General features: G+C 33.8%; 215 protein-coding genes and 2 tRNA genes (2 of these 217 only partly in view). 94 read left to right on the top strand and 123 right to left on the bottom strand.

Annotated elements, in window-relative coordinates; genetic code table 11:
- The 11 genes from LPC21_RS07180 to LPC21_RS10280 form a co-directional block, all read right to left on the bottom strand.
- A protein-coding gene (locus tag LPC21_RS07180; protein ID WP_229316485.1) for a restriction endonuclease subunit S crosses the window boundary here: on the bottom strand, positions 1 to 1,089 show its 5' portion. Its footprint begins 69 nt before the window's first position; 1,089 of the gene's 1,158 nt are visible here — the first part of the coding sequence; the start codon lies at positions 1,087 to 1,089; the stop codon falls past the left edge of the window.
- Positions 1,089 to 3,509 carry a type I restriction-modification system subunit M gene (locus LPC21_RS07185; RefSeq protein ID WP_229316486.1) on the bottom strand — a complete coding sequence of 807 codons (2,421 nt, stop codon included), beginning with the start codon at positions 3,507 to 3,509 and terminating at the stop codon, positions 1,089 to 1,091. The genes LPC21_RS07180 and LPC21_RS07185 overlap by 1 nt, the downstream gene beginning before the upstream one ends.
- A gap of 9 nt (positions 3,510 to 3,518) precedes the next feature.
- Complete coding sequence (locus LPC21_RS07190) at positions 3,519 to 8,357, bottom strand: AAA domain-containing protein (RefSeq protein ID WP_229316487.1); 4,839 nt, start codon at positions 8,355 to 8,357, stop codon at positions 3,519 to 3,521.
- Between the two features lie 122 nt (positions 8,358 to 8,479).
- Complete coding sequence (locus tag LPC21_RS07195; protein WP_229316488.1) at positions 8,480 to 9,100, bottom strand: hypothetical protein; 621 nt, start codon at positions 9,098 to 9,100, stop codon at positions 8,480 to 8,482.
- Positions 9,101 to 9,272: 172 nt separating this feature from the next.
- On the bottom strand, positions 9,273 to 10,253 hold the full coding sequence (locus LPC21_RS07200) for a virulence RhuM family protein/type II toxin-antitoxin system death-on-curing family toxin (protein ID WP_229316489.1): 981 nt from the start codon (positions 10,251 to 10,253) through the stop codon (positions 9,273 to 9,275).
- Between the two features lie 12 nt (positions 10,254 to 10,265).
- Positions 10,266 to 10,598 (bottom strand): RhuM family protein, encoded by a 333-nt coding sequence (rhuM, locus tag LPC21_RS07205; RefSeq protein ID WP_229316490.1) that lies wholly within the window; start codon positions 10,596 to 10,598, stop codon positions 10,266 to 10,268.
- Between the two features lie 181 nt (positions 10,599 to 10,779).
- Positions 10,780 to 11,208 (bottom strand): hypothetical protein, encoded by a 429-nt coding sequence (locus LPC21_RS07210; protein ID WP_229316491.1) that lies wholly within the window; start codon positions 11,206 to 11,208, stop codon positions 10,780 to 10,782.
- A gap of 5 nt (positions 11,209 to 11,213) precedes the next feature.
- Positions 11,214 to 11,600: a hypothetical protein gene (locus LPC21_RS07215; RefSeq protein ID WP_229316492.1), complete on the bottom strand. Its 387-nt coding sequence runs from the start codon at positions 11,598 to 11,600 to the stop codon at positions 11,214 to 11,216.
- Between the two features lie 126 nt (positions 11,601 to 11,726).
- The gene (locus LPC21_RS07220; RefSeq protein ID WP_229316493.1) at positions 11,727 to 12,365 is read right to left on the bottom strand and encodes a hypothetical protein; all 639 of its coding nucleotides are present in this window, start codon (positions 12,363 to 12,365) and stop codon (positions 11,727 to 11,729) included.
- Between the two features lie 17 nt (positions 12,366 to 12,382).
- The gene (locus LPC21_RS07225) at positions 12,383 to 13,126 is read right to left on the bottom strand and encodes a PKD domain-containing protein (RefSeq protein WP_229316494.1); all 744 of its coding nucleotides are present in this window, start codon (positions 13,124 to 13,126) and stop codon (positions 12,383 to 12,385) included.
- 77 nt (positions 13,127 to 13,203) lie between these two features.
- Complete coding sequence (locus LPC21_RS10280) at positions 13,204 to 13,428, bottom strand: HTH domain-containing protein (protein ID WP_255657589.1); 225 nt, start codon at positions 13,426 to 13,428, stop codon at positions 13,204 to 13,206.
- A gap of 205 nt (positions 13,429 to 13,633) precedes the next feature.
- On the opposite strand from LPC21_RS10280, the gene LPC21_RS07230 reads away from it, so the two are divergent.
- On the top strand, positions 13,634 to 14,617 hold the full coding sequence (locus LPC21_RS07230) for a helix-turn-helix transcriptional regulator (protein WP_229316495.1): 984 nt from the start codon (positions 13,634 to 13,636) through the stop codon (positions 14,615 to 14,617).
- Between the two features lies 1 nt (position 14,618).
- Positions 14,619 to 15,038 (top strand): hypothetical protein, encoded by a 420-nt coding sequence (locus tag LPC21_RS07235; protein WP_229316496.1) that lies wholly within the window; start codon positions 14,619 to 14,621, stop codon positions 15,036 to 15,038.
- 274 nt (positions 15,039 to 15,312) lie between these two features.
- Here the strand turns inward: LPC21_RS07235 and LPC21_RS07240 are convergent, their stop codons facing one another.
- The 5 genes from LPC21_RS07240 to LPC21_RS07260 form a co-directional block, all read right to left on the bottom strand.
- A complete protein-coding gene (locus LPC21_RS07240; protein ID WP_229316497.1) occupies positions 15,313 to 16,749 on the bottom strand; it encodes an exonuclease domain-containing protein in 1,437 nt (478 codons plus the stop codon).
- 257 nt (positions 16,750 to 17,006) lie between these two features.
- The gene (locus LPC21_RS07245; protein WP_229316498.1) at positions 17,007 to 20,099 is read right to left on the bottom strand and encodes a hypothetical protein; all 3,093 of its coding nucleotides are present in this window, start codon (positions 20,097 to 20,099) and stop codon (positions 17,007 to 17,009) included.
- 51 nt (positions 20,100 to 20,150) lie between these two features.
- A complete protein-coding gene (locus LPC21_RS07250; RefSeq protein ID WP_229316499.1) occupies positions 20,151 to 21,299 on the bottom strand; it encodes a hypothetical protein in 1,149 nt (382 codons plus the stop codon).
- Positions 21,300 to 21,383: 84 nt separating this feature from the next.
- Complete coding sequence (locus tag LPC21_RS07255; protein WP_229316500.1) at positions 21,384 to 21,704, bottom strand: DUF6717 family protein; 321 nt, start codon at positions 21,702 to 21,704, stop codon at positions 21,384 to 21,386.
- Positions 21,705 to 21,707: 3 nt separating this feature from the next.
- Positions 21,708 to 22,370: a vWA domain-containing protein gene (locus tag LPC21_RS07260; RefSeq protein WP_229316501.1), complete on the bottom strand. Its 663-nt coding sequence runs from the start codon at positions 22,368 to 22,370 to the stop codon at positions 21,708 to 21,710.
- Positions 22,371 to 22,842: 472 nt separating this feature from the next.
- On the opposite strand from LPC21_RS07260, the gene LPC21_RS07265 reads away from it, so the two are divergent.
- The 10 genes from LPC21_RS07265 to LPC21_RS07310 all read left to right on the top strand — a co-directional run bounded on the left by LPC21_RS07265 (position 22,843) and on the right by LPC21_RS07310 (position 30,810).
- Positions 22,843 to 23,277, top strand: a complete 435-nt coding sequence (locus LPC21_RS07265) for a hypothetical protein (protein WP_229316502.1) — start codon at positions 22,843 to 22,845, stop codon at positions 23,275 to 23,277.
- An 8-nt stretch (positions 23,278 to 23,285) separates the two neighbouring features.
- A complete protein-coding gene (locus LPC21_RS07270) occupies positions 23,286 to 23,753 on the top strand; it encodes a hypothetical protein (protein WP_229316503.1) in 468 nt (155 codons plus the stop codon).
- 16 nt (positions 23,754 to 23,769) lie between these two features.
- Complete coding sequence (locus tag LPC21_RS07275) at positions 23,770 to 24,339, top strand: hypothetical protein (protein ID WP_229316504.1); 570 nt, start codon at positions 23,770 to 23,772, stop codon at positions 24,337 to 24,339.
- 180 nt (positions 24,340 to 24,519) lie between these two features.
- Positions 24,520 to 25,020, top strand: a complete 501-nt coding sequence (locus LPC21_RS07280; protein ID WP_229316505.1) for a DUF805 domain-containing protein — start codon at positions 24,520 to 24,522, stop codon at positions 25,018 to 25,020.
- 11 nt (positions 25,021 to 25,031) lie between these two features.
- Complete coding sequence (locus tag LPC21_RS07285; protein ID WP_229316506.1) at positions 25,032 to 25,835, top strand: vWA domain-containing protein; 804 nt, start codon at positions 25,032 to 25,034, stop codon at positions 25,833 to 25,835.
- The gene (locus LPC21_RS07290; RefSeq protein ID WP_229316507.1) at positions 25,835 to 27,142 is read left to right on the top strand and encodes a hypothetical protein; all 1,308 of its coding nucleotides are present in this window, start codon (positions 25,835 to 25,837) and stop codon (positions 27,140 to 27,142) included. The genes LPC21_RS07285 and LPC21_RS07290 overlap by 1 nt, the downstream gene beginning before the upstream one ends.
- Before the next feature lie 4 nt (positions 27,143 to 27,146).
- Positions 27,147 to 28,922, top strand: coding sequence for a protein kinase family protein (locus LPC21_RS07295; protein ID WP_229316508.1), 1,776 nt, complete (start codon positions 27,147 to 27,149; stop codon positions 28,920 to 28,922).
- 231 nt (positions 28,923 to 29,153) lie between these two features.
- On the top strand, positions 29,154 to 29,678 hold the full coding sequence (locus tag LPC21_RS07300; RefSeq protein ID WP_229316509.1) for a L,D-transpeptidase family protein: 525 nt from the start codon (positions 29,154 to 29,156) through the stop codon (positions 29,676 to 29,678).
- 9 nt (positions 29,679 to 29,687) lie between these two features.
- Positions 29,688 to 30,230 carry a hypothetical protein gene (locus LPC21_RS07305; protein WP_229316510.1) on the top strand — a complete coding sequence of 181 codons (543 nt, stop codon included), beginning with the start codon at positions 29,688 to 29,690 and terminating at the stop codon, positions 30,228 to 30,230.
- A gap of 28 nt (positions 30,231 to 30,258) precedes the next feature.
- On the top strand, positions 30,259 to 30,810 hold the full coding sequence (locus tag LPC21_RS07310) for a hypothetical protein (protein WP_229316511.1): 552 nt from the start codon (positions 30,259 to 30,261) through the stop codon (positions 30,808 to 30,810).
- A gap of 331 nt (positions 30,811 to 31,141) precedes the next feature.
- Here the strand turns inward: LPC21_RS07310 and LPC21_RS07315 are convergent, their stop codons facing one another.
- The 22 genes from LPC21_RS07315 to LPC21_RS07420 all read right to left on the bottom strand — a co-directional run bounded on the left by LPC21_RS07315 (position 31,142) and on the right by LPC21_RS07420 (position 51,976).
- Positions 31,142 to 32,374, bottom strand: a complete 1,233-nt coding sequence (locus tag LPC21_RS07315; protein ID WP_229316512.1) for a type II toxin-antitoxin system HipA family toxin — start codon at positions 32,372 to 32,374, stop codon at positions 31,142 to 31,144.
- Positions 32,375 to 32,376: 2 nt separating this feature from the next.
- Positions 32,377 to 32,664 carry a helix-turn-helix domain-containing protein gene (locus LPC21_RS07320; RefSeq protein WP_229316513.1) on the bottom strand — a complete coding sequence of 96 codons (288 nt, stop codon included), beginning with the start codon at positions 32,662 to 32,664 and terminating at the stop codon, positions 32,377 to 32,379.
- 182 nt (positions 32,665 to 32,846) lie between these two features.
- Complete coding sequence (locus tag LPC21_RS07325) at positions 32,847 to 33,044, bottom strand: hypothetical protein (RefSeq protein ID WP_229316514.1); 198 nt, start codon at positions 33,042 to 33,044, stop codon at positions 32,847 to 32,849.
- A complete protein-coding gene (locus LPC21_RS07330) occupies positions 33,041 to 33,400 on the bottom strand; it encodes a hypothetical protein (RefSeq protein ID WP_229316515.1) in 360 nt (119 codons plus the stop codon). Before LPC21_RS07330 ends, LPC21_RS07325 begins: the two co-directional genes overlap by 4 nt.
- A gap of 1 nt (position 33,401) precedes the next feature.
- Positions 33,402 to 33,701: a helix-turn-helix domain-containing protein gene (locus tag LPC21_RS07335; protein ID WP_229316516.1), complete on the bottom strand. Its 300-nt coding sequence runs from the start codon at positions 33,699 to 33,701 to the stop codon at positions 33,402 to 33,404.
- Between the two features lie 95 nt (positions 33,702 to 33,796).
- Positions 33,797 to 34,741: a hypothetical protein gene (locus LPC21_RS07340; protein ID WP_229316517.1), complete on the bottom strand. Its 945-nt coding sequence runs from the start codon at positions 34,739 to 34,741 to the stop codon at positions 33,797 to 33,799.
- 46 nt (positions 34,742 to 34,787) lie between these two features.
- Positions 34,788 to 36,011 carry a site-specific integrase gene (locus tag LPC21_RS07345; RefSeq protein ID WP_229316518.1) on the bottom strand — a complete coding sequence of 408 codons (1,224 nt, stop codon included), beginning with the start codon at positions 36,009 to 36,011 and terminating at the stop codon, positions 34,788 to 34,790.
- A 258-nt stretch (positions 36,012 to 36,269) separates the two neighbouring features.
- Positions 36,270 to 36,354 (bottom strand) — tRNA-Ser (locus tag LPC21_RS07350).
- A 156-nt stretch (positions 36,355 to 36,510) separates the two neighbouring features.
- Positions 36,511 to 37,644 carry a 3,4-dihydroxy-2-butanone-4-phosphate synthase gene (ribB, locus tag LPC21_RS07355; protein WP_229316519.1) on the bottom strand — a complete coding sequence of 378 codons (1,134 nt, stop codon included), beginning with the start codon at positions 37,642 to 37,644 and terminating at the stop codon, positions 36,511 to 36,513.
- Positions 37,645 to 37,649: 5 nt separating this feature from the next.
- Positions 37,650 to 39,086, bottom strand: coding sequence for an LptF/LptG family permease (locus LPC21_RS07360; protein ID WP_229316520.1), 1,437 nt, complete (start codon positions 39,084 to 39,086; stop codon positions 37,650 to 37,652).
- Positions 39,087 to 39,093: 7 nt separating this feature from the next.
- Positions 39,094 to 39,750, bottom strand: coding sequence for an outer membrane lipoprotein periplasmic chaperone LolA1 (gene lolA1 / locus LPC21_RS07365; protein ID WP_229316521.1), 657 nt, complete (start codon positions 39,748 to 39,750; stop codon positions 39,094 to 39,096).
- Positions 39,751 to 39,757: 7 nt separating this feature from the next.
- On the bottom strand, positions 39,758 to 42,226 hold the full coding sequence (locus LPC21_RS07370; protein ID WP_229316522.1) for a DNA translocase FtsK: 2,469 nt from the start codon (positions 42,224 to 42,226) through the stop codon (positions 39,758 to 39,760).
- Between the two features lie 24 nt (positions 42,227 to 42,250).
- Positions 42,251 to 42,622, bottom strand: coding sequence for a diacylglycerol kinase (locus LPC21_RS07375; RefSeq protein WP_229316523.1), 372 nt, complete (start codon positions 42,620 to 42,622; stop codon positions 42,251 to 42,253).
- Positions 42,623 to 42,632: 10 nt separating this feature from the next.
- Positions 42,633 to 43,130, bottom strand: a complete 498-nt coding sequence (tpx, locus tag LPC21_RS07380; RefSeq protein ID WP_229316524.1) for a thiol peroxidase — start codon at positions 43,128 to 43,130, stop codon at positions 42,633 to 42,635.
- Between the two features lie 164 nt (positions 43,131 to 43,294).
- The gene (locus LPC21_RS07385) at positions 43,295 to 43,552 is read right to left on the bottom strand and encodes a DUF6952 family protein (RefSeq protein ID WP_229316525.1); all 258 of its coding nucleotides are present in this window, start codon (positions 43,550 to 43,552) and stop codon (positions 43,295 to 43,297) included.
- A 27-nt stretch (positions 43,553 to 43,579) separates the two neighbouring features.
- The gene (locus LPC21_RS07390) at positions 43,580 to 43,888 is read right to left on the bottom strand and encodes a thioredoxin family protein (RefSeq protein WP_229316526.1); all 309 of its coding nucleotides are present in this window, start codon (positions 43,886 to 43,888) and stop codon (positions 43,580 to 43,582) included.
- A 72-nt stretch (positions 43,889 to 43,960) separates the two neighbouring features.
- On the bottom strand, positions 43,961 to 44,599 hold the full coding sequence (locus tag LPC21_RS07395) for a peroxiredoxin (protein WP_229316527.1): 639 nt from the start codon (positions 44,597 to 44,599) through the stop codon (positions 43,961 to 43,963).
- Between the two features lie 142 nt (positions 44,600 to 44,741).
- Entirely contained in the window at positions 44,742 to 46,334 is a 1,593-nt protein-coding gene (locus tag LPC21_RS07400; protein WP_229316528.1) for a glycoside hydrolase family 3 protein, read from the bottom strand.
- A gap of 8 nt (positions 46,335 to 46,342) precedes the next feature.
- Positions 46,343 to 47,614 carry an MFS transporter gene (locus LPC21_RS07405; protein WP_229316529.1) on the bottom strand — a complete coding sequence of 424 codons (1,272 nt, stop codon included), beginning with the start codon at positions 47,612 to 47,614 and terminating at the stop codon, positions 46,343 to 46,345.
- A 10-nt stretch (positions 47,615 to 47,624) separates the two neighbouring features.
- Positions 47,625 to 49,172 carry a glycoside hydrolase family 10-like protein gene (locus tag LPC21_RS07410; RefSeq protein WP_229316530.1) on the bottom strand — a complete coding sequence of 516 codons (1,548 nt, stop codon included), beginning with the start codon at positions 49,170 to 49,172 and terminating at the stop codon, positions 47,625 to 47,627.
- Between the two features lie 75 nt (positions 49,173 to 49,247).
- Positions 49,248 to 50,456, bottom strand: a complete 1,209-nt coding sequence (locus LPC21_RS07415) for an anhydro-N-acetylmuramic acid kinase (protein WP_229316531.1) — start codon at positions 50,454 to 50,456, stop codon at positions 49,248 to 49,250.
- An 11-nt stretch (positions 50,457 to 50,467) separates the two neighbouring features.
- A complete protein-coding gene (locus LPC21_RS07420) occupies positions 50,468 to 51,976 on the bottom strand; it encodes a sodium:solute symporter (protein WP_229316532.1) in 1,509 nt (502 codons plus the stop codon).
- A 175-nt stretch (positions 51,977 to 52,151) separates the two neighbouring features.
- On the opposite strand from LPC21_RS07420, the gene LPC21_RS07425 reads away from it, so the two are divergent.
- From LPC21_RS07425 to lpdA, 3 genes are all read left to right on the top strand, one after another.
- Positions 52,152 to 55,064: an FAD-binding and (Fe-S)-binding domain-containing protein gene (locus LPC21_RS07425; protein ID WP_229316533.1), complete on the top strand. Its 2,913-nt coding sequence runs from the start codon at positions 52,152 to 52,154 to the stop codon at positions 55,062 to 55,064.
- Positions 55,065 to 55,145: 81 nt separating this feature from the next.
- Positions 55,146 to 57,059, top strand: a complete 1,914-nt coding sequence (locus LPC21_RS07430) for an amino acid permease (protein ID WP_229316534.1) — start codon at positions 55,146 to 55,148, stop codon at positions 57,057 to 57,059.
- Positions 57,060 to 57,246: 187 nt separating this feature from the next.
- On the top strand, positions 57,247 to 58,650 hold the full coding sequence (lpdA, locus tag LPC21_RS07435; protein WP_229316535.1) for a dihydrolipoyl dehydrogenase: 1,404 nt from the start codon (positions 57,247 to 57,249) through the stop codon (positions 58,648 to 58,650).
- Positions 58,651 to 58,712: 62 nt separating this feature from the next.
- Here lpdA and LPC21_RS07440 read toward each other — a convergent pair whose 3' ends face one another.
- A complete protein-coding gene (locus LPC21_RS07440; RefSeq protein ID WP_229316536.1) occupies positions 58,713 to 59,087 on the bottom strand; it encodes a DoxX family membrane protein in 375 nt (124 codons plus the stop codon).
- A 159-nt stretch (positions 59,088 to 59,246) separates the two neighbouring features.
- Between LPC21_RS07440 and LPC21_RS07445 the strand changes: the two genes are divergently transcribed.
- Genes LPC21_RS07445 through LPC21_RS07455 form a run of 3 tightly spaced genes read left to right on the top strand, consistent with a single transcriptional unit; the run spans position 59,247 to position 63,886 of the window.
- Positions 59,247 to 60,533, top strand: a complete 1,287-nt coding sequence (locus LPC21_RS07445; RefSeq protein ID WP_229316537.1) for an anthranilate synthase component I family protein — start codon at positions 59,247 to 59,249, stop codon at positions 60,531 to 60,533.
- Between the two features lie 27 nt (positions 60,534 to 60,560).
- Positions 60,561 to 61,874, top strand: a complete 1,314-nt coding sequence (gene tilS / locus LPC21_RS07450; RefSeq protein ID WP_229316538.1) for a tRNA lysidine(34) synthetase TilS — start codon at positions 60,561 to 60,563, stop codon at positions 61,872 to 61,874.
- Positions 61,871 to 63,886 (top strand): protein-disulfide reductase DsbD family protein, encoded by a 2,016-nt coding sequence (locus tag LPC21_RS07455; protein WP_229316539.1) that lies wholly within the window; start codon positions 61,871 to 61,873, stop codon positions 63,884 to 63,886. Before tilS ends, LPC21_RS07455 begins: the two co-directional genes overlap by 4 nt.
- Before the next feature lie 66 nt (positions 63,887 to 63,952).
- Here the strand turns inward: LPC21_RS07455 and LPC21_RS07460 are convergent, their stop codons facing one another.
- The 3 genes from LPC21_RS07460 to LPC21_RS07470 all read right to left on the bottom strand — a co-directional run bounded on the left by LPC21_RS07460 (position 63,953) and on the right by LPC21_RS07470 (position 69,867).
- Entirely contained in the window at positions 63,953 to 65,278 is a 1,326-nt protein-coding gene (locus LPC21_RS07460; RefSeq protein ID WP_229316540.1) for an ammonium transporter, read from the bottom strand.
- Between the two features lie 266 nt (positions 65,279 to 65,544).
- Positions 65,545 to 66,846 carry an amidohydrolase family protein gene (locus tag LPC21_RS07465; RefSeq protein WP_229316541.1) on the bottom strand — a complete coding sequence of 434 codons (1,302 nt, stop codon included), beginning with the start codon at positions 66,844 to 66,846 and terminating at the stop codon, positions 65,545 to 65,547.
- Between the two features lie 33 nt (positions 66,847 to 66,879).
- On the bottom strand, positions 66,880 to 69,867 hold the full coding sequence (locus LPC21_RS07470) for an amidohydrolase family protein (RefSeq protein ID WP_229316542.1): 2,988 nt from the start codon (positions 69,865 to 69,867) through the stop codon (positions 66,880 to 66,882).
- Between the two features lie 194 nt (positions 69,868 to 70,061).
- On the opposite strand from LPC21_RS07470, the gene LPC21_RS07475 reads away from it, so the two are divergent.
- Positions 70,062 to 71,597: a YifB family Mg chelatase-like AAA ATPase gene (locus LPC21_RS07475; protein WP_229316543.1), complete on the top strand. Its 1,536-nt coding sequence runs from the start codon at positions 70,062 to 70,064 to the stop codon at positions 71,595 to 71,597.
- On the opposite strand, the gene LPC21_RS07480 is transcribed toward LPC21_RS07475, so the two are convergent.
- From LPC21_RS07480 to panB, 4 genes are all read right to left on the bottom strand, one after another.
- Positions 71,594 to 72,379, bottom strand: a complete 786-nt coding sequence (locus LPC21_RS07480) for a hypothetical protein (RefSeq protein ID WP_229316544.1) — start codon at positions 72,377 to 72,379, stop codon at positions 71,594 to 71,596. The two genes, LPC21_RS07475 and LPC21_RS07480, sit on opposite strands and share 4 nt — an antisense overlap.
- Positions 72,380 to 72,420: 41 nt before the next feature.
- On the bottom strand, positions 72,421 to 73,749 hold the full coding sequence (locus LPC21_RS07485) for an aldehyde dehydrogenase (protein ID WP_229316545.1): 1,329 nt from the start codon (positions 73,747 to 73,749) through the stop codon (positions 72,421 to 72,423).
- Positions 73,750 to 73,822: 73 nt separating this feature from the next.
- Positions 73,823 to 74,515, bottom strand: a complete 693-nt coding sequence (locus LPC21_RS07490) for an RluA family pseudouridine synthase (protein WP_229316546.1) — start codon at positions 74,513 to 74,515, stop codon at positions 73,823 to 73,825.
- A 57-nt stretch (positions 74,516 to 74,572) separates the two neighbouring features.
- Positions 74,573 to 75,391 carry a 3-methyl-2-oxobutanoate hydroxymethyltransferase gene (gene panB / locus LPC21_RS07495; RefSeq protein WP_229316547.1) on the bottom strand — a complete coding sequence of 273 codons (819 nt, stop codon included), beginning with the start codon at positions 75,389 to 75,391 and terminating at the stop codon, positions 74,573 to 74,575.
- 102 nt (positions 75,392 to 75,493) lie between these two features.
- Here panB and LPC21_RS07500 point away from each other — a divergent pair, with 102 nt between their 5' ends.
- Both LPC21_RS07500 and LPC21_RS07505 read left to right on the top strand, forming a co-directional pair.
- Positions 75,494 to 75,925: a nuclear transport factor 2 family protein gene (locus LPC21_RS07500; RefSeq protein WP_229316548.1), complete on the top strand. Its 432-nt coding sequence runs from the start codon at positions 75,494 to 75,496 to the stop codon at positions 75,923 to 75,925.
- Positions 75,926 to 76,057: 132 nt separating this feature from the next.
- Positions 76,058 to 78,568 (top strand): M14 family zinc carboxypeptidase, encoded by a 2,511-nt coding sequence (locus tag LPC21_RS07505; RefSeq protein WP_229316549.1) that lies wholly within the window; start codon positions 76,058 to 76,060, stop codon positions 78,566 to 78,568.
- A 52-nt stretch (positions 78,569 to 78,620) separates the two neighbouring features.
- Here LPC21_RS07505 and LPC21_RS07510 read toward each other — a convergent pair whose 3' ends face one another.
- Positions 78,621 to 79,070: a 2-dehydro-3-deoxyphosphooctonate aldolase gene (locus LPC21_RS07510; protein WP_229316550.1), complete on the bottom strand. Its 450-nt coding sequence runs from the start codon at positions 79,068 to 79,070 to the stop codon at positions 78,621 to 78,623.
- Between the two features lie 157 nt (positions 79,071 to 79,227).
- Between LPC21_RS07510 and LPC21_RS07515 the strand changes: the two genes are divergently transcribed.
- Both LPC21_RS07515 and LPC21_RS07520 read left to right on the top strand, forming a co-directional pair.
- Positions 79,228 to 79,785 (top strand): YeeE/YedE family protein, encoded by a 558-nt coding sequence (locus tag LPC21_RS07515; protein ID WP_229316551.1) that lies wholly within the window; start codon positions 79,228 to 79,230, stop codon positions 79,783 to 79,785.
- 2 nt (positions 79,786 to 79,787) lie between these two features.
- Positions 79,788 to 80,201 (top strand): DUF6691 family protein, encoded by a 414-nt coding sequence (locus LPC21_RS07520; RefSeq protein ID WP_229316552.1) that lies wholly within the window; start codon positions 79,788 to 79,790, stop codon positions 80,199 to 80,201.
- A gap of 62 nt (positions 80,202 to 80,263) precedes the next feature.
- Here LPC21_RS07520 and LPC21_RS07525 read toward each other — a convergent pair whose 3' ends face one another.
- The 8 genes from LPC21_RS07525 to LPC21_RS07560 all read right to left on the bottom strand — a co-directional run bounded on the left by LPC21_RS07525 (position 80,264) and on the right by LPC21_RS07560 (position 86,613).
- Positions 80,264 to 80,935, bottom strand: a complete 672-nt coding sequence (locus LPC21_RS07525) for a lysoplasmalogenase (RefSeq protein ID WP_229316553.1) — start codon at positions 80,933 to 80,935, stop codon at positions 80,264 to 80,266.
- Between the two features lie 11 nt (positions 80,936 to 80,946).
- A complete protein-coding gene (locus tag LPC21_RS07530; RefSeq protein WP_229316554.1) occupies positions 80,947 to 82,212 on the bottom strand; it encodes a sterol desaturase family protein in 1,266 nt (421 codons plus the stop codon).
- Between the two features lie 74 nt (positions 82,213 to 82,286).
- The gene (locus LPC21_RS07535; protein ID WP_229316555.1) at positions 82,287 to 82,562 is read right to left on the bottom strand and encodes an ATP-dependent Clp protease adaptor ClpS; all 276 of its coding nucleotides are present in this window, start codon (positions 82,560 to 82,562) and stop codon (positions 82,287 to 82,289) included.
- A gap of 35 nt (positions 82,563 to 82,597) precedes the next feature.
- Complete coding sequence (gene prmA, locus LPC21_RS07540) at positions 82,598 to 83,431, bottom strand: 50S ribosomal protein L11 methyltransferase (protein ID WP_229316556.1); 834 nt, start codon at positions 83,429 to 83,431, stop codon at positions 82,598 to 82,600.
- A gap of 113 nt (positions 83,432 to 83,544) precedes the next feature.
- Positions 83,545 to 84,297 (bottom strand): triose-phosphate isomerase, encoded by a 753-nt coding sequence (tpiA, locus tag LPC21_RS07545; RefSeq protein ID WP_229316557.1) that lies wholly within the window; start codon positions 84,295 to 84,297, stop codon positions 83,545 to 83,547.
- A 30-nt stretch (positions 84,298 to 84,327) separates the two neighbouring features.
- A complete protein-coding gene (locus LPC21_RS07550) occupies positions 84,328 to 84,825 on the bottom strand; it encodes a TlpA family protein disulfide reductase (RefSeq protein ID WP_229316558.1) in 498 nt (165 codons plus the stop codon).
- A gap of 120 nt (positions 84,826 to 84,945) precedes the next feature.
- Positions 84,946 to 86,055 carry a BT_3928 family protein gene (locus LPC21_RS07555; RefSeq protein WP_229316559.1) on the bottom strand — a complete coding sequence of 370 codons (1,110 nt, stop codon included), beginning with the start codon at positions 86,053 to 86,055 and terminating at the stop codon, positions 84,946 to 84,948.
- Positions 86,056 to 86,079: 24 nt separating this feature from the next.
- Entirely contained in the window at positions 86,080 to 86,613 is a 534-nt protein-coding gene (locus LPC21_RS07560) for a DUF1599 domain-containing protein (RefSeq protein WP_229316560.1), read from the bottom strand.
- An 89-nt stretch (positions 86,614 to 86,702) separates the two neighbouring features.
- On the opposite strand from LPC21_RS07560, the gene folP reads away from it, so the two are divergent.
- Positions 86,703 to 87,527 carry a dihydropteroate synthase gene (folP, locus tag LPC21_RS07565; RefSeq protein ID WP_229316561.1) on the top strand — a complete coding sequence of 275 codons (825 nt, stop codon included), beginning with the start codon at positions 86,703 to 86,705 and terminating at the stop codon, positions 87,525 to 87,527.
- Positions 87,524 to 88,090 (top strand): hypothetical protein, encoded by a 567-nt coding sequence (locus LPC21_RS07570; RefSeq protein WP_229316562.1) that lies wholly within the window; start codon positions 87,524 to 87,526, stop codon positions 88,088 to 88,090. Before folP ends, LPC21_RS07570 begins: the two co-directional genes overlap by 4 nt.
- Before the next feature lie 43 nt (positions 88,091 to 88,133).
- Here the strand turns inward: LPC21_RS07570 and rlmH are convergent, their stop codons facing one another.
- Positions 88,134 to 88,607: a 23S rRNA (pseudouridine(1915)-N(3))-methyltransferase RlmH gene (gene rlmH, locus LPC21_RS07575; protein ID WP_229316563.1), complete on the bottom strand. Its 474-nt coding sequence runs from the start codon at positions 88,605 to 88,607 to the stop codon at positions 88,134 to 88,136.
- Positions 88,608 to 88,714: 107 nt separating this feature from the next.
- Here rlmH and nadC point away from each other — a divergent pair, with 107 nt between their 5' ends.
- The 9 genes from nadC to ligA all read left to right on the top strand — a co-directional run bounded on the left by nadC (position 88,715) and on the right by ligA (position 97,526).
- Positions 88,715 to 89,572 carry a carboxylating nicotinate-nucleotide diphosphorylase gene (nadC, locus tag LPC21_RS07580; RefSeq protein WP_229316564.1) on the top strand — a complete coding sequence of 286 codons (858 nt, stop codon included), beginning with the start codon at positions 88,715 to 88,717 and terminating at the stop codon, positions 89,570 to 89,572.
- A 1-nt stretch (position 89,573) separates the two neighbouring features.
- The gene (locus LPC21_RS07585; protein WP_229316565.1) at positions 89,574 to 90,509 is read left to right on the top strand and encodes a YihY/virulence factor BrkB family protein; all 936 of its coding nucleotides are present in this window, start codon (positions 89,574 to 89,576) and stop codon (positions 90,507 to 90,509) included.
- Positions 90,506 to 90,931 (top strand): DUF2147 domain-containing protein, encoded by a 426-nt coding sequence (locus LPC21_RS07590; RefSeq protein WP_229316566.1) that lies wholly within the window; start codon positions 90,506 to 90,508, stop codon positions 90,929 to 90,931. Before LPC21_RS07585 ends, LPC21_RS07590 begins: the two co-directional genes overlap by 4 nt.
- Before the next feature lie 14 nt (positions 90,932 to 90,945).
- Entirely contained in the window at positions 90,946 to 93,396 is a 2,451-nt protein-coding gene (gene priA / locus LPC21_RS07595; RefSeq protein ID WP_229316567.1) for a replication restart helicase PriA, read from the top strand.
- A 300-nt stretch (positions 93,397 to 93,696) separates the two neighbouring features.
- Positions 93,697 to 94,038 (top strand): 30S ribosomal protein S6, encoded by a 342-nt coding sequence (rpsF, locus tag LPC21_RS07600; protein WP_229316568.1) that lies wholly within the window; start codon positions 93,697 to 93,699, stop codon positions 94,036 to 94,038.
- Between the two features lie 5 nt (positions 94,039 to 94,043).
- Positions 94,044 to 94,340, top strand: a complete 297-nt coding sequence (rpsR, locus tag LPC21_RS07605; RefSeq protein ID WP_007138295.1) for a 30S ribosomal protein S18 — start codon at positions 94,044 to 94,046, stop codon at positions 94,338 to 94,340.
- A gap of 62 nt (positions 94,341 to 94,402) precedes the next feature.
- A complete protein-coding gene (gene rplI / locus LPC21_RS07610; RefSeq protein WP_229316569.1) occupies positions 94,403 to 94,846 on the top strand; it encodes a 50S ribosomal protein L9 in 444 nt (147 codons plus the stop codon).
- A 133-nt stretch (positions 94,847 to 94,979) separates the two neighbouring features.
- Entirely contained in the window at positions 94,980 to 95,453 is a 474-nt protein-coding gene (locus LPC21_RS07615; RefSeq protein ID WP_229316570.1) for a DUF6495 family protein, read from the top strand.
- A gap of 75 nt (positions 95,454 to 95,528) precedes the next feature.
- On the top strand, positions 95,529 to 97,526 hold the full coding sequence (ligA, locus tag LPC21_RS07620) for an NAD-dependent DNA ligase LigA (protein WP_229316571.1): 1,998 nt from the start codon (positions 95,529 to 95,531) through the stop codon (positions 97,524 to 97,526).
- On the opposite strand, the gene LPC21_RS07625 is transcribed toward ligA, so the two are convergent.
- The 3 genes from LPC21_RS07625 to LPC21_RS07635 are packed head-to-tail and all read right to left on the bottom strand — an operon-like array spanning position 97,523 to position 99,456.
- Positions 97,523 to 97,729, bottom strand: coding sequence for a hypothetical protein (locus tag LPC21_RS07625; RefSeq protein ID WP_229316572.1), 207 nt, complete (start codon positions 97,727 to 97,729; stop codon positions 97,523 to 97,525). The two genes, ligA and LPC21_RS07625, sit on opposite strands and share 4 nt — an antisense overlap.
- A gap of 13 nt (positions 97,730 to 97,742) precedes the next feature.
- Positions 97,743 to 98,657 (bottom strand): bifunctional metallophosphatase/5'-nucleotidase, encoded by a 915-nt coding sequence (locus tag LPC21_RS07630; protein ID WP_229316573.1) that lies wholly within the window; start codon positions 98,655 to 98,657, stop codon positions 97,743 to 97,745.
- Between the two features lie 19 nt (positions 98,658 to 98,676).
- The gene (locus LPC21_RS07635) at positions 98,677 to 99,456 is read right to left on the bottom strand and encodes a 5'-nucleotidase C-terminal domain-containing protein (protein ID WP_229318568.1); all 780 of its coding nucleotides are present in this window, start codon (positions 99,454 to 99,456) and stop codon (positions 98,677 to 98,679) included.
- 46 nt (positions 99,457 to 99,502) lie between these two features.
- Between LPC21_RS07635 and LPC21_RS07640 the strand changes: the two genes are divergently transcribed.
- The 12 genes from LPC21_RS07640 to LPC21_RS07695 all read left to right on the top strand — a co-directional run bounded on the left by LPC21_RS07640 (position 99,503) and on the right by LPC21_RS07695 (position 111,304).
- Entirely contained in the window at positions 99,503 to 100,027 is a 525-nt protein-coding gene (locus LPC21_RS07640; protein WP_229316574.1) for a DUF6913 domain-containing protein, read from the top strand.
- A gap of 1 nt (position 100,028) precedes the next feature.
- A complete protein-coding gene (gene dapA, locus LPC21_RS07645; RefSeq protein ID WP_229316575.1) occupies positions 100,029 to 100,910 on the top strand; it encodes a 4-hydroxy-tetrahydrodipicolinate synthase in 882 nt (293 codons plus the stop codon).
- Between the two features lie 138 nt (positions 100,911 to 101,048).
- Positions 101,049 to 101,843, top strand: coding sequence for an outer membrane protein assembly factor BamD (locus tag LPC21_RS07650; protein ID WP_229316576.1), 795 nt, complete (start codon positions 101,049 to 101,051; stop codon positions 101,841 to 101,843).
- 8 nt (positions 101,844 to 101,851) lie between these two features.
- Positions 101,852 to 102,169 carry a DNA-directed RNA polymerase subunit omega gene (locus tag LPC21_RS07655; protein WP_026709525.1) on the top strand — a complete coding sequence of 106 codons (318 nt, stop codon included), beginning with the start codon at positions 101,852 to 101,854 and terminating at the stop codon, positions 102,167 to 102,169.
- Positions 102,170 to 102,178: 9 nt separating this feature from the next.
- Positions 102,179 to 103,420: a bifunctional phosphopantothenoylcysteine decarboxylase/phosphopantothenate--cysteine ligase CoaBC gene (gene coaBC, locus LPC21_RS07660; RefSeq protein ID WP_229316577.1), complete on the top strand. Its 1,242-nt coding sequence runs from the start codon at positions 102,179 to 102,181 to the stop codon at positions 103,418 to 103,420.
- The gene (gene porD, locus LPC21_RS07665) at positions 103,413 to 104,297 is read left to right on the top strand and encodes a type IX secretion system protein PorD (protein ID WP_229316578.1); all 885 of its coding nucleotides are present in this window, start codon (positions 103,413 to 103,415) and stop codon (positions 104,295 to 104,297) included. Before coaBC ends, porD begins: the two co-directional genes overlap by 8 nt.
- 23 nt (positions 104,298 to 104,320) lie before the next feature.
- Positions 104,321 to 105,973, top strand: a complete 1,653-nt coding sequence (recN, locus tag LPC21_RS07670; RefSeq protein WP_229316579.1) for a DNA repair protein RecN — start codon at positions 104,321 to 104,323, stop codon at positions 105,971 to 105,973.
- A 63-nt stretch (positions 105,974 to 106,036) separates the two neighbouring features.
- Positions 106,037 to 107,227 (top strand): enoyl-ACP reductase FabV, encoded by a 1,191-nt coding sequence (gene fabV, locus LPC21_RS07675; RefSeq protein ID WP_229316580.1) that lies wholly within the window; start codon positions 106,037 to 106,039, stop codon positions 107,225 to 107,227.
- Positions 107,228 to 107,354: 127 nt separating this feature from the next.
- Entirely contained in the window at positions 107,355 to 108,353 is a 999-nt protein-coding gene (locus LPC21_RS07680; protein ID WP_229316581.1) for a glycosyltransferase family 2 protein, read from the top strand.
- 3 nt (positions 108,354 to 108,356) lie between these two features.
- Positions 108,357 to 108,938 (top strand): dephospho-CoA kinase, encoded by a 582-nt coding sequence (coaE, locus tag LPC21_RS07685; protein ID WP_229316582.1) that lies wholly within the window; start codon positions 108,357 to 108,359, stop codon positions 108,936 to 108,938.
- A 74-nt stretch (positions 108,939 to 109,012) separates the two neighbouring features.
- Positions 109,013 to 110,599 (top strand): sensor histidine kinase, encoded by a 1,587-nt coding sequence (locus tag LPC21_RS07690; protein WP_229316583.1) that lies wholly within the window; start codon positions 109,013 to 109,015, stop codon positions 110,597 to 110,599.
- 3 nt (positions 110,600 to 110,602) lie between these two features.
- Positions 110,603 to 111,304, top strand: coding sequence for a response regulator transcription factor (locus LPC21_RS07695; RefSeq protein ID WP_229316584.1), 702 nt, complete (start codon positions 110,603 to 110,605; stop codon positions 111,302 to 111,304).
- A 62-nt stretch (positions 111,305 to 111,366) separates the two neighbouring features.
- Here the strand turns inward: LPC21_RS07695 and argH are convergent, their stop codons facing one another.
- The 10 genes from argH to LPC21_RS07745 all read right to left on the bottom strand — a co-directional run bounded on the left by argH (position 111,367) and on the right by LPC21_RS07745 (position 121,422).
- Positions 111,367 to 112,647 carry an argininosuccinate lyase gene (gene argH / locus LPC21_RS07700; protein WP_229316585.1) on the bottom strand — a complete coding sequence of 427 codons (1,281 nt, stop codon included), beginning with the start codon at positions 112,645 to 112,647 and terminating at the stop codon, positions 111,367 to 111,369.
- Positions 112,648 to 112,657: 10 nt separating this feature from the next.
- Positions 112,658 to 113,728, bottom strand: coding sequence for a M20 family metallo-hydrolase (locus LPC21_RS07705; protein WP_229316586.1), 1,071 nt, complete (start codon positions 113,726 to 113,728; stop codon positions 112,658 to 112,660).
- Positions 113,725 to 114,510: an acetylglutamate kinase gene (argB, locus tag LPC21_RS07710; protein ID WP_229316587.1), complete on the bottom strand. Its 786-nt coding sequence runs from the start codon at positions 114,508 to 114,510 to the stop codon at positions 113,725 to 113,727. The genes LPC21_RS07705 and argB overlap by 4 nt, the downstream gene beginning before the upstream one ends.
- Positions 114,500 to 115,447, bottom strand: coding sequence for an N-acetylornithine carbamoyltransferase (locus LPC21_RS07715; protein WP_229316588.1), 948 nt, complete (start codon positions 115,445 to 115,447; stop codon positions 114,500 to 114,502). The genes argB and LPC21_RS07715 overlap by 11 nt, the downstream gene beginning before the upstream one ends.
- Before the next feature lie 70 nt (positions 115,448 to 115,517).
- Positions 115,518 to 116,288 (bottom strand): glutamate 5-kinase, encoded by a 771-nt coding sequence (gene proB, locus LPC21_RS07720; RefSeq protein WP_229316589.1) that lies wholly within the window; start codon positions 116,286 to 116,288, stop codon positions 115,518 to 115,520.
- A complete protein-coding gene (locus LPC21_RS07725; protein ID WP_229316590.1) occupies positions 116,272 to 117,468 on the bottom strand; it encodes a glutamate-5-semialdehyde dehydrogenase in 1,197 nt (398 codons plus the stop codon). Before LPC21_RS07725 ends, proB begins: the two co-directional genes overlap by 17 nt.
- Positions 117,469 to 117,472: 4 nt before the next feature.
- On the bottom strand, positions 117,473 to 118,612 hold the full coding sequence (locus LPC21_RS07730) for an aspartate aminotransferase family protein (protein WP_229316591.1): 1,140 nt from the start codon (positions 118,610 to 118,612) through the stop codon (positions 117,473 to 117,475).
- 21 nt (positions 118,613 to 118,633) lie between these two features.
- Positions 118,634 to 119,611 carry an N-acetyl-gamma-glutamyl-phosphate reductase gene (gene argC, locus LPC21_RS07735; protein ID WP_229316592.1) on the bottom strand — a complete coding sequence of 326 codons (978 nt, stop codon included), beginning with the start codon at positions 119,609 to 119,611 and terminating at the stop codon, positions 118,634 to 118,636.
- A complete protein-coding gene (locus LPC21_RS07740) occupies positions 119,604 to 120,797 on the bottom strand; it encodes an argininosuccinate synthase (RefSeq protein WP_229316593.1) in 1,194 nt (397 codons plus the stop codon). The genes argC and LPC21_RS07740 overlap by 8 nt, the downstream gene beginning before the upstream one ends.
- A 7-nt stretch (positions 120,798 to 120,804) precedes the next feature.
- Complete coding sequence (locus LPC21_RS07745) at positions 120,805 to 121,422, bottom strand: GNAT family N-acetyltransferase (RefSeq protein WP_229316594.1); 618 nt, start codon at positions 121,420 to 121,422, stop codon at positions 120,805 to 120,807.
- Between the two features lie 577 nt (positions 121,423 to 121,999).
- Between LPC21_RS07745 and glyA the strand changes: the two genes are divergently transcribed.
- Together glyA and LPC21_RS07755 are read left to right on the top strand one after the other, a co-directional pair.
- A complete protein-coding gene (gene glyA / locus LPC21_RS07750; protein WP_229316595.1) occupies positions 122,000 to 123,274 on the top strand; it encodes a serine hydroxymethyltransferase in 1,275 nt (424 codons plus the stop codon).
- 112 nt (positions 123,275 to 123,386) lie between these two features.
- Positions 123,387 to 123,974, top strand: coding sequence for a MiaE family protein (locus LPC21_RS07755; protein ID WP_272490534.1), 588 nt, complete (start codon positions 123,387 to 123,389; stop codon positions 123,972 to 123,974).
- A gap of 43 nt (positions 123,975 to 124,017) precedes the next feature.
- On the opposite strand, the gene LPC21_RS07760 is transcribed toward LPC21_RS07755, so the two are convergent.
- From LPC21_RS07760 to LPC21_RS07780, 5 genes are all read right to left on the bottom strand, one after another.
- Entirely contained in the window at positions 124,018 to 124,587 is a 570-nt protein-coding gene (locus LPC21_RS07760; protein WP_229316597.1) for a pentapeptide repeat-containing protein, read from the bottom strand.
- A gap of 205 nt (positions 124,588 to 124,792) precedes the next feature.
- Positions 124,793 to 124,866: transfer RNA gene (locus LPC21_RS07765), tRNA-Arg, on the bottom strand.
- 94 nt (positions 124,867 to 124,960) lie between these two features.
- Positions 124,961 to 125,104, bottom strand: a complete 144-nt coding sequence (locus LPC21_RS07770; RefSeq protein ID WP_229316598.1) for an SsrA-binding protein — start codon at positions 125,102 to 125,104, stop codon at positions 124,961 to 124,963.
- Positions 125,105 to 125,158: 54 nt separating this feature from the next.
- Positions 125,159 to 126,061 (bottom strand): hypothetical protein, encoded by a 903-nt coding sequence (locus LPC21_RS07775; protein ID WP_229316599.1) that lies wholly within the window; start codon positions 126,059 to 126,061, stop codon positions 125,159 to 125,161.
- A 140-nt stretch (positions 126,062 to 126,201) separates the two neighbouring features.
- A complete protein-coding gene (locus tag LPC21_RS07780) occupies positions 126,202 to 127,416 on the bottom strand; it encodes an MDR family MFS transporter (RefSeq protein ID WP_229316600.1) in 1,215 nt (404 codons plus the stop codon).
- Between the two features lie 141 nt (positions 127,417 to 127,557).
- Here LPC21_RS07780 and LPC21_RS07785 point away from each other — a divergent pair, with 141 nt between their 5' ends.
- The 5 genes from LPC21_RS07785 to LPC21_RS07805 are packed head-to-tail and all read left to right on the top strand — an operon-like array spanning position 127,558 to position 131,169.
- Positions 127,558 to 128,160, top strand: a complete 603-nt coding sequence (locus LPC21_RS07785) for a DUF1684 domain-containing protein (RefSeq protein WP_229316601.1) — start codon at positions 127,558 to 127,560, stop codon at positions 128,158 to 128,160.
- A complete protein-coding gene (locus LPC21_RS07790; protein WP_229316602.1) occupies positions 128,160 to 128,834 on the top strand; it encodes a TatD family hydrolase in 675 nt (224 codons plus the stop codon). The genes LPC21_RS07785 and LPC21_RS07790 overlap by 1 nt, the downstream gene beginning before the upstream one ends.
- 25 nt (positions 128,835 to 128,859) lie before the next feature.
- The gene (locus LPC21_RS07795) at positions 128,860 to 129,591 is read left to right on the top strand and encodes a tRNA threonylcarbamoyladenosine dehydratase (protein ID WP_229316603.1); all 732 of its coding nucleotides are present in this window, start codon (positions 128,860 to 128,862) and stop codon (positions 129,589 to 129,591) included.
- A 17-nt stretch (positions 129,592 to 129,608) separates the two neighbouring features.
- Complete coding sequence (locus tag LPC21_RS07800; protein ID WP_229316604.1) at positions 129,609 to 130,265, top strand: HAD family hydrolase; 657 nt, start codon at positions 129,609 to 129,611, stop codon at positions 130,263 to 130,265.
- Positions 130,266 to 130,323: 58 nt separating this feature from the next.
- Positions 130,324 to 131,169, top strand: coding sequence for a DUF2911 domain-containing protein (locus LPC21_RS07805; protein WP_229316605.1), 846 nt, complete (start codon positions 130,324 to 130,326; stop codon positions 131,167 to 131,169).
- Between the two features lie 53 nt (positions 131,170 to 131,222).
- Here LPC21_RS07805 and LPC21_RS07810 read toward each other — a convergent pair whose 3' ends face one another.
- From LPC21_RS07810 to LPC21_RS07830, 5 genes are all read right to left on the bottom strand, one after another.
- The gene (locus LPC21_RS07810) at positions 131,223 to 132,947 is read right to left on the bottom strand and encodes a sodium:solute symporter family protein (RefSeq protein ID WP_229316606.1); all 1,725 of its coding nucleotides are present in this window, start codon (positions 132,945 to 132,947) and stop codon (positions 131,223 to 131,225) included.
- 143 nt (positions 132,948 to 133,090) lie between these two features.
- Complete coding sequence (locus LPC21_RS07815) at positions 133,091 to 133,630, bottom strand: mechanosensitive ion channel domain-containing protein (RefSeq protein WP_229316607.1); 540 nt, start codon at positions 133,628 to 133,630, stop codon at positions 133,091 to 133,093.
- Between the two features lie 3 nt (positions 133,631 to 133,633).
- Positions 133,634 to 134,221, bottom strand: a complete 588-nt coding sequence (locus LPC21_RS07820; protein WP_229316608.1) for a Maf-like protein — start codon at positions 134,219 to 134,221, stop codon at positions 133,634 to 133,636.
- Positions 134,222 to 134,232: 11 nt separating this feature from the next.
- A complete protein-coding gene (locus LPC21_RS07825; RefSeq protein WP_229316609.1) occupies positions 134,233 to 134,760 on the bottom strand; it encodes a KdsC family phosphatase in 528 nt (175 codons plus the stop codon).
- On the bottom strand, positions 134,744 to 135,505 hold the full coding sequence (locus tag LPC21_RS07830; protein ID WP_229316610.1) for a Rossmann-like and DUF2520 domain-containing protein: 762 nt from the start codon (positions 135,503 to 135,505) through the stop codon (positions 134,744 to 134,746). Before LPC21_RS07830 ends, LPC21_RS07825 begins: the two co-directional genes overlap by 17 nt.
- 155 nt (positions 135,506 to 135,660) lie before the next feature.
- On the opposite strand from LPC21_RS07830, the gene LPC21_RS07835 reads away from it, so the two are divergent.
- Positions 135,661 to 138,861: a cytochrome c biogenesis protein gene (locus tag LPC21_RS07835; RefSeq protein ID WP_229316611.1), complete on the top strand. Its 3,201-nt coding sequence runs from the start codon at positions 135,661 to 135,663 to the stop codon at positions 138,859 to 138,861.
- 90 nt (positions 138,862 to 138,951) lie between these two features.
- Positions 138,952 to 139,539, top strand: a complete 588-nt coding sequence (locus LPC21_RS07840) for a glutathione peroxidase (protein WP_229318570.1) — start codon at positions 138,952 to 138,954, stop codon at positions 139,537 to 139,539.
- Between the two features lie 60 nt (positions 139,540 to 139,599).
- Here LPC21_RS07840 and LPC21_RS07845 read toward each other — a convergent pair whose 3' ends face one another.
- On the bottom strand, positions 139,600 to 140,544 hold the full coding sequence (locus LPC21_RS07845; RefSeq protein ID WP_229316612.1) for a tRNA dihydrouridine synthase: 945 nt from the start codon (positions 140,542 to 140,544) through the stop codon (positions 139,600 to 139,602).
- Between the two features lie 33 nt (positions 140,545 to 140,577).
- Positions 140,578 to 141,075 (bottom strand): GNAT family N-acetyltransferase, encoded by a 498-nt coding sequence (locus LPC21_RS07850; RefSeq protein ID WP_229316613.1) that lies wholly within the window; start codon positions 141,073 to 141,075, stop codon positions 140,578 to 140,580.
- Positions 141,076 to 141,487: 412 nt separating this feature from the next.
- On the opposite strand from LPC21_RS07850, the gene menD reads away from it, so the two are divergent.
- Positions 141,488 to 143,143: a 2-succinyl-5-enolpyruvyl-6-hydroxy-3-cyclohexene-1-carboxylic-acid synthase gene (gene menD, locus LPC21_RS07855; RefSeq protein ID WP_229316614.1), complete on the top strand. Its 1,656-nt coding sequence runs from the start codon at positions 141,488 to 141,490 to the stop codon at positions 143,141 to 143,143.
- Positions 143,144 to 143,176: 33 nt separating this feature from the next.
- Here the strand turns inward: menD and LPC21_RS07860 are convergent, their stop codons facing one another.
- Both LPC21_RS07860 and LPC21_RS07865 read right to left on the bottom strand, forming a co-directional pair.
- Positions 143,177 to 144,529: a M28 family metallopeptidase gene (locus LPC21_RS07860; protein ID WP_229316615.1), complete on the bottom strand. Its 1,353-nt coding sequence runs from the start codon at positions 144,527 to 144,529 to the stop codon at positions 143,177 to 143,179.
- A 41-nt stretch (positions 144,530 to 144,570) separates the two neighbouring features.
- Entirely contained in the window at positions 144,571 to 145,440 is an 870-nt protein-coding gene (locus LPC21_RS07865; RefSeq protein WP_229316616.1) for an alpha/beta hydrolase, read from the bottom strand.
- Positions 145,441 to 145,560: 120 nt separating this feature from the next.
- On the opposite strand from LPC21_RS07865, the gene LPC21_RS07870 reads away from it, so the two are divergent.
- From LPC21_RS07870 to rpsA, 5 genes are all read left to right on the top strand, one after another.
- Positions 145,561 to 146,886 (top strand): MFS transporter, encoded by a 1,326-nt coding sequence (locus LPC21_RS07870; RefSeq protein WP_229316617.1) that lies wholly within the window; start codon positions 145,561 to 145,563, stop codon positions 146,884 to 146,886.
- A 130-nt stretch (positions 146,887 to 147,016) separates the two neighbouring features.
- On the top strand, positions 147,017 to 149,470 hold the full coding sequence (gene lon / locus LPC21_RS07875; protein ID WP_229316618.1) for an endopeptidase La: 2,454 nt from the start codon (positions 147,017 to 147,019) through the stop codon (positions 149,468 to 149,470).
- A gap of 133 nt (positions 149,471 to 149,603) precedes the next feature.
- Complete coding sequence (gene cmk / locus LPC21_RS07880) at positions 149,604 to 150,296, top strand: (d)CMP kinase (protein WP_229318572.1); 693 nt, start codon at positions 149,604 to 149,606, stop codon at positions 150,294 to 150,296.
- A gap of 65 nt (positions 150,297 to 150,361) precedes the next feature.
- Positions 150,362 to 151,615 (top strand): nucleoside permease, encoded by a 1,254-nt coding sequence (locus LPC21_RS07885; RefSeq protein WP_229316619.1) that lies wholly within the window; start codon positions 150,362 to 150,364, stop codon positions 151,613 to 151,615.
- Between the two features lie 305 nt (positions 151,616 to 151,920).
- Complete coding sequence (rpsA, locus tag LPC21_RS07890) at positions 151,921 to 153,699, top strand: 30S ribosomal protein S1 (RefSeq protein ID WP_229316620.1); 1,779 nt, start codon at positions 151,921 to 151,923, stop codon at positions 153,697 to 153,699.
- 137 nt (positions 153,700 to 153,836) lie between these two features.
- Here the strand turns inward: rpsA and pheT are convergent, their stop codons facing one another.
- The 6 genes from pheT to recG all read right to left on the bottom strand — a co-directional run bounded on the left by pheT (position 153,837) and on the right by recG (position 165,053).
- The gene (pheT, locus tag LPC21_RS07895) at positions 153,837 to 156,257 is read right to left on the bottom strand and encodes a phenylalanine--tRNA ligase subunit beta (RefSeq protein WP_229316621.1); all 2,421 of its coding nucleotides are present in this window, start codon (positions 156,255 to 156,257) and stop codon (positions 153,837 to 153,839) included.
- Between the two features lie 92 nt (positions 156,258 to 156,349).
- Entirely contained in the window at positions 156,350 to 157,360 is a 1,011-nt protein-coding gene (locus LPC21_RS07900) for a proline iminopeptidase-family hydrolase (protein WP_229316622.1), read from the bottom strand.
- A 17-nt stretch (positions 157,361 to 157,377) separates the two neighbouring features.
- Positions 157,378 to 158,691, bottom strand: a complete 1,314-nt coding sequence (locus LPC21_RS07905; RefSeq protein ID WP_229316623.1) for a TolC family protein — start codon at positions 158,689 to 158,691, stop codon at positions 157,378 to 157,380.
- A gap of 4 nt (positions 158,692 to 158,695) precedes the next feature.
- Positions 158,696 to 161,791 carry an efflux RND transporter permease subunit gene (locus tag LPC21_RS07910; protein ID WP_229316624.1) on the bottom strand — a complete coding sequence of 1,032 codons (3,096 nt, stop codon included), beginning with the start codon at positions 161,789 to 161,791 and terminating at the stop codon, positions 158,696 to 158,698.
- A complete protein-coding gene (locus LPC21_RS07915) occupies positions 161,792 to 162,847 on the bottom strand; it encodes an efflux RND transporter periplasmic adaptor subunit (protein WP_229316625.1) in 1,056 nt (351 codons plus the stop codon).
- 97 nt (positions 162,848 to 162,944) lie between these two features.
- Entirely contained in the window at positions 162,945 to 165,053 is a 2,109-nt protein-coding gene (gene recG / locus LPC21_RS07920; protein WP_229316626.1) for an ATP-dependent DNA helicase RecG, read from the bottom strand.
- A 57-nt stretch (positions 165,054 to 165,110) separates the two neighbouring features.
- On the opposite strand from recG, the gene LPC21_RS07925 reads away from it, so the two are divergent.
- Entirely contained in the window at positions 165,111 to 165,584 is a 474-nt protein-coding gene (locus LPC21_RS07925; protein ID WP_229316627.1) for a NanQ anomerase/TabA/YiaL family protein, read from the top strand.
- Positions 165,585 to 165,597: 13 nt separating this feature from the next.
- Entirely contained in the window at positions 165,598 to 166,146 is a 549-nt protein-coding gene (locus tag LPC21_RS07930) for a DUF1697 domain-containing protein (RefSeq protein WP_229316628.1), read from the top strand.
- 3 nt (positions 166,147 to 166,149) lie between these two features.
- On the opposite strand, the gene LPC21_RS07935 is transcribed toward LPC21_RS07930, so the two are convergent.
- Complete coding sequence (locus LPC21_RS07935; protein ID WP_229316629.1) at positions 166,150 to 166,671, bottom strand: DUF7935 family protein; 522 nt, start codon at positions 166,669 to 166,671, stop codon at positions 166,150 to 166,152.
- A 97-nt stretch (positions 166,672 to 166,768) separates the two neighbouring features.
- On the opposite strand from LPC21_RS07935, the gene LPC21_RS07940 reads away from it, so the two are divergent.
- The 3 genes from LPC21_RS07940 (at position 166,769) to LPC21_RS07950 (ending at position 170,614) form a co-directional block, all read left to right on the top strand.
- Positions 166,769 to 167,536 (top strand): sulfite exporter TauE/SafE family protein, encoded by a 768-nt coding sequence (locus tag LPC21_RS07940; protein WP_229316630.1) that lies wholly within the window; start codon positions 166,769 to 166,771, stop codon positions 167,534 to 167,536.
- Between the two features lie 105 nt (positions 167,537 to 167,641).
- Positions 167,642 to 169,978 (top strand): ATP-dependent helicase, encoded by a 2,337-nt coding sequence (locus tag LPC21_RS07945; protein WP_229316631.1) that lies wholly within the window; start codon positions 167,642 to 167,644, stop codon positions 169,976 to 169,978.
- Between the two features lie 15 nt (positions 169,979 to 169,993).
- Positions 169,994 to 170,614 carry an L-threonylcarbamoyladenylate synthase gene (locus LPC21_RS07950; protein WP_229316632.1) on the top strand — a complete coding sequence of 207 codons (621 nt, stop codon included), beginning with the start codon at positions 169,994 to 169,996 and terminating at the stop codon, positions 170,612 to 170,614.
- Positions 170,615 to 170,704: 90 nt separating this feature from the next.
- Here LPC21_RS07950 and LPC21_RS07955 read toward each other — a convergent pair whose 3' ends face one another.
- The 3 genes from LPC21_RS07955 to LPC21_RS07965 are packed head-to-tail and all read right to left on the bottom strand — an operon-like array spanning position 170,705 to position 173,049.
- On the bottom strand, positions 170,705 to 171,538 hold the full coding sequence (locus LPC21_RS07955) for an OmpA/MotB family protein (RefSeq protein WP_229316633.1): 834 nt from the start codon (positions 171,536 to 171,538) through the stop codon (positions 170,705 to 170,707).
- 53 nt (positions 171,539 to 171,591) lie between these two features.
- A complete protein-coding gene (locus LPC21_RS07960) occupies positions 171,592 to 172,593 on the bottom strand; it encodes a glycosyltransferase family 2 protein (protein ID WP_229316634.1) in 1,002 nt (333 codons plus the stop codon).
- On the bottom strand, positions 172,594 to 173,049 hold the full coding sequence (locus tag LPC21_RS07965; RefSeq protein ID WP_229316635.1) for a type I restriction enzyme HsdR N-terminal domain-containing protein: 456 nt from the start codon (positions 173,047 to 173,049) through the stop codon (positions 172,594 to 172,596). It lies immediately after the preceding gene.
- Positions 173,050 to 173,111: 62 nt separating this feature from the next.
- Here LPC21_RS07965 and holA point away from each other — a divergent pair, with 62 nt between their 5' ends.
- From holA to ettA, 3 genes are read left to right on the top strand one after another with little or no spacing between them, the layout of a single operon-like run.
- Entirely contained in the window at positions 173,112 to 174,113 is a 1,002-nt protein-coding gene (gene holA, locus LPC21_RS07970) for a DNA polymerase III subunit delta (protein ID WP_229316636.1), read from the top strand.
- Between the two features lie 43 nt (positions 174,114 to 174,156).
- Positions 174,157 to 174,339, top strand: coding sequence for a CAL67264 family membrane protein (locus tag LPC21_RS07975; RefSeq protein ID WP_229316637.1), 183 nt, complete (start codon positions 174,157 to 174,159; stop codon positions 174,337 to 174,339).
- A gap of 25 nt (positions 174,340 to 174,364) precedes the next feature.
- Positions 174,365 to 176,059: an energy-dependent translational throttle protein EttA gene (ettA, locus tag LPC21_RS07980; RefSeq protein WP_229316638.1), complete on the top strand. Its 1,695-nt coding sequence runs from the start codon at positions 174,365 to 174,367 to the stop codon at positions 176,057 to 176,059.
- A 59-nt stretch (positions 176,060 to 176,118) separates the two neighbouring features.
- Here the strand turns inward: ettA and LPC21_RS10285 are convergent, their stop codons facing one another.
- From LPC21_RS10285 to LPC21_RS07990, 3 genes are read right to left on the bottom strand one after another with little or no spacing between them, the layout of a single operon-like run.
- Positions 176,119 to 176,244, bottom strand: coding sequence for a hypothetical protein (locus tag LPC21_RS10285; RefSeq protein WP_255645428.1), 126 nt, complete (start codon positions 176,242 to 176,244; stop codon positions 176,119 to 176,121).
- 36 nt (positions 176,245 to 176,280) lie between these two features.
- On the bottom strand, positions 176,281 to 176,736 hold the full coding sequence (locus tag LPC21_RS07985) for a thiol-disulfide oxidoreductase DCC family protein (RefSeq protein ID WP_229316639.1): 456 nt from the start codon (positions 176,734 to 176,736) through the stop codon (positions 176,281 to 176,283).
- A 1-nt stretch (position 176,737) separates the two neighbouring features.
- Complete coding sequence (locus tag LPC21_RS07990; RefSeq protein WP_229316640.1) at positions 176,738 to 178,903, bottom strand: endonuclease MutS2; 2,166 nt, start codon at positions 178,901 to 178,903, stop codon at positions 176,738 to 176,740.
- Between the two features lie 105 nt (positions 178,904 to 179,008).
- Here LPC21_RS07990 and ung point away from each other — a divergent pair, with 105 nt between their 5' ends.
- The gene (gene ung / locus LPC21_RS07995; RefSeq protein ID WP_229316641.1) at positions 179,009 to 179,686 is read left to right on the top strand and encodes a uracil-DNA glycosylase; all 678 of its coding nucleotides are present in this window, start codon (positions 179,009 to 179,011) and stop codon (positions 179,684 to 179,686) included.
- Here the strand turns inward: ung and LPC21_RS08000 are convergent, their stop codons facing one another.
- The 4 genes from LPC21_RS08000 to porX are packed head-to-tail and all read right to left on the bottom strand — an operon-like array spanning position 179,687 to position 183,315.
- Positions 179,687 to 180,061, bottom strand: a complete 375-nt coding sequence (locus LPC21_RS08000; protein WP_229316642.1) for a DUF4258 domain-containing protein — start codon at positions 180,059 to 180,061, stop codon at positions 179,687 to 179,689.
- A 36-nt stretch (positions 180,062 to 180,097) separates the two neighbouring features.
- Positions 180,098 to 181,291, bottom strand: a complete 1,194-nt coding sequence (locus tag LPC21_RS08005) for an alanine dehydrogenase (protein ID WP_229316643.1) — start codon at positions 181,289 to 181,291, stop codon at positions 180,098 to 180,100.
- Between the two features lie 53 nt (positions 181,292 to 181,344).
- On the bottom strand, positions 181,345 to 181,758 hold the full coding sequence (tsaE, locus tag LPC21_RS08010) for a tRNA (adenosine(37)-N6)-threonylcarbamoyltransferase complex ATPase subunit type 1 TsaE (RefSeq protein WP_229316644.1): 414 nt from the start codon (positions 181,756 to 181,758) through the stop codon (positions 181,345 to 181,347).
- Entirely contained in the window at positions 181,759 to 183,315 is a 1,557-nt protein-coding gene (gene porX / locus LPC21_RS08015; protein ID WP_229316645.1) for a T9SS response regulator signal transducer PorX, read from the bottom strand.
- Between the two features lie 198 nt (positions 183,316 to 183,513).
- On the opposite strand from porX, the gene LPC21_RS08020 reads away from it, so the two are divergent.
- A complete protein-coding gene (locus tag LPC21_RS08020; RefSeq protein WP_229316646.1) occupies positions 183,514 to 184,305 on the top strand; it encodes a 3-keto-disaccharide hydrolase in 792 nt (263 codons plus the stop codon).
- Between the two features lie 44 nt (positions 184,306 to 184,349).
- Here the strand turns inward: LPC21_RS08020 and LPC21_RS08025 are convergent, their stop codons facing one another.
- A complete protein-coding gene (locus tag LPC21_RS08025) occupies positions 184,350 to 184,556 on the bottom strand; it encodes a hypothetical protein (protein WP_229316647.1) in 207 nt (68 codons plus the stop codon).
- A 113-nt stretch (positions 184,557 to 184,669) separates the two neighbouring features.
- On the opposite strand from LPC21_RS08025, the gene LPC21_RS08030 reads away from it, so the two are divergent.
- The 9 genes from LPC21_RS08030 to LPC21_RS08070 all read left to right on the top strand — a co-directional run bounded on the left by LPC21_RS08030 (position 184,670) and on the right by LPC21_RS08070 (position 192,636).
- Positions 184,670 to 185,899, top strand: coding sequence for an HD domain-containing protein (locus LPC21_RS08030; RefSeq protein WP_229316648.1), 1,230 nt, complete (start codon positions 184,670 to 184,672; stop codon positions 185,897 to 185,899).
- Positions 185,900 to 185,938: 39 nt separating this feature from the next.
- Positions 185,939 to 186,982, top strand: coding sequence for a UDP-3-O-(3-hydroxymyristoyl)glucosamine N-acyltransferase (gene lpxD / locus LPC21_RS08035; protein WP_229316649.1), 1,044 nt, complete (start codon positions 185,939 to 185,941; stop codon positions 186,980 to 186,982).
- Complete coding sequence (locus LPC21_RS08040) at positions 186,975 to 188,360, top strand: bifunctional UDP-3-O-[3-hydroxymyristoyl] N-acetylglucosamine deacetylase/3-hydroxyacyl-ACP dehydratase (protein WP_229316650.1); 1,386 nt, start codon at positions 186,975 to 186,977, stop codon at positions 188,358 to 188,360. The genes lpxD and LPC21_RS08040 overlap by 8 nt, the downstream gene beginning before the upstream one ends.
- Before the next feature lie 69 nt (positions 188,361 to 188,429).
- Complete coding sequence (gene lpxA / locus LPC21_RS08045; RefSeq protein ID WP_229316651.1) at positions 188,430 to 189,215, top strand: acyl-ACP--UDP-N-acetylglucosamine O-acyltransferase; 786 nt, start codon at positions 188,430 to 188,432, stop codon at positions 189,213 to 189,215.
- A 34-nt stretch (positions 189,216 to 189,249) separates the two neighbouring features.
- Entirely contained in the window at positions 189,250 to 189,816 is a 567-nt protein-coding gene (gene efp, locus LPC21_RS08050) for an elongation factor P (RefSeq protein ID WP_229316652.1), read from the top strand.
- A gap of 67 nt (positions 189,817 to 189,883) precedes the next feature.
- The gene (locus LPC21_RS08055; RefSeq protein WP_229316653.1) at positions 189,884 to 190,813 is read left to right on the top strand and encodes a UDP-3-O-(3-hydroxymyristoyl)glucosamine N-acyltransferase; all 930 of its coding nucleotides are present in this window, start codon (positions 189,884 to 189,886) and stop codon (positions 190,811 to 190,813) included.
- A complete protein-coding gene (locus LPC21_RS08060; protein ID WP_229316654.1) occupies positions 190,813 to 191,175 on the top strand; it encodes a nuclear transport factor 2 family protein in 363 nt (120 codons plus the stop codon). Before LPC21_RS08055 ends, LPC21_RS08060 begins: the two co-directional genes overlap by 1 nt.
- Positions 191,176 to 191,259: 84 nt before the next feature.
- The gene (gene sucD, locus LPC21_RS08065; protein ID WP_229316655.1) at positions 191,260 to 192,132 is read left to right on the top strand and encodes a succinate--CoA ligase subunit alpha; all 873 of its coding nucleotides are present in this window, start codon (positions 191,260 to 191,262) and stop codon (positions 192,130 to 192,132) included.
- Between the two features lie 75 nt (positions 192,133 to 192,207).
- A complete protein-coding gene (locus LPC21_RS08070; protein ID WP_229316656.1) occupies positions 192,208 to 192,636 on the top strand; it encodes a hypothetical protein in 429 nt (142 codons plus the stop codon).
- A gap of 46 nt (positions 192,637 to 192,682) precedes the next feature.
- Here LPC21_RS08070 and LPC21_RS08075 read toward each other — a convergent pair whose 3' ends face one another.
- Entirely contained in the window at positions 192,683 to 193,867 is a 1,185-nt protein-coding gene (locus LPC21_RS08075; RefSeq protein WP_229316657.1) for a cytochrome-c peroxidase, read from the bottom strand.
- A 267-nt stretch (positions 193,868 to 194,134) separates the two neighbouring features.
- Here LPC21_RS08075 and fabG point away from each other — a divergent pair, with 267 nt between their 5' ends.
- A complete protein-coding gene (gene fabG / locus LPC21_RS08080; RefSeq protein ID WP_229316658.1) occupies positions 194,135 to 194,881 on the top strand; it encodes a 3-oxoacyl-[acyl-carrier-protein] reductase in 747 nt (248 codons plus the stop codon).
- Positions 194,882 to 195,002: 121 nt separating this feature from the next.
- Here fabG and LPC21_RS08085 read toward each other — a convergent pair whose 3' ends face one another.
- The 5 genes from LPC21_RS08085 to LPC21_RS08105 form a co-directional block, all read right to left on the bottom strand.
- On the bottom strand, positions 195,003 to 195,599 hold the full coding sequence (locus LPC21_RS08085) for a 3'-5' exonuclease (RefSeq protein WP_229316659.1): 597 nt from the start codon (positions 195,597 to 195,599) through the stop codon (positions 195,003 to 195,005).
- A gap of 2 nt (positions 195,600 to 195,601) precedes the next feature.
- A complete protein-coding gene (locus LPC21_RS08090) occupies positions 195,602 to 197,518 on the bottom strand; it encodes a DUF294 nucleotidyltransferase-like domain-containing protein (RefSeq protein ID WP_229316660.1) in 1,917 nt (638 codons plus the stop codon).
- A 204-nt stretch (positions 197,519 to 197,722) separates the two neighbouring features.
- Positions 197,723 to 199,054 (bottom strand): DEAD/DEAH box helicase, encoded by a 1,332-nt coding sequence (locus LPC21_RS08095; RefSeq protein WP_229316661.1) that lies wholly within the window; start codon positions 199,052 to 199,054, stop codon positions 197,723 to 197,725.
- 31 nt (positions 199,055 to 199,085) lie between these two features.
- Complete coding sequence (locus LPC21_RS08100) at positions 199,086 to 200,624, bottom strand: DEAD/DEAH box helicase (protein WP_229316662.1); 1,539 nt, start codon at positions 200,622 to 200,624, stop codon at positions 199,086 to 199,088.
- A 105-nt stretch (positions 200,625 to 200,729) separates the two neighbouring features.
- On the bottom strand, positions 200,730 to 201,257 hold the full coding sequence (locus LPC21_RS08105; protein ID WP_229316663.1) for a DUF6155 family protein: 528 nt from the start codon (positions 201,255 to 201,257) through the stop codon (positions 200,730 to 200,732).
- Positions 201,258 to 201,358: 101 nt separating this feature from the next.
- Here LPC21_RS08105 and LPC21_RS08110 point away from each other — a divergent pair, with 101 nt between their 5' ends.
- The 12 genes from LPC21_RS08110 to LPC21_RS08165 all read left to right on the top strand — a co-directional run bounded on the left by LPC21_RS08110 (position 201,359) and on the right by LPC21_RS08165 (position 212,771).
- Positions 201,359 to 201,628 (top strand): DUF3817 domain-containing protein, encoded by a 270-nt coding sequence (locus LPC21_RS08110; RefSeq protein WP_229316664.1) that lies wholly within the window; start codon positions 201,359 to 201,361, stop codon positions 201,626 to 201,628.
- Between the two features lie 10 nt (positions 201,629 to 201,638).
- Entirely contained in the window at positions 201,639 to 202,025 is a 387-nt protein-coding gene (locus LPC21_RS08115; protein ID WP_229316665.1) for a glyoxalase, read from the top strand.
- 539 nt (positions 202,026 to 202,564) lie between these two features.
- A complete protein-coding gene (locus LPC21_RS08120; RefSeq protein ID WP_229316666.1) occupies positions 202,565 to 203,125 on the top strand; it encodes a gluconate 2-dehydrogenase subunit 3 family protein in 561 nt (186 codons plus the stop codon).
- A 44-nt stretch (positions 203,126 to 203,169) separates the two neighbouring features.
- A complete protein-coding gene (locus LPC21_RS08125) occupies positions 203,170 to 204,873 on the top strand; it encodes a GMC oxidoreductase (RefSeq protein WP_229316667.1) in 1,704 nt (567 codons plus the stop codon).
- A 12-nt stretch (positions 204,874 to 204,885) separates the two neighbouring features.
- Positions 204,886 to 206,049 carry a Gfo/Idh/MocA family protein gene (locus tag LPC21_RS08130; RefSeq protein WP_229316668.1) on the top strand — a complete coding sequence of 388 codons (1,164 nt, stop codon included), beginning with the start codon at positions 204,886 to 204,888 and terminating at the stop codon, positions 206,047 to 206,049.
- 2 nt (positions 206,050 to 206,051) lie between these two features.
- Entirely contained in the window at positions 206,052 to 207,104 is a 1,053-nt protein-coding gene (locus tag LPC21_RS08135) for a sugar phosphate isomerase/epimerase family protein (RefSeq protein ID WP_229316669.1), read from the top strand.
- A gap of 11 nt (positions 207,105 to 207,115) precedes the next feature.
- Positions 207,116 to 207,481: a c-type cytochrome gene (locus LPC21_RS08140; RefSeq protein ID WP_229316670.1), complete on the top strand. Its 366-nt coding sequence runs from the start codon at positions 207,116 to 207,118 to the stop codon at positions 207,479 to 207,481.
- A 38-nt stretch (positions 207,482 to 207,519) separates the two neighbouring features.
- A complete protein-coding gene (locus LPC21_RS08145) occupies positions 207,520 to 208,974 on the top strand; it encodes a Gfo/Idh/MocA family protein (RefSeq protein WP_229316671.1) in 1,455 nt (484 codons plus the stop codon).
- Positions 208,975 to 208,985: 11 nt separating this feature from the next.
- Positions 208,986 to 209,711, top strand: coding sequence for a 3-keto-disaccharide hydrolase (locus LPC21_RS08150; protein WP_229316672.1), 726 nt, complete (start codon positions 208,986 to 208,988; stop codon positions 209,709 to 209,711).
- Positions 209,712 to 209,749: 38 nt separating this feature from the next.
- Positions 209,750 to 210,979, top strand: coding sequence for a nucleoside permease (locus LPC21_RS08155; protein ID WP_255657590.1), 1,230 nt, complete (start codon positions 209,750 to 209,752; stop codon positions 210,977 to 210,979).
- Between the two features lie 6 nt (positions 210,980 to 210,985).
- Complete coding sequence (locus LPC21_RS08160; protein WP_229316674.1) at positions 210,986 to 211,876, top strand: hydroxypyruvate isomerase family protein; 891 nt, start codon at positions 210,986 to 210,988, stop codon at positions 211,874 to 211,876.
- Between the two features lie 16 nt (positions 211,877 to 211,892).
- On the top strand, positions 211,893 to 212,771 hold the full coding sequence (locus LPC21_RS08165) for a sugar phosphate isomerase/epimerase family protein (RefSeq protein ID WP_229316675.1): 879 nt from the start codon (positions 211,893 to 211,895) through the stop codon (positions 212,769 to 212,771).
- A gap of 70 nt (positions 212,772 to 212,841) precedes the next feature.
- Here LPC21_RS08165 and LPC21_RS08170 read toward each other — a convergent pair whose 3' ends face one another.
- Positions 212,842 to 213,834 (bottom strand): phytanoyl-CoA dioxygenase family protein, encoded by a 993-nt coding sequence (locus LPC21_RS08170; protein ID WP_229316676.1) that lies wholly within the window; start codon positions 213,832 to 213,834, stop codon positions 212,842 to 212,844.
- 150 nt (positions 213,835 to 213,984) lie between these two features.
- On the opposite strand from LPC21_RS08170, the gene LPC21_RS08175 reads away from it, so the two are divergent.
- Positions 213,985 to 214,821, top strand: a complete 837-nt coding sequence (locus tag LPC21_RS08175; RefSeq protein ID WP_229316677.1) for an AraC family transcriptional regulator — start codon at positions 213,985 to 213,987, stop codon at positions 214,819 to 214,821.
- Between the two features lie 2 nt (positions 214,822 to 214,823).
- Here the strand turns inward: LPC21_RS08175 and LPC21_RS08180 are convergent, their stop codons facing one another.
- The 15 genes from LPC21_RS08180 to LPC21_RS08250 all read right to left on the bottom strand — a co-directional run.
- The gene (locus LPC21_RS08180) at positions 214,824 to 216,455 is read right to left on the bottom strand and encodes a M1 family metallopeptidase (protein WP_229316678.1); all 1,632 of its coding nucleotides are present in this window, start codon (positions 216,453 to 216,455) and stop codon (positions 214,824 to 214,826) included.
- Between the two features lie 10 nt (positions 216,456 to 216,465).
- Positions 216,466 to 217,485 carry an alkaline phosphatase D family protein gene (locus tag LPC21_RS08185; RefSeq protein WP_229316679.1) on the bottom strand — a complete coding sequence of 340 codons (1,020 nt, stop codon included), beginning with the start codon at positions 217,483 to 217,485 and terminating at the stop codon, positions 216,466 to 216,468.
- A gap of 107 nt (positions 217,486 to 217,592) precedes the next feature.
- Positions 217,593 to 218,192 carry a bifunctional phosphoribosyl-AMP cyclohydrolase/phosphoribosyl-ATP diphosphatase HisIE gene (gene hisIE, locus LPC21_RS08190; RefSeq protein ID WP_229316680.1) on the bottom strand — a complete coding sequence of 200 codons (600 nt, stop codon included), beginning with the start codon at positions 218,190 to 218,192 and terminating at the stop codon, positions 217,593 to 217,595.
- 36 nt (positions 218,193 to 218,228) lie between these two features.
- Positions 218,229 to 218,984 carry an imidazole glycerol phosphate synthase subunit HisF gene (hisF, locus tag LPC21_RS08195; RefSeq protein WP_229316681.1) on the bottom strand — a complete coding sequence of 252 codons (756 nt, stop codon included), beginning with the start codon at positions 218,982 to 218,984 and terminating at the stop codon, positions 218,229 to 218,231.
- The gene (hisA, locus tag LPC21_RS08200) at positions 218,984 to 219,709 is read right to left on the bottom strand and encodes a 1-(5-phosphoribosyl)-5-[(5-phosphoribosylamino)methylideneamino]imidazole-4-carboxamide isomerase (protein WP_229316682.1); all 726 of its coding nucleotides are present in this window, start codon (positions 219,707 to 219,709) and stop codon (positions 218,984 to 218,986) included. Before hisA ends, hisF begins: the two co-directional genes overlap by 1 nt.
- Before the next feature lie 14 nt (positions 219,710 to 219,723).
- A complete protein-coding gene (gene hisH / locus LPC21_RS08205) occupies positions 219,724 to 220,305 on the bottom strand; it encodes an imidazole glycerol phosphate synthase subunit HisH (protein ID WP_229316683.1) in 582 nt (193 codons plus the stop codon).
- 9 nt (positions 220,306 to 220,314) lie between these two features.
- Positions 220,315 to 221,448, bottom strand: coding sequence for a bifunctional histidinol-phosphatase/imidazoleglycerol-phosphate dehydratase HisB (gene hisB / locus LPC21_RS08210; RefSeq protein ID WP_229316684.1), 1,134 nt, complete (start codon positions 221,446 to 221,448; stop codon positions 220,315 to 220,317).
- Positions 221,449 to 221,452: 4 nt separating this feature from the next.
- Complete coding sequence (gene hisC, locus LPC21_RS08215) at positions 221,453 to 222,505, bottom strand: histidinol-phosphate transaminase (protein ID WP_229316685.1); 1,053 nt, start codon at positions 222,503 to 222,505, stop codon at positions 221,453 to 221,455.
- Positions 222,495 to 223,787 carry a histidinol dehydrogenase gene (gene hisD / locus LPC21_RS08220; RefSeq protein ID WP_229316686.1) on the bottom strand — a complete coding sequence of 431 codons (1,293 nt, stop codon included), beginning with the start codon at positions 223,785 to 223,787 and terminating at the stop codon, positions 222,495 to 222,497. Before hisD ends, hisC begins: the two co-directional genes overlap by 11 nt.
- 21 nt (positions 223,788 to 223,808) lie before the next feature.
- The gene (gene hisG, locus LPC21_RS08225; protein ID WP_229316687.1) at positions 223,809 to 224,666 is read right to left on the bottom strand and encodes an ATP phosphoribosyltransferase; all 858 of its coding nucleotides are present in this window, start codon (positions 224,664 to 224,666) and stop codon (positions 223,809 to 223,811) included.
- Between the two features lie 283 nt (positions 224,667 to 224,949).
- The gene (pckA, locus tag LPC21_RS08230) at positions 224,950 to 226,557 is read right to left on the bottom strand and encodes a phosphoenolpyruvate carboxykinase (ATP) (RefSeq protein ID WP_229316688.1); all 1,608 of its coding nucleotides are present in this window, start codon (positions 226,555 to 226,557) and stop codon (positions 224,950 to 224,952) included.
- A gap of 213 nt (positions 226,558 to 226,770) precedes the next feature.
- Positions 226,771 to 227,262 (bottom strand): DUF2231 domain-containing protein, encoded by a 492-nt coding sequence (locus LPC21_RS08235; RefSeq protein WP_229316689.1) that lies wholly within the window; start codon positions 227,260 to 227,262, stop codon positions 226,771 to 226,773.
- A 23-nt stretch (positions 227,263 to 227,285) separates the two neighbouring features.
- Entirely contained in the window at positions 227,286 to 228,404 is a 1,119-nt protein-coding gene (locus LPC21_RS08240; protein WP_229316690.1) for a VIT1/CCC1 transporter family protein, read from the bottom strand.
- Positions 228,405 to 228,410: 6 nt separating this feature from the next.
- Positions 228,411 to 229,529 (bottom strand): efflux RND transporter periplasmic adaptor subunit, encoded by a 1,119-nt coding sequence (locus LPC21_RS08245; RefSeq protein ID WP_229316691.1) that lies wholly within the window; start codon positions 229,527 to 229,529, stop codon positions 228,411 to 228,413.
- Positions 229,530 to 229,539: 10 nt separating this feature from the next.
- A protein-coding gene (locus tag LPC21_RS08250) for a CusA/CzcA family heavy metal efflux RND transporter (protein WP_229316692.1) crosses the window boundary here: on the bottom strand, positions 229,540 to 230,686 show its 3' portion. It continues 3,188 nt past the right edge of the window; only the last 1,147 of its 4,335 coding nucleotides appear in the window; its start codon lies beyond the right edge, outside the window; the stop codon is at positions 229,540 to 229,542.

Consider the following 230,686-nt stretch of genomic DNA (forward strand, 5'->3'; position numbering starts at 1 on the left):
TTTTTTAGATTCTAATTGTTCGATTTCTAAATCCATATCGGATAACATAGTTGCAATTGCAATTTGTTCACTTAAATTTTCGGGGTAAGAAACTATAAAATCAAATAACGGTTGACGAACTATTTGCGGTTGACCAGAGCCAGTTATACAACTAATAAAATTGCAATTAAATAATAGATGATAGAAAAATTCCTTATTCAATGAACTTTGATTATCAACATTCATAACCATTGCATTACCAGTTATCCAACTTTCATTCACTGTTCTATTCACTGTTCCACACGTTGAACCTCGACATGTAATTACAGTTTGCCACAATTTATGATTATATTTTATGTAACTTCCAACAACTCCATTAGCTCCATAAACAGGGTAGCCATCTTTGCTAAATTTCTCTTGAGAGATTGTAATAGGTTGATATATTTCAGCTATTTCTCCCAATCTTTTTTCCTCCCAATCACCAGTAAATCCTTTTAATCGTTTACCTCCTTTATGTGGTGGCGTCAACAACTGTTGCATAGCACCTTGTTTAATGGCTTTCTTTTTGGTAATAAGTTTATCTAAATTGGCAATTAATTCATCTACATCACTTAATGCAGTTGCAATGGCTTTTTGTTCTTCGAGTGAAGGCGGAAGAGCAAAAAGATACTTTTCCATACCATCTTTTGTGAGATGAAGCATTGTTGAGCCACTAGTTCCTTTTTTTAATTCTTCAGTAAGTTGAACAAGTTTATGATAATAGAACTGTTTATCAGTGATTTTATTATTACATTCAATTTTCCATATGTGATAATGAAATATAGCTTTATCTCCCCACCAAATATATGGACCAAATGAAGCAGACCACATAAAAATCAAATCCCCCTTATACATGTATTGATACTCTGGAAGGTTTAAATTTGAATAATAAAACCTTCCACCTCTTTGAGTTAAATTTTGTAACCTAACAACAGGTATACCAGAAGACTCCCACTCATTTATCGAATATGCACGTCCATTGATGTATTTAACCGCATCTTTTTGAGGAAGTACAATCCAATCATTTGGAATTAAACCAACTTCAGTTTGTTTAAAACCTTGTTTTTCCATTAGCTCCATACCAATCCCATTTTTTCAAGGTGAGCACTAACTTTATCTTCAAGTGTTTTTGTCTCTTTATCGAGCTCTATTAAGGTGTTTTCATAGCGTTCAGCTAATTGCTTTACCCTACCTGTTAAACGTTGTGAAATCGCTTCTATTTCAGTTTGGATAGAGGCTTTTATGCTAGCTAGCCATTTGTCATCCACTACCAAAGTTCTAACATCTTCTTCTGTTAATTCTTTGAACGTTTTAAGCGTTAAATTATCTAAAGCAGTTGTTTTATCTTTTTGGTCTTTTTTCAATTCAGCTTCTCGGTTGAAAAGTTTCAACAAATCATTCGCTATTGAAAGTGATTCTTTTTCGGCTGGATTGCTTTTTATTTCTTTAATAAAAGCTGTGAGGGTTGTTTTGGTGATAGTTCCTTTGTCGTTTGTTGCATCTGACAAAACACCTTCGTCTCCAGCGTGTTCTTCTTCAAAAGATACTAGTTCAGCTTGTACGCTTTCTAATTCGGTTTCGATACTAACTAAATCTTGGTATTCACTTGCCAAAAATCTATTGACAACCAATTCTTTTGGAATTAGGTCACACGTCCATCCTTTGTCAACTTCAGTACCTTTTTTGTTCTTTTCTAAAATGCGTTTTATTTTGGCAACCCAGCCATCCTCAACAATCAAATACACATCATCTTTTAGAGTTTCGTTCCAGTAATCTAACAAGTGTTGGTAGATGTCGTATTGACCAATCAATGGTTTATTTCCGTAACGCTCTAAAATGTCCTCAGAAATGGTTTTAATAAAATCTTTAGGTTTGGTATCAAATGAGATAGCATTCATTTTAGAATGATTCACACTTTTGAAATCTTCAAACAAACCATTTAATTGCGTATCGTATTGCATAAAATCGGAATGTTCAAAAATGGTGCTTTTTATAGCTGACTTTTCAACGTTCAATTTAGCATAACCTTCACGAATTGGTGAAAACAAATCCTTTCTTAAATTAGGATATACCGTCCAAAATTCTTGCAATGCATCAATATCTTTTTGAGGGATGCCACCATTTAAGTGAGCATTCAAATCTTGAATATCTTCTTCTTCTTGAGTATCTATATATCGTGGAATATTTAGATTGTATTCATTCTTTTCAATCTCACTGTAAGGAACTAATCGACAAAATTTATCAATTTCCCATTGGCGATTGAACGCATCCACTATTTTGTGAATGTCCTGTTCTCTCAAACGGTTTTTGTTACCATCTTTTATGTATCCTTTGCTAGCATCCATCATGAATACACCTTCACGGTCTTCTGCATTTTCTTTATCAATTACAATGATACATGCTGGGATTCCAGTTCCATAGAACAAGTTGGCTGGCAACCCGATAATTCCTTTTATCCATTTACGTTGCAATAAGTTTTTACGAATTTCTGCTTCTGCATTTCCTCTAAACAAAACCCCATGCGGAAGAATCACAGCTCCTTTACCTGTACTTTTCAAGGATGCAACAATGTGCAATAAAAAAGCATAGTCACCATTCTTTTCTGGTGGTACTCCGAAACCTCTGAATCGTTTAAATTCATCATCCATTGGATTGATACCAGTAACCCAGTTTTTAACTGAAAATGGAGGGTTTGCCACTACAAAGTCAAATCGTTTTAACGTTCCATCATTCTCTTTAAAGCTAGGTGTTGAGATGGTGTTCCCTCCAGATATAGAGGCCTCTGGATATCCATGCAACCACATATTCATGATAGCTAATCCTTTGGTGGCAATATCTTTTTCTTGTCCGTATAAAGTCAAACCATTTGGAGCTTCATCAGCCACCTTCAATAAAAGTGACCCCGACCCACATGTTGGGTCATAAGCTGTATAAGAAGGTTTGTCTGCTTTATCAACACTTATTACTTTTGATAAAATTCGAGACACCTCGGCTGGCGTATAGAATTGACCTTTGCTTTTTCCAGATTCTGTTGCAAAGTGACGCATTAAAAATTCGTAAGCATCACCTAATACATCATCATCCTCAGCACGGTTATTTTTGAAGTTAAGTCCTGGGTTTTCAAAGATGGCAATCAATTTAGACAGGGTTTCTACTTTGTCTTTACCACTTCCTAATTTATCATCATCATTGAAATCGACCAATTCCATTGAACCTTCTAATCCATTTGCGGAAAACAGTGGTCTAAGAATTTCTTTGTTGATTCGGTCTCCAATATCTGGTTTACCTTTTAAGGCTACCATGTCATCAAATGATGCCCCTTTTGGTATTTCAATTAATCCCATTGGATTACCAGCATACTTGTCTGAAATGTAATTTACAAAAAGCATTGTAAGTACGTAATCTTTATATTGTGAGGCATCCATTCCGCCTCTTAGTTCATCACAACTAGCCCATAGGGAGCTGTATAATTCTGATTTCTTTATTGCCATAGTTTGTACTTAATTTTTGATTACCTCAATGATTTCAACATAATTATCCAAGTTTCCAACTTTTACGATTTCACCTTCCAATTTATTTATCAAGGAAACAGCGAGTGGAGATTTAAAGAAAACATTTTGAATACCATTTATAACCTCATTCTTTTTTGATTCGTTTTCAGAAATATTAATTGTAATTGTTTTGTTTTGATTTATATAGTTAAGTTTTACTATACTCCCAACTTTAATTTTATTGTTTTCAGAAACAACTTCTATCTCATCAATATTATCCACAAACGAATCAATAATGTATTGATTCGATTCAATTGATTTTTCAATTGATTTTGATAAGATTGTTTCTACTTGAACTATTTCGTCAGTAAAAGCATTTGATGTTAAATTTATTTGGTCAGTTTCTATATCATTACCTTTTGAAATAACTTCTTTTATAAAATCAATAAGTTTATTTGTTTCTCGTTTTTGATTTCTCCACCAATTAGTACTCCATATCCTATGGAAAACAAATCCTTGCTTTTCAATAATTTTTTGTCTGTGAATATCATAGAGATATGCCTCCTTACTAGAGTGATAATTTGCTCCATCACATTCAATAGCAATCTTAGGAACATTTGTTAGTTTTGTGTCAATAACAATGTCGATTCTAAAACCTCCAACTTTCATTTGTGGAATAATACTAGCAGAATCGAAATTATCAACCAATGCTTGGTATACCTCTTCTTCAAATGGTGATTCTAAATCTTCACCAATAAACATATCTAATTTACTGCTATTTGGAGTGTTATCTGTTAGTGATTGGAGTACTTGATTTCTTCCTTCAATATTACCCTCACTAATAAACTTTGAATAAGCTAAATATGAGTAGAATACAGCTCTTTTATTGTTTTCTCCTTCAGCAAGTAAATAACTTTTGTAATCCATGAAAACTTGTTCTGGAATTGAAGTACATACATAAATTTTAAATTTTGCTCTGGTAATAATTACATTTAATAATTTATACCCTTTAGTGTGATTAATCGGACCAAATCTTTGAGAAAACTTGCCATCTTTGGAAATACCATATGTTGTTGACAATATGATTACATCACGTTCGTCACCTTGAATATTTTCTAAGTTTTTAATGAATAATCCTTGTTCTTCCAGTTCAATAATTTTATTATTGAATTCTTCATATTTAGAAAATTTTTGTCTCTCTAGAATTTTGCTCTTTATTAAATTTCTTTGTGCAATATTTAAAGTTGCAATACCTACTGTAGGATATTTTCCGTTAGGAAGTCGATTTATATTATTATCCAGAATTGAAATAACCATTTCGGCTTCCGAATCGTTTGTATGGTCAAAGAAAGTTCCATTTACTTGAATATATTTTATCGGAACATATTCAAAATTGTTTGGTAATGGCTTTAGTCTTTTATTGTAAAAAGCATGATTTGAAAAATCAATTAAAAACGGATGTCTTGAACGATAGTGAAAATCTAGATGCCTTTTTTCAAAATTTAACTCAGTTGCGAAATCTAACAATGATTCACAGGAAAGTAGGATGTTATTTTTATCAATCACTAAATTATTTTCTTCATCTAACTCATCTTCATCGTCAATAATTCCATCGAAAACTTTACTGAAATAATTAGACGGAGGCATCTGATGCTCGTCTCCAGCAATTATGATTTGCTTACCTTTTAATATTGCTGGTAAATTGTCTTCTAATCTTAATTGACTCGCTTCATCAAACATTACTATGTCAAAAAATTCATTCATTCCTTTAAACAGGTTAGAAGCAACGTCTGGTGAAGTAAGAATTATTGGGAAAAATGAAGTAAACAAATTTGGGTCATATTGGACAATCTGTCTTAACGATAAACGTCTATTTCTTGTACCTTGCTTTTTCAAATAAAGATTTCCTACCGAAATAGAACCATTATTTTTTCTTTCAAAACTCCTTGTTTCTTCAATTTGTTTATCATACCAAAAATGATTTACAAATTTTAATTGTTCATTTTTAATTCCATCAAGAATTACTTCAAGTTCTTTATGGTCATCATCACTTGTAGGCAAATTAACATTTGCATTTTTTATTAATAAACCATTTAAATAATTAGAAATAAAGCTATTTTTCCAATTACTATTATCTAAGAGCTTATCAATTATTTTCTTTGCTTTATCTTCTAGTAAATTATAAAACCTAAACCAATCAAATTCAACACTGAAATTATCAATCTCACTGTCGAAATAACTCTGTTTTAAAACTAAAAGTTCGTTAATTGCTGAAACAAAGTCTTTATGTGATTTGTATTTCAATTTTGATTTTGCCCATCCATCTGAATTTATTTTATCGTTTAATGAAGCAATTTCAAATTGAAGTTTGTTAAGTGTTTTAATTCGAGTATCTCCTTGTTCAGACACTAATAAATTTTTACTTTCATACTCATTACGCAACTTATTTACAAACTCATCGGAATTACTTTCAAGTTCATTAAAGATGTTATTGTAGGAATTAACGTTCTTGAACAATTCATCATGAACTTTAAAATTGAAAGGTAAATCTGGACATTCATTAAGTTTATCCGACAAAATTTTAAAGGTCGATAATTTTAAATCTATGAACTTCTTAAGTTCAGAAACTAGATTGATTAAAGTTTGTTTTGAACTAATTGACAAGCTCAAATTTTGATTTACTTCAAGTGAAATGTTGTCTAGGTAATTTATACATGATTCATTGTAAACTTTGGAAAAACAAAAGCTATCAAATTCATTTTGTATATTTTCAATGAAGCCTTGCTTTGTCTGAAGGATACTAATTTCGAAATCATCTTTAATCTTATAGTTTTCGATTAGACTATTTGTTAAGTTCCCAATTTTAAAGTCCTTCGATTTTAACAATTGTATTTTCAATCTCGAAAATTCTTTCTTTAATTCAGATTGATTCGCTATTAATTTTCTTTTGTGCGATGAGAATACTGAGAATATTTTAAAAGAAAGTTTACTTGTTTTTTCCTCGTCTAAAATATCATTTAAGTTTGTGTATTCTGAAAAAATTGTATTGATGGTCTTTAATCTACTCTCAATTTCAGACAATTCTTTTTCAAATTCAGTTCTTCGAGATTCAGTGAAAACAAGAAAATTCTCTTCTATAATTGAATTTAATTCAAGTTCAATTTGATTGAATTCTTTTTCAAAAGACAGAATATCATCTAACTGTTGCTTCAAATCATTTCTTCTCAACCTAAAAAATTCTGACTTAACTATTTCTATGTTTGCAATTATTGCATTTATTGAATCACTATAAAATTGAAAATCCTCATTAATTTTTTGTTCGATTACATAAGGATTATCACCAATTAATTTATTGGGATTTAAAAATGAATGAGTAGTAATTGATTTATACCTATTATATAATCCTTCACCTTTTTCAATTAAATCACTTAAACTATCTAGTTCTTCGACTGTGTAGTTGAAGTCATTCAAGTCAAATTTTATTTCTTGATAATCCGAGGATTGTTTTATTGATTTAATGAGCTCACCAACAACATGAGTCCAGTTATTATTTCCCAATATTTTGCCGTCAAGAAATTTATGTTGGGAATTTATTAGAGCTATTTTTGACTTTGCTTTTTCAATTAATTTAACTAGCTCAGATTGAGATTGAAAATTAGAATAAACTTTATGCGGATAATTATCAACTCTTTCCCTTACAGAATCGACCACAAACCTTCTGTCTTTTACAATATCTCTGATTAGAACGCAATGATGGCTTAACCCTTTTTCATTTAAAGAATTATGCAAAACTTCCAAAGCAGTCCTTTTTTCACAAACAACAATTGTTTTACGATTATTCTCCAATGCATTGATTAAAAGTGCTGTTAAGGTTTGACTCTTACCTGTCCCTGGAGGTCCTTGTATCAATAAGTTTTTATGATTTTGCATGGAATTTAATATACCTTGCTGTGTCGGGTCAGTCTCAATTGATGAAATTGGTTGAAATGATGAAAAATAAGAATCTACTTTATTAAGATTCAAATTTTCTAAACTCATTAATTCTGAATAGTCATCAATAATATTTTGTTTTTGCACTTCAAAAATCGAAAAAAGTCCGCCAAACTCTATAAATGAATTGGTAGTGCTTAAAGGAAGTTTTTCGTATTTATTTCTATCACCTATAGAAGTGATGTTTTCAATTTTAGATTTAAAGATTTCTTTTAAGTCATCTGGAACAATCGAATTTATCTGTTTAATCAAACTTGTACATATCTCAATTAATTCTTCCTTATTTATTAAGCCATCATCTAGAATATGATTTGGTATCGGCTCAATTTCAATGTTAGAATCGTTTTTTAAATGATTTACTAAAACTTCATTTAAATAGATTGGGTCATCCTCTGTTCTGATAATTTCCCAAGTATTAAACTCTTTTGTTCGTTTTATTCGTAATGACCAAATTAATATAGGTGAAACCGTTATTTTATTATCTAAATTATCACGTCTAACCAAAATAGGAAAACCAAAACCAAATGTATTAATCCCTTTTTCAGATTCAATTGCTTCAGTTTGATTAATCAAATTCTCAAATCCTTTTGTAATTCTAACAAGTTGAGATTGCTCTTCTTCAATAAGCGAATTTAAATCTGGAACATTATCCTTCCAGCTTATTTTAAATTTCAAAGGTTGCTCACTTAAAAGTGAATCAACAAAATTTTTCGGTAAATTCTTATCGATTTGAGCTAACCTAGAAAAGTCAAATTTATATCTTGAATTTGCTGGAATAGCATTTAAATGGACACCTCTTCGGTTTCCGATTTTTAGTCTATTTTGCAGTTCTTTTATTAGTTTTTCCGAAATTTCCATTTTTATTACTGATTGGAATTGTATTTTTTAGAGAATATTTACAATATAATCTAATCTGAATTCTAAATTAAATTATAAGTTTAAAAAAAATGAAATATCATTGAATTTAGTTATATTTAAATTTATTTACAATACTCTTTGTACCCATCAGTATAACCAAAAACGGCGGCTGCACTAATCGGCCTCATGTCTAATTGTAGTTTTTTATTGGTACGAACTTGATTGATTCTAGTATAAATATCACACCAGTTTTTTGAGTTTAACAATGGTTGTGCCTGAATTAAAGTTCCAATTAAGTTAATCGAGTATGAAGTAGGTGCTTTGCTCATGGCCTGTTTAGCAAACACAATTGCTGATTTTACATTAAAATAATCGTCCATAGCTTTTAGGTAAGCATAGCAAATCAGTTCCTCGGCAGTGGCTTTGTTGATGAAGTTTTTGTAGTTCAGTTGTGGTTGTTTTTCAAATAAATAGGCTAAATATTCCGGAGCATTAGATTTACCTTTTACATTCCATCCTAGGCTATTGATTAAAGCTAATTTAACTGCAATAGGATTTTTCGAATTAGTTAGGAATTGTAATTGTTGGTCAGTAATCTTCCCATTTGATTTTGCAGCGGTTTTGATAATCGTTATGTCCCTATATCCTTTGTAGAAAGGAGTAGAGGTTAGGGGAGAGTCGGCAAAACTAGTATTGGCAATGCAAAAAAAGTAAAGGCAAAGTAGTAGGGTTTTAATTTTCATAGTATTGGGGTATTGCAAATAAACGTATGAATTGTTGTACTTATTGTATGTTGTGAAAGTAGTTATTTTTGGTAAGCCAACCAAGTCCAAATGGAAATTCCAAAAGGGAATGTGCAAATCAAAGTGGTTAAAGTATAGTTTGTTGGAATTACACCGCTAAAGTGCGATTCAATTAATTTTTGTTGTTAATTAGATTCACTACTAGTTTAATCATTATTTCTTTTTCCTCAGGTTTGCTTTCGGCTATCATAATGGTTATGGCTACTAAGGCATTATCACCAATTCGTTTTGTTCCCACTTCATTTAGCAATTTATCATTTAAGCTTAAGAAATAGATAAATAACCCAGCCGCAATACGTTTGTTTCCATCAGAAAAAGAATTGTTTTTTACCACGAAGTACAATAAATTGGCTGCTTTTTCTTCCAAAGAAGGATATAAATCAATCCCATCAAATGTTTGATAAATGGTTTCCAAAGAACTTTTGAAAGATTGGTCTTTTTCATTCCCAAACAATTTGCCTGCTTTTTGATACTCACGCCAAATAGTTATTTGATGAATAGCATCTTCATAGCTGAGTTTTTGAATCTCAGTTTCTGAAGAATCGCTATCAATGGTAAGTTTTTGATGGTCGTATTTGTCTAAGGTTTCCAATGCATACGCATATTGCTCGATTACACCTAAGATTCCTTTGGCTTCGGTTGAAGTTAAACTTTCTATATTCCCTGCATTAGCCGCTAGTTTGATGGCCTGTTGCAAATCGGAATACTTGTAATGGAGTTCTTTTAATCGTTTTTCGTTTAGTGCATAGCCTTGAACTAAATAGTCTTTTAAACGCTGGGTTGCCCATTGACGGAATTGGGTTCCTTGTATAGAATTTACTCTATAACCCACTGAAATTATGGCGTCAAGGTTAAAATAGTCAACTTCATATGTTTTTCCATCATTAGCAGTTGTTGCATTTTTTGCAACAACTGAAAGCCTATTTAGTTCTTCACTTTCGAAAATTTTTTTTAAGTGTCTCGAAATAACAGATTTATCTCTATCAAAAAGTTCTGCAATCTGATTGAGAGATAACCATATTGTTTCATTATTAAACATTACTTCAATTTGAGCTCCGTTTTCATTAGAAGAATATATTATGATTTCGCTCATTATTTCATTATTTTAAATATTATTTTTCTGTATTGTTGCACATTGAAGGAATTGGGTTCCTTGCTTTGATTTAACTCGGTAGCCTACAGAAATGATTACATCGAGGTTATAATACGATACAGGTTTATCAGAATTTGCAATATGCATTTTTTGCATATTGCTTTTTTCATCTAACTCATTTTCATTAAAAACATTTCTAATGTGTCTAGAAATAACGGATTGATCTCTTTGAAATAAAAGCACTAATTGTTCTTGAGTTAACCAAACGGTATCGTTATCAAAACTTACTTGAAGTTCAATAGCATTATTTACCGACTTGTATATTTCTACTTGATGCTTCATCATGCTACTTTTTCATTAGTTATGCAAAGGAAAAAAAGGTTGAGAAGTAAGTTTTTATTTTTCATAGTATTGGGGTATAGTTAATAAATGTATGAATTGTTGTACTTATAGTATGTTGTGAAAGTAGTTATTTTAAATAAGTTAACCAAGCTCAAATTGAAATACCAAAACGGAACCATAAATTTCATCGTTTTACCAAAATAATGTTAGGAATTTCATGATAGAGTTGCCCTTTGAGAATATCTGATCCCATAGTGTACGTTACATTAGAAACAAATCCACTTGGAGTTTTCTTGTAGGTAAGTTCACTTTCGGGTGAGTCAACGCTGTATACTTTGTCAACCACAATATCATGGTACAAACTTTCTTTAATAACAACTTCTTGATTTAATAAGGTTTTTGCTTGTATAGACACTAACTCTAAGTCGTTTGTATCTTCGGGACACAAACTATGTTCGGCTTTATAATAGCGGTTGCTATTAATACACTGAATCCAGCAATCATTGTGTTTGTCCTTAGGAATAAGCACAATGAAATACGCTTCCGATTCTCCTTCTTTTGGGTTGTAATTTTTAAATCGCACAATTTGCCCAGCTTGGAATAGTGTTTTCATAGTATTTATGATAGTGTTAAATGAATTAAGGTATTGATTTCATATCGTATTTGAATTCCAATTTTCCAAAGTAATTTAGAATCTTCTTTCAATTTTAACGAAACCGATAGTGCATTCTTTTTTGTAATTCCTCCTGCAGGAAAAGGCAACTTAAATTCTTCGGTAAACTGTAATCCTTCGTATGAATTAATGTTTTTAGAAGTGTCAATATACACTGCTAGAACTCGAATGTACTCGGCACCAAGACCTTCTGAATAATCAAAAAGAAGATTTAATTTATCTTCTAAATTGAAATCACTCGGATTGAAATACCTGCTTTCTTGAAAATTGTTTATTTCGTTTAACCGAATGGTTTCTTCAGCTACTAAAAAGTTTCGTTTTACTGCTTTCATTATTTTTATGAGTTTAAATTATATTACAAATTTCATATCTAATTCCGTATTATATGTACGGAGTTAAATAGAATTCAAAAAAAATGCCTCAGTATGAGTGAGGCATTGGAATTCAAGTTATTTGATTTATTGCTTTTGATAAGGGAAGTTACGTCCTACTTTACGCATCATCCTTTCCATTACTGCATTTGCAGAACTGAATACATCTTCATTCATTTGTTTGTAAAAACGCCATAGCAAATCGCCATCTTTACCATTGTAAATCGCCATAGTCAATTCTCCAGTGGCTACTTTTCCAACTCCAAATAATATTGTAGTTACTATTGCTCCGCCTTCACTTCCTGTTTTTTCATAGGAATAACTACATTTGATTACTGCATCAACACCTAACATTTTTGCTAATTGATCTGCAGTAAACTCATCTAAATTTTCAAATGCTTTATTTTGTCTTAGTAGTGTATTTGTCTTTTCTATGTCTTGAACAGAGACTAAATAATCATCTACTCTTCTTAAAAGATAAGTATACATACCGGATTGTAAATTAAATCCTAATTGGACTGCTTCATCTTTGATAGTTTGCGAGTTGTAATTTTTAGGCATTCTTTTATAAGAAATATTGGCTTTAAAGGGTAAGATAGCAACCGTTTTATGATTGAATATTTCAGTTGCTAAATTAGGTGAGCTGAATACTTGTTTAGCGCTCTCTTGAGCATTTCCAGTAATTGTAGTGAGTAATGCTAAAATAAAAGTGATTGAATATTTCATTTTTTTAAATTTTAATTTTATTCCCAAGTCATGTGCATAGTTACTAAAGTCCCGTTAACTGATTCTGTTACAAATGGTGGGTACTTATTAGTTCCAGTTGTATAATTTATAATCTTAAAAGGAACTTCTCCAATTTTATCATCCGGATTTAAACCAGTTGAATTACTGTCTGAATCATCATCCCAAACTTGTACTTTTAAGATCGTATTTGTCAGATTAGTAGTGGTTAAAGGAGTTGTAAATGTTACTGTAAATGGAATAGCTATAGAAGGAATAAAATTCCAAATAGTATTTGACTTAAGACTAGATACTCCAGTTTCATCAAAAAGCTGAACGTAAATATCTGGCTTGTCAGTAGCTGAGTCCCAGTTTAATATTCCATTAGTTGGTGGAATTGCAACCACCTCTATTTTTGTTATTTTTACTGTTGATAAAGCTTTTAAAACTGTAATTGATTTTGTAATTGAATTACTACTCTTAGCACTATTAACTGTTAATTTAACATTGTAATTTCCACCACTGGTATAGGTGTGTTTTGGATTTTTTTCAGAAGATACAGTTCCATCACCGAATTCCCAAAAATAGGTTATGGCCTCAGGAGATGTACTGTTAAAACTTACTAAAGCGGGCGCAGGCAAATTGGTGCCAGTAAACGAAAAATCTACCGAAGGTTTAGTTATTTCAAGAATATCTTCTTTTGAACAACTTACTGCTAAACTAGCTGCAAATAAAATAGTAATTGATTTTAAACTGAATTTCATAAAATTAATATTTTGGGGTTGTCTTACTCTATTCGCTTTTCAGTTACGCGCCGTTTGAATGGTTGCTGGTCTCCATTTTATTTTTCTACTGCGTTAAAATTAAATTCACATTCTTCTTCATATACATAACTCAATCGTTGAAAATCATAGACGATTGGTGCTTTCATTTCTTTTTTCATAAAAGCGATATAATTATAGACTGTTCGTATGGATATGTCGAGCTTGGAGGCCAACTCTTTTGGGCTTCCTGTTTGCTCTGCGGCAATGAGCTCATTTAACCGTATGATAATTCTTATATCCAAATTAGTGCAATTTTAAAACTTAGTACTGCAATTGGATTGCAGTTGGTATTTTTTTGTCAACATTATCTATTTTAAGTGGTCTAAATCTTTTCAGTTGTGTTTAATTTTAATTCGATTTTTATTTTGGTCAAAATTCTGCACTGTTTCCGTATAGTTTGTACGGAGTTAATTTATTTTACTACATTTATTTAAAATTATAATTGATATGGGTATTTCTAGGTCGGCTTACCGAAGGTATAAAGTGATAGACTCTTTATTGCGCAATACTATGCGTCCCTATCCTACTTTAGTAGATATTCAGGAAGCATGTGAAAATAAGTTGGATATTTCACCTTCTTTGGATACGCTTGAGAAAGATATTCGTAATATGAAATTACCTGAACCGGATGGTTTTGATGCTCCCATTTACTATTGCCGATTAAACAAAGGGTATCAATATACCAATCCTAATTTTTCAATTAATTCAATAGGTCTAACTGATACGGATATTAATAGTATTAAAGAGGCAATGGAGTTGTTACAGAATATTAGCGGGGAGAGGGTAGGTGAACGCTTTAGTTATGCTATTGATAAGATTCTAACCAGTTTTAAAGAAACATTTCCAGATGGAAATAGTAAACGTAAAATTATCCAAACGGATTATGTTCCAGGGGCAAGAGGATTTGAAAATTTTGATTTGTTATTCAGAGCTTGTAAAAACAAATACTCAATTTCATTTGTACATTATTCGTATAACAAAAGAGAGTTCAAGTCGGTTATTGTTCATCCAGTGATGCTCAAGGAATTTGAAAATAAGTGGTATTTAGTAGGCTATTCTGAAAGTCATGATGCTCTTAGAACTTTTGGATTTGATCGAATTTACCAACCTTTATTTTTGAAGAGAAAATTTATTGATAGAGATGCTGTTGAGGTGGAGAGTTATTGTAAAGATATTTACGGAGTTTATCCCATTGAAAACCAACCCACACAAACTATAACTTTTTTGACTTCCTACAAAATAACCAATTACTTTGACGCCTATCCAATTCACTCAAGTCAGAAGGGTGAAAAAAATGAATCGGGCTCTAGTTTTTTTACCCTTGAAGTAGTTCCAAGTGTAGAACTAATTCGTTTATTTCGATCGTATGGTAAAAACTTAGAAGTTATTAATCCGCAATGGTTAAGAGACCAGACAAAAACATTACTATAGCATGAAAAAAGATACTAAAAACAGAGTATTTCATCTCAATCAATTTGGACATGGAGATGCAAATCCAATATTACTTAGAGTTAGTTTGTTTGCGGAGTTCACCAAAATTGATTTTGGGTATACAACAACAGATATATACGATAATGGAGGATGGATTAGAATGGCACCGGATACATTTATAGAAGTAATTGAAACAGGTAAAAGATACACATTACAATTAGCAGAAAATATCCCTATTGCACCTGTCCATCATTATTTTGAATCTCAAAAAGATTGGCGGTATTTTTCCTTGTATTTTTCTCCATTACCAATACAAGATTGTACGATTAACATTATTGAAGTCGAAAACGGAACTCTTATTGATTTTAACTATTATGGAGTTGAGTTGCGAATGAAAGAGGGGATGGAAATTTTGGAATAAAAAAAACCGAAACGAAAGTTTCGGGTTTTCTGTTGCGGAGAAAGAGGATCCTCTTTAAATCGCATCAAGCCAATATTTTCAGTACTTTACAGAGCTACATTTTACAAGGATACTCACTGGGGTACCACTGGTTAGAAACTCTCATTATGTATATTCATACAAATATAGAATTTGACTCTTGATTTTAAGTAAAAAAACTCTATAATTAAAATTTTAATTTAAGTAACATATTAGATATTTATTGTGTTTTGAAAATGAATTTAGCGCAGTTATACTAAATTAATGTTCTCCCTTGGTTGACTAATCTAATATGTTTATATAAAACCAACAAATAAAAACAATCCATCAATATTTCTACATCATTAACTGCATTATGAGTTTTTATTGGTAGTGGCTCCTTAAAAAGCAATTCATAAGCATCAATTAAATTTAAATATTTACCACCATAAATAGAGTTTATTTTTTTCATTAAACAAAAAATTTGCAACCCACCTTGTCGAAGGTAGTTGTCTATGTAAGGTTTTGATTTTTTTAATCTTAAATATTCGCTATCTAATATAGACATATCAAATTCAGTATTATAAGAAATAATATGAGTTTGTCTTTCATTAATAAATCTAAATCCCATTAAAACATCTTCTATCCCAATACCGTTTTCTGATAAATAAGAATCGCTCAACCCAGTTAAATTTTGTATTTCATTTGAGACTGTAAAATCATCAGGTCTAATATAGTGATTTGCGATAATTGAAACCGAACGCCTTTCATGATTTATAGTTTCTACTTTTTGTTCAGTATAAGCTATTTGTATAACTCTAGGATATAAATCATAGTTTGTGGGGTTATTTATAAGTCCTGTCGTTTCGATGTCTAAAAATAAAGGACTAAATCGTATATCATTATTACTTGAATATATTAAATCACTATTATTCTCGGCTTGAATTATATTTTCATTAAAACTTGATAATTTAAACACTTGTAATCCATCAGGGAATCCTCTTTTGGACAAATCATCTGAACCATAAGTCACTTTAAAATAAAAGTTATTAATAATTGCCTTGTTTCCATCATTTAAATTAAAATTTTCAGAATAAGAACCACAATATTTTGCCAAAAAAAACAAAGTTGAATCTGCATCAATTCGTTTAGGCTCGTTAACTGGAAATTGATTATCACAAAATAAAAATTTGTACTCGATACCGTTTAAAATAGTTGGAGGGAGAACAACATGATGTGCCCATCTTAATTCAATCCTTTTAAATTTATTTTTATAAGTTTCGTTAGGTAATAAAGCCAATACCCCTTCATGTAAATCTTCAGCAGAAGCAAATTCAATATCACCAGAATATACATGTATATGAAATCCATTAGGTGTTTTCACTACCCACTCATAGTCTTCTGGAAGGAACAATTGTCTTAGTATATCTTTTATAAGATCTATACTTGAACAGTTATCAATATCAATGCACCTATGATGTTTCCCATAACTTCGGGTATTTCCTAAAACAGCACCTATACCACTTGAATATTCCCAAGGTAGACTAGTAATATCTTTTAATTCAGGTCTTCTTATTTGCCACCTTCTCCAAGGATGACAGGGTGCTTTTTCAGGATTATTTTCCTTTATGTTATATTCAGTTTTTAAATATGATATACAAGTAGGTATAAATCCTAAATTATAATATTCTTGTGCTATTTTCGATAAATTCATAGAGATTTTATTTCAATAATTAAATTTTAAATGTATATTTTTTTTATTTAAAGAAACTTAAAAATGGTTACTTTAAACTAACAATAATATCATCGAACTCTACATGTCTATTAATAATATTTATGATATTTCTTACTAAGAATGATTATACAATTTACTAAAGTAAATTGTATATATGATAATTTAACTTTCATTATTTTAATTTAATAAATTCAAACGATTTAACAACAAATGATTCTTTAACATATTGTATTTTTTCATCTATCTCCTGTACCAATTATTATATCTCTAATTATTACAACCCCATCATTACTTAGTGACATTATTCTACTTTCATCTTCGGAAAAAGCAACAAAATTTAATTTTTTACTAATATCTTCTTTAATCTTGTCTCCATGCCCTGTAAAAGAATTTATAATCTCCCCAGATGCTGTTGTTGCAATATGAACAGCACTAGATTCTTGATGACCATAACCACCCAAAGTTAAAGGCTCATAACCTTGTTCAGATAATGCCAAAAAATTACCAGTAGGACTAAAACATAAAAAATTTTTATTATTTATAACTCTCCATTTTTTATAAGTATTATATAAATTGTTGCTAGAATTGTATATGTTTTTTTTCAACTCTACATCATTGGTGACTTCTGAGAAAAAATCATCATCCATTTTAATTATAAATGTATCTGGAATACTATCATAAGTAGCAAAATAACCTGTCTTGGAAAATCCACAAACCCAAGCAGCTTTTCTTGGTAATCTACTAATTGTGCTGTCCAGAATTTCTAACTTTTGATTTGATTCATCTAATGATATAGAAAAAATCATTATAAGACTGTTATTTATGCTCCCAAATACTGGTTTCCCAACTATTCCTAAATACTTATTATCATAGCTATACGCTGCATAATTATAAAAATGAGTGTCTGTAGGAATGCTTATATATTTCTTAATGTTTGTTCCAGCTATTCCAATTTCAATATACTTATCTAATTGAATTATATGTTGTGAGTTAATATTTTTATAATCATTTATTCCTAATTTTTCAAATTCTTCTTTAAAAGAGTTATATGTTAGAAGTTTGTTTTTTTCTACAATTAATTTTGCTTGCTCTTTTTCATTTTCAGAATGTAGAATTGAGTTTGTAATATCTAATTCCTGTTTCAATTTATTTACTTCATCAATCAGTAATATTTGACCATTAATTTTATGGAAATATCTTTCAAGATAAGATACTTGTGCATAAAGTTTTCCATCAGGACTCATGAATTTGTAGTAATGGTAGTTTGGAGGCGTAATATCTTGAAATGTTTTAGGGTCTATAATCTTAACTGCTCTTGTATTATCTTGCCTAACTACAAAATTACCATCATTATTAAAGGCTAAAAAAACTCCTGAAAAAAAGTTGATAATTTCATTTTTTTCTATGTCATAATAAGCATATTTATTACTTTCATCTTTAAGTACTAAAAACTGTCCGTCAGGTGATAGGTAAGATTCACTATACTTTTTATCATCAATTTTAACTTCAGACAAATCATATTTACCTGATTGAGAATTGAATTTTGAAATGTAAAATGTATTTGTTCTATGAGAAAATATTTTATTTAATTCTTTTGAATATGATTCAATTTTTCCCACAAATGCATCTTTAACATGAAGAGTTTTAGGATTAAAAACTATTTGATTTTGCGATAAAGCATAATTTGAAAAAAACTTAAATTCTAACGTATCTTTAAAAACAGATTGTTTTAAATTATTTTCATTTATAAATCCATTTGCGCAATTTTTTAAATCAAAGGCGTTTATATACTTAGTTTTGGAAATGTCTTTTTGTTTTTCACGATACCATATTATTTGATGTTCTTTATAATGCTCAAAATTTAGAATTTCTATTTGATCTAATATAGGTTTTTTAAAATTATTAAACTGGAAAAGAGAATACTTTTCTTTAGATTTTATTATAAAGTATCCAATTTCATTAATCGAAAAAATTTCAATTGAATCATCATTATCAATTATAATACTATTATTTCCAAAAAATAAAATTTTAGTATTTTGACAATTTATTAACAGCATAGAATTCATATATTCAAGAACATTCAAGCTTTGTTTTTTGTCAATTAATTTTATTGATTTCTCAGAATCATAAAAAGAAAGAGATATTTCTGTATTTTCAATTATATATGGTTTACCACTCCAGTTAGTAATATACTTATTGAACTTTACACCATTAAAGTCTCTTTTTATTTTTTTTTGGATAACAAATAGGCCACCATTAGTCGGATAGATTCTTTGTGTTTTTATTGTTTCAGATATTCTTTTATTTTGTGGAAGTGCGTGATAATAATAAGTATTGGCATCAGGGAGTAATGAAACAATTTCATTTTTAATTTCCTCTATTTTTCTATTCAAGTCAATTAGTTCAATATTACCAATCATTTCATTGCCTAAATGAATTATTTTTTCATTTTGTAAATTAACTTCAAAATCAAGGCTTACCGACTCAGTATAACTTGTAAGTAATCTAGAACAATTTAAGATACCGTTTTCAATTGTGAATACATTACCTAACTTGTCTATTGCATTATTTGACTTTTTAGTAACTTCAATTGAATTATGAAGATTAATTAGATTTGTATATTTAATTACTTCATTATAATTAATAATAATATTTTGGTCAATACCGTCTAAATAATAGTTATTGAAATTTTCAAATAATTTTAGTTCTTTAAAGCATTCATTGCTTTGATGAACTAATTCAAAACATTGAATTCTGTTTAATTTTAAATTATAAAGCCAAACTTTATTATTTTCAGGTAGTATTTTTATTTCTTGATATTCATTTAGTAATTCTCCAACTAATGAAAAAGTTTCTGTATTGTATATTCCGAGATTAATTATCCCATCCGTAGAATTCCCAACTTTAGTTACAAATAGAAAATTTGTATTGTTTATTTTGTAAATTATTGTTGGGCTGTAATGATTTTCAGTAAGTAATAAATTCTTTTTCTCATCATAAAGTAATAATCTGTCTTTCATTAGAAAGAAAGAATAATCTGTATCTTCAAAAACAAATGCTTTCTTAAATTCACTTGAACCTAATCTAAAGGCTTCTCTTATCTCTATTTCTTGCTCAAATAATATATTATTGTAAATACATCTTGCAGTAAGTTTACCTGTTGCATTTACATGTGTTAGTAAAGTAGGGTATTTCGAATTAACTTCAATGGTCATTAATATATCATCTTTGCAATATATTTCTATTGTTAAATTGTCATCAGTTGAAAGAATTTGAAACTGACTGTTTTTATAACCTATACTTGGGAATATATTAAAAGGTCTTTTCATCTATGGACTATTTTTAGATTTAATATTCTGTTTTTTGAATTTTGTATTTTATTAGTTCATGTTATTAATTATTAGTTCTCTGTCTAAGAGAATTTTTTTCCTATCTCCTCTTTCACCACAAATGCAATAATAATTGAATAATGATTCCCCTACAGTCTTTTTAATTTTCCCATTAATTCTTGAAAGAACAACGTTTATATCATTGTCAAGTGGGTTAATTAATGTTTCAATAGCCCGATTAATAATATCAGGTTCAGATTGATTTGAAAATCGAGAATACAGTTGAGTAATTTCTTCTTTATAATCTTGTAAATGAGAAATAATAATCCCTTCAGGGTGATTTAGATAAAATAAATAAATCGATTTTTCTTTTGGATTGAGTCGAAGTTCAAGTCCTCCCAAATCGGTAAAAAATATTTTTCTAGAATACCCCCTAATTTCCAATCTACTAGGTTGTTGTAGCAAAACAGAACGACTTCTAAAAGTCATACTATTTCGTATGCCATCCAATATTTCAAAAAACTGTCTGGTGTATAGGGTAGGTGTATCTCTATCTTTAAAATGATTCATGCAAGTATCACAAACATCAGCAGTTCTCATTTTTATGATTATTTGTGATTTGTCTTCACAAAAATCCATTATGCATCCAATTGATTTTTTATGAACTCCTTTTAAAATAGCTTCGTTATTCTCAAACATAAAGTATCGCATAGCCCAAATAATAACCTCGTAGGCTATTGGAAATCTAATATCGATTGTATTCCCAAAAAAATGTTCCCAATTTGAGGTTTGTATAAAATAATTTTTCATATTTGGATCGACACCCCCAAACCAATTGAGTTCATTACCTATATCCGTTAGTAATACAACTAAATCATTTTCACTTATTTTTTTAGTTTTTCTGTACTTATCACATTCAGTAAATAATTGTTTCCAAGATTTTACTTTTTCAAGATATGGGAATTTAATTGTAAACCTTGAAGAATTTCTACTTTCTTGTGCTGAAAATGAATTTATTTCTAAATGCTCAAAATCATCTTTATTGTTCCATATTCTTTCTTTTGTTCTAATTGTGTCTTCAATTATCTCTTCTTCACACGGAATAAAATGCATAGGTCCTTGAAAATTTTGCAATAATTGCAAAACATTTCTATAGGTTTCTTCACTTAATTCGGGCGATCGTAACAAATGGACATTCATAAGTCTAAAGTAGTATTTTAATTAGATTTAATTCATCTAATATGTAATTATTATCATACAAATTTCATAACGCATTTCTGCCCATTAAATTACTTTAAAATGTATTTTTTGAGGAAATTCCCCAAAAACAAATTTTGTTACATCACATAACCATATAGGTTTTAAACCTAAATGATACAATGCCCCTCCCGTTACCGGAGTGTTTATCATTTTTTTTAAAGTAGTATAATCAGCTGGTTTTTCTTTTGTAGAAATAGATAAATGAACTGAGGTTTGATTGTTTGAAAGTTCATCAAGTAAAATATCAGCCCCTGCTACCATTTGAAGAGCACTTTTTGATTCTTGCCATTCAGGAAGGTCAATATACCAATTCCCATCTTCTTTATTAAAAGTGTATGTTTTCATAAATTATTTATTTTTCCTTAAATCCTTGTTCTTAATAAAATCGAGAAAGTTATTCTTTGTTATTCCTTTTGATTTACTAAGGGAATATTGTCTCATCCCTTCACTGACATGATTCATCATTTCACCCATATCACTCTTACTAAAAGAAACTACATTTTCAGTTTTTATGTTTAACATTTTTGAAGTGTGAATCGCATCAATATCTGCCCCTAAAAAATTGAATGTCCATTTTTCTGTATCTTCTAATGATTTAATAGTTTTTGCAATTTGATGAAAGGTAAATTCTCGACTTGCATTTTCTAATCCATCAGTCAGTATAACCATTACAATACTCATTTCGTCATTCAATATTTTTGATTCATTAGCTATTCTGATAGAGTTAATAGACATTCCGATAGCATCTAATAACGCAGTAGTTCCACTTGGTCGATATCTTGTCGTACTTAAAAATTCGAGAGCATCTATGGTTTGATTTAATTGAACATCATCAACCTTGTCATCAAAAATTGTAAGGGAAACTAAAAAATGTTGTTCTGGAAATTCTTTTTGCAATTTTTGAATTGTTTCTAATTGTGCATTAAATCCGTTTACAGTAGATTCGATGCAATTGCTCATGGAACCACTTTTGTCTAATACAAAATGGTAAAGTGTTTTTTTGTTTTTCATAATGTGTTTAATTTATTATTACGGACAAAATTAGCTGCAGTTTGTTTGAAAATAAATTCTTTGCAAGCTTGCAATATTTATTTGCCATAGGATTTAGTTAAGTTATTTGTATTTCAATTATCAAAGTAAATTGGGGGGGTGCTTTGAGTAATTTTATTATAAAATGAATACTATTTTTTAATAAACTATTACTTTAAGTTTTTCATTTTATAGTATTATTAATCAAAACATTAAATTACAATAGTAAATTAAAACGAATTGTATTTGTTTGCTAAGCGTATAAATCCGAATTCAATTCGGATTTATACGTTTTTAACCGGTTCATTTTTTGATGGTTATCAAGTGGATTTACAAATTTCGGTGTTTTAGAATAGTGGTTTTTAAAAAATATTATTTAGAATAATTTATTTATATATAATAATTTTTAGTTTCTTAGGTTATTATTAATATATGTGATGTCATACAAAAATCAATGATGAATAAATTATCTAACACCTCTCAAAATAGTACTGTTAAATACGATTTTGTGCATTTTTTTTCAAATTTAAACAGCATAGGTTTAGCTTCTTTACTTAAAGACGACATTCTATATGATGAGCTTTCTAAAGATGATTGGATAGCTCTTTTTGAAAAGCAATTTGAAAGTTTTAAACAAGAAAAAATCTCTTTCTTGAAACCCATTCCTGGCAGTTGCTTAGGATGTAAAAAAGGATGTTCAGGTTTTACTTTTTTAGATGAAGATAGCGGTTTCTATGTTGATTTGGCTATTGAAAGTAATGGAGCTATTATAGTTGACTTTACCGATTGTGTCAATTTGGAAAATAAAATATTGGGCCTCAACAAGAAAGAGCAAATTTTTATGAATGACAAAGACCTACATGGTACTACTCAAGAATTTCCCTTTTAAATTTTTTTATGAAAAATAATTTTGTGCTCTTAGTTGTTCTATTGTTTTCGACCTTAATCTACAGTCAGCAGTTTCAAATTGGCGATAGAGTTGTTGTAAAGTTAAAGGATTTGAAATTATTAGATTATTCGCCTTCTATGAAAGTGCATACTTACCAATATGTTGGTAAAATGAAAGATAAGTATTTGTTTGATAGGAGATTGGTCGAAATTCTTATAGGTCTTAAAAATGGGGTAGTGGTGACCACAATTTACAATCTCAAACTTAATACTGACGAGCATAGAATTGAAAAGTCAACCTTGAAAAGGGTAAACAAATCTGTTGGTAAAGAATTACAATTTGTACCGCACAATTCGTTTGCAATTACTAAGGGAAATAAGTTTATTTCATTAAAGATTTGCAATACACCTTTGACTTTCGATCAACCTAGAATGGTGTATTTAACTACCATTAAATACAGCATTTTGATGCCTTAATTATTTATAATGTACTATGAAATTTGCGCAAAAAATTATAATTGGAATTCTTATGGTTTTTACCTTAGGTTGTACCCATAACAAAAAAACTAAGTTAGTTAAGCCAACTCCAAAACCTTTGGTTTGGCATATTGCAGGCTTACCCAATTGGTTTATTTTAAGTAATTCGAAAATCATTTATAAACGATGGGGAATAAATATTTTTTTAGATGGTTGCTCGGGTTCTATTGAAGGTATAAAGAGCAATAAAAAGATAGCTAAGATTCTCGAGAAGCGTCATGGGAAATATTGGCGACAAGTTTTTGAAATGGCAGTAGATGAAGAGATAGTGAATAGGTATTCAGTCATTGATTTAGTTTCCAACTGTCCAGAAGTGGTAAAGATTCAAAAGGAATTTAATGTGAGCATAAAAAACAGTAACACACGGGTTATTTGTATTGGAAAAAATCGATATGCTGTTTTAGTAACCTGGTACGATCCTAATAATGAAAACAAACAGATTCCAGGGCAGCAATTAATCGTAAATCTAGCCACTAAAGCGGTTACGAAAAGTAATGAGAAGTTTGATTGGAGTGCGGAGTTTTAGTAAATATTTAAAGCTAATTTTTATCAATTGATTAGCATTTTGGATGATGGTATTGTTATTACAAAAAGAGCCTATTTTTATAATTAGATTAACATATAATATCACTAAAAGTTGGTATTTCAATTTTACAATTAAGTCATTATATTTACAAATCTATTCATTTATTAAAAATTTAAAATTATGTTTGAAAATGCATTTTCATTTGAAGGAAGAATTAGAAGAACCGAATACGGAATTTCGGGTATTATTTACGGATTCTTTGTTGTGGTAATTAATTTAATTATCTCCGGAAGTGATGGAGACTTAGCTATACTTGGACTAGCATATATCCCAATGTTGTGGTTTTTTTGGGCTCAAGGTGCTAAAAGATGTCACGATGTTGGAAATAGTGGATGGTGGCAATTAATTCCTTTTTATGGGTTTTGGCTTTTATTTCAAGATGGAGATTATGGCCAAAATAAATATGGAAACAATCCTAAAGAAATTCTACAAAACACCATTAATTATGGTTCATCTCATAATCAACAATCTTCTAATCCAGCTGGAGGTTATAATCAAGGTAGTTATAGTGGGGGACATAATAATCAAAATAACTCAGATTTTTCAAATAACCAATCGAATTCAAGTTATTCTAAAACTAATACATCTGGAGAATATAACAGTGGGGAACTATACAAATAGCAATAAATATTATGACAGATTTAAGAAATTTTACAATTAGCAGTACTAATCCTTGTCTCATTATTTTCTTAATTGACCAGAGCGGATCAATGAGTGAAAAATTTGGAAATACAACGCATGATAAAGCTAAAGAAGTTGCGAATGCAATAAATGAATTATTGTATGAAGTTGGTTTACGATGTTATTCTGGGGACGATATAAAAAATAGATTTGAAATTGGAATAATTGGTTACGGCAAAGAAAACAATGTACAATCTGGTTGGGAAGGAGAATTGTTAAACAAATGGGTAGTTTCAATTAAAAATATTTTTGAATATCCATTAAAAGAGGAAGACAATAAACCAGTATGGATTACTCCAATTGCTAGTGGTTCTACACCAATGAAAAAGGCATTTGAAAATGCAAAACGACTTTGTCAGGATTGGATTAATTGGGGGAATCATAGTGAATGCCATCCTCCAATTATTATAAATATTACAGATGGAGAAGCTACAGATGGTGGAAATAATTATCAAAGTTTGATAAACGAAGTAAATGAACTAAAACTATTAAGAACAAATTACGGATTAGTAAATGTTTTAAATATTCATATTTCTGAAAAAATTTCCGATAGAGTATTGTTTCCTAACGAAGTTGATAACCTTAATAATAAATTTTCAAGATTATTATTTGATATGTCAACACCTTTAAATGAAAATATGGTTAGAATTGCTTTACAAAAAGGATATAATATTTCTAACAATCCGAAGGGATATATTTATAATGGTAATGCAGTTGATTTAATAAATTTCTTAAACATTGGAACTCCACAATAATGGAAATAAAAGTTCTGCAAATACATAAAAAAGCTTCTATCGAATATAAACATATTCAAGATAAGTATAATTTTTCAACTTCAAAAAAATGTATTGCACTTTCAGATGGGACGACTCAAAGTTTTAGGTCTGAATTATGGGCAAGAATGTTAGTAGATAATTTCGTTAGAAATCCTTTGTTTGATATTAATTTATTAAAAAATGAGTTTAAAAATTTAGCAATTAAATTTAATAATATTGATTTTGAATTTAGTTCAAACTTCGCTAAAGCATCATTGGAAAGAGCAAAAAAAAGTAAAGGCGGCACAGCTACCTTTATTGGTTTGCAGTTCATTAATGATTCCTCCATTAATGTTTTGAATTGTGGAGACACTTGTTTGTTTATTATTAGAAATAATGAAATTATTTCGTTTCCATTTAAAAATATTGAAGAATTAGATAATAACAATTATTTCATAAATTCTAATAAATTAATAGATAACGAAGTAGAATTTGAATTCTTTAATTTTAATAAAATTGAAATTTTAAAGAATGACAAAATTATTTTAGCAACAGATGCTATTAGTAGATTAATTTTTAGAAATCCAAAAACCATTGCTTTGATCTTAAAATGCAATAATTTTGAAGATTTAAAAAAATTTTGTGAATCAAGTTGGGATAACAAAGAATTAGAAGAAGATGATATTTCGATTGTTATTGTTTCTCCAATTTCATCAAATAGAACAATTGAAATAATTCCTCCTATAGATTTTTCTTTTCCTAAGATAGTCGAAAAAGAATTTATTCCTTTATCAGAAAATCGAAATTTCATTAACAATATAAATAATTTAGAAATGGAACAATTTAACAGAATGATGCAGCAACTCTTTAGAGAAACTGATTTTTTAAAGACCAAATTAAAGCTAACACAAGCATTATTATTTAGTGCAATAGCTTTACTAATTTTAAACACTTTAGTCCTGTTTTATATTATAGATAAGAAAAGCTCAATCACTTCCGAATTAGAAACCAACAAACAAGTTTCTACAAAATATGAAGAGCTTCAACCTCTTCAAGAGGTTGAAGCTGAAAATACATTAACGGATGAAGAATCAAGCAAAACAGCAACAGAAAACGAAATAACAGTTAAAAAAGAGAACGTTAAAAAGAAGAAGACAGATACGGAAAATACCGAGTCAAATACTTTTTACGACAATAAAAACACGAATAGTAAACTAGAAAATACTATCTCAAAACCAATGGTAAAAGACGATAAAAAAAATAATATTATAAAAGCTGAAACTAAAAAGGACAGTACAAAATCATAATTTTATGTTTCCAACATTATCAGAATACAATAAAACAATACAAATACATGGAGCAAATGCCTTTAGTAATTTAAGGAACCTTTTTTTTATTCCTGCTCGAACAACACCAATTAAAATTTATAGTTTTGGTTCAGGATCATTTGCCGTTGTTTTTAAAGCATTAGAAAATAATAAAGAATTTGCAATTAGATGTTTTATTGGAACTGATATTGATTATGTAGAACGATACAGAAAAATTGATAGCTATTTAAAAACAATTAAAGAGGATTGGAAAACTGATATAGAGTTTTTAGAAAATGAAATTGAAATCAATGGAAAGTTATTTCCAATTGTGAAAATGGATTGGGCTGAGGGTAAGTTATTGGATAAGTACCTAAATGATAATCTTCAAAATAATGTGATATTATATGAACTTCAAAAACAAATATTAAAGACAAGTAGAAATCTCGAAAAGAACAAAATTGCCCACGGAGATATACAATGTGGTAACATTATCGTTAAAGAAGTTACCGGAAAACCACAAGTTAAATTAATTGATTATGACGGAATGTACATCCCAGATTTTCAAGGAAAAAAACAAATTGAAAGAGGTCGGTCAGAGTTTCAACATCCTAAAAGAGATAGTTTTGAATTTAATGAAGAGATTGATCGTTTCTCATTTTGGGTAATTTTGTGTGCTCTAGAAGCATTGAAATTTGATAAAACTCTTTGGAACGAAGTAATGCAAGGAGGATTTAATACATTAGACAATTTATTATTTGTAGCAAATGATTTCAATAATCCTTCTCAATCAAAATTATTTAATAGACTTGAAAAATTAAATCAACGATCCTTAAATTTTTATCTTGACAAATTAAAATTTGCACTTTATAATTCTAAAATTGATGAAATACGACTCTTTGAAGATAATCAATCATTTGAACCAAACATTCAAAAAACTGAACCAATTCCGGATTACAAAACACAAAATCAATTCGTACGATTAAAAATTACCTCTTTACCAAGTGGAGCTTCAGTTAGGAATAATCAATATGAATCAATAGGAATTACACCATTGACTTTAAATAAATACGATTATATAAATCAGGAAATAAGAATCATTTTAGGCACAAAATCAAAAAGTATTGTCGTTAATGAATTAGGAAATGATATTTATATAGATTTTGAACAAATTAAAGTTGCTAAACCCATAATTAAAAAAGAGGAACCTGATTCTTCATTTACTCCTGAACAAAAATCAAGCTTTGAATCAGATCCAATTATATGGGTTGGTCTATTATTAATTGTATTATTAGTTTGTTTTAGTATTTTTCAAATTACTAAAAACAATAATATTGACTATTCTACAGAAGAAGTTGCTGTAGATACTACAGCTATGGCTGTTGATGATTTTACAGTATCAGTTGATAGTTCTGTCAATCTTATTGATGTTGATACAATTTCAAATGTGATGGAAGAACAAGCTATTAGTAACGAGGCTCCATCTACTAAAAATTACGTTGATGTTGCATCAAGTTTGTACAGAAATTATTTTATAGGAAGATGGAGAGATGATAACTCAAGTTTCATTATTTATGATGATGGTGACTATTATATAAAATGGGATAATGGTAGTGAAAAATGGTCTAAATGGCAATACTATGAAGGTAAGTTATACTTTGGCACGGGTTACAATGACTCTATGATTAGACAATACATTTTATCTAATGAAGAAAATTCATTTAGATATGTACAAGAAGGTAGTTCAACGGTTTATTATGCTTTCAGAGTAAGTAATTAATAAATAAAAAAATATTTATTTTACTTGTACTAGTATTTTTGGCGTGTTATCAATCATTTTTATTTTCTACAAAATGAATAAAATTCCTTATTTTGCTTTACATGTACCACAAAAATACTTTGCTATTTTAACACTAATTTATAACATAGGGATTATGTTATTATCACCAGCTTTGTTGATTCTCATTAGACATTTTGTTATTAAAAAAAGTATTTCTAAAAATGATTCAATTTGAAAACTTCCAACAGAATTAAAAAAATATTTTTAGGAACGTTTGTTGCTATTTCGTTATTGATGTTTTTTTTAAATTTAAATTTCAATAAACTTCCAAAAAACTCTCAGATTGATTCAATTCTAGTATTAAAATCTAAGCGACAGCTTTCAATATTTTCTAAAGGTAAATTGATTAAAACTTATGCCATTTCACTTGGAAAATCTCCTGTGGGAGCTAAACAATTTCAAGGAGATAACAAAACCCCAGAGGGAGTATACTTTATAAATGGGAGAAATGCACATAGTATAGCTTATAAAAATCTTGGTATATCGTATCCTAACAAAGAAGATGTTAAAAATGCTAATGGAAAGTCAGCTGTAGGAGATATTAAAATTCATGGATTAATGAATAACTTTTGGTTTGTTGGGAACTTTCACAGATTTTTTGATTGGACTAACGGTTGTATAGCCGTTAATAATTCAGAAATGGAAGAATTGTATAATGCGGTTAAAGTTGGAGCCAAAATCGAAATAAAACCTTAAAAAAATTAAATGAAAAAAGTATTCATAACCACTTTTTGTTGTTCTTTATTAGTATTTGGGCTCTTTAGCTTTCAAAATACACCAAGGATAAGGGTAAATGAGGATTTATCATTAGTAATTCCTTTGCCAAATGTAGAACTAGAAGAATTGTTTTCAGCGATTACCAAAGTTAATCCAACTGTAATTTTTTTAAGGTCACTTTCAACTTCAAAAAATAAACCAATTTTATTTGCTGTTTCTCGTTATGAAAATTCTAAACCTGTAAAGTTGAGTAGTGCCTTTTATGAGTTAACGGCAAATCATAACCCAACTAATTTAGGTGATTTGTCTAAAGAACACAAAGTGATTTCGTTTAGAGAATACAAAAAAGGTAATAAAACACTATATACCAAAGTTAGTAAGCCTTTTGAAGAGCAATGTAATGTTATGTATTACTTTATGAAAGACAATTTTAGTAACGTGATGTACGAAATAAAACTATCAGGAAAGTTATCTGAAAAAGAAGAAATGGAATCTATAGCTGAGAAAATTGCTTTATCAGTTAAATTATAAAAATGTAAAAAAATACAAAATTTAACTCATGGATTATTTTGATTATAAAGATGCGTTGGCGGGATGTTTAGTCCTTTCTTATGTTTTGTATAGTTTAACAATTGTTGTTAGGCGTTACTTACTTAAAAAGAAGTCAACACATATTATTAAGATTCCTGTAGCTAGAAATACAATTCAATATATCCTCCTAATTATATTAACTTATATAGTTACAATTCCAATTTCTACTTATTATTTTGGTAAAGGGTTAAGGTTATTATATTGCCAATTTGTAGTTACAGAAGATTATTATTTGCGTAGGCAAGGATTTTTCTTAGATGATTATGATTCTGAAATTATAGCTTGGGTTGTTTTATTTTATTTTTTCTTAATAATAAAATTGATTTTTAGTTTCATAACTCGAAATTATACAATCAGAAAAGATAATTTTATTATTATTAGTTGGTTTGTTTTATTGTCTGTGTTTAATTCTATAGGAATGGGGCATGATATACGAACTTACACTCACGAAGTATTGACTGTATTCTTTATGGTAATAATGTATTTTGTAGTAAGGGATAAAGTGATTAAAGATTTATGATTGAGAGAAAAAAATCGTAAATAGTTTTAGTTAAAGCGAATCCTAAAACTCTCAATCTGATTTGCTTCTTTCTTTACAATTAAAGATGATAACATCATTTAATTTTGTAGAATAACATTTTGACAATTTCACTTGTCTCATTTTCTACCTTTTTTTCAAGTCGTTATTCCAAAACTTAATTTTATTTTCTGTTTTTAGATTAATTTGATCTATTATTTTAAAATATCTTGGTGCTTTGTGTTTTCTTCATTAAATGGTAGTTGGTATATGGTTCCTATACTTGTTCAAAATTTTTAGTGTTATAAGGCAAAAAATCGGAAGTTTAAGTGTCTTAAATTTTTAAATTGCCTTGGATTTTCTTTTCAATTAAACTCATAGATTCATTGGTTACTCCTGCATCCTTTGCATCCGTTTTCCATTGAGATACTGCATCTGTTACCTGTTCTATAATTAGAGCGCCATTTTTCATTCGGAATTCTTTCGCTAATTCGAGCAAATGACTTTTTCCAGGATTAATTCCTTCTCTAGCTACAGTAGTGCTATGCATCCCATGAGACGAGTTGGAATAAGTTAAATCATAAGCTGGTGCAAGTTGCCAATTTCCTGCCGAATCCATTAGATAGGATATGTTTTTACTGTGGTCGTCACGGTTATGCATAAAAACATTAAAAGCGGCTATTCTTAATATTTTCTCATGTCCAGCAACGTCATGTTCCAATCTAAAAGTAGCATCCATCAAATTGCCATAATCCATTGTGCTGTATCTAAAGTTATCATTTAGCATGCCGGCTGCCGAGTGCAAGTGAAGTCGGCCATCCTCAGTTCGGTCAAATCGTTTGGTACCAAAAAATACCTTCCCTGACGCCGTTTTAAATAATGTACAAGGATTCATAGCAATTCCAGCTGCTAAAGCCATTTTATGATAGGCACATTCTATTTCAGCACTATCGGCTCTGTCATTAGATGACGGAAATTTGATAAGCCAGTGTTCGTATCCTTTTGGCAAAGATTCAGTTCCGTGAATCAGATGCTGAGTTTTTGGATTATAACCCACAAGTATTTTAGGTCTTGCGCCTCCAGAAGAACCACCCATTTCGTATAGTTCATCGATAGCTAAAGAACTATCACCTTGCAAGATAATACTCATTTCTTTGGCAATAGCATCCAGTTCAATATGCAACGTTTCTTGAAAAGAAGTTTCAATTTGAGGTCGGTAAATCAAAGCTCCCATGCCTTTTAAACCAACGTAGGACAATCGCTGTAAAGGGGTTATATCTTGTAACAATACACCTTTTGCAGTTAGCGTTCTATCCAATAACAAACGCCCCCATCCGTCAGGCAAAGAATCTGAAAACAAACCAAATAATCCTTCAAAGGGCTGATTGGGTGCAGTGTATATACTATCATTCAAAGGCAAGTGAAAAGGAGAAAGCTCAATTCCTGTTGTAATAAATTCGGTATAGTATTTAAAATAAATGTTTTTGCCTTCCTGGATTAATTCTCCAACCTGCTGTTCTTTATTCCCGAAATTGATGGAAACGATAACTTTTTGAATAGGTTTCATAATTAACGTGTTTTATTGCTAAATAATTTGGCTACTGTTTCCAAGTTTGTGTCAATTTGAAATACAGATGTAAAATCCTCCAGTCGATTAAAGAAGTATGCTAATTTTAATAATGACTCCAACGAAATTTGACCCGTTGTTTCAAAACGCTTTATACTTCCAAAAGAGACGCCTGAGCGTTTGGATAATTCAAGCTGGGATACGCCATTTTTTTTTCGCAATTGCTGAACCTTTTGAACCAGTTCATCCATTACAACGGTTGGTGTTTTTGTTGCACTATATTTTGACATAAAATGTATATTATATTGTACAAATATAACGATAATAATTAAAAATAGATAATATAGTATATAGTATTTGTGTTTTAAAGAAATAGTACTAATACTTAATCTGTATTTTTTTAACTTTATATCACCGCATTTTTGCGGTGAATAGCACTATTTTTTACCGCAAAATAAAACAAAACAACGAGCTACACTCGTTGTTTTGATTCTTCTTCAAGTCTTTTGGCGATACTATTAGCAATTAAAACGCCCATAACAGTAACTACCACTACTACTAAAATGATTTCTAATGCACGATTATTTCTTTTAAGCACATCGTTTTCAATAATAGTGTTTTCCAAATTAAAATTTTTATCCATTATTAGAATATCCTCGGCATGTATCATAACTTTATTATTTGATAGTTATCTGAATCTGGTACTTTTCTTAAAGCATAACCATAGTAGCAAATAATCCTCTCATTATTTATTTTTTCTACATGATTATACGCATCTAACCTCAAACCCATTCCCTGTAAGAATTCTTTATGGAATATGTTATCCGATTTTGGATTATACAAAGTTCTAAGTACAAGCTCACCTTTTTTACAAGGTTTGTCAAAAAAGGCACGTTCTTTATTGATTTCAGCATTCTTTATGTTGTGATACCGAATTTTGTTATCTGTGGTAGCAAATCGTTGGTTTGACCTTTTTGCAACAAATTCCTCACCCGTTAATGGGTCTTTTTTAATTAGCTGTTTCATCTTAGTTAAAAATTGAATTGTTACGTAAAATAGCTTCGATAAGACTCACTTCATAGAGATGAACACCTCCCAATTTAGTAAATGGGAGGATACCGGTTTCTCTGTATTTAGCGATAGTGTTAGGAGACAAACCAAAAATGGTTTTTAGGTCTTCATTGCGGTAATACCCTTTGGTTTTACCTTTTTCTTTTTGGTTCTTAAGACTTGCCTCAATGTTAGACAATCTTTCATAAATTGGTTCAAGCAACATTTGTATGTTGCGAACAGTTGGAATTCTTAATTCCTCTTTTTGATACTCCATATTTAGTGTTTATAAAATAATATGGAGCAAAGATTGAATACAGGATTTTAGTTAAGAAATATTTGAAGCCAATCTGTAGCAAATAAAATTATAAGCTATTCTTTTCTTTTAACTTCAAATCTTAAGTTTGGGGAAGACTTTAATTCTGCAATTTCATTTCTCATAATTTCAATAACCTCTTCGCAGAATTTTATCTGCTCGTCTTTTTGGAAATTTGATAGTATAGAAAATTCTTGATTTATATTTTTAGTAGAATGAAATATCGAATCCCCAGTAGAGTAATTAAAATTGGATTCAATAAATCGTTTCATATTTACTGTACTTTTAAAAGGGTCATTTCCAAAAGTAAATACTTTGTGGCTTTTAAATATTTTAAATAATTGTGCTAATCTTATTTTTGAATTATTAAAATTACATTTTTGACTTACTTCTATTATTGGTTGTATAAGTTCCCAATTATTAAAATTAATTCCATATTTATCAATCAATGAAGTTAATTCTTCTAAAAAGGTACTAAATGAATTTATAGATTCTAAATAATTCGTTAAAACATAATATAACTTTACTTTTTCGAGGTCATTTTTATTTTCATAGTTGTTTGTTTTAGACTTGTGTAGTAGGAGGTAAAAAAGGAATGGGTCACTTATACCTCTTAAATCCTCTGGAAATTGAAAAATAGTATCTATGGTGTATGGAGGATTACTTTCCCTGGCAACTTTATCTTTACTAATTGTCATTATATTATTTAGGTTGTCAAAATTTTCAAATTTATCAAGCCCATTAGTTTCAAACCAAATTTTTATTTCATTTATAACTGTTCTCAAGTCATCTATATAAATCTGTGGATATTTAATGCTTCTTAGTACATCAATTAATTCATATTTTAATTTGTTAATAGCATTTTCAAATTCGGATAAATCTACATCTTCTGTAAATTCAAAGTTGAATAAATATGTTTTGTTTATTTCATCGTAGCTGATATCAAAGTAGCATATTGATGTTATCTTTTCAATAAATTGATTCATCGGTATTGGTGTCATATATTTGATTATTAGTTGTTTATAAACGCTAATTTAGTCCTTTTTGTTATTGATGTAAGAATTTTTCTGAAAGTTTTTGCATATCTAAGCCAACGCTTTGGTCCAACACTTTTGCATAGTGTTGGGTTTGTCTGATGGTAGTATGCCCCAGCATAGCTGATACATTTTCAATTTTGATTCCGTTTCCAAGAGTTACCGTTGTGGCAAAGGTATGTCTTGCAACATACCAGGTTAAGTTTTTGTCTAGTCCAATGATATAGGCTATCTCTTTTAAATAAGCATTCATTTTTTGATTAGAAATTTTTGGTAATAGTGCTTCACCTTCAAATTGGTATTTGCTTAGTATCTTCAAAACAGGAGGGAGGATAGGAACATTTGCTTTAGTACCTGTTTTTTGTCGATTGGTCTTTATCCAGAGATTTTTATCGCCATCTTGAATGATGTTTTTTCTGGTGAGTTGTAAAGCATCTACAGGGGCATATCCCGTGTAGCAACTAAATAGGAAAATATCTTTCACTCGCTCCAATCGATCCACCGAGAAGGTTTTGTTTTCAATTCGTTCCAATTCTTCTTGCGTCAAGAAAGTAGCATCGGTTACTTTTATTTTACCTGAATAGCTATTAAAAGGATTCTTTTCAATAATTTCCATCTTAACAGCGTAATTGCAGATCGTTTTGAGATTTTTGAAGTACTTAACTAGCGAATTGTTTTTAATCCCTAATTTGCCTTTGTATTCACTTTCGAATTTGAGATACGATTCCAAATTGTAGATATAAGCATTGTTTATTTTATCAAGAAGCACATTTTCGGTTCCAAAAGTTTTTACGTTGAATATTCGAACCAATTCTTTGACGCGCTGGTATTTCTGGAGCGAGGCACTACTTCGCTCACCAATGTTGACCAATTTGGCAAAATGAGTATTGTGGATTTGGATGATGTCTAGAATACTAGGTTTTACCTCTTCGATTTCTTTACCTAAGATTTTGAGTTTGAATTCTTCGATAGTTAATTTCTCTTGATGGCGCTCTAAATGATTGGCTATTTTTTCAATTTTGAGTTCCAATAAGTCTAAGTACTCTTTGAGTACTTTTTCTTTGTCTTGACGCAGTATCCGTCTTAAATTATCGGTTTGTTTCCATCTTTCTTCTGATATGTATTTACCGGTGGCTAATGTGATGGATTTTCGGTTGTAAGTAACCTTTAGGTACAAAGGGCATTCTCCGTTTTCTTTTACCTTGTCTTTTTTGATGTAAACAATTGTTTTTACCATTACTTTTTTATTAAAAATTAATAGTACAAATTGAAATAAAACCTCTGTTAACACCTTATTTTACTTGCCAATCTGCAGCAAATATTTTATTTTAGTTACCCTATTGGGGGGCAAAATCCGATAGGGTAACCTATAGGGTAACTAAAATATGCGTTTTTATGTGATTTTTGACGATAGTCAGAAAATGAAAAAACCCTCTAAACACTGATGTTTAAAGGGTTTTTTAATTTTTATGTTTCTTTTGAAACATGTCTTTCGCGGAGAAAGAGGGATTCGAACCCCCGGACCTGTTACAGTCAACAGTTTTCAAGACTGCCGCATTCGACCGCTCTGCCATTTCTCCAATAAGATGCTTCCGTTTTCTGGTTGCGAGTGCAAATATAACTGCTTTTTTTGGTTATGCAAATCTATTTGAATAAAAAACGCATCAATTTTGAAGTCGCTTTTTTAATTGTTTCATTTTCTTTGATTTAGAAAATAATTATTTTTCGCGGTGCTTTTAATAATTCACGTGTTCTATAATTTCGAGACCGTAACCAATCATACCCACACGTTTGCTTTGGCTTGTATTAGTCACCAATCTAATTTTTGAAATGTCCAAATCGTGCAAAATTTGTGCGCCAATACCAAAATCTTTGGTATCAATTATAATTCGTGGTGCTTTCATTTCGCCTTCGGTTTGTAATTGTTTCAATTCGGCTATACGACTCAATAAATTCACTGACTGCATGTCTTGATTGATAAAGATCACAGCGCCTTTGCCATGCTCATTAATGGTTTGGAACATCTTGTCCAAATGCTGTTCGGCATTGTGGGTTAAAGTACCCAATAAGTCATTATTTACTTGCGATGAGTTAATACGAGTTAAAACTGCTTCGCCCAAGTTCCAAGTACCTTTAGTCAAAGCAATATGAACTTGTTTGTTCGTCGTTTGTTCGTAAGCGCGCAGTCTGAAAGTTCCAAAACGCGTTTCTATATCAAAGTCTTCTTTTTTAATAATCAAACTATCGTGTTGCACGCGGTAAGCTACTAAATCTTCAATCGAAACTAATTTCAAGTTGAATTTTTTGGCCACTTTAACCAATTGGGGTAGGCGCGCCATAGATCCGTCTTCGTTCATGATTTCTACAATCACTCCCGCCGACTTGAATCCTGCTAATCTTGCAAAGTCAATAGCAGCTTCTGTATGACCTGTTCTTCGCAATACACCACCTTGTTTGGCAATTAATGGAAAAATATGTCCAGGACGTGCTAAATCGTGTGGTTTGGTATCAGGATTAACTAATGACAAAATAGTTTTGGCTCTATCCGCTGCTGAAATTCCTGTGGTTACCCCGTTGCCTCTTAAATCGACCGAAACAGTAAAGGCGGTTTCCATCGGATCGGTATTGTTATTTACCATAACATGTAATCCTAATTCTTTGCATCGGCTTTCAGTTAAAGGTGCACAAATCAAACCACGACCATGAGTCGCCATGAAATTGATCATTTCTGGAGTTACCTTTTCGGCTGCAGCCAAAAAATCGCCTTCGTTTTCACGGTTTTCATCATCTACAACGATAATTACTTTGCCCTGACGAATGTCTTCAATGGCTTCTTCGATGGTATTGAGCTGTATTTTATTTGTAGTCATGACAATTATTTTTGGGGAACTATTTTTTTAATAAACTGTTGAATAGGTGCCAAGAGGACATCCATATTGATTAATCCTATATCATTGGTTGCACGATAAGTCAATAAAATGGCAAAAGGCGTCAATGCTAGTGATGCCATCCAAGAACCTAAAAATGGAGTTAAACTACCTTCTTCGGCTAGTTTTTTTCCAAAGGTATTGGCAAAATGGAAGGAGATAAAAATTAACATGGCAAAAACCACGGGTAATCCAAGTCCTCCTTTTCGAATGATGGCTCCTAATGGTGCTCCAATAAAGAACATCAAAAAGCAAGCAAACGCAATTACAAATTTATCATACAAAGCAATCAAATGCCCATTGATGTTAATTTGTTTGGATTTAAATTCGGTGTTGGAGGTTTCAAGGGAGTACTTTACACTTTCGAGGTTGCTGGTTGCTAAATTTAAAATATCCAATTGTTGGTTGGAAGTAAAATAAGCAAGCAAGTTAGGGTTGAATTTTTTCTTTATTTTTTTAATTTTCACAACAGGCTGAGTCGATTTTTGAAACCCCACTCGTTGATTGATATTGTCGGTATAGGAAGTGATATCTGTCTTGTAATTTTTTTGTAAGGAATCAATAGTGTATCGCAATTCACTAGTTGTCAACATGGTATTTGTATTGGTGATATTTTCATTGTCGACATCAATTTTGTTGAATTCGGAAATATCAATTGTAATGATATTCTTTTTAAATGCAGTTTTTACAAAAGGCATTTTGGGACGATCTTCATAGTTTTTAGGGAGAATATCTTCATAATAATTCCCATCATTTAGAATGAGTTGCAGCGTATTTGAATCTTTGCTACTTACTAATTTTCCGTTTTTGGCTTTAATTACAATTCGGCTACCATCACCTAATTCTGATTTTTTATGAATAGTGATACCAGTGAGGTTCTCTCCATTTTCACCTGACTTTTTATTGACCTTGATGTTGTAAACGCCAACATCGCTAAATTGTCCTTCAGCAATAGCCAAAGCGGGTTTGGCTTGTGCAATGTTCTTTCTGAAATTGATGAATTTATATTCGGCGTAAGGAATCACACTGTTGGCAAATAGAAAGGCTGCTATAGCTATAAAAGTCACAAAAAGGAATAAAGGTTGTAAGGCACGTCTTAAGGAAATACCTGCTGACTTCATTGCGGCTAATTCATAGTTCTCGGATAAGTCACCAAACGACATGATAGAGGCTAATAATATGGAAAGGGGCAATACTAGCGGAACCAAACGCGGCATAGAAAACAGCAAAAATTTAAGTACCATTGAAAAATCTAAATCTTTACCCGCTAATTCTGCAATTAGTAACCAAACCGTTTGCAATATGAATATAAAAAAAAGGATTACAAATACCACAGTAAATGTAATCAGGAAAGTTTTTAGAATGTATTTGTCAATTATTTTCACCTAGGAATTAATCTAATGAATTGATGTAGTAATTTGGATATTTACTCTTCACAAAGGTAAATTGATTTTTCGGCAAAGGTTGATTCGTTTTAAAAGAATTAACAGTCAAGGTGGTTTTGGTTCCTTTTTTACCCACTTCGACCAAATTGTAAATATTTTTGGTTTGACTATCAATACCTAAAATAATTTCTTTTCGTTGGTCCTTTGAACTCATTGGAACCAATTTTACATACTGAATTTTTTTACCTTTTACAGTAGCATCACCGTTTAAGGTATACTTATATCCAGTATTAAAAAATGTCAACATTTTATTAGGTGTTACCGCTGTATTGTCATTTTCGTCGACTTTAGAAATGGTTATCTCTTCGTCTTCTGGAACTATTGTATAGGTTTTTTTGCCGTCGTACAATTTAGTGGCTCCCATAAAATTCAACACATATTGGTTGCCTTTTAAAACAACATTGCCTTTACTGTCTTGATTGATATTCTCTTTGGCATTGGAAAGGGAATATTTAAAATCTATTATGATAGTACTGTAGTTTTTTACTTTTGCCGATACTTGATCCAAAAGCGCTTTTGCTTTTTTGTCTTGAGCTTGAATAGAAAAGCTGCATATACATGCAGCACTTAACAACAAAGCTCTAAAAATAGTCTTGTTTTGCATTGGGGTATTAATTTTGTTCATTGTTGAAAAATTCATCCAGCGCCACCATATCAGAAATGTTGACGTTACGCGCTTTACTTCCTTCAAAAGGGCCTACAATTCCTGCTGCTTCTAATTGATCAATTAAACGACCTGCTCGGTTGTACCCCAATTTTAGTTTTCGTTGCAATAACGAAGCAGATCCTTGTTGCGCATTGACAATTATTTCAGCTGCTTCTCTAAACAATGAATCGCGCTCAGAGATATCAAAATCCAAATTGATGCCTGACTCTTCTCCCACAAATTCAGGCAGAAGGTAAGCAGTAGCATAAGCTTTTTGCGAACCAATGAATTCAGTAATTCTTTCTACTTCAGGAGTGTCTATAAAAGCGCATTGTACACGAACTACATCATTTCCGTTAGAATACAATAAATCTCCACGACCAATCAATTGATCAGCACCTTGGGTATCTAAAATGGTTCTTGAATCAATTTTGGAAGTTACTCTAAATGCAATACGAGCAGGGAAGTTGGCTTTGATCAAACCTGTAATTACGTTTACCGATGGACGTTGCGTAGCAATGATTAAGTGAATTCCAATCGCACGCGCTAATTGTGCTAAACGTGCTATAGGAACTTCAACTTCTTTACCCGCAGTCATAATTAAATCAGCAAACTCATCGACAACCAAAACGATGTAAGGTAAAAATCGGTGGCCATTTTCAGGATTTAATTTTCGTGCTTTGAATTTGTCGTTGTATTCTTTGATGTTACGCACCATGGCGTCTTTCAACAAAGAATAACGATTATCCATTTCTACACAAAGTGAATTCAAAGTGTTGACTACTTTGGCATTATCGGTAATAATAGCGTCGTCACAATCCGGTAACTTAGCTAAATAATGTCTTTCAATTTTATTGAAAAGGGTCAATTCTACTTTCTTCGGGTCAACCAAAACGAATTTAACTTCGGCTGGATGTTTTTTGTATAATAGCGAAGTCAAAACAGCATTCAGTCCAACCGATTTTCCTTGTCCTGTAGCACCCGCCATTAAAAGGTGAGGCATTTTGGCTAAATCCACCACAAAGGTTTCATTAGAAATAGTTTTACCCAAAGCGATAGGCAATTCCATTTCTGCTTCTTGGAATTTGGCAGAGCCAATAGCACTTTTCATAGAAACCATAGTTGGATTCTTGTTAGGCACTTCAATTCCGATAGTCCCTTTTCCTGGGATAGGAGCGATAATACGGATACCAAGCGCAGAAAGTGATAAAGCAATATCGTCTTCTAAACTTTTAATTTTTGAAATACGAATTCCGGCTTCAGGAACGATCTCATATAAAGTTACCGATGGTCCAACAGTGGCTTTTATTTGAGCAATTTCAATTTTGTAATTGCGAAGCGTATCGACAATCTTGTTTTTATTTTCTTCTAATTCTTCTTGGTTGATGGTAATTCCGCCACTTGAGTATTCTTTTAATAAATCAATCGTTGGGAATTTATAATTGGATAATTCCAATGTAGGATCAAACAAACCAAAATCAGCTACTAAGCGTGCCGCTAAATTTTCTTCAACAATATCTTCTTCTTCCGCTTTTTCAATAACAAAAGCTTCGTCACTTGTTGTAATGATGGTAGGTTCTTTTGAAATTGATGGGGGAGTAGCAAATGACTGTGTAACTACAGGTTCTACAATCGGTTTTGGTAAGCTGTCTAAGTTGATTTCGGAAGACGAACTAATCGTAGGTTTTAATGCTTCTTTGTTAATTTCAAATTGTGAAGAGGAAGATTTAATATGAATTCCATCCAATTCTTCATCTTTTTCTTCTTCTGGAGTTGGAACCGCATATTCTTCAAGATTGTAACCAGTTGTTGCTGATTTTTCCGGACTAGGAGTAATTTTGGATTCGATTTCTTTTTTCGAATTTTCTATAAAAGCGTGAATGGAATCTGGAGAAATTTTGATTTTAAAAATCAAATAAATTACTAATCCGAAGATTAATACTAGTAAAGTTCCGGTTTTACCAATATAATCTTGCGAAAGCAAATTCATTTCGTAACCAATGACTCCACCTAATTCAGGTGCTGAAGTAGCAAAAAAACCAAAAATGATAGAAACGATGATCATGGCAAATAAATCCCAAAACCAAGTAGATCTTAATTTACTCAATGGCATTCCTAAAAATAAATACAATCCTGTCAAGAAAAATAAGCGAACAAAAAGAAAAGAGGCCACACCAAAACCTTGGTATACAATAAGATCAGCCACATAGGCGCCAATTTTTCCTAACCAATTGGAAACCTTAGTATTTCTATTGTCTAATTGATCTACTGCACTTTGATCGGCTTGACCGTGCAGGTAAAACGAAATAAATGCAACTAACAAAGCAATTGAAAATAAAACCAAAAGGCTTCCAATTGCAATTTTATATTCTTTAGATAATTTCCAAGATCTTTTTTCGCTAAGATCGGATTCGCTTTTTATTTTCTTTGCCATTCTTCTTTTTGAAAACTAGTAAATTTAGAATTTAGGTACATAAATGATTGCACCAATCACAATTGCAGTCAAGGCTGCAAAAAACACAGCACCTGCTGCAATGTCTTTGATAAATCCAATGCGCTCGTGAAACTCTGGATGAATAAAATCAGCTACTTTTTCAACAGCAGTATTCAATCCTTCAACACTCATCACTAATCCTATGGCGAAGACTTGGAAAAGCCATTCAGTGGTAGTAATGTTAAAATAAAAACCAGCAATAGTCATCAAAATCCCGATAGAAAATTGAGTCATAACACTGTGTTCGGTGGTTATTAATTTGAAAGCACCTTTATAAGCAAAGGTGACACTTTTTAATCTTCCTGAAACAAATCGATTGTCTTTTTGAAACTCCATTAATTCAATATTAAAGTACTGCTAATGCAGCTTCGTAATTAGGTTCGTCTGCAATTTCTTGCACTTGTTCTGTATGTAGAATTGTTCCATTCTCATCGATCACCAATATTGCTCTCGAATGTAAACCAGCTAAAACACTGTCGATGATTTCTAAACCGTTTGTTTTTCCAAAACTTCCGTCTTTAAAATCAGATAGATTAACTACATTTTCAATTTCTTCAGCCCCACAAAAACGTTTTTGAGCAAAAGGTAAATCTCTTGAAACACATAGAACAACTGTATTAGTTAGGTTAGCAGCAGTTTCGTTAAATTTTCGAACAGATGCGGCACAAGTTCCTGTATCGATACTTGGAAAAATATTGAAGACTACTTTCTTACCCGCAAAATCAGCTAAAGTAGCAATAGAAAGATCGTTTTTTACTAATTTAAAATCAGCAAGTTGAGTGCCTATTTTTGGTAATTCACCTGAAGTGTTTACAGGATTTCCGCCTAATGTTATAGATGACATAATATGTGTTTTTAATTGAGGTTCAAAAGTATGAAAATTTATTCAAATTTTTGTTTGAAGTAGTAGTTTTTGTATTGTATTGTGAGAGATGTAACAGTAATGTATATAAAAAAAACGTACCCATTGACGAGCACGTTCTTTACTAATTTATTGTTAAGGACTTCTTATTTATCGATAGAGCCTAAAACGCGTTTCATAAAAGTATTTAAAGCTTCTTTTTTGTCAGCTCCCTCTTTTACAAGTTTTTGTACTTCTAACGCACCATACATATTTGAAATTAGTTCGCCAATAACATCTAATTCTTCATCTTTTAAGGAAGGAATTTCAGTCATTGCTTCCAATACTTCAATAGTTTCAATGATATAATCTTGATCGTTTTCTTCGATGAATTGTGTCAAATGTTTGATAACAGGTAATTTCATAATCTATAAGGTGTTTGTTTTTAGAAATTAAGCGATTTCGTTTACTAAATCAGCTAATACTTCTTGTTTGTTTGTCTGTGTTTCGTTCACTAATTTACCATTTACGAAAGTAGCAAAAGTAGGTAGGTTACTTACATTGGCTAATTTTCTTGATTCTGGAGAATTCTCAGCGTCAACTAAAACAAAAGTTAATGCTTCATTTTCTGAAGCCAATTTTTTGAATTTAGGTTTCATAATTCTACAGTTTCCACACCAAGAGGCAGAAAATTGAACCACTACTTTTTCGTTTTTGGATACTAAATCCTGTAAAGTGTCTTCGTTTAATTCGATTAACATAGCTTTATTTTTTAATTACAACAGCAATAACAATAGCAAACTGCCATTATTATTGCTGTTGATTTTTTGTTATTAGTGAGATCCTAAATAAGCAGCAGTACTGTTTCTGTCAGCAGTCATCGCGTCTTTACCAGCTTCCCAGTTAGCAGGACAAACTTCACCTTTTTCTTGAACGTGAGTATACGCATCTACTAAACGTAAATATTCGTTTACGTTACGACCTAATGGCATATCATTTACACTTTCGTGGAAAATTTTACCAGACTCATCAATTAAGTAAGTAGCTCTGTAAGTTACATTAGAACCTTCCACTAATACAGTGTCTAATTCTTCATTATATTCAGCACTTTCTACATCAAGAATTCCTAAGATGTTCGATAAGTTTCTAGTTGTATCTGCTAAAAGTGGGTAAGTAACCCCTTCGATACCACCATTATTTTTTGGTGTGTTCAACCAAGCAAAATGTACTTCGTTAGTATCGCATGAAGCACCAATTACAATAGTGTTTCTTTTTGCAAATTCTGGTAAAGCAGCTTGGAAAGCGTGCAATTCAGTTGGACAAACGAAAGTAAAATCTTTTGGGTACCAAAACAATAATACTTTTTTGTTGTTTTTTGTTGCTTCTTCAAAAATGTTGATTTTTAAATTATCTCCCATTTCAGAGATAGCGTCTACCGCGATGTTTGGGAATTTTTTTCCTACTAATGACATATTTGTTGTTTTTAAGTTAAAAATTTATTGGTGCAAACTTAGCTCACAATTAAAGGTAGTGAAATAAGTTTTAATTATAAATATTTATTAAGTAATAGTTAATTCTTATTTTATATGGTAAAAATTGAATTAAGTACTTGATTTATAGATTTTTAATATAAACAGGTAATTCTCCCTTACAAACCAAGATAGTATTTAAATGTTGCGCAGCCACGTCTTGGAAAACTTCAAAATCTTGGTAGGCTAGTACTATTTCTTTGGCTAAAGCCAATTGGGGTATGACTTGAAGCGCATACGGATTTCCAAAAACATAGAGAATACAATCTTTGGTTGACAATAATTCGCCTAAGTATTCCAGTACTTCGGGTTCAATATCAAATTGATTCAGCGGTTTTGCTTTGGGTACAAACAAAGAAATCAAAAGGGTATCGTATTGAGATATGCTTTCTTTGCAATCTATCGAACTCTCTGCGACTATAGAAAATAGGGGCGCATCAAGTGATCGCATCGTTTTGGTAGCAAAGCCATCATTGTAAATGCTCAATTGTGCCAATGTTTTATTTTGTTTGGCTTCTTGAATTCTGAATGGAATAGTGTCCGACTTGACTTTTGTCAAGCAACTCTCGGCAATTTTACGATTCAAATTGGCGCTATTGGTAAAGTCTATTGTGTTGTGTCTTATTGGTGTAACTGGATTCGTTCTATTGAATAGTCCCACTTTTTCTTTGCATTGCATAATTCGGGAATAGCTAGCTTCAATCCTTTCGGCTGTTGCATTATTCAATATGTATTGAATTCCTTCCGCTACATTTTCAGCAAAGCATAAAATATCATTTCCAGCATTAAAGGCTTCCCATTCCAATTGTCCTTTGGTTGTATATAAATCGGAAACACTTTTCATATTCAGGGCATCCGAAATAATCAATCCCTCAAAACCCAATTGGTTCCTTAGTAAATTTTGAATGATGTTCTTTGACAATGTCGCCGAGGTGTTTTTTCCATCGTTCAAAGCGGGCACAGCCAGATGACCAATCATAATAGAATCGACCTTATTTTTGATCCCTTGGATAAAGGGATACAATTCGTTGGTCATCAATTGGTCTAAGCTTTCATTTAAAATGGGTAGTCCCAAGTGCGAATCGATATTCGTATTTCCGTGACCAGGAAAATGTTTCAAGCAACCTAAAATTCCTGCGTCTGACATTCCTCTTAAATAAGCATTCGCAAATAGCGCCACCTTTTCTTTGCTTTCGCCAAAAGAACGGTACCCAATGACAGGATTATCAGGATTATTATTAATATCAGCCAAAGGTGCTAAGTTGTACAATATACCAGCGGCTTTTAAGTCGGTTCCAATTTGTTTTCCCACTTCATACACCAAATCAACTTCAGATTCAGGTAATGCTCCCAAAGTGATGGCATACGGGTATTGCGGTGTATTTTCAATACGCATGGCCAAACCCCATTCGGCATCAATACTCATTAAAAGAGGAGTGGGAGCACATTTTTGATAGCGAACGATCAGTTCTTTTAATTTGGCATAACTATCTTCATAGGTTACCACTTTTTGTTTGCTTTCGTAATTAGTTGCTGCACTTGCACGACTATGAAAAAAGGTAAGCCCACCAATATTGTAGTTGCGTATTAAAGCTTCTGTAGCTTGAATATTTTCCTCGGTATCATTAATGAATACAGCAGGAAAGAAAAATTGACCAATTTTTTGCTCTAAAGTCATCGTCTTAATTATTCGTTGGTAGCAGTTTTCTTTCCAAAATCAGCTGGAAAAATTAAAAATCGGGATAAGATTACACCTGGTATTGTGGCACAAAAAACCCAGATAAAGAAATTGCCATACCCTAAGTATTCTTGAATGTATCCACTAACCATTCCGGGTAACATCATGCCTAAAGCCATAAATCCAGTAGCTAAAGCATAATGCGATGTTTTTGATTCGCCTTCGGCAACATAAATTAAATACATTAAGAATGCAGCGAAGCCAAAACCATATCCAAATTGCTCTATAATTACAGCCAAATAAATAAACAAAACGTTTTCAGGATGAAAATGAGAAAGTAGGATAAACCCAATAATGGGAAAGTGCATGATTAAAATCATGGGCAACATCCATTTTCCTAAACCTTGTTTGGAAATTGCAATACCTCCCAGAGTACCTCCAATTAGCAAAGCAATTACACCAAAAGTTCCGTATATAATTCCCACATCTTCAGTAGTTAAACCCATTCCACCTAATTCTTTGGTGTCAATTAGAAAAGGAGTTAGCATTTTCATTAATTGGGATTCGCCCAAACGAAATAAAAGAATAAAAGCTAGGACTAAACCAATTTGTTTCTTTTTGAAAAAGCTGGCAAAAACAGTGGTAAAATCTTTTTGTTGTTCAATCGTTGAATCGGTAGTTTCATTCTCTGAATTGGGAGTTGATAAAAAATTATACAATGTAATCAATGTCATTAGGAGTCCGACTATGATCATAGTATATGACCAAGCTTTTGTTTTATCGCCAAATTCTGTTTCTAGATAGCCCCCGATAATTACAATTAAGCCATTTCCGGTTAGCATAGAAAGGCGGTAAAAAGTGCTACGAATACCTAAGAAAAAAGATTGTTGGTCTTTGGAAAGCGATAACAAATAAAACCCATCAGTTGCGACATCATTAGAAGCTGAGGCAAAAGCGGCCACCCAAAAGATAGCCAAACTCAAAAAGAAAAACTGACTCATTGGAATGGAGAATCCTACAATTAAAAAGGCAATAGAAATTAGTAATTGCATGCTTAAAAACCACTTTCTTTTGGTGCTATGTAAGTCAATAAACGGACTCCATAAGGGTTTAATAACCCATGGTAAATACAATAAACTGGTATAAATCCCAATGTCTTCATTACTGATACCAAGGTTTTTGTACATAATGACCGATACCGAAATAATGATAGCATACGGAAAACCAGATGCGAAGTTTAAAATTGGAATCCAATACCAAGGGTTTTTATCAGCTTTCATGCAATGTTTGTTAATTGGTTTTTACAACTAATTTTGGAAGTTGCGTGATGATTTCTTTACTTTCGTTTCCATAATAATCGATATACGACAAAGCAAAATTTGATTTGTTTTCGATAGCAGTTAATGGAATGCGAATAGACAAACGATTATTGTTTTTTTGAACATAAAATTTATCAATAATATGGCTTGGGTCTTCGCTGTCGATTAGTACATTACTTTCCGTTCCATACAGTATCACATAGCGAACAGGGTGGCGTGTCGATTGTAATGAAAGCACTAATTCTGTTTTGTTTTTTACAATGCTTGTTACTCTTGGTACATCAAAAACTAATTTCTTGAAATTAGGAACGGCAGCAGGAATCGCGTGAAATTTATATTGATTTTCAGCTAATAATTGGGTAACATCTTGGTTTTTATTGAGAAACCATTTAGCGCTAAAAAAAGCATTCCCTTGAACATTATTGAAAGAACGGGTGTAATCAATTTGATTCGGAATTTCAGTTGGAGCATCCCATTTTTTATCGGCATCCGATTTGATTTTATAGGTGCTGTTGCCAATATACACGGCGCTGTTTTTAGCGTTTTCAGACCACCATTTTAGTAATTTTGCATATGATGCTTTAGGATGATCTAAACTCCAATACAACTGTGGTAGAATATAGTCAATCCAGTTGTTTTCCATCCAAACCAATGGGTCAGCAAATAAATCATCATAATTAGTTTGTCCAGCTTGTGTGTCAGAACCTCTTGGATCAACTGATTTATTACGCCAAACTCCAAAAGGACTAATACCAAATTGCACCCAAGGTTTGATTTTTTTGATACTTTTCGAAATGTGTTCAATAAAAATGTTGACATTATTTCGTCTCCAGTCGGCTAGTTCAAGACCATTTCCATATGTATTGAACGAATCAGTGTCGTTAAATTTTTCTCCCTCAACAGTGTAGGGATAAAAATAATCATCAAAATGAATGGCGTCTACATCGTATTTTTGAACTACTTCTTCGACTACTTTTGTCAGGTGGTTTTGTACTTCGGGTAGCGCTGGATCATAATAGTATTTTCCAGCATATTTAATCATCCATTCTGGATGTTTGATTAAATCGTGTTTGCGGCTCAAGATTTCAGTGTTCGATCCAGAGGTGGCACGGAAAGGATTCAACCAAGCATGAAATTCAAATCCGCGGTTGTGGGCTTCAGTAATCATCCATTCTAAGGTATCAAAATAGGGCGAAGGGGCTTTGCCTTCTTTTCCGGTCAGGTTGCGAGACCAAGGTGCCAATTCAGAAGGATAAAAAGCATCTCCATTACTACGAATTTGAACTATCACTGCATTGTAATGTAGTTTTTTATAAGATTCTAATATTTCAATAAAATCGGATTTTTCTTTTTCGACACTATCGGTGTTGTTTTTTGGCCAATCAATATTGGCTACAGTAGCAATCCAAACGGCTCTAAATTCGTTTTTTGGGTAGGTCAATTTACTTTGAGCAAAGCTGTTGCTAATAGAAAGTAGCAAACATAAAACAGCAAAAGTAAAGGTCTTGTAATGTGTCATTATGGGGTGATTCTTTTCAAATACAAAATTAGTCTATTTAGACCAGTTGTTGGTCTTTCAATGGCATAAATTTATTTAATCAGGGAAAGAAATTTTACCCATTCGAACTGATGGAATTCCTTGTTTGGTTCCAAAATCAGTAGGGCTTCCGGTTATTGTTTCATTGGCCAGAACAGCAAAAAGTATCGCTTCCTTTGCATCGGCTGAAATCCCAAGATCATTTGTGTTTTTAAATTGACATGCTACAAGTTCATTTAAATGCTCCATCAATAAAGGATTATGTACACCACCACCTGAAACATAAACGGTACAGTCTTTTGCAGTAGTGTTACTTTGATTGATTGCAAATAGAATCGCTTCAGCTGCAGTTTCGGCACTAAAACGGGTCAGTGTTGCCAAAACATCTTCAACAACAAGCTGTTGCGTTTGGCTTTCAATCATTGCTTTTTGGACATAGTCCAAATTAAAAAGTTCAGGGCCAGTAGTTTTTGGGAATGATCCTTTGAAAAAGGGATTGTTTCTTAGTGCTTGTAGCAAGTTCGAATTGACAGTCCCTTTTCGAGCTATTTCGGCATCTTTATCATAACTCATTTCAGGGAAATGCAATTGTACAAAGGCATCAATCAATGTATTTCCAGTTCCGGTATCAGTAACAAAAACCTGTTCTGGATTTTTATTTTTGGGTAAATATGTAAAGTTACCAATCCCTCCTAAATTCAGCATAATGCGATTTTCAGTTTCACTGCTAAATAGATAATAGTCTCCGTAGACTGCCAAAGGAGCCCCTTCGCCACCTGCAGCAACATGTTTTTGTCTGAAGTCAGAAACGGTAATAATTCCGGTACGAACAGCTATATGATCGCCGTCTCCTATTTGCAAAGTGGCATTTGGAAATTGCATTTGTTGGTGTAAAACTTTAGGAGCATGCATTACTGTTTGCCCGTGCGAAGCAATCAAATCCACCTTTTCGGGAGTGAGGTTCCATTCGTTCAAACAATCTAAAACCATATTAGCATGCAGGTTACCAATCCACTCGTTTAACAAAGCAAGATGTTGAAAATCGATTATTTTTTTGGCAAATACTTTTCGAATCTCTGCTTTTGTAGTATCAGAATATGGAACGGTTTGAAATTCTTTTAATGTAGCTTTTGTATTTTTTCCTGAATCCGATACCTCACACAAAGCCACGTCTAAACCGTCCAATGAAGTACCTGACATCAATCCGATAATAGTCCGTGTTGGTTTTTGTGCAATTTTGTAAAGAGATTCAATATTGGAATTCATGAAGAATGGATTTAAAATTGGTATTGGTTAGCTACGGTTTTACTAGTCAGTAACAAACCTATAAAAGTGATGAGCGTGTTAACAATAATCAATTCGTTATCAAAAACATATCCACCAAAAAGGGTTACCGAATTTTCATTGATTATAAAAGTAAGTGCAGGTGATAGTATACAAATTATGGGAACCAATCGATCGTTTACTTTTTTAGATTTCAGGAACAATCCAAAAGCATACAATCCTAAAAGCGGCCCATAAGTATAGGATGCTACTCTAAATATCATCCCAACAACAGAACTGTCATTGATGGCATTGAATACTAAAATGACTATAAACATACCCACTGAAAATGCTAAATGCACTAGATGTCGAGTACGCACTAAATTTGTTTTCTGATTGTTTTCTACCTTATCCATTCCTAAGAAATCGACGCAAAAAGAAGTGGTTAATGCAGTTAAAGCCGAATCAGTGGTGGCAAAAGTAGCGGCAATCAGTCCTAACAGAAAAACAATAGCAGGAATAGTGGCCAAATGATGTAATGCGATTTCAGGAAAGAGCAAATCGGTTCGTGGTTTATTGGTCACCAAATCTAAAGGAACTTGGATATTGTTTTTGGCAGCAAAAATGTAAAGTAAGGCACCAACGCTCAAGAAAAATAGATTGATAATTACAAATATAGTGGTGAAACTGAACATGTTTTTTTGGGCTTCGCCAATGTTTTTGCAACTTAAATTCTTTTGCATTAAATCTTGGTCTAATCCCACCATGGCAATGGTCACGAACATTCCGCCCAAAATTTGTTTTACAAAATGGAATTTACTCCCGACAAAATCATCAAAGAATAATATTTTGGAATAGTTACTATTTTTAACTTCTTCGAAAGCACTCATCATGCCTAAATCCAAGCTGCTGCAAATGAAATAAATGGTTAAAAATACCGAAGCAACTAAGAAGAAAGTTTGTAAGGTATCTGTAATGATGATGGTTTTCAAACCTCCTTTGTACGTGTAGGAAAAAATCAAGAGTAGCGAAATTAAAACGGTGGCTGCAAACGGGATGTGGTAAAAATCAAAAACGTAACGTTGTAACACAATTACCACTAAATACAATCGGAAGGCAGACGAAATGGTTCGGCTTACTAAAAAGATAGAGGCAGCTGTTCGGTAACTATAGAAACCCATTCTTTGTTCGATATATCCGTAAATTGAAGTAAGGTTCATTCGATAATACAACGGCAAAAGTAATTTGGCTACTACAATAAATCCGATCGCATTTCCTATGATAAACTGAAAGTACTTGAATTGTTCTCCATTAGGCGATCCCACTTCGCCAGGAACCGAGATAAAAGTTACTCCCGAAAGTGCCGTACCAATCATTCCAAAAGCCACCAAATACCATTTGGAATTTTTATTGGCAGTAAAAAACACCTCATTGCCGCTATCTTTTTTACTTACTCTGTACGAGATGTAAAATAGGAGGCTAAAATAAATGAGGATAATTAGTAAAATGATACTTGGACTCATAGTTTCTGAATTCGGATATGGAATTGTAATGATAGACAAATATGCTAAATTATTTCTGTATTCGGAATAGGATTCGATTACTTTTATTTGCTTTCTTTCATTCTTTCAATTCTCTTCAATTTCAATTATATTTGTCAACCAAATGCTGAATAATCAGTTTTTAGATTCGAATACAATGTCAAAAACACTACCCTTACAACAATTGTCAGACGCATTAGAAGGTGATTTATTCTATGACGAATTGCATAAAATCATCTATTCGACAGATGCCTCCACCTACCAAATTAAACCTATTGCGGTAGCCAGGCCTAAAACGGTAGCCGATATTCAAACTTTGGTCCGTTTTGCCAATGATCATCAAATTCCTTTGACACCAAGAACTGCTGGAACTTCGTTAGCTGGTCAGACTGTGGGAAGCGGAATTATTGTGGATGTATCCAAATATTTTACCCAAATTGTCTCTTTTGATAAAGAAAATAAAACAGTAACAGTACAACCAGGCGTTATTCGCGATGAGTTGAATTTGTTTTTAAAACCTCACGGTTTGTTTTTTGGACCGAATACTTCTACATCCAATCGTTGTATGATTGGCGGAATGGTGGGAAACAACTCTTCGGGAACAACTTCAATTCGGTATGGAGTAACAAGAGATAAGATAGTTGAGCTCAAAGCCATTTTGAGTGATGGTTCAGCTACGGTTTTCAAATCACTTAGCTCGACCGAGTTTCTCGATAAAACGAAGGGTGATTCTTTAGAAAGTGCTATTTACAGAACACTTTATGAGGAACTTTCGAATACTGAAACTCAAAAAGAAATTGTTAAAGAGTTTCCAAAACCTGAAATACATCGAAGAAACACAGGATATGCAGTTGATTTATTATTAAAATCAGATTTGTTTTCAGGATCTGAACCAACGATCAATTTAGGCACCTTACTTTGCGGTAGTGAAGGAACTTTAGCTTTTACAACAGAAGTTACGTTGAAAGTAGACGATTTGCCTCCTACTCATAATATTATGGTGGCAGCTCATTTTCATACTATTCAAGAAAGTTTAGAAGCGGTGATGATAGCCATGAAGCATCATTTGTATACCTGCGAAATGATGGACGATACCATTTTGAATTGTACCAAAACCAATAGGGAACAAGCCAAAAATAGATTTTTTATTCAAGGCGATCCAAAAGCAGTGATCATGCTGGAAGTGGCTGCAACTACTATTGAGGAAGCAGAACGACAAGCAGATGCCTTAATTGCAGATTTAGAACAACATAATTTTGGCTATGCATTGCCTAAACTATACGGAGCAGATATCGATAAAATTAATGAGTTGCGCAAAGCTGGTTTAGGACTTTTAGGAAGTATTGTTGGCGACGATAAAGCGGCTGACTCTATTGAAGATACGGCAGTAGAATTGAGTGACTTGCCTAATTATATTGCTGAATTTGCAGCCATGATGAAAAAACACGGGCAAGATGCTATTTATTATGCCCATGCTGGAGCTGGTGAATTGCACTTGCGTCCAGTGTTAAATTTAAAAAAGAAAGAAGATTTAAAACTTTTCCGAACAATCGCTACTGAAGTGGCAATTTTGGTAAAAAAATACAGAGGTTCGCTTAGTGGAGAACACGGTGACGGAATTGTACGCGGCGAATTTTTGCCTTATATGATCGGCGATTCTAATTACGAACTGCTAAAACGAATTAAAAAAGCATTTGATCCCAATGCTATTTTCAACAAAGGACGTATTACCGATACGCCTAAAATGGATGAAAATTTGAGAGTGGAATCCGGTAGAGTGGAACCAGAGATAGCTACTATTCAAGATTTTTCAGATAGTATGGGAATTTTGCGTGCCGCCGAAAAATGCAATGGATCAGGTGATTGTAGAAAATTACCTTCAGCTGGTGGGACTTTATGTCCAAGTTATCGAGCTACTCGAAACGAAAAAGATACGACTCGAGCCCGTGCTAATGCATTGAGACAGTACTTAACAGATTCGGACAAAGAGAATAAATTTGATCAAGAAGAATTGTATCAAGTGTTTGATTTGTGTGTGAGTTGCAAAGCGTGTGCAAGTGAATGTCCGAGTAATGTTGATATTGCTTCAATGAAAGCGGAGTTTTTGTACCAATATCAAAAAGCGAATGGATTTTCAAATCGCAACAAAACTTTTGCTTACAATGCAAAATTGAATAATTTAGGTAGTTTGACCCCTAGACTGACCAATTGGTTTGCCAATTTATCTTTCGTAAAGAAGAAAATGGGTATTGCCCCGCAGCGCGTAGTGCCGCATTTGGCTCCAAAAACTTTTAGAAAATGGTTGGATACCCATCATAAAGAGCTTGAAGAAGGAACGTATCCAAATGGGCAAGTTATTTTGTTTTGTGACGAGTTTACTAATTTTTATGATGTTGGAGTAGGTGTAGACACCTATGAATTGTTGACGAAACTTGGCTATCAAGTGGTTATAGTAGATCATCAGGAAAGCGGACGTGCGTTTATTTCCAAAGGATTTTTGGAACAAGCTAAAGCAATCGCAACGATTAATGTCGATATTTTTAAAGATTTGGTGACCGATGCAATTCCATTAGTAGGAATTGAACCTTCAGCTATTCTGACTTTTAGAGATGAATACCTTCGTTTAGCAGAAGATAAACAAGGAGCAGAACAATTAGCCAAACAGGTGTTTACTATTGAAGAGTTTTTCAAAAACGAAATTGCCAAAGGTGTCATTCGTCCGGATCAATTTTCCGATGAGGTCAAAGAAATTAAAATTCACGGGCACTGTCATCAAAAAGCATTAAGTACGGTTGAAGCTACTTTTGCGATGCTGAATTTGCCTGTAAATAATACAGTTACTATTTACAATTCCGGTTGTTGTGGTATGGCAGGCTCTTTTGGATACGAGGAAGAACATTACGAAATTAGTATGCAAATGGGTGAGGATACTTTGTTTCCAAAAATTAGAGCGACAGATGAAAAAGTGGCAATTGCTGCAGCAGGAACCAGTTGTCGTCATCAAATATTTGACGGAACGAGTAGAACAGCGCAGCACCCGGTTACAATATTAAAATCTTGTTTGAAATAATTGATTTTATTTAAAATGAAATTCTAAGTTTGCAACACAATACATAATACATTATTCACTTTATTGAATACGATTTATACTATGGCATTAAAAGGTTTGTTTAGAAAGAAGACAGTTCATGATATCATGAAACAGGTGGAGCAAAATGAAAGTGACGGACATGCTGCATTAGGTAAACATTTAACAGCAAGAGATTTAACAGCCTTTGGTATTGCCGCAATCGTAGGAGCAGGTATTTTTAGTACGATTGGTAAAGCCAGTGCCGATGGAGGACCTGCGGTAATTTTTCTTTTTTTGTTCACCGCTTTGGCTTGTAGCTTTGCTGCTTTTGCTTATGCAGAATTTGCTTCAATGGTTCCTGTTTCAGGATCTGCTTATACCTATTCTTATGTGGCTTTTGGCGAAATTATAGCTTGGATCATTGGTTGGGCTTTGATTATGGAATATGCTGTGGGTAATATCACTGTTGCCATTTCGTGGAGTGATTATTTTACAGGATTACTGCGGTCTACCGGTTTAGATCTTCCCCAATGGATTCAAATGGATTATTTATCCGCTTCCAATGGTTTTAAAGAGGCAAATGCGTTAATGCAAGGAGGTAAATCCTTTGACAACTTAAGTGCTAATTTGCAAGACGCCTACACCGCTTGGACCACGAGTCCGGTAATTGGTAGTTTTCATTTTGTAGCCGATATTCCGGCCATGTTGATCATTATTGTCATTACGGCTCTAGTGTACAGAGGTATGAAAGAATCTCGTAACGCAGGTAACTTGATGGTATTGGTTAAATTATTTATCATTTTGTTAGTTATCGCCGTTGGTGCTTTTTATGTAGATACTACTAATTGGACACCATTTGCACCAAATGGAGTAAGTGGCGTATTAAAAGGGGTGTCGGCAGTATTTTTCGCTTATATAGGTTTTGATGCCATTTCAACAACGGCCGAAGAATGTAAAGATCCGCAACGAGATTTACCACGTGGTATGATGTGGGCTATTATCATTTGTACTATTTTATATATAGTAATCGCTCTTGTCTTAACAGGTATGGTTAGTTACAATGAATTGAATGTAGGCGATCCTTTGGCTTTTGTTTTTGAAAAGTTAGATTTGAAATGGATGTCGGGTATTATTGCAGTTAGTGCAGTAATTGCAATGGCTAGCGTTTTGTTAGTGTTCCAAATGGGACAACCACGTATTTGGATGAGCATGAGTAGAGATGGATTGCTACCAAAGAAATTCTCTCGAGTACATCCTAAATTCAAAACACCTTCTTACGCTACTATTGTTACTGGTTTTGTAGTAGGTATTCCAGCCTTATTTATGAATTTAACTATGGTAACTGATTTATGCAGTATCGGAACTTTATTTGCATTTGTATTGGTTTGTGCTGGAGTTTTAGTATTACAAAACAAACCGGATATTCCGAGAGGAAAATTCAAGACGCCTTATGTGAATTCGAAATACATTTTTCCGGTAGCCTTGATTATCGGTTTAGTGTATGCTTTTGTTTATAACAATGACGCAACCATGGGGTTTCTAACCAATGAAACTCAAGTTAATTCGTCTGAAGCTATTATTACCGCTTTGGATAAATCAGATACAGATAAAGTATACCAATACTTGGTTGGGTTAGAATCTAAACCATCTACTAATGATGTGGAAGCTTTATTAAGCCAATACCAAGAGGATACTGTTAAATATGAAGCCATTGTGGCTCAATTACCAATTGCAGATGCTATTAAGTATGAAAGTGGATTTGATTTGTTCAAACACAAAATTCCGATGTGGATTTTTCTAATTTCATTAATTGGATTAGCGGTTTGGTCTTACAAACAAAATTTATCTTTAATTCCACTTCTAGGATTGGTTTCTTGTTTGTACATGATGGCCGAATTGAGTGTTTGGAATTGGATTTATTTTACCGTTTGGTTGCTGTTAGGTTTAGTAATCTACTTTGGCTTTAGCCGTAAAAACAGTAAGTTAAACATATAAGAGGTCGATTTTTACAGTTGATCAATAATAAAAACGTTCTAAATTGTATTTAGAACGTTTTTATTTTAGGAATAATTCAGCTTAAAAATACAAATGAGCTACAATTCGTAACAAAAAATCGCAAACTTTGAACTTTAAACAAAACTTAATTTCTTAAATTTGCAACAAAAAAACAAATACTAGTATTATGAGTTCATTTGACGTAGTCATTATAGGTTCTGGTCCTGGCGGATATGTATCAGCTATTCGTTGTGCACAATTGGGTTTTAAAACAGCCATCATTGAAAAATATTCTACTTTAGGAGGTACTTGCTTGAATGTAGGTTGTATTCCTTCCAAAGCATTGTTGTCTTCATCACACCATTATTCAGAAATTGCTCATTTCGCTGAACACGGGATTGAACTATCTGGTGAAGTTAAAGTGAATTTGGAAAAAATGATTGCGCGTAAACAAGCGGTGGTGGATCAAACTTCAGGTGGAATCAACTACTTAATGGACAAAAATAAAGTAACTGTTTTCAATGGTTTAGGTTCGTTTGTTGATGCAACTCATGTAGCAATTGCTAAAGCAGATGGTACTTCAGAAACTATTGAAGGAAAGAATATTATTATTGCTACAGGTTCAAAACCATCTTCTTTGCCTTTTATCAAAATTGACAAAGAAAGAATCATCACATCTACTGAAGCTTTGGCTTTGAAAGAAGTACCAAAACATTTAGTTATTATTGGTGGTGGTGTAATCGGAATTGAGCTAGGACAAGTATATCTACGTCTAGGAGCGCAAGTTTCTGTAGTAGAATTCATGGACCGAATCATTCCAGGAATGGATAGTTCGTTGTCAAAAGAATTGACTAAAGTCTTGAAGAAACAAGGAATGAAATTCTATACCTCTCATAAAGTGCAATCTGTTGAAAGAGCTGGCGATGTAGTTACGGTAAAAGCAGAAAATGCCAAAGGAGAAATTATCACTTTAGAAGGAGATTACTCTTTAGTTTCTGTAGGTCGTCGTCCTTACACAGACGGATTGAATGCGGATAAAGCAGGAGTGAAAATTTCAGATAGAGGACAAGTAGAAGTAAACGATCATTTACAAACTTCAGTTTTTAATATTTATGCAATTGGTGATGTGGTTCGTGGAGCGATGTTAGCTCACAAAGCGGAAGAAGAAGGAACTATGGTAGCTGAAATCATTGCGGGTCAAAAACCACATATCGATTATAATTTAATTCCAGGTGTGGTCTACACTTGGCCAGAAGTGGCGGCTGTTGGACAAACAGAAGAGCAATTGAAAGCCTCTGGAGTAGAATTTAAATCAGGAAGTTTTCCATTCAAAGCCTTGGGTCGTGCGAGAGCTAGTGGTGATTTAGATGGATTTGTAAAAATTTTAGCGGATGCTAAAACTGATGAGGTTTTAGGCGTTCATATGATTGGAGCCAGAACAGCTGATTTAATTGCCGAAGCAGTTACTGCTATGGAATTTAGAGCTTCAGCTGAAGATATCTCAAGAATGTCACACGCTCATCCAACATTTGCAGAAGCAATCAAAGAAGCGGCTTTAGCGGCAACAGATAACAGAGCATTACACGTTTAATTTATATTGTGTTCAATAAAAAAGCCCGTTCATTTGAACGGGCTTTTTTTATTTACAAGTAGTTAATTTTTAAAAAGCGGTTTATAAGAATCCCAATGGGTATAAATTAAAAATAAATTAGCACCTAGAACAAAAACAGCTACGGGTACTTCTGACACTTGGGTCACGGTATGAATTAAAAAGATGTTAATTGAAATAGGTAATAAAGCTAATAAAGTTACTTTAATAAATTTACCACTCAACAAACTTACCCCAACAATTAGTTCAACAGCTTTGGCTAATGGCAATAGGTATTTTGAAGCCATGATTCCGTTCATAAAAGTTAACATGTTTCCAGTTGGAGCTTCAGCATCGAACAATTCAAAGAAATAAGCTACCGAAGCAAATACCATAAAAGCTCCCAGTAAAATTCGGACAATTAATGTTGCAATTTTCATAATAATTTGGTTTATAGGTTAGTATTTCAAAAATAATCATTTTGTAAATACAAAAACTAATCTCGTTTAAATAATATAAAAGGGCTGTTTTCTGGGTATATTTTCCGTTTTTACCAATGAATTTTATTGTATTTTTGGCATCCTAAATACCCAAGTAAATTGAGAACTGAAATTCATAAAACAATCGAAAATCCGATGGCATTTAAAAAGCAATTATTGGATTGGTCACAACAATTTCGTGAAGTTGTTTTTATGGATAGTAATGATTATCCACAAGAGTTTTCAAGCTTTGATGCTATACTTGCTGTGGATGCCTTTACTTTGATTCAGACGGATTATCACAATGCCTTTGAGGATTTGCAACAATACCAGCAAACAACTAAAGATTGGTTGTTTGGTTACCTTTCTTACGATTTAAAAAACGATAGTGAAGATTTGCAATCCAATAATTTTGATGGCTTGGATTTTCCGGATTTATTTTTCTTCCAACCTAAGAAATTGTTTTTACTTAAAGGGAATCAAGTTGTTATTCACTATTTGAATTTGTGCGATGATGAGGTGGATGAAGATTGGGATACTATTCTTGCATGGGTACCCAATGCAACTATTGATACTTCAGTAGTGACCGTTCAGCCGCGAATTTCAAAAGAAAGTTATGTTGAAAAAGTTTCCACTCTTTTAGATCATTTGCACCGAGGTGATTTATATGAAGCTAATTTCTGCATGGAATTTTATGCAGAAAATACGACCATCAATCCGCTCGATAAATTTGATAAATTGAATGCTATTTCACAAACTCCCTTTGCGGTGTATTTTAAAAACAACCAACAGTTTTTACTTTCAGCTACTCCAGAACGGTATTTGAGAAAAGAAGGGGAGCAGTTAATTTCGCAACCCATCAAAGGAACTGCCAAACGATTTCAGGATAAAACGGAAGATGAAAAGTCAAAATTAAATTTGGCTACCGACCCAAAAGAACGTGCCGAAAACATTATGATCACCGATTTAGTTCGGAATGATTTATCTCGAACTGCCCAAAAAGGAACGGTTCAAGTTCAGGAATTATGCGGGATATATTCGTTTCAACAAGTACATCAAATGATTTCTACAATTACCTCAAAATTAGACAATAAGTTTTCAAATGTAGATGTGTTGCGAATGACTTTTCCCATGGGAAGTATGACAGGAGCACCTAAGATTTCGGCTATGAAAATAATTGAAGAATTAGAAGTCACCAAACGAGGATTGTACAGTGGTGCTATTGGTTATTTTAGTCCGAATGGCAATTTTGATTTTAATGTGGTCATCCGAAGTATTTTGTACAATCAAGATAAAAAATACCTTTCTTTTTCAGTAGGAAGTGCTATCACATCCTTATCTAATCCTGAAAATGAATACGAAGAATGTTTGCTTAAAGCGAAAGCGATGCACGAAGTATTGCGCTAAATTGCAATGAATTAATTACTTTTGGGCATGTTACATCAATTCCAAAATCATTTGTCTACTCATTTTCCTTTTTTAAAAGGGAAAAAATTACTTCTTGCTGTAAGCGGTGGTTTGGATAGCATGGTTTTGTTGCATCTTTTTCAGCAATTGGATTTTGAAATAATGGTTTTGCATTGTAATTTTCAATTGCGGGGCTTGGAGAGTTTTGGTGATCAACAATTTGTTCAAGAATATACGAGTCAGCATACTATTCCATTTGTATTTACACAATTTGATACGGAGGCTTTCGCCAAAGATTACAAATTATCTACTCAAGTTACCGCTCGCGAGTTGCGTTACAGTTGGTTTTACGAGCAACTGGAAATTCAAAAAGCGGATTATATTTTAACGGCTCATCATGCTGATGACAATCTAGAAACCTTTCTGATTAATCTTTCTAGAGGAACCGGATTAGATGGATTGACAGGTATTCCTGCTCAAAACGATTCCATTATTCGCCCCTTGCTTACTTTCTCTAGACAAGAGATTGAAGAATATGCTTCCCAAAATAAGTTGACTTGGCGTGAAGATAGCAGCAATACTTCGGATAAATATTTACGAAATAAGATTCGTCATCATTTGATTCCAATTTTAAAAGAGCTCAATCCTAATTTTATGAGTTCTTTTGAAAAGACTCAATCCTATTTGCAAGAATCGAAAGAATTAGTTGATGATGCTGCAGTTATGGTGTATCAACAAGTAGCAAAAGAAGAAGGAAATGAAATTTATTTTGACTTGAATCAATTGTTGAAATTACCAAATTACTATTCCTATTTATACCAATGGCTTTCAGAGTTTGGTTTTACAGCTTGGAATGATATTTATGATTTGGTTAGTTCTCAATCTGGTAAACAAGTATTGGCACCTGAATTCCGATTAATTAAAGACCGGGATTGTTTGATAGTAAGTCCGCTTAAAATCGAATTAAATCAAGATGAATATCCAATTGAATCCATTACAACTAAAGTTAATTTTCCCTTAAATATTTCGTTTTCAACCGTTAATACAATTGAACCGACATCCAATTCAACTATATTTGTTGACCATGAAAGATTAGAATTCCCACTGGTTTTGCGTCATTGGAAAGAAGGTGATGTTTTTCAGCCTTTTGGAATGGGCGGAAAGTCAAAAAAAGTGAGTAAATTATTTAAAGACGGAAAATTGTCGGTAGTTGAAAAAGAGGCAACATGGCTTTTATGTTCAGCTAATCAGGTGGTTTGGGTGGTTGGAATGCGTCAAGACGAACGGTATAAAATTAATTCAGAGACAAAAAAAATACTAAAAATAGCAATCGAATTATGAAGAAATTAGTTGTTTTATTATTCCTATTTTTGGCTTTTGCCAAAGGAAATGCACAGCTGTTGAATCCAGTAAAATGGACTACACAAATTGAGAAAAAGTCCAATGGAAATTATGTTCTTACTTTTAATGGCACGATTGAAAATGGCTGGCATTTGTATTCCCAATTTACCGCTGAAGGGGGTTCTTTGCCGTTAGAAATTCTTTTTAAAAATCAAAAAGGGAATTTTGAATTGATTGGTCAAACCAAAGAAAGCAAAACTAAAACGGCTTACAATGATATATTTGAAGTCAACGAAACTTTTTTTGAAAAAAAAGCCATATTAACACAAGAGATTTGTTTGATAAATACAAAACTTTCTAAAGTAGAAGTGAGCTTCGATTTTCAAGTTTGTAAAGAGGCTTGTATCAATTTAGAAAAGAATTTTACTTTCGTGATTCCTACTCAAACCACTACGGGTTTAGTTGCTCCTGAAGTAACTTCCGACACTACTTCAACTGCGATTGATACTAAATTAGCTGTCGTAAAAGAAGTATCAAAAAGAGCTATACCAACAGTTTCAAGCTCAGCGCCAGAGGAAGAAGACATAGGGCTTTGGTCTATTTTCATAATTGCATTCTTTTCGGGATTTGCGGCCTTATTAACACCTTGTGTGTTTCCAATGATTCCTATGACTGTGAGTTTCTTTACCAAACAGAGTAAATCCAAAAGTGCAGGAGTTCGCAATGCTATTTTTTATGGGGTTTCCATTATTGTAATTTATGTGTTATTGGGTGTTTTAGTCACTTGGTTATTTGGAGCTGATGCTTTGAATGCTTTGTCAACAAACGTTTGGTTCAATTTAGGTTTCTTTATTTTATTAGTAGTTTTTGCGGCTTCTTTTTTAGGCGCTTTCGAAATTATGTTACCCAATTCATGGGCCAATAAAGTCGATAGCCAAGCGGATAGAGGAGGAGTGATCGGAATTTTGTTTATGGCTTTAGCATTGGCAATTGTTTCCTTTTCTTGCACAGGACCTATTGTTGGAACTTTGTTGGTGCAAGCGGCTTCAAAAGGAGGAATAGCTCCAATTGTGGGAATGTTAGGATTTTCATTGGCTTTAGCCTTACCTTTTATGTTGTTTGCACTATTTCCAGGTTGGTTAAATTCGTTACCAAAATCAGGGGGTTGGTTGAATACGGTGAAAGTGGTTTTGGGATTCTTAGAATTAGCTTTAGCATTTAAATTCTTATCAAATGCTGATTTGGTATTGCAATTGCATCTTTTGGAAAGAGAAGTTTTCTTAGCGATCTGGATTGCAATTTTTGGCACGCTTGCTTTGTATTTGTTTGGCAAAATTACTTTACCTCATGATAGTCCAATGACGCATATATCTGTTGGTAGATTGTCTTTAGGTTTGGTTGTGCTTTCTTTTACGATATACATGATTCCTGGATTGTGGGGAGCACCATTACAATTAATCAATGCTTTTCCTCCTCCAATGGAATATAGCGAAAGTCCTTTAGGTTTTGGTGCCAATTCAATTTCTAATGCTACTCCAGTTTCAGCTTTGCCAGAAGGCGCTAAGCTAGGTCCGCATCAGATCGTAGTTTTTGACGACTATGACAAAGGATTGGCTTATGCCAAAACCGTAAATAAACCTATCATGTTAGATTTTACAGGGCATGCCTGTGTGAATTGTCGTAAAATGGAAAATAACGTTTGGTCAGACGAACGTATTTTGACTCTTTTAAAAAATCAAGTTGTTGTGATCTCTCTCTATGTAGATGATAAAAGAGAGTTGCTCAAAAGTGAACAGTTTGTTTCTAAATCTACCGGATCACGTATTGAAACTATTGGTGATAAATGGACTGACTTTATGATTTCTACATACAAAACAAACACACAACCTTTGTATGTATTGACCGATTTAACTGGTGGTAATTTGAACACGCAACAACCTACCATTAGTTTTGTTGGAATAGAAGAATATGAATCGTGGCTGAAACAAGGTATTTCAAAGTTTATTAAGTAAATTTCAATTGTATAAAAAAAACCGCAACTAAATAGTTGCGGTTTTTTATTTATATACTAGAGATTATTACAAGAACTCTCCGTGTTGAGTAATATCTAACCCTAATTCTTCTTTGTCTTCACTAACTCTTAATGGAGTAATTTTGTTTACAATGAAGAACAATGCATACGATGCAGAGAAAGCAAATATTGATACTAATACTAAGGCTTTTAATTGGATTAAAAACAAAGTGGCATCTCCAAAGATTAAACCTTGGTTATCACCTACAATTGGATTAACTGCATTAGATGCAAAAACACCAGTTAATAACATTCCTGTCATTCCACCAACACCGTGACAAGCAAATACATCTAAAGCATCGTCAATTTTTCCTTTAGGGAATTTCATTACCATAAAGTTACTCACGATACTAGCAATTATACCGATGGTAATTGCATGAGGAATACTTACAAATCCTGCAGCAGGAGTAATAGCAACTAATCCAACCACTGCACCGATACAAGCACCCATTGCAGATAATTTATGACCTAAAATTTTATCCAAGAATACCCAAGCCATGGCAGCAGCGGCAGCAGCTACAGTAGTTGTTCCTAATGCTTGAGCAGCAAGTCCATTTGCTCCAACAGCAGATCCTGCATTGAAACCAAACCAACCAAACCACAATAAACCAGTTCCTAATAATACATAAGTAATACGAGCAGGATTTACTTTTTGAACTTTTCTTTTTCCTAAGAAAATTGCTCCAGCTAAAGCAGCCCAACCCGCACTCATGTGTACTACAGTTCCACCAGCAAAGTCAAGTACTCCCATTTTGAAGAACAATCCGTCTGGATGCCAAGTCATATGACATAAAGGGGCATAGATTACCAATATGAATAACACCATGAATAATAAGTAAGCCCAGAAACGAATACGTTCTGCAAAAGCTCCTGTAATTAAAGCAGGTGTAATGATTGCAAATTTAGCTTGAAAGAAAGCAAATAAAAGTAATGGAATTGTTGGGGCTAATTCCCAAGCAGTGTTAGCACTTACTCCATTAAATAGAAAATTAGATGATGGATCTCCAATGATACCACCAATTGATGGTCCGAAACACAATCCAAAACCAACTACTACCCATAATACAGTTACGATTACCATAGCCATAAAACTTTGTAGCATCGTACTAATTACATTTTTCTTTCCTACCATACCGCCGTAGAAAAAACCTAAAGCTGGAGTCATAATTAAAACTAAAGCAGAAGCAACAATCATCCAGGCTGTGTCTCCAGTATCTAATTTTAATTCAACAATATGAGCTCCTAGTTTTGCTGATTCAACAACAAAATAATTTGAGAAAAAAGTAAGTCCCAAAACAGTGATTAGAATCACACTTAAAACAATTTTACGCATAACTATTATTTTTAAATTTTTGATAAAAGTATAAAAATATCATATTGACCCATAAAAAAGCAGGGGGTAATTGTTCATTTTTATCAAATAATTAAATTACCCCTATAAATTTTTAGGGTTTGACGTAATTTAACATTGATATTTTGAATTTGATAATCCTAAAAACACTTTTTATTTAGATTAAATGGTGTTTTAGGTAGTAATGGAATAAAAAAAAGGCCAATTTGCTAATGCAATTGGCCTTTTTGATATACTGCTTTGAAAACTTAGTTCTGATTAAACTTTGATTTATAACGAGCATTTAATTTAGTTTGGTGCGTTTCTAAACTAATGGTTCTTCCTTGAATAAAAGCATTACTCAATTTATTTGTTCGCATATCTAGTGCATCACCTTCAGAAATAAACAAAGTAGCATCTTTACCGACTTCAAGAGTTCCGCAGAAACTATCAATACCCAATATTTTTGCTGTATTTGAAGTAATAAGTTGCAATGCCTGTTCTTTCTCTAAACCGTAAGCTGCACATGTTCCAGCTAAAAAAGGAAGATTACGAGTTTCCATTCTTTCATGTGCACCACTATTTTCTAATCCTACTAAAACGCCTTGATCAGTTAATAGTTTGGCAAGTTTAAAAGGCAAATCTATATCGTCATCATCGTTCTCAGGCATATCATGGACTCTCTTTAATAGTACTCCAATATGGTTTTCTTTTAAAAAACTTCCAATTTTGTATGCTTCATATCCTCCTACAATAGCAATTTTAGTAATACCATTGCTCTTTGCAAGTTCAACCGCATCAATCATTTGCTTCTCTTCATTGGCGTGAATAAACAAAGTTTGTTCTCCTAGAAATAGTCCTTTAGTAGCTTCTAAAATTAAATTACGTTCTTTGGCTACAGTTGTATTGTACACTTTTGCATTTTGAAAAAAGGAATTAATTTCAGCAATTTCTTTGGTATACTCTTTATTCGCTTCAATAGAACCAGGTTCAAACCAAGAACCGCTTCTTTTGAAACTTGAAGGGAATTCCATGTGTATACCATCATTTTCTTTAACAACAGCATCATTCCAATGCCATGCATCTAATTGAACTATAGAAGAGGTTCCAGAAATTAATCCGCCTCTTGGAGTAATTTGTGCCATTAAAACACCATTTGGTCTTACTGTTTCGACAACCTTTGAATCGGCAGTATAAGCAATCAAACTGCGAACATGTGGATTGAATGTTCCAATTTCTGATTCGTCATCAGAAGATTTTACCGCATCGATTTCAACTAATCCTAAAGTAGAATTAGGTGCTATAAAGCCTGGGTAAATTTCTTTCCCAGCGGCATCAATAATGGTTTCGTAGTTGGCTTTATCTACATTATTAGCAGAAGTTACTACATCAATTTTACCGTTTTTGAAACCAATGGCACTATTCTCCAAAACAGATCCATTTCCTAAATGCGCTTTGGCATTCAGAATTAAAATTGATTTTTGTTGTTTAGGTGCTGGAGTCTGTTGTGCTTTACTAACTAATGATATTCCGAATACCAATGTTAAAAGAACTATTTTTTTATGTATCATAATTATTCTAATTTATTTATTGAAAAGTAAACCTTAATACTCAAGAGAATCACAGTGGTATTCTGTTCGTTCCGCTTTTTTAGGTTCTTGCGTAATCATTCCTTTGTTTTTTTCTTCCAATAATTGTCCGATTAAAACATTTCGTTCTTTAGCAATTGCTTTTCTTTGTTCTTCATCCCTTTGGATGTCAAAGTAAACTACTCCTTCAATGATCGTTTTTTCAGCTTTAGCATAAATTGATAATGGATTGGTGTTCCAAAGAACAACATCAGCATCTTTTCCTACTTTAATACTTCCCACTTTATCATCAAGATGTAATAATTTAGCAGGATTTAACGTGACAAATTTCCAAGCTTCCTCTTCAGAAATATTTCCGTATTTCACCGCTTTAGCAGCTTCTTGGTTCAAACGTCTAGACATTTCGGCATCATCAGAATTATAGGCCACTATAATTCCTTTGTTGTGCATAATTGGTCCATTAAAAGGAATTGCATCGTTTACTTCAAATTTGTAAGCCCACCAGTCTGAGAATGTAGAAGCTCCTACACCGTGTTCTTTCATTTTATCAGCTACTTTGTAACCTTCTAAGATATGAGTAAATGTATTGACTCTGAAATTGAATTTTTCAGCAACATTCATCATCATCAAGATTTCAGATTGTACATAGGAGTGACACGAAATAAATCGCTCTTTATTGATAATTTCAGCAATAGTTTGTAGTTCTAAATCTACTCTAGGTGCTTTCCCTTTTTTAGTAGTATTGTAGGTTTTCCAAGCTAAGTCGTATTCTTTTGCTCTTTGGAAATAATCGGTAAAAACTTGTTCAACACCCATTCTTGTTTGTGGAAAACGAGTAGGGTTAACATTGGCCCAATTGGATTGTTTTACATTTTCACCTAAAGCAAATTTGATAAACTTAGGTTGGTTTTTATATAACATTTCTTCTGGTGAACGTCCCCATTTCCATTTTACAATTGCCGAACGACCTCCGATAGGATTCGCTGAGCCATGTAATAATTGCGAAATAGTAACGCCTCCCGCTAGATCTCTATAAATATTAGGATCTTCAGAGTTTACAACATCCTGAATGGTTACCTCGGCACTTGAATTATGTCCGCCTTCGTTAACCCCTTTAGAAATAGCGATATGTGAATGTTCATCAATAATACCACTGGTAAGGTGTTTTCCTTTGGCATCAATTACAGTTGCTGTCGGGTCTGAAAGATTTTTCCCAACTGCAGCAATTTTTCCGTCTTTAATTAATACGTCTGTATTTTCTAAAATTCCTTCTTTTTCATTTGTCCAAATAGTAGCATTTATGAATAATAAAGTTTGAGCAGTTAGTTTTTCTTGGTTACCAAAAGCTACATTAGGATAAGTAACAGGTTGTAGAGGATTTATTTTCTCTTCTTTTTTTGTATCAGCTTCTGCTTTAAAGTCAGAAGTTTTAGTGGCAGACCAGTTGACTTCTTTTCCATCTTTAACAATAGCTTTTCCAGCTAAATTGGAAGTATTACCTAGGTAAGTACTTAATCTGGTAAAATTCGTTTTCAACGAATCAGCTGGTTTGATTACCGTAGTTAACCATTGGTTAGCAATAGTAATTTTAGAATTCAGCTTTTTATTGTCAACTGAAGTGATATCCGATTTTGGACTGGCAACATCACCACTAATTTTCCATTTGTAGGTTTCATTATTAATGACTAAGTCATAATTCCCACGAATGTCTCTTGTTGACATATCATTTACAACATAACGACTTCCTTGTACCCAGTTTTCATGTAAAACTGTTTTTTTGTCAAAATAATCACCTGAGGTAATAATGAAATTGGCTTGACTTCCAGCTGTTAATGATCCAATTTCTTTACTTTTTCCTAAAATAGAGGCTGGAATTGTAGTTAAAGCTTCTAATGCTTTTGTACTATCAAAACCATACTGGATAGCTTTCAATAAATTAGTTTTGAAACTATCCATTTTTTTCAAATTGTCAGTTGTTAAAGCAAATACCACTCCGTTGTCAGCTAATACTTTCAAGTTGGAAGGTGCTTGATTCCAAAAACGGAAATCCTTTAACTCCATTTGGTTGGCTTGGATGGGATCAGAAACATCATAAGCTTCTGGGAAATTGATCGGAATAATAAATTTAGAATTGGTGTTTTTAATTTCATCTATTCGTTCAAATTCATTTCCACTTCCTTTCATCAGGTAGGTAAGTCCAAATTCTTTTGCGATTTTTGAAGCTCTTAAACTATTTAATTTATCATCTGTTGTAAACAGTTGTACTAAATTTTGATTGGCTATCAAAGCCTCTAATGACTGGTCTTTGGTTTCTGAATTTCCTTTTTTGTACCAATCCATGTCATAATACATTTGGCGAACTAGCGCCATCATTCCCATTAAAGAACTTGGATATGCTTGAGCAGTTAGAGCGCTTCTTGTAAAAGCGAAGTGATTGGTAATTTTATTGGATAGTAAACGTTTGCTTCCATCAAAATTATTTAAAGCTACTAAAGTTCCAGTACCTCTAGCAATTCCGTCTTGTACATGAGTTCCAACTACCCCAAAACCCGCTTTCAAAAATTCTTCAGCTTTAGCATTATCGTATTTGAAATTTTCATAGGCATTAATTTCAGAACGAATATTTTCATTCCAATAATAACCTGCACGCTTGGTATCATACAATTGACCTCTTGACATTGGCCCACTACTTTTTGGTTTTTCAATACCAAAACTCGTGTAAAGATCGATAAATGAAGGGTAAATTGTTTTTCCTTCCAAATTGACCACAATGGTATTTTTTGGAATTGCAATTGTTGTTCCAACGCTTATCACTTTGCCATTTTGAATGAGTAAAGTTCCTTTTTTAATAATTTGATTAGGAGTTACATAAATGGTAGCATTAGTAAATGCAGTGAAATTTTGATTCCTGTTTTGTACCGTTTCATTATTTGGGAAATAATCTTGTGCGTGTACTTTTGGAATTAAAACTAACAAAAAGAGTAGTAATAGATTTTTTTTCATAATTCAGATTTTAATAATTGTTAAATATATATAATTTTTTAGTTAGCTGATTTATATTTAAGAATTTAACATTTGTTTGAATTCCAATCACCTAATTATAATTTTAAATTATCAGTAAATTTTAATATATAAGTTTATTTTTATTGTCTTGGTGTGGAAATTTTGTATAATTTTAGAAAAAAAGATGCCCCCATATGTTGACAAAAGTTTTTGGCAGTGCTGTTTTTGGTGTTGAAGCAACAACAATTACGGTAGAAGTAAATATTGATAAAGGTATTGGTTATCATTTGGTTGGATTACCTGATAATGCCATCAAGGAAAGTAGTTATAGAATTGCTGCAGCCTTAAAAAATAATGGTTATACACTTCCAGGCAAGAAAATCACTATCAATATGGCGCCCGCCGATTTGCGTAAAGAAGGTTCAGCTTACGATCTGACTTTGGCTATAGGAATATTAATTGCCTCGTCTCAGATTAAAGGAGACGAAATTGAACGTTACATTATAATGGGGGAACTTTCCTTAGACGGAAGTTTACAACCTATTCGTGGTGCTTTGCCTATAGCGATTAAAGCTAAAGAAGAAGGGTTTAAAGGGTTCTTTTTACCAAAACAAAATGTAAATGAAGCTGCCATTGTTTCCGATTTAGAGGTTTACGGTGTAACAAATATTCAAGAAGTTATTGATTTTTTTGAAGGAAAGGGAACTGTCGAACCTACTATTATTGACACCAGATCCGAATTTTATCAAACTTTAGATTTTCCCGAATATGACTTTTCAGATGTTAAAGGGCAAGAGGGCATTAAACGCTGCATGGAAATTGCTGCTGCCGGCGGTCATAATATTATTTTGATTGGGCCTCCAGGTGCTGGAAAGACCATGTTAGCCAAACGATTACTTAGTATTTTACCACCCATGACCTTGCGAGAAGCCTTGGAAACAACCAAAATTCATAGTGTTGCAGGCAAACTGAAAGAAGTTGGTTTGATGCACCAAAGACCTTTTCGTAGTCCGCATCATACTATTTCAAATGTCGCATTAGTAGGCGGGGGGAGTTATCCGCAACCGGGTGAAATTTCAATGGCGCATAATGGGGTGCTTTTTTTGGACGAATTACCAGAATTTAAACGAGATGTTTTAGAGGTTATGCGTCAACCATTAGAAGATAGGGAAGTGACCATTTCTAGAGCCAAATTCACGGTGACCTATCCATCTTCATTCATGTTGGTGGCGAGTATGAATCCAAGTCCGAGTGGTTTTTTTAATGATCCAGATGCGCCTCAAGCTAATTCTCCTCATGAAATGCAACGTTATATGAATAAAATTTCTGGACCTTTGTTGGATCGGATTGATATTCATATCGAGGTAACAGCTGTTCCGTTCGATAAATTATCCGATGATAGAAAAGCAGAGAGTAGTGTTGAAATTCGAAAGCGAGTAACCAAAGCTCGTGAGATTCAATCCGTTCGTTTTGGATCGATGCCATTGATCCATTATAATGCACAAATGAATACCAATCATATTCGGGAGTATTGTGCGCTAGAAGATACTTCTAAATCATTATTAAAAAATGCTATGGAACGTTTGAATCTTTCCGCTCGTGCTTATGATCGAATTTTAAAAGTTGCTAGAACTATTGCTGATTTAGAAGCATCAGAAAATGTAAATTCTCATCATATAGCCGAAGCCATACAATACCGAAGTTTGGATAGAGAAGGTTGGTTAGGTTAGTTTTCTTCGGAATCGATTACGATCGCATCATTATTTTCAAACCCTATAATTGAATCGTAAATGGCGTATTGCATCGACATACTGAAAGGAATGGTAAAGAGAACCCCAATACAGAAACCAATCAGCCCAACTAGCGAACCTAGAAACGCTACAAATAAAAGTAGAAATAAGGTTAGAAACTTTGTACTGGTTAATTGGATACTTGCCTGTATTGCTTTGATAGCTTTTTGTTTGCCAAATATAATAAGCGGAGTACTTAATACCGTCAATATTCCAATACCAAAAGAAATAATACCGCCAACTACCGGAATTTTAAAATGGGTTAATGCAGTATCAATTCCAGTACTAATACATGTGATGATAAAAGTGGCTACAAATAATTCTTTAAAATAAGACCATTGATAGAATGAAAAGAAATGGCGCATTTTAAATTCAACATCTTTTTGGGCGGCATTTGCCATTCTTAAAAAACCCGCACTAATTGGGCTAAATACACTATTAATAGCTAATACAAAAATGAATTGATAACCAAGATATTCTTGCTTTAGCATTTTTGATTCCAATTGTTTGATTGTATTTTCATTTAAATGTTCCACTCCAACAAAACTAATGAGTCCAAAAGCAGCAAGCACCATGAATATAAATCCAAAAATAAGTATAGCAAGTCCTGCATACAAAGCTATTTTTTTATAATTTTCGTAGGCTTTATTGAATACGTTTTCAAATTGTAGTTCGTATCCATTTGTTAGTAAGTGGGCTATTTTTGTATTGATTGGTTCCATAGTAGGGCTAATAATTTGGTAATTACAATATATTTATTCGGTTATAACCAATTTAAAATCTTCTTAACGATAGTTAGTTTTCCTTTATAAGGTGCATAACGCAATGGCAAATCGATCCAGGTTGCTTTCTTAACAACTGCTTTATGATGCGAAAATATATCAAAACTCAATTGGCCATGATAGGCTCCAATTCCGCTATGTCCAACACCTCCAAAAGGCAGTTTATTATTTGAAAAATGCACCATGGTATCATTGATACAACCCCCTCCAAAAGAATGTTTTGAGATTATTGTATCACAAAAATTATTTCTTTCACTGAAAACATACAAAGCCAGTGGCTTTTCATATTTAGCAATGATGGTATCTATTTCCGATTCGTTATTGTAAGTTACAATTGGTAACAAAGGACCAAAAATTTCATCCTGCATAATTAAGCTGTCCAAGTTGTTTTCATCGATTAGTGTTGGCGCAAGGTAATTGGTTTCGCTATCGTATTTTCCTCCAAAAATCACTTTGTCAGATTCCAACATCCCTACTAATCGTGACCAATTTTTAGCATTGATTATTCGAGCATAATCTGGAGAAATTTCTGGATTATCTCCATAAGCATGGGTAATCTCTTCTTTTAAATATTGAATAAATTGTGCTTTACTTTTTTGGTGTACCAATATGTAATCGGGAGCAATACAAGTTTGACCCGCATTAATAAATTTCCCCCAAACAATTCGTTTCGCCGCAATTTGTAAATTAGCTGTTTCGTCCACAATGCAAGGATTTTTACCTCCTAATTCTAAAGTTACAGGCGTTAGATGTTGTGCAGCTGCTTTGGCTACAATTTTACCTACTGCCACACTACCAGTAAAGAAAATGTAATCCCAACGTTGTTCCAATAATTGAGTCGCAACTGAAGCATCACCTTGAATTACTTCAACATGATTGATTGAAAATACTTTAGAGATGATTTTCTGAATGATTGCTGCCGTGTTAGGGGTTAATTCAGAAGGTTTTAATAGGACTTGGTTTCCTGCAGCAACAGCTGCAATTAGAGGACAAAGAGCCAATTGAAAAGGATAATTCCAAGGTGAAATAATCAGAACTTTACCATAGGGTTCTTTGTAAATATAATCAGAAGAGGGAATGTTAACTACAAAAGGGAATACCCTTTTCGGCTTTGCCCAACGACTTAAATTTTTAATGGTGTGTTTTAAATCGGAGATAACATAACTTGTTTCGGTTACTACAGCTTCAAATTCAGGTTTGTTAAAGTCTGCTTTTAAAGCGCTAATAATTTCGTTTTCATGAACGATTATAGTCTCCAATAAACGAGTTAATAATTCTTTACGGTAACCAATATTTGATTTGTAATTCATAACCAAGATGAGTTAATTTGGTATGCAATTTAATTTTTAAAATTGAATTAATCAAAAAATTAAAAATTATAATTTAGACTGCTTTCCAAATTACATCATCAGGAGTAGGAGCAATAATGGTTAATGCTTCTTTAGATACTGGATGAGTAAAGCTTAATTGTCTAGCGTGTAAATGAATACCTCCATCAGGATTACTACGGTCGAATCCATATTTTAAATCGCCTTTTATTGGAGAACCAATAGCGGCTAATTGTGCTCTAATTTGATGGTGTCTTCCGGTATGAAGTTGAATTTCTAAAGCTGTATAATTGGTAAGTTCTTTTATAATTTGATATTCTAAACTAGCCAATTTGCTATCTGGAACTTCATGTATGTGAGCCTTAGAAGTATTGTTTTTTTCGTTTCGTTTAAGGTAATGTACTAATTTATCCTTCGATTTTTCAGGCTTGTTTTTTACAACAGCCCAATAGGTTTTTTGAGTTTCTCTATTACTAAATAATTCATTCATTCGGGATAATGCTTTACTAGTTCGAGCAAAAACTACAATTCCAGAAGTTGGTCTGTCTAATCGATGGACTACTCCTAAAAACACTTCGCCAGGCTTGTTGTATTTGTCTTTAATATATTCTTTGACAATTTCACTTAGCGGCTTATCTCCTGTTTTATCACCCTGAACAATGTCGCCTACACGCTTGTTTATCACGATAAGATGATTGTCTTCGTGAATGACTTGAAGGTTATTCTTGTTAGAAACTATTTTTTCCAAATTAAAATATTAAATACGAACATGACTAATGGACCACTAATTACAAATTACTTGTCACTAATATTGCTCATTGGCATTTGGAAAATCAGTCGATTTTACATCCTCAACATATTGACTAATGGCTGAAGTCATTCCTTCATAAAGATTCATGTAACGTCTTAAGAAACGGGGGCTAAATTCGTTATTCATTCCCAACATATCATGAATGACTAATACTTGTCCATCGACACCCCCACCAGCACCAATTCCGATTACGGGAATTGAAATACTTTTGGCTACTTGTTCTGCTAAATGCGCAGGTATTTTTTCTAGTACGATAGCAAAACAACCTAAGCTTTCCAACAGTTTAGCATCTTCCATTAATTGTTCTGCTTCAGCATCTTCTTTGGCACGAACGGTATAAGTTCCGAATTTATAAATTGATTGTGGGGTTAAACCCAAATGTCCCATTACGGGTATTCCGGCATTTAATATTTTTTTGATAGAATCTTTAATTTCACTTCCACCTTCTAATTTCACAGCATGACCACCGCTTTCTTTCATAATTCGGATTGCAGAACGCAAGGCTTCTTTAGAATCGGATTGGTAGCTACCAAAAGGCAAATCAACCACCACTAAAGCGCGTTCAATTGCACGAACCACAGATGAGGCGTGGTAAATCATTTGATCTAGCGTAATAGGTAAAGTAGTTTCATGGCCCGCCATTACATTTGAAGCAGAATCTCCAACCAGAATCACATCTACACCTGCAGAATCTACTATTTTAGCCATAGTAAAATCGTAAGCTGTAAGCATTGAAATTTTTTCGCCATTGGCTTTCATTTCAATTAATGACTTCGTAGTAATTCTTTTGTAATCTTTTTTAGCGACCGACATAGTATTGTTTTTATTTGCGGTAAAGGTAATAAAATCAATTTTTCTTAGCCCAACATTGTAGAATTATTGTTTATTTTGACAAATGATTATTATTTTAATACTATGAAAACAATTTTAGTAAGTCTTATACTTATTTTTTCAAGTGCTACTTATTCTCAAAATGAAGAAGTAAAACAAGTAGTCGTGACTTTTTTTAAAGGGTTCCATGCTAAAGACTCCATCACGATGAAATCAGTTTGTGCTGATAAAATGATTTTACAATCTATTTCAGAATCATCAAAAGGTACCCAATTAAAAAACGATTCTGCTCAAGATTTTTTTCGTTCTATTGCAACGATACCCAACACTATTCTTTTTGAAGAAAAATTACTAGATTATTCCATTCAGGTAGATGGAGCCATGGCTCACGTTTGGACGCCTTATGAGTTTTATTTGAACAATAAGTTGAGCCACAAAGGAGTCAATGCTTTTACATTATTTAAAGATAATGGTCTCTGGAAAATAGTTTATTTGATTGATACAAGGAGAAAATAGTCGTATTTTTATAGCTATCCCAACTTATTTTGAAACTTTAATTAAGTTTGGTGGGCTATTTTTAAAATCTAAAGTAGTTTGATTCTGTTTTTCTAGTTACTTTTGAAATTCATTTAATTAAAATAATGAAATATGAAACAATCTATTGTATCCTTTTTATTCCTATTTATCCTTGGATCAACCCTTCAGGCTCAAATTAAGTCTCCTTCAGAATTTTTGCCTAATTATGGTAAACAAATTACCTTTTACCATCAAACGGAAGCCTATTTTGGGCATTTAGTGAAGGAATCTTCTTTTATTAAACATCAAGTATATGGACAAACGAATGAAGAACGAAATTTAAATGTTTATTTTGTTTCAACTCCTGAGAATTTGGCCAATTTAGATCAAATTAGAAATAATAATTTGAGTGCTATTGGTCTTTCCAATCAAAAAAATCAAAAAATTGGAGACAAGCTTATTGTTTGGATCAGCTTTAGTGTGCATGGCAACGAATATGCGGGTATGGAAAGTGCTATGACTGTAGCTTATGAATTATTGAATCCTGCTAACAAAGAAACCAAAGAGTGGTTGAAAAATACGATTGTAATTTTGGACCCATGTGAAAATCCAGATGGACTTTCTCGTTATGCCAATTGGCTTCGTGAAATATCAGGAAAGAAAACGCATCCAGGATTGTCTGATAGAGAACATATGGAAGTTTGGCCAGGCGGAAGATACAATCATTATATTTTTGATTTGAATCGTGATTGGGCATGGCAAACACAAATTGAATCTCAAAAACGTATTGCTTTATACAATCAATGGATGCCACAGGTTCATGCAGATATTCATGAAATGGGATATGAATCACCTTATTTTTTCCCACCATCGGCAGAGCCTTTACATGAATTTATCGACCAATATCAAAAAGATTTTCATTTTTCGTTAGGAAAAAATATTGCAGCCAAATTTGATAAGGAAAATTGGTTGTACAACACTCGTGAACGATTTGATTTGTTTTATCCAAGTTATGGCGATACCTATCCCACATACAACGGTGCTGTTGGGATGACATTGGAACAAGGTGGAATAGGAGCTGGACGCGAAATTAAATTGGCAAACGGAACACATTTAACTACTAAAGATCGATTGACTCACCATGCAAAAGCAGTACTGACGATTATTGAAACTGCATCCAATCAGTCAGATCAATTGCTAAAAGGTTTTAGAGGATTTATGACCAATTCCAGAAAAAAAGCTAAGGGAGTTTATGCCACCTATGTGATGAAAAACAATCCAAAGTCAGAACAATTGGTTGAGTTGCTTAAAAAGAATGGGATTGAATATTCGTATGCGAATGCAAGTCAAAAATCGATAGGATTCAATTATAAAACAAAAAAGGACAATGCATTTTCAATTGAACCGAATGATTTAATTATTAAAGCAGATCAACCTCGAGGGGTAATGACTCAGGTTTTATTTGAACCTAATCAAAAGCTGAATGATAGTTTGTCTTATGATATTACAGCTTGGGATTTACCTTTGGCATATGGTATTGACGGATATGCTTTGAAGAATAGTTTGGCAATAAACACAAAACCTTCAATTGATCGAAAAGAATTGATGCTTCCTGAGAAAGTATATGCTTTCCATATTCCTTGGAATAATAGAACTTCTGCAAAAGTAGTTTCGCTACTTCTTCAAAATGGTATCAACGTAAGAACAGCTGCACAAAAAGCAGTATTTGGTGATGTTACCGTTGAAGCTGGAGGATTAATAGTAAGTAAAGGTGATAATCCTACCATTGTTGATTTTGAGAAAAAGGTCAGTGATATCATTAAAACTAAATCGGATTACAATTATTTGACTTCTGGATTTTCAGTTAATGCTCGTGATTTAGGGGGAGAAAACTTCTCATTAATTAAGAAACCAAAAATTTTACTTTTATCAGGTAAAGGTGTCAATCCAACTGAGTTTGGAGCTGTTTGGCATTATTTGGATGAAGTGATCCAGTATCCAACTAGTATAGTGGATGTTTCTAATATTGGAAGAATAGATTGGTCGGAATTTAATACATTGATTCTTGCTGACGGTAATTATAATTTTTCGGATGATTTGAAATCACAACTAACAGATTGGATCAAAAAAGGAGGAAAAGTAATTGCTATGAATGAAGCATTAGGTCTGTTTGAAAACAATGATAATTATGCCTTGCGTGTTTTTGCAACTGATGAGGATAAGACTAAAGCTGAAACTGAGGCTAAAGAAAAAGAGCTTAAAAGTAGGTTGTTTGATTTCCACAATAATGAAAGAAGATTGATATCGTCTTCCATTCCAGGTGCAATTATCGAAAACGCTCTAGATACCTCTCATCCCTTGTCATTCGGGTTAGGAAATAGTTATTTTAGTTTGAAGACAGATGCTAGAAAATATTCTTTATTGACAAAAGCTTCTAATGTTATTTATGTTCCTAAAAACTATTCAAGTTATGGTTTTGTGGGACATAATTTGAAGAAAAAATTAGAAGAAACGGTTACGTTTGCAGTAGAGAAAAAAGAGAAAGGCACAGTGATTTACATGATTGACAATCCTTTATTTAGAGGGTTTTGGGAGAACGGAATTTTGTTGTTTAGTAACGCTTTATTCCAAGTACAGTATTAATTCAATTAAATATTTATAACAAAAAAGCACCTTTAAGGTGCTTTTTTTGTTTCTATTTATCTCTAAGTCGTAAGCCCATTGGCACCATAAGAATTCCTTTTTCGTATATATTTAAGTACAATACAATAGGTTTTTTTTGTCCTTCCCATTGCAGCTCATATACATCCAAGAATCCTGCTCCCATTTCACTTCTTTTAGTAGGGAAGGGGCAACAGCTTTCTAATTTCGTATAGGTTATTTTCTCTCCTTTAGGTCCAGCCAATGCATTTAAAAAGCGTTCTTGGTTAACTTCAGTTTTACTTGTTTGAAAAAATATATTGATAGGATAATCTTTATCGTATCCATATTTTTTGTCGGTACTAAAGAGTTTAATATCAAAAGTATTGTTTGGGGTTAAAACCAAGTCAGGTGCTGAATCATCTACATTTTTTAAGGTGGAGCGTGTACTTACACAAGAACTTATAAAAATGGATAAACTGAAAAGTAAGATAATTTTTCTCATAATTGGATGCGATTTAATAACGAAAATTTCATTAAATGTTCTCTCACAAATATAGTGAGAACTTTAGAAGTTGTATTCGTTAAGGAAACAATTCTACTTAAATTAATAGTTTTTGTTTGCAACTTAGATTTGCTATTTTTACCAAAAAATACAATTTATGGATATCTTTTTTCAAACATGGCCTTGGTATATTTCAGGTTTTTGTATTGGTTTGATTATGCTTTGTTTGACCTATTTCGGAAAACATTTCGGAATGTCATCAAATTTAGAGTCACTTTGTTCTATGTCGGGTCTTGGTAAGAAAATCTCTTATTTTAATTTTGATTGGAAAGCTAATCAATGGAATCTAATTGTAGTTTTGGGAGCTATTCTTGGTGGTTTTGTTGCCACACATTGGATGAGTGACCCAACCAATGTTTCTATTAATCCTACGACTATAGAACAATTAGCAAAGCTTGGAATCGACGCACCTAATGGGAAGTTAGCTCCAGATGCACTTTTCGGAAATCAAATCTTTGTATCGCCTAAAAGTATATTGATTTTAATTATTGGCGGTGTATTGATAGGTTTTGGAACACGTTATGCTGGAGGATGTACTTCGGGACATGCCATTTCCGGCTTAAGTAATTTGCAACTACCTTCTTTAAAAGCGGTTATCGGATTTTTTATCGGTGGATTACTAATGGCTCATTTCATTTTACCTCTTATTTTTTAATTATGAAATTCATCAAATATTTATTAGTAGGTTTTATTTTCGGTATTGTTTTGACAAAATCAGAAGCGGTGTCTTGGTACCGCATTTATGAAATGTTTCAATTTCAATCGTTTCATATGTACGGAATTATTTCAGTTGCTATCGCTACAGGAATTATTGGTATTCAATTTATCAAGAGAAATAACATCAAAGCCATTGATGGATCAACAATCGTGATCAAGGATAAAGAAAAAGGTACTGCTCGTTATATTATTGGCGGTATCTTTTTTGGTTTAGGTTGGGGACTTGTAGGTTCTTGTCCGGGTCCTATCTTTATTTTGTTAGGTGCTGGAGTTCTTCCTGTGGTTTTGGTTCTTGCCGGTGCTTTGGTAGGAACTATATTGTACGGAGTTTTAAAAGATAAATTACCTCATTAATAATTAATATAATTTAATTTAATTGAATTGAATAGTATAGTATTTTCTTACTTAAGAGAATGCTATTTTTTTTGATTCAATTTCAAAATTCCCCATACTATACAGAATTGAGCTGCTAAGTAGGTAATCATAATTAAAAAAGAAGCCTGGGGAATTGGCTGATCAAATTTGTTGAAAGCCAAAATACTATCGGAACTAATAAAGAATATAGCACCAATTAGCACCGATTGATATGGAATTGTATTCCATTGAAAACTACCTTTGAGTGCATAAAATAACATAGTACTTATCACTACAGCATATATTACAACGGGTACTGTAAGTGGGCCTAATTGAGGTCCCAAAGTAGTAATCATTCCAAAGAAATACAATAGAATAAGACCTGTACCAGCACCGAAACTTATTTTGTTATTGATTGTTTTGCTAATGGATTGTTTGCTAAATAATACAATGTAAAACACATGCGATACTAAAAAAGCAACTAATCCTAAAATGAAATAGATTTCGCCCTTATCTGCAAAAAGTAAAATTACATCCCCTATCCATGAAAAAGTCAACGCGGTCAGCAACAATTTTTTAGTAGTAAATGCTGGCGAATTGTATACTGCAACTAGTAATAAGGGTAATAAAAATGGCTTTAGAAAACGAGCTATTGCTTCTTGGTTTAAAGCAGTAATTACTAAATAGAAAATACTAAACCCAATGTAAATGGAAAGTGCAGCTTTATTTTTCATAATAGTATTTTTTAGGCGATTGCTAATTTTTCTGATTTAAATCCAGAGCTTACAAAATGGAAGTTAACCCCCCATGAAAGTACTAAATAGCTACTAATTATTAGGGTTCCGAACGGAATATTAGTATCAATATTGAACCAATTTCCCAAATAAATAATAATGCCAATTCCAAAAGCTAAACGTACAGTTTCCCAAAACAAAGAAAAATTATTGGTATCCATTAATTCGGTATAACTGTAGACACTTATAAAAATAAAAGTACCATAGATAAATATATTTTGAAGCTCCATTTGCGCAATTGAAAGATACAAATAGCTTACTAAACCTAAGGTGACAAACATCTGAATTGTGGACCAATACATTAATATTTTCGAATGTTGTGTTCCGTATTTAGTAAAACTATACACATCTGCTATTTTTGTGACAGGATATTTTTCTTCAAAATTTTCTGGTCTCCAGCCTGTTGGTTTGAACCAAATGGTAAGTCTGTCTTTCCAGTTTTCAGCACGCCAAGCATCACTAATTAATAACCAAAGATGTTGGAAATTTATGCGGAACGGATTCCAAGTTTGTGCAGGTCTTGTGATGCCAAAAACTGCAGGGACTTCGTCTAACTCTTCTTGATACGTACCAAATAATTTGTCCCAAAAAATAAAAATTTGGCCATGATTTTTATCCATATATTCTGGATTGATAGCGTGATGTACTCTGTGATGGGAGGGAGTTACAATAATTTGCTCTAAAACCCCCAACTTTTTAATGTGTTTGGTATGATACCAAAATTGTAAAAACAAGTGGATAGGTAAGGTGATAGCTATCACTTTTGCGGGCACCCCCAATAGGGCTGCTGGAATTAATAAAAAAGTAAATAGATTAACAAAACTTGAAATACTTTGGCGTAAAGCACATGACAAATTAAATTCTTCACTGCTGTGATGAATGGCATGTTTATTCCAGAAAAAATTAATTTGGTGTGCCAATCGGTGCGACCAATAACCATAAAAATCAATTGCGATAAATGCAATTATAATTGAAGTTATGGTGATTTCTTGTTGAAATAAAGCTAAATGTTGGGACATCCATTCGTAAGAAAGTATGGTAACACTTAGACCGAGAACATCTTTAAGAGAATTGATAATTCCGGAACTGATACTGGAAACAGAATCCATAATAGGCGCCGTATCTTCACCTTTATAATATCCGTAAAGTTTTTCAATTAGAATTAAAGCCAAAAACAATGGCATTGCAATGACTAAAACTGCTGCATATTCTTTCATAACTACCTATTATTTTAATCAAATATAGAATAAAACTGTAAATAGTATAAAAAAATGAAATAATTTGTGAAGTGTTATACTATTTCAGCGCTTAATCCTGCTGCTAGTAATTGAATACATTGTGGTTTAAGTTTTTCGTATACATCGGTTTTTACAGTGCATTTTCCATTGTAATGAATAATAAGCGAACATTGTTCTGCTTGTTCTGGTGTATGGTCGCACACACGAACTAAAGTTTCAATAACGTGATCAAAAGTGTTCACATCATCATTATACACCACAATTTCATTATTGGCAGTTGTTGCTTCTTTGACGTTAACTCTTTCTCTAACTTTTTCTTTAGTACTCATTGAAGGGACGGATTTGTACTTTAGTATTACAGAATCTAATTTACATATTTTAATGAAACCCAATTATTTCTTTGGAACTTTTTGATGTAGGTTAATCCTTTTTCGGTACAAGAATTATCTATAAATGGAATGTCTTCTTCATAGAATCCACTAAATAAAATAGTTCCTTTAGGATTCAAACAATCGACATACGATTGCATATCGTTCAAAAGAATATTGCGGTTAATATTGGCAATAATTAAGTCGTATTTTTTGTCTTGTAATAATGCAGCATCACCTTCATAAACAGTAATATGTCGGCAGTTATTGCGCTCAGCATTTTCAATTGAATTCAAATAACACCAATTATCGATATCAATTGCATCGATAGGTTGGGCCCCTTTCATTTCAGCTAGAATAGCTAAGATCGCAGTCCCACATCCCATGTCTAAAGTTTTTAAATCGGTCACGTCCATTTCTAATAAATGCTGAATCATCATATGAGTTGTTTCGTGATGACCAGTTCCAAAACTCATTTTAGGTTCAATTACAATATCAAATTCAGCCTCGGTTTTTGGGTGAAATGTTGCACGAACATGACATTTTCCATCGACTTCTATTGGTTCAAAGTTCTTTTCCCATTCTTCGTTCCAATTGATTTGCTCTATTTCTTCAAAAGTATAGTCAATGGTAAATTCTTCCGATTGTAGAATATAAACATCATCAAGAATAGTTTCGTCCCATAACTCTTTTTGTACAAAAGCATCAATCCCTGTTTCAGTTTCTGTGAAACTTTCAAAGGCTTTTTCTCCTAATTCGGCAATAAGAATTTCTGAACCTAGTTCTTTGGGTTCAATTGTAAAATGGTATCCGATATAACTATTTGACATGTTTATTATTTTTTTGCAAATGTACGTTTCTCTTTATGTATTATAACCAATAAAAAACAAAAAAAAGAGGTTTGAATAGACAAACCTCTTTTATTAAATTGAAAATAAATAATTTAGATCGCGTTGATAATCGCAACGAAATCATCTGCTTTTAAAGCAGCTCCACCAATTAGACCTCCGTCTACATCTGGTTTAGAGAAAATTTCTTTTGCATTTTCAGGTTTCACACTTCCACCATAAAGGATTGAAACGTCTTCGGCAACATCACTTCCAAATGATTTACGAACTGTTTCTCTAATGAATTCGTGCATTTCTTGTGCTTGTTCTGGAGAAGCAGTTTCACCAGTTCCGATAGCCCAAACGGGTTCGTATGCCAAAACTACATTTTCCCAACTTGCCGCTTTAATGTGAAACAAACCATCTTTTAATTGGTTTTCTACCACATTGAAATGATTGTTGGATTGACGGTCTTTTAATTCTTCACCAAAACAGAATATTACGGTCATTTCGTGCGCTAATGCTGCATCTACTTTGCTAGCGATTAATGCATCCGATTCATGAAAAATAGCTCTACGCTCAGAGTGTCCTAAGATTACTGTATTAACACCAACACTTTTTAACATATCAGCAGATATTTCTCCTGTAAATGCACCACTTTCTGCTTGGTGAACATTTTGAGCAGCTACATCAATATTGGTAAATTCTAAATGATCTACAGCAGAAGCCAAGTTCACAAAAGTAGGTGCTACAATAACTTGAGCAGTAGTATCAGTTGGCACTTTAGCAATTAATTCATTTAATAAATCTTCTGTTTGCTCAGCGTTTTTATGCATTTTCCAGTTTCCTGCAACAATCTTTTTTCTCATTTCAGTTGTTTTTTTTATAATAGTTTTAGTTTATTTCAATTTGTTTAATGTGGCATCGATAAGCTCAAAATCAGTTTCAATGGCGCGATACAGTACAATTTTACCCGTTTTATCAAGGATGATATATCTTGGAATCCAATTCAAATCAATGGCTTGTCCAAAAACGCCTTTCATTTGGTCATTTGCCATGTAATGATCTCCCTTTAATTCATGTTTTTCTATTCCGGATAACCATTTGTCGGATGTTTTATCCATCGAAATAAAAGTATAGGCTACCTCAGGATGATTGGCTTGTAATTCTTTTACTTTGGGCATCGCTTTGACACAGTCACCACACCAAGAAGCCCAAACTTCAATTACAGTTGTTTTTCCTTTTTGCTTTTTGATGATATCTTTAAAAGCGACCTGACTTCCATCTGTTGCTAATAATGTTTCAGACAATGCGACATTTGAAAATGATGTTTTTTGAGCATTGCTTGTACATGAAAACGTAGCGAATGCAATTACTAAAGCAAATAATTTTTTCATAAGGAGTAAATATTTTTCAAATTTAGAGTAAAGTGATTAGAAATACTATTTCAGTTGAATGCAGCTATAATTTACCATCGTTATAGTTAATAACTAAAGCACTTATTAACTGTAATCTAGTTATAATTTTAAATCTTCGATATCATTATAATGCACTTTTTGTTTTACAGTTCCTTTTTGCAAAATAACAATACTAGGATTCGCACGTTCAATCGTTTTTAAAGCGGTAGCATCACAAAAATAAAAATCAAACGAAAACTTATATTCTTGTTTTGTTTTTTCTATTTGTTCTGGTGTAGATCCCGTCAGGCCAATTACCTGATAACCTTTGGCGGTAGCTTTTTGTTTCAAACTTTCTAATTGCGCTAGACCATCTTTGTTGGAAATGGCTAAATCGTAGGTCACAAAAACCATCAATTTAGGATTTTGTAACAACTCCTCTTTAAAGTCTGATCCGTCTTTTTCCATTGTGAAATCATGTATAGGCGGTACATAACCTTCTACAATCACTTTGTCTTTTCTATCTACAAAAGTAGCTCCAGCAGGAATTTTCATTAAATCCTTTTCCGTAAATTCAGTATCCACTCCGTTTACTTTGTAAATAAATGTCATTTCTACGACTGATTGCGGCGCACCTTCTGGAATTTCCATTCCTTTTTGAATTGAGTTCCCTACTTTAAAAGGTCTAAAATCTATTATGGGTAGATGATTCAATACCCAAAACGCCATAAAACCGCAAAGACCTATGCTAATTGAAATTAGCATGTTCTGAATTTTAGATTTAAATAGCGGTTGAATTAGTTGAACATTGAAAAATAATAGTAATATGAAAAACAACAACACTACGTCTTTAGTATATGATTCCCATGGGGTTAAATGCAATGCATCTCCAAAACAACCACAATCTTTTACCACATTGAAATAAGCAGAGTAAAAAGTTAAAAATGTAAATTTTACAATTAATAATAACAAAAGCCAAACGGTGATTTTTGATTTGAAACCTAACAATAACATAACACCTAAAACCACTTCAAGAATAACAATAAAAATGGCAATTGCTAATGAAAAAGGAACTAAAAAAGGTATGTTAAAAACGGGTTCACCAAAGTATTCCGTTAATTTATAAGAGAAACCTACAGGATCATTCAATTTGATTAATCCAGAAATAATAAATAGAATTCCAACGAAAATTCGAGAAAATTGGGAACAAATATTTTTGAGATTCATCATATTGAAAATTAGAGAAAGATTGTTTTATTTCATTAAAATCAAAGCAAAAACAGCATAATTAATCATGTCTTGGTAATTGGCATCAATCCCTTCTGATACTAATGTTTTTCCTTTATTGTCTTCAATTTGCTTAACGCGAAGTAACTTTTGTAGAATTAAATCGGTCAATGAACTTACTCGCATATCACGCCAAGCTTCACCATAATCGTGATTTTTGTTTTCCATTAATTCTTTGGTTTCCTTGATTTTAGCATCGTACAATTCGGTTGCTTTGGCTACATCCAAATCAGGTTGGTCGGCAATACCTAATTCCAATTGAATTAATGCCATAATGGAATAGTTGATGATACCAATAAATTCTCCAGATTCATCTTCATTGACTTTACGAACCTCATTTTCTTGTAAACTTCGAATACGTTGTGCTTTGATGAATATTTGGTCGGTAAGTGATGGCAAGCGTAAAATGCGCCAAGCACATCCGTAATCTTTCATTTTATTGTTGAATAAAGTGCGACAAACCGTGATAACGGCATCATATTCTTGTGAAGTATTCTTCATTATTGATGTATATTTGTATTCAAAATTTTTCAAAAATAAGAATAATTTTTCTGAATGAAGAAAAACCAGGTCTTTAAAACCAGAATGAAATGACGATTAATTGCAAAGGACAGCTTATCGATTTATCAAAGCCAAAAGTGATGGGAATTTTAAATCTCACTCCCAATTCTTTTTTTGATGGTGGAAAGTATTCGGATGAAGCAGCAATTGTAACGCAAGTTCAAAAAATGCTTTCAGAAGGAGCAACCTTTATTGATATTGGTGCTTATTCGAGTAAACCCAATGCTGAGTTTGTTTCTGTCGAGGAGGAACTTGCCCGAATTGTTCCTGTAGTGGAGTTGTTGGTACAACAATTTCCAGCTATCTTAATTTCCATTGATACGTTTCGATCTGAAGTTGCAGCAGCTTGTATTCAAAAAGGAGCGGCTTTAATTAATGATATTTCGGCTGGAAAATTAGACGAAAGTATGTTGGAAGTAATTGCAAAATACAAGCTGCCATATGTTATGATGCACATGCGAGGAAATCCTCAAACGATGTCAACACTTACAGCCTATGATGATGTGGTTAAAGAGGTCCTTTTTTACTTTTCTGAACGAATAGCTGCAGCTCGAAAATTGGGGATTAATGATATAATTCTTGATCCAGGATTTGGCTTTGCCAAAACGCTAGAACAGAATTATGAACTCCTTCAAAAATTAGAATTTTTTCAGCAGTTGGATTTGCCTATTTTAGCAGGAATTTCTAGAAAATCAATGATCTACAATGTTTTGAATAATAGTGCCAATGAATCACTTAACGGAACTACAGCTTTAAATGCTATTGCATTGTCTAAAGGAGCTTCTATACTTCGAGTACATGATGTCAAAGAAGCGATGGAATGTGTCACTTTATTTAATGTAATGAACTCATGAAATATACAAGTTTAATTCTGCTTTTTGTGTTGTTTTCATGTGGTGAAAAGGAAACGATTTTGTTGCCAAAATCGGATAGTACGGTTGTTAAAGAGGTACGAGATTATTCACCAATTTATTTATTTTTTAAGACAAAGGGAAAAGATACTTTGGTAGAAGTAAATAGAAAAAATGCCATTAGTTCAACGAATTGGATTTTTCATATTGACAAGCGTTTGCCCTTGCGTTTAGTCGTGCCAGAAATTATAAAATTGCAAGCTAAAAAGGAGGGTAGTGCCCATAAAAGTGAAACTTCAGAAAATTATTTTTCTTACTCTGACAGTCTACACAAAAATTTGGCATTTATTCCTTTTGCCAAATTGAAATTTCTTCAAGGCAAGCCTCATAAGGAAGTTATGCTAATTTCAAAAAATGATTTTCAGTTAACACGTTTAAAAAAGGATTTAGCTACAACAACTATAGGCTTTGATCAAAATCTAAGTTTCGGAACCTATCTTCAATATAAAATCGCGATTCATAATTTGCATTTATCTACCATTTCAAAAGAAGAGTTTATCTATTAATGAAAAACTTAAAATCAAATTTCGTAAATTATATACCCTGAATTTATTGATGATGATAAGGTTCATTTCTTAAAATGGTAAATCCTCGGTAGAGTTGTTCAATAAAGAACAAACGAACCATTTGATGTGAAAATGTCATTAATGATAATGAAATTTTTCCTTGCGCCTTGGTATACACTGCATCTGAAAATCCATAAGGGCCGCCAATTACAAAAACTAAGGTTTTAATTCCAGAATTCATTTTCTTTTGTAATTCATCAGAAAAACCTACACTTGAGAAATTTTTTCCGTTTTCATCCAACAAAATCAACTGATCGGTAGGGGTTATTTTGGCTAAAATCAATTCGCCTTCTTTTTCTTTTTGTTGGCTTTCAGATACGTTTTTTACATTTTTAATATCAGGAATGATCTCCAATTCAAATTTGATGTAAAAAGACAATCGCTTAGTATAATCGTCGATTAACGATTGTAGCGCTTTGTTGTCAGTTTTGCCAATGGCGATGAGTTTAATATTCATTTTGGTTGGATTTCAAATGCAAATATAGGGATTTCGCAAAAAGACATGGACGAAGTTTTTAATCCCCAAAATATGTCTTATTTTAGCAACTCTTAAAAAAACAGAAAATGATTAGTGATTCCCAATTCAATAATGAGCTAGAACTTTTGATTGCCAACGCCATACGTGAAGATGTGGGACCTGGTGATTACAGTTCTTTCGCTTGTATTCCGGCTTCTGCTAAAGGGAAAGCGAAATTGTTAGTAAAACAAGACGGAATTATTGCCGGTGTGGCTTTCGCCAAAATGATATTCCATTATGTTGATGCTAGTTTAGAAGTGGAAACTTTTATTGAAGACGGGCAAAGGGTGAAGCATGGCGATGTGGTTTTTCACGTTTCGGGTAGTTCTCAATCTATTTTAAAAGCAGAACGTGTAGTACTGAATTCTATGCAACGCATGTCGGCGATTGCTACCAAAACAAACGAGTATGTCCAATTAGTAGCAGGGACGAAAACTAAAATTTTAGACACTCGAAAAACAACTCCTGGATTTCGTGCTCCTGAAAAATGGGCAGTAAAAATTGGAGGTGGCGAAAATCACCGTTTTGCTTTGTACGATATGATTATGTTGAAAGACAATCATATTGATTTTGCTGGCGGAATCACTTTGGCAATTGCTAAAACCAAAGCCTTTCTGAAGGAAAATAATTTAGATCTAAAAATTATTGTGGAGGCTAGAGACTTAGAAGAAATTAAAGAAATTCTGCAAAGTGAAGGTGTGCACCGCATCTTGATTGATAATTTCAATTATGAAGATACACGAAAAGCGGTTGCATTAATTGGCAATCAGTGTCAAACGGAATCGTCTGGAAATATTAATGAAACTACCATTCGTCAGTATGCAGAATGTGGTGTAGATTACATTTCTTCTGGTGCTTTGACGCATTCAGTTGCTAATATGGATTTAAGTTTAAAAGCATTTTAATATGGCATCAGTAATAGAAAAAAAGCTTTTAAAAATACCGGTACTTCGTACTTTAGTGCAGGTTTTTCAGCGAATAAAATTACCTTGGTTGGAAGGTTTATCCTTGTACGATTTAATGGAATTATATATCCGTGGGATAGTCGAAGGTGGATTAACTTACCACGCTAGTGCAGTTGCGTTTAGTTTCTTTATGGCTTTATTTCCATTTGCATTGTTTATTCTCAACTTGATTCCATACATTCCAATTGATGGGTTTCAAGCCGATTTTTTAGAATTTGTAAAAGAAGGAGTGCCACCCAATACTTACGATGCTATTTATAAAATCATTAGCGATATTTTAAATAATAGCCAGTCGAGTTTATTGTCGTATGGATTTCTACTTTCTATTTTTTTAATGGCCAATGGGATATTAGGAATTCTAGGTGGTTTTGAATCTTCGAAACATGTAGTTATTAAACGTGGTTTTTTAAATCAATATATGGTGGCTTTAGGAATTTCTTTGTTGTTGTCCATTTTACTTTTAGTAACTGTCGCTGCAGTGGTAATTTTTGAAGTATTAATTCAACAAACGATAATTCAAGATGTGTTAACAGAACGAATTCCGTTAATTGAATTAGGGCGTTATGCTTTTGTAATAGGGATGATATTAATTACTAGTTCCATTTTGTTAAAATACGGAACAAAGCAGTTTCATAAACCGCATTTTATTAGTATAGGTTCAGTATTTACTACTATATTAATAATTATTTCATCCTATTTTTTTGGTATTTGGGTGGTCCAATTTTCTAAATACAACGAATTGTACGGATCTATTGGAACCTTATTAATTCTGATGTTTTACATATGGATCAATTGTATGATACTTTTGTTAGGATTTGAATTGAATGCCACTATTACAAAACTTAAAAAACAAAATTCTTTAAATGATCTAAGATGAAACAGTTGATTACCCTACTTTTTTGTATTGCTGCAATGAATTCAATGCAATCTCAATCGGTTGTTGGAAAATGGAAAACTATTGATGACGCTACTGGAGAAGCAAAATCTATTGTAGAAGTATTTTCGAAATCAGGAAAAATTTACGCCAAAGTAGTTGATGTTTTGGATCCTGCTGTAAAATATAACCTTTGTAAACAATGTCCTGGAGATGATAAAAATAGACCGATTTTAGGTTTGAACATTATCAAAGGTTTGTCTAAAGACGGAGCTGAATACAATTCGGGTGAAATATTAGATCCAAAAAACGGGAAGTTGTATAAATGTGCACTCTCTTTGGAGTCCAAAGACAAACTTAAAGTTCGCGGCTATATTGGTTTTTCATTAATTGGAAGAACACAATATTGGTATCGAGTTAATTAATTCAATTTTCGAACATGCATTTTGTCGAAGTAATTTTACCACTTTCATTAGCTAAAACCTTTACGTATAGGGTTTCGGAAGCTGAATTTCATTTTGTAAAAAATGGGATGAGGGTGGTGGTTCCTTTTGGCAAAAGCAAAATGTATACGGCTTTAATTATTGGTAAACATCAAAACGAGCCATTGTTGTATGAAGCCAAAGAAATTGATCAAATACTCGATGAAAACCCGATTGTTACCCAAATTCAGATAACACATTGGCAATGGATTGCAAGTTACTATATGTGTGCTATTGGCGATGTGTATCGTGGTGCTATGCCCAGCGCTCTGCTGTTGGAAAGTGAGACGATAGTTTCTCAAAAGCAATCCGTAATTATTGAAGAAAATATACTATCTGATGAAGAATATTTGGTTTATCAAGCGCTACAACAACAAAGTTCGCTTCGAATTCATGATATTACTTCAATCTTAAATAAGAAAAATGTTTTTCCCGTCATCCAAAGATTGATTGACAAAAATGTTTTGGTGCTTCAAGAAGAAGTGCAAGAATTGTACAAACCAAAATGGGTTCGTTATGTGCGATTGCATTCTCGATACCATTCGGATTCGGGTTTAGGTGATTTGTTAGATGCGCTGAAAGGCGCTGCCAAACAAAGAGAAATTGTCTTAACTTACTTCCAGTTGAATGCTAAAGAAAACCATCCTATTTCGGTTAAACAATTAATTGAAGTTGCTAATTCATCCTCTTCCATTGTAAAGGTTTTAATTGAAAAAGAAATTTTCGAAGAGTATTTTATTCAAGAAGATCGCATCAATTTTCAAGGTAATGCACAAGAAGCTGCCTTGGAATTGAGTAAGGCACAACAACAAGCGTGTGATCAAATTACATCTCATTTTGAAACCAAAGAAGTCTGTTTGTTACACGGTCTTACCTCAAGCGGAAAGACGGAAATTTACATTAAGTTAATTGAAGAACAATTGGCTTCTGGAAAACAAGTATTGTATTTGTTGCCCGAAATTGCTTTAACTACTCAGTTAGTAGGTCGTTTGCGTACTTATTTTGGAGACAAAGTAGGAGTGTATCATTCCAAATACAGCAATAATGAAAGAGTTGAACTATGGAAGCAGGTATTGGAACAATCGACTAAAGCGCAAATAGTAATAGGAGCAAGATCGGCTTTGTTTTTACCTTTTTCTAATTTAAGTTTGATTGTAGTGGACGAAGAGCACGAACAAACTTTCAAACAAGTAGATCCTGCGCCACGTTATCATGCTAGAGATGCTGCAATAGTATTAGCCAATGCTCATAAAGCAAAAGTGCTTTTGGGTTCGGCTACGCCAAGTATTGAATCGTATTTCAATGCGCAATCGGATAAATATGGTTTGGTAGAAATTACAGAACGTTACGGAAATGTACAGTTGCCGGAGATTGAATTAGTCGATTTAAAGGACAGTTACTTTCGTAAAAAAATGACGGGACACTTCAGCGAGGCTTTAATTGAAGCCATTACTACTTCCTTGTCGTTGGGCGAACAAGTGATTTTATTTCAAAATAGAAGAGGGTATTCTCCTATAATGGAATGTCTTACTTGTGGTAACGTTCCGCATTGTCAGCAGTGCGATGTAAGTTTGACCTACCACCAACATAAAAACCAATTGCGTTGCCATTATTGTGGTTACGCTATGGCAAAACCAACGCAATGTCATAGTTGTTCAAGTATTGACTTGGCTACCAAAGGTTTTGGTACTGAACAAATTGAACAAGAATTAATCACTATTTTTCCGGATGCCAAAATAGGGCGAATGGATCAAGATACCACTCGTGGCAAATTTGGTTTTGAAAAAATCATTGATAGTTTTAAAAATCAAGAAATTCAGATTTTGGTAGGAACACAAATGCTTGCAAAAGGATTGGATTTTAATAATGTGAGTTTAGTGGGAATTATGAATGCCGACACCATGCTGTATCATCCTGATTTCAGAGCTTTTGAACGAAGTTTCCAAATGATGACTCAGGTTGCTGGACGTTCTGGTCGATCAGAAAAACGCGGAAAAGTAGTTATCCAAACTTATAATCCAAATCACAATACCATTCAACAGGTAACCAATAACGATTATATTGGCATGTACAAAGAACAATTGTATGACCGTCAAATCTATAAATACCCACCGTATTTCAGATTGATTAAACTAACGCTAAAGCACCGTGATTTTGACAAGTTGAAAGAAGGAGCTATGTGGTTGTATCAGGTGATGAGCCAAAATTTAGCATTACCAGTTTTGGGCCCCGAAGAACCACCAATTAGCCGAATCCGAAATGAATACATTCGAACTATATTAATTAAAATCCCGCAAACAACTCCAATTGGATCTACTAAAAAGACAATTCAAAAAATGTTGACTAGTTTTGAGGCGGTTTCTCAATACAGAGCAATCAAAGTGGCGGTTAATGTTGATTATTATTAAATATGAAAGAAAATAATAAAAATTCAAACGGGAATTCAATTGGTGTTGGTGCTGCTTTGGGTTTAGCCGTTGTATTGGCTTATAAATTAATTTGTAAAGACGCTTCATTTAATATCGCATAGGGTGTAGCTGTAGGTGCTGCAATAGGTGCTTTGATAGATTGGTTGCAAATAAGAAAACAAAATTGATCACATAAAATATTGGTATTTTAATTTTGCAATTAATCTTCTGATAAAGTGTTTGGATATTTAAAAATAATGACTATTTTTGCAGCCAATTTAACAAATAAATACATTATTTATGAATCATTATGAAACTGTTTTCATTTTAAATCCCGTTTTATCTGATGTTCAGGTAAAGGAAACAGTAAGCAAATTTGAAGAATTTCTTACTAGTCGTGGAGCTGAAATGGTATCGAAAGAAGACTGGGGTCTTAAAAAAATGGCTTACGAAATTCAAAACAAGAAAAGTGGTTTTTACCATTTATTCGAATTCAAAGTTGCAGGTGAAGTATTAATTGCTTTTGAAACTGAATTTAGACGTGACGAGAGAGTAATGCGTTTCTTAACTGTAAGTTTAGATAAACACGCAATTTCTTGGGCTGAAAGAAGAAGAACAAAACTAAAATCTCAAAAAGCGTAATTATCATGGCAACATTACAACAATCTGCTTCAGGAAAAAAAGACGGGGATATCAGATATCTTACGCCTTTGAACATAGAAACTAACAAAACTAAAAAGTACTGTCGTTTCAAAAAATCAGGTATCAAATATATTGATTATAAAGATGCTGATTTCTTATTGAAATTTGTAAATGAGCAAGGAAAAATTCTTCCTCGTCGTTTAACAGGAACTTCATTGAAATACCAAAGAAAAGTATCAGTTGCTGTGAAAAGAGCACGTCACTTAGCTTTAATGCCATACGTGGCCGATTTATTAAAATAATTTAAACTCAGTTGTTGGTTTCTCCTCCAAGAGAACCTAACTTCTATAACAAGGACAACAACATGGAATTGATTCTTAAACAAGACGTTCAAAATTTAGGTTTTAAAGATGACGTAGTTACTGTGAAAAACGGTTACGGTCGTAATTATTTAATACCACAAGGTTTCGCACAATTAGCTACACCTTCTGCAAAGAAAGTATTAGCTGAAAATTTGAAACAAAGAGCGCACAAAGAAGCTAAAGTGGTTGCAGATGCAAAAGCATTGGCTGAAGCTTTAAAAGCTATCGAAATTAAAATTACTGCAAAAGCAGGTGGCGAAAAATTATTCGGATCAATTACTAACATTGACATCGTTGAAGCATTAGCTAAAGGTGGTCAAGTAATTGATAGAAAATTCGTTACTAGCGGAATTGTTAAACGTACAGGAAAATATACTGCTTCTGTTCGTTTACACAGAGACGTTATTGTAGAATTAGATTACGAAATTGTTGCTGAAAAAGCATAATCTCTAAATCAATATTTTAGAATCCCGATGTAAGTCGGGATTTTTTTTGTTTTAATAGTATTGCGAAGAACGAAGCAATCTCATTTTTTATTTATACTAATTTGAAACTAGTTTATACTACTCCCTCAAAGACATGAAATACGCAAGATTAACCAAAGAACAATTTGAAGAATTACATCCCGAGTTTATCAATTTCTTGGCAAGCCAATCGATTGACAAAGCCGAATGGGATTTGATTAAAGTCAATAAACCTCAAGTAGCCGAACAAGAATTAGATGTTTTTTCGGATTTGATTTGGGAAGGAGTTTTGACCAAAGCAGAGTATTTAGAGCACTTTTCTAAAAATCATATTTTCCTTTTTCAATGTTTTGATACTTATGTGAATTCAATTGTTTTGAAATCATTGGTTCCAGAAGTGGACTTCTTGACTAAAGAAGGCTTACAATGGTTAAGCGATAATATGTTTACCGAAACTATTGAAATGAAAATAGGTAAAAAAGTATTTACGGAAGAGCGAAATGAGTCAATTTTTGCCTTAATTCAGCAAGGAGCCATTTTGAGCGACGGACAATTATATCAACAAATAAATTCGATTATTGAGTCGTAATTGTATTGATAATTCTATTAATTTGGCTATTTTAGTACACTATTTCAAATACTAAAATAGCCAATTTTATTTTCTATGGACATTCAAAATACCATTCAAAACTTACGAGAGGAACTCAATCAACACAATCATAATTATTATGTGTTAGACCAGCCTACTATTTCGGATTATGAGTTTGATTTGAAATTGGCACAATTACAAGATTTAGAAAATCAACACCCTCAGTTTTTTGATGAGAGTTCGCCTACGCAACGTGTCGGTGGGGCAATTACCAAGAATTTTGAAACAGTTCCACACGAACATCGCATGTACTCTCTAGATAATTCCTATTCGAAAGAAGATTTACTAGAATGGGAAAAACGAATTCAAAAAGTGTTGGGAGAGGTACCTTTGGAATACACTTGCGAGCTAAAGTATGATGGTGCCTCTATCAGTATTACCTACGAAAACGGAAAATTGAAACGAGCAGTGACTCGTGGCGATGGATTTCAAGGAGATGATGTGACTAATAATATAAAAACCATTAAATCGGTTCCATTGCAATTGAAAGGAAATTATCCTCCTAAATTTGATGTGCGTGGAGAGATTATTTTGCCTTTTACAGGTTTTGAAAAAATGAACCAAGAGTTGATTGAAATTGGAGAAACTCCCTATTCAAATCCAAGGAATACCGCATCGGGAAGTTTAAAATTGCAAGACAGTACCGAAGTGGCCAAGCGCCCTTTGGATTGTTTGCTGTATTTTCTAATTGGTAACCAACTGCCATTTAATTCGCAATTTGAAAGTTTAGAATCTGCAAGATCTTGGGGATTTAAAGCGCCTAAAGAAGCGAAGCTAGCTAATAACTTAGAAGAAGTGTTTCAATTTATAGACTATTGGGATACGCACCGTCATAATTTGCCGTACGAAACAGACGGAGTAGTAGTGAAGGTAAATTCCTTTCAATACCAAGAAGAATTAGGGTATACGGCCAAATCACCTCGTTGGGCCATCGCCTATAAATTTAAGTCGGAGCAAGTAGCTACACGTTTGAATTCTATTTCCTATCAAGTGGGTAGAACAGGTTCGATTACACCTGTGGCCAATTTGGAACCGGTACAATTGGCTGGAACTATTGTGAAACGCGCTTCGTTGCACAATGCGGACCAAATAGAAAAATTAGATATTCGTGTTGGAGACACCGTTTTTGTTGAAAAAGGGGGTGAAATTATTCCCAAAATCATTGCGGTAGATGTGGCACAACGTGATTTATTTGCTGAGCCAACTAGCTATATTACACATTGTCCGGAATGTCAAACCGAATTAGTTCGTATTGAAGGAGAGGCCAATCATTATTGCCCTAATTTTTACGGCTGTCCGCCGCAGATTATTGGTAGAATTCAACACTATATTTCAAGAAAAGCAATGGATATTGAAGGGCTTGGAGGCGAAACGGTAGCCTTGTTATTCAATAATGGATTGGTTCGTAATTATGCTGATTTGTATGAATTGAAAGTAGAACAGATTTTGCCTTTGGAACGAATGGCTCAGAAATCGGCAGAGAATTTAGTCAACGGGGTTTCACTTTCTAAAAATATCCCTTTTGAGCGCGTATTGTTTGCATTAGGAATCCGTTATGTTGGAGAAACAGTTGCCAAAAAATTAGCCAAGCATTATAAAAATATCGACGCCCTTCGTCAAGCTAGTTTGATGGACTTGATTTTGGTTGACGAAATAGGGGAGCGCATTGCACAAAGCGTCATTGATTTTTTTGACAATCAAGACAATCAAATGATAGTCGATCGACTTAAAAACTATGGTATTCAATTTGAACTTGTAGAAAAATTTAACCCCAATGCGACTGATAAATTGGAAGGTAAAACCTTTGTAGTATCGGGAGTATTTACTTTATTTTCTAGAGACGAATTAAAACAAGCTATTGAAGACAATGGTGGAAAAGTGGGAAGTTCTATTTCAGCTAAAACTGATTATGTAGTAGCAGGTGATAATATGGGGCCAGCCAAATTAGATAAGGCGAATAAACTGAACATTCCGATTATAACTGAAGAGGATTTCAAAACGATGATTTCTTAATTATTCTGTTTCATCTTTTTTATCCACATAGATACCGATGCTATTACAGTGATAAAAAAAACGAGGGCTATCAATTGCCAGTAGGTTTTGAAGAAATCGACAAAATAAATACCAATTAAAATATAAGCAGAAGCAATGCATAATTTCAATGGAATGAATTCAGCATTAGTCCAAGTGGTTTTTAATTTGAAGAAGTTTTTCATTATATAGTTTGAATTACACCACTATCGATTTCCCTTTTGCAATGTTTTGTTTGTTGTTATCAAAGTAAAAATCAATACGTCCTAAGTTGATTCCATAACAACCTACTTGATTCACCAATACGTCTTTCCCTACTTTATTTTTAACCACCGTTGGTTTGTCTAAAAAAGTGTGCGTATGACCTCCAATTATTAAATCAATATCTTCGGTAAGTGCAGCCAATTTCAAATCACTAATTTTATCGGCATCTTCTTTTCCGTATTTGTAACCAAGGTGAGACAAACAAATTACCAAATCGCATTGTTGTTCTTTTTTCAAGATGCGCACCATGTCTTGGCTAATTTCAATTGGGTCATTGTAAACGGTTTCTTTGTACCCTTTTTTATCTACTAATCCTTCCAATTCTATACCAAGTCCAAAAATACCAATTTTAATTCCGTCCTTGATGAATATTTTGTAGGGTTTTACAAATTCGTCCATGACAGTATTCTTAAAATCATAATTGGCTGATATGAATTCAAAAGTAGCATGAGGCATTTGCGCTCGTAAACCATCAATTCCATTATCAAAATCGTGATTTCCAATTGTAGACGCATCGTATTGCATCATACTCATTAATTTGAATTCCAATTCTCCACCATAGTAATTAAAATATGGAGTACCTTGAAAAATATCACCTGCATCCAACAGTAAAACATTTGGAGTTTCCTTTCGAATAGATTCAATTAAAGCAGCCCTTTTACTTACTCCGCCCATATTGGCATTCCGGGGATCGTCAGCAGGAAATGGGTCGATGTGACTATGTACGTCATTAGTATGCAAAATGGTAATTTTTTTAATTTCATCTGATTTGAAACTGCTTAATGACAATCCCAATCCAACAAAAGCAGAACCTGCTGCTGTTTTTTCTATAAAATCTCTTCTTTTCATTGTCTGTTTCTTTTGGGAGTTATTCTTCTATTATTCGAATATCGTTAATTACTGGAATCGTGTCAACTTCTTTGAAATAATCGATTAAGATATTGCGAATTTTATAATCCAAATCATATTTCTGAATCCCTTTTTTGAAAAAATTCATATTGTCTCCGCCATTGGCCAAATAATCATTAGTTGCAACATAATAAATGGCATTGTTGTTCAGTGGTTTTCCCTGAACTAGAATGTTCTTTGCCGTTGCATCTTTAGCTATTGTAAACGTTAATCCAGACAGGGGGTGGGATTTTTTAGTTGCAATAAAATAGGTTACTAATTCTTGTATTTGTTCTCCTTTTAATGCTACAACAACTAGACTATTTTCAAAAGGCATGATTTCAAATGCAGTGCGAGCAGTTACGTTTCCTTTTGGAAGAATAGATCGAATTCCACCACTATTCAAAATGCAAATAGCAATTGATTTTTTTTCTCTCAATTGAAACACTTTTTCTCCCGCATTTAATGAAACATCTGCCATCAAATTCCCTAATGGTGATTGCCACTTACCATTACTCTTATCTAATGTTTCAGGATTATAAGCAATTACGGCACTTAAGTCATCATCTATATGATTTCTGTAGGGAGTTATAAAGGATTCTATTGTTGAATTTTGAGCTATTGCTGAGGCAATTGGTACTCGTTTTCCTTCAATTTTTGTCAGTTCATAATGCGTTTTAGCGCAGGAAACAATTGTTAAAGCTGTTATAATTATAACAAAAAGTTTGAAAAATTGATTATACTTTTTTAGTTTTACCATTTCTAATGCCAATTATTAATTAGTTTTGTAACTAGGTAAATGTACTATGTTTTTAAATTATTTCAAGAATTTATTATTAAAATATACATTAAGAAATAAATGGCAAGATGTCAGTTCTTTATCTGGTACTAACGCAATATGTTCAGTTGGATTATTGATAGACGAAACTAATTTTTTTGAAAAAGAACAATTAATTAAAGAATTGATTTCAAACGGTTTGTCTGCTAATTCTGTAAGTATTCTAGTTTATAGAGAAACAATTGATAAAAAGGAAGTCTATTCTCAATATACTTTTAATTCATCTATTTTGGATTGGAAAGGTACAATAGGGGATGCTGTTGTGACTGAATTTATTCAAACAGAATTTGATTTATTGGTGAGTTATTATGAAATAGAAAAAGCAATTTTATTGCTAATAACAAACAATTCTAAAGCCAAATTTAAAGTTGGGCTTTCATCAATTGATAAACGATTCAATCATTTAACGATAACAACTCGAATTAGTAATTATTCGATTTTTGCGCATGAATTATTTAAATATTTAAAAATATTAAACAAAATAGAATTGTAATATGCAATCATTAATAGGAACTGGTGTTGCTCTTGTAACTCCTTTTAAAGCAGATTTTTCAATTGATACTGAAGCCTTAATTCGTATTGTAAATTTTTCGATTGAAGGCGGTGTGGAATATCTAGTTGTATTAGGAACCACTGCTGAAAATGCAACCTTAAGCGCGTTAGAAAAAGAAAAAGTGATCGCTACAGTTGTCGAAGCTAATAAAGGTCGATTGCCTTTAGTTCTTGGGGTTGGGGGTAATAATACAATGGAAGTTGTGGCAGAATTACAAACCCGAGATTTAAATGCTTTTGCTGCAATTTTATCGGTATCTCCTTACTATGTAAAACCTACACAAGAAGGAATTTACCAGCATTTCAAAGCTGTTGCTGAAGCTTCGCCAATACCAGTTATTTTATATAATGTACCAGGAAGAACTTCTAGTAATATGTTGCCAGAAACTGTGATTCGTTTAGCAACGGATTTTGATAATATCGTCGCTATTAAAGAAGCGTCTGGAGACATTGTTCAGGGCATGCAATTACTTAAAAATAAACCTAAAGATTTCTTGGTTATTTCTGGAGATGATATGACAGCCTTGTCTTTGATTTTAGCTGGTGGATCAGGAGTTATTTCAGTTATTGGGCAAGGATTTCCATCCATTTTCTCAGAAATGATTCGCTTGGGATTGAATCGAAAAGTGGATCAAGCGTTTCAAATTTTATATACATTGACTTCTTGTATTGATATGATTTTTGAGCAAGGTAATCCAGCAGGGATTAAACAAGTGTTTCAATCCTTAGGAATAGCTGATAATACAGTACGTTTGCCATTAGTAAAAGTAGATGAATCGCTGGCCAATCGAATAGATCAATTTGTGCATAAAAGCAATAATTAGAGTCAATTTCTTTTGCTTTTTTTTAACTTAAAAATATTTTGTAGTCGCTAAATTAATACCTAAATTTGCGACCTTAACTTCGGTATGCTTGTATCAGGTTGATTTCAATCTGAACTAAACGTATTTTAAAGTATATTAATGAAAAAAATTGTATCACTCTTAATCATCATTGTTCTTTTGGCTTCGTGTAACGAATACCAAAAAGCACTGAAATCCGAAGACCCTGCCGTTAAATTAGTAATGGCAACTAAAATGTACGAAGCAAAAAATTACAATAAAGCAATTCGTATTTTTGAACAAATTGCATCCGTTTATAGAGGAAAACCGGAATCAGAGAATTTGTATTATATGTTTTCGCAATCGTATTACAAAACAAAACAGTATTATTTGGCAGGATATCAATTTGAAAGTTTTGTATCTAGTTTTCCTAAAAGTGATAAAGTACAAGAAGCTTCTTTTTTAGGCGCCAAAAGTTATTCTATGTTGTCTCCAGTTTATTCCTTAGACCAAACCGATACTACTAAGGCGATTGAAAAATTACAAACATTCATTGATACCTATCCTAATTCTACCTATTTAGCCGAAGCCAATTCAATTGTTAAAAATCTTAATGAAAAATTAGAACGTAAGGTTTTTGAAAATGCCAAAGGGTACAATACCATTTCCGATTACAAATCGGCTTTAGTCGCATTAGATAATTTTATTGCTGATTATCCAGGTACTCCTTTTAAAGAAGAAGCTTTGTTCTATAAATTTGATTCAGCTTACCAGTTAGGAATTAACAGTGTGCCTGCCAAAATGGAAGAACGTTTAAATGTAGCTAAAGTTGCCTATGCCAATTTGATTAAGTACAAAGCCGAAACTAAATACAAAAAACAAGCAGACGAAATGTTTGCCCGTGTGGAAAAAGATTTACAAAAATATATTAAATAAATAAAGTCATGGATTTAAAAAAGACGAATGCTCCAGTAAATACAATTACTTACAACAAAACAGTAATTGAAGAACCTACTGGTAACGTGTATGAAGCAATAACCATTATGGCTAAAAGAGCAAATCAAATCAATTCTGAAATCAAAAAAGAATTGACTGAGAAGTTAGAAGAATTTGCTACTTACAACGACAGTTTGGAAGAAGTTTTTGAAAACAAAGAACAAATTGAAGTGTCAAAATTCTACGAAAAATTGCCTAAGCCACATGCTTTAGCAGTGCAAGAATGGTTAGACGGAAAAATCTACCACAGAGACTCAAACAAATAATACTTTACCATGTCAGTTTTAAACGGTAAGAAAATTTTGCTAGGTATTTCTGGCGGAATTGCAGCCTATAAAACTGCTTCATTGGTAAGACTCTTCATAAAAGCAGGTGCACATGTCCAAGTGATCATGACACCTGCTTCTAAGGTTTTTGTAACCCCACTTACGCTAGCCACCTTATCTAAAAATCCCGTTTATTCTACTTTTTACGAAACTCCAGATGATGTGTCCGTTGAGGAACATCAGGCGCTAGGAGAAGGAGTTTGGAATAATCATGTTGAATTAGCACTTTGGGCTGATATAATGCTAATTGCTCCCGCTACTGCCAATACCTTGTCAAAAATGGCTTCTGGCACTTGTGATAACTTGCTTTTAGCTACCTATTTATCAGCTAAATGTCCTGTGTATTTTGCCCCAGCCATGGATTTGGACATGTACAAACATCCAAGTACATTGGCTAATTTTAAAGCATTACACGAATTTGGGAATACCATAATTCCTGCCGAAAGTGGCGAATTAGCCAGTGGTTTATCTGGCGAAGGAAGAATGGCAGAGCCTGAAAATATAGTTGCTTTTATTGAAGCAGACTTAGCTAATCAATTACCTCTTAAAGGAAAAACAATATTAGTTACCGCTGGCCCAACCTATGAAGCGATTGATCCTGTTCGTTTTATTGGGAATCATTCATCAGGCAAAATGGGATATGATATCGCTTTGTGTGCAGCACAGTTAGGCGCATCCGTACTATTAGTTTCGGGTCCCTCTCATTGTAAAGCCAATCACACAGGAATTCAAATACTACCTGTTGTTTCTGCTCAAGAAATGTATGATGTTTGTCTAACCTATTTTTCACAAGTTGACGTAGCTATTGCAGCAGCTGCAGTTGCTGATTATAAGCCCAAAAATGTAGCGTCGCAAAAAATTAAAAAATCAGATGCTGAATTTTCAATCGAATTAGAAAAAACAAAAGATATTTTGGCCTATATGGGTGCTGTGAAAAAAAACCAGATGGTAATAGGTTTTGCTTTGGAAACGGAAAACGAAATTGAAAACGCTAATTTGAAGATTCAGAAAAAAAACTTAGATTTGATTGTTTTAAATTCGCTTCAAGATGATGGCGCTGGTTTTCAAAAGGAAACCAATAAAGTCACTTTCATTGATAAAAATTTCAATATTCAACCCATGGAATTGAAGTCTAAAGAAGCTGTAGCAGCAGATATTATAAACAAGGTAATAGCCTATTTCAATGCGTAGACAAATTGTTGTATTCATTTTATTGATAGGAATAACGGTACAATCCCAACAGTTAAATTGTACTGTTACAGTTAATGCACAACAAATTACCAATGTAAATCAGCAAATTTTTAAAACATTACAATCTTCTTTAACTGATTTTGTGAATAAAACTGATTGGACAGGACAACTGATGAAACAAAACGAAAAAATCAGTTGTGCTATTTATATCAACTTAACTAGTGGTTCAACCGATCAATTCTCAGGAACAATTCAGGTACAATCGTCTCGTCCTATTTTTGATTCTACCTATTCCAGTCCGGTATTTAATTTTAACGATAAGGATTTTAATTTCAGATATACTGAATTTGAAAATTTGATATACAATCCCAATACTTTTGATTCCAATTTAGTAGCTGTAATATCCTATTACTGCCATATTATTCTTGGATTAGATGCCGATTCGTTCGTTGAACGATCTGGAACTTCTTTTTTAGAAGCCGCTCAGAATATCGCAACCTTGTCTCAACAAGGTGGTTACAAAGGTTGGGCGCAATCAGAAGGCAATCAAAATCGCTATTTTTTAATTAACGATTTGTTGTCGCCTACATTCAGTGAGATACGCTCGGCTTCGTTTCATTATCACACAGCTTTAGATGGAATGACTAAGGATTCAAAATTGGCGAAAGAAAATGTAAAAACTGCGCTAATTGGATTAAGAAAAGTTCATGATGTTCGTCCTAATTCTTTTTTAACAAGAGTGTTTTTTGATGCTAAATCGGATGAGATAGTTTCAATATTTTCTGGAGGACCAAGTATTTCCATCACTGATTTAGTTGATAATTTGAATAGGATTTCCCCAATGAATTCAAGTAAATGGAGTTCGATTAAATTCTAAAATTAAACCAAGCTATACTATAAATGATTACATCACTTTCGATAAAAAACTATGCATTAATTGAAAAATTGGCGATCGATTTTTCAAAAGGATTCTCTATTATCACAGGGGAGACTGGTGCTGGTAAATCGATTATTTTGGGTGCCATGGGGTTAGTTTTGGGAAAACGTGCCGATTTATCATCTCTTAAAAATAAAGAAGAAAAATGTGTTATAGAAGCCTATTTTGATATTTCAAAATACAATTTAAAACCCTTTTTTGAAGCGAATGATTTGGATTACGAAGACGAAACAATTATTCGTCGCGAAATTCTACCTTCAGGGAAATCCAGAGCCTTTATCAATGATAGTCCGGTAAATTTGCAAGAATTACAAGATTTAAGTTTGTTTTTGATTGACATTCACTCGCAACAGCAAACCCAAGAATTATCTGAGGAAACAGTCCAGTTCACTATTGTCGATGCTATAGCAGACAATCAATCGGAAATTGACCATTATCAATCCCTTTTGAAAAGTTATAAAGAAGATCAATCTCGTTTAAATGGACTTTTAAATACGCAAGCTGAATCAATTAAAGAGCAAGAATACAATACTTTTTTACTTAACGAATTGGTTTCTGCCCAATTAAAATCGGGCGAACAAGAACAATTGGAATCCGATTTTGAAAAGCTAAATAATGTAGAAACTATTAAAGAAGCAGTAGATAAGTCTTTGGCTTTGGCCAATGAAGAGCAAATTGGCGCTTTGTCGACTTTAAAAGATATTAAAATCGCATTGCAAAAAATTGCTTCTTTCGCCCCCGAATATGCCGACTTGTTAGAGCGTATTTCTAGTTTGTCTATTGAATTAGACGATATTTCAGATGAATTGACCAATTGTTCTGAAAAACTGATTAATGACCCAGTACAATTGGATTTGATAAGTGAGAAATTGCAAATCATTTTCAATTTGCAGAAAAAACATCAAGTTACTAGTGTTGATGAGTTATTAGCTATTCAATCAAGCTTGGAAAACACCTTATTTGAATTAGGAAATTTAGAAAGTGAGATTGCTAATTTATCACAAACTATTCAAGATAAAACCAATGAATTGGATGCATTAGGACAAATAATACATCAAAAACGATCCAATGCGGTACCAGTTTTGTCAGACAAATTAGTAACTATTTTAGCTACTTTAGGAATGCCAAATGTGCGTTTTAATATTGAAATTAATGCCGTTGATAACTATTATAAAAATGGAAAAGACGAAATTAATTTTTTGTTTTCAGCTAACAAAGGAACTGATTTTGGTTTACTCAAAAAAGTAGCTTCAGGAGGGGAGATGTCACGAATTATGCTAGCAGTGAAAGCGATTTTAGCACAATACTCCAAATTACCAACCTTAATTTTTGACGAAATTGACACAGGTGTTTCTGGAGAAATTGCAGTTAGAATGGGAGAGATTATGAAGGAAATGAGTCAAACAATGCAAATTTTTGCCATTACCCATTTACCACAAATTGCTGCGAAAGGGAATGCCCATTTTAAAGTATTCAAATCTACAGTTGGAGAGGATACACAATCCGAATTACAACTATTAAATGAAGAAGAAAGAATTATAGAAATTGCTCAAATGTTATCAGGAACAGTAGTTTCTGAATCCGCTCTAAATCACGCCAAATCCTTGTTGAACTAAAGATTTGGTTTATATTTGCACACTACTAAACAACACATTAAGTAACTATTTAGAATTAAAGATATGATTATAGAACCTAGAATGAGAGGATTTATTTGCTTGACAGCACACCCAGCTGGATGTGAGCAAAATGTAAAAAATCAAATAGCATACGTACAATCTAAAGGATCAATCAATGGACCAAAACGCGTTTTAGTGATTGGTGCTTCAACAGGATTTGGATTGGCTTCAAGAATTACAAGTGCCTTTGGTTCTAATGCAGCAACTCTTGGTGTTTTTTTTGAGAAAGCTCCTGCTGAAGGGAAAACCGCATCACCAGGTTGGTACAACTCCGCTGCCTTCGAAAAAGAAGCTACTAAAGCTGGTTTGTATGCTAAAAGTATCAACGGAGATGCTTTCTCTAACGAAGTAAAGCAACAAGCAATTGATTTAATCAAAGCCGATATGGGTCAAATTGATTTAGTAATCTATAGTTTGGCTTCTCCAGTGCGTATGCATCCGGGAACTGGTGTATTACATCGTTCCACTTTGAAACCAATTGGAGGAACTTTTACCAATAAAACGGTTGATTTTCATACTGGAAATGTGACTCAAGTTTCTATCGAACCGGCCAACCAAGAAGATATCGATAATACGGTTGTGGTTATGGGTGGTGAAGATTGGTCGATGTGGATGAATGCCTTGAAAGATGCCAATGTTTTAGCAGAAGGAGCCACAACAGTTGCCTATTCGTATATTGGACCTGAGGTTACAGAAGCAGTTTATAGAAAAGGAACTATTGGTCAAGCCAAAGATCATTTGGAAGCTACTGCTTTTGAAATTTCGAAAGACTTAGCAACATTGAATGGAAAAGCATATGTATCTGTAAACAAAGCATTAGTTACACAAGCAAGTTCAGCCATTCCGGTTATTCCATTGTATATTTCATTGTTATACAAAATCATGAAAGCAGAAGGAATTCATGAGGGTTGTATCGAACAAATTCAACGTTTGTATGCACAGCGTTTATATACCGGAGAAGCAGTTCCAACAGATGACAAAGGAAGAATTCGTATTGATGATTGGGAAATGCGTGACGATGTGCAATCAAAAGTTGCCGCTTTGTGGAAAGAATCTACCACTGAATCTTTGCCAGAAATTGGTGATTTAGCGGGTTATAAACAAGATTTCTTGAACCTATTTGGTTTTGGATTTGAGGGAGTAGATTATTTGGCTGATGCCAATGAAATGGTACATGTGCCAAGTATTTCATAATTCTCGATCTCATTAAAATTGAAATGCGCCCAATGTGGCGCATTTTTTTTTATCCCTTGGGAACTATTCTTTATTAATAGTATATTTGTGAAACAATCCAAAAGGAATCACAATTTTAACTTTGAATATGCATTTTTCTCTTATTATACCAGTATATAACCGTCCTGACGAAGTTGATGAGTTATTAGAAAGTTTAACTAAAACCACCTATCAAAATGATTTTGAAATAGTGATAGTAGAAGATGGGTCTACAATTCCTTGTGGTGAAGTAATTCAGAAATACTTATCGCAGTTGAATATTTCCTATTATTATAAAGAAAATTCTGGACCAGGTGATTCACGCAATTACGGTATGACGAAAGCTAGTGGAAACTATTTCCTTATTTTTGATTCGGATTGTATTATCCCATCTCAGTATTTGGAAGAAGTTGACAAAGCTTTGAAACAAGACTATGTAGATTGTTTTGGAGGACCTGACAAAGCTTTGGATAGCTTTTCAGATATTCAAAAAGCCATTAACTTTGCGATGACTTCTTTCTTAACTACTGGTGGTATTCGCGGTGGTTCTGAAAAAATCGGAAAATTTCAACCTAGAAGTTTTAATATGGGATTGTCTCGTAAAGCCTTTGAAGCATCAAAAGGTTTTGGAAATATCCACCCAGGTGAAGATCCAGATTTGTCTATTCGTTTGTGGAATTTAGGTTTTGAAACAAGACTTTTTTCTAAAGCATTCGTATACCATAAACGTAGAATAGATTGGGATAAATTTGCTGTACAAGTAAGTAAATTTGGTAAAGCAAGACCAATTTTGAACAGTTGGTATCCAGAACACAATAAGTTGACTTTTTTCTTTCCAACAGCATTTATTGTAGGATTTTTTCTTTCGGTTGCTTTGTTGTTACTAACATTCGATTATTTTTTACAACTGTACATGTTGTACTTCTTTATTTTATTTATAACTTCAAGTATTCAAAATAGGAGTGTGCGCATTGGTTACTTATCGTTAATTGCGGTTTGGAAACAATTTTATGGGTACGGATTAGGTTTTTTGGAATCCTATATCAAAGTGATTGTTTTAAAGCGTGAACCTGAAGTTGCTTTTCCTTATTTGTTTTTCAAAAAATAATCAATGGCAGTAATTATAGGTTTAACAGGTGGAATCGGGAGTGGCAAGACAACACTTGTCAACTATATGGAATCACTTGGAATCCCTGTTTTTATTGCTGATGAAGAGGCAAAAAAAGCGATGCAATCTCCTCAAGTTTTAGATAATGTTAAAGCCAACTTTGGTAATGCAATTTTTGAAAACGGGCATTTAAACCGACAACAATTGGCTTCAATTGTTTTTTCTAATCCTGATAAATTAAAAGAACTTAATAGTATAATTCACCCGGAAGTTAAAAGACAATTTGCAATTTGGCTTGACCAACATAAGACAGTTCCTTTTGTTGTATATGAAGCGGCTATTTTGTTCGAAAGTGGGAGCTACCAAAATTGCGACTATATAATTACTGTTACAGCTCCTTTAGAAGATCGAATTACACGTGTGATGCAACGTGATAACTGTTCGCGAGAACAAGTACTTCAACGTATCAATGTCCAATGGACTGATGAGGAACGTGCTTTGAAAAGTAATTATGTGATCGATAATACATCTACGCAAAGTGCCAAACACGAAATAGATAAAATTCTTAAAATTTTAAAGAATTAGCAATATTGAGACTAGATGTTAATATTTGGTTAATGTATTATTTACTATATTGTTAAAATACTAAATTTGTTTCGATGAGTAAGCTATTCTTTAGATTGTTAGTTTTGTTAATGAGTTTGTCCCTGATTGGGATTATACTCGTTCAAGTCTATTGGTTCAACACCTCATTGGAAAACAACGAAGAGCAATTTAAATTTCATGTTAAACAAGTGCTTGGAAATGTAGCCGAGAAATTGCAAAAACAAGAAGCCTATAGCTTTTATGATCGCTACAATAAACTAAAAGACAGTACAGGTAAAATTCCTAAAAAAGACGACCTACTGCAATTTACTTACGTTCAAAAAAACTTAAAAACAAATAAGACTATTGTATATTCCAATAGTATTATTGAAGAAGATTTTAATATTAAGTCGTCTTTATTTGATAAAAAATCAGATAGCTCAAAACTATTTAAGAGTTTTAGTTCCAAAAGAGTTACCGAAATTTACAATTCGAAACCACTTGAAAATTCAATGCTTTCGCAAAGTTTGATTCCAGATGTGCGCATTGAAAAATCAGGTAGTTTAGATGTTTTAGATAACGCCCAATTTGAGATTTTTTATAAAGATATCGCTTCTGCAATGCCTTTGCAAGAACGTGTTACAGCTGAGAATATTCAAAGTTTAATTAAAAAAGAATTAGAAGAATATGGTGTAAAAACTAATTTTGAGTTCGGAATTTACAGTAATGGTATAGCAACTAAAGTAGCATCTAAAAATTTTAATTACAATCCGAAAAACAGTTATTCCATACCTATTTTAACCGATAATGAGGAGCACGAACAATATAAATTGATGGTAAGTTTTCCTCATAAAAAACGTTTCTTATTGTCTGAATTAGTTAGTATTACTTTTCTGTCCATAATTTTCACACTCATAATTATTATTGCCTATTCGAGTGCATTAAGTCAGTTGATACGTCAACGTCAGATTTCTGAAATCAAAACAGATTTCATTAACAATATGACCCATGAGTTTAAAACACCTATTGCTACAATTAATTTAGCTTTGGATGCAATTCGAAATCCAAAAATTATTGATGATAAGGAGAAGGTATTGCGTTATTTAGCGATGATTCGAGACGAAAATAAACGCATGCATGCTCAAGTTGAAAATGTTTTACGAATTTCTAAATTAGAGAAAAAAGAGTTAGAAATTCAAAAAGAATCCATTTCGATTGAAGATGTAATCAACGATGCGATGGAACATGTTAGTTTGATTTTAGAAGATAGATCGGGAACAGTGGTTACACATTTTAATGCGACTAGAACGACAGTTTTGGTGAATGATAATCACTTTACAAATGTACTAGTGAATATTTTAGAGAATGCTATTAAATATTCACCTGAAGCGCCACAAATTGATATTTATACAGAGAATATTAAAGACATGGTGTTGATAAAAGTGCAAGACAAAGGTTTGGGGATGAGCAAAGTTGCTCAAAAAAGAATTTTTGAAAAGTTTTACAGAGAGCATACCGGTGATATTCACAATGTAAAAGGGCATGGCTTAGGTTTGGCCTATGTAAAACGAATTGTTGAAGACCATAATGGTCAAGTATACGTAGAAAGTGAAAAAGGAAAAGGAAGTACCTTTACTATAAAATTACCCTTAATAAATTAGATTATGGAAAATAATAGAAAAATTCTTTTAGTTGAGGACGATCTTAATTTTGGAGCAGTATTGAAAGACTATTTAGTTCTCAATGATTTTGATGTCACATTGGCAAAGAACGGAATGGAAGGTTTTGAAAAGTTCAAAAAAGATCATTACGATTTGTGTATTTTGGATGTGATGATGCCCTACAAAGACGGTTATACTTTAGCTAAAGAAATTAGAGAAAAAAATGCAGAAGTGCCTATCATTTTTCTAACGGCTAAATCTATGAAAGAGGATGTGTTGAAAGGGTACAAAGCTGGTGCAGATGATTATTTGAATAAACCTTTCGATTCTGAGGTTTTATTAATGAAAATCAAGGCGATTATTCAAAGAAAATCATCTGATGTAAAAACAGAACAAGTACAGTTTGAATTTAAAATTGGTAAATTCCATTTGAACTCAAAATTACGTTTCTTGACTTTCCAAAATGATGAACCTATTAAATTGTCTCCAAAAGAGAATGAATTATTAAAAATGTTGATCCTTCATGAGAATGATTTGATGCCAAGAGAATTGGCTCTAACAAAAATTTGGAGAGACGATAACTACTTTACTTCTCGAAGTATGGATGTGTATATTGCCAAATTGAGAAAGTATTTGAAATCAGACGAAAATGTAGAGATTTTAAACATTCACGGAGAAGGTTTCCGATTGGTGGTTAAAAAATAATATTCATTTTTAAATAAAAAAAGCTCCAAGAAATTGGAGCTTTTTTTATAAGAATATTTGAATTAAAAGGAACGTTTCATTTTGTCTTTTATAGCATCCAAACACAAATTATTGATACTTCCTTCGTGGGTGTGTTTCGTAGCTTTTGGGGATTGGAAGGTGCCATTTTCCAACTTCTCAGCAACTGTTTTGTATGCATCTCTAAATGGAATACCTGCAACTACCATTTCGTTTAATGAATCAACAGTAAAGAGGTAATCGTATTTTTTATCGTCTAGGATATGTTCTTTTACTGTAATGTCTTTTATGGCGAAAATGGCGATATCCAAACAAGCTTTTAAATTTTGTATAGCTGGAAACAATCCTTCTTTTAGCAATTGTAAATCCCTATGATAACCACTTGGCAAGTTATTAGTAATCAATGTGATTTCATACGGTAATGCTTGAATTTTGTTGCATTTGCCACGAATCAATTCAAATACATCCGGATTTTTTTTATGTGGCATGATGCTAGAACCTGTGGTTAAATGCGATGGTAAACTGATGAAATCAAAATTTTGACTCATGTATAAACAAACATCCATTGAAAACTTAGCCAAAGTAGCTGCCACGCTACTCATGGCAAAAGCAACTGTTTTCTCTGCTTTACCACGACTCATTTGTGCTGCCACAGCATTGAATTTCAAAGTTTCAAATTGCAATTCTTGAGTGGTAAACGTTCGGTTAATTGGAAAGGAACTTCCGTAACCGGCTGCTGAACCTAATGGATTTTGATCTACTACTTTTAACGCTGCATTCAACATCGTAATATCGTCAATCAAACTTTCAGCATAAGCCGAAAACCACATGCCAAAAGACGAGGGCATGGCAATTTGTAAATGCGTATAACCTGGCAGTAACACATTTTGGTGCTTATCTGCCGATTCCATTAACAAATCAAAAAGAACTTTTACCTGTTCTTTTAATTCTTTGACAACATCTTTTAGATACAAATGAACGTCCACTAAAACTTGGTCATTACGAGAACGAGCGGTATGAATTTTTTTACCAGCATCTCCTAATTTGATAGTGAGTAGGTATTCAATTTTAGAATGTACGTCTTCAAAGCTATCTTCGATTTCAAATTTACCAGCTTCTACTTCTTTGATGATTTCTTCCAAAGCAGTAACCAATGAAGTTGTTTCTTCAGCAGTTAACAAACCAATTTGTCCTAACATTTTAGCGTGCGCTATAGAACCCAACGCATCGTATTTGGCTAAAACCAAATCCAATTCGCGATCATTTCCAACAGTGAAATGTTCGATTTGTTTGTCGGTTGCAATTCCTTTTTCCCAAAGTTTCATAGTTCGTATTTTATTGTTTAAAGAAATCAGTTAAAATTTTGATATACAACTGAATACCTTCTTCTATTTCATTAATAAATATAAATTCGTCAGCCGAGTGGGAGCGAAGTGTTTCTCCTGGTCCTAATTTTAAGGATTGGCAACTCAAAACCGATTGGTCGGAAAGTGTTGGCGAACCATAGGTAGTTCTTCCTAACGCAATTCCAGCTTGTACCAAACCGTGTTCTAACGGAATAAACGAAGCGTTCAAGTGCATCGACCTCGGATTGACTTCTGCGTTAACATGACTTTTTACCGTCGCTAATATTTCGGCATTGGTATAACAATCATTCACACGGATATCGACAACCAAATGACATTCGGCAGGAACTACATTGTGTTGTTTTCCAGCATTCACTTGAGTTACAGTCATTTTTACGGGTCCTAAAACTTCTGATATTTTTTCAAATTGATAAGTTTTAAACCAATGAATTACATTCATTGCGTTGTAAATTGGATTATCTTCATTTTGGTGTGCTGCATGACTAGCAGTTCCTTTGACAACAACATCTAACACTAATAATCCTTTTTCGGCTATAGCCAATTGCATTAGTGTAGGTTCGCCAACAATCGCGCAATCCAATTCGGGTAAGTGTTGTAAAACACTATTCAAACCCTTTTTACCACTACTTTCTTCTTCTGCAGAAGACACCATAACCATATTGTATGGTAAGTTTTCTTGTTGGTAAAAGTGAACAAAAGTTGCTAATAATGAAACCAAGCAGCCCCCAGCATCATTACTTCCTAAACCAAATAATTTACCTTCTTTTTCAATGGCTGTAAATGGATCATTGGTATAACCTTGGTTAGGTTTGACAGTATCGTGATGTGAATTTAATAATAGTGTTGGTTTGCTTTTGTCAAAATGGTAATTGAACGCCCATACATTATTGTTCTCTCTTTGAAACGGAATTCCATTTTGGGTAAACCAAGACTCGATTAAAAGAGCAGTTTGATCTTCTTCACTCGAAAAGGAAGGGGTTTCAATTAGTGCTTTTAATAAAGTAATAGCTTCTTGTGTAAGGATTTCTATAGTCTTCATAAAGTAATTGTTGTATAAGTAGCCGTTTTGTTTTGCAACATACGGTGGTGTCCAATTTTAATTTGTTTCACCCCTTTGGATAAACTATTGAAACAGTTGTCTAATTTAGGAATCATTCCGGAATGAATAGCTTCCTCTGCTTTTAATTTGGCATATAAGTCAGGATTGATTGCTTCAATCACCGAAGAGTCATCTTCTGCATCAAATAAAACACCTTGTTTTTCAAAGCAATAGGTGAGTGTAACATCATAAAATGAAGACAAAGCTATCGCTAATTCGCTTGCAATTGTATCAGCATTGGTATTTAATAACTGACCTTTTCCGTCGTGAGTAATGGCGCAAAATACTGGCGTAATTCCAGTTTCTAATAAATTGGATAACAAACTCGTATTCACTTTTTTTACATCGCCCACAAAACCGAAGTCAATCGTAGGGTGATTTCTTTTTTCGGAAAGAATTAAATTCCCATCTGCTCCTGAAAACCCCATTGCATTGGAGCCGTTAGCTTGTAATTGCGCCACGACTTCTTTATTGATTTGACCTGCATAAACGCCAACCACCACTTCAAGCATGGCTGCATCGGTAATTCTTCGTCCATCAATAATTTGGGGAACTAATCCCATACTTTGAGCTAATTTAGTGGCTGATTTTCCGCCACCATGAACCAAAACAGTATTACCTTCCAAAGCAGAAAAATCAGCTAAAAACGAAGTTAATTCTGCAGGATTATCAATAATATTCCCGCCAATTTTGATAATGGATACCGATTGCTTATTTACCATCTTTCAATATTTTTTGCAAAACTAATTGTGCTGCATACGTACGATTATTGGCTTGTTCGATTACAATTGAATTAGCGCTGTCAATTACTTCATCCGCAACAATTACGTTACGTCTAACGGGCAAACAGTGCATGAATTTCGCATTATTGGTCAACTTCATTTTTTCCGCAGTAACGGTCCAGTTCGGATCTAGATTAGTTACTTTGCCATATTCCTTGTAATTACTCCAGTTTTTGGTGTAAATGAAATCGGCATTTTCAAAGGCTTTATTTTGATCGTATTCAATTTTCGAGTCTTTGGTGATTTCCGGATTCAATTCGTATCCTTCTGGATGGGTAATCACAAAATCAGCCTCTTGCAATTGCATCATTTGGACAAACGAATTCGCAACGGCTTGTGGTAACGCTTTTGGATGTGGCGCCCATGACAAAACTACTTTTGGACGGTGCGCTGTCTTGTGCTCTTCCATTGTGATGGCATCCGCCAAAGATTGTAGAGGATGTCCTGTTGCACTTTCCATGTTCACGATTGGCACTGTGGCGTATTTTAAAAATCCTGAAAGTACAGTTTCTGCATTGTCTTTTTCTTTGTCGGTCAATCCTGCAAAAGCTCTAATCGCAATAATATCACAATATTGTGAAACGACTTGCGCCGCTTCTTTGATGTGTTCTGAAGCACCTTGATTCATTATGGCACCATCTTCAAATTCAAGCGTCCAACCTTCATTAGTAAAGTTCATCACCATCACATTCATTCCTAGGTTCAGTGCCGCTTTTTGCGTGCTCAAACGCGTTCGTAAACTCGGGTTAAAGAACAACATTCCTAAGGTTTTATTTTCGCCTAAAGATTTATGTTGTAATGGATTTTTTTTGATGGCAATTGCTTCTTTTACCCATTCTTGAAGCGAATCTATTTCTTGTATGTTGATGTAATTCATAACTTTAAGTATATTATTTAATTGAGTTATCGTTTATTCGTATTCAAAAATTGGATAACTCGCTTGTGTTTTATTTAATCTTCGTAAATGGAATCTTGTTTTCTAATGCATTTAAAATAAAATTATCTTCTAATCCGTTGACTATCCAGGTTTCTATATTCGCTGCTTTAGCAATAGCCGCCGAATCAATTTTAGATTGCATACCGCCTGTTCCATGAGAGGATTTAGCCTCTCCAATTTCATTTTCTAAAGTTTGTAAATCGGTTACCAAACGAATCGTTTCTGGATATTGATCTTTGAATGATGCTTTAGTGTAAATTCCGTTAGTATTAGTTGCAATGATCAATAGATCTACATCCAATAAAACCGCAGTCAAAGCGGCTAATTTATCGTTATCTCCAAATTTGATCTCATCTGTTGAAACCGTATCATTCTCATTGATAATGGGGATGTAACTGTTTTTAACCAATACATCAATCGTGTTGACAATATTAACTTTAGTTTCGGTTTTTTCAAAATCAGAATACGAAAGCAAACATTGAGAGGTATGCAATCCAAGATCGCTGAAATTCTCATGAAAAATCCGCATCAAATGAGGTTGACCAATTGAAGCCAATGCTTGTTTGACAAAAATTTCATTGTCGGGCGCTTCCAATTTTACAAACTGTTTCGCTGCAGCAATTGCCCCTGAACTCACAATGACAAATTCGTAATCGTCTTTCAATGCTGCAATTTGCATCCCAATGTCTTCAATCTTTCCTCTCGAAATATGATTGGTTTCTTTGGTGAGCGTATTGCTGCCTATTTTTAATAATATTCTTTTCTTACCTGATTTGTCCATCTCCGTATATGTACCATTTGTTTGTCACCAAATGCTGCAAGCCAATTGGGCCGCGTTGGTGTAATTTATCTGTGCTTATAGCTAATTCGCCTCCCAATCCAAATTGTCCACCATCAGTAAATCTGGTAGAGGCATTGTGATAAACGGCTGCTGTATCGACATTGTCCATGAATTCTTGAGCAGTTGGTTCGTTTTCAGTAATAATGGAGGCTGAATGTCCACCGCAATACTGATTGATTTTAGCGATAGCTTCTTGATTAGAACCGACTGTTCCAATGACAATTTTATAATCTAAAAACTCTTCGTACCAAATTAAATCCGATTCAATTTGTGGAATACCTGTTGCATTAGCAACTTTTTGGTCTCCCAAAACTGTTACGTTGTGTTCTTGTAATTGGTTGACTATTTGTTGAGCAAATGTCTCCCAATGATCCAAATTAGTATCTATTAAGACTTTGTCCAAAGCATTGCAAACCGATATATTGGATGTTTTTCCGTTAATTATAATATCTGTTGCTTTTTGTAGATCGGCTTCTCGATTGACAAAAACAAAATTATTCCCACGACCACTCACTATTACAGGGCAGGTGGCGTGTTGTTTTACAAAAGCAATTAATTGTTCACCGCCACGAGGAACTATTAAGTCCACACGCTGTGTTGGTTTTTCAAGAAAAGCTTGGGTTTCAGCTCTATTATAATTGAGGTATTCTACCCAATTTTCAGCAACTTCATTTTCTTTCAAAGCCTGATGCCATAATTCGACAATTTTCAGATTAGAAAGCAAGGATTCTTTACCGCCTTTCAATAGAATTTTATTTCCCGATTTAAAAGCAATACCACCCGCTTCAACCGTAACATCTGGACGTGATTCGTAAATAATCATCACGGTGCCAAAAGCTGCGGTTTTGTTGGTGATTTTCATTCCTTTTTCATGAACAAAATGAAAACGTTCTACTCCTATAGGATCTTCTTGGCTTGCCAATTGTTGCATCGACAAAATCATTCCGTCAATTTTAGCATCATCCACCAAAAGGCGTTTTTCCATAGCCAAATCAGCCCCAGAATAATTATCCAAGTCTTGTTGATTACTACTTTTAAGACTGGCTCTTTCTTCTTCAAGAAGGGTGGCCATTCGGCTTAAAACAGCATTTCGTTTGGCAATTGAAAGTAGGGTGCTCATGAAATTAAGATTGAATTTCTTGTAAAGCTTCTTTTAAAGCTATGATAAAAGTATCGATACCTTTTGTGTTGATTGTCAGAGGCGGAAGGATTCGTAATAGATTTTTGTTATTGGCGTTTCCAGTGAAAATATGCTTGTCAATAATCATCTTTTTACGCAGCTCATTGATTTCAAAATCAAATTCAACCCCCAGCATTAATCCTTTTCCTTTTACCTTTTTTACTTCAGGAATTTGTTTGATGGCTTCCAAGAAATAGGCATAAACTTCGTTTACATTGTCCATCAATTTTTGGTCTTTAATGACATCCAAAACGGCAATTCCCGCAGCACAAGCCAAATGACTTCCGCCAAACGTAGTTCCTAATAAACCGTAACTTGCTTTGAATTTAGGAGCAATTAAAATACCACCAATTGGAAAACCGTTCCCCATTCCTTTGGCCAAGCAAATAATGTCGGCTTTGATATTGTGGTGTTGGTGTGCGAAGAATTTTCCGGTTCTTCCGTAACCCGACTGTACTTCGTCCAGGATTAAAACTACTTCGTATTGAGCGCAGATTTTTTCTAAGTCTTGGAAAAATTGAGTTGTTCCTTCGTCCAATCCACCCACGCCTTGAATTCCTTCTATAATTACACAACATACATCACCTTTTTTCAATTCGGTTTCAACCAATTCAATTTGGTTCAACGGCAAAAAGCTAACTATTTGTTGCGCGTTTAATGGCGCTACAATTTTTTTGTTATCGGTAACAGCAACTGCTGCTGAAGTTCTTCCGTGGAAGGAGTTGTCAAAAGCAATCACACGTGATTTGTTGTTGTGGAATGAAGCGAGTTTCAGCGCATTTTCATTGGCCTCAGCCCCTGAACTACACAAAAACAAACTATAGTCTTCATATCCTGATAATTTCCCAAGTTTTTCTGCTAGTTCAACTTGCAATGGGTTTTGAATCGCATTGGAATAAAAACCAATGGCGTCCAATTGTTCTTTCAATTTAGTTACATAATAAGGGTGGGTATGGCCAATTGAAATTACGCCGTGACCACTATATAAATCTAAGTATTCCACTCCATTAGCATCTGTAATAATACAATCTACTGCTTTTACAGGGGTGATATTGTATAAAGGATAAACGTCAAATAAATTCATTTTTCAATTTTTTAATTGTTTTTAAAATCCACAAGGCTTTAAATGCAATCCTGTGGTTTCGTCTAGGCCAAATAACAAGTTCATGTTTTGAATCGCTTGTCCAGAGGCGCCTTTGGTTAAATTGTCAATTATTGAAGTGATTAAAAGCCGGTCTCCTCTTTTCATCAAACTGATGATACATTTGTTAGTTTGCACCACTTGCTTCATGTTGATGTTAGTAGTAGTGACTGTTACAAATGGTTGATCCGCATAGTAAGCTTCGTATTTCGCAACAATATCTTCCAAACTTTCTTCAATGTTGGTATATAAAGTCGCAAAAATTCCTCTAGCAAAATCCCCTCGGTTAGGAACAAATACTAACTCGTTTGGATAACCTGCCTGCAATTGTTGAATGCTTTGATTGATTTCACCCAAATGTTGGTGTTCAAAAGCTTTGTAATGCGACATATTGTTGTTTCTCCAACTGAAATGGGTCGTTTCCGATGGACTAACTCCAGCTCCTGTACTTCCAGTAGTAGCGTTGATGTGGACATCTTCGTTAAGTAATCCATTTTTGGCCAATGGCAGTAAAGCCAATTGAATAGCCGTAGCAAAACAACCTGGGTTAGCGATATAATTTGCTGATTTTATAGCTGCTTTGTTCAATTCCGGCAAACCGTAAACAAATTGCTTTCCATCAAATTCAGCGTCTTTAGTCAGTCTAAAATCGTTTCCTAAATCGATGATTTTAGTATCTTTTGAAAATTGGTTTTGTTCTAAAAATGCTTTTGATTTTCCATGACCCAAACACAAGAAAACCACATTCACGTTAGGGTTGACTTGATCAGTAAAATTCATTTCAATATCACCCATCAAATCGTGATGCGCAATGGATAAAGGTTTGCCAGCATTAGTTGTACTGTAAACAAAATCCAAAGTCGCATTGGGGTGAAACATCAAAATTCGGATGAGTTCCCCAGCAGTATAGCCTGAACCTCCAATTATTCCAACTTTAATCATGACTCAGTTGATTTACAGATGAAAAAATATTTTGTGCATTGCCTAAAATCTTAATGAATCCTTTGGCATCTTCCGATGTCCAAGCATTATTCATTTCGCCATATTGTCCAAATCCGGTGTTCATCAAATCGTTTTTAGATTCGATTCCGTCCAATGAGAAATGATAGGGTTTTAGGGTTACCGTCACCGTTCCATTCACAGTTTTTTGAGTGTCTTCTAAAAAAGTTTCAATATTACGCATCACAGGATCTAGGAATTGTCCTTCGTGGAATAACATCCCGTACCAGTTGCCTAATTGTTCTTTCCAATATTGTTGCCATTTACCCAAAGTATGTTTCTCTAGTAAATGATGCGCTTTGATAATAATTAGTGGAGCAGCGGCTTCAAAACCAACACGTCCTTTGATTCCAATGATTGTATCTCCTACATGAATGTCTCTACCGATCGCATAGGCATTCGCCATTTTTTCTAAAATCACAATGTTGTTTGGAGGTGTATCTTTTTTTCCATTTACCGCAACCAATTGTCCTTCGTGGAATTCTAATGTTACTTTTTCTTCCCCTTGTTTTTGCAATTGCGAAGGGTAGGCCTCACTTGGTAAGGCTTCGTGAGAAGTTAGGGTTTCTTTTCCACCCACGCTAGTTCCCCAAAGACCTTTATTTATTGAGTATTGTGCTTTTTCCCATGAATAATGAACACCATTTTTAGCCAAATAATCTACCTCTTCTTGACGTGATAATTTTAAATCACGAATAGGCGTGATGATTTCAATTTCAGGAGCAATGGTTTGGAAAATCAAATCAAAACGAATTTGATCGTTTCCAGCACCGGTACTTCCGTGAGCAATAGCATTGGCACCAACAGATTTAGCGTATTTGATGGCTTCTATAGCTTGAAAAACACGTTCAGCACTTACAGAAAGAGGGTAGGTGTTGTTTTTCAATACGTTACCATAAATCAAATATTTAATCGCTTTATCGTAATATTTGTCTAGAATCGTAAGGTTAGCATGTTGGGCGCTTCCTAATTCATAGGCTCTATCTTCGATAGCTTGTAACTCTTCGTCATCAAATCCCCCGGTATTGATTAATACAGTATGGACTTCGTATCCTTTTTCGTTTTTCAAATATTTTAGGCAATACGAGGTGTCTAATCCACCGCTATAGGCTAATACAACTTTTTTCATGGTATAATTATTTTTTTAAGAATAAGGCTTCTTTAATTTTATTTAATCGGTTGAGAACTTTTACATTGAATGGATGTCTTGGCGGAATCTTTTGTTTCTCTTTTGGATCGTATAACATTCCGGTACACAAACACATTTTATTGTCTTTGCTTTTTAAGATATCATAATTGGTACAGGTTTGGCATCCTTTCCAAAAACTAGGATCAGTAGTCAATTCAGAGAACGGAACCGGTTTGTATCCTAAATCGGAATTGATTTTCATTACGGCTAAGCCTGTAGTGATTCCGAATACTTTAGCATCAGGATATTTTTTTAGCGAATAATCAAACACTTTGGATTTGATTTTTTTGGCTAAACCATGATTTCTAAAATCGGGATGCACGATTAAACCTGAGTGCGCCACAAATTTTCCGTGTTGCCAACTTTCAATATAACAAAAACCTGCGAACTTACCATCGACTAAAGCGATGATAGCATCTTGGTTTTCCATCTTTTTTTGAATGTAATCGGGTGTTCTTTTTGCAATACCAGTTCCTCTCAATTTGGCAGAGGTTTCTATAGTTTCACAAATTTCATTCGCAAATTGATAATGCTCTTCTTGAGTTACAACAATTTTAATATTCATTTCAAGAGTTAATTTTATAATTAAATGAAACAATTATGATTGGAATACAATAATTTAAATCCAAAACAGACACAAACGAATACATTCGATTAGTGATTGTGTTTGAGTGATTTAAAAGAAAATTCTTTGGATTTAGATATCCAATGTAAAACGAAAATGATTTCAAAACAATAAGTTGAAAAATGAATAAAAGGTTAAAAACACAAATGGAAACTATAGCGATAGTGTCCGTACTTCGGGAGAAGTCGAAAGTGTATTTGTCCGTGATAAAGAAGTTATATGTAAACTGTTTTTATTCATCGCCAGCAAAAATACAACTTTTTTTATAACAAGGGGTTAATTCTGGGTTTTCTAACATTTTTACATAGCAATGTTAAGATGTTTAAATTTAGAACTCTTTGGTATTGTTTTATGGTTTTGTTATCAAATGATTTTTGAATCAATTAGGTAGTAATAAAACGGCAAGACTTTGTTGTTAATTAGTTTGTTAAAAACTACTACGTCTTTTATAAAGACAAGCTATTATTTAGCCGACGTTTTTTTGTATTTTTGCCTCAAATTAACAAAAACTACACAAATGCAACGCGACGAACAAATTTTTGACCTTATCCTAGAAGAACAAGAAAGACAAATTCACGGAATAGAATTAATTGCATCAGAAAACTTTGTAAGTGACGAAGTAATGGAAGCAGCTGGTTCTGTTTTGACTAACAAATATGCAGAAGGATATCCTGGAAAAAGATATTACGGCGGTTGTGAAGTAGTGGATGTTGTAGAACAAATTGCCATTGACAGAGCCAAAGAATTATTTGGTGCTGAATATGCTAACGTTCAACCGCACTCAGGCTCTCAAGCCAATACTGCAGTGTATCACGCTTGTATTAAACCAGGGGATACTATTTTAGGATTTGATTTGGCTCACGGTGGTCACTTGACTCACGGTTCTCCTGTGAATTTTTCTGGTCGTTTGTACAATCCAGTTTTTTATGGAGTGGACAAGGAAACAGGAAGATTAGACTATGATAAAATTCAAGAAATTGCAACCCAATCACAACCCAAATTAATTATCGCTGGAGCTTCGGCTTATTCTCGCGATATGGATTTTGCTCGTTTCAGACAAATTGCAGATAGCGTTGGCGCTATTTTATTGGCTGATATATCGCATCCAGCAGGTTTGATTGCCAAAGGGTTGATGAACGATCCATTGCCTCACTGTCATATTGTAACTACAACAACTCACAAAACATTACGTGGACCACGTGGTGGATTGATCTTGATGGGTAAAGATTTTGAAAACCCATTTGGTTTAACCACTCCAAAAGGTGAAATCAGAATGATGTCTAATTTATTGGACTTAGCTGTTTTTCCTGGAAATCAAGGTGGACCATTAATGCACATCATCGCTGCTAAAGCGGTTGCTTTTGGAGAAGCTTTACAAGATGAATTCTTTACGTATGCGATGCAATTGCAAAAAAATGCGAAAGCTATGGCTGACGCTTTTGTAAAAAGGGGATACGAAATCATTTCTGGTGGTACAGACAATCACATGATGTTGATCGACTTGCGAAATAAAAACATTTCGGGTAAAGACGCTGAAAATGCGTTGGTAAAAGCTGAAATTACAGTAAATAAAAACATGGTTCCTTTTGATGACAAATCGCCATTTGTTACTTCTGGAATTCGTGTGGGAACTGCTGCAATCACGACTCGTGGTTTAGTAGAAGAAGATATGGAAACTATCGTAGCCCTTATCGATAAAGTCTTAATGAATCACACAGACGAAGATGTAATCGAAGAAGTAGCTGCTGAAGTTAACGAAATGATGAGCGAAAGAGCCATATTCGTTTTCTAAGATTGCGTTTGTTATTTAATTTAAAAGTTTAAAGTTTTGTGCTAACCTTGTTTTCGCAACACTTTAAACTTTTTTATTTTTACCTCCTTTTTAATTCCAATTCAAAATGTCCATACTACGATTAAAATTGCCAACCGACCCAAGATGGGTCAATATTGTTGAGAAAAACATTGAAGAAATTCTAACGGATCACGCTTGGTGCGAACAGAAAGCAGCTACCAATGCCATTACCATAATCACACACAATTCGGAGCATCAAGATTTAGTTCAGGATCTTTTGGCTTTGGCCAAAGAAGAAATTGACCATTTTGAACAAGTTCACAATATCATCATCAAACGCGGTCTGAAATTAGGTCGCGAACGCAAAGACGATTATGTAAATGAATTGTATCTGTACATGAAACGAAGTAATACGGGAAGTCGAGTTTCTGGCTTAGTAGAACGTTTGTTGTTTTCGGCCATGATTGAGGCGAGAAGTTGCGAACGTTTTAAAGTCCTTTCTGAAAATATTGAAGACGAAGAATTGGCTACTTTCTACCGTGATTTGATGGAAAGTGAAGCAGGACATTACACCACTTTTATTAGCTATGCCCGTAAATATGGAGAAGGTATTGATGTAGAAAAACGCTGGCGAGAATGGTTGGATTTTGAAGCTTCTATTATTACCAATTATGGTAAAGGTGAAACCGTTCACGGGTAGCAATATCAAAAATCAAGATTAAAAGTTAAATTTTATAATTGAATTACTCCACAATAATATTGTGCTTATACAATAATCCTTTAAGACCTTCTAAAGCGAAAGCAGCTTTTTTAATCTTGGTTTTTTCTGGATTAATGGTGTAATTGTAGCTGGTTTTAAAATTGGCTTTTGAGGCGTTGGCTTTGTCAAATTCCGCACGATACAAATCGCAATTGTCAAACACAACTTCAGACAAATCAGCTGCCATAAAATCAACAGCAATTAGACTACAGTTTTTAAATTGTGTTTCTTTTAGCTTTAATGTATAGAATTTGGAGAAATCCAAATTACAGCGACTAAACGCTATTTCAAAAATCAATTTATCGCACATCGAGAAATTAATATCCTGCATTTTGCAGTTATTGAAGTGTACGGTTCGTAAGGCGGTATGGTTGAGTTTAGTGCTGTTGAAGTTACAATTGGTAAAAGTACACTCTATAAAAGTCACTCCTATGAAATTACAAGCGGTAAAATCACAATTATTAAACTGACAAGATTCAAATTCTTTGAGGTGCAAATCCTCTTCACCATAAGTGGTGTCTTGGTAGGTCAAATCAAAGAAGTAGGTTGTCATAATTTGATGGAAAAATATTTATTGACTGGATTATATATCCTACAAAGCTCCGCTTTGAAAAAAAAATCCAAAAACAATTTCAAGCGAGCTTGATTTATTATTTGACTGGATTAAACATCCAATAAAGCTCCGCTTTGAAAATACAATAAAAACAAAAAAACGCTCAAGCGAGCTTGGCGTTTTTTCTTTTAATTGTAATTATTTGTGACCTCGACTGGATTCAAACCAGTAACCTTCTGAGCCGTAATCAGATGCGCTATTCAGTTGCGCCACGAGGCCTTGTTGCGGGTGCAAATATAGGTAAAAATGGTAGATATCCAAATTGAAAATTAAAAAATAACTGCTTTTTTTGGATAGCCACTAATTTCTATATTTATTTATCTAAGGCTCTACAGGTTACGTAATAGCGATAGCCTATCAATGCCATTTGCCATTTCTTTGCTTTAGTCACATCCAAGCGTTGTTTGGTAAAACTGGGTAACAGAACTTTGTTAATTTGAGCTAAGACTTTGAACATTTGTTTTTTTGGTAAAAATAAAAAAGACCATTGATTAAATGGCCTTTTTATAAATTATTTCTTTTTTGATTGGGTTGGAGTGGCTTTCTCTAAAGCGATTCGAGCTTTTTCTAATTCTTCTTTCGCTTTGATCATTTCTTCTTTGGCTTTGGCCAATTCTGATGTTGAATCGGTATCAGAATCCGATGAGCTAATTATTTTTTTGATTTTTTTCTTGAATTCTTGAACTCCTTTATCATTGCGTAGATCAAAAACACCTAATTGGTCCTCTTTTGTATTTTCTACATCTTCTGAATCAATTTCGTACTCTTTCTTTATTTTTTCAATTTCTTCATCAGAGTAATCGTCTTTACCAGAAATCACTTCGCCATCTTCAATAATCAAGTCTTTTTTATTCGATTTTTTAATTACTATTTTAGACTTCATACTGGATTTAGGTCCTTTGTTTTTGTCTGTGAAATTAAATCGGAAGTTTTCAGTTGAAGGATTTCCGTCTTCATCATGAAAACCAAATATTTTAACAGCACTTCCATTGGGTACGCCACTAAATGAAAAACTGTTCATTGGATTGGAATTGGATGGTGTTCCAAAACCAATTTCATTTCCTGATTTGTAGAAATTGATGGTCGAAATTGGAGCTTGTTGGTTGAGTTTTAATTCCCCTTTGTTCCCTTTTTCATCTTCGTAACTTACTTTTAAACCCGTAATTTCTTTATTTGAATTGCGTTTCACATCTGTGTAATTGATAGTAACGCCATATTTTTTTAGTGCTTTTACATCATCATTCATTTCTGATTCGGGCGTGGTTTTGTTCCAAGTCATCACCACATCGTCATTTTCATTATTGATTTCGATGATTTCTTTTTTCTTTTGATTTTGAGCTAATACAGCAACTGAACCTCCGATAATTAAACCGAATGCAAGGGCTAGTGTGAAATAATGTTTTCTAGTATTCATAGTAAAAATTTAATTAAAAGTTGTGAATTCTGTTTTAACGAAGCAAACCTATTAATTGAATTTTAGAACCAAAAATACCTTTGCAAAAATTTAACGTAATTAACTTTTTGATAAGAAAAATCCCGTTATTAGTTTAGATATTATTTTTCTAATGCTAATAATCGTTGCAACCAAATACAACATAGAACGGCTAGTACACCTAAAGTTCCCATGACAAACCAATTGGCTTGGTAGTTAAAGTGGCTAATGATTTCCAAACCCATTTTAGAACTGGCAATGTGTGCCAAACTAAAACTCATGGTAAACAATGCCATATACCGTCCTTCGTGGCCTTTGGGTGCACTACTTAGAGCGAAAGAGTTGGAGAAGGGGAATATGAACATTTCGCCAAAAGTGATAAAAAGTAAACTCACAATTAAGATGCCTGCCCAAGCGTTGAATAACAAAACATAAAAACTGATTGCCATTAATACCGATCCCCAAAGAACGATGCTTAGTTTACTGATGTCTTTGCGTTGGCAATAACTCACAATGGGCATTTCCAAAAAGAAAATAATGATTCCGTTTAAAGATAAAATTAGTCCACTTTGAAATTCGGTCAAGCCAAAATGTTCACTGTGGTAGAGCGGGAGCGTCGTAAATAATTGAAAAAATAAAATGGCAGTGATAAAACACACGAATAGGAAAATCCAAAATATTTTGTCTTTGAAAACTGATTCTCTTTCAGCTTCAGCGGCTTTTTTGGCAATCAAATCTTCAGGTACTTTCTTTTCTTTTACCAATACTGCAAAAAGTACAATGGCTATAATGCAGGAACTTCCATCAACCCAAAATAGCGCTTGGTATCCTTGGCTTAGAATAATCAAACCTCCTAAAGCTGGACCGGCAGCAAAACCGAGATTTACCGCTAAACGCACTAAAGTCAAAGCACGCGTTCGATTTTCAGGTTTGGCATAAGTGCCTAAAGAAACAAACATGGCGGGGCGAAACATATCGGCAATGACCATAATGGTAAACATACTAACACACAAAGCCCAAAACGATGTCACGTATTGCAAGAAAAAGAATAAAACACCGCTTGTAAACAAACTAAAAATCATGATTTTGTAAAACCCAATTTTGTCCGATAATTTGCCTCCCATCCAAGAGCCAAGCATGGATCCAAAGCCAAAACACACCATAATCCAACCTACTTGCGAATAGGAAAGATGCAAGTCTTCTTTCAGATATTTGGATAAAAACGGCAAAACCATTGTGCCAGCGCGATTGATAAAAGTGATCAACGCCAAGATCCAAACTTCTCTGCGAAAGCCTCTAAAGTTATTGATATATCGTTGCAGTCCGGACTGAATCATACTAAAATTTGTGTGCCAAAGGTACCAACTTTTAGTGAAGGATTGAGTTATGAAATTAGGATGTTTTAAATTAATTTCATTTGCATTTAAAACACTTTGTTTTCTATTGGATTGTAGTATTTTTGTTGAAAATTTATTCCGATGAAGAAGTTTATTTTATGGTTAATGCTATGGCAGTTTGGTATTGGCTTTGCCCAAAACCAGTTCAGCTTTTCAGCAGTGGAAAAGTTCCAAAACGAATTGAATGCTGAATATGCTGATGCCAAGACAAGCCCACTTTTACCCGATGATTTGAAAGTGTTCAAAAGCTTGGACTTTTATCCTGTCAATGAAAAATTCTTTGTGGTTGCCCAATTCATTCGAACAGAGAATGAGCAACCTTTTGAAATGAAAACCTCAACCGAAAGAAAACCAGTTTATGTGAAATACGGAGAAGCCCATTTTAACATTAACGGTCAGTTTTTCAAATTGAATATCTATAGAAATATTGAATTGTCTAAAAAAGAGCAATACAAGAATCATTTGTTTTTGCCTTTTTCAGATTTGACTTGCGGTAGCGAAAGTTATATTGGTGGGAAATACATTGATTTGAAAATTCCGCAAGGCGATACGATTGTGATTGATTTTAATACATCATACAATCCTTATTGTGCTTACAGTCCTAAATATTCTTGTCCGAAAGTCCCTTTAGAAAACGATTTAAAAATCGAAATTCGTGCCGGTGTAAAAAAGTTTCATGACTAATGCAGTACTTTAATTTACATACTCATTCGTTTAGGAATCAGGAAAATGTGGTTGAATTAGTCAACCAATATCCTCAAGAGTTTACGGATGCTTTTCCTCAATATTCCATTGGCATTCATCCTTGGTTTATTGTCGAAGATCGCATCGAAAGTGAGTTAGCGATTATTGAAAGTAAATTAAATGAGTCGGCTTGTTTGGCAGTAGGCGAATGCGGATTAGACAAGCGAATTGACATTTCGTTTGAATTGCAGCAAACCGTTTTTGAACGCCAATTACTTTTGGCCGAACTGTATAAAAAACCTGTTGTGATTCATTGTGTGGCTGCTTTTCAAGAATTGATTTCCATCAAAAAAAAATTAAAAATCACGGTGCCGATTCTAATTCATGGATTTTCTAAAAATGAACAAGTAGCTAAAGAATTAGTTGCGAATGGTTGTTACATTTCCTTTGGCAAGTATTTAATGCGAATGCCTCAATTAGAATCTGTTTTAAAAGACATGCCGAATGATCGTTTTTTCTTGGAAACTGATACTGACGAACAAACGATTCAAGAAGTGTATGCATTAGCAGCACAATATAAAGGGCTATCAATTCCTCAAATAAAAGAATTGGTAACTATTAATTTCAGTACTATTTTTGGGGCCCATTACCCAATTAAACAAATAACCAAATAAACAAATAACCCAAAAAAAAGATAGTATGGCAGAGTGGACAGAAAGAGCCGAATTATTATTTAAAAAAGAAGGATTAGAAAAATTACAAAACGCTAAAGTTTTAGTCGTTGGATTAGGTGGCGTGGGATCTTTTGCTGCTGAATTTTTAGCAAGAGCAGGAGTTGGCCATATGACCATTGTTGATGGCGATGTGGTAGATATTACTAATATTAATAGACAATTACCGGCTTTACATTCTACTGTTGGACAACCTAAAATTACCATTGTAGGTGATCGTTTACTGGATATTAATCCAGAATTACAATTGACACGTATCCAAGAATTCTTGTCGCCAGAACGCGCGTTTGAATTGGTTTCACCAGAATTTGATTATGTTTTGGATTGCATTGACAGCGTGACACCTAAATTGAATTTAATTATTGCTGCCAAACGAAAAGGAGTTAAAGTTATTAGTAGTATGGGAGCAGGGGGCAAAATGGAAGCGGCCAAAGTAAAAGTATCCGATATTAGCAAAACCGAAAATTGCTTTTTGGCACGTACCATCAAAAGACGTTTAAAAGAAGTGAAAATTGACAAAGGAGTGAAAGTCGTTTTTTCTTCTGAGATTCAAGATGAAAGCAGTTTGAAAACTACTGATGGGAAAAATTATAAAAAATCATTTTATGGGACTAATAGCTATATGCCAGGGTTATTTGGTTTGTATGCAGCCGAAACAGTGATTCGTTATTTATTGGATAGAGTGATTAATGAATTGTAATTAGTGAATAGAAAAATATGATACAGACGGTAATTTTTGATATGGATGGTGTAATTGTAGATACTGAACCGGTTCATCGCTATGCCTATTACAAACAATTTGAAGAATTGGATATTGTAGTAACTGAAGCTATGTATACTTCGTTTACGGGATTTTCGACTCGAAATACCTTTCAAACGTTAAAAGAGCAATTTCAATTGGAGCATGAAGTAGAAGATTTGATTCAGCGAAAAAGAAACATTTTCAATGATGCCTTTGATACCAAGGAAGATTTAGAATTGTTGGATGGAGTTCGCACTTTGATTGAAGATTTGCACCAAAACGGAATCCAATTAATTTTGGCTTCTTCGGCTTCAAAAGTGACTATTGATCGTGTTTTTACTCGTTTTGGGTTGCATGATTTTTTTACTCACATTGTCAGTGGCGAAGATTTCCCAAAGTCCAAACCACATCCGGCCATATTTGAACATGCAGCTTCGTTATCTATTGCACCTAAAGAAAATTGCATTGTGATAGAAGATAGTACGAATGGGGTTAGAGCTGCAAAAGCAGCCGGAATTTATTGTGTTGGATATGTCAGCGAACATTCGAAAGATCAGCACTTAGATGAGGCCGATTTGGTGATCAATCACTTTAAAGAATTGAGCGCTCAAGTTATTCGTACTTTAAATTAATATTTATCCCAATCATTCAATTGAATTTGTAAATTTGAAACCAATAAACACAAACACTATGAAAAAAATAATTGTTGTATTAGCCGTATTTATGTCACAATTTGCTGTACAAGCGCAAATTAAAACACCTCAAGCCAGTCCTAGAGCTATCGTGAGTCAAATGGTTGGATTAACCGAAGTTGAATTGAATTATTCACGTCCGGGAGCAAAAGGCAGACCTGTTTTTGGAAACTTAGTTCCTTTTGGAAAATTGTGGAGAACGGGTGCTAATGAAAACACCACTATTTCATTTAGTGACGATGTTATCATTGACGGTAAAACTTTGAAAAAAGGAAAGTATGCTTTGTATTCAGTGCCAAGAATTGAAAGTTGGGATATCATTTTTTATACAGCTACGGACAACTGGGGATTGCCACAAGAATTTGATGAGACTAAAGTGGCACTAAGAACGACTGTAAAAGAAGAAGCCTTATCAAAGCCTGTTGAAAGTTTAACTATCAATATTTCTGGTTTAGATACGAGTTCTGCTTATTTGGAAATTTTTTGGGAGAATTCATTCGTAGCCTTGAAATTTGAAGTGCCTACTCAAAAAACAGCTATGGCCAGTATTGAGAAAGTATTGAATGGTCCATCTGCTAACGACTATTATTCGGCAGCTAATTTTTTATTTCAAACCAATACCGATATTGCTAAATCATTAGTATATGTGAACAAATCATTGGAATTAAGTAAAGACAAACCGTTCTGGTTTTTGCGTTTAAAATCATTGATCCAAGCGAAACAAGGCGATAAGTCAGGTGCAATTGAAACTGCTAAATTATCTTTGGAAGCAGCTGAAGAAGCTAAAAATCAAGATTACGTTAAAATGAACAGAGATAGTATTGCTGAATGGAGCAAGAAATAATTTCTTTATAAAAAGCAATAAAAATCCCGTTTGAAATGTCAAACGGGATTTTTTTATGCAATAAAAGCGATTTTATTTTTGAAAACTAATCGCTCCAATAACCAAGCAATCACAATAGTCAGTAGAGCCCCAATGAAATTCAGCCACAAATAACCTAATTTTTCCTCGCCACTTGGGTATAAATAGATAGCAAAATAGTAGATAACAAAAATAGTATTTTGGCTAAAAACAGCGCTGTAGAAAATAGCATCCGATTGAATTCTTCTGGAATACATCCCTACTAAAAAAATACCCAAAACGGTTCCGTAGAAAATAGATCCAATAATATTTACCAATTGGATTAGGTTTTCAAACAAGGTACCTATACAAGCAAAAAGAATGGCAATAATTCCCCAAAATAAAGTAAATAATTTACTAGCATTCAAGTAATGCTTTTCTGACTTTTCGTTTTTTAAATTACGCTTGTAGATGTCAATGGTGGTGGTCGATGCCAAAGCATTTAAACCCGAAGCGGTGGAGGACATGGCTGCTGAAATGATTACAGCTAACAATAATCCAATCAATCCTTTGGGTAAATAGTTCAAAATAAAGTGAAAAAACACATAATCTTTATCGTTGGTTTCGCTGCGACTATCGGCCTTTAAAATAATTTCTTTGGCACGATCTCTTAAGTCTTTTTCTTTATTCGAAAGTGCAATCATTTCCTTTCTTAGAATAGGATTGTCATAGTCTTGGTTTAATTGGTCGATGTACAAAAGATTGATGACTTTTTTATCTTCTGAGATTAATTCTAATTTTTTTTCAAGGGTGTTGTATTCCTCTTTATAAGGCGAATTCTCAACACTTATTTTATTATTCGGATTGAAATTTAGAGGAACAGGATTGAATTGAAAGAAGACAAATACGAGTACGCCTGTCAAAAGAATAAAAAACTGCATGGGTACTTTCAATAGTCCGTTCATCAATAATCCCATTTGACTTTCTCTCACCGATTTCCCTGATAAATAGCGTCCTACTTGCGATTGGTCTGTGCCAAAGTAGGCAAGGGCCAAGAAAAAGCCTCCGGTAATTCCGCTCCAAAAGGTATATTTTTCTTCTGGATCAAACGAAAAATTAACACTGTTCATTTTGTCATTGGCACCTGCAATATGCATAGCATTACTGAAAGTCATATCGTTTGGTAAATAATATAAAATCCAAAAAAAGGTAATCACCATACCCAATAAAATGATAAACATTTGTTGTTTTTGAGTTACGTTTACCGCTTTGGTTCCACCAGTTACAGTATAAATAATTACTAATAATCCGATAATGATATTCAGATAATTGATATTCCATCCTAAAAGTGCTGACAAAATAATTGCAGGTGCATATATTGTCAAGCCGGTTCCTAGTCCTCTTTGAAACAAGAACAGTCCAGCGGCTAAGGATCGAGTTCGTAAATCGAATCGTTTGCCCAGATATTCGTAGGCTGTGTAGACTTTGTATTTGTGATAAATAGGAATAAATGTGACACAAACAATCACCATAGCTATGGGTAACCCAAAGTAAAACTGAACGAATCCCATTCCGTCGTGATAGGCTTGTCCAGGCGTCGATAAAAAGGTGATGGCACTGGCTTGAGTCGCCATAACCGAAAGACCTACAATATGCCAAGGAGTTTCGTTGCTTCCTAGAATATAGTCTTGCACATTTCGGCTTCCATAACTTTTCCAAGCCCCATAAATGACTATAAAGAGCAGTGTAACAACGAGTATGATCCAATCAAATAATTCCATAATTTAAGCGTATAACTGCATTATGAAATAAAACAACAAGATGTAAATGGCATTAATAACGAGAATCCAAGTATAGCTTTTTTTCCAAATTTTTGTTGTTGATTTCATTTGTGATCTACTTAGTCGTTATTACTACAATGTCATTAATCAGTAAATTCAGAATCTGATTTTGATTCTAGATTAATGATCGAAATTCCTTTTTGCAACAGCAGGTTGTTGGGGTAAATAACCAATTCGCCTTCTTTATTAATCATACTAATATAAAATGCCCCGATATCTTCAATTTCTGCAATTACAGGAAAATCTTTATCATGGATATGAATGGTATCACCAATTTTAAACGGATACGAAAAAAACAAAATAATCCCCGAAGTAATGTTACTCAAAATAGACCATTGTGCCACCATGGCAACACCCACGATGGTTGCCAAAGAAGATACAGCAATGATAATGTCTTTGGCATCTACACCCCAAATAATAACCAAGGCAACAAGAAGCAAAATGTTAATTAATAAGTGTAAATATTTAATTACAAGGTTAGTGCGTCTTTCTACCGTTTGACTCAATCGGGCATAACGGCGAACCAATTTTGTTGTGATAATTCGTAATAATACTAACAGAATTAAGACAATTCCTGTAGCAATAGCTTCGCGTGCAAAATCGTTAAAAAATGAATTATACATAGGTTAGTTGTCTAAATTATTTAAATAGTTGAACACTTTATCAGTTGGCATTCCCATCACATTCGTATAGGAACCTTCAATTTTGGCTACTCCCACAAACCCAATCCATTCTTGAATTCCATAAGCGCCTGCTTTGTCATAGGGTTTGTAATGGTCTAAATAATAGTGGATGACTTGATCGCTCAGTGCATTAAAAGTGACTTTTGTTACTTCAAAAATAGTATCTGTTTTTGCTTTGGTTTTGAAACAAACTGAAGTAATCACTTCGTGCGTGGCATTGGATAACGATTGTAAAATAGCAAAAGCATCTTCCTCGTTTTTGGGTTTACCCAAAGCTTTATTGTTGTACCAAACAATCGTATCGCTGGTAATGAGTATTTCATTTTCCTTAAGTTCACCTTCAAATGCGCTAGCTTTTAATTCGGCTAAATAATTAGTAATTGCTTCTGCTTGTAATTCAGGAGGATAGACTTCTTCAATTTCTTTAAGACGAATTTCAAAATTCAAATCCAAGTCTTTGAAAAACTGTTGGCGTCTTGGCGAACCCGAAGCTAAAATCAAGGTATAGTTGGCTAGTTTATCTTTGAGCATTCGTTTGTTTATTAATCGTGTTTTCCGTCAAAATTCTCCATCCATTTTCCTTGCACTTTCATGACTTGTTCAATAACATCACGAACGGCGCCTTTTCCACCATTTTTATGTGAAATATAATTTGAAATTGATTTTATTTCTGGACTGGCATCTTGTGGACAAGTGGGTAAACCAACCAATTTCATCACATGATAATCAGGGATATCATCGCCCATATACAAGACTTGTTCTGGTTTAATACTGTAAATATCAGTGTATTCATCGAATGTAGCTACTTTGTCTGGAGTACCTAAATGAATATCGGTAATGCCAAGATTGCGCAAACGAACACGAACGCCTTCGTTGCTTCCGCCTGAAATAATACACACATTGTAACCGCTATCTACAGCAGATTTCAACGCATATCCATCGCGGATATTCATGGTGCGAAGCATTTCACCTTCATTAGATACAAAAACAGAACCATCAGTAAGTACACCATCGACATCAAAAACAAAAGTCGTGATGTTGTTCATTATTTCTTTATAGCTTTTTGCCATTATTTTGTAGGGATTGAGTTAGTAGTTTATAAATAGCAGCTTGATTTTCATCTTTTAAAAATTCTTCGTGGGCTGCAATAGTTTTCAGATCGTTTCGCTTGGCAGGCCCTGTTTGGGCATTTTTTGGCGAAAGAGTTGCAATTTTATTTGCCGTTTCCTGAATCAACGGTTTTAGAATTTCAAAAGGAATTGCATTCGCATCGCAAATTTCGTTGCCCATTTGGTACAAATAATTGACAAAATTATTTACAAAAACAGCGGCCACATGCAAGGCTTTTCGTTGTTCTGAGTTGATTTCATAAAAAGCGTTTGAAATGGAATGTGCCAATTGTTTCAAAATCTGTACATCTTTTTCATTCTCGGCTTCAAGGCAAATAGGAACTGATTTGAAATCAATTGGTTTGTCTTTGGAAAAGGATTGTAAAGGATAAAAAACAGCACGTCGATTATTAGAATTCAAACTATCTAAAGCGACTGTCCCCGAAGTATGCGCTACCAATCGATTTTCAAATGGTAAAGCTGAAGAAACCTCAGCAATAGCGTCATCCGAAACCGCAATGATATACAGATCAGCTTCTTGTAATTGAGTATACTCAGACGTTATGCGATTGGAATCGAGTAGGTGTGCGACTTTTTTTATATCGCGAGCCACTACCTGAACCAATTCGATTTGGCTATTCAATTGAAATGCCTGAATCAAATGTTGGGCAACATTTCCTGAACCGATAATGCTTACTTTAATCATAGCCACAAATTTAACAAAAAAATGAAGAGTTCAACTGATATTAATTCAATTCCAATAGCGGTTTAATTTTGGATTAAATTAACAACTGTGCCATAATAGAACTCAACATTTTTAAGTACTTTTGTGCCACTTATACCAAAATTAACTCCTTTCCAATGGATAAAAAAATAAGCTCAATTTTGTTTTCTACTCGCTTGATGGCGGTTCTTTTTATAGTTTTTGCTGTTGCGATGGGAGCAGGAACTTTTATTGAAAGTAAATACAATACCGATACCGCTCGTATATGGATCTATAATGCCTGGTGGTTTGAAGTAATTATGGTCTTTTTTATGATCAATTTCTTTGGAAATATTAAGCGTTACCAATTATTAAAAAAAGAAAAATGGGCAACTTTATTATTGCATTTAGCTTTTATTTTTATTTTGTTTGGAGCTTTTATTACCCGATATATTAGTTATGAAGGCGTGATGCCCATTCGCGAAGGAGCTACCGAGAATAAAGTATACTCCGATAAAACATTTTTAACGGTGTTTGTGGATGGGGACTACAAAGGAGAACCTAGACGTAGAGTTTTTGAAAAACCATTACTGCTTTCACCTGTTGCTGATAATGATTTTACCCTTTCTGGCGAATTTGCCGATACCCCTTTTAAAGTGAATTATGCCAATTATATTATGGGGGCCAAACAAAAAATCGCACCCAATGCTAAAGGAACCTTGTATTTAAAATTAGTTGAAGCAGGCGAGGGTGGTCGTGAAGAACATTTCTTGAAAGAAGGCGAAGTACAAAATATTCATAATGTTTTATTTGCTTTGAATAAACCTACAGATGGTGCCATTAATATTTCCACTTTGGGAGATACACCAACCATTCAAACGCCTTTTGAAGGAAATTTTATGCGAATGGCGGATAAACTCCAAGGCAAGGTGGAAAAAGACATGGTACAACCTTTGATGATGCGTTCCTTGTATTCTATTGGTGAAAAGCGTTTTGTTTTTCCAGATCCTCCCACAAAAGGAACGATCACTTACGAATCGGATAATGACTTTAAAGCGAAAAATCATAATGATGCTTTGGTCATTACTCTAACGGCAGAGGGGCAACAAAAAGAAGTAACGCTTCTAGGTTCCAAAGGAAAAACAGGCGAACCTCAAACGGTAAAAATTGGGAACAAAGACTATTCTTTCTTTTTTGGAAGCAAAACCTACGATTTGCCTTTCATGATTAAATTGAATGATTTTATTGCTAAAAAATATCCAGGAACAGAAAAGAGTTATTCAGCTTTCGAAAGTCAAGTCACTGTAAAAGATTCTACTGAAACTTTTGATGCTCAAATTTATATGAATCATGTTTTGGATTACAAAGGTTTCCGTTTCTTTCAGTCGTCGTTTGATCCTGATGAAAAAGGAACTGTTTTATCGGTGAATCACGATTTTTGGGGAACCAATATTACCTATTTGGGTTACTTTTTATTGTATATTGCTATGATGGCCATTTTGTTTACCAAACATTCTCGTTTTGGAGATTTAAAGCGAAAATTAGAAGCAGTAAAAACTAAAAAATCACAATGGATTACTATTCTTATTTTGATGTTAAGTTTGAATGCTTGGTCTCAAGATCACAATCATGCGGATCATGCAGGCCATTCTCACGCTGAATCCGAAGGCAAAAACAATCATTCGGGTCACATTCAGAAAATGCCTTCTACAGCCGAAATTGATTCGTTGATTGCTAAATTTAAAGTTTCTGAAGCACATGCAGCACAATTTGGTCGTTTGATTATTCAAGATGCAGGTGGAAGAATGAAACCGATTAATACGTTTTCTTCCGAATTGTTGCGAAAAGTAAGCCATTCGGACAGTTATAAAGGCATGAATTCAGATCAAGCTTTCTTATCGATGACGCAATATGCCAGTGCTTGGATTCAGGTGCCAATTATATACATCAAAGCAGGTAATGATAGTATTCGTAAAATTATTGGAATAGATAGTAAAGCAAAATTTGCTCCTTTTGTATCCTTTTTTGATGCCAAAGGAAATTACAAATTAACCCCTTATTTGGAAGAGGCTTTTAAGAGTGCTAATCCGAACCAGTTTGAAAAAGATTTTATTGAAACGGATAAAAAGGTGAATTTAATGGAATCGGCTTTGAGTGGTCGTATCTTGAAAATATTCCCAATTCCCAATGATCCTAACAACAAATGGATTTCCTATTTGGAATTGAACGAATCAGGAATGAAAGGGATGGACGCGACTTATACAAAGAGTATTTTACCTTTGTATTTTGGAACACTCGGCAACGCGGCTACAAGCAATGATTACAAGTCAGCCAATGAATTGTTAGCAAGTTTGAATGGTTTCCAAAAGAAATTCGGAAGTTCTGTTATGCCTACAGAAGATAAAATCGATTTAGAAATTGCCTACAACAAATACGATGTTTTCAAAAACTTGCCGTATTGGTATTTGACGGCTGCAGTATTGATGTTACTGTTGTGTATTGTAGATATTTATAAATCAAGAAAAGCAATTCGTATTAGTATTAACGTAATTCACGTTGCGATTGGATTATTGTTTCTCTTACACACATTAGGTTTAATTGCACGTTGGGTAATTTCGGGACATGCGCCTTGGAGTAATGCATATGAATCGATTATTTATGTAGCTTGGGCTACCATGTTTTTTGGTTTGGCTTTCGATAGAAAATCAAAATTAACCGTAGCTTCTTCGGCATTTGTTACCGCCATGATTTTAATGGCGGCCTATATGAATTGGATTGATCCAGAAATCGCCAACCTACAACCCGTTTTGAATTCGTATTGGTTGATGATTCACGTTGCGGTTATTGTAGCCAGTTATGGACCCTTTGCTTTGGGAATGATTTTGGGATTAGTTTCATTAATTTTGATTTTGTTTACCAATGAGAAGAACAAAGTTAAGATGGATTTGAATATTCAGGAGATTACGTATATCAATGAAATGGCGCTAACTATTGGATTGATTATGTTAACTATTGGAAACTTCTTGGGTGGACAATGGGCTAACGAAAGTTGGGGCCGTTACTGGGGTTGGGATCCAAAAGAGACTTGGGCATTGATCAGTATTTTTGTCTATGCTTTTGTCATTCACGCTCGATTTGTTCCAGCCTTACGAGGAAAATGGATTTTTAACTTGATGAGTATGTTTGCCTTTGTATCGATCTTGTTTACTTATTATGGTGTGAATTTCCATTTGGTTGGATTGCATTCGTATGCGAGTGGTGAAGCTAAATCGTTAGATTGGATTTGGCAATCGTTAGGAGCAATTTCTATCTTAGGAGCTATTACATATCCTAAATATAGAAAGTATTATAAAAAATAATTCGAAATTGATTTAGCTACTATTTATCAATTGTTTAACCTTCGTTTTGATTTTAATAATTTACATTTACAATTCAATTTAAAAACTAATATAATGAAACTAGCTGCTTTAACTTGTTGTATTGCATTGTTGTTTAGTTGTCAAAACAAAGCGCAAAATGCAATGTCCTCAAATACTAATTCTTCAGTAACCATGACCAAACAATCCATTCATCAATTTAAAGTGACTGATTTGTCAGGAAACACTTTTGATTTCGCTTCTTTAAAAGGAAAAAAAGTAATTGTGGTAAATACTGCTTCAAAATGTGGTTTGACACCTCAGTACAAAGATTTAGAGACTTTATACACTACCTATAAAGACAAAGGATTAGTAATTGTTGGTTTTCCTGCCAATAACTTTTTCTCTCAAGAACCGGGAACCAATGAAGAAATAGCACAGTTTTGCCAATTGAATTATGGCGTTACTTTTCCAATGATGGCAAAAGTTTCGGTAAAAGGAAAAGACATGTGTGAGGTGTATCAGTTTCTAACAAAACAAGCAAAAAACGGATTTGAGGATTCTGATGTAGAATGGAATTTTCAAAAATACTTGTTAAACGAAAACGGAGAATTGGAGAAAGTAATTTCGCCAAGAACCAAACCTTTAGATGATGAAATTGTTAATTGGGTAAAAGGATAATAATTCCATAATTCAAATACAAAAAGGGATTTTCAATATACTGAAAATCCCTTTTTTGTTTTATTCAGCCGCTATAATTTCTTTAACAGCCAATTCGTAATTCCGAATGTTTTTGGTTTTGTTAATCTTCTTTTGCACTTTATGTGGGTTAGAGAAGATAACTGAAAAGTACTCCCACAAATGGTGCATTTTTAATAAAATATGGGAAGGTCCAGAAAGTGATTCACTATATCCTTGGTATAAGGTTTCGTGGAAATCACTAAATAAAGCCATTTTATTTGTTGGGTATTCAGTAGTATTTTGTTTTATCATAATGGGTAAGAAAGGATCTGCAATTAGTCCTCTACCAATCATCCAATGATCAATAGTAGGGAAACGCTCATGCATTTCTCTAAATTTCGCTACTGAAGTGATATCGCCATTATAATACAATTTGTGTTGGGTAGCATCAATGCAGGCTTGGAAAGCATCTAAATGTACGCCACCTTTGTACAATTGTTTTCCAAGGCGCGCGTGAATGGCAATATTTTTTAAAGGATATTGATCCAAAATGGGGAAAACATCCAAAATTTCTTGAGTAGTTTCGTAACCCAATCGCATTTTCATAGAAACCAAAATATCGGTTTCAGCATGCGCTCTTTCTAAAACGGTATTGATTTTTTCGGTATTGCTTATTAAACCCGAACCCATTCCGGATTTGGTCACCATAGGATAGGGACAACCTAAATTCCAATTCAATTCTTTGTACCCTAATTCACGAACGTATTTTGCTACAAACAAAAATTCATCGGCATCGTTGGTGATTACTTGCGGAATCACTTCTAAATCTAAATTGTTCTCAGGTAGCAAATCCCTTTCGTAAGACGGTTTAATAACCATTTTTCCATTCAAACGAATGTAAGGTGAGTAGTAGGTGTCAATTCCACCAAAATAAGTATTGATTGCATTTCTAAATCGAAAATCAGTAAATCCTTGTAAAGGAGAAGAAAGTAAAGTAAAATCCATAATGTGGGTTAGGCATCAAAGATACAATTGTTTTTATTCTAAAATCAATTGCACAAAAACAGAATCCAACCAGCGATTGAATTTAAATCCAGATTCTTTAATGATTCCAACGGTTTTAAATCCAAATTGATGATGAAAATCAATACTAGTTTGGTTTTCGGCATCAATGACACCAATCATAGTATGGAGACCTTGTTGTTTAGCCAATTGAATTAATTCGGATAACAATAGTTTTCCAATTCCCAAACCTTGATTGTCTTGTTGAACATAAACCGAATGCTCTACGGTGTATTTATACGCTTCTCTAAAACGGAATTCGGAATACATTCCAAAGCCAACCACTTCGCCATTATTTTCAGCAACTATAACAGGAAATCCTGCTTGTATTTTGGAATCCAAAATAGCTTCTTGTTGTGCTAAAGTTCGGATATTATAATCGTATAAAGCTGTGGCATTTAGAATATTATAATTGATAATATCCAATATTGCAACTGCATCCGATTTTTGAAATTTCCTGATAGTAATGGCCATTATTATGTAGTCTTAAGAGTTGGTTTAGTTGCAGCTTTTTTTTAAATGAATAGATCGGCTAAAAATTAATTTGCTTTATTGCTGTTAAAACCCATGTTTGTTTACTTTGATATTGTTTCAATGTGGACACTCATCGGCATAGGCAATATTATAGTTTTTTCAACTTTAGCACCTTGAAGTATTCCTTCCAAACCATTGTCATCAAACAAATAGAGTCTTGTATAAGAATAGAAAATTCAGAAAAAAAAGAAGTAAGGTTGTAAATTAGGTCTTTATTTTTAATTGAATTTAATTTCGAATACAAATATATTTTCTTTTTTAAATCAATCCGAAAATTGTATCATAATTTACCAACAATTAGAATTACAATCGTAAATTTGCTTCTAGTTTTCAAAAAGAAGCAATCCGAATTATGATCTACCCCAAAATACCTTTAGCACAAAGTATCCTTGAGATTTTTTTAGCCAAAGGAATTACCAATATCATTATTTCACCAGGTTCGCGAAATGCGCCATTAACCATTGGTTTTGCTTCTAATCCTGCGTTTCAATGTTACAGTATTGCCGATGAACGTTCGGCTGGTTTTTTTGCTTTAGGAATAGCGCAGCAAACTAAAAAAACCGTTGCTTTGGTTTGTACCTCAGGATCGGCTTTATTGAATTATTATCCTGCTATCGCGGAAGCATTTTATAGCCAAATTCCGTTAATCGTGCTTTCTGCAGACCGTCCTCAAAGCAAGATTGATATTGGCGACGGCCAAACCATTCGTCAAGAAAATGTGTTTGCTAATCATTCTTTGTTCAATGCTAATTTGCAGGAAGGTACTAGTTTAGAAAACGATCAAAAAATAAACGAAGCTTTGAATTGGGCTTTCACCAAAAAGGGACCAGTGCATATTAATGCGCCATTTGAAGAACCTTTGTATGAAACGGTTTCTGAACTTGCTGTGCAATCTTATGTGTCTCCTTCGATAGAAACTACTGCGATAGTAGGCGACTTAAGTTCGTTTGCCACTATTTGGAACCAAGCTTCCCGAAAAATGATATTAGTTGGCGTCAATGAACCCAATGCAATTGATTCCAAAACAATTGATTTTTTAGCCAGTGATGAATCAGTTTCGGTTTGGACTGAAACCACTTCAAACTTACATCATTCTAGTTTTATTACGAATATTGATACCATAATTACGCCAATTACTACCTCAGATTTTGAGAATTTTCAACCTGAAATTCTTGTAACTTTTGGAGGAATGGTCGTATCAAAACGTATTAAAGCTTTCTTGCGAAAATACAAACCCAAACACCATTGGCATATAGATTCGTTACGTGCGTATGATACTTTTGGCGCATTGAATCAGCATTTTGAAATGGATCCGCAATTGTTTTTTGATCACTTCATTCCATTAATAAAGGTTGTTGAGAGTGATTATTCGCAACAATTAATTGAAATCAAATCCACACGAAAACTAAAGCATGATGCCTATTTGGCTTCTGTTCCATTTTCTGATTTTACTGTTTTTGATACAATTATGCCAAAAATTCCTAAGCATAGCCAATTGCAAATTGGGAATAGTTCGGCCATTCGTTATGCGCAATTAATTCCAATTGACGCTTCAATTGAAGTCTATTGCAATAGAGGGACTAGCGGAATTGACGGCTGTACTTCAACAGCTATTGGTGCGGCTGTTGCCAATGGAAAACCAACTACTTTCATTACAGGTGATATTGGATTTTTGTATGATACCAACGCGCTTTGGAACAATTATATTCCGAAGAATTTTAAAATTATTCTAATCAACAATGGGGGTGGAGGTATTTTTAGAATTCTTCCAGGACATGAAGAAACTCCTGTATTCAATACTTTTTTCGAAACCTCGCATTGTCATACAGCGGAACATTTAGCAAAAATGTATGGCTTCAATTATAGCATAGCAAGTGATGAAAATACTTTAGAGCAAACGTTAAAGGATTTCTATTCCAATAATGATCAACCTCAACTATTAGAGATATTCACACCCACTCGGAAAAACGATTCGATTTTACTGAATTATTTTAAGAATTTAACATAAAAAAGGAGTTCAATTATTGAACTCCTTTTAATTTTACTTTACTGGAACAGGAAAGACGGGTAAACTTGCATGTCCCAATTCATTTACCGATTGTATAGCAAACAAATAATTGTCTTTTGAATAGGGAATTGTTACTGTCGTATCTTTCACAAAAATTGTTTTTTCCCAATGGGAAGCAGCAGTTTCACGAATTAAAACTTGGTAACCAAACACTGGTTTCCCTTCCGGAGCCGACCAAACTAAGTCGGAGAAATTGGTTAACTCACTAATTTTAATTCCAACATTTTTTGGAGCTTTTGGTGACCAACCTAAATTACTCAAAGTAGCTAAGTTAGCGCCAGTTACTTTACGCATGTATTCAAAATCCATAAACTCTGGTAAATCGCCAAATTGCGTTCCTTTGTCCAAACGCACATCTTGATGTTGGTGATCGTAGTTTTCATTCATTTCGCAAAAGCGAATGGCAGTAAATCCATTTTGAGAAAACGGAGTATGATCTCCGCCACGAAGGAATCGGTCATTGCGGTAAACCAAATTAATATTCAATTGATCGATGTATTGACTTGTAGTAGTCTTAATATAACGAGCTAATAAACGTGATGGACTATCATTTTCTCGATTAATTGATTTTCGTACTTTGGCTTCAGCCTCAGTTTCCAGATAGGGAATCGCTTCACTAAATACACGTACATTTACATTATCACGTAAACCAGTTCCATTGGATAGACTATTGCCAATCATATCGTTATTCAACATGGCGATAATGTTCCAATTCTCTGCTTTGGCTTTTTCGGCTAAATGTTTAGCGCCATACAAACCTTGTTCTTCGCCCACAACTGTTACAAAAATGATAGTAAACGGAAATTCTCTTTGGCTCATAATTCTACTGATTTCCAATACTGCTGCCACACCCGATCCGTCATCATTGGCACCAGGTGCATCAATAGTAGCATTCATTACATCGGTGGCGCGAGAATCCAAGTGCCCACTAATGATTAAAACCCTATTATCCGTTGGATCAGTTCCTTTTAAAGTAGCCATCACATTTCCTAATTGGCTATCCACAGCGATTCTTCTACCATCTGCTTTAATAGTGAAATAATCTATTTCAGCAGTTAATCTACCATTGGAATTTTTAGCATATTTGTCAAATTCCGATTTTACCCAACGTTGTGCTGCTCCAATACCTCGACTATTACTTTTGGTATCGCTAAGTGTATGGCGAGTACCAAATGAAACTAGTTTTCGAACTGTATTTTCCATATTGGTTGCGCTCACTTCGGCAACCATTTTTTTAATTTCAGGATCGCTTACAGTAGATTGAGTATGGCTAATTTGGGAGGTGAAAAGAAAAAAAGTTGCAAGCCAAAAAGAAGTAATTTTCATAAATTCAGTGGTTTAGTTTTTTCAAATTTAGCGAATCAGTTTTAGTTATTTGGTTTTATGAATTCAATTATTTTTTGAATTACTGAAGCGTCTCCCAATATTTTTCGGTGTCCTAACCCTTGGGTGAGCAGTATTTCACCGTTTTTCACATGCTTATGAATATTAATTCCCGCTTTTACGGGAACTTCATAATCATGTTCGTCATGAATAACTAAAATTGGTAAATCTATAGTAGCAGCCGCTTTAAAAGCCGAATAATTATCCATTGCCTCTTTGTATTTGTTTTCAAAATAATCGCGCAATTTCAAGCTTATGAGTGGTTGTAATTGTAATTTTTTGATAAAATCATCTATTATATCTTGTACGATATCACCGCTACCAATCACTATAATCTTGTTTGTATGAAATCCTGATTTAACGGCATTCAGCACCGCCATTCCACCCAATGAGTGTCCAATTGCAATTTCGAATGGACCAAACTGCTTTTCTAATTCAAAGATTGAGGCTATAAACTCTAGCATAATACTCGAATTTCCAGGCGATTTTCCGTGAGCTGGCGCATCAAAACTTATAGTGGCATATCCTTCCTTAAGCAAGGCATCGGCTATTTTAAAAAGCTGGGTACCTCTTCCAGACCAACCGTGAACTAACAGTACCTTTTTGTCACTGTTTCCATATTGATATACCATTATCGATTTCTCAATAGAGGGTACCTTAATCAATTGTTGGGTACTATTAGTATCCATTTCCAATTCTCGCTTTGGAATTTTGTGTTTGATGGGAGTGGTGAATAATTTTGCGGCATATAATACTACCGCTTTAGTTGAAATAAGGTTTAAAAACTGTCCAGTTCTTACAATAATTTTAGGAATTGGTAGTGGATCTAGTTTTTTATTTTTTTTCTTAGTCATGATTAATTAATGTGAGTTCTAAAGTAGTTGTTTTTTTTCAATTGAATCGTGCTCTAATTATAAACTTTTATACATACTAACTAAAAAATAAATAAATTAGCCATCTAAACAAATTTGATTATGGCAGATTTACCAAAAGGAAATAATAAATTATTGAATGCTTGGGCATTTTACGATTGGGCTAATTCCGTATATTCATTAGTAATTTCCTCAGCGGTTTTTCCAATTTTTTACGAGGCTCTTTTTTCTGAACGCAGTCATTATATATCTGTATTCGGATTTTCGCTAAAAAATTCGGCTTTAATTAGTTTTGTTACCGCTTTTGCCTTTTTGGTAGTGGCATTTATTTCACCGATTCTTTCTGGAATTTCCGATTATGTGGGGAACAAAAAATCCTTTATGAAGTTCTTTTGTTATTTGGGCGCTTTGTCTTGTATTGGATTGTATTGGTTTAGCCTTGATAATTTATATCTCGGATTAGTTTTTTACTTTTTAGGATTAGTAGGTTTTTGGGGTAGTTGGGTTTTTTATAATTCGTATTTACCAGATATCGCTTTTCCAAATCAACAGGATGCTATTAGTGCCAAAGGCTTTTCATACGGCTATGTTGGTAGTGTAATTTTGTTAATCGTTAATCTAGCAATGATCATGATCCCAGATGTTTTCGGAATCTCGGGAACAAAAGGAGAAGCAGCGATGAAAGCCATGCGCTATTCTTTTGGTATGGTCGGAATTTGGTGGATTTTATTCAGTCAATATACCTATTATTATTTGCCGAAAGGAAATAAAATTGTAGCTGCTAATTTGAAAAAGCATATTCTATTTAATGGATTTAAAGAATTGAAAAAAGTATGGTATTTATTAGCTGAAAATAGTACCTTAAAAAGGTATTTAGCTAGTTTCTTTGTTTACAGTATGGCTGTGCAAACAGTGATGTTAATTGCTACTTATTTTGGAGCTCAAGAAATTCAATGGGCTTCCCAAAGCGAAAGTACCACGGGATTAATCATTTGTATTTTATTGATTCAATTAGTTGCTATAGTAGGGGCTACGTTTACATCGAAAGCCTCTGCCAAATACGGTAATATTCCCACCTTGATGGCTATTAATGCATTTTGGATTTTATTGTGCGCGATGGCTTATTTTATCACTTTACCTATTCATTTTTATGTCATGGCAGGTTTAGTAGGTTTGGTTATGGGAGGTATTCAAGCGCTTTCGCGTTCCACTTATTCAAAATTACTTCCGGACACTGAAGACACGGCTTCTTTTTTTAGTTTTTATGATGTAGCTGAGAAAATTGGAATCGTAATTGGAATGTGTGTGTATGGTATTATTGATCAAATTACCGGTAGTCCGCGATTTGCGATTGTGTTTTTAGGACTCTTCTTTGTAATTGGTCTTATTTTATTGCGTCGTGTTCCAAAAACGGCAGAATTGGAATAATCATTCCTTTATCTAATTCTATTTTGGCATAAAGATTGACTAATAAGGGGTTGGTCTCGAGAACTGCTTTGCGCATTGTTTAGGCCGATAGAATTTCAAAAATTAATGACAAAACGACTTATTATAATTTATGTCAAATCATAAAATACTCACAATTGACAATCTGTCACTTCAAGAATTTGATTCAGAAGCTGAATTAATCCCGTTATTGACTCCGGAAGATGAGGAGGAAATGAACAATGAAGAATTGCCGGAATCCTTACCCATTTTGCCATTGCGCAATATGGTCTTGTTTCCAGGTGTGGTTATTCCCATTACTGCGGGACGAGACAAATCAATTAAATTGATCAATGATGCGAACGCATCGGGAAAAAATATTGGTGTAGTTGCACAAAAAAATGAAGAAGACGAAGATCCAACAAAAGATGACATTCATACTGTTGGAACCGTAGCTCGAATTTTGCGTGTTCTCAAAATGCCTGATGGCAATATTACTATAATTTTACAAGGAAAAAAACGTTTCGAAATTGAAGAAGTAGTTTCAGAAGAGCCTTACATTACTGCAACCGTAAAAGAAGTTCCTGAAAAACGTCCTAAAAAGAACGATACCGAATTCAATGCAATCATTGATTCTCTAAAAGAATTAGCAGTTAAGATCATTCAAGAAAGTCCTAATTTGCCTAGCGAAGCTACCTTTGCTATCAAAAATATTGAAAGCAAATCTTTCTTGGTGAATTTTGTTTCTTCCAATATGAACCTTTCGGTAAAAGAGAAACAAGATTTGTTGAAAATCAATAATCTGAAAGATCGTGCTTTGGAAACTTTACGTTTTATGAATGTAGAGTTGCAAAAATTGGAATTGAAAAACGACATTCAATCTAAAGTACGTTTTGATTTAGACCAACAACAACGCGAATATTTTCTGCACCAACAAATGAAAACCATTCAAGAAGAATTGGGTGGCGTTTCTCATGAAGAAGAGTTTGACGAAATGAGTCAGCGTGCCAAAACTAAAAAGTGGGACGAAACTACACAAAAGCATTTCGAAAAAGAATTGTCAAAATTGCGAAGAATGAATCCGCAAGCGCCTGATTTCAGTATTCAAAGAAACTATTTGGATTTGTTTTTGGACTTGCCTTGGAATGAATTCTCAGAAGATAATTTCGATTTAAAACATGCTCAAAAAATTCTAGATCGTGATCATTTTGGTTTGGAAGATGTGAAGAAACGAATGATTGAACACTTGGCAGTATTAAAATTACGCAAGGATATGAAGTCACCAATTATCTGTTTAACAGGACCTCCGGGTGTAGGAAAAACCTCTATTGGACGTTCCATTGCAGAAGCCTTGGGTAGAAAATATGTTCGAATTTCTTTGGGTGGATTACGTGATGAAGCAGAGATTCGCGGACATAGAAAAACGTATATCGGAGCTTTACCAGGACGAATTATTCAAAGTTTGAAAAAAGCAGGTACATCCAATCCTGTTTTTGTTCTGGATGAAATTGATAAATTATCCAACAGTCATAGCGGTGATCCATCTTCGGCATTATTAGAAGTATTGGATCCGGAACAAAACAATTCATTTTATGATAATTTCCTTGAAATGGGATACGATTTATCAAAAGTGATGTTTATTGCGACGTCTAATAATATGAGTACCATTCAACCTGCTTTGCGAGACAGAATGGAAGTAATCAAAATGTCGGGCTATACGATTGAAGAGAAAGTAGAGATTGCGCGTCAGCATTTATTTCCAAGGCAATTAAAAGAACACGGATTGACGTCTAAAGACTTGACGATTGGTAAAAAACAATTGGAAAAAATTGTAGAAGGCTATACGCGTGAATCTGGCGTTCGTGGATTGGAAAACAAATTAGCACAAGTCATCCGAAATGCTGCTAAATCAGTTGCGATGGAGGAGGAGTACAATAAAAAAGTTACGGATGCAGATATCGTAAATGTATTGGGCGTTCCAAGATTGGAAAGAGACAAATACGAAAGCAATGATGTAGCAGGAGTAGTTATTGGATTAGCTTGGACCAGTGTTGGAGGTGATATTTTATTTATTGAATCCTTACTTTCTCCAGGAAAAGGAACGATGACGATTACAGGTAATTTAGGTACGGTAATGAAAGAATCGGCTACGATTGCTTTGGAGTTTATCAAAGCCAATTCGGCATCCATGGGATTGAATTCAGACCTTTTAAATAAATACAACATTCATTTACACGTACCAGAAGGGGCGACGCCAAAAGACGGACCAAGTGCTGGTATTGCCATGTTGACCTCTTTAGTTTCTTTGCTTACGCAAAAAAGAGTAAAGAAAAATTTAGCCATGACTGGAGAAATTACCTTGAGAGGAAAAGTATTACCAGTGGGCGGAATTAAAGAAAAAATATTAGCAGCAAAAAGAGCCAATATTAAGGAGATTATTTTATGTCATGAAAATAAAAGTGACATTGACGAAATTAAACCAGAATATCTCGAAGGACTTACGTTTCATTATGTAAAAGAAATGAGCGAAGTATTGCAAATTGCGATCACAGAGCAGAAAGTCAAAAATGCGAAGAAGTTAGACTAACCAACTTTCAAGAGAATATTAATTCCAAATTCCAAACTGATAATTTTTCTGTTTTGGGGTTTGGAATTTTTCGTTTATTGTATTTATAATTTTATCTTCGCAACGCAAGCCTTAATTAAACAAATATATTTTGATAAATAAAATCACCATAGCCATTGATGGATTTTCTTCTACAGGAAAAAGTACCTTGGCTAAACAATTGGCCCAACAGTTGGGTTATATCTATGTGGATACTGGAGCGATGTACCGAGCTGTTGCTTTTTTTGCAATGCAAAACCAATATATTTCAATTGATTCTTTCAATAAAGTAGAATTGGTTAACCATTTAAAAAACATTAGTTTAGAATTTAAATTCAATAATGAATTAGGTTTTGCCGAAATGTACTTGAACGGACAGAATGTAGAAAAGGAAATACGTACTATTGAAGTCTCGGCTTATGTAAGTAAGGTGGCGGAAGTATCCGAAGTTCGGTCCAAATTAGTTGAGCAACAACAAGAAATGGGAAAAAATAAAGGCATCGTTATGGATGGACGCGATATTGGCACAGTTGTTTTTCCGGATGCTGAATTGAAGATTTTTATGACCGCGAGTGCTGCTACACGTGCGCAACGACGTTTTGACGAATTAGTTCAAAAAGGAGATGCGGTAACTTACGAAGAAGTATTGAAAAATGTTGAAGAACGAGATTATATCGATACCCATCGCAAGGATTCTCCACTAGTAATGGCTGAGGATGCAGTTGAAATTGACAATTCGCATTTGTCAAGGGAAGAGCAATTTCAAGTTGTTTTGGATTTAGTAAATGCAATTATTGCAACCAATTAATTGGTTGCATATATCTTTTTTAATGTTAGATTTACAAATTATTTATTAGAATTAACACCACTATTATGAGTATAAAATTGAGATTGACAGTCATGAGCTTTTTGCAGTTTTTTGTATGGGGCGCTTGGTTAATTACTGTTGCAAATTATTGGTTTGGTACAAAACATTGGGATGGAGCACAATTTGGAGCCATATTTTCTACAATGGGAATTGCTTCTATTTTTATGCCTACACTTTGTGGTATTATTGCTGACCGATGGATTAATGCTGAAAAATTATATGGTGCCTTACATATCTTAGGAGGTTTAACTCTTTTTTATGTACCTCAGGTGACCAGTCCGACTGATTTTTTTTGGGTGATATTAGTAGCTATGATTTTTTATATGCCTACTATTGCTTTGTCCAATTCGGTGGCGTATAACGCTTTGAAAAAAGGGAATTTGGATGTCGTAAAAGATTTTCCACCTATCCGCGTTTGGGGAACAGTTGGTTTTATTGTTGCTATGTGGATTACCAATTTGACCGATAATAAAGCTAGCGAAAATCAATTTTATATTGCAGCTATTGCAGCTGTATTTTTAGGAGTTTACGCCTTTACCTTACCTAAATGTTTGCCAGAAGGCAAAACGACAGATAGTAAATCGTTTATTGATTTGATCGGATTGAGTTCTTTTAAATTATTTGCTGATTATAAATTGGCCTTATTCTTTTTGTTTAGTATGTTTTTAGGAGCTGCGTTACAATTGACTAATGCGTATGGAGATGTATACTTAGATGATTTTAAATTATTGCCTGAATATGCAGATTCATTAGTAGTAAAATATTCGACCATAATTATGTCGATTTCACAAATTTCAGAGACCTTATTCATTTTGGCTATCCCGTTTTTCTTAAAACGTTTTGGAATTAAACAAGTTATGTTGTTTAGTATGATAGCTTGGGTGTTGCGTTTTGGCTTATTTGCATATGGAAACCCAGGTGATGGATTGTGGATGATTATTATGTCGTGTATTGTTTACGGAATGGCATTCGACTTTTTTAATATTTCAGGATCGCTATTTATTGAAACGTCAACAGATTCAACCATACGTTCATCAGCACAAGGCTTGTTTATGATGATGACGAATGGTTTTGGAGCTATTTTTGGAAGTATTACAAGTGGCTATATCATAGAAAAATATTTTACGACTCCAGAAGGAAAAGACTGGCATATGATTTGGCTTACTTTCGCTATTTACGCCTTGGTCATTACGGTGGCTTTTGCTATATTCTTCAAACACAAGCATAATCCTACTGAAATAGAGCAAGTTAGTCATTAAGATTCACTTCCTGTTTATATTTAAAACCAAGACTTGTTCTTGGTTTTTTTATGTTTAAAAGTCATGAAAAGAGAAGCGATTTCTATTTGCAATGTATAGTTTGTTATTCGTTCTGATTGTCAATGAATTAATCGGTAGTTTATCGTAAAATAAATTTGATAATTGAATAAAGTTGTTTTACCTTTGCCCACCTTTTGGTGGATAAGGATTTCCTCTAGGTATCAATTAATTATACAAACAACTTCTGTTGTTTTCTTTCACATTAAGAAATCCGAGAAAATACAGAATACAAATTTTTAATCAGCATGTCTGAACAATTAAAATCACAAGAAGAGTTTTTAGCAAATTTTAACTGGCATAACTTCCAAGAAGGAATTGATGCAGTAGATGAAAAAAACTTACAAGAATTCGAAGCATTAGTATCAAAAACTTTTATTGCTACAGATCAAGAAGAAGTAGTAGAAGGTGTTGTTGTTAGAATTACAGATAGAGACGTTATCGTTGATATCAATGCAAAATCGGAAGGTGTTATTTCTTTAAACGAATTCCGTTACAATCCAAACTTAAAAGTAGGTGACAAAGTAGAAGTATTAATTGACATCCGTGAGGACAAAACAGGTCAGTTAGTATTATCACATAGAAAAGCACGTACTATCAAATCTTGGGATAGAGTTATTTCTGCAAACGAAACAGGTGAAATCGTTACTGGTTTTGTTAAATGTAGAACTAAAGGTGGTATGATCGTTGACGTTTTCGGAATCGAAGCGTTCTTACCAGGTTCACAAATTGATGTGAAACCAATCCGTGATTATGATGTTTACGTAAACAAAAACATGGAATTCAAAGTAGTTAAAATTAACCACGAATTCAAAAATGTTGTTGTATCTCACAAAGCGCTTATTGAAGCGGATATTGAGGTTCAGAAAAAAGAAATCATTGGTCAATTACAAAAAGGACAAGTATTAGAAGGTGTGGTTAAAAACATTACTTCTTATGGTGTGTTTATTGACTTAGGTGGTGTTGATGGATTAATCCACATTACTGACCTTTCTTGGTCAAGAATCAATCACCCAAGTGAAGTTCTTGAATTAGATCAAAAATTAAATGTTGTAATCCTTGATTTCGATGATGAGAAAACAAGAATTCAATTAGGATTGAAACAATTAAACGCTCACCCATGGGATGCTTTAGATGCTAACTTAGCTGTTGGTGATAAAGTAAAAGGTAAAGTAGTTGTAATCGCTGATTACGGTGCATTTATCGAAGTTGCTGAAGGTGTTGAAGGTTTAATCCACGTTTCTGAAATGTCTTGGTCTACTCACTTACGTTCTGCTCAAGATTTCGTAAAAGTGGGTGATATCGTTGAAGGAGTTATCTTAACTTTGGATAGAGACGATCGTAAGATGTCTTTAGGTATCAAACAATTGACACAAGATCCATGGACTGACATTACTTCTAAATACCCAGTAGGTTCTAAACATTCTGGTATCGTTAGAAACTTTACAAACTTTGGAATTTTCGTAGAATTAGAAGAAGGAATCGACGGATTGATTTATATCTCTGACCTTTCTTGGACTAAGAAAATCAAACATCCATCTGAGTTTGTAAATGTTGGTGAAAAATTAGACGTAGTTGTATTAGAATTAGATGTTGAAGGACGTAAATTATCTTTAGGTCACAAACAAACTACTGCTAATCCTTGGGATCAATATGAAGGTTCTTTCGCTGTTGGAACTATCCACACAGGAGAAATTGCTGAAATCGTTGACAAAGGAGCTACTGTAGAATTTGGTGATGATATCGTTGCTTTCATTCCTACTCGTCACTTAGAAAAAGAAGACGGTAAGAAATTGAAAAAAGGAGAATCTGCTGATTTCAAAGTAATCGAATTCAATAAAGAATTCAAAAGAGTAGTTGCTTCTCATACTGCAATCTTCCGTGAAGAAGAAGAGAAAAATGTGAGAACAGTTTCTGAAAATACTTCATCTGCTTCAACTACTAATGCACCAGCTGCAACTTTAGGAGATAACAATGATGTATTAGCAGCTTTGAAAGCTAAAATGGAAAAAACAGAGAAAAAATAATTCTCAGTTTTTCTAAATACAAAAGCCTCACAGTTTTGTGAGGCTTTTTTTATTGGCAACAATTTTGTGCTGCAACAAATAAAAAACCCTAAATCCAAAAGACTTAGGGTTTTTACTTTTTATATTACTTTATAAAACTATCTCAAAACAGCTCCTAGTTCCGTTTCAAAATTCTTCTGTAGCTTGGACATGATTTTATCAATTTGCTCGTCTGTCAAAGTTTTTGAGCTGTCTTGAATGCTAAAGCTTAGAGCATATGATTTTTTTCCTTCCGGTAAATTTTGACCTTCGTACACATCAAACAAATCAACATTTTTCAATAGTGATTTTTCTGTTTGTTTGGCAATAGTATAAATACTTTCGTAAGTCACCGCTTGGTCAAGCAATAAGGCTAAATCTCTTCGAACTTCTGGGTATTTCGGAATTTCAGTAAATTTAACTTTATTCGAAATTAGTTTCAAAATAGCGGCCCAATTGAAATCGGCAAAAAATACTTCTTGTTTGATTCCAAAGTGTTTTAGAATTGATTTTTTAACCACACCAATTTCGACAATAGTATCTTTTCCTAAACTAATTGCTATTCCTTCCGAATATACATCAGTTGTTAGAGGTTGGTTTTGCGTTTTCTGAATTCCTAGTCTTTCTAAAACTGCAGTAACATATCCTTTAAACAAAAAGAAATCAGTAGGTTTTTGTCCCGATGTCCAAGTTTCTTGATTCCTATTTCCAGTTAGAAAAAGAGTCAAATGTTTTTTCTCTTCGTATCCAGAAGGGTAGTTGTGGTAGGTTTTTCCGAATTCAAATAATTTTAAATCGGTATTTTTTCTATTGATATTGTATGAAATAGCTTCCAATCCTGAGAACAATAGTGATTGACGCATGGTTGCTAAATCACTACTTAATGGATTTAACATGGTCACATTATGTTCTTCTTTCAATAAATCTGAAAGCTGAATATAATTAGCTGTTGTCAATGAGTTGGCCATCATTTCGTGAAAGCCTTGTGAATTCAATTGCGTTGCTACAACATTTTGAATTTTATAATCTTCAGTTCTAGGTGAATTAGCTATTGTCGCATTGACCTTGTTGGAGAATTTGATGTTATTGTATCCATACACACGCAAGATTTCTTCAATGACATCAATTTCACGTTGTACATCAACACGATAGGCAGGAATAGTCAATCCCAATCCAGAATCGGTAACACTGTTTACTTTGATATCAAGTGAAACTAATATTTTCTTAATGATGTCTTTCGGAATTTCCTGACCAATAATTTTAGTTACTTTATTGAAATTCAAGAACACACTAAAATCGTCTATTTTTTTTGGATATACATCAATTAAGTCAGATGTAATTTCACCACCCGCTACTTCTTGAATTAATAAAGCCGCACGTTTTAAAGCATAATCGGTAATAGAAGGATCAATTCCTCTTTCAAAACGGAAAGAAGCATCTGTATTTAGTTGATGTCTTTTGGCCGTTTTACGAACACTAACAGGATTAAAATAAGCACTTTCTAAGAAGATGCTAGTTGTACTTTCTGAAACACCTGATTCTTTTCCACCGAAAACACCTGCAATACATAACGGACCGTTTTCGTCACAAATCATGATGTCTTCTTCGTGTAAACTACGTTCTACATCATCAAGTGTAGTGAATTTGGTTCCTGAAGGCAACGTTTTTACAATCACTTTACCATTAATTTTAGCTGCATCAAAAGCATGCAAAGGTTGTCCTAATTCGTGTAATACATAATTAGTAACATCCACAATATTGTTTTTTGGATTTAATCCAATGGCTTTTAAACGATTTTGCAACCAAGCAGGAGAGGGTTGTACCGTAATTCCTGAAATAGTAAGACCACAATATCTTGGAACTAAATTACTTTCTTTAACGTCAATATCAATTTTTAAAGTGCGTTTATCCACTCTAAATTTTGTAACTGAGGGTGTAATTAATTCTACATTTACACCACTTTGAATCATTCCCGCTCTTAAATCACGTGCTGTTCCATAATGGCTCATTGCATCGGCACGGTTAGGTGTTAATCCAATTTCAAAAACTTCGTCATTTTCGATTTTAAAAACGGTAGCCGCTGGAATCCCAGGTTGAAGAGATGGGTCTAACACCATAATTCCTTCATGACTTGATCCTAAACCAATTTCGTCCTCGGCACATATCATCCCGTGACTTTCTTGTCCGCGAATTTTACCTTTTTTAATAGTAAATGATTCTCCTTCTTTATCGTATAAAACAGTTCCAATAGTAGCTACAGGTACTTTTTGTCCAGCGGCAACATTACTAGCTCCACAAACAATTTGAACAGGAATACCATCACCTAAATCAACGGTTGTAATTTTTAATCGGTCAGCATCTGGGTGAGGCACACAAGTCAAAACATGTCCCACTACTATTCCTTCTAAGCCACCTTTTACTGATTGGTATTTCTCGACAACTTCTACCTCCAAACCTAAATCGGTTAATAAAGCAGCTGTTTCTTCTGATTGCCAATCTATTTTAATGAACTGTTTGATCCAGTTGTATGATATTTTCATTGCGAATTATTTTCAGGTCTGCAAATATAAGGATTGCTGATTGGAGTAGGAAACAATTTATTTGATTTTTATTGGCCTAAAAGCGATTAAATTTATTTTTTTAGAAACGGAATTAACCCTTCAAAATATACTTTTTGGTCATCATAAAAGTCCATATGACTTCCTTTTGGGCAAAATAAATAGGTTCCATTTTGTACCAATTTTGACATTTCTTCCATGTGTTTAGGATCCATAGTGTCGTATTTGGCTCCAATCACTAGGGTAGGAATGGTGATATTTTTCAAATCGGCTTTTCGATCCCATTTTTCTAATTTTCCGGAAATTCCAAATTCGCTAGGGCCTTGCATGCTTACATATAACGACTGATTCATTTTGGCAAATGAACGGTTTACTGGCTCTGGCCAATCTTTGGCTGGAAAACGTAGAATGTGTTTTTCGTAAAAATTTGGAATCAATAATTCCATATAGCGTGGTTTAGTAAAATCTTTAGCTGCCTCTATTTGGTTGAGTTCAGCCAATACCTTTGGATCCATTTGTTTGGACAATACTTCGTCAGCATATTTCCCATATTCCGGACAGCTCGACATCATATTGGAAATAATCAAGCCTTTCATATTGTGTTGGTACTTTAACGCATATTCCATAGCTAAAATACCTCCCCAAGAATGGCCTAACATATAAAAGTTCGAAGCGTCTAAATTCAAGGCTTTTCGGACTTGTTCCACTTCTTCTACATAGCGAGCTAGATCCCAAAGCGCCACATCATTTGGGTTGTCAGAATTACCACAGCCTAATTGATCATAATAAATAATTTCGATTCCTTCAGCGGGCAAGAAATTTTCAAAACATTCAAAATACTCATGCGTAGCACCAGGGCCACCGTTAAGCAATAGTAGTTTTATTTTAGGATTGTTTCCAATGCGCTTGGTCCAAACCTTAAAAGTGCCTTTTGAAGTAATGATGGGAATCACTTTTACACCACCATTTTGAATACTATCTGTTGTCTTTTCAAAATATACTGATTGAGAATCAGTAGTTCCTTTTTGACAGGAAACAAAAAATGTAATTGTGAACACCAAAATAAGTTTAGCGAATGTTTTCATAGTATTTTGAGTTTAAATTAGTTTGCTAGATTAATAGTACCGGCCAATTCTTTTAAGGCAATTTCAGATAATTTAGCTTGAAATTGCGCATTGCTGTTGCGTACTTTTGCATTTACATAATTCAATTGAGCCGTTCTAAATTCTAAAGTAGTAATTGTACCAATTTTAAATTTATCTAAGGTAATAGCTAAATTTTGTTTAGCAATTGCTTCATTTTTTTCTTCCAAACGAATAAGTTCAAGGTTGGTCAAATAGGTTTGATAGGAAGTCGCTAATTGAGATTCTAAGGCTAACTTTTGTTGATCAATTATTAATTTTGAATTATCAATTTGAAGTTGTGCTATTTTTTCATTCCTGTTTTGGGCAAAGCCATCAAAAAGATTCAAAGCCGCACTAAAACCATAATTAAATCCTTTGGCAGATGTGGCTGTAGCAAAGCCTAAACTAGCTTGCGTTTCTAATAAATTATATCCAGTACTTAATCGAACAGTAGGATATCTATTGGCTTTTACCTGTTTCAATTGCAATTCTGCTACTTTATTAGAAATAATTTGGGCTACCAATTGTGGGTTTTGTTGTTCAGCCAAAGCACTTAATTCATTTAATTGTAAGGCCCCATCAACACGAATAACATCAATTACATTGAAATCAGTTTTAGTATTTCGAGCCAAAATTTGATTCATCATGGTTTTGGTATTGGCATACAATTCCTTTTGTCTTAAAAGAGTCACCTGATCGGTATTCAAATCGACTTGGGCATTCAACACTTCCAATTTGGAAGCCTTACCAATCACAAAACGGTTTTGTGCCAAAGTCAAACGTTGATTGGATAGTACAATAGTAGAATCTAAAGCTAGTAATTGTTGTTGTTGCTGCACTAAATCAAAATAAGTACTTGTAACAGCACTAATTTTTGAAAGAATGGTTTGCTTCAGCTGTGCTTCACCCAATTTTTGTAACTCTTTCAATTGATCCAATCTGGCAAACATTCTGAACCCGTCAAAAACAGTCCAATCCAAGTTAACACCATAATTTAAGCTGTTATTTTTAGCATTATCCAATGAATTCACAACTCCGCTTTGCAAGGTTTGGGAACTGTTTTGTACTCTATTGTTAGCAGTTGCTGTAGCAGCAATTGTAGGTAACATTCCGGCATTTCCAATGGCTACATTTGTGGTATTAACTATTGAATTATTGGAAGCAATTTTAATTTCGTAATTGTTTTCTAAAGCTATTTTTACAGCAGCTTCTAGAGTTAAAACTTCTTGCGCTTTTGTTTGGTTAAAGCCCAAAAAAAGCAGTAGTATTAGGATGAATTTATACTGTGTCATAGATTTATTTACTTTCTTGTTCGTATTCGTTGATATGATCAAATTCAGGATAATGTTTTCTAGTTTTCGACCACATCAGGTACAAGGCTGGAATAACGAATAAAGTCAATACCAAAGAAAATACAGTTCCACCAACAATTACGACTCCCATCCCAATTCTACTATTAGAAGCAGCCCCAAGCGATAATGCAATTGGCAATGCTCCTAAAGCAATCGCTAAACTGGTCATTAAAATAGGACGAAGGCGCGCTTCTGAGGCTTCTAAAATAGCTTCTAATTTTGGTTTGCCTTGTTCGCGTAATTGATTAGCAAATTCGACAATCAAGATTCCGTTTTTGGTTACCAAACCAATCAACATAACCGTTCCAATCTGGCTAAAGATATTCCAAGTTTGATTGAATAACCATAGTGAAAATAAGGCACCCGCAACTGCCATTGGCACTGTTAGGATGATTATAATTGGATCAATAAAACTTTCAAATTGCGCAGCAAGAATCAAGAAAATTAATACCAAAGCCAATCCAAAAGCAAAAGAGGTATTCGAACTACTTTCTACAAAGTCTCTGGATTCTCCGCCCAAATCTGTAGTGAAAGAGTCATCTAAAACTTTAGCTTTGATTTCGTCCATAGCTTCAATACCGTCACTGATACTTTTTCCAGGAGCCAAACCAGCAGAAACGGTAGCCGACATATATCGATTATTATGATACAATTGGGTAGGGTTACTTTGTTCTTCAATAGTAACTACATTATCCATTTGAATTAATTCGCCTTTGCTATTTTTGACAAACATGGAGGTTAAATCCAAAGGTTTAGCACGATCACTTTTTTCAAATTGACCAATGACTTGGTACTGTTTTCCATTGCGAATAAAATATCCAAAACGTTGACCACTTAAAGAAAGCTGTAATGTTTGTGCTACATCTAGAACGGATATTCCTAGACTTTCCGCTTTTTCTCTGTCAATGGTTACATTGATTTCAGGCTTGTTGAATTTCAAATTCACATCGGTAGTGGAGAAGGTTTCGTTTTTAGCGGCTTCTTCCATAAACAACGGAATCTTTTCTCTTAGTTTTTCAAAATTTGAAGCTTGAATAATATATTGAATTGGTAATCCACCACGTCTATTCACTGCAATTGTGGGTTGTTCAATAACGGATGTTTTAGCTTCTGAATAGGCGCTAGTCCATTTGGTTAATTTTTCGGCAACTTCTTTTTGTGATGCTTTTCTCTCGTCAGGTTGTAATAATGAAATTCTAACGAAACCACTATTCACCGATGAAGCATTAAATCCTGGAGAAGTAATCACCAAAGCTACTTTCTTCTCTGGTATAGAATCGTCTACCAATTTCGATATTTCTTGCATAAAGCGATCGGTGTATTCGTACGAGGCGCCTTCTGCAGTGGCAACTCGCAAAACCATACCACTACGATCATCATAGGGAGCGGTTTCTTTTTTCAATAAATTAAAAAACAAATAAATTAGACCAAAACAAGCAATTAAAATTGGAAAACTAATCCATTTCTTTTTCATGAAATTGGTTAAAGCTTCTGCATATCCTGTGTTTAACTTTTGAAAATAAGGTTCAGTTAAATTATAAAATTTCGATTTCTCTTGCTTTCCACCTTTCATTAAATAGGCGTTCAACATAGGAGTAAGGGTAAGCGATACAAAGGCCGAAACCAAAACGGCTGCACCAATCACGACTCCAAACTCTCGAAATAGTCGACCAACAAATCCTTCTAAGAAAATCACGGGTAAGAATACGGCTGCTAAAGTGATAGAGATCGAAATCACCGCAAAAAAGATTTCGTTGGAACCTTTTATGGCTGCTTCGATAGGCGACATGCCTTCTTCCACTTTTTTGAAAATGTTTTCAGTTACAACAATTCCGTCATCGACTACTAATCCAGTAGCTAAAACAATTGCTAACAAAGTCAATACATTAATGGAGAATCCAAACAACCACATGATAAAGAAAGTAGCAATTAAGGATACCGGAATGTCTATCAACGGTCGGAAAGCAATAGCCCAATCTCTAAAGAACAAATAGATGATTAAAACCACTAACAAGATTGAAATTCCTAAAGTTTCAGCAACCTCAATAACTGATTGCTTAACAAAAACAGTATTATCAATAACGATATTCAATCGGATGTCTTTTGGCAAGTCTTTCTTAAAGCGCTCAAACTCTTTGTAAAATGCTTTAGCAATGTCTAAATAATTGGCTCCTGGACGAGGTACAATGGCAATACCTACTAAAGGAACTCCAGATTGCATCATATTAGTTTCCACATTTTCAGGACCAATTTCTGCTTTTCCAATATCGCTGAATCGTACAATTTTATCACCTTCAGAACGAATAATGATATTGTTAAATTCTTCGGCTTTGGATAAATTACCAATGGTTTTTACCATTAATTCGGTATTTGCACCAGTAATTTTTCCGGAAGGTAATTCTACGTTTTGTTTGTTTAATGCTGCTCTTACTTCAGAAACGGTACAGCCGTAGGAAGCCAATTTCACAGGGTCAATCCACAAACGCATGGCGTATCGTTTTTGCCCCCATATTTGGATTCCACTAACCCCAGGAATGGTTTCTAAACGTTGACCAATAACATTTTCGGCAAAATCACTCAATTCTAAAGCAGAACGGGAATCACTTTGCACAGTCATTGAAATGATGGCGTCACTATTCGCATCCGCTTTAGATACTACCGGTGGCGCATCAATATCTTGTGGTAAACTACGGGTAGCTTGTGATACTTTATCACGAACATCATTGGCAGCTTCTTCTAAATCTTTGTCTAGATTGAATTCGACCGTAATATTACTACTCCCTTGAATACTAGAAGAAGTAACATTACGAATTCCGTCAATGGAATTAATGGCTTTTTCTAAGGGTTCTGTAATTTGTGATTCGATAATATCCGAATTGGCACCAGTGTAGTTGGTACGAATAGAAACCTGAGCCGGATCAATTGATGGGAATTCACGAACTCCTAAAAAGCTGTATCCAATCAAACCAAATAATACAATAGTTAGATTGACAACGATTGTAAATACGGGTCTTTTTATACTTAAGGTAGATAAACTCATTTATTTTATTTTTACAACTATAGGCGCTTCGTCTTTCAAAGACATCACTCCTGAAGTTAATACTGTATCACCAGCTTTTAAACCTGAAAGTACTAAAATAGACGCATCGGTTCTTGTTGCAGTTGCCACCATGACTTCTTTGGCCATTCCTTTATTAGCAATAAATACTTTTTTTCCGTCTTGTACCGGAATAATTGCTTCTGTTGGAATTACAACCGCATCTTTAATAATATCCAATGGCAATTGCACATCAGCAAAAGTACCCGGTAATAATTTACCATTTTTGTTATCTGCCAAAGCACGCACTTTCAATGTTCGTGTAGCAATTTCTACCTCTGGTTCAATCGCGTATATTTTTGCCGAATACGATGCATCAGATCCTGTCACTTTAAAAGTGATAAATCTATTCTTATTCACTTGTGAAGCATACTTTTCAGGAATTGAAAAGGTGATTTTCAGTTGTCCGCTATTAACCAATTTGGCCACTAAAAGGGCAGGAGTAACATAGGTTCCTGGCGAAATGGAACGCAAACCAATCTTTCCAGAAAAAGGCGCACGAACAGTAGTTTTTTCAATTTGTGCCAATATTAATTGACTTTGCGCTTTGGCTGATTGATAGTCGGCTCTGGCAATATCATATTCTTCTTGACTAATAGCTTCTTTTTGCAATAATAATTTAGCTCTTCTTTCGTTTTCCGATGCTAAGCTTTCTTTGGTTTTGGCTTGTGCCAATTGTGCTTTCAATTCAATATCATCCACTTTCAATAGTACTTGTCCTTTGGATACATTGCTACCTTCTTGGAAATAAATAGTCTTTACAATTCCTGATACTTCAGAGCGAATCTCCACTTGTTCATTGGCTTCAATCGAACCTGAAAGAGCTAAATTATTGTCGAAGGTTTGTAATCGAACAACTGTACCACTTACTGTAATGGGTTGTTCTTCTTTTCCTTTTTCTTTAGGACCTTTAGCATCACTATTTTTAGTAATTCGGTAACCAATTAAACCAACTAATCCTATTAATAACAAGGAGTAAACGAGTGTCTTTATTTTCATAATTATAATTAAAGTGTCTTAATAACGCAATCTTCAAATTTAGAACAATGTATTTGATTACAAACTAAATTGGAGTATTTATTTATAAGTTGTCTTATCAACTAATATAATTCCAAATATTTTTCTTTTTTGTCATTTCTATGAACACGTTTCGCATAGTAGTATGCTCAGGTTTTTGCATGCTGGCATCTTCTCGTAGTAATTGTAAAGCATAATTTCTAGCCAGCATTAAAATGTCTCTATCTTTTACAATATCAGCTATTTGAAGATTTAAAACTCCACTTTGTTGGGTTCCCATTAAGTCGCCTGGTCCGCGAAGTTTTAAATCCACCTCGGCAATTTCAAATCCGTCATTGGTACTGACCATCGTTTCCATGCGAGTTTTACTGTCTGAACTTAATTTGTGACTCGTCATCAAGATGCAATAACTTTGTTCAGCACCACGTCCCACACGACCGCGCAATTGGTGTAATTGTGACAATCCAAAACGCTCGGCACTTTCAATAATCATCACACTGGCATTGGGAACATTGACACCTACTTCAATTACGGTTGTAGCCACCATAATATTGGTTTTTCCTTCAACAAAGCGTTTCATTTCAGCGTCTTTATCGGCAGGTTTCATTTTACCATGTAAAATAGAAATAGAATACTGTGGCAATGGAAAATCACGCGAAATACTTTCGTAACCGTCCATCAAATCTTTGAAATCCATTTTCTCCGATTCTTGAATCAAAGGATAAACTATATAAATTTGTCTTCCTAAAGCAATTTCGTCTTTTAAAAACTTCCAAACTTTCAGTCGGTTGCTGTCAAATCGATGTACGGTTTGAATTGGTTTTCGTCCTGGTGGCAATTCGTCTATAACTGAGATATCCAAATCGCCATACAAACTCATGGCTAAGGTTCTCGGAATAGGAGTGGCAGTCATCACTAATACATGTGGCGGAATCGCATTTTTTTTCCATAATTTAGAACGTTGCTCTACGCCAAAACGATGTTGCTCATCAATTACGGCTAATCCTAAATTCTTAAATTGCACTTTGTCTTCTAATAAAGCATGAGTTCCGATTAGAATATGTAAACTACCGTCTTCCAGAGCTTCATGAATTATTTTTCGTTCTGCAGTTTTGGTTGATCCTGTTAATAATTGGATATTGATATTGGCGGTCTTTGCCAATTCGGACAAACCTAAAAAATGCTGATTGGCTAAGATTTCAGTAGGTGCCATCAAACAAGCTTGGAAACCATTATCAATGGCCAAAAGCATGCTCATAAACGCCACAATAGTTTTTCCAGAACCTACATCACCCTGTAACAAACGATTCATTTGAGCATTACTACCCATGTCGGTGCGGATTTCTTTGATTACTCTTTTCTGCGCATTGGTCAATTCAAAAGGCAAATGGTTTTGATAAAAATCATTGAAATAATCGCCAACATTGGTAAAGGGATGCCCTTTTATTTTGTGTTTCTGAACCAGATTTTTAGTAATCAATTGTAACTGAATAAAGAACAATTCTTCGAATTTTAATCGGAATTGGGCTTTCGCCAACGCTTCGCTACTTTGAGGAAAATGAATGTTGAATAAAGCTACTTTTTTAGGAATCAGTTTTAATTGGTCCAATAAATAATCAGGCAAAGTTTCTGAAAACAAGTTTTGGGTTTCCAAAAACAACTGCTGCATCATCTTGATGATGACCCTGTTTGAAATGCCACGATTCGCCAAGGTTTCGGTAGAAGGATATATGGCTTGCATGGCAGATCGTAAGCTTTTTTGATGCTCACTCAACAATTCCATTTCAGGATGTGCCATGTTGAACGTGCCATTGAATGAAGTACATTTTCCAAAAATTACAATAACTTCATTCAACTTCAAACTTTCCCGAATCCATTTGTGTCCTTGGAACCAAACCAATTCCATTTGGCCAGTATCGTCAACAAATGTAGCCACCAAGCGTTTTTTGTTTTTGCCAAATTCCACTGTTTTGATATGGATGATTTTGCCAACGATTTGGACCTCAGAAGCAGTGTTTTGCAACTCGTTAATTTTATAATAACGCGTTCTGTCGATGTAGCGATTAGGAAAGAAATTCACCAAATCTCCGTACTTAAAAATTCCTAATTCCTTGCGTAGGAGTTCGCCTCGGTGAGGACCCACGCCTTTAAGGTATTCTATAGGAGTTTGTAGAAGATTTTGCTGCATACTGCGAAGATAGTTTTTTGTTGGGAAACTAGAAAATAGCGTTTGAAAATGATATATTTGAAAAAAATTAAACCTTCTACAATGATTCTCGACACCTTAGCTAACTGTCACCTTTACCAATCAATTAATGAACGAATTGCCAAGGGTTTTGACTATTTGCGCACTACCGATTTAGACTCTCTTCCTTCTGGAAAACACGATATTGATGGCGATACTATTTTTGCATTGGTACAAGAATACCATACGAAACCTATTGCGGAATGCAAATTAGAAAGCCATAAAAAGTACATTGACATTCAATATGTAATTCAGGGCGAAGAAATGATGGGTATTACCACTCAAAATAATCAAACGATATTGGAACAAAACCTTGAAAAAGATTATACGTTTTACGAAGGAACTACTTCTTTGGTTAGGGTTTCAAAAGGAATGTTTACTATTTTTTTTCCAGATGATTTGCACCAACCTTGTGTTCAAACGGAAACCGTTTTAGAAGTTAAGAAAGTAGTGATTAAAGTCTTAATTCAATAAATAGTAAATCACAATGATAACTCATCTCGCTTTACTTCGTGGCATCAATGTTTCTGGACACAATATGATTAAAATGGAGGCCTTAAAAACCACTTTGGAAAACATCGGTTTTCAAAAGGTAACGACCTACATTCAATCTGGGAATGTATTTGTGACTACTGAAGAAGACAATCCTTCTAAAGTAGGTTTTCTAATTAAACAAGAAATTTTTAAAGCTTTCGGTCATGAAGTGCCAGTGGTGGTGATTGCTAAAGCCGATTTAGATGCTTGTTTGGTAAACAATCCCTATTTGAAGGAAAAAGATTTGGATACCAAAAAATTGTATGTGGCTTTTACATCAATTGAGTTACGAAGCGATGCGATTAACGATTTAAAAATGAGTCAGGTAAAACCCGATCAAGCACAAATCGATGGGAATAGAATTTACATTAAATATGCTGTTGGTGCAGGAAAGACAAGATTAGACCAAAAGTACATAGAGAAAAAACTAAATGTAACGGCTACTATTCGTAATTGGAACACGGTGACGCAGTTGTTAGCTATGTATGAGGACCTAGAATAAGATTTACCACAATTGACCCACTTCTTGTTTAATTAAATCCAAAGCGGCATAAGTAGGCGAGGCTTTGTCCACCAAACTACTGACTACAAATTCTCTCAAGTCGGCGGCGGTGTGGACTTTTTCGTTTTGAGCTGCAATGCGAATCATTTGAATAGTAGCATTTTTAGCCGTTTGAATAATGGACCAACATTCACCAGAGACATAAATTTGTTGACTTAAATTGTGTTCAAATTCTTGTTGAATTTGGTCAATAATAAAATTCTCATATTCTTTTTTATCATTGGAAACAGGAGTATTTCGCACTAGTATTTGAGCTGGATGAATGCGTTCCATTAGTAATGTCAATCGCTCATAGGCTTGCAAACGCAGTGGTAAAAGATCTTTTTTTGTTTCTTTTTGCAACAACCAACGACGCGTATTTTGTTGGTCTTTAAAGTAGCTTTCAAATAAAAAATAAGCAACACCTCCTGTGACTAATGACGGTAGTGTGTATCCAAGGATTTCAAGTATTTTGGCTGTTTCCATTTGTTTTTTTCTATTTTTGAAACACAAAAATACGCTTTTTAAGTAGGAAACGAAATAGATATTTCTACTTGTAAAGTAAATAGTTTAGCAATCCCTTATGGAAAATTACATTATTATTTTATTGTGTTTGGCTGCCTTTTTTGCAGGTTTTATTGATGCAGTTGTAGGTGGCGGTGGTTTAATTCAAACCCCAATGGGATTAATTTTGTTGCCTAATTTACCCGTTTCAACTGTAGTAGGAAGTTTAAAAATCCCAGCTTTTAGCGGGACTTCTTTTGCCGCCTACCAATACCTTAAGAAAGTAGAGATGAACTGGAAATTACTTTCGATAATGATGCTGTTAGCTTTTCCATCGGCATTTTTAGGTTCGACTTTATTGACCTATGTGAGCAATGATTTCATGAAGCCTATTTTGTTAGTAGTACTTTCTTTTTTAGTGATTTACACCTATGCCAAGAAAAATTTTGGACAACAAATTGAAAAAAATATATCCCATCAAAGACAGTTATTCAATGCCGTTAGCATTAGTTTTATTGTTGGTTTGTATGATGGTTTTATTGGTCCAGGAACTGGAAGTTTTTTAGTTGTAGCGTTTATTGCTATCATGGGATTTGATTTTTTACATGCTTCCGCGAATGCTAAGATGGTCAATTTAGCCACTAATTTTGGTTCGATTTGTTTGTTTTTTATTAAAGGAAAAATCATTTGGGCCATTGCTATTCCAATGGCGTTTAGTAATGCTTTAGGCGGATTTTTAGGGGCTAAACTAGCGATTAATAAAGGAAATAATTTTATCCGAATCTTTTTTTTAGTTGTCGTTATCGGAACATTAATCCGTTTTGGATACGATGTGTTTTATAAGTAAATGGAACAAAAGTTAATTGGATGTTTTTTATCCATTTAAATTTCCAAATTGTTACTTTAATACATTGCTAATCCTTATTTTTGCTATCCATAATTTAATTTCCAAATGCAGCACTATATTGATCAATTGAACGAAGCGCAACGCGAACCAGTCCTTCAAAAAGACGGCCCAATGATTATCATTGCCGGTGCCGGTTCTGGTAAAACGCGAGTGTTGACTATTCGTATTGCCTATTTGATGAGTCAAGGCGTGGACGCGTTTAATATTTTGTCATTGACCTTTACCAACAAAGCGGCACGCGAAATGAAGAATCGTATTGCGTCTATCGTTGGTGCTAGTGAAGCTAAGAATCTTTGGATGGGAACCTTTCACTCGGTTTTTGCTCGCATCTTACGTTCAGAAGCAGAGCATTTGGGTTATCCGTCTAATTTTACCATCTACGATTCGCAAGATTCAGTACGTTTGATTTCTTCGATTATCAAGGAAATGCAATTGGATCGAGATATCTACAAACCCAAACAGGTTTTGGGCCGAATATCTTCTTATAAAAACAGCCTGATTACAGTAAAAGCCTACTTTAATAACCCAGAATTACAAGAAGCCGATGCGATGTCCAAGAAACCGCGTTTAGGCGAAATTTATCAAAATTATGTAGAGCGTTGTTTCAAAGCAGGAGCAATGGACTTTGATGATTTATTATTGAAAACGAATGAGTTACTGACTCGATTCCCAGAAATTCTAGCCAAATACCAGAATCGTTTCCGTTATATTTTGGTCGATGAGTACCAAGATACCAATCATTCGCAGTATTTGATTGTTCGTGCTTTGTCGGATAAATTTCAAAATATCTGTGTGGTAGGTGATGATGCACAGAGTATTTATGCTTTCCGTGGTGCCAACATCAATAATATTTTAAATTTCCAAAAGGATTATGAAGGGGTAAAAACCTTTCGATTGGAACAAAATTACCGTTCGACTCGAAATATCGTGGAAGCCGCGAATACCATTATTGATAAAAATAAAACTAAACTGGATAAGATTGTTTGGACGGCCAATGATTTTGGTCCCAAAATAAAAGTGCATCGCAGTTTGACCGATGCGGAAGAAGGCCGTTTTGTAGCTAGTACAATTTTCGAACAGAAGATGCAAAACCAAATGCTAAATGGTCAATTTGCAATTTTGTACCGAACCAATGCACAATCGCGTGCTATGGAGGATGCCCTTCGTAAACGTGATATTCCGTACCGAATTTATGGAGGTCTTTCTTTTTACCAAAGAAAAGAGATCAAAGATGTCTTGTGCTATTTGCGTTTGATCATTAATCCAAAGGATGAAGAAGCTTTAATTCGGGTGATTAATTACCCTGCTAGAGGAATAGGGGATACGACTGTCGAAAAGTTGACTATTGCAGCCAATCATTATAAGCGTTCGATTTTTGAAGTGATGCAAAACATTGACAAAATCGACTTGAAACTGAATTCGGGAACCAAGCAAAAATTGACCGACTTTGTTACTATGATCAAGAGTTTTCAAATTATTAATGAAAACCAAGATGCTTTTTATATTACTGATCATGTGGCCAAAAAAACCGGTTTAGTTCAAGAATTGAAAAAAGACGCTACACCCGAGGGTATGGCCAAAATTCAAAACATTGAGGAATTACTGAATGGTATTAAGGATTTTACCGAAGGTCAAAAAGAAATAGATGGCGCACGTGGTGCTTTATCCGAATTCATGGAAGACGTGGCTCTGGCAACCGATTTAGATAAAGATACGAGTGATGAAGATCGTGTGGCGTTAATGACTATTCACTTGGCCAAAGGATTAGAGTTTCCGCACGTTTTTGTGGTGGGAATGGAAGAAGATTTGTTTCCAAGTGCGATGAGTATGAGTACGCGTTCGGAATTAGAAGAAGAACGTCGTTTGTTTTATGTGGCACTCACTCGAGCCGAACATCAAGCGTATTTGACTTATGCACAATCCCGTTACCGCTGGGGAAAATTAACAGATAGCGAACCTTCGCGTTTCGTAGAAGAAATAGATAGTCAATATTTGGAATATTTAACGCCTGCCGAATCCAATTACCGCTACAAACCGATGATTGATAGTGATATTTTTGGAGATATTGATAAGTCAAAATTGCGTTTGGCCAAACCAGTTTCTGGAATACCTCCTAAATACATTACCGATAACCAACCCAAACCCGATAGTCCCATTCGTAGATTAAAACCGGTTACTGGAAACGCACCCAATTCCAGTAATGCCAATTTATTTGATAATAAATTAGTGGCAGGAAATATTGTGATGCACGAACGTTTTGGCAAAGGTGAAGTAATTAATATGGAAGGCGTGGGTGCCGATAGAAAAGCGGAAATTCGTTTTGAGGTGGGAGGTATTAAGAAACTCTTATTGCGTTTTGCAAAGTTGGAGATAATTGGATAAACTCATTACAATACTATGGCTGAATTTATAAAAATATACCCTGACAAACCGAGTGAGTCGGCTATTGCCAAAGTGGTCAAAGTCTTGAAAGAAGGTGGTTTAGTAATCTATCCAACAGATACCGTATATGGTTTAGGTTGTGATATAACCAACACAAAGGCTTTGGAACGTATTGCCCGAATCAAAGGAGTAAAATTAGAGAAAGCTAATTTTTCTTTTATCTGTCATGATTTGAGTAATTTATCTGATTATGTTAAACAAATTGACACGGCAACTTTTAAAATTTTAAAACGAGCATTACCTGGACCCTACACTTTTATATTACCAGGAAGTACCAATTTACCAAAAGAGTTTAAAAAGAAAACTACCGTTGGTATCCGAGTTCCTGACAATTCGATTGCATTAGAAATTGTACGACAATTAGGGAATCCAATTGTTTCGACCTCGATTCACGATGAAGATGATGTAATTGAATACACCACAGATCCCGAACTAATTTTTGAGAAATGGCAGAATCTAGTTGATATGGTAATTGATGGTGGTTATGGAGACAACACCGCTTCTACTATAATTGACTTATCCGGACATGAACCCATAGTGATTAGAGAAGGCAAAGGAGATATAAATATACTTTAAACTAATCAATCTAAAATATTGTATTTTAGATTAATACATAAAAAAAAACGTCTTGATTATTCAAGACGTTTTTTTATAATTGCAACACTATTATTTTTGTTGTTTCTTCATTTCTTTTTCTACCATTTCGTAGAATTGATCAATTTTAGGTAATACAACAATTCGCGTTCTTCTGTTACGTGCTCTGTTGTCAGCCGAATTGTTATCAACTAAAGGCACGAAAGAACTTCTACCTGCTGCAATTAATTGTGAAGGTTTAACTCCTAATTGACCTGTTAAAACACGAACAATTGATGTAGAACGTTTCACACTTAAATCCCAGTTGTCAATTAAAATTCCGCTTCCAGTGAAAGGAACATTATCTGTATGTCCTTCTACCATGCATTCGAAGTCAGGTTTGTCATTGATTACTTTGGCAACCTTAGCTAAAACACCTTTAGCTTTATCAGTTACATCATAGCTTCCGCTTTTGAATAATAGTTTGTCGGCAATAGAAATGAAAACCACTCCTTTTTCTACATTAATTTCAATATCTGGATCAGATAATCCGACAGCGCTTTTTAAACTAGTTACTACAGCTAATGTTACACTGTCTTTTTTGGTTAAAGCATCTTGCATACGACTAATCTTCAAATCTTTTTCTTTGATAGATTCTAATGCTTTTTCTATATTTTGAGCTCCTTTGGTAGACAATACTGCCATTTCTTTAGAGGTTTCAATCAAATTAAGATTTTGATCTTTTAAAGCAACAGCTGTAGCTGATAAGGCTGCTTTTTCTTCTAAACAAGAATTTAATTTAACGGTACAGGTATTTAATAAGTCTTGAGTTTCTTTGTTTTTAGCTTCTAATTCAGCATATTTCTTTTTAGAAACGCATGAACTCAAAAGCGCCAATACTGATAAAGCAATTACAACTTTTTTCATAGATGATGGTTTTATTGGATTATTTGATTTGTAGCAAATTTAGTTTTTATAATTTATTTGAGCCTAATTAATTCATTAAAAAAATGGATTTTCTTTATGAAATAACTTAAAACGATACTTTTTGTAAAATAGTATTTTGTTTGTTGGTACGCACCTCTTTTGTTGTAGTTTATTGCAAACATTTGGTAAAATGAAAAATGTGCTTTTAGAACTGCTACTAAATGTTTCGGTTGCCCTTCTAATAAAAATTTAATACCCGCAATTCCATCTAGTATCATTCGGATAAAGAGCACTCGAAAAAGTACTTTTTCAGGTAAATTTTTAGTCAACATCAATAATGAATTTCTGAAATTCAACTCGGTTTTCTTAGGATTCCCTTGTTGTAAAGTGGCTCCGCCTACATGAAAGACTTTGGATTCAAATAGGTATTTAATGGTATGTCCTTTATTAATGGCACGCCAACACAAATCGATTTCTTCCTGATGCGCAAAGAAAGAGGTGTCAAACCCCTTTAATTCTTTGTAAACATTACTTCTAATAAAAAAACAAGCGCCTGAAGCCCAAAAAATTTCTTGATTAGTATCGTATTGGCCTAAATCTTTTTCTAAAGTATTGAAGATGCGACCTCGACAAAATGGATAACCATATTGATCAATAAAACCACCAGCTGCTCCAGCATATTCAAAATAGTCTTTGTTTTTATAATCTAAAATTTTCGGTTGAATAATTGCAGTGGTTGGTTCGTTCTGAAATGCTTTAATTATGGGCTGTAGCCAATTTTCTGTGACTTCAATATCCGAATTGACTAATGCATAAACATCTGCTTCAATATGTTGTAAAGAGTCGTTATAACCCCCAGCATATCCGGTATTAGTTGGATTGACAACTATGGAAACTTCAGGGAATTGATCTTTAACAAATGCGACAGAATCATCTGTAGAAGCATTGTCAGCCACATAAACAGTAGCTTCTTTAGAATACTGAACTACCGATGGTAAAAATTGCTCAAGCAATTGTTTTCCGTTCCAATTGAGTATGACAACAGCTACTTTCATTTAGATTAAGTTGGATTGGTAGTTAGGTAATTCGTTTAAGAATTGGTATTTTTCATTTTCATTATCCATTTGGCAAAAGTAATGATTCAATCCATTAGTAACCATTAAATAATTGGATTGTAAAGTCATGTTGTATTGTGCAATTTGGTCAAAAGTACTTTGTGAAATAGGTACCTCTGGAGCTTTACATTCAATTAAAATATGGATGGTGCCATCAGAATTGTACACCACTATATCGTATCTTTTTCGCAATCCATTGACTTGCAATACTTTTTCAACATTGAGTAGTGACTTGGGGTAGTTTTTTTCGATCATCAAAAACTGTATAACATGTTGACGTACCCATTCTTCGGGAGTAAGAATTATAAATTTTTTACGGATCGCATCAAAAATAGACACTTTATTTTCGCTATTTTTGAAACGGAAAGAAAAAGATGGGAAATTCAATTGTTGCATGCTTCAAAATTACATTTTACATTTTAATTTTCCGAATAAAGAGCTAACCAATACTACTTTTTGTGGACGAAGTAATAAAAATTGTAAATGATATCAAGGCGGGTAATATTAAACCTATTTACTTTTTGATGGGTGAAGAGCCGTATTATATCGATAAATTATCCGATTATATTGAGCAAAATGTGTTGACTGAAGAGGAAAAAGGCTTCAATCAAACCGTTTTGTATGGTCGCGATGTGACAATTGACGATATTGTTTCGACTGCAAAACGCTACCCCATGATGGCCGAACGCCAAGTGGTCATTGTGAAAGAAGCACAAGATTTGTCAAGAACAATTGATAAAATTGAATCGTATGTAGAAAATCCAATGGAAACTACTGTTCTCGTTTTTTGTTATAAATACAAGACATTAGACAAGCGTAAAAAAGTCACTAAGTTATTAGGTCAAAAAGGGATCGTTTACGAAAGTAAAAAACTGTATGAGAATCAAGTTGGCGATTGGATAAAACGCGTTTTGGCAGGAAAAAAATATTCGATTGAACCAAAAGCTACTGCCATGTTGGTCGAATTTTTAGGGACAGATTTGAGTAAAATCAATAACGAATTAGAAAAATTGCAAATTATACTTCCTGTTGGCAGTACCATTAATCCGCAGCATATCGAAGAAAATATTGGATTTAGTAAGGACTTTAATAATTTCGAATTACTTAATGCCTTAGGTTCTCGCAATCAAGCAAAAGCATTTCATATTGCACAGTATTTTGCCAACAATCCAAAAGCCAATCCTTTGGTGGTAACCACAAGTACTGTTTTTGGTTTTTTTGTTAAAATCCTTAAATACCATGGATTAAAAGATAGAAATCCCTCTAAAGTAGCTTCTGCATTAGGTGTTAGTCCTTATTTTTTAAAAGATTATGATGTAGCTTTGAAAAATTACCCAATGAAGAAAGTAAGCCAAATTATAACTTCGCTTCGAAATGTAGATGTTAAAAGTAAAGGAGTGGGAGCAAGCATGTCACAATCAGATTTATTAAAAGAAATGTTATATACAATATTTAATTAATTCAAAATTTAGATATTTGCACCTCCAAAAAATACAACAAATTATGAGCATGAATAAAAATACGATATTGGGATGGGCCACATTGATTATGATTGTTATGGGCCTTTTATTAATTGGATTAGGTGCATTCCGTTATGATGATGTTGCAGGTTGGGGATTTGCTGCTGTTGGTGTTGGGTTTTTAGCCAATGCTTGGGTTTTTAGTGCGTTAAAGGGAAGAGTATAAAAGTAAATTCAATAATTAATTAAATATGTCAGACGATAAAAAAGTAATATTCTCAATGTCTAAATTGAGTAAAACCTACTCCAGTAGTAACAAACAAGTTTTAAAAGATATCTATTTGAGTTTCTTTTATGGAGCTAAAATTGGAATCCTTGGATTGAATGGTTCCGGTAAATCTTCCCTTTTAAAAATTATAGCTGGAGTTGATAAAAATTACCAAGGCGATGTTGTCTTTGCTCCAGGTTACACCGTTGGCTACCTAGAACAAGAACCACAATTGGACGATTCTAAAACCGTATTGGAAATTGTTCAAGAAGGAGTTGCTGAAACGATGGCAGTTTTAGAAGAATACAACCAAATCAATGATTTATTCGGTTTACCTGAAAACTACGAAGATCAGGATAAAATGGATAAATTGATGGATCGTCAAGCCGCATTACAAGATAAAATTGATGCTTTAGGTGCTTGGGAAATCGATACTAAATTAGAAATTGCAATGGATGCGTTGCGAACTCCAGAAGGCGATACACCAATCAAGAATTTATCGGGTGGTGAACGTCGACGTGTAGCTTTATGTCGTTTGTTATTACAACAGCCAGACGTTTTGCTTTTGGATGAGCCTACCAACCACTTGGATGCTGAGAGTGTACTTTGGTTAGAACAACATTTGGCACAATATGCAGGTACTGTTATTGCAGTAACGCACGACCGTTATTTCTTAGATAACGTAGCCGGTTGGATTTTAGAATTGGATAGAGGAGAAGGTATTCCATGGAAAGGAAATTATTCTTCTTGGTTGGACCAAAAATCGAACCGTATGGCATTAGAAGAAAAAGTAGCCTCTAAACGTAGAAAAACTTTAGAACGAGAGTTGGACTGGGTGCGCCAAGGAGCCAAAGGTCGACAAACCAAACAAAAAGCGCGTTTGCAGAACTACGACAAATTATTAAATGAAGACCAAAAACAACTGGATGAAAATCTAGAAATCTATATTCCAAACGGACCTCGTTTAGGAACCAATGTAATTGAGGCTACCAAAGTGGCGAAAGCTTTTGGCGATAAGTTATTGTACGATAATTTGAATTTCACTTTACCACAAGCAGGAATAGTAGGTATTATTGGACCTAATGGTGCTGGTAAATCAACTATTTTCCGAATGATTATGGGAGAAGAACAACCCGATGGTGGTCAATTTTCTATCGGTGAAACGGTAAAAATTGCTTATGTAGATCAATCGCATTCTAATATTGATCCAGAAAAATCAATCTGGGAAAACTTTGCCGACGGACAGGAATTAGTCATGATGGGAGGAAAGCAGGTAAATTCAAGAGCGTATTTATCTCGTTTCAACTTTGGTGGAAGCGATCAAAACAAAAAAGTATCCATGCTGTCTGGTGGAGAAAGAAACCGTTTGCATTTGGCCATGACATTGAAAGAAGAAGGTAACGTTTTGTTACTGGATGAGCCAACAAATGACTTGGACGTCAACACGCTACGTGCTTTAGAAGAAGGTTTAGAAAACTTTGCCGGTTGCGCAGTAGTAATTTCGCACGACAGATGGTTCTTGGACAGAATTTGCACACACATTTTGGCTTTCGAAGGTGATTCTGAAGTCTATTTCTTTGAAGGAAGTTTCTCGGATTATGAAGAAAACAAAAAGAAACGTTTGGGTGGCGATTTAACTCCGAAACGATTGAAATACAGAAAATTAATTCGTAGTTAAGGAATTAATTTTTTAATATAAAAAGAGGATATCATTTGATATCCTCTTTTTTTATCTTCTTATTTCTTTTTACCAGAATTCATCATTATTAGGACAGCACCAACTAAAGCTAGTATAACCAAACCAAAAACAACTATCATAATAAAGGAGCCGTTTGCCCAAGAATACAATGGTAAATTTCTCATAATTAAGATTTTTAAGATGATCAAATATATGACAGCTTAAAGTACTAATTCATGACAATTGTCATGTAAGACCATTTCATCTAAAAACTTAGATTTCAACTCTTTTGTTGGAACTAAGCAGTGTTGTTTTTTGCCAAACCATTGGTAACGATTTTTGGCAACTAAGTCATATAAAGTATCAGTGAAATAAGTTGGGAGGAGTTTAAAAATCAACAGGCAATTGAAAATGCCTCCAAGACTTTTTATAATTTGAAAAATTGCTTTCGATTTGTAGTAAAATAAGGCTTCTGATTCATACAGAATAATACTATCCGTTTGTTGAATAGCAATCGGGAGTTTAGAAAGTAGTTCTTTACCCAATTTGGATTGTAACGACACAAATCGGAAAACATCTTTTGTATCTTTCTTAATTAAGAATTGTACTGAGGCATCACATAGATTACAAAGTCCGTCAAACAAAATGATTTTTTTATCTTGAGGAAGGTTTTCCATATTACTTTTTAACTGCTTCAACTAGTTCCAAAAGTTCAAGACTCACTTTAGAGGTAAATAAACCATAATTTACCGTGGCTTTATTTCTCTCGATAGCATCAATACTACCTACCGCTTTTCCGTCAAACATTCGCACACGATCTCCTACTTTTAAAATTGGTTTTGGTTTTTCGACTACTTCTTTTACTTTTTTGGCTTTTTTCTCGGCACGAATTTCTTCTACCTGAACAGTTACTTCTTTGATAACTTCTTTTTTCTTTTCGGCAATTACCTTGGTTTCTTTTGCAGTTGCTTTTCTACGTTTGGAATTTTCGATTTCAACTATTTTTAAAAACTCGCCAATAAGGTCTTTTTTATTTTTGTTGTTAAAATATTTCTCTGCAATATCTTCAATTTTTTGGCCAATGTAAATCGTCTTCTGATTGCTATCGTACAATTCCTGATAACTTTCTAATTTCTGCTTAATCTTGAGATTAATGGACTCCATTTTTTTGCTCTCTTCACGTGCTTTGTTTTCTTCCTCCTTTAATGTAGAAGACGTTTTTTCTAGCTTTGAGCGTTCTTTTTGAAGAGTGGCAATGGTTTTGTCAAAACGTACTTTTCCGACTTCAATTTTCTTTTTGGCACGATTAATTAAACTATACGGAATACCATTTTTTTGTGCTACCTCAAAAGTGAACGAACTTCCCGCTTGACCCAATACCAATTTGTACATGGGTTCTAATGATTTTTCGTCAAAAAGCATGTTGGCATTAGTAGCACAAGGCAATTCATTCGCTAGAATTTTTAAATTCGAATAATGAGTGGTAATGATTCCAAAGGCCTCACGATGGTAAAATTCTTCAAGAAATATTTCGGCCAAGGCACCACCTAATTCGGGATCAGATCCTGTACCAAATTCATCAATCAAAAACATCGTTTTCTTGTTGCACTTTTTCAAGAAATAATTCATGTTTTTCAAGCGATAGCTATAGGTACTTAAATGATTTTCGATGGATTGGTTGTCACCAATGTCTGTTAAAATCCGGTCGAACAAAAAGGTTTCACTGCGTTCATGAACCGGAATTAACATTCCGGATTGTAGCATCAATTGTAATAAACCAACCGTTTTTAATGAAATGGTTTTTCCTCCAGCATTCGGTCCTGAAATAACAATGATTCTATTTTCTTGTTCTAATTCAATTGTTTGCGGATAGGTAACTTCGTTTTTTTCGGCATTACTCAAATACAAAATAGGGTGGAAGGCGTCTCTAAAGAACAAACGACGCTCTTCGGTAATAGTGGGTAAAATAGCATTGATTTTGTTAGCATATTTTGCTTTGGCAGCAATGACATCAATGTCACTTAAGAAATTTTGGTATTCAATTAATAATTCTAAATAGGGACGAATTCTATTCGATAATTGCTTTAAAATTCGCGTTATTTCTTCTTTTTCTTCGTATTCTAAATTACTTAATTCACGCGAATATTTCAGTGTTGTTTCGGGCTCAATGTAAGCAATACTTCCAGTTTTAGAACTTCCTAAAATCGAGCCTTTTACTTTACGACGATACATCGCTAAAACCGCTAAAACACGTCGGTTCTGCACAAAACTTTCACGAATGTCGTCCAAATATCCTAAAGAATTGTATTGGGTTAAAGCAATGCCAAAACTTTGATTGACTTTTCCTCTAACCGCATTCATGTCTCTACGAATATTCAGTAAATCGGGAGACGCATTATCTTTAATTTCACCATATTTATCTACCACTTCATCTACCATAGTGATGATGTCTTTGGTCAATTCAACACGTGCCCCTCTATTGTTCAAATTGGGATAATAATCGTGAAATTTTCGCAAGAAATTCAACAAGAAATTAACCGTGCTGGATAAGTTCGCTATTTTTCTAAAACTCCCTACCTCTAGGAAACTATCTTCAATTCCTAAAAATTTAATTTCGTGAGTGATGGCATCAAAACCATGATTGGGAATCGCATTGTTGTTTTGAAAAGATGAGACATATTCCGAAGTTTGTAACAAGGCTTCCATCAAGCTTTCTTTGTCTTTGAAAGGCGTGATTTCTAGCGCTTTTTGTTTTCCAATATCAGTATTACAAATCGCTGACAGCGTTTCTAAAACGGTAGGAAATTGTAAATCTTGTAACGTCTTTTCGGTAATGGATATCATGTATATTGCTATTGGAAAGAAGCAAAGTTACAAAGTTTAAGAGGAGTTTCTTGAAGAAAAAAGTATAATTTTACCAACTATTAATTTTAATCTTATTTTAATACGATGCAACTCCAATTGAATTCTGAATGGCAAGCCATCTTGGCTAAAGAAATTCAAAAATCGTATTTTGGAGAATTACTCAATTCAGTTGATTTGGAATACCAAAACCACATCTGTTATCCACCCAAAGAAATGATTTTTGCAGCTTTTGATTATTGTAGTTTTTCAAACACAAAAGTGGTTGTCATAGGGCAAGACCCATATCATGGGAAAGGTGAGGCTAATGGTTTGTGTTTTTCAGTAAATGATGGTGTAAAAATTCCACCTTCATTGCGCAATATTCACAGAGAATTAGTAGATGATTTAGATAGTATTTTTATTCCTAATTCTGGCAATTTAACATCTTGGGCTAACCAAGGGGTGTTGCTTTTAAATGCTGGATTAACCGTGAGAGAAGATGTACCTAATAGTCACCAATATTTAAAATGGAATCTCTTTACCGATGCGGTAATTCAAAAGCTATCCGATAAAAAAGAAGGATTGGTTTTTTTGCTATGGGGCAATTTTGCTCAAAAAAAAGGAGTAAAAATTAATCGAGAAAAACATTTGGTTCTGGAATCTGGTCATCCTTCGCCATTAAGTGCAAATCAGGGAAAATGGTTTGGAAATAAACATTTTAGTAAGACGAATGCGTATTTAGAATCGAAGGGAGTTGAACCTATTCAATGGCTAGATTTATAATTATTTCTTAGCGATATCTTCTAGAACCGCTTTGTCTGAATAATTGGTTATTGTCAATGTAATTTCTTGATTTTTAACTGTCTTGCCTTCAATAATATATTTTTTCCCTTTACCAACAGCAATATTGCTTTGATCAAAGTCCACGTCTCCATACTGTAAGCAATTTCGAATATCGGTGGTGTCAATCCAAGGTTGGGCTAGGATTGCAGTCGCTTTTGGAGAATAGTTGAAAGGTTTGTTTCTCAAATCGTTGAGTACACGAGCATTTGGAAAGTAATTACAACGGGTATCTTTTCCACTGAATACCATTGAAACAAAGAAAAGTCCCATAATAAGACCCACAAAATAATACGCAAAACGTTGAAAGAATTTCATACTCTAAATTTTTGGCAAAGGTAAAGGAAACTTAATTTAAAAAACAATTAAATTGATATCACTATCACTTAAACCAAACCAATCGCCAATCGCTTTGTTGGTAAGGATTCCGTGGTACATATACACTCCGTTTTTTAATCCTTTGTTACAACGAATCGCACTTTCGATCCCGCCATCTTCTGCAATTTGCATCAAATAAGGGGTAATTATATTACTGATGGAAAGAGAGGCGGTTTTAGAATAACGTGACGGAATATTAGGCACACAATAATGTACTACGTTATTTTTGATAAAAGTAGGTTTTTCATGTGTAGTCACTTCGGAAGTTTCAAAACAACCGCCTGTATCGATACTCACATCCACAATAACAGCACCTTTTTTCATATGTTCCACCATCGTTTCGGTAACAACCACTGGGCAACGCTCAATTCCGCGCATGGCGCCAATGGCTACATCGCATCGGCGTAGCGCTTTTAGTAATGATTTGGGTTGAATCGTAGAGGTGAATATTCGTTGGTTTAAATTGTTTTGTAATCGACGTAATTTGGTAATCGAATTGTCAAAAACTTTAACAGTAGCACCTAAACCAATTGCGGTTTTAGCAGCAAATTCTCCAACTGTACCTGCACCTAAAATGACAACATCAGTTGGAGGAACTCCGGTAATGTTTCCAAACAATAAGCCTTTTCCAAATTGATTGGTAATCATTAATTCGGAAGCAATAAGCACAGAGGCTGTACCTGCAATTTCACTCAACGATTTGACAGCAGGGTAGGTGCCATCTTCATCTTTTATGTATTCAAAGGCTAAGGCTGTAATTTTTTTCTTGGTTAATGCCTCAAAATACTCTTTTTTTCGAGTTTTAATTTGAATAGCCGAAATGATAATCGTATTATGATTAATCATTTCAATCTCAGCTAAACTCGCTGGTTCCACTTTTAAAATCATTGGACAGCCAAATACTTTTTTTGGATCTTGGGTGATTTCGGCACCAGCATCAGCGTATTCTTTGTCGGAATAACTAGAACTTTCTCCAGCTCCAGCTTCTACCATGACACGATGGCCATGACTTGTCAAAGAATTAACAGCATCAGGCGTCAAACAAATACGGCGTTCTTGATGACTGGTTTCCTTGGGGATGCCAATAAACAATTCGCTTTTGTGTTTTGCTATTTCTAATGTTTCCTCTTGAGGTAACAGCTGTTCTTTTGTAAATGGTGATAGTGACATGGTCTATTCAAATTAAGAGGTCCAATTTACGGATTTTTATTTACCTTTTTTGATTAGGAATTAGTAAGGGTCAAATGGCGTTTTTCATTCTCAACTAATTCAATAGTAATTACTGCATGTTCATCCGGAATGAGGCTTGGGATTTTTTCTGCCCATTCAATAAAACACCAGTTGCCTGAATAGAAATAATCATCGGCTCCCATATCTAAGGCTTCCATTTCATTTTTTAAACGGTAAAAATCAAAATGATAAACAACTTGATTGTCAATTGTTTCGTATTCATTAACTAAAGAAAAAGTTGGACTACTAGTTGTTGATGTAACTCCTAAAGTTTTACACAACTGTTTGATTAAAGTAGTTTTACCTACACCCATTTCACCGTGAAACAGAATTACTTTTGGGGTCTTCTGGTCGATTACTTTTTGTGCAACTAATTCTAGTTCGTCTAGTGTAAATACTATTTCCATCTATCGGGGATTAAAAACCAAAAAAGGAACAATCATTTCTTCCAAAGAAATGCCGCCATGTTGGTAGGTATTTTTATAATAACTTACATAATGATTGAAATTGTTGACATAAGCCAAGAACAAATCATTTTTTGCAAAAATATAAGAACTGCTCATATTGATACTAGGTAATCCTATTTTTTTTGGATCTTTAACTGCATACACTTCTTTGTTTTCATACGATAGACTCTTACCAGTTTTATAACGGAGGTTTAAACTTGTGTTTTTATCTCCCACTACTTTTGATGGGTTTTTAACATTAATGGTACCATGATCTGTTGTAATAATCAACTTAAATCCCAGTTTTTGCGCTTGCTGAATGATTCCCAATAAGGGTGAATTTTTAAACCAACTTAAGGTTAAAGAACGGTAGGCCTTGTCATCAGGGGCTAATTCTTTAATTACTTCCATTTCGGTTTTAGCATGCGACAGCATATCGACAAAATTATATACTACCGTAACTAAATCATTAGTTTTTAATGTTTTAAAACTATCTACTAATTTTCGACCACTGGCCAAATTCGTGATTTTAAAATAGTCTTGTTTGATATTTAATCCGAGGCGCTGTAATTGTGCAGTTAAAAATTCTGCCTCATAATTGTTTTTTCCCCCTTCCTCGGTGTCGTTTTTCCAATAATCTGGAAATTGCTTTTCCATTTCTAGAGGCAATAAACCAGAAAAAATCGCATTTCGAGCATATTGAGTTGCCGTTGGCAAAATGGCGTAATAGGGAACTTCTTTTTCTAATTTATAATAATTACCTATGGTGTTTTGCATTACTTCCCATTGATCGTAACGCAAATTATCAATAACTACAAAAAGAACAGGCTTTTCTTTTTTTGTAATTTCAGGAACTACTAATTCTTTTAATAAGGTGTGAGATAAAACAGGGCGATCTGCTTTGGGTTCAAACCAACTTTCGTAATGGCGTTCTATGAATTTACCAAATTGAGAATTTGCCTCCGTTTTTTGTGATTCCAAAATAAAACTCATCCCAGAGTCATTAATGTTTTCCAATTGTAATTCCCAGAAAATTAATTTTTTATACAATTCAATCCAATCGTCAAAAGAATTGACAGAAGCCATTTCTAAAGTGATTTTTCTGAATTCTTTTTGATAATCTAAAGTTGTTTTTTGAGAAATCAAGCGAGAATGGTCTAGATTCTTTTTTAAGCTTAATAAAATTTGGTTGGGATTAACGGGTTTAATTAGATAATCAGCGATTTTAGAACCTATGGCTTCTTCCATTATATATTCCTCTTCACTTTTGGTAATCATAATCATGGGAACCGATGATTTTTTTTCTTTCATTTCGGAAAGTGTTTCTAAACCACTCATCCCGGGCATATTTTCATCTAGAAAAACGATATCAAAGTTCTCATTTTCAAAAATATCGATGGCATCTAAACCATTGTTGCAAGTTGTAACAGTGTAATTTTTATTTTCTAAAAATAAAATATGAGGCTTCAAAAGGTCTATTTCATCATCTACCCACAGGATTTTTATTGTATCTTCCATATTGTATTATTAGTTACCGAAGGGCAATTTACAGTTTTTAAAACGTTGTTTTGCAAAAAATATACTTTTAATTAGCATCCTTTTAATTCTAAATTATTGACAAACAGATTTTTCGATTATTCTAAAAATTAAACTCCTTTATCTTGTATGTCAAAACGAATTTACTACTTTTATACTTTATCAAATTAACTAAAAACTATGAAAACGAATTCAATTAAAAACGTCTTATTTGTTACTGTATTTTCAGTAACAGCGTCTTTTGCACAACACGCATTTGTAAATACACCTCCAGAGGTTTCGCCAATGCCAATGAAACCTGAAATGACTGAAATTTGGAATCCTGAGGTCAAAGTGATTACTCCTGCAAAAAAAATTGGAGATGCGCCATCGGATGCTATTATTTTATTTGACGGTAAAAATTTAAACCAATGGGTCAATAAAAAAGACAACAGTAAACCTGCTGGATGGAAAATTGTGAATAACGATTATTTTGAAGTGGTTCCAGAATCTGGCGATATTCAAACCGTAATGAAATTTGGAGATTGTCAATTGCATATCGAATGGAGTGCTCCAGATGAAGTGTTAGATGGTGGTCAAATGAGAGGAAATAGCGGTGTTTTTTTTCAAAATCGATACGAACTACAAGTATTAGATTCGTACAACAATAGAACCTACAACAACGGTCAAGCAGGAAGTATCTACAAAGATCATCCACCATTAGTGAATGCTATGAAAGCACCATTGGAATGGAATGTGTACGATGTAATCTATACGGCACCACGTTTTAAAGCCAATGGATTAATTGATGCTCCAGCAAGAATAACGGTTTTCCATAATGGCGTTGTGGTTCAAAATAATGCTACTATAAATGGTTTAACCTTATACATGGGATTGCACAATTACCCAGAATCTCATGGTGAAGATGTAATTTCACTTCAAGATCACGGTTGTAAAACCCAATTTAGAAACATTTGGTTAAGAAGACTTTAATCAAACAAAAGGAGAGCAATAGCTCTCCTTTTTGTTTACAACACTTACAACTCATATTTAATTTTTGAACCAATACATTCTTCATCTTTATTCATTAATGTCTCATTTTCCTTAAGTTGTTTAATATAATCTAAGCTTTCATTTGAAGTACACATTAACGATTTGATCTTTTCAATCAAAATATGGTCTTGAATTTGAGTAATCCATTGAATTAAATGTAGCTTATCATTTTGTAATTTTTGAGTATCCATTATGTTTCAATTTTAATTCAAAATTCCCACTCTTAGTCTCACAAATTTATGAATTAATTGGATACAAAATATAAATCAATTTCCTTATATTTGTTGCCCTAAAGCACTATAAAGTGAGTCAAATCAACAAACTTAAAATATTCAATGATCCAATCTATGGATTCATCACAATTCCCAACGCTTTAATCTACGATTTAATTCAGCATCCTTATTTTCAACGTTTGCGACGTATATCTCAAATGGGGTTGTCTTATTTGGTTTATCCCGGTGCCAATCATACCCGTTTTCATCATGCGTTAGGTTGTATGCATTTAATGCAAAAAGCGGTTGATGTATTACGTTTCAAAGGTATTGCCATTTCAGATGAAGAAGAAAACGCTTTGTATATTGCCATTTTGTTACATGATATCGGTCATGGACCATTTTCGCATGCAATGGAAAAAAGTATCGTTGAAGAAGTGCATCACGAAGCCATTTCATTGGTATTTATGAGCCAATTGAACGATGAATTTAAAGGACAATTGAGTTTAGCTATTCAAATATTTAAAGGAGAATACCATCGCAAATTCATGTTGCAATTGATTTCAAGTCAATTAGACATGGATCGAATGGATTACTTAAAACGCGATAGTTTTTATTCAGGTGTAGCAGAAGGGAATGTCAATTCAGAGCGTTTGATCCAAATGATGAATGTAGTGGAGGATGTTTTAGTGATTGAAGAAAAAGGAATTTATTCAGTTGAGAAATTCTTGATGTCGCGACGTTTGATGTATTGGCAAGCCTACTTGCACAAAACAAGTTTAGTAGCTGAATTAATTTTGACTAAAGTGCTAAAACGTGCCAAAGAACTAACCCTAAAAGGGATAACATTACCTTGTAGCGAGCCGTTGTTATTTTTTATGCAAAACCGAATTGTTCTTGACAATTTTAATGCCCAAACACTCGATTTATTTTCGCAACTAGATGATTTTGATATCATTAGTGCTTTAAAATCATGGCAAGGTCAAGATGATTTTATTTTATCGTCCTTGAGTAAAATGATAATTAATCGAGATTTGCCAAAAATTAAAGTCGTGACAGATAAATTACTTCTTGAGGATATGTTGCCTTTGCAAGAACGTTTTGCAGCAGAAAATAATATTTCCATAGCAGATACCAATTACTTTATTTTTAAAGGGAAAATTAAAAACCAAGCCTACAGCAAAGAAGCTGAGCCTATTCGTATTCTGAAAAAAGACAGAACGATTGAAGATGTAGTAGAAGCTTCTGATCAATTGAATTTGAAATCTTTATCAAAATCAGTAACTAAATATTACATTTGTTTTCCAAAACAACTAGTTTAAAACGCGGTAATACTATCTATTTTTTATATTTTTGTCGGAATGAAGTTTACAGCACAGCAAATAGCGGAAATCTTAGAAGGTGAAGTGGTAGGTAATCCCCATATTGAAGTTGCTATGCTTTCCAAAATAGAAGAAGGTCAAAAAGGATCTTTGACTTTTTTATCCAATCCAAAATACCAAAATTATATTTATACCACTCAGGCCTCTATTACTATCGTAAATAGAACATTTGTGCCTGAATCAGCTATTGCCACAACCTTAATAAAAGTAGATGACGCTTATGGTGCATTTACTAAGTTATTAGAATTTTACAACCAAGTAAAATTGAATAAAACTGGAATAGAATCTCTTTCTTTTATTGACGAGACTGTGCGTTATGAAGAAGATTTATACTTAGGGAGTTTCAGTTATATTGGTAAAAATGTTGTGCTTGGAAAAAATGTCAAAATTTATCCTAATTCCTATATTGGCGATAATGTTATCATTGGTAACAATGTGACTATTTTTGCTGGTGGAAAAGTGTATTCAGAAACAGTAATTGGTAACAATTGTACAATTCATTCTGGAGCCATAATTGGTTCCGATGGATTCGGGTTTGCACCCAATTCCGATGGCACCTACACTAAAATACCTCAAATTGGGAATGTAGTAATTGAAGATGATGTTGAAATAGGGGCATGTACAACTGTTGACAGAGCCACCATGGGATCCACTTTTATTCGCAAAGGAGTAAAATTAGACAACCAAATTCAAGTAGGACACAATGTAGAAATTGGTGAAAATACTGTAATCGCCGCTCAAACCGGAATTGCGGGATCAACCAAAATTGGGAAAAATGGGATGATTGGAGGAAAAGTAGGTTTTGCAGGTCATATCACTGTTGGAAATAATGTTAGGATTAAAGCAAATTCGGGTGTTACTAAGAATGTAAAAGACGGTGAAGTACTGCAAGGTCCTTTGGCTTTTACTGATTCTAGTTATGCCAAATCATATGTTCATTTCAAGAATTTGCCTAAAATTTTATCAGAAATAGAAGAATTAAAAAAAGAAATACTAAATCTAAAAACGAATACCAATGGTTAAACAAAAAACCATCAAATCAGAAATTTCACTTACAGGTGTAGGTTTACACACGGGCAAAGAGGTGAAAATGACTTTCAAACCAGCCCCAGTAAATAATGGATTTACATTTGTCCGTGTCGATCTTGAAGGGCAACCCGTGATTGAAGCAGATGCTAATTACGTAGTGAATACCCAACGTGGAACTAATTTGGAAAAATTAGGTGTTCAAATTCAAACTCCCGAACATGTTTTGGCAGCTTTAACAGGCTGTGATTTAGATAATGTGATTATCGAATTGAACGCATCGGAGTTACCAATTATGGACGGTTCGTCAAAATATTTTGTTGAAGCGATAGAAAAAGCAGGAGTGGAAGAGCAAGAAGCTAAACGAAATGTTTATGTGGTAAAAGAAGTTATTTCATTTACAGACGAATCAACAGGTAGCGAAATTTTAGTGATGCCGAGCGATAGTTATTGTATTACTACAATGGTTGATTTTGGTACTAAAATTTTGGGTACTCAAAATGCAACAATGAAAAGTCTGTCAGAATTTAAAGATGAATTTTCTGATTCAAGAACCTTTAGTTTTTTACATGAATTAGAAGCCTTGTTAAATAATGGATTAATCAAAGGGGGCGATTTAAATAATGCCATTGTATATGTTGATAAAGAAATATCAGCAACTACAATGGATAATTTGAAGAAAGCATTTGGTAAAGAAAATTTGACTGTAAAACCCAATGGGATTTTGGATAATCTTACGTTGCACTATCCTAACGAAGCTGCCCGTCATAAATTATTAGATGTTGTAGGCGATTTATCTTTGATTGGAACAAGAATTCAAGGAAAAGTTATTGCGAATAAACCAGGTCATTATGTAAACACTCAGTTTGCTAAAAAGCTTGCTAAGATTATTAAAATTGAACAACGTAATTTTGTACCTACTTATGATTTGCATCAAGAACCATTGATGGATATTCATAAAATCATGGAAACATTACCACACCGCCCTCCATTTTTATTGATTGACAGAATTATTGAAATGTCAGAAAATCATGTAGTCGGAATGAAAAATGTTACTATGAACGAAGACTTCTTTGTAGGACATTTCCCTGAAGCACCAGTTATGCCAGGTGTTTTAATTGTTGAAGCCATGGCTCAAACAGGTGGTGTTTTAGTATTAAGCACGGTTCCAGATCCTGAAAATTATTTGACTTATTTCATGAAAATGGACAATGTAAAGTTCAAACACAAAGTACTTCCAGGAGATACTTTGATTTTCAAATGTGACTTAATTACTCCAATACGAAGAGGAATTTGTCATATGCAAGCCAATGCCTATGCCAATGGAAAATTAGTGGCTGAAGCAGAATTAATGGCACAAATTGCTAAAAAATAAAAAATATTAGAAAATTCGCAGTAGTTTTATCGCGAATTTTCTTTTGAATAGAAATTAAAAACAATACAGATGAATCAACCGTTAGCATACGTTCATCCCGGCGCAAAGATTGCCAAAAATGTAGTTATTGAACCTTTTACAACTATCCATAACAATGTAATTATTGGTGATGGAACTTGGATTGGTTCCAATGTAACCATTATGGAAGGTGCCCGAATTGGAAAAAATTGTAATATTTTCCCTGGAGCAGTAATTTCTGCAGTTCCTCAAGATTTGAAATTTGGAGGAGAAGATTCTTTAGCCATTATAGGGGACAATTGTACCATCAGAGAATGTGTTACTATCAATAGAGGTACCGTTGCTTCAGGTCAAACCGTAATTGGAGATAATTGTTTGGTCATGGCATACGCACACATTGCACACGATTGTGTAGTGGGAAATAATGCAATTATTGTAAACGGAGTTGCTTTGGCAGGACATGTTATAGTAGGGAACTATGCGGTTATTGGTGGTTTAGCTGCCGTACACCAATTTATTCATATTGGAGACCACGCGATGATTTCAGGAGGTTCATTGGTTAGAAAAGATGTTCCACCTTTTACTAAAGCAGCAAAAGAGCCATTGTCTTATGTTGGAATTAATTCCATCGGATTAAGACGAAGAGGTTTTACTACAGAAAAAATTAGAGAGATTCAGGATATATATCGTATTCTATATCAAAAAAATTACAACACCACTCAAGCTATCGGTATTATTGAAGCCGAAATGGAAGCTACACCAGAACGTGATGAAATATTAGATTTTATCCGAAATTCATCTCGTGGCGTTATGAAGGGCTACAGTGGCAATTATTAATAAGTAAGATAAATAGAAATAAATACAATTTAAAATGGCAAGTACATCAGATATTAGAAACGGATTATGTATTAAATACAATAATGATATTTATAAAATCATTGAATTTCTTCACGTTAAACCAGGAAAAGGTCCTGCTTTTGTTAGAACCAAATTGAAATCATTAACTAACGGAAAAGTATTGGATAATACCTTTTCTGCTGGACATAAAATTGAAGAAGTTCGTGTTGAAACACATACCTTTCAATACTTATATGCTGAAGGCGATGATTTTCATTTTATGAATACGGAGTCATTTGAACAAATAACATTAAACAAAAAAGTGTTAGATAACCCAGGACTTTTGAAAGAAGGAACTAATGTAATGGTTCAGATCAATTCTGAAACGGATGCTCCTCTTTCTGTAGATATGCCCGCTTCGATTGTTTTAGAAGTTACGTATGCAGAACCTGGTGTTAAAGGAAATACAGCTACTAATGCTACTAAATCAGCCACAGTTGAAACAGGAGCGACAGTAAACGTTCCTTTGTTTATTAACGAAGGAGATAAGATTAAAATTGATACCGCTTCAGGTTCTTACATGGAACGCGTAAAAGAATAAATGAACTTATAAATAAAGGTTGGAAGTCGCTTGACTCTCAACCTTTATTTATTTATTATATTGGTGCATGAAATTTTCTCAACCTCAAACCTTAAAAGATATTGCCAACTTAATTCATTGTGATTTTGTTGGAGATGCTCATTTTCCAGTTTTAGGAATGAATGAAATTCATGTGGTAGAGCCTGGAGATATTGTGTTTGTGGACCATCCAAAATATTACGATAAGGCATTGGAATCCAAAGCAACCATTATCTTAATTAATAAAGAAGTGAATTGCCCTGCTGGCAAAGCGTTATTAATATCAAATGATCCGTTTCGAGATTTCAATGTATTGACAAGACATTTTATGCCATTTCAATCTTCCAATGTTTCTATTTCGCCTTCGGCAAAAATTGGTCACGGGACGATTATTCAACCTAATACTTTTATTGGAAATAATGTAGTGATTGGAATCAATTGTTTAATTCATTCCAATGTGGCTATTTATGATCATACTGTTATTGGCAATAATGTAATTATTCATGCGGGAACAGTCATTGGAGGTGATGCTTTTTATTATAAAAAACGTCCTGAAGGATTTGATCAATTGCTTTCAGGCGGAAGAGTGGTAATCGAAAACAATGTGGGTATCGGTGCACTTTGTACTATAGATAAAGGAGTAACAGGCGATACAACCATTGGAGAAGGAACTAAATTAGACAATCAAGTACATGTTGGTCACGATACTGTAATTGGAAAAAAATGTTTGATAGCTTCCCAAACCGGAATTGCTGGATGTGTAATCATTGAGGATGAAGTAACACTTTGGGGACAAGTAGGAACCACTAGCGGAATTACAATTGGTTCAAAAGCAGTAGTAATGGGACAAACTGGTGTGACTAAGTCTATAGAAGGAGGGAAGTCCTATTTTGGTACTCCAGTAGAGGAGTCTAGAGAAAAATTAAAACAATTGGCCAATATCAAAAAGATACCTGAATTAATTAACAAATTGAAATAATGTCTGCAAAAAAATTAATACAAAATTTTTACAAATCAGATGCGTTAATCGATGCCGAAGTCATGAAAGAATTCTTGCATCCTGAAATTATTTTAGATTGGAATAGTAGTAAAGGATTTGTTCAACTGAATTATGATGGTATTCTGGATTTAGCAGGAGAATTAAGCAAAGCCTATGTGCGTTCTAAAGTAAGAATAAGTCATATTCTTTCAGAAAATGACTTAGTTTCGGTTCGCTATTCGCATTATGTTAAGACGATTGAAAATCCTAGAGAAGAGATGTTTTTAGCTAATTTTATTGTGATTTGGCAACTCAAAGACAACCAATTGTTCCGAGGCTATCAAATGAGTCAAATTTCTTAATATATTTTCCATTAAAAACTTCGAAAATAATTTCAAAATCGTATTTTTGCGAAACAATTTTTAAAATTACATAAAAAATAGATCATGAGTGTTTTAGTTAATAAAAATTCCAAAATAATTGTTCAAGGTTTTACAGGAAGTGAAGGTACTTTTCACGCTTCTCAAATGATTGAATACGGGACAAATGTTGTAGGTGGTGTAACTCCAGGAAAAGGAGGTTCAACCCATTTAGATCGTCCTGTTTTTAATACAGTAAAAGATGCTGTAGATCAAGCTGGTGCTGATACTTCAATTATTTTTGTACCGCCAGCTTTTGCAGCTGATGCAATTATGGAAGCAGCTGATGCTGGAATCAAAGTAATTATTGCTATTACTGAAGGAATTCCAGTTGCAGATATGATTAAAGCCAATAGTTACGTTAAAGAAAGAAATGCACGATTAATTGGACCTAACTGTCCAGGTGTTATTACTGCTGACGAAGCTAAAGTGGGAATTATGCCAGGTTTTGTTTTCAAAAAAGGTACAGTAGGAATTGTTTCTAAATCAGGAACTTTAACTTATGAAGCCGCTGACCAAGTAGCAAAACAAGGTTTAGGTATCACTACAGCTATTGGAATTGGTGGAGATCCAATTATTGGAACAACAACAAAAGAAGCAGTAGAATTATTGATGAACGATCCTGAAACGAATTGTATTGTTATGATTGGTGAAATTGGAGGTCAATTAGAAGCTGATGCTGCTAAATGGATTAAAGCCGATGGTAACCGTAAACCAGTAGTAGGATTTATTGCAGGTGTTACTGCTCCAGCTGGACGTACAATGGGTCATGCAGGTGCAATTGTTGGAGGTTCTGATGATACTGCTGAAGCAAAAAAACAAATTATGAGAGAAAACGGTATTCACGTAGTAGACTCTCCAGCTGAAATTGGTAAAAAAGTAAAAGAAGTTTTAGGTTAGTCCTAAATACATATACAATCTAAAATACCTCACGGTTTCGTGGGGTATTTTGTTTCATAAATACAGTAAAGAATAATGTACAAAGAATTAAAAAAGTTTAAAGTAACTAAGAGTTTTACTTTTGGTCAAGAAGATAGTTTAGAGGAAGTGTGTAATGCTCCAGAGAGTGCCAGTGGTGTTTTTATAGTGTATGCAATTGATGGAGAGGAGAAAGAATTGATTATGGTAGGTTCTACAGGAACAGTTCAGAATGACGGATCTTTAAAAAGCAAAAATGGTGGGTTGTATGACAAAATTGTGAGCGGTCATCAATTTGCTAAAACCGGTAGAAAATACTCTTGGCCTGCTCAAATGAAATTAGAAAACATTGATCGCTTAGAAGTTGCTTGGTACGATACTTTTAACGAAAAAGTAAAAGTGATTCCTACTTTTGTAGAAGGTCAAGTATTACAAAATTTCTTAGATGAAAAAGGAAGTTTGCCAAGATGGAATGTGGCATTTTAATTTCCTGAATTATATTTAAATAAAAAGCGCCTTATGGGCGCTTTTTTTATTGCTTAAATGGAGATGCCCATTTAGGATCACTGTAAACATTGGTACCAGTAAGTGTTTTTATAAAGGCAATTAAAGCATTTACTTCTCCTGGTTGAAAATTCAATTGTTGACCAAAACCATTCGGAGCTAATCTCGGATCTAAATTTGTATTTCTAGCTGCTAGATTAATGGAACCATAATGACCAATTACATTTTGTAAAGTTACTAAACCTCCAGTATGCATCATAGGTCCATTAGGGATTCCATTAGCATTTACTAAATCTCGTAGTGAAGGGGCTTTAGTATTGGTAATGTCTATGCCAGTACCGTTTAATACACCTATTATTCCATTGTTTTTTGTATTTGGATCAATATCGAATTCTGGTGCGGCGTGACAGGCTGCGCAACCAAAACCTCCTGAAGTTCTAACTCCTAATCCATCAAAAACTGGAGGGGTTAAAAACAAAGTTTTCCCTTGATTTTCTTGGGCTGTAAAATTAGGAAAGGCTTGATTATCATTCTGAACTGCGCTTCGTCCAGCATCGTATTTAGAGTCAAAAGATTGTATACTTCGAATAAATTGTGCCAAAGCATTTTGTAATTTAGATTCCGTGATTTCTTCGGAACCATACACATATTTAAATAACTCTTTATAATAACCGATAGCTTGTAATTTTGAAATTAAAGTTGTGATGGACCCATCGCCACTCGTGCCGCTAAATCCCATTTCTATGTGATTTTTAATTGGTTCAGAGGTCTGTAACTCCAGAGTTGCAGCTCTTTCATCCCAGAAAAATTTTCGTTCATTTGAAAATCGAGAGTTCACTAAACGCATAGCATGACGTGTTGTTGTACCGTTTACTCCATCACTAGCATCAGTATCATCTCCAAAAGCATTAGCTTGAATATGACAAGAGGCACATGAAATTGTATTGTTTGAAGATAAATTTTTGTCATAAAACAAAACCCTCCCTAAAGTAGCGCCTTTATCGGTAATAGGGTTTCCTGCTGTATTGTCTTTTGTAATGTAGGCCGGTTTAGTTTGATTTGCATAATTGCTCAAACTATTGAGATCAATTTTACCCGTAAACGCTTCAATAACATTCGGATAGGATGTTGCTATTTCACTCTCAGTTGAATTACTACAGGAATAAAAAGTAAATAAACTTACTAAGAATAAAAGTGAAGTTGACTGCTTCATAGATTTGGATTTTAAAGATTTGAGATAGAATTACAACGCAAATTAATTGATAAAATTGTAAATAGTTAGCCACTAGTATGAAACTTTAATAAATCATTGTGATTTGAACTAATTTCAATTTATCAAATAGTTTAACGTATTAATTCAAATGGCACTTTTTTTCAAACCACAATTATTCTTATATTTGAACTTCGTTAGTTGCCCTCCAATACATGAGGATTATCTACAATTAATACAAATTAGAAATAATACAATTTAGTATATACTATGAAATTACTAGAAGGAAAAGTGGCTATCATTACTGGTGCCAGCCGTGGAATCGGTAAAGGAGTTGCAGAAGTTTTTGCACAACATGGTGCTAATATCGCATTTACTTATAGCTCATCTGTTGAGTCAGCTTTGGCTTTAGAAAATGAATTGAATGCAATGGGTATCAAAGCCAAAGGATACCAATCGAATGCAGCTGATTTTAACGAGGCACAAACTTTTGTAGATGCGGTGATCGAAGAATTTGGAACCGTTGACATCTTAATCAATAATGCTGGAATTACTAAAGATAATTTATTAATGCGTATGTCAGAAGCAGATTACGATCAAGTTATTGATGTGAATTTGAAATCGGTTTTCAATATGACTAAAGCGATTCAAAAAACATTTTTAAAACAACGTTCTGGTTCTATTATCAATATGAGTAGTGTAGTAGGAGTGAAGGGAAATGCGGGTCAAGCCAATTATGCGGCATCTAAAGCTGGAGTAATTGGATTTACTAAATCAATTGCTTTGGAATTAGGATCAAGAAATATCCGTTGTAATGCTATTGCACCAGGTTTTATCGAAACTGAAATGACAGCAAAATTAAGCCCAGAAGTAGTTCAAGGTTGGAGAGATGGAATTCCATTAAAACGTGGCGGAACTACTGATGATGTGGCTAATGCTTGTTTGTTCTTTGCCTCTGATATGAGTGCTTTTGTAACAGGTCAAGTACTTAACGTTTGTGGAGGAATGCTGACCTAATTGATTGTACTGAGTTAAGCTTTTAAAAATATAGGTAAAGCCAAGAACGAAAAACGGATCAGTTATTTGTTTTTGGCTTTTTTAATTTTATTAATACTATTTTAAAGTAATTTTTAATAAATTATTTCAAACCAAGCTTTGACTTTAATTTTAAAAATAATAGTCCCATTTTATATGCTTCTTCAGAAGCAGAATTTCGATCACTTATAGGAACCTTGTATAAAGTGCATAATTCATCTAAAGTGAATTGTTTATCATTAATGTCATGCAGTCTTCTGTGCATGATTTCCAAATCAAGAGGTTCATTTTTTAATCGCCCACAATCTAGTTTTTCCAATGCAGTATTGATAATTTCAACATCTGTCTCTATGCGATATCCAACTAAAGTGGCATTCCCTATATATTTTAAAAAAGATTGAATTGCCTCAGGTTCTCCTAATTTATTGAGTTTACTCTCAACAATAAATTCGTTTGAAAGTCCATTGTCATGAAGAAATTTATATTGTAAAATAACCACTTCAAAGTTATCCCCAATAAGTAAATTATCATGTACTATACCAAAACAGCCAAAAGACAGAATTACATCTTTAGTTGGATTTAAACCGGTTTTTTCTGTTGAAAGAATGACATACCTATTGGATTTATTTTCAAATTTAGATAGGTATTCTTTCCAAAATTCCGGATGTTCTTTAGTGATATTTTTAAGCCAATCTAACATAATTATGAAAATTGAGTAAGTTGGAATTTATCTTTAATTAACTCTTCTAATTCTTTCATTGGAGCTAAAGCATTTTTCAATCGTTCTTTGTCCATTTTATTCAATTCATTCAAATTGATAAACTGCCCAGAATCTTCGTTTTTTAATCCTTCTACAGTTCTGAATTTAGAAAGAGTTAAAAAGGCTTCCGCACAATTGATGTAAATTTCAGCATTTCGTGGATCGGCTATAGCCAATTGCTTGAAACGAGAATAGGTATTATTAACTCCTTTTATACCATAACATAAAGCAAAAAGACGGGCGCTATCAATTAATGGAAGTAAAGCACGTGATTTTATATCAAACTTGTCTTTGTTTATTCCTTCTTCTTCAACAATAAATTTCTTAAAGAAACTAAGTGGTGCGTTATTTCGTAAGGCATCGTTTCCTAAAAAATCAAAGAATAATGTATTGCTCTTGGCATTCTTATAAATCACATTTTCTATTGCTTCTTCAATTTTTGCTTCGCCAAAAGCCATTTCGTAATCAAAGAAAATGCTACTTAAATCGTTACTGTTTTTACCTGGAGTATTCATCCAACTGTTGTATTGATTTGTCCAGTCGCTCAATGACTTACACCAAAGTGTATTACTTGCCATATGGCCATTTGGACATGACGGATATCCGATTTTTTCTAAATTAGCGGATGCTCTTTTGGCTAATTTTAAGAAATAATCCTTAACCTCTCTGTATTTATCGGGTACAACATCTTCAAAAACCAAAATACTATCTTGATCCGTAAGTAATAGTTGTTCTTTTCGGCCTTGGCTACCTATACTCAACCAAGCAAAACGGGCAGGAGGGGAGCCTAAGTCTAAAATGGCTAATTCAACGGAACGTTTGATTAATGCCAAATTGATTTCGCTTGCTATATTATAAACATGGAAAAGCGGTATGTTTTTGTGAATTGAATTCTGGATAATATCTGTCAATCGATCGCGAAGTAACTTCAAATCATCTGCTGATTGAGTTCGCTTGATTTGTTTAATTAAAACGCCAGGATTGTTGGCTTGAGAAACAATTAAATCATGTTCAGAAATGATTCCTTTTACTTGCGATTGATTGGTACCATCGGTGGTGGCAATTAAATGGGTTACATTATTCTTTAGCATCACTAATTGGGCTTCCGCCAAAGAAATATTTTCAACAACTGTAACCACAGGATTCGACATGATTTTATCAATGGTGGCTGTAATAGGGAAACGTCCTGTTGCAATTTTTGAACTCATATCGGTCTGAGTTACAATTCCAATTGGAATATTATTATTGCAAATAATACTACTGGTAGAAAGATTTTCTGCCATGGTTTTAGCTACATCCATAACAATTGCATCAGGAGTAGTAGTAAGAGGATTCCGATTGTAATTAAGAGATTGAAAATACTGCATATCAGAGGATTGTTGGTCAGAATAGATCACGTTGTCTGAAAGTAGTTTTCCTCGAATATTTTTATCGTTTGGGTTATTGGTATTAGTTGCAAAACTTTCCAATAAGAAATCCAAAACATTTGGATTATTAGCTACAAAAGGTCTAAAAGTGGCAATTGGGATTGCATATACAATACATTCTTGACGCGCCTTGGCTGTCATCTTATAATTATTTTTGGCAAAAAATGGACGCAATCCAAAAATATCACCTTCGTGACATTTATTTAGCAATGTTTCTTCAGCATCTGCAATCACTGATAAATGAATAACTCCCGAAGCAACTACATAAAAACAATCGTGTAAGGTATCATCAATTTGAAATAAAGTCTTGTATTTTTCCAAATTTACTACGCGAATATTCATAGCAATTTCAGATAATTCTTCAAAAGTTAAATTATCGAAAGGTGAATATTTTTTCAAAAAATCTGCAATATGTTCTGCAACAGTATTCATGGTTTGTAGGTATAATTTCTCAAATGCTAATTTAAAAAAATATATATAGAGATGAAAAGGAGTACAAGAATACTATTAACTAAATTGGAGCTATAATTGTTGATATATACTAGGGATTGAAATTAATCTATTTTACATAATATAAATTATAATTCAATATAGTGATCTGTTAAATAGAGGTAATCGTACTTATTTAGATTTAAATTACCTTTTTTGTTTCTTAACAGCTTGTTCTACTACTGTATTGATTTGTTGTAAATGATTGGCCAACAATTTTTCTATCAATTCTTCTTTAGTTAAATGATGAAAAATGGTTTTTACTTTAGTTTTAAGCACAGCATCCAAATCGTGATTTGGTTTTGTTTTAAAAATCTTTTTAGCCCACAATAAGGTGTTGTTTTCTTCAATACTTGCTTCTGTAGGTTTTTTAAACTCAGAAAATTGAATTCCTAGCTCTTTTTCAAAATCAGCAATTTCAGCAACTTCTTCGGCTTGTAACACCGTCAATGAAAGTCCTTTTGCCCCAGCTCTTGCAGTTCTACCACTTCGATGGACATAAGCTTCATAGACATCTGGTAAATGGTAATTTACAACAAACGATACATCGGCTACATCAATTCCTCTTGCTGCTAAATCTGTAGCGATTAATACATTAATATGTCCTTCACGGAATTGCCCCATAATTCTATCACGAATCCCTTGAGATAAACTCCCGTGAATGGCACCAGACGAAAATTTATTGATTGCTAGATTTTTGGCAAGCTTATTTACAGCGGCTTTGGTTTTACAAAATATAATTCCACGCTCACCGTCTCTAGAATTTAAAAAATGCATGAGTACATTCAATTTTTCAATTGGATCAACTACAATATATTGGTGATCAATTCCTTGGTTACCAATAGTTTCCATGTTGGCACTGATTTCAACTACATTTTTGGATAAGTAGTTTTGAATCAATTGTTTTATTGTTCCAGGTAAAGTCGCTGAAAACAAAAGTGTTCGATGCTTTTTGGGTAATTCGGCAACAATTTCATCCAAACTTTCCTTCAAGATACTGACCATTTCGTCAGCTTCATCTAATACCAAAAATTGAGTTTGTTTTAAATCAATTGCTTTTCGTTGAATCAAATCAATCAATCTTCCAGGTGTCGCTACAACAATATGCGTAGGTGTTTTAAGTCTTTCTATTTGTGGTTTAATCGGAATTCCTCCACATGTTGCTGCAATAGATATTCCTTCAATATTCTTTGAAAATTGCTCTAAATTAGAGTGAATTTGATGCCCTAATTCACGTGTTGGAACTAGTACAACGGCTTGTATTGCTGTCTTTTCAATTTGAATTAACTGTAAAAGTGGTAACCCAAAAGCAGCAGTTTTTCCTGTACCCGTTTTGGCTAAGCCAACAATATCGGTAGTAGTGTCAAGTAGTTGCGGAATTACTTTTTGCTGAATCTCTGTAGGTTCAACAATTTTCACTTCGGTTAATGCTTGTACAATTGGATTTGAAAGTCCTAATTCAGAAAATTGTTTTGCCATGCTTTGAGTTTTTGTAACAGATTAATACTAATTAATCGGCTTCGTTCATTATTTTTTCTCGGTACTTCTTCCCTATCAATACCGTTAATTTCATTTTGTAATCTTCAACTAACCATTCGCGGTAATTTTTACTGCATTGGCTTAAACATTTTGAAAAACGCTTTACTCGACATTCAATATCTTCGTCTAATTCTTTGGCTAATCTTTTGGCATCTTGTAATTCTTCTGAATTATCAACACACATAGCAGCGTGTTGCTCTAACGATTTTTCTAAAACCACTTTAGAACGTAAGTTTTGACGAATTACCATTTTATGTTCTTCATCAACATCAAAGGTAACTACCTGAGTTTTGCTGAATTTGGCACGCAATTCAGGAGGCATTTCGTATTTAAAATACAATTCAATTTCGGCATCATCACGAAGATTTTCTAGATAATACTCCGGTGATTTAAATATATGTTGCCAATTGACAGGGTCGCTCCAAAGTCCAAAACGCGCCGCATTATTTCCTAAATCGATTACCGTGAACTCGTCTTTATTTTCTAATTTTCTTGAACCACGGCCTATCATTTGAAAATACAAAGTCAATGATTTAGTCGCTCTGTTCAAAATAATAGTTTCTACCGTAGGTTCATCGAAACCAGTGGTTAAGATCCCAACAGAAGTTAAAATGGCATTAGGAGTGTGTTTGAACCAATGCAAAATATCTTTACGTTCTTCTGTACTACTGGTATTATCAAGATGCCTTACATCGTAGCCTGCTTCTCTAAAGGTTTCGTAAACATAAAGTGAAGTGTTGATTCCATTGTTAAAAATCAAGGTTTTCTTGCCTAGGGATTTCTCAGTATAGGCATGCAACAATTTTTCTTGCATTGCCATATTGGTATACAAATCATCTGATGATTTTACCGTATAATCACCATTGATTCCCACTTTTAATGAAGTTAAACCAACGTCGTAACTGTAAGTAATGGCTTTGGCCAAAAAACCTTTGTTAATTAAGGATTGGATTGTATCACCAACTATCAATTCATCATAGTTTTGATGCATTGGCAATTTGATATTGGAACTTAAAGGAGTAGCTGTAACTCCCAGAATAAAAGCTTTTTTAAATGAACTTAATAATTTCCTGAACGAATTATAATGCGCCTCATCAATAATAACTAAACCCACATTGTCCAAATGTAACTTTTCGTCGTTAATTCGGTTTTTTAGAGTTTCCACCATAGCAACAAAACAAGAATAGTCATTTTGATCCGGAAGCTCTTTTACATTACTATTGATGATTTTGTTTTTTACTCCAAACCCTTTTAACATTTTCGAAGTTTGCTTACACAATTCGATACGATGGGTCAATACCACCACTTTTTTGTCATGCTTTTGGATATACCGACGAACAATTTCAGAAAATATTACAGTTTTACCACCACCCGTTGGCAATTGATATAATAAGTGATGTTGAGGGGATGCGTTGTCAATGCGTTCAAAAATAGCATCTATGTCACATTTTTGGTAATCATAGAGTTCTTTTCGATCTTCAAATTCGGTTTCTACAGTGTTTTGAGGCATTGGTGATTTTGGATTTTTGCAAAAGTACACCTAAAAAACAGTTAATTGGCTATTTTTATTTTAAAAATATAGCTCGAATTTAAAAATTAAGTTTTGCTAATCCATTTAAAATTCCAAACGCGAAATAATACGTTCGAATTCGTATTGATTGATCCACTTTTGATCTACTGTTTCCTGGAAAATGGAACCAATTCTTGTTTTAAAATCGGCATAGATACCATTGGAAATTATAAAATCAACAGCTTGTTCAAACGAATTGAACATGCTCTTATAGAATAATTCTTGTTTGATTGCATTTTCGGATGAATAAGTTTGAGCGATTTCAATGTTATAGAGCATCACATCGGTAATGATAAATGGATCAACTCCCAAAGTAATGAAATGCTTTATCAATTTTTGAGCAACGGAACGTCGCATTTTTGGTTTACTTCGACGCCCTAATTTTTTGATTGGAAAATATTCATTGGAAATTCTAAGTTTTGCTTCTTTTAAAATAATTTCTTCCTTAGGATTAAAAACAAAATCATAAAAGGTTTTCACTGGTACAAACTTCTCATACAATTCTAGAATTTGTTCTTCCAATTGCACTTTATTCAATTCGGCAAGGTATTTTTTTAAATCGCGTTTACTCATATAAAATTTGATATTTGTCAAAGGTAAATTACTTTAGTCAATCTTACTTCTAAAATCAATGATATTCCTTATTTTTGATTTTTAAACAAAAGATCAAAGTCATGTTAAAGTTATTTAAATTAATTGCTTTTTTAGAAGGTGTTTCACTCCTACTCCTATTATTTTTTGCTATGCCAATGAAGTATTACTTTCAAGAACCTATTTTTGTAAAAAGTATTGGAATGGCGCATGGTATTTTATTTATTGGCTATATCATTTTGGCATTAATGTCCAAAATCGAATACGATTGGCCAGCTAAGAAATTTAGTTTGGTTTGTATTGCTTCAGTTATTCCTTTTGGTACTTTTTATGTAGAAAAAAAATATTTATAAATTAATCACTATGAATTCAAGAGACGAATTTTTAAAAAAATTTAGAGGAGATGCATTAGGTAAAATTGATAGACAATCTTCTTTAGAAGAGTATTTTCAAAATACCACTTTGCGTCCCATTTTAAATCTTCAAAACGATTTAATTCTCAGTGCTTTCCAAATATATATAGTTCAAAATAAAATTCCTTTTGAAATCTATTCGACTGATAAAAAAAATACAGTCATCGAAAATGCGATTTTAAAAGACGTTAAATTTCAAAATTTGCTTAAAGGATTTGCAATTGGATTATTTACTGCGGATGAATTTACTTTATATTCTAGTGCAAGTTCATCTTTAAATAAGAGAATTAGATCGATGCTAATTGAGCGATTGCAAAGTCAATTACAATTGATTTAATTTTTTAATCTACTTTTTATTTCTGTTATATTTAGTTTATACTATTAAAAATCAGATATTTAAATATAAAAATAATCTACTTTTTTTATTCTTACTATTTTTTATTACTACAAAGCCTTTACTTTTACATTTCATCTCACGAAATCGTTTTCTTGTAATATGTTGCTTTTAATTAAAACCAAGCATTTATTTTTTATACTTTTTTGAGATGAATAATGTCATTTTAACACAATGATATTTTGTTATAATTGAACTGTATTAATTATTGTAAGAAATAAAATACAAATTAATCATAATGATGTCATATATTTAATGAAATAGTAACGGATTATTTTATAGTTTCTAAATTCTATTTTGAAAAAACATTAAAATCTACGTTATTCAATAAAATTTCATTTAATAATCATAAAAAAATGAAAATAATGGAATTCTAATAATTAATTAACAGTAAAAAAATTAATCTGTTATTTTATTTCTTATAATTGTAAGTTACTTTTTATTACTATTAACAACCATAAAATATTTAAAAAACAAATCAGATGGAAAGAAGGGAAGCACTTAAAAGAGTTGCCTATTTAATGGGAGGAGCTATTTCAGCGACAACTATGGGCGTTTTATTTGAAAGTTTTACCGTAATAGACAAATCTAAAATGGTTAACTTTTCGGTATCCGATGAAGCAATACTTGCTGAGTTTTCAGAAATCATAATCCCAACAACTTCAGCATGCCCAGGAGCAAAAGCTGCTGGTTTAGGATCATTTATACCAATGATGATTCAAGATTGTTATCCTGCTAACTTACAATCAATTTTTGCTACTGGATTAAAATCTATGGATGATAAATGTTTTGCAAAATTTGGTAAAAACTTCGCCACTGCTTCAGAACAAGAAAAAACTACTATTGTCAAAGAATTAAGAGACGAAGCAATTGCTAATAAAAGACAACCTTCCTTTTTTACAATTGCCAGAGATTTAACTATTCTAGGATATTATTCATCGGAAATAGGATCTACTCAAGCTCGTGAATATCTTGCAATTCCTGGAAAATATGATGGTAGTGCACCATTGGAACCAGGCCAAAAAGCGTGGGCTACTTCTTAAGCAATTCATTTATTAAACTAGTTTAAACTTAAAAAATATACATCGTGAATATTAATACGAATTTAAAAGAACAAAATACTTATGACGCAATCGTTATAGGTTCAGGTATAAGTGGTGGTTGGGCTGCTAAAGAATTGACCGAAAAAGGATTACGAGTTTTGATGCTGGAACGCGGAATGAACATTGAGCATATTACTGATTATGAATCAGCTATGAAAGATCCATGGGAATTCAAGCATGCAGGTAGAATGACTCAAGAACAAAAAAGTACACACCCTGTACAAATACGAGATTATCCATATCAAGAAGCCAATGAGAAATGGTGGGTTAATGATTTGGAATGTCCGTATACAGAAGACAAACGATTTGATTGGTACAGAGGATTTCATGTAGGAGGCAAATCATTAATGTGGGGTCGTCAAAGTTACCGTTTTAGTGACATTAACTTTGAAGACAACAAAAAAGATGGTCATGGAAACGACTGGCCAATTCGTTACAAGGATATTGCTCCATGGTATGACTATGCGGAGAAATTTGCTGGTATTAGTGGTCAAAACGAAGGTTGGCCTTTATTACCAGATGGACAGTTTCTTCCACCAATGGATTTGAACTGTGTAGAGAAATCTGTTAAAGAACGAATTGAAAAACATTACAACAGAGAAAGAATCTTAACTATAGGTCGTACGGCTAATTTAACAGTTCCTCATAATGGACGTGGCAATTGCCAGTACAGAAATTTATGTAGTCGCGGATGTCCGTTTGGTGCTTATTTTAGTACTCAATCTTCTACCCTACCTGCTGCAATGGCAACTAAGCGTTTAACTGTAAGACCTTATTCTATTGTAAATCATATCATCTACGACAAGGATACTAAAAAGGCCAAAGGAGTTATGGTGATTGATGCAGAAACTAATGAAACCATGGAATTTTATGCTAAAATCGTTTTTGTAAATGGTTCTACACTAGGTTCTACATTTATATTATTGAACTCTACTTCAGAGGCACATCCGAATGGTTTAGGTAATGGTAGCGGGCAATTAGGTCATAACTTAATGGATCACCATTTCCGTTGTGGAGCTGAAGGAACTGCTGAAGGATTTGAAGATAAATACACTTATGGTCGTAGAGCCAATGGAATCTATGTACCTCGTTACCAAAATTATGGTAATGATAAACGTGATTACTTAAGAGGTTTTGGTTACCAAGGTGGTGCAAGTCGTGGAAATTGGCAAGCAGATGTGGCTGAATTAGCATTTGGTGCTGATTTCAAAAATAATATGTCAAAACCAGCAGATCATTGGAAAATGGGATTGGGTGGTTTTGGAGAAATGCTACCTTACTATGAAAATAAAGTATACATCGATCATTCGAAAAAAGACAAATGGGGTCAACCTGTTATAGCTATTGATTGCGAAACTAAAGATAACGAAGCTAAAATGCGTGAAGATATGATGAACGATGCTGCCGAAATGTTAGAAGCAGCTGGAATGAAAAATATCCAAACCTATGATAATGATTACTATCCAGGTATGGCTATTCATGAAATGGGTACCGCACGTATGGGTAACGATCCTAAAGATTCTGTATTAAATAAATGGAATCAAATGCATGAAGTAAGTAATGTATTTGTTACTGATGGTTCTTGTATGCCTTCGATTGCATGTCAAAACCCATCGTTAACGTTCATGGCATTAACTGCTCGCGCTGCTGATTATGCAGTGAAAGAATTAAAGAAAAAAAATATCTAGGTTACTTTTATTATGAAAAGAAAATTAAGAATGGGAATGGTCGGTGGTGGCCAAGATGCTTTCATCGGTGCAATACATCGTTTAGCTGCTAATATGGATGGCTTAATTGAATTAAGTTGTGGTGCTTTGAGTATCAACCCAGAAATTGCAGTAGCTTCAGGTAAAGCCTTATTTCTTCCAGAATCAAGAACCTATTTGACTTATGAAGAAATGATCAAAGCCGAAGCGGCGTTGCCAGCTGAAGAGCGCATTGATTTTGTTACTATTGTAACTCCAAATTTTGCCCACTTTGCCCCTGCCATGATGGCTTTAGATCATGGTTTCAATGTAGTTATTGAAAAACCAATTACCTTTTCTTTGGAAGAGGCTAAACAATTGGAACAAAAATTAAAAGAAACCGGGTTAACACTTTGTTTGACCCACACCTACTCAGGTTACCCAATGGTAAAACAAGCTAAAGCTATGGTTAGAGAAGGTAAACTTGGAAAAATTCGTAAGGTTTGGGTAGAATATCCACAGGGATGGTTGAGTAAATTGTCTGAAAGAGAAGGAAATGCACAAGCAGCTTGGAGAACAGACCCGAAAAAATCGGGAAAAAGTTCTGTAATGGGTGATATTGGAACGCATGCAGCACATTTAGCTGAATACATTACGGGTTCAAAAATTACAGACATTTGTGCCGAATTAAACACTTTAGTGGAAGGACGTGTCATGGATGATGACGGTGCCGTTATGCTAAAATTTGATAATGGTGCCAAAGGAGTCTTGATGGCTTCACAGGTTGCAGCTGGTGAAGAAAATGCAGTTAAAATTAGAGTATATGGTGAAAAAGGTGGAATCGAATGGTTGCAACACGAACCTAACTCTTTGATCGTAAAATGGTTGGATGAGCCAATGCAAATTTTAAGAGCAGGTTCAAATTATGCACATCTATCTTCATTTGCAAGACACAATTGCAGAACTCCAGGCGGACACCCAGAAGGCTATTTAGAAGCCTTTGCTAATATTTATAGAAACTTTGCTTTAACCTTAGGTTGCAAAATTGATGGTGTTGAACCAACTCCAGAGATGTTAGACTTTCCATCAGTAGAAGATGGATTAAGAGGAATGGCATTTATTGACAACGTAGTTTTATCAGCACAATCTGATAAAAAATGGACTCCAAACGCAGTATAACTATGACAACAATTCAAGGGCCAGCGGTCTTTTTAGCACAATTTATTGGAGATAAAGCACCATTTAATTCGTTAGATGGTATTTGCCAATGGGCAGCTGATTTAGGTTTTAAAGGAATTCAAATGCCTACTTTAGATGCTCGTTTTATTGATTTACAAAAAGCAGCCGAAAGTAAAACCTATGCTGATGAGTTGTCTGGTAAAGTGGCTTCATACGGCTTACAAATTTCCGAATTATCTACTCATTTACAAGGTCAGTTAGTGGCGGTTCATCCGGCCTATGATGATTTTTTTGATGGCTTTGCTCCTGCAGCCTTGCGCGGTAATCCGAAAGCCAGACAAGAATGGGCGGTTCAACAAATGAAATATGCAGCTCAAGCTTCTCAAAATTTAGGGCTGAATGCACATGCAACTTTTAGCGGATCGTTGCTTTGGCAATACTTCCACCCTTGGCCACAAAGACCACCGGGATTAATTGAAGAAGGATTTGCCGAATTAGCGAAACGTTGGTTACCTATTTTGAATGAATTTGATAAAAATGGCGTAGATGTTTGTTATGAGATTCACCCTGGAGAGGATTTATTTGACGGAGAAACTTACGAAATGTTTTTAAAAGCCGTTAATAATCACTCCAGAGCCTGTTTGTTGTACGATCCCTCCCATTTTGTATTACAACAATTAGATTACATTCAGTATATAGATTTTTATCACGAACGTATTAAAGCCTTCCATGTTAAAGATGCCGAATTTAATCCAACTGGTAAACAAGGTACTTTTGGAGGATACCAAGGTTGGGCCAACCGTGCAGGACGTTACCGTTCGCCTGGAGACGGCCAAATTGACTTCAAAACCATTTTTAGTAAACTTGCGCAATATGATTACAAAGGTTGGGCAGTTATGGAATGGGAATGCTGTATTAAAAATCAAGAAGATGGTGCTCGTGAAGGTGCTGAATTTATCAAAAAACACATTATAAAAGTAACCGACAAAGCTTTTGACGATTTTGCAGCCGTTGAAACTAACACACAATTGAACAGAAAAAATTTAGGACTATAATACATACAAAAATGAAACGTAACTTTTTACTTCTAGGCTTAGCCGTATTAACATTAACCTCTTTCTCAAAAAATGAAGGAGACAAAAAATACATCAAAAAAACTGCGATTGTAGTACAATCAAATGATGGTGAGCGATTAATTGCCAAATCAGATTGTGTTGGATGTCATAAATTGGACAAAAAATTAATTGGTCCAGCCTACACAGAAATTGCTAAAAAGTATACAAACAATGATAAAAATATCAACTATTTAGCTACTAAAATTATCAAAGGCGGATCAGGTGTATGGGGCACAATGCCAATGTCAGCACACTCTTCTTTAAAGAAAGAAGATGCCAAATCAATGGCACAATATATTTTAGGTTTGAAAAAATAACATTTAGTTTTAACACTATTGACTAACAATAAATAACCATGAAAAAAGAAGAAGAGAATAAACCAAATAACAATCGCCGTGATTTTATCAAAACTGGTGCGATGGCTGCAGCTGCTTTTATGATCGTACCTCGCCATGTATTAGGAAGAGGTTTTGTTGCTCCAAGTGACCGATTGGTTGTTGCGGGTATCGGTGTTGGTGGAAAAGGCCAATCAGATATTGCGATGTTTCACAAAAGTGGTAAAGCCAATATTGGTTTCTTATGTGATGTAGATACACGAAGAGCTGCTAATAGTGTAAATGCTTTTCCAAAAGCTAAATTTTACAAAGATTGGCGTGAAATGTTAGACAAAGAACACAAAAATTTTGATGCGGTATCGGTTTCAACTCCTGATCATACTCATGCTATTGCGGCTTTAGCGGCTATGCAATTAGGAAAGCATGTGTATGTTCAGAAACCATTAGCGCATGATATTTACGAAGCTAGAATATTAACTGAAGCAGCTAAAAAATACAAAGTGGTTACCCAAATGGGAAACCAAGGGGCATCAAATGATGGAACTCGTATTCTTAAAGAATGGCATGAGGCTGATTTGATTGGAGATGTCCATACCATTTATGCTTGGACAGATCGTCCAGTTTGGCCACAAGGTATTCCTTGGTCAACTGCTAAACCAGAAGTTCCAAAAGAATTGGATTGGGATTTGTGGTTGGGAACTGCTCCTTATAAAAATTACGTAGACAAATTAGTACCATTCAACTGGAGAGGTTGGTGGGATTATGGTACTGGTGCTCTAGGAGATATGGGATGTCACTTATTGGAAACTCCTTTCAGTGTTTTGAAATTGAAATACGCTAAAGATGTACAATGTAGTGTTGGTTCTGTATATGTAGATGAATTCAAACGCGGGTATTTCCCAGAAAGTTGTCCACCATCAAGTCATGTAACTTTGACTTTTCCTAAAACAGAGAAAACTTTAGGTGATGTTACCGTACACTGGATGGACGGTGGTATTCAACCAGAAAGACCTGCTGAATTAGGACCAAACGAAATTTTTGGAGATGGTGGAAATGGAACCCTTTTCATTGGAACTAAAGGAAAAATGATGTGTGATACTTACGGATTAAATCCAAGGTTATTACCATTAAGCAAAAATGAAAACCTTCAAGTAGCACAAAAGTATGCTCGTGTTGAAGGAGGAGATGCTGGTCACTATAAACAATGGGTGGAAGCTGCAATTGCTGGTTATGGAAAGAAAGAAGTAAGTTCAGGTTTTGAAATTGCTGGACCTTTAACCGAAGCTCTATTAATGGCTAACTTAGCAATTAGAGGGTACGATGTAGTTCGTGATGAATTAGGAGAAGATGTGTATCCAGGTCGTTCTGCAAAATTATTATGGGATAATGATGCTATGCGAATTACTAATTTTGATGAAGTAAATCAATTCGTAAAACGCGATTACCGCGAAGGATGGAAAAATTTAACATTATAATACAAAAAACAATGATTAAGAATATTTTTAAAATAGCACTAGTAACTATTTTGATGCAAACTACTAACGCTCAAACGGCTGTACCAAAAGGATTTGTTCCACTATTTGACGGAACATCTACAACTGGATGGCATGCTTACGGAAAAAAAGCAGCAACTGCTGCTTGGAAAGTTGAAAATGGTGAATTACATTTTGATCCAACGGCTGCTAAAAATGGACAAGGTGGCGATTTAGTAACCGATAAAGAATATACTAATTTTCACTTAAAATTAGAATGGAAAGTAGCGGCTAAATCCAACAGTGGTATCATCTTTTTTGTGAACGAAGACTTAGCAAAATTTAAGAATACCTACGAAACCGGTTTAGAAATGCAAGTTTTAGATAACGACGGTCATCCTGATGGAAAAATAGAAAAACACAGAGCTGGAGATTTATACGATTTGATAAAAAGTACAACAGAACCAGTTAAACCAGTAGGTGAATGGAACTCAGTTGATATTGTTTGTAAATTCGGAAAATTACAAATGTTATTGAACGGCGTAAAAGTAGTAGAAACTATGCTTTGGGATGATAAATTTAAAGCTTTAGTAGCTGGAAGTAAATTTGCTACATGGCCTGGATTTGCTGCATTTCAATCGGGTAAAATTGCCTTACAAGACCATGGAGATAATGTTTGGTATCGTAACATCATGATTAAAGAATGGAATACGATGACCACTACTACGGGTTGTAAATAATAATCTACCAACTAACCAAACCAAACTATATTATACTTATGAATACAACAAATAAAATAAAACTATCCAGCATGATGTTCCTAGAATTTTTTATCTGGGGCGCATGGTTTGTGACTTTAGGAACTTTTTTAGGAACTAATTTAAAAGCGTCAGGAGCTGAAACAGCAGCTGTCTTTTCAACTCAATCTTGGGGGGCTATCATTGCACCATTTATTATTGGATTAATTGCTGACCGCTATTTTAATGCGGAAAGAATTTTAGGAGTATTACATTTAGTAGGTGCATTTTTAATGTACCAAATGTACCAATCTAGTGATTTAAGTTCTTTCTATATCTATGTTTTTAGTTATATGGTATTGTATATGCCAACATTAGCTTTAGTGAATTCAGTTGCTTTTAACCAAATGAAAGATCCTGAAAAAGAATTTTCTTCTATTCGTGTATGGGGAACCATTGGCTGGATTGTAGCAGGACTTTCAATTAGTTATGTATTTCATTGGGATTCTGTAGAAAGTTTAGCAAACGGTATGTTGAAAAACACCTTTTTATTAGCTGGAATTGCAGCTTTAGTATTAGGTTTATTAAGTTTTACCTTACCTGCCACTCCACCTAAAGTTTCTGATGAAAAAATCAAAATTGGAGATATCATCGGTTTAGACGCATTGAAATTATTGAAAGATAAAAACTTTGCTGTTTTCTTTATTTCTTCAATCCTAATTTGTATTCCATTAGCTTTTTATTACCAAAATGCCAATCCATTTTTGACAGAGTCAGGATTGGAAAATCCAACTGGGAAAATGGCCATTGGCCAAATTTCTGAAGCCTTGTTTTTATTGTTGATTCCTGTATTCTTTACCAAATACGGATTTAAGAAGACTATTTTAGTAGGCATGTTAGCTTGGGCAATTCGTTATGCTTTATTTGCCTATGGAAATGGTGGTGAACTTAGTTTTATGTTAATCGTTGGAATTGCTTTACACGGAATTTGTTATGATTTCTTCTTTGTTTCTGGTCAAATTTATACCAACTCAAAAGCAGGAGATAAATACAAAAGTGCGGCACAAGGTTTAATTACCTTGGCTACTTATGGTGTGGGTATGTTAATTGGTTTTGCCGTTGCTGGATGGATTACAGATAATTACAAAACAGCAACTGGAACTATCAACTGGGAAATGGTATGGATCATTCCGGCTGGAATTGCCTTGGCAGTTTTTGTTTTATTCGCATTGACTTTCAATGATAAAAATAAAACGGAAGTTTCACACTAATTTTAGATGAAAGCAAATATCAACAGACGATCTGCTATCAAAGGAATACTTGCCAGTACTGCTGCGTTAAGTATTCCTTTAGAATTGTCTGCTTTTAATTTGCCAAAAGATAAATTAAATTCTTTACCACAATTAAAAGGTAATATCAATCATTCTGTTTCTCGCTGGTGCTTTGACAAAATCGATTTAGAAACTTTGTGCGTTGAAGCCAAAAAAATGGGAATTACTGGAATTGATTTAGTAGGTCCCGAGGCTTGGCCAACCCTAAAAAAATACAACTTAGTATCGACTATGTGTAATGGTGCCGAGTTGAATTTAGTCGATGGTTTCAATGATATCCAATTTCATGACAAACTGATTCAACGTTATACCGATATGATTCCACGTGTAGCTGAAGCAGGTTATAAAAACTTAATTTGTTTTAGTGGAAGCCGAAGAGGTAAAACAGACGAAGAAGGTTGGAACAATTGTGTTATTGGTTTACAAAAACTAATTCCGCTAGCTGAAAAACATAATATTACATTAGTAATGGAATTATTAAACAGCAAGGTCGATCATAAAGATTATCAATGTGATCGAACTTCTTGGGGAGTCGAATTAGTCAAACGTATCAACTCAAATAATTTCAAATTGCTTTATGATATCTATCACATGCAAATTGATGAAGGCGATGTGATTCGTACTATCAAAAATAACATTCAATACATTGCTCATTTTCATACAGCTGGAGTTCCTGGTCGAAATGAAATTGACGGCACTCAAGAATTAAATTATCCAGCCATTATGAGAGCAATTGCTGGAACAGGTTTTAAAGGTTTTGTGGGACAAGAATTTATCCCAAAAAATCAAGATAAATTAGCTTCATTACTACAAGCCATAACTATTTGCGACATTTAACTAACAAAATATAACCATGAATAGAAGAAGAGAATTTTTAATCAATAGCAGTTTAGTATTAGGTACTTTGGCTATTACTCCTTCCCTAGCCTTTACAACCAAAAAAAGAGCTATTGGAATCCAATTATGGACGATGCGTGAGACTTTACCCAAAGATGTCAAAGGCGTATTGGCTCAAATTGCAAAAGCAGGATTTACAGAAGTAGAAACGTTTGGCTTTTCGCCAAAAGATAATTCTTTCTTTGGAACTTCAGTACAAGACTTTAAAGCTATTTTGGATGCCAATGGTTTGAAAGCAACCAGTAACCATTTTGATTTCAATAATTTTATCAAAACTGGTGATCTTGGTGATTTGAATGCGTACATCAATGCGGCCAAAGTTTTAGGAAGTGAGTATGTTACAATTCCATGGATTTTACCTGAATTGAGAGGCACCTCTGCTGAAGATTATAAAAAATTAGCAAAAGGAGTCAATCAAGTTGCGCAACAATGTCATGCTGCTGGATTGAAACTAGCTTATCACAATCATGATTTTGAATTTGAACAATTTGGAAATACAAACGGATACGAAATTTTATTGAACGAAACTGATCCTAATCTAGTTGATTTCGAATTGGATTTGTATTGGGCAGTTCGTGCAGGTCACAATCCTTTGGATTTATTCAAGCAGCATCCAGGACGTTTTACTATGTGGCACGTAAAAGATATGGACAAAGCCAACAAAGAATTAAATGCTGAAATTGGAAAAGGGGCAATAGACTTTAAAGCCATTTTTGCACAAGCCAAACAATCAGGAATGAAACGTTTCTTTTTAGAACATGAAACCAATTATAGTCCAAATCCAGGTGAATCCATAAAAACAAGTTTTGATTATATTTCTAAAAATTTAATCTAGTTTTTATAATAATAAAAAAAGGGTATTTAATTGTTTTGCAATTAAATACCCTTTTTTATTTAAAGTAAATTTACCATTTCTCTAAACCTAAAAGTCGTTTACCCAAATCACTTAATTCAGCTGTTTTATGTTTGGTAATTTCCCATTTTCTTGGATCTCCAGGAAAAGCAAATCCTTCAGGTGCAATACGGTTTTTCCACGAATTAATACGCCATGCTTTTAGTTCTTCATTATCTTCTTCCGCAGGCATCATCGAAATGTATTGAGCTACACGCACTTTGTCTTTGGTCAAATTAGGACGAATTCCATGTGGTAGTAAACTATTAAAGATTAGTAAATCACCAGCCTCCATTTTAACTTTAACAAATTGATCTTTAAATACTGTCGTATCGGGTTGGAATCGGTGTCTATCTTCTGGTTGGGTTAATTTCCATGTATCATAAGTGCGAAATAATTCTGGTATACATTGAAAACCTCCCATGTTTTCATCGGTAGTATCGACTAAAGCCAAAACTCCTTGTACGTTTTGCGGTTTGGTTTCAGGGTCGTAATCCCAATGGATGAATCCTTTAAACTCATGATCGGGACGCACAGGAAAATTTAAATTGGCTCTATCAATAGTAACCCATAGCTTTTCTGTCCCCCAAACATCTGCAAAGGCATCATATACTTTTTGCATTTGACGGTTGTCCCATTGGTATTGGTGATTGTACAATTCTACCATTCCACTATTAGTTAGCTCTTTCATTTGCATTTCTGCTCTTGGTGGTACATACCAAGTGGATGAATCGTTTGGATCTTTTTCTTCAAATTCCCAAATGAAATTAGCCAATCGTTCAGCATTTTCTTTGGGTACAGCATTTTTGATAACAATATAACCATTGGTAATCCAGAAATTCCATTGCTCTTCGGTTAATAAACGAAGTGGTTTTCCGTTAGAACGGTCATTTAATTTGTGTACACTAGATTTTGCCACTGATGGATTTCCAGGGATATCTGCGTGTGCGTTAGTCGCCATTGTTGGCGTCATTGTCGGAGTCATAGTTTTATTTTTAGTATCCATAATGTAATAGTTGGTTAATTTGATAATCCAAAATTAGTTGGAATCTAGCAGTTGAATTATCACAAAATTTACCATAATTTGTACTATATTGACATTTTATTGGAGATTAAACTATTCAATAGTACATTTATACTATAAAGCACTAATTATATGAAAATTGTTTTTGAAGATATCAAACGTTTAGCAGGAAGTTCCTTCCGAATTTTAGTCAATCCAAAATTGAATGATTTTTATTATTGGCATTTTCATCCTGAATTCGAACTGACTTTTATTGAAGCCTCTCAAGGAAGTAGACGTGTTGGGAATCATGTGGGACAATTTGAAGGAAGTGATTTGGTTTTTATAGGTTCTAATATCCCCCATTTGAATTTTGATTATGGGATTAGAACCGAATATGAAAAAGTAGTATTACAAATCAACGCTGACTTTTTTAAAAATGATTTTGCTTCCACCCCAGAATTGAAAGCGATTCACCAATTATTTGAAAATTCAAAAAAAGTAATTTGTTTTCACGGAAACACGAAATCGACTATTGGGAAACAACTTAAAGCAATTCATCTATTACCACATTTTGAACAATTTATTGCTGTTTTGTCTTTGTTTCAATCTTTGGCTACATCCCAAGAAATGACGTTTTTACACGAAAAGCCTTTTGAAAACTTTTATAATAACAAGGAACAGTCCCGTCTCAAAATAGTCTATAAATTCATTGAAAGTAATTACCAACGAACCATTAGTATTGATGAAATGGCTCAACTAACCCACCTATCCAAAGCCGCTTTTTGTAGGTATTTCAAAAAAATGACTCGATTGACTTTTATTGAATTCTTAAATCAATATCGTATTGAACAAGCTAAACTACTTTTAAAAGAAGATAAGAACGTAACTGAAACCTGCTATGAATGTGGTTTTGAAAGTCTGTCCTATTTCAATCGTATTTTCAAAAAAGTAGTAGGTGAAAATCCGTTAGAATTTAAGAAAAAATAAATTTACTCTGTACTATTCAAACCTGCAACATAATAATTCATATCAATCGTTAGCTTTGGATTAGTAGTATCTATCATGATTGATTTCCATTCGTTTGACGGCTGAATGATTTTATTTTTACCATTCAATGCAATTTGAACTGGCATAGTAAATCCTTCTAGACAATTGATCCAACGATAGACTAATTGTTTTTCTTTGAAATAATATTCTAAAGTAGGTATGCGAGTATCTCTTAAATATTGGTTGAAAACCGGAGAAAAATCAACACCAGCCTGTTTGCTAATGTAGTTTTCAATTTGATTTGTAGTCACCGTTTGATGGTAAAAAGTACTGTTCAAACCTCTTAAAATTTGTCTCCATTTTTCGTCATTATTTATAATTTGTCGAATGGTATGCAACATATTTCCCCCTTTGTAATACATATCGCCCGAACCTTCATTATTCACATTATATTGGCCTATAATAGGAATATCATTCTGAATATTTTTACGAGTGCCTCTAACATAAGCTGCTCCAGCATCTTTACCATAATAATACTCTACAAATAAACTTTCCGAATAATTAGTAAAACTTTCATGAATCCACATGTCGGCAATATCTTTATAAGTGATATTATTGGCAAACCACTCATGACCAGACTCATGAATAATGATAAAATCAAATTTTAGCCCCCAACCGGTTCCGCTTAAATCACGTCCGCGATAGCCATTTGCAAAACCATTTCCATAGGTTACGCTACTTTGATGCTCCATCCCTAAATAAGGCACTTCAACTAATTTATAACTGTCTTCATAAAAGGGATATGGACCAAACCAATGCTCAAATGCTTTTAGCATTTTTGGTACGTCTTGAAATTGTTTTTTGGCTTTCGCCAAATTATTGCGCAACACATAATACTGACAATCCAATTCGCCTTTTTCACCTTTGAACTTTTCTGAAAAAGCTGCATAATCACCTATATTAATGTTAACTCCATAATTATTGATCGGATTGGTGACTTGCCAAGTATAGGTTGTTGTATTGTCTTTTAATGGTTTAGTACTTATCAAACGACCATTGGAAATATCCATTAGTCCTTTGGGAACATTGACACTGATTAGCATGGATTCGGCTTCGTCATACATATGATCTTTGTTGGGCCACCAAACACTAGCACCTAAACCCTGACACGAAGAAGCTATAAAAGGTTTTCCGTTTTCATCTTTTTTCCAAGTGATACCTCCATCCCAAGGTGGATTGACCGCTATTTTGGGTTTTCCGCTATAAAATACAACTAGCTTTTTATTGTCTCCTTTGATTTGATTGGCTGCCAAAAACACATGAAATACATTCCCATCTCTTTGAAATTTTAGATTAATCCCATCCTGTAGAATTTTGGTAATTTGCATCGGTTCTTGCAAATCAATTTGCATCACATTGTATTGATCTAAAACTTGATAATCAATGGTATTTGAACCTGTAATGGTGCTGTCAGCTGGATTGACTTTGATATCCAAATGGTATTTTTTCAAATCCCACCAACTTCTTTCTTTAGTAATACTTCCGCGTAAACTGTCTTGTCTGGTAAAATTTTGTGCCAATACGATATTGGAAATTAATACAATCAGAAAGAGGTAAATTGTTTTTATGTTCATAATTCAAGATTTAATATTGCTGAATATGTTCGCCTAATAGTTTGTTTTCTAGTCCGCGAATTTGCATAATGACACGATTATTAGTAAAATCGAATTGCAATAAGCCAAAGTTTTTCTCAGCTACTACTTTCCCGATTTGATACGGATTTTCCTCACCCGAGAAACTAGAATAGACATGAGTCAATCCACTTGAAGTAAAATCAATTAATGGATAGTTTAAGTTTGTGACCTTCTTAGATGAAAAAGTTGCAATATGTCGGTCACCCGAAATAACGAAAGTGCCTTTGGCTTTTGAAGTTGCAACAAGCTTTTCTAGTTTGTCAATCTCATGCGGAAAATTACCCCAACATTCGAAGCCATGTTTGTCAGACAACAATTGAATACTACTCACAATTACATTGAATTGTGCATCTGAAGAAGTTAATTCTTCTTCCAACCATTTCCATTGGGCTTCACCTAAAATGGTACCTTGACCATACGGATTGGGCTGTAAACGTTTTTTGGAATTGACTGATTTGGTAACAGCTGTTCTAAAAAAGCGAGTGTCTAAAATGATAATTTTTACTTTATTCCCTACGATATCAATTACTTTTGAATTATAAACTCCGTCTCTAAAACGCTCCGGAGCATCATTAGGAGTTCCTAAAAAATCGAATAATAATTGTTGGCTCTCTCTTTTAAATGGGTATTCTTCTCCCCCATCATTCAATCCGTAATCATGATCGTCCCAGGTTCCTAGAATTTGTTTGTTGGAAATGAATTGTAAATAATCGCTATCTTTTTTTTGAATCGCATAGTTATCTTTAAGCTCCTTCATATCTTCGGTATCGGAATAGACATCATCGCCACCCCAAATCCAAGCCACTGGATGATTGTCATCGATCGATTTCCATAATTCGTTTTTGAGTCGTTGATTGTCACACGAGCCAAAAGCTATAGAATAGGTTTTGTTTTGAGAATAAGAGGCAATCGCAATTAAGGAGAAAACTATACCTAATGGTTTCGAGAATTTAGGAAGTATCGACATCATTTATTTCAATTAAATAGAAAAGTAAATGTAACGGATTTAATTTATATTAAAAACAAAACCCAATAGATTTGAATCTATTGGGTTGTATAAACTGTAATTGTAATGGACTATTTCTGTCTCGTCTTTAATACTTCAATCACATCATTCATTTGAAAACCTTTGGCTTGCAATAAGATCAAGTAGTGAAAAAGTAAATCGGCGCTTTCGCTTAAAAACAAATCATCGTTATCGTCTTTGGCTTCTATAACTACTTCAACCGCTTCCTCTCCAACCTTTTGAGCAATTTTATTAATTCCTTTTTCAAATAAGGAGGCTACATAACTTTTTTCAGCATCCGCATTGTCACGACGGGTTTTAATCGTTTGTTCCAAAGTCGAAATAAAACCATAATTCGGCTGATTCTCTTCGGCCCAACAGGTATCGGTTCCATTATGACAAGTTGGACCTACAGGTCGTACTTGAATTAATAAGCTATCGTTATCACAATCGTTCTTAATACTTACCAAATTCAAAAAATTACCACTCTCTTCTCCTTTAGTCCAAAGGCGTTGCTTGGAGCGACTATAAAAAGTTACTTTTTGAGTTGCTTGTGTTTTGGCAAATGCCTCTTCGTTCATATAGCCTAGCATTAAAACAGCTTTGGTTTCGCTATCTTGAATAATGGCCGGAATTAATCCGTGGGCACTTTTTGAAAAATCGATGTTCATTTTAGTAAGATGAATTAGGAGTTGAATTTGAATTATTTAAATTCTAACTTCAATATGATTATTTTGTAATTCTTTTTTTAAGATCTTAATTTCAATTTCTTTGAAATGAAAAACGCTAGCTGCTAAAGCGGCATCAGCTTTTCCGTCGACAAAGGTATCAATAAAATGTTGCATATTCCCAGCTCCTCCCGAAGCGATAATGGGAATATTTACTAATTGGGATAATGTAGCCAAAGCTTCGTTGGCAAAGCCATTTTTAGTACCATCATGATCCATGGAAGTAAACAAAATTTCTCCTGCACCACGAGTGGCAACTTCCTTTGCCCAATCAAAAAGTTGGATCTCTGTGGGAACTTTTCCTCCTACTAAATGTACTATCCATTCCCCATCAATTTGCTTCGCATCAATCGCTACTACAACACATTGGCTACCAAATTTCTGAGCCAAATCTGTAATTAATTGAGGATTTTTAACTGCCGAAGAATTGATAGATACTTTATCAGCGCCATTTTGCAATAAAATTTCAACATCTTCAACCGAGGCAATTCCACCACCAACCGTAAACGGAATGTTAATGGTTGCTGCTACTTTGCGAACCAAATCAACAAGGGTTTTTCTACGCTCTTCAGTGGCTGAAATATCCAAGAACACCAATTCATCTGCTCCTTCATCCGAATAGATTTTGGCTAATTCCACAGGATCTCCCGCATCGCGCAAGTCCACAAAATTGACTCCTTTGACCGTTCTTCCGTTTTTGATATCCAAACAAGGAATGATTCTTTTTGTAAGCATTATTGATTTAAAATATAGTTTTCCAATTGTTTCAACGAAATTCTTCCTTCGTAAATCGCTTTGCCAATAATGGTTCCTTCACAACCCAATTCGGCTAATTGTGGTAATTCATCAAAAGTGGAAATACCTCCAGAAGCAATTAATTGTATCCCTTTGGCTGATGCCAAAATTTTAGCATACAAATCAAAACTCGGCCCAGCCAACATACCGTCTTTGGCAATATCCGTACAAATAACGTATTGAATTCCTTTGGTTTGATAGTCTTGAATAAAGGGTATTAAATCTTCATTTGAGTCTTCTAACCAACCGGAAACAGCTACTTTTTCATTGGTAGCATCGGCGCCTAAAATAATTTTATCAGAACCATATTCAGCAATCCATTGTTCGAAAATCGCTCTATTTTTTACAGCTATACTTCCCCCTGTGATTTGTTTTGCACCCGATTCAAAAGCTATCTTCAAATCAGCATCCGATTTTAATCCCCCACCAAAATCAATTTTTAATCGGGTTTGAGTCGCAATTTGTTCCAGTATTTTATAATTCACAATTTTGCTCGATTTGGCACCATCTAAATCGACTAGGTGCAAATACTCGATTCCGTGTGCTTCAAACGATTTGGCCACTTCCAGTGGATTTTCATTGTATATGATTTTAGTATTGTAATCCCCTTTGGATAAGCGAACACATTTACCGTCGATGATATCTATAGCAGGTATAATTCTCATAATTGATTTCAAGTTTATAATTTCAAGAAATTAGCTAAAATTTGTTCTCCCACATCACCACTTTTTTCTGGGTGAAATTGGGTTCCGTAAAAATTATTTTTTTGTAAAGCCGAAGCGTATTCAACATCGTAATTGGTAGTTGCAATGGCTTCTTTGCAATTTGGAACATAATAACTATGCACCAAATACATGTATTCGTTTTCTTTAATTTCTTTAAATAAATCCGACTTCAAATTATAAATTTGGTTCCATCCCATTTGAGGAACTTTCACATTATTGGAAAACCGAATCACATTCGCATCAAAAATTCCCAAACCGACTGTATTTCCTTCTTCGGAATGGTGGCACATCAACTGCATGCCTAAGCAAATACCCAATACAGGTTGTTTCAAATTAGGAATTAAACTATCTAATCCGCTTTCAATCAGTTTTTGCATCGCATAACTCGCTTCACCTACACCTGGAAAAATTACTTTATCCGCTTGTTGTATTTCGTCTGGATTATTAGTTAATACAGCTGTATATCCTAAACGTTCTATAGCAAATAGAATGCTTTGAATATTTCCTGCTCCGTAATTGATAATGGCAATTTTCATTCGTTTGTTTTATAACATTCCTTTAGTTGAAGGCAAAATCATTTTCTCAGTATCTCTTTTCACGGCTACTTTAATCGCTTTGGCGAATGCCTTAAAAATAGCTTCAATCTTATGGTGTTCGTTAGTTCCCTCGGCTTTGATGTTGATATTGGCTTTGGCACCATCTGAGAACGATTTGAAAAAGTGGTAAAACATCTCCGTTGGCATTTTACCTACCATTTCGCGTTTGAATTCGGTTTCCCAAACCAACCAATTCCTTCCACCAAAATCAATCGCAACTTGCGATAAGCAATCGTCCATTGGCAAACAGAAACCATAACGTTCTATGCCTAATTTATTTCCCAAGGCTTTGGCAAAAACTTCACCTAAGGCAATGGCAGTATCTTCAATCGTATGGTGTTCATCTACTTCTAAATCGCCTTTTACGCTAATTTCCAAGTCCATTTGTCCGTGACGTGCAATTTGATCTAACATATGATCGAAAAAAGCAATACCAGTGTCAATTTTACTTTGACCAGTACCGTCTAAATTTAGATTGATATAAATATCCGTTTCGTGTGTTTTTCTTGTAATAGATGCCGAACGCACCTCTAATTTTAAAAACTCATAAATGGTTTTCCAATCGGTGGTTTGTAATGAAATAACCTCGCTAAAATCATCATTTTCTTTGATTTCGTCACTTCCTAAACCTTCTTGTTGTTTTAAGAAAATTGCTTTTGCTCCTAGATTTTTTGCTAAGGCAACATCGGTAATTCGATCGCCTAAAACAAATGAATTAGCCAAATCATAGTTAGGATTATCAATGTATTTAGTTAGCATTCCGGTACGTGGTTTGCGTGTTGGCGCATTATCTTCTGGAAACGAACGGTCAATAAAAATGTCATCAAACAGAATACCTTCATTTTCAAAAGCGCGTAGAATGAAATTTTGTGTTGGCCAAAAAGTATCTTCTGGAAAACTTGCGGTTCCCAATCCGTCTTGATTGGTTACCATAACCAATTCATAGTCCAATTCATTGGCAATTTTAGCTAAATACTGAAAGGCTTTGGGGTAAAATTCTAACTTATCTAAACTGTCTAATTGAAAATCGGCAGGTTCGATAACGATGGTTCCATCACGATCTATAAATAATACTTTTTTCATATTCTTAATTCAAGCTTTTTAAAGCGGCTATTAATTTTTGATTTTCTTCAGCAGTTCCAATGGTCAAACGCAAGGTGTTTTCACATAATGGTTGTGTCGTTCTATTGCGAATTACAATTCCTTTGGCAATTAATTCGTCATAACGTTGATTCGCATTATCCACTTTGATTAAAATAAAATTAGCCTCCGTTGTATAAATTGTTGATACAAAATTTACTTCATTTAATACTTTAAGTAATTCTTCTCTTTGTGCTATAATTAAAGAAATTTCTTCTTTTATTTTTTTTGTATTTTCCAAACGATCTAACGCTCTTTGTTGTGTCAATTCGTTGACGTTATAAGGCGGTTTAATCTTGTTTAAAACTGCAATAATTGCAGCCGAAGCATAACAAATACCTAAACGAATTCCTGCCAAACCATACGCTTTAGATAAGGTTTGCGTTATGATTAAATTAGGTGCTGTATTGATTTTTTGAATCCAAGACACTTTGTCTGAAAAGTCAATATACGCTTCATCAATTACTACTAATCCGTTGAAATTGTCTAATAAATACTGTACGCTTTCTTCCGAAAAAGTGTTGCCGGTTGGATTATTTGGCGAACAAAGAAAAATCATTTTAGTGTTTTTATTTACTGCTTTCATGATTTCCTCTAATTGGGGTTGAAAATCATTCGAAAGTAAAACCTCTCTGTTTTCGACTGCGTTTAAATTGGCTAAAACACCATACATTCCATACGTTGGTGGTAACGTAATTACATTGTCGATTTTAGGTTCGCAAAAGGCACGAAACAACAAATCCAACACTTCATCACTTCCATTTCCTAACAAAATTTGATTTTTAGCTACTCTATTTTGATTCGCTAAAACCGATTTAACCGAAGCTTGTTGCGGATCAGGATAACGATTCACTCCGTTTTCAAAAGGATTTTCATTGGCATCCAAAAAAATCATATCGGCCGTATCAAAGTCTTCAAATTCATCACGAGCCGAAGAATACGGTTTCATAGCCTTAACGTTTTCACGAACTAAGGAATTGATGTCGAATTTATTTTCCATTTTCAATTGCATTTAAACGTAATGTAACTGCATTTTTGTGGGCTTGTAACCCTTCTTTTTCTGCCATGATTTCGATAGCTTTCCCAATGTTTTGAATTCCAGCTTCCGAAATTTTTTGAAATGTCATTGATTTCATAAAGCTATCCAAATTGACTCCACTATAATTTTTTGCGTAGCCATTCGTTGGTAAGGTATGATTCGTACCTGAAGCATAATCACCCGCACTTTCTGGTGTATAATTTCCTATAAACACCGAACCAGCATTGGCAATATTATCGACATAATAATCGTTATTTTCTGTGCAAACAATAAAGTGTTCTGGTCCGTATTCGTTGATTAAATCCAAGGCAATTGCTGCGTTTTCGACAAAAATCAATTTCGAATTAGCGATCGCTTTTTCGGCAATTGCCTTTCTAGGTAAAATAGCCAATTGTGATTGCACTTCTTCTTCCACAGCATCAATCATTTGTTTTGAAGTTGAAACCAAGATCACTTGGCTATCGGTTCCATGCTCGGCTTGACTTAACAAATCAGAAGCTACAAAAGCTGGAACTGCACTATCGTCGGCAACTACTAACAACTCTGAAGGACCCGCCGGCATATCGATAGCTACACCAAATTGAGTTGCTAATTGTTTGGCTACAGTTACGTATTGATTTCCAGGACCAAATATTTTATAGACTTTAGGAATGGTTGCTGTACCAAAAGTCATTCCCGCTATCGCTTGAATTCCGCCTACTTTAAGAATCTTGGTAACACCACAAAGTTGTGCTGCATATAAAATGGCTGGATTTAAATTTCCAGTGGCGTCCGGTGGCGAACATAAAACTACTTCTTTGCAACCCGCAATTTTAGCTGGTACTGCCAACATTAATACGGTTGAAAACAAAGGAGCCGTTCCGCCAGGAATGTACAAACCTATTTTTTGAATTGGTCGTTTTTCTTGCCAACATTCCACACCAGGAGCAGTTTCAACGCTTACACGACTTGTTTTTTGTGCTGAGTGAAATTTCTCAATATTTGATTTGGCTAATTGAATTGCCGCTTTTAATTCGTCAGAAACTGTAGCAATAGCGTTTTGAATTTCTTCATCAGTAACCAAAATAGTATCTAAAGCGATTCCGTCAAACTGAGTGGTATATTGTTGTACTGCTTTATCTCCGTTGTTTTGTACTGCTGCGAAAATTTCTTTAACAGTAGCTTCAATATCGTCCACAGTTTTAGTAGGTCTTTCTAATAAGGAAGCCCAGTTTTCCTGTTTTGGATTGTATATTTTATTCATTGTTGTAGTACGCTTAAGAAATTACAATACCATTTTTTCAATTGGGCAAACCAATATCCCTTCAGCCCCAGCTGCTTTTAACTCGTCAATTACTTCCCAAAAACGATCTTCTTCAATTACCGTGTGAACACTAGACCAACCTGCTTGTGCCAAAGGCATTACAGTTGGGCTTTTTAAAACTGGTAAAATAGAGCTAATCAATTCAATGTTGTCATTAGGAACATTCATCAAAATGTATTTTGATTTGCGTGCTCTTAAAACAGATTGGATTCGGAATTGTAATTTATCTAAAATTACTTTGTTCTCAGAAGAAATTTTAGGAGAAACCGCTAAAACTGCCTCGCTCTTAAAAATCACTTCCACTTCTTTCAAATTGTTTTTAAACAAAGTGCTACCGCTTGAAACAATATCCACAATTGCATCGGCTAAACCAATATTGGGTGCAATTTCAACGGAACCAGAAATTTGGTGTAAATCAACCGAAACATTTTTTGAATTAAAGAAATCTAAAACGGTATTTGGATACGAAGTCGCAATTCGCAAACCATCTAAATCTTTAACCGAATTATAGTTGAAACTTTTTGGTACCGCCACTGAAACTTTGCATTTTGAAAATCCTAGTTTCTCTGCCACTTGAATGTTTTTACCTTTTTCAACTAAAAGATTATCGCCTACAATAGCGGCGTCTACTACTCCATCAATCAAATATTGAGGAATGTCTGAATTTCTAAGATACAATACTTCTAAAGGAAAATTAGAAGCAGTTGCTTTTAATTGATCATTTCCATTATTAATAGAAATTCCACAATCTTTAAGAATTTGGATACTGTCTTCGTTTAAACGTCCTGATTTTTGAATGGCAATTTTTAAAGTACTCATTGTTATGTTGTTTTGTTGTTTGTTGTGATTTGAGTACAACAGATTTTTAATAAAAAACCCGCTTGATGTACTCAAACGGGTTTTTAAATATGTGACTTACACGCATACCATTAACACATCGCTTGAGAGCAATTTAGTAAATGATGATGATGTAATAGATTTGATATCATAGTTATTAATTAGAAATAATCTTTTATTTCGAGTGCAAATATAAAGCAAAATATGGTTACCACCCAATTTTTATTTTAACTTAAAGCACTATTATTGTTAAATACAAATTGAATTAATTCAATTTAGGCCCGGCATGTACCAATCGTTTTCCTTCTTCAGTATCGGTATATTGTTCAAAATTTTTAATATAACGAGCTGCTAAATCCTTGGCCCTACGTTCCCATTCACTTGTATCTTCATAAGTATCTCTCGGATCTAAAATATTAGTATTTACGTTTGGTAACTCAGTTGGTATTGTTACATTCAAATAGGGAATTGCTTTGGTTTCTGCAGCTTCTATTTCACCACTAATAATTGCATCAATAATAGCTCTGGTATTTTTTAATGAAATTCGTTTACCGGTACCGTTCCAACCTGTATTTACTAAATACGCTTTAGCTCCATGTTCTTTCATTTTACCAATTAATGTTTTGGAATACATTGTTGGATGCAAGGTTAAAAAGGCTTCACCAAAAGCGGGTGAAAATGAAGGAACCGGCTCGGTAATGCCTCTTTCGGTTCCAGCAAGTTTAGAGGTATAGCCACACAAAAAGTGGTATTGTGCCTGATCTTCATCTAAAATAGAAACTGGAGGTAAAACGCCAAATGCATCAGCAGATAAATAAATGATCTTTTTAGCATGTCCTGCTTTTGAAGGCAAAACGATTTTGTTTATATGATAGATGGGATAGGACACTCTAGAATTTTCTGTAATAGAATGATCGTGGTAATTAATTTCACCGTATTCGTCTACCATTACATTTTCTAATAAGGCGTCGCGTTTAATTGCTCTCCATATATCCGGTTCATTAGTTTCAGACAAGTCAATTACTTTGGCGTAACAGCCACCTTCATAATTAAATACTCCATTGTTATCCCAACCGTGTTCGTCGTCTCCAATTAAATACCGTTTTGGATCGGCTGAAAGCGTCGTTTTTCCGGTACCAGAAAGACCAAAAAACACAGCAACATCTCCCTCTTCTCCAACATTAGCCGAACAGTGCATGGATGCCATTCCTTTTAATGGAAGATAATAGTTCATCATGGAAAACATTCCTTTTTTCATTTCCCCTCCATACCAAGTTCCTCCAATAATTTGAATTTTTTCGGTGAGATTGAAAACGACAAAGTTCTCGGAATTCAATCCTTGTTTTTCCCAATTTGGATTCGTGGTTTTGGAACCATTCATCACTACAAAATCGGGTTCTCCGAAATTTTCCAATTCGTAAACTGAAGGCCGAATAAACATATTGGTTACAAAATGCGCTTGCCAGGCAACTTCCATCACAAAACGAACTTTTAAACGAGTATCCGGATTGGTTCCGCAAAAGGCATCTACCACATAGAGTTTTGGTGAAGTTGATAATTGTTTTAAAACCAATTTTTTCAAATCATGCCAAATCATCTGGGTAGTTGGAAAATTTACTTTATCATCCCAATAAATGGTATCCTTGGTAAGCTCGTCTTGTACAATGTAGCGATCTTTTGGGGAACGCCCTGTAAATATTCCTGTCTTTACCGCAACTGCTCCAGATTCAGTTACGGCACCTTTTTCATATCCTTTTCTTCGATTGGACATTTCTGCTTGGTATAATTCTTCGTAAGAAGGATTATAGGAAACTTCATGATATCCGGTAATTCCTAAACCGTGTAATTCCTGTATAATTTTGATGTTTTTCATCTTTTATTGTATTTTAAAAATAGTCAACCTATGAAATTCAAAATTAATAAAATTAAATTACGAAATCGATATAGTAAATAATAAATTAAAATAATTATTGCTTTATTGCGAATACTCCATAATTACATCTAATAAATAACATATATATATAATAAACGCAATATTTATTTTTGTTCTATTAATAAAAATAAAGAATCATTGCTATACTAGAAATCACTTTTCTTCGTGATCGCTAGTTTCTTTTTCGATGGTTGTATTACTGAAATCTTTTCTAATTTCAGTATGGCGAATTTCCCCTCCTGAAGTACCTACTTTTTGAATAACAAAAAGACTTGCAATTCCAATTAGTAAAATTATATAAGATACTAACTTCTCTTTAGCATTTTTCTTGTATTGAAGATAAAAACCTACCAGTGATAAAACACCAAGAATATCTAATAACAATGCCATTTTTTCAGCCAATTCTTCATGTTCATGAATTATTTTCCAACCAATTCCTGGCATGTCTTCTACCAATTCCTCGGCTCCTTCTCCGGTATTCATACTTAAAATTCCAAAAATAGCTCCAATCACAAACAAAACATAGGAAGTGTTAATGATGGATCTGTTTTTACTTAATAATCCAGCAATTAAAATCCCGATTGCTAAAATGGTTCCAATAATTGGAAAGTGGTTGACCACCATGTGTAAATGTGCTTCGTTCATAATATAAAATTTAGTTTAGTTAATTATCCTGCTAATGAAACTCCAATCAATGAGCCTATTCCATACGTTACTGCCGCGGCTGCTAGACCAAAAGCGACTTGTCTAAAACCAGAAAATAAAACACTTTTGCCTGTCAATAAAGTAATTGCAGCTCCAATTCCAAAAAGGCCAATTACACTACTTCCAATACTTAATAAAATGGCATTGTTTCCATCTAGAAAGATAAAAGGATATAATGGAATGATTGCCCCAATAGAAAATAAAATAAATGAAGCGATTGCTGCTTCCCATGCCGAACCACCTAATTCTTCTTTATCGATTCCTAATTCTTCTGTTATAATTGCATCAATTGCAGTTTCTGGACTTTCAAAAGCTTTGTCTGCTAATTTTTGTGCATCCGCAGCACTCATTCCTTTGGCTTGGTACAATAAAACCAATTCTTTTTTCTCTTCCTCAGGTGAGGCCTCTAATTCTTCGGTTTCTAATTCAATTTGGCGTTGGTTCAATTCTCTCGAACTTTGTACCGAAAGCCATTCGCCCAGCGCCATCGAAATGGCACCCGCTAATAATCCTGCAGTACCAGTCAATAAAATGGTATCGTTGGAAACTGCTGCTCCAGCCACACCCATCACCAAACTCATGTTGGATACCAAACCATCATTGGAACCCAATACAGCAGCACGCAAAGCATTTCCACCTACAGATTTATGTCGGCTTTCAAATTTGGACAATAATCCCCCAGAAACATTTAAGGCTTCATTATTATTAACGGCTTCAATAATATTCAAATGATTGTGCTCAAAACCTGTTAACTTTTCGCCCAACTCAATTTTATTCTTAATAGTGTTGACTGCAAATTGTTTTTCTATACTTGCCAAACTACTTATAATAGCACTATACCCAAACAATTTTCCTACTTTCAATTGGAATTTGGCTTTGGAAGAAGCTACTGGCATTTGATAATTAGACTCCAAAGTCATTACTTTTTCTAGCATATGCTTAGCGTGACCTTTTTCAATATCCGCTAAACTTTGCAAAACACGTTTCAAACTATCATCAGTTTGAATTGAAGCAATACTCTCATATAAAAATGCAGTATCTACTTCAACTTGTAATTGTTTTTTTAATTTATTGAGATCCATATTTTTCTAATTTGCAATGTCAAATGCGCCTTTCACCAAGATTTTAGAAGAAGCATTAATTGTATTATTTGAAAGTAATGCTACAAACGAACTATTTCTATCTCCGATGGAAACGGCTACTTTTTTAAAACTGTACTGATTCTTTTTATTACTTACTTCTAAAAGTACATAATTTTTATTGTTTTCACTAATTAAAGCGTAAACTGGAACTGCTAATGCGTTTTTTGAACCCGTTACAATACTAGCTTCTACAAACATTCCTGTCAGTAATTTTTGCTTAATAGTCTCCTCTAAATGTCCGTGAACATTAATTGTTCTATCATTTCCCTCAATAGATTTTCCAACCAAATGTACTTCCGCTGGAAAAACAGTCTTTGAAGCTTCCGGAACTGTGAAATGTATTTTTTGTCCTATTTGTACGTTCAAAATATCTTTTTCAAAAACTGCCAATTCCAAATGTAAATGTTGTGTATCTACAATTTCTAAAATCACATCTGAAGGCGCAATATACATTCCAACATTCGCATTCATAATAACAATATCACCAGAAATTGGTGATGAAATAGTAACTGTAGAAGTCAATTTACCTTTCTCAACATTAGCGGGATTAATTTTTAATAGCAACAGTTTTTCTCTCAAACTTTGATACATTCCTTTGGTTTTACGGTACTCACTTTCAGCCTTTAAGTAGTTTTTTTGCGAACTTATTTTTTCGTCAAATAAAGTTTTTTGGCGTTCGTATTCTGATTTCAAATATTGAATTTGTTCAGCCACTTCTAAATATTCCTTTTGGATATCTAAATACTCTGCACTTTCCAATGTCACTAGAGCCTGACCTTTACGAACCTTATCACCCACTAATAGTTGGGTTGACTTAACATAACCCCCAATAAAAGTAGTTACTTGTGCTCGGTTTTGTGGCGGTACATCAATTTTACCCGATGCTTTGACATTGACTTCAAACTCTTGATTTGTTGGATTTTCTACTAGCATTCCGCTTGATTTAAATTGAGCTTCGGTCACATGAATTAATCCGTCTTCTTGAACTTGTGATTCTTCAATTTTAGTTTCTTTACAACCAATCAAAACAGTTGATAATACAAGGGTGTATAGTATTTTTTTCATTATAAACAGATTAATAGTTAGGGTAATTTAATTCCAATTGAATGGTGTTGAATTGTAACAAAGTGTCTAAATGATCCACTTGAATTGTGGTAGCATTTTCTAAACTTTGAATGTATTGAAAGAAATCAATCTCTCCATTTTTATAACTCAAATTAGCAACTTTGATAATTTCATCAGACAATTTCTTTCCAAATTGATTGTAATAGTTAATTGCCTCTTGGTATTTGGCTAACTCACTTTGCTTTTGATTCAAGTATTGCAACAACTTTTGTTCTTCGTTTTGTTTTTGTTGTTCCCAACTTTTTAGTTCAATTTGGGCTGCTTTAATCTTAGTTGTTGTTCCAGAGAATAAAAGTGGAACAGCGATGCCAACTTGAAAACCATACAAAGATTGAGATAAACCATTGTTTCTGCCATTAAAATAGTCTAGATTGATATCCGGTAACCAATGTTGTTTTTGTAGTTCTAATTGTTTTTTATAAGTTTCTGTAACTTTCTCTAAATAAAAGGAATGAATATCTTTTCCTAAACTATCGAATGAAATAGTTATAGGACTTAATTGAGTAGTTGTTATTATAATTTCATCCTCTGATTGTACAAGAGAATTCAATACTTCGTATTGCGCTTGTTTATCTTTTTCGATCTGAAATTTCTTAGTTTGAATTTGACCTGATTTGGCTTGAGCCGTAATTTTTTCTAAATAATTTGTTTCTCCTAATTCAAAACGTCTATTGCTTGCTTTAGAAAAATTCTGATACAAACTATCCAAATACGTATATTGTTTTGCTTGATTTTGCAAATAAACTATGTGCTCATACACCTTAGAAACCATCAAAGTGAGCTTACGCTTTTTTATTTCCAAACCTACTCTTTCTTTTTCATTCTCTGAAACAAGCACGCTTTTCTTAGCACCATAAACTGTAGGGAATTCCAATTTTTGTTGGATTCCAAATACACGTAAAGGCTCGTTATTTAAAGCTAAATTATTTTGATCATAACTATAATACAAATTGGTTTTGTCAAAAGAATAAGCCGATTGAATGGCTGCATTCGATTTATCTAATTGCAATTGTGCTGCTTTAATTTCTTTATTATTTTGTAGGGCTAAATAGATTATTCGTTCTCTTTCAGATTTATCATTTTGAGCACTAAGTGCT

The sequence above is a fragment of the Flavobacterium ammoniigenes genome (assembly GCF_020886055.1).
Taxonomy (GTDB): Bacteria; Bacteroidota; Bacteroidia; order Flavobacteriales; family Flavobacteriaceae; genus Flavobacterium; species Flavobacterium ammoniigenes.

Bases quoted from the DNA above. Each gene is read 5' to 3' on its own strand.
- LPC21_RS07825 (WP_229316609.1), bottom strand. From the start codon at position 134,760: ATGGCAAAAAGCTATAAAGAAATAATGAACAACATCACGACTTTTGTT.
- LPC21_RS07220 (WP_229316493.1), bottom strand. From the start codon at position 12,365: ATGAAATATTCAATCACTTTTATTTTAGCATTACTCACTACAATTACT.
- coaBC (WP_229316577.1), top strand. From the start codon at position 102,179: ATGTCAGTTTTAAACGGTAAGAAAATTTTGCTAGGTATTTCTGGCGGA.
- LPC21_RS08115 (WP_229316665.1), top strand. From the start codon at position 201,639: ATGAATTCAAGAGACGAATTTTTAAAAAAATTTAGAGGAGATGCATTA.
- LPC21_RS07940 (WP_229316630.1), top strand. From the start codon at position 166,769: ATGGAAAATTACATTATTATTTTATTGTGTTTGGCTGCCTTTTTTGCA.
- lpxA (WP_229316651.1), top strand. From the start codon at position 188,430: ATGAATCAACCGTTAGCATACGTTCATCCCGGCGCAAAGATTGCCAAA.
- LPC21_RS07630 (WP_229316573.1), bottom strand. From the start codon at position 98,657: ATGAAAAGAAGAGATTTTATAGAAAAAACAGCAGCAGGTTCTGCTTTT.
- LPC21_RS07615 (WP_229316570.1), top strand. From the start codon at position 94,980: ATGAAATACGCAAGATTAACCAAAGAACAATTTGAAGAATTACATCCC.
- LPC21_RS08180 (WP_229316678.1), bottom strand. From the start codon at position 216,455: ATGAACATAAAAACAATTTACCTCTTTCTGATTGTATTAATTTCCAAT.
- LPC21_RS07515 (WP_229316551.1), top strand. From the start codon at position 79,228: ATGGATATCTTTTTTCAAACATGGCCTTGGTATATTTCAGGTTTTTGT.
- LPC21_RS07780 (WP_229316600.1), bottom strand. From the start codon at position 127,416: ATGATTCAGTCCGGACTGCAACGATATATCAATAACTTTAGAGGCTTT.
- LPC21_RS07210 (WP_229316491.1), bottom strand. From the start codon at position 11,208: ATGAAAACACTATTCCAAGCTGGGCAAATTGTGCGATTTAAAAATTAC.
- LPC21_RS08000 (WP_229316642.1), bottom strand. From the start codon at position 180,061: ATGAAATTCTTTCAACGTTTTGCGTATTATTTTGTGGGTCTTATTATG.
- hisF (WP_229316681.1), bottom strand. From the start codon at position 218,984: ATGCTTACAAAAAGAATCATTCCTTGTTTGGATATCAAAAACGGAAGA.
- LPC21_RS08040 (WP_229316650.1), top strand. From the start codon at position 186,975: ATGGTTAAACAAAAAACCATCAAATCAGAAATTTCACTTACAGGTGTA.
- LPC21_RS10285 (WP_255645428.1), bottom strand. From the start codon at position 176,244: ATGAGAAATTTACCATTGTATTCTTGGGCAAACGGCTCCTTTATTATG.
- menD (WP_229316614.1), top strand. From the start codon at position 141,488: ATGATCTACCCCAAAATACCTTTAGCACAAAGTATCCTTGAGATTTTT.
- ettA (WP_229316638.1), top strand. From the start codon at position 174,365: ATGTCAGACGATAAAAAAGTAATATTCTCAATGTCTAAATTGAGTAAA.
- LPC21_RS07295 (WP_229316508.1), top strand. From the start codon at position 27,147: ATGTTTCCAACATTATCAGAATACAATAAAACAATACAAATACATGGA.
- LPC21_RS07525 (WP_229316553.1), bottom strand. From the start codon at position 80,935: ATGAAAAATAAAGCTGCACTTTCCATTTACATTGGGTTTAGTATTTTC.
- LPC21_RS07275 (WP_229316504.1), top strand. From the start codon at position 23,770: ATGAAATTTGCGCAAAAAATTATAATTGGAATTCTTATGGTTTTTACC.
- LPC21_RS07195 (WP_229316488.1), bottom strand. From the start codon at position 9,100: ATGAAAATTAAAACCCTACTACTTTGCCTTTACTTTTTTTGCATTGCC.
- LPC21_RS07370 (WP_229316522.1), bottom strand. From the start codon at position 42,226: ATGGCAAAGAAAATAAAAAGCGAATCCGATCTTAGCGAAAAAAGATCT.
- LPC21_RS07480 (WP_229316544.1), bottom strand. From the start codon at position 72,379: ATGGAACCAATCAATACAAAAATAGCCCACTTACTAACAAATGGATAC.
- LPC21_RS07385 (WP_229316525.1), bottom strand. From the start codon at position 43,552: ATGAAATTACCTGTTATCAAACATTTGACACAATTCATCGAAGAAAAC.
- rpsR (WP_007138295.1), top strand. From the start codon at position 94,044: ATGGCAACATTACAACAATCTGCTTCAGGAAAAAAAGACGGGGATATC.
- LPC21_RS08245 (WP_229316691.1), bottom strand. From the start codon at position 229,529: ATGAAAAAAATACTATACACCCTTGTATTATCAACTGTTTTGATTGGT.
- LPC21_RS07320 (WP_229316513.1), bottom strand. From the start codon at position 32,664: ATGTCAAAATATAGTGCAACAAAAACACCAACCGTTGTAATGGATGAA.
- LPC21_RS07785 (WP_229316601.1), top strand. From the start codon at position 127,558: ATGAAGAAGTTTATTTTATGGTTAATGCTATGGCAGTTTGGTATTGGC.
- LPC21_RS08155 (WP_255657590.1), top strand. From the start codon at position 209,750: ATGAATACAACAAATAAAATAAAACTATCCAGCATGATGTTCCTAGAA.
- tsaE (WP_229316644.1), bottom strand. From the start codon at position 181,758: ATGGAAATAGTATTTACACTAGACGAACTAGAATTAGTTGCACAAAAA.
- LPC21_RS08240 (WP_229316690.1), bottom strand. From the start codon at position 228,404: ATGGATCTCAATAAATTAAAAAAACAATTACAAGTTGAAGTAGATACT.
- LPC21_RS07770 (WP_229316598.1), bottom strand. From the start codon at position 125,104: ATGTTCAAAGTCTTAGCTCAAATTAACAAAGTTCTGTTACCCAGTTTT.
- LPC21_RS07240 (WP_229316497.1), bottom strand. From the start codon at position 16,749: ATGAATTTATCGAAAATAGCACAAGAATATTATAATTTAGGATTTATA.
- LPC21_RS08020 (WP_229316646.1), top strand. From the start codon at position 183,514: ATGAAAACGAATTCAATTAAAAACGTCTTATTTGTTACTGTATTTTCA.
- LPC21_RS07560 (WP_229316560.1), bottom strand. From the start codon at position 86,613: ATGAAGAATACTTCACAAGAATATGATGCCGTTATCACGGTTTGTCGC.
- folP (WP_229316561.1), top strand. From the start codon at position 86,703: ATGACGATTAATTGCAAAGGACAGCTTATCGATTTATCAAAGCCAAAA.
- tilS (WP_229316538.1), top strand. From the start codon at position 60,561: ATGTTACATCAATTCCAAAATCATTTGTCTACTCATTTTCCTTTTTTA.
- LPC21_RS07570 (WP_229316562.1), top strand. From the start codon at position 87,524: ATGAAATATACAAGTTTAATTCTGCTTTTTGTGTTGTTTTCATGTGGT.
- LPC21_RS07990 (WP_229316640.1), bottom strand. From the start codon at position 178,903: ATGATATCCATTACCGAAAAGACGTTACAAGATTTACAATTTCCTACC.
- LPC21_RS07520 (WP_229316552.1), top strand. From the start codon at position 79,788: ATGAAATTCATCAAATATTTATTAGTAGGTTTTATTTTCGGTATTGTT.
- rpsA (WP_229316620.1), top strand. From the start codon at position 151,921: ATGTCTGAACAATTAAAATCACAAGAAGAGTTTTTAGCAAATTTTAAC.
- LPC21_RS07955 (WP_229316633.1), bottom strand. From the start codon at position 171,538: ATGAAAAAAGTTGTAATTGCTTTATCAGTATTGGCGCTTTTGAGTTCA.
- LPC21_RS07235 (WP_229316496.1), top strand. From the start codon at position 14,619: ATGAAAAAAGATACTAAAAACAGAGTATTTCATCTCAATCAATTTGGA.
- LPC21_RS07215 (WP_229316492.1), bottom strand. From the start codon at position 11,600: ATGAAAGCAGTAAAACGAAACTTTTTAGTAGCTGAAGAAACCATTCGG.
- LPC21_RS07250 (WP_229316499.1), bottom strand. From the start codon at position 21,299: ATGAATGTCCATTTGTTACGATCGCCCGAATTAAGTGAAGAAACCTAT.
- LPC21_RS08105 (WP_229316663.1), bottom strand. From the start codon at position 201,257: ATGAGTAAACGCGATTTAAAAAAATACCTTGCCGAATTGAATAAAGTG.
- LPC21_RS07475 (WP_229316543.1), top strand. From the start codon at position 70,062: ATGTTGACAAAAGTTTTTGGCAGTGCTGTTTTTGGTGTTGAAGCAACA.
- LPC21_RS07505 (WP_229316549.1), top strand. From the start codon at position 76,058: ATGAAACAATCTATTGTATCCTTTTTATTCCTATTTATCCTTGGATCA.
- LPC21_RS07535 (WP_229316555.1), bottom strand. From the start codon at position 82,562: ATGAGTACTAAAGAAAAAGTTAGAGAAAGAGTTAACGTCAAAGAAGCA.
- LPC21_RS07705 (WP_229316586.1), bottom strand. From the start codon at position 113,728: ATGAAGACTATAGAAATCCTTACACAAGAAGCTATTACTTTATTAAAA.
- lon (WP_229316618.1), top strand. From the start codon at position 147,017: ATGTCAAATCATAAAATACTCACAATTGACAATCTGTCACTTCAAGAA.
- LPC21_RS08140 (WP_229316670.1), top strand. From the start codon at position 207,116: ATGAAACGTAACTTTTTACTTCTAGGCTTAGCCGTATTAACATTAACC.
- argB (WP_229316587.1), bottom strand. From the start codon at position 114,510: ATGGTAAATAAGCAATCGGTATCCATTATCAAAATTGGCGGGAATATT.
- LPC21_RS07305 (WP_229316510.1), top strand. From the start codon at position 29,688: ATGAAAAAAGTATTCATAACCACTTTTTGTTGTTCTTTATTAGTATTT.
- LPC21_RS07455 (WP_229316539.1), top strand. From the start codon at position 61,871: ATGAAGAAATTAGTTGTTTTATTATTCCTATTTTTGGCTTTTGCCAAA.
- LPC21_RS08085 (WP_229316659.1), bottom strand. From the start codon at position 195,599: ATGTTAGATTGGCTTAAAAATATCACTAAAGAACATCCGGAATTTTGG.
- LPC21_RS07330 (WP_229316515.1), bottom strand. From the start codon at position 33,400: ATGAAACAGCTAATTAAAAAAGACCCATTAACGGGTGAGGAATTTGTT.
- LPC21_RS07975 (WP_229316637.1), top strand. From the start codon at position 174,157: ATGAGCATGAATAAAAATACGATATTGGGATGGGCCACATTGATTATG.
- hisC (WP_229316685.1), bottom strand. From the start codon at position 222,505: ATGGAAAATAAATTCGACATCAATTCCTTAGTTCGTGAAAACGTTAAG.
- LPC21_RS07810 (WP_229316606.1), bottom strand. From the start codon at position 132,947: ATGGAATTATTTGATTGGATCATACTCGTTGTTACACTGCTCTTTATA.
- LPC21_RS08175 (WP_229316677.1), top strand. From the start codon at position 213,985: ATGAAAATTGTTTTTGAAGATATCAAACGTTTAGCAGGAAGTTCCTTC.
- LPC21_RS08120 (WP_229316666.1), top strand. From the start codon at position 202,565: ATGGAAAGAAGGGAAGCACTTAAAAGAGTTGCCTATTTAATGGGAGGA.
- LPC21_RS07265 (WP_229316502.1), top strand. From the start codon at position 22,843: ATGATGAATAAATTATCTAACACCTCTCAAAATAGTACTGTTAAATAC.
- LPC21_RS07910 (WP_229316624.1), bottom strand. From the start codon at position 161,791: ATGAGTTTATCTACCTTAAGTATAAAAAGACCCGTATTTACAATCGTT.
- LPC21_RS07905 (WP_229316623.1), bottom strand. From the start codon at position 158,691: ATGACACAGTATAAATTCATCCTAATACTACTGCTTTTTTTGGGCTTT.
- LPC21_RS07420 (WP_229316532.1), bottom strand. From the start codon at position 51,976: ATGAGTCCAAGTATCATTTTACTAATTATCCTCATTTATTTTAGCCTC.
- LPC21_RS07625 (WP_229316572.1), bottom strand. From the start codon at position 97,729: ATGAAAAACTTCTTCAAATTAAAAACCACTTGGACTAATGCTGAATTC.
- rplI (WP_229316569.1), top strand. From the start codon at position 94,403: ATGGAATTGATTCTTAAACAAGACGTTCAAAATTTAGGTTTTAAAGAT.
- LPC21_RS08075 (WP_229316657.1), bottom strand. From the start codon at position 193,867: ATGAAGCAGTCAACTTCACTTTTATTCTTAGTAAGTTTATTTACTTTT.
- LPC21_RS08170 (WP_229316676.1), bottom strand. From the start codon at position 213,834: ATGGATACTAAAAATAAAACTATGACTCCGACAATGACGCCAACAATG.
- fabG (WP_229316658.1), top strand. From the start codon at position 194,135: ATGAAATTACTAGAAGGAAAAGTGGCTATCATTACTGGTGCCAGCCGT.
- LPC21_RS08090 (WP_229316660.1), bottom strand. From the start codon at position 197,518: ATGAATACTGTTGCAGAACATATTGCAGATTTTTTGAAAAAATATTCA.
- LPC21_RS08055 (WP_229316653.1), top strand. From the start codon at position 189,884: ATGAAATTTTCTCAACCTCAAACCTTAAAAGATATTGCCAACTTAATT.
- LPC21_RS07410 (WP_229316530.1), bottom strand. From the start codon at position 49,172: ATGACACATTACAAGACCTTTACTTTTGCTGTTTTATGTTTGCTACTT.
- LPC21_RS07400 (WP_229316528.1), bottom strand. From the start codon at position 46,334: ATGACTTTAGAGCAAAAAATTGGTCAATTTTTCTTTCCTGCTGTATTC.
- LPC21_RS07865 (WP_229316616.1), bottom strand. From the start codon at position 145,440: ATGACTAAGAAAAAAAATAAAAAACTAGATCCACTACCAATTCCTAAA.
- LPC21_RS07460 (WP_229316540.1), bottom strand. From the start codon at position 65,278: ATGCGTAAAATTGTTTTAAGTGTGATTCTAATCACTGTTTTGGGACTT.
- LPC21_RS07345 (WP_229316518.1), bottom strand. From the start codon at position 36,011: ATGGTAAAAACAATTGTTTACATCAAAAAAGACAAGGTAAAAGAAAAC.
- LPC21_RS07425 (WP_229316533.1), top strand. From the start codon at position 52,152: ATGTCAAAAACACTACCCTTACAACAATTGTCAGACGCATTAGAAGGT.
- hisG (WP_229316687.1), bottom strand. From the start codon at position 224,666: ATGAGTACTTTAAAAATTGCCATTCAAAAATCAGGACGTTTAAACGAA.
- LPC21_RS07470 (WP_229316542.1), bottom strand. From the start codon at position 69,867: ATGAAAAAAAATCTATTACTACTCTTTTTGTTAGTTTTAATTCCAAAA.
- nadC (WP_229316564.1), top strand. From the start codon at position 88,715: ATGATTAGTGATTCCCAATTCAATAATGAGCTAGAACTTTTGATTGCC.
- LPC21_RS07695 (WP_229316584.1), top strand. From the start codon at position 110,603: ATGGAAAATAATAGAAAAATTCTTTTAGTTGAGGACGATCTTAATTTT.
- LPC21_RS07590 (WP_229316566.1), top strand. From the start codon at position 90,506: ATGAAACAGTTGATTACCCTACTTTTTTGTATTGCTGCAATGAATTCA.
- LPC21_RS08235 (WP_229316689.1), bottom strand. From the start codon at position 227,262: ATGAACGAAGCACATTTACACATGGTGGTCAACCACTTTCCAATTATT.
- pheT (WP_229316621.1), bottom strand. From the start codon at position 156,257: ATGAAAATATCATACAACTGGATCAAACAGTTCATTAAAATAGATTGG.
- LPC21_RS07640 (WP_229316574.1), top strand. From the start codon at position 99,503: ATGTTTTTAAATTATTTCAAGAATTTATTATTAAAATATACATTAAGA.
- LPC21_RS07255 (WP_229316500.1), bottom strand. From the start codon at position 21,704: ATGAAAACATACACTTTTAATAAAGAAGATGGGAATTGGTATATTGAC.
- LPC21_RS07715 (WP_229316588.1), bottom strand. From the start codon at position 115,447: ATGAATTACATCAACATACAAGAAATAGATTCGCTTCAAGAATGGGTA.
- LPC21_RS07585 (WP_229316565.1), top strand. From the start codon at position 89,574: ATGGCATCAGTAATAGAAAAAAAGCTTTTAAAAATACCGGTACTTCGT.
- LPC21_RS07945 (WP_229316631.1), top strand. From the start codon at position 167,642: ATGCAGCACTATATTGATCAATTGAACGAAGCGCAACGCGAACCAGTC.
- LPC21_RS07550 (WP_229316558.1), bottom strand. From the start codon at position 84,825: ATGAAAAAATTATTTGCTTTAGTAATTGCATTCGCTACGTTTTCATGT.
- LPC21_RS07845 (WP_229316612.1), bottom strand. From the start codon at position 140,544: ATGGATTTTACTTTACTTTCTTCTCCTTTACAAGGATTTACTGATTTT.
- prmA (WP_229316556.1), bottom strand. From the start codon at position 83,431: ATGTCAAATAGTTATATCGGATACCATTTTACAATTGAACCCAAAGAA.
- LPC21_RS07870 (WP_229316617.1), top strand. From the start codon at position 145,561: ATGGCAGATTTACCAAAAGGAAATAATAAATTATTGAATGCTTGGGCA.
- panB (WP_229316547.1), bottom strand. From the start codon at position 75,391: ATGTCGGTCGCTAAAAAAGATTACAAAAGAATTACTACGAAGTCATTA.
- lpdA (WP_229316535.1), top strand. From the start codon at position 57,247: ATGAGTTCATTTGACGTAGTCATTATAGGTTCTGGTCCTGGCGGATAT.
- LPC21_RS07680 (WP_229316581.1), top strand. From the start codon at position 107,355: ATGCATTTTTCTCTTATTATACCAGTATATAACCGTCCTGACGAAGTT.
- recN (WP_229316579.1), top strand. From the start codon at position 104,321: ATGATTACATCACTTTCGATAAAAAACTATGCATTAATTGAAAAATTG.
- LPC21_RS07245 (WP_229316498.1), bottom strand. From the start codon at position 20,099: ATGAAAAGACCTTTTAATATATTCCCAAGTATAGGTTATAAAAACAGT.
- proB (WP_229316589.1), bottom strand. From the start codon at position 116,288: ATGGACAAATCAGGTAAGAAAAGAATATTATTAAAAATAGGCAGCAAT.
- LPC21_RS07555 (WP_229316559.1), bottom strand. From the start codon at position 86,055: ATGATGAATCTCAAAAATATTTGTTCCCAATTTTCTCGAATTTTCGTT.
- LPC21_RS07650 (WP_229316576.1), top strand. From the start codon at position 101,049: ATGAAAAAAATTGTATCACTCTTAATCATCATTGTTCTTTTGGCTTCG.
- LPC21_RS07290 (WP_229316507.1), top strand. From the start codon at position 25,835: ATGGAAATAAAAGTTCTGCAAATACATAAAAAAGCTTCTATCGAATAT.
- LPC21_RS08025 (WP_229316647.1), bottom strand. From the start codon at position 184,556: ATGGATACTCAAAAATTACAAAATGATAAGCTACATTTAATTCAATGG.
- LPC21_RS07795 (WP_229316603.1), top strand. From the start codon at position 128,860: ATGGCAGAGTGGACAGAAAGAGCCGAATTATTATTTAAAAAAGAAGGA.
- LPC21_RS07900 (WP_229316622.1), bottom strand. From the start codon at position 157,360: ATGAAAACATTCGCTAAACTTATTTTGGTGTTCACAATTACATTTTTT.
- hisH (WP_229316683.1), bottom strand. From the start codon at position 220,305: ATGAAAATTGCCATTATCAATTACGGAGCAGGAAATATTCAAAGCATT.
- glyA (WP_229316595.1), top strand. From the start codon at position 122,000: ATGCAACGCGACGAACAAATTTTTGACCTTATCCTAGAAGAACAAGAA.
- LPC21_RS07190 (WP_229316487.1), bottom strand. From the start codon at position 8,357: ATGGAAATTTCGGAAAAACTAATAAAAGAACTGCAAAATAGACTAAAA.
- LPC21_RS07270 (WP_229316503.1), top strand. From the start codon at position 23,286: ATGAAAAATAATTTTGTGCTCTTAGTTGTTCTATTGTTTTCGACCTTA.
- rhuM (WP_229316490.1), bottom strand. From the start codon at position 10,598: ATGATGAAGCATCAAGTAGAAATATACAAGTCGGTAAATAATGCTATT.
- LPC21_RS08160 (WP_229316674.1), top strand. From the start codon at position 210,986: ATGAAAGCAAATATCAACAGACGATCTGCTATCAAAGGAATACTTGCC.
- LPC21_RS07655 (WP_026709525.1), top strand. From the start codon at position 101,852: ATGGATTTAAAAAAGACGAATGCTCCAGTAAATACAATTACTTACAAC.
- LPC21_RS07185 (WP_229316486.1), bottom strand. From the start codon at position 3,509: ATGGCAATAAAGAAATCAGAATTATACAGCTCCCTATGGGCTAGTTGT.
- LPC21_RS07285 (WP_229316506.1), top strand. From the start codon at position 25,032: ATGACAGATTTAAGAAATTTTACAATTAGCAGTACTAATCCTTGTCTC.
- LPC21_RS07440 (WP_229316536.1), bottom strand. From the start codon at position 59,087: ATGAAAATTGCAACATTAATTGTCCGAATTTTACTGGGAGCTTTTATG.
- LPC21_RS07885 (WP_229316619.1), top strand. From the start codon at position 150,362: ATGAGTATAAAATTGAGATTGACAGTCATGAGCTTTTTGCAGTTTTTT.
- LPC21_RS07635 (WP_229318568.1), bottom strand. From the start codon at position 99,456: ATGGTAAAACTAAAAAAGTATAATCAATTTTTCAAACTTTTTGTTATA.
- LPC21_RS07800 (WP_229316604.1), top strand. From the start codon at position 129,609: ATGATACAGACGGTAATTTTTGATATGGATGGTGTAATTGTAGATACT.
- hisB (WP_229316684.1), bottom strand. From the start codon at position 221,448: ATGAAAAAAGTATTATTTATAGATCGTGATGGAACCATCGTTATCGAA.
- LPC21_RS07820 (WP_229316608.1), bottom strand. From the start codon at position 134,221: ATGCTCAAAGATAAACTAGCCAACTATACCTTGATTTTAGCTTCGGGT.
- LPC21_RS07960 (WP_229316634.1), bottom strand. From the start codon at position 172,593: ATGAAAGTAGCTGTTGTCATACTCAATTGGAACGGAAAACAATTGCTT.
- LPC21_RS08070 (WP_229316656.1), top strand. From the start codon at position 192,208: ATGTACAAAGAATTAAAAAAGTTTAAAGTAACTAAGAGTTTTACTTTT.
- LPC21_RS07860 (WP_229316615.1), bottom strand. From the start codon at position 144,529: ATGAAAATTACTTCTTTTTGGCTTGCAACTTTTTTTCTTTTCACCTCC.
- LPC21_RS08145 (WP_229316671.1), top strand. From the start codon at position 207,520: ATGAAAAAAGAAGAAGAGAATAAACCAAATAACAATCGCCGTGATTTT.
- LPC21_RS07760 (WP_229316597.1), bottom strand. From the start codon at position 124,587: ATGACAACCTACTTCTTTGATTTGACCTACCAAGACACCACTTATGGT.
- LPC21_RS07815 (WP_229316607.1), bottom strand. From the start codon at position 133,630: ATGTATAATTCATTTTTTAACGATTTTGCACGCGAAGCTATTGCTACA.
- LPC21_RS07340 (WP_229316517.1), bottom strand. From the start codon at position 34,741: ATGACACCAATACCGATGAATCAATTTATTGAAAAGATAACATCAATA.
- LPC21_RS07200 (WP_229316489.1), bottom strand. From the start codon at position 10,253: ATGAGCGAAATCATAATATATTCTTCTAATGAAAACGGAGCTCAAATT.
- LPC21_RS07530 (WP_229316554.1), bottom strand. From the start codon at position 82,212: ATGAAAGAATATGCAGCAGTTTTAGTCATTGCAATGCCATTGTTTTTG.
- LPC21_RS07310 (WP_229316511.1), top strand. From the start codon at position 30,259: ATGGATTATTTTGATTATAAAGATGCGTTGGCGGGATGTTTAGTCCTT.
- porX (WP_229316645.1), bottom strand. From the start codon at position 183,315: ATGGAAGATACAATAAAAATCCTGTGGGTAGATGATGAAATAGACCTT.
- LPC21_RS08165 (WP_229316675.1), top strand. From the start codon at position 211,893: ATGAATAGAAGAAGAGAATTTTTAATCAATAGCAGTTTAGTATTAGGT.
- argH (WP_229316585.1), bottom strand. From the start codon at position 112,647: ATGAAACTTTGGGAAAAAGGAATTGCAACCGACAAACAAATCGAACAT.
- LPC21_RS07740 (WP_229316593.1), bottom strand. From the start codon at position 120,797: ATGAAAAAAGTTGTATTAGCCTATAGCGGTGGATTAGACACCTCGTAT.
- rlmH (WP_229316563.1), bottom strand. From the start codon at position 88,607: ATGAATATTAAACTCATCGCCATTGGCAAAACTGACAACAAAGCGCTA.
- LPC21_RS08185 (WP_229316679.1), bottom strand. From the start codon at position 217,485: ATGATGTCGATACTTCCTAAATTCTCGAAACCATTAGGTATAGTTTTC.
- LPC21_RS07230 (WP_229316495.1), top strand. From the start codon at position 13,634: ATGGGTATTTCTAGGTCGGCTTACCGAAGGTATAAAGTGATAGACTCT.
- efp (WP_229316652.1), top strand. From the start codon at position 189,250: ATGGCAAGTACATCAGATATTAGAAACGGATTATGTATTAAATACAAT.
- hisD (WP_229316686.1), bottom strand. From the start codon at position 223,787: ATGAATAAAATATACAATCCAAAACAGGAAAACTGGGCTTCCTTATTA.
- recG (WP_229316626.1), bottom strand. From the start codon at position 165,053: ATGCAGCAAAATCTTCTACAAACTCCTATAGAATACCTTAAAGGCGTG.
- dapA (WP_229316575.1), top strand. From the start codon at position 100,029: ATGCAATCATTAATAGGAACTGGTGTTGCTCTTGTAACTCCTTTTAAA.
- LPC21_RS07985 (WP_229316639.1), bottom strand. From the start codon at position 176,736: ATGGAAAACCTTCCTCAAGATAAAAAAATCATTTTGTTTGACGGACTT.
- LPC21_RS07280 (WP_229316505.1), top strand. From the start codon at position 24,520: ATGTTTGAAAATGCATTTTCATTTGAAGGAAGAATTAGAAGAACCGAA.
- LPC21_RS07260 (WP_229316501.1), bottom strand. From the start codon at position 22,370: ATGAAAAACAAAAAAACACTTTACCATTTTGTATTAGACAAAAGTGGT.
- LPC21_RS08135 (WP_229316669.1), top strand. From the start codon at position 206,052: ATGACAACAATTCAAGGGCCAGCGGTCTTTTTAGCACAATTTATTGGA.
- hisA (WP_229316682.1), bottom strand. From the start codon at position 219,709: ATGAGAATTATACCTGCTATAGATATCATCGACGGTAAATGTGTTCGC.
- LPC21_RS07725 (WP_229316590.1), bottom strand. From the start codon at position 117,468: ATGAGCACCCTACTTTCAATTGCCAAACGAAATGCTGTTTTAAGCCGA.
- LPC21_RS07415 (WP_229316531.1), bottom strand. From the start codon at position 50,456: ATGAATTCCAATATTGAATCTCTTTACAAAATTGCACAAAAACCAACA.
- LPC21_RS07500 (WP_229316548.1), top strand. From the start codon at position 75,494: ATGAAAACAATTTTAGTAAGTCTTATACTTATTTTTTCAAGTGCTACT.
- LPC21_RS07965 (WP_229316635.1), bottom strand. From the start codon at position 173,049: ATGCAACAATTGAATTTCCCATCTTTTTCTTTCCGTTTCAAAAATAGC.
- LPC21_RS07830 (WP_229316610.1), bottom strand. From the start codon at position 135,505: ATGATTAAAGTAAGCATTATCGGTTCAGGAAATGTTGCCCAACATTTG.
- LPC21_RS07395 (WP_229316527.1), bottom strand. From the start codon at position 44,599: ATGTCATTAGTAGGAAAAAAATTCCCAAACATCGCGGTAGACGCTATC.
- sucD (WP_229316655.1), top strand. From the start codon at position 191,260: ATGAGTGTTTTAGTTAATAAAAATTCCAAAATAATTGTTCAAGGTTTT.
- LPC21_RS07690 (WP_229316583.1), top strand. From the start codon at position 109,013: ATGAGTAAGCTATTCTTTAGATTGTTAGTTTTGTTAATGAGTTTGTCC.
- lolA1 (WP_229316521.1), bottom strand. From the start codon at position 39,750: ATGCAAAACAAGACTATTTTTAGAGCTTTGTTGTTAAGTGCTGCATGT.
- coaE (WP_229316582.1), top strand. From the start codon at position 108,357: ATGGCAGTAATTATAGGTTTAACAGGTGGAATCGGGAGTGGCAAGACA.
- LPC21_RS08100 (WP_229316662.1), bottom strand. From the start codon at position 200,624: ATGCCTCAAAACACTGTAGAAACCGAATTTGAAGATCGAAAAGAACTC.
- LPC21_RS07390 (WP_229316526.1), bottom strand. From the start codon at position 43,888: ATGTTAATCGAATTAAACGAAGACACTTTACAGGATTTAGTATCCAAA.
- LPC21_RS07805 (WP_229316605.1), top strand. From the start codon at position 130,324: ATGAAAAAAATAATTGTTGTATTAGCCGTATTTATGTCACAATTTGCT.
- LPC21_RS07930 (WP_229316628.1), top strand. From the start codon at position 165,598: ATGATAACTCATCTCGCTTTACTTCGTGGCATCAATGTTTCTGGACAC.
- argC (WP_229316592.1), bottom strand. From the start codon at position 119,611: ATGATTAAAGTTGGAATAATTGGAGGTTCAGGCTATACTGCTGGGGAA.
- LPC21_RS07915 (WP_229316625.1), bottom strand. From the start codon at position 162,847: ATGAAAATAAAGACACTCGTTTACTCCTTGTTATTAATAGGATTAGTT.
- rpsF (WP_229316568.1), top strand. From the start codon at position 93,697: ATGAATCATTATGAAACTGTTTTCATTTTAAATCCCGTTTTATCTGAT.
- LPC21_RS07935 (WP_229316629.1), bottom strand. From the start codon at position 166,671: ATGGAAACAGCCAAAATACTTGAAATCCTTGGATACACACTACCGTCA.
- lpxD (WP_229316649.1), top strand. From the start codon at position 185,939: ATGAAGTTTACAGCACAGCAAATAGCGGAAATCTTAGAAGGTGAAGTG.
- porD (WP_229316578.1), top strand. From the start codon at position 103,413: ATGCGTAGACAAATTGTTGTATTCATTTTATTGATAGGAATAACGGTA.
- LPC21_RS07325 (WP_229316514.1), bottom strand. From the start codon at position 33,044: ATGATACATGCCGAGGATATTCTAATAATGGATAAAAATTTTAATTTG.
- tpiA (WP_229316557.1), bottom strand. From the start codon at position 84,297: ATGAGAAAAAAGATTGTTGCAGGAAACTGGAAAATGCATAAAAACGCT.
- LPC21_RS08095 (WP_229316661.1), bottom strand. From the start codon at position 199,054: ATGGCAAAACAATTTTCTGAATTAGGACTTTCAAATCCAATTGTACAA.
- LPC21_RS07510 (WP_229316550.1), bottom strand. From the start codon at position 79,070: ATGAGAAAAATTATCTTACTTTTCAGTTTATCCATTTTTATAAGTTCT.
- priA (WP_229316567.1), top strand. From the start codon at position 90,946: ATGCATTTTGTCGAAGTAATTTTACCACTTTCATTAGCTAAAACCTTT.
- LPC21_RS08060 (WP_229316654.1), top strand. From the start codon at position 190,813: ATGTCTGCAAAAAAATTAATACAAAATTTTTACAAATCAGATGCGTTA.
- LPC21_RS07730 (WP_229316591.1), bottom strand. From the start codon at position 118,612: ATGAATTTATTTGACGTTTATCCTTTATACAATATCACCCCTGTAAAA.
- LPC21_RS07465 (WP_229316541.1), bottom strand. From the start codon at position 66,846: ATGATACATAAAAAAATAGTTCTTTTAACATTGGTATTCGGAATATCA.
- ribB (WP_229316519.1), bottom strand. From the start codon at position 37,644: ATGACTACAAATAAAATACAGCTCAATACCATCGAAGAAGCCATTGAA.
- LPC21_RS07375 (WP_229316523.1), bottom strand. From the start codon at position 42,622: ATGGAGTTTCAAAAAGACAATCGATTTGTTTCAGGAAGATTAAAAAGT.
- LPC21_RS07775 (WP_229316599.1), bottom strand. From the start codon at position 126,061: ATGAATACTAGAAAACATTATTTCACACTAGCCCTTGCATTCGGTTTA.
- pckA (WP_229316688.1), bottom strand. From the start codon at position 226,557: ATGAAAAACATCAAAATTATACAGGAATTACACGGTTTAGGAATTACC.
- fabV (WP_229316580.1), top strand. From the start codon at position 106,037: ATGATTATAGAACCTAGAATGAGAGGATTTATTTGCTTGACAGCACAC.
- hisIE (WP_229316680.1), bottom strand. From the start codon at position 218,192: ATGAACATCGATTTTTCAAAAAGTGCCCACGGATTAATTCCGGCCATT.
- LPC21_RS07745 (WP_229316594.1), bottom strand. From the start codon at position 121,422: ATGAATATTAAAATTGTTGTAACTCAAGAAGAGCATTATCAATTTGCG.
- LPC21_RS07950 (WP_229316632.1), top strand. From the start codon at position 169,994: ATGGCTGAATTTATAAAAATATACCCTGACAAACCGAGTGAGTCGGCT.
- LPC21_RS07405 (WP_229316529.1), bottom strand. From the start codon at position 47,614: ATGAAAGCTGATAAAAACCCTTGGTATTGGATTCCAATTTTAAACTTC.
- ung (WP_229316641.1), top strand. From the start codon at position 179,009: ATGCAACTCCAATTGAATTCTGAATGGCAAGCCATCTTGGCTAAAGAA.
- LPC21_RS07315 (WP_229316512.1), bottom strand. From the start codon at position 32,374: ATGAAACCTATTCAAAAAGTTATCGTTTCCATCAATTTCGGGAATAAA.
- LPC21_RS07850 (WP_229316613.1), bottom strand. From the start codon at position 141,075: ATGGCCATTACTATCAGGAAATTTCAAAAATCGGATGCAGTTGCAATA.
- LPC21_RS08130 (WP_229316668.1), top strand. From the start codon at position 204,886: ATGAAAAGAAAATTAAGAATGGGAATGGTCGGTGGTGGCCAAGATGCT.
- LPC21_RS08110 (WP_229316664.1), top strand. From the start codon at position 201,359: ATGTTAAAGTTATTTAAATTAATTGCTTTTTTAGAAGGTGTTTCACTC.
- tpx (WP_229316524.1), bottom strand. From the start codon at position 43,130: ATGTCATCTATAACATTAGGCGGAAATCCTGTAAACACTTCAGGTGAA.
- LPC21_RS08150 (WP_229316672.1), top strand. From the start codon at position 208,986: ATGATTAAGAATATTTTTAAAATAGCACTAGTAACTATTTTGATGCAA.
- LPC21_RS07835 (WP_229316611.1), top strand. From the start codon at position 135,661: ATGGATAAAAAAATAAGCTCAATTTTGTTTTCTACTCGCTTGATGGCG.
- LPC21_RS07430 (WP_229316534.1), top strand. From the start codon at position 55,146: ATGGCATTAAAAGGTTTGTTTAGAAAGAAGACAGTTCATGATATCATG.
- LPC21_RS07790 (WP_229316602.1), top strand. From the start codon at position 128,160: ATGCAGTACTTTAATTTACATACTCATTCGTTTAGGAATCAGGAAAAT.
- LPC21_RS07485 (WP_229316545.1), bottom strand. From the start codon at position 73,749: ATGAATTACAAATCAAATATTGGTTACCGTAAAGAATTATTAACTCGT.
- LPC21_RS07225 (WP_229316494.1), bottom strand. From the start codon at position 13,126: ATGAAATTCAGTTTAAAATCAATTACTATTTTATTTGCAGCTAGTTTA.
- ligA (WP_229316571.1), top strand. From the start codon at position 95,529: ATGGACATTCAAAATACCATTCAAAACTTACGAGAGGAACTCAATCAA.
- LPC21_RS08005 (WP_229316643.1), bottom strand. From the start codon at position 181,291: ATGTCACTATCACCATTTACAAAAGAACAGCTGTTACCTCAAGAGGAA.
- LPC21_RS07335 (WP_229316516.1), bottom strand. From the start codon at position 33,701: ATGGAGTATCAAAAAGAGGAATTAAGAATTCCAACTGTTCGCAACATA.